Below are 226835 nucleotides of genomic sequence, written 5' to 3'. Positions count from 1 at the left end.
CTCGGGCACCAGGTCGAGGTCATCGGCTCCCAGCCGTACCCCGTGCTCGACGAGGGCGAGGACCTGACGGGGCTCCGGCTCACCGAGCTGCCCAGCCTCGACCTGTACCGCAGCCCCGACCCGTTCCGCACCCCGGGGCGCGACGAGTACCGCGACTGGGTGGACGCGCTCGAGGTCGGCACCATGTGGACCGGCGGCTTCCCCGAACCCCTCACGTTCTCGCTGCGCGCCCGGCGTCATCTGCGGGCGCGGCGCGGCGAGTTCGACATCGTGCACGACAACCAGACGCTGGGCTACGGCCTGTTGGGCGGGCCCGCCGCGCTCGGCGCGCCCCTCGTCACCACGATCCACCACCCCATCACCGTCGACCGGCAGCTGGAGATCGACGCCGCGCCCGACTGGAAGCGGCGCGCCTCCGTACGGCGCTGGTACGCGTTCACGCGGATGCAGAAGCGCGTCGCCCGCCGCCTGCCATCCGTGCTCACCGTCTCCGGGACCTCGCGCCAGGAGATCGTCGACCACCTCGGCGTGCGCCAGGACCGGATCCGCGTCGTGCACATCGGAGCCGACACCGACCTGTTCTCGCCGGACCCCTCGGTCGCCGAGGTGCCGGGCCGCATCGTGACGACGTCCAGCGCCGACGTCCCCCTCAAGGGACTCGTCTTCCTCGTCGAGGCGCTCGCCAAGGTCCGCACCGAGAACCCGGCCGCCCACCTCGTCGTCGTCGGCAAGCGCGCCGAGGACGGGCCCGTCGCCGCGGCCATCGAGAAGTACGGCCTCGAAGGCGCCGTGTCCTTCGTCAAGGGCATCACCGACGCCGAACTCGTCGACCTCGTACGGTCGGCGGAGGTCGCCTGCGTGCCCTCCCTGTACGAGGGCTTCTCGCTGCCCGCGGCGGAGGCCATGGCCACCGGCACCCCCCTGGTCGCCACCACCGGCGGAGCGATCCCCGAAGTCGCCGGGCCCGACGGCGAGACCTGCCTCGCGGTGCCCACCGGCGACGCGGGCGCGCTGGCCGCCGCGCTCGGCAGACTCCTCGGCGACCCGCAGCTGCGGGCGCGGCTCGGCGTCGCCGGACGCGAACGCGTGCTGAGGAACTTCACCTGGGCCCGCGCGGCGCTCGGCACCGCCGAGCTCTACCGCGAGTCCATCGCCCGCTCGGCCGGCCGGGCCCTCGCAGGCCCCGCCGCCACCCCCCTCGAACGTGCAGGATCCGACCGCGAAAGCAGGGCCACGTGCTGACCGTCGACTTCACCCGCTTCCCGCTCGCCGCAGGCGACCGCGTACTCGACCTCGGCTGCGGAGCCGGTCGGCACGCGTTCGAGTGCTACCGGCGTGGGGCCCAGGTGGTCGCCCTCGACCAGAACGGCGAGGAGATCCGCGAGGTCGCCAAGTGGTTCGCCGCGATGAAGGAGGCCGGTGAGGCCCCTGCCGGCGCCACGGCCACCGCCATGGAGGGCGACGCCCTCAACCTCCCTTTCCCGGACGCCTCGTTCGACGTCGTCATCATCTCCGAGGTGATGGAGCACATCCCCGACGACAAGGGCGTGCTCGCCGAGATGGTCCGCGTCCTCAAGCCGGGCGGCCGCATCGCCGTGACCGTGCCCCGCTACGGCCCGGAGAAGGTCTGCTGGACCCTCAGTGACGCCTACCACGAGGTCGAGGGCGGCCACATCCGCATCTACAAGGCGGACGAGCTCCTCGGCAAGATGCGCGAGGCGGGCCTCAAGCCGTACGGCACCCACCACGCGCACGCCCTGCACTCGCCGTACTGGTGGCTGAAGTGCGCGTTCGGCGTCGACAACGACAAGGCGCTCCCCGTGCGGGCGTACCACAAGCTCCTGGTCTGGGACATCATGAAGAAGCCGGCGCTCACCCGGGTGACCGAGCAGCTCCTCAACCCGGTCGTCGGCAAGAGCTTCGTCGCGTACGCCACCAAGCCGCACCTGCCCAAGGCCGAGGCGTGACGAGCCCGGAGAAGACCGAACACCTCGTCCTGCCCGGCGTACTGACCGCCGGGCAGGCCGCCGCGACCGTCCGCGGGCTCCTCGCCGTGCAGCGCGAGGACGGCGCCATACCGTGGTTCCGCGGCCACCACCTCGACCCGTGGGACCACACCGAGGCCGCCATGGCCCTCGACGCGGCCGGCGAGCACGACGCCGCCGAGCGCGCCTACGACTGGCTCGCCCGCCACCAGAACCAGGACGGCTCCTGGTACGCGGCCTACGCCGACGGCGACGCCGGTGACATCACCGACCACGGCCGCGAGACCAACTTCGTCGCCTACGTCGCCGTGGGCGCCTGGCACCACTACCTCTCCACCGGCGACGACGCCTTCCTCGACCGCATCTGGCCCACCGTGTACGCGGCCATGGAGTTCGTCCTGCGGCTCCAGCAGCCCGGCGGGCAGATCGGCTGGAAGCGCGAGCCGGACGGGACGCCCGTCGACGAGGCGCTCCTGACCGGCAGTTCGTCCGTGCACCACGCGCTGCGGTGCGCCCTCGCCATCGCCGAGGAGCGCGAAGAGCCGCAGCCCGACTGGGAGTTGGCGGCCGGCAGCCTGCGGCACGCGATCCGCCGCCACCCCGAGCGGTTTCTCGACAAGGACCGCTACTCGATGGACTGGTACTACCCCGTCCTCGGCGGCGCCCTCACCGGCGCCGAGGCGGAGGAGCGCATCCAGGCGTCCTGGGACCGCTTCGTCGTCCCCGGGCTCGGCGTGCGCTGTGTCGTCCCCAACCCGTGGGTCACCGGCGGTGAGAGCGCCGAACTCGCCCTCGCCCTGTGGGCGGTGGGCGAGTCCGACCGCGCTCTGGAGATCCTCCAGTCGATCCAGCACCTGCGCGACCCGGAGTCGGGCCTGTACTGGACCGGCTACGTCTTCGACGACCAGGCGGTCTGGCCGAGGGAACTGACCGCGTGGACGGCCGGTTCGGTGCTGCTCGCCGTCGCCGCGCTCGGCGGCGACGAGGCCACCTGCTCGGTGTTCGGCGGCCGCCTCCCGGCGGGCTTCGAACCGGACTGCTGCGAGGGAAGCCCGGCTCAGTAGCGGCGCAGGCGGCCGGCGACGAAGTGCCCGACGAACAGGTACACCAGCGCCGCCAGGCCGTAGCCCGCGACCACCCGCGCCCATGCGTCGTCGAACGTGAACAGGTCGTGCGACCAGCCGGCGAGCCACCGGGCCGCGTCGTGGATGAACTGCACCAGGGAGTTGGCCCGGTTGGCTTCCAGCAGGTACATCAGGATCCACAGGCCGAGGATGGCGGCCAGGATGTCTGCGACGACCATCACGATCGTCGCGGCTTGGTTGGTGCCTCGCGTTGCTTGGCTGGGAGACATGAAGCACGGGTTACCGCTCCACAGCGGGTGAAACCCGTACGGTCCCGCCCGAGTGGCACGGCCATGGGGCCCGGGGGACGCTGCCAGGAGGAGCAGCACCCCGCCCTGGAGGTTTGTCGTGACCGGTTCCACCCTGCCCATACGCCGCGCCGTCGTGGCGCTCACCGTCAGCTCCGCGCTCCTCGTGGGCGGGACGGCGTGCAGCAGCAACGACACGGCGAAGGCCAAGGCCAAGGCCAAGGAGTCGGCCACCGTGGCCGCGGACGTGGCGGAACCGACCGCCAGCACCTCCGCCGAGAAGCAGAAGTTCGCCAAGACGCGCTTCGTCGCCAACGCGGGGCTCGCGGCCGGCGCGACCTACCAGTGGATCGTGAAGCCGTACCGCAAGGGCAAGTTCAAGAAGGGCGCCCACGGGCGCAAGCTCGCCCTCGTCAAGGCCGGTGTCGCGGGCGCGTTCACGTACAACAGGCTGAAGGCGGCCGTGAAGAACGCGAAGGGCGACCCGCTGCTCTCCAAGGCCGTCGCGCCGCTCACGGCGGGCATCGACAAGCTGAAGGACCTGCCGTCCAAGCTGCGCAAGGGCGACGGCGCCGCGGTCAACTCCTTCGACGATGTCATCAACTCGGTGAAGGACGCGGGCAAGAGCGCGGGCGCCGAGGTGAAGGACAAGGTGCCGTCGGCGAAGGAGCTGTCCTCGGGCTCGTAGCGCCAATTCCCCAACAGGGCTTGCAGAGCTACGAGTTGAGCTCGGCAAGGACCCGCAGTGTGTGCGGGTCCGGGGCCAGGACGAGCAGGTCGGTGACCGGGCCCTTGCGCCACAGCTCAAGACGTTCGGCGATGCGCTTGCGCGGGCCGACCAGCGAGATCTCGTCGGCGAACGCGTCCGGCACGGCCAGTACGGCCTCCTCGCGCCGTCCCGCGAGGAAGAGCTCCTGGACCCGGCGGGCCTCGTCCGCGTACCCCATGCGCGCCATCAGGTCCGCGTGGAAGTTGCGCTTGGCGTGGCCCATGCCGCCGATGTAGAAGCCCAGCATCGCCTTCACCGGCAGCAGCCCCTCCGCGACGTCGTCGCAGACCGTCACGCGGGCCATCGGCGCGATCACGAAGTCCTCGGGGAGGTCCGTGAGGGAGGCCTCGTACGCGTCCGTGCGCGTCGGCGACCAGTACAGCGGGAGCCAGCCGTCCGCGATGCGGGTCGTCTGCGCGATGTTCTTCGGGCCCTCGGCGCCGAGGAGGACGGGGAGTTCGGGGCGCAGGGGATGCGTGATCGGCTTCAGCGGCTTGCCCAGGCCCGTGGCGTCCTCGCCGCGGTACGGGTGTGCGTGGAAGCGGCCGGCCATCTCGACCGGGCCCTCGCGCCGCAGGACCTGCCGCACCACGTCCACGTACTCGCGGGTCGCCGTGAGGGGGGACCTCGGGAACGGCCGCCCGTACCAGCCCTCCACCACCTGCGGCCCCGACAGGCCGAGCCCCAGCATCATGCGGCCGCCGGACAGATGGTCGAGGGTGAGCGCGTGCATCGCCGTCGTCGTGGGGGAGCGGGCCGCCATCTGTGCGATCGCCGTGCCCAGGCGGATGCGCGAGGTGTGCGCCGCGATCCACGTCAGCGGCGTGAACGCGTCGCTGCCCCAGGACTCGGCGGTCCACACCGAGTCGTAGCCCAACCGCTCGGCCTCCTGGGCGAGTTCGAGGTGGCGCGGGTCGGGACCGCGGCCCCAGTAGCCGAGCGCGAGTCCGAGTCGCATGGTCGCTCCCATTTCTGACGCACTGTCAGTTCGTGGTTCCGGGGCGACTGTACGACAACGGCCCCCCACCCGGAAGACGGGTGAGGGGCCGTGACGCGGAAGCCGGGGCGACGTCAGCCGCGCTGGATCCCGGTCGTGTCCTGGAGGACGCCGCGACGGCCGTCCTGCGTCTGGGCCACCAGGCCCGGGCCGCGCTGCTCGACGGCCAGGTACCACGTGCCGGGCGCCAGCTCGGCGATCGGCGTCGGGGAGCCGTCCTCGGCGTACAGCGGACGCGGCACCGGCACCGCGAACCAGAACGGCGAGAAGTCGCCGGCCGGGGCCTGTGCGGCCTGCGGCGCGGGCGCCGCCTGCTGCGGCTGGGCGGCACCGTAGGGCTGACCCGGCTGACCGGGCTGGGCGCCGTAGGGCTGGCCGGGCTGCTGGGCGCCCGGGTAGCCGTAAGCGCCGGCGGGCTGCGCGCCGTACGGCTGCGGGGCCTGCGGACGCGGGGCGCCGACGAGGGCACCCTTCAGCGCGGGCACGAGCGGCGTCGCGACAGCGGCCCCCGCGAGCACGAGTGCGCCGATCAGGCCGAGGATGGCGCCGGTGCCGGCACCGAACGCGTTGTCCGGGAACGTACCGATGTTGTTCCAGCCACCCGCCGGGTCGAAGATGTTCCCGAGCGCGCTCCACGCCGAGAAGACGGCGAGCGCGATGCCGAACTGGCCGAGGTCGAGACCGGCGACCTTCGGCACGTTGGGCAGCCCCCGGGCGACGACGATCAGCGCGGCGGCGATGATGCCGGCGAGGAAGACGCTCATCAGGAGCGGTGCGCTCTCCCACGCGTTCGGGAGACTTTCGTTGCTGGAGTTCCCGTCGATCGAATAGATATCGAGGAACGAGGCGATGAACAGCAACACCGCTGCTCCGATCACCACGCCGTCACCTCGAGTGAGGGAGCGGATATTCACTTCAGGTCCTTCGTCAGTCGTCCGGTCGCCGGCGGAGGCGTCGCTGTCGCTGCTGTGCCGTGCGAAGCGCGGGGGTGGCCCCACATCGTAGGGAGACACTATCGTCCGTGCGGCGGGGGTGTCTGCCGAGATCCGCAGGGTGAGAACTACCCGCGCAGGAAACTCACGATTCCGTCAGACATCCCCTGCGCCGCCTTCTGCCGCCACGCGCCGCTCGTCAGCAGAGCCGCGTCCTTCGCGTCACGCATGTTGCCGCACTCGATGAACACCTTCGGCACGGTGGAGAGGTTGAGGCCTCCCAGGTCCTTGCGCACGTCGAGGCCGGTGCCGCCGCCGATGTAGTTGGAGGGGGCCGAGCCCGTGGCGCGCAGGAAGTTGCCCGCGAGGCGTTCGCCGAGATCGCGCGAGGGGCCCGCGATCGCCGTGGTGTCGGCGGAACCGGATTTCACGGATGCGGGAAGGATCACATGGAAGCCGCGGTTGCCGGCCGCGGAGCCGTCGGCGTGCACGGAGATCACCGCGTCCGCGTGCGCCTTGTTGCCGATCCGTGCGCGCTCGTCCACGCACGGGCCCCAGGAGCGGTCGCCGTTCTGGGTCAACTCGACGGTGGCGCCCTGCTGTTGGAGCAGGGTGCGCAGCCGGCGCGAGACGTCGAGGGTGAACTGGGCCTCGGTGTAGCCGGCGTTGGTCGATGTGCCCGTCGTGTCGCATTCCTTGCGGTTCGTCCCGATGTCGACGAGCCGGTTGATCTCGGCGGTGTGCTGGAAGTTGCCGGGATTGTGACCCGGGTCGATGACGACGACCTTGCCCTTGAGGGGGCCGGAGCCGGCGGGCTTTGCCGAGGAGGCGGGCGGCTTCGATTTCGACGGGGCGGCGCTCGGCGACCCGTCGCCCTTCTTGCCGTCGTCGGACTTCGACGGGGAGGGGGACGTGGTGTCCGCGCCGGCCGTCGACGACCGGCTCGCGGCAGGCAGCGTCTTCGCGGGCTCGCTCTCGCCCGGGCCGCCCACCACCTGCCAGATCAGCCACCCGGCGAGAGCCGTGGGCACGAGCGCGGCGAGCGCCACGGTCAGCGGACCCCCGCTGAACCGGCGCGGCCGCCGGGGGCCGTCCCCGTCGCCGTCGAAGAAACCGTCGCTGTCCGGGCCTACGTATGACACGTGGGTGAGCCTAACGGTCCTTCTTCAGATCCCGGTGCCCGTTCGGCGCAGGACGCGCAGGGATTCCGTCGCCGAGACCTCGGTGAACGCTCCGGATTCCAGAGCCCTGAGGTAGACGCGGTACGGGGCCTGGCCCGTCCACTCGTCGATCTTGACCGGGAACACGTCGTGGATGAGGAGGAGGCCGCCCTGGGCGACGTGCGGGGCCCAGCCCTCGTAGTCGGCGGTGGCGTGCTCGTCGGTGTGGCCGCCGTCGATGAAGACGAGGCCGAGCTTGCCGCCCCAGACGGCGGCGACCTGCGGGGAGCGGCCCACGAGGGCCACGACGTGGTCCTCCAGACCGGCCGCGTGCAGCGTGCGCCGGAACGTGGGCAGGGTGTCCATGCGCCCGACGACCGGGTCCACGGTCTCCGGGTCGTGGTAGTCCCAGCCCGGCTGCTGCTCCTCGCTGCCGCGGTGGTGGTCCACGGTGAGCGCGCTCACGCCGGCCTGGCGGGCCGCGTCGGCGAGCAGGATCGTGGAGCGCCCGCAGTATGTGCCGACCTCCAGGAGGGGCAGGCCCAGCGCGGCGGCCTCGGCTGCGGCCGCGTAGAGCGCCAGCCCTTCGCCGAGAGGCATGAACCCCTTGGCGGCCTCGAAGGCGGCGAGGATCTCCGGCTTGGGCGCCGCGCTCATGGGTTCCCCTGTCATCGGTATGTGTTGGGTCCGCCCATGCTGCCGTACGCCCCCGATGCAGGCTGCATCGGGGGCGTACGGGGGGAGTGGCAGAGCCGGGGGTGTCAGCAGCTCTGCCAGAGGCGGGTCATGACGCGGACGCCGAACCGCAGGCCCTCCAGCGGGACGCGCTCGTCCACGCCGTGGAAGAGGCGGCCGTAGTCCAGGTCGTGCGGCAGCTTGAGGCCCTTGAAGCCGAAGCAGCGGATGTCCAGCTTGGTGAAGGCCTTGGCGTCGGTGCCGCCCGGGTTGCAGTACGGGACCGGGTGGCCGTCCGGGTCCTCGGTGCGCACGGCCGCGCACATGGCGTCGACGAGCGGGCCGTCGAACGTCGTCTCCATGGCGATGTCGTGGTTGACCCACTCGCGGCGCACGGACGGGAGGAGCAACTCGTCGATGGTGTCGATGAGTTCCTGCTCATGGCCGGGCAGGAAGCGGCCGTCGACGCGGGCGGTGGCCTTACCGGGGATGACGTTCGTCTGGTAGCCGGCCGAGAACATGGTGGGGTTCGCGGAGTTGCGGAGCACCACCTGCATGAAGTCGGCGACCGGGCCCAGCTCGGCGAGCTCGGCGTCGAGGTCCTCGGCCTCGAAGTCGAGCTTCACGCCCTTGAGCTCGGCGGCCTCGGCCAGCAGCGCCCGTACCGGCTCGATGAGACGGATCGGGAACGTGTGACGGCCGATGCGGGTGAGGGACTCGGCGAGGTCGGTGACCGCGTTCTCGTCGTTGGGGGACGAGCCGTGACCGGCCCGGCCCGTCGCCGTGAGCTCCATCCAGGCCATGCCGCGCTGGGCGTTCTCGATGGGGTAGAGGCGCTGGGTGCCGCCGATCGCGTACGAGAATCCGCCGCCCTCGCCGATCGCCTCGGTGACGCCCGCGAAGAGCTCAGGGTGGTGTTCGACCAGCCAGTGCGCGCCGAACTTGCCGCCCGCCTCCTCGTCGGCGAGGAAGGCCAGGACGATCTCCCGCGAGGGCCGGGTGCCGGTGCGGGCGAAGTGCCGGGCGGTGGCCAGCATCACGGCCACCGTGTCCTTCATGTCGATCGCGCCGCGGCCCCACAGGTAGCCGTCGCGGATCTCGCCGGAGAAGGGCGGCACCTGCCACTCGGCGGCGTCCGCGGGCACGACGTCGAGGTGGCCGTGCACGAGAAGGGCGCCGCGGGTGCTCTCCGCGCCGGGGATACGGGCGATGACGTTCGCCCGGCCCGGCGCGCTCTCGACGAGGACCGAGTCGATGCCGGCCTCGGCGAGGCGGGCCACGACCCAGTCGGCGCAGGCGCGCTCGTCGCTCGTCGGGTTGGAGGTGTCGAAGCGGATCAGCTCCGCGCACAGCCCGACGACCTCGGCCTGGGCCTCCTCGGACGCGGGGGTCACAGCGGGCATCTCAGGGGTGTTCATGCCGCTCCCACAGGGGTCGCTTCGGAGGCGGCGGGGACGGTGGTGTCCTCGTCGTCCAGGGTGGAGGTGCCGTACGGCCGCACCAGGCCGAGCAGACCGAGGACGGAGTACAGGAGGAAGGCGGTGGCCAGCGAGTTGAGCGCCGGGATGCCGACCGTCACGTACTTGCCGACGCAGAACGCGGCGATCCAGATCACGATCGACATCGGCACCCAGGTCGGCGACGAGGTGGGCAGCGTCTCGCTCCCGCGGGTCTCGTCGAGCGGCTTGCGCATGCGCCGCACGACCCAGTACTCGGCCACGACGATGCCGCCGATGGGCGGGATGGCGACGCCGAGCACGGACAGGAACTCGGTGAAGTGGGTCATGATCCCGACGGCCGAGAGCAGGGTGCCCGCGCAGCCGAGCGCGATGGTGACCGCGCCGCGGTGCAGGCGCTTGCCGAAGACGACCTGGAAGAAGTTGACGACGCCGAGCGAGGAGCCGTACAGGTTCCAGTCGTTGATCTTCGCGGTGCCCATCAGGATCACGATCACACCGAAGGCGCCCGAGGTGGAGAGCACGATGTGCGACACCTCGCTGGACTTCACCAGGTGGCCGAGCAGCACGCCGGTGAGGCCGACGATGTACTCGGAGAGGATCATCGACGAGGCGCTCTGCAGGAAGACGTGCGAGCCCTTGCGGTTGTAGCGGGTCATCTCGGGGGAGACGATCGCGCCGGTCATGTAGCCGCCCGCGATGGCGGTGGCCGCGACGGCGAGCGGGATCGTCTTCCCGGGCGCCGGCGAGCTGATCAGGTCGCCGATGGAGTGGTCCATCAGGGCGTTCGTGACCGACCAGGCGACCAGGGCGAAGAACAGCGGCGTGACGATCTTCGCGAAGAGAGCCATGTAGCGGAAGCCGAAGATGACCAGGACCGTGATGGCGAGGCCGGCGGCAACGCACCACATCCATGCGGGGCCGCCGATCAGGGCCGACACGCTGTTGCCGAAGATCGTGTTCTGCACGCCGAACCAGCCGACGAGGCTGACCGCGATGACGAAGCTGACCAGCGCGGAGCCGTTGCGCCCGAAGCCGATCCAGCGGGTGAGCATCGGGGTCGCGAGCCCTTCGCGCATACCGGCCAGGCCGATCGCGAAGATCACCACTTCGAGGATGACCGCGCCGAGCGTGAAGGCGAGGAACGCGTTCCCGAAGGTCATGCCGACGCCGATGGTGGCGCCCAGCGTGAACTGCGAGACGGATCCCGACTGGGCGAGCCACTGGAGCAGCATCGTCCAGAAGCCGAGGCGCTGGTCGCGCGGGACGCGGGAGAGCGAGTAGTCGTCGCTGCCCAGGTTCTTGCCCGGCTTCTCTGCTGTGGTGGCGGTCATGAGGACTCCCGGGGCTCACGGCTCTCACGGCCGAGCGTCTGAAGGTGGGACAGGGAGCCGTAGCGGCTCACGAGGTTGTCGAACTCCACCTGGTCGTGGAAGTCGAGGCGGCCGCCGCCGTACGCCTTGGCCGTCTCGACGGCGAAGCGTGCGGCGGAGGCGATGTCGGTCTCATGGCTCGCACCGGTCTGGCAGCCGGGGACCGCGGCGGCCGAGGTGACCGCGAGGCCGACGACCGGAGCGGGGGTCGCCGTGGCCGGCTGGAGAATCGAATTGATGTGATGTGCCCCGTTACCGTACGGCGTGATGTCCTGGGTAGTCACCGGATATGTGACCAAGGGCTCACCCGTGACGACCGCGAGCAGCTCGCCGAGCTTCTCGCTCACCCGCAGGACCCACCCCTCCTTGACGGTGGGGGACAGGGCCAGACCCTTGTGGTTGATGATCCGGTTGCCCTTGGTGGTGTCGATGGAGAGCACGGCCTCCATCTCGCCGGTGACCTCGTGCCGGTTCATCGTGGCGATGTCGACCGGGGAGTCCATGAAGGGGACCGGGTCGTGCGGCGCGGTGGGCGCGTCCGGGCAGATGTGCGTGGCGACGATGACGTCGCCGGGCAGCGCGTCGCCCTTGCGGCGCATGTCGAGCAGCTTGGCCGCGGTGGCGAGCGCGGCGGCGGCGCCGTCCGCGTCGGAGACCAGGCCCGTCATCTCGGGCCGGGCGCCGACGCCGCCGAGCCGGCCGACGACGCCGAGCGTGCGGGACGGGCCGCCGCTCGTACGTCCCGTGCGGCCCGGGATGCGTACCAGCACGAAGTCGGTCGAGCCGCGCTCGCCGGTGACGGTGGTGACCTCGGCGCCGGAGCCTTCGGGGCCCGCGAGCGTGTCGAGGTACTCCACGGCTCGTTTGCCGCTGGCGTTCGGATCGTCGAGAAGATCGACGATGTCAAGGACGTACTTCAGCATGGGCGGCCTCTCTCGCTCCCGACACTCACTCCAGGTCGGGTGGTGCTGACAGCAGAGTCGGGATCGGTTAGCGTTGTCGGCAACTGTTTCCCGTTATCTGCAATTCAGGTCTGAATGGTGAGATGCGCAGATCTGAGAGGTGTGGCGATGACTGAGATCCCGCTGGACCGGCGGACGCCTACCGGCGCGCTGCAGACGGTCGACCGGGCCCTGCTCGTGCTGCTCGCCTTCGAGCGGTCGCGGCCCGACTGGGGCGTGACCGAGATCGCGGCGGAGTTCGGCTGGGACACCTCGGTGGCGCAGCGGCTCCTGTCCACGCTCGCCGGACGCGGCTTCCTGGTCTCCGACCCGGCGACCCGCCGCTACCGGATGGGCCCCGCCGTCCTGCGGCTCGGCCGGATGTGGGAGCGCTCGGGCTCGCTCGAACTGCTCGCCGCGCCCGTCCTGGAAGAGCTGGGCAGGGCGACCGGCGACACCGTCCTGTTCTGCCTGCCGGACAGCTTCCACATGCGCTGCGTCGCGGCCGTCGAGGGCGAGTCGGGGCCGCTGCGCTACTACCCGCTCGTCGGCGAGCTGTACCCGGCGCACGCCGGAGCCACGAGCAAGTCGTTCTACGCGTTCCTGCCTGACGAGCAGCGCCACCGCCTCTTCCGCGGCCGCCCCATGGCCCGCTTCACCGACCGTACGGTCACCGACCCCGACGAGCTGGAGCGGGAGTTGGTGCAGGTGCGTGCCCAGGGGCACGCCTGGACGGTCGGCGAGTACGACGCCGGGATCGCGACGGTCGCCGTGCCGGTCTTCCTGGGCCGCGAGCCTTACGGCAGCCTCAGCCTCGGCGGCGCCAAGGAGCGCTTCGCCGACGGGCCCGAGGGCCGGCTCGACGCCCTGCGCAAGGCGGCGAGCCTCCTGGAGAAGCGGCTCACCCACCCGCCGCAGCGCACGCGCAAGCCGCGCGCCACCCAGTCCTGAACCGCTTTACCGAACCGCCCCCCGAGGAGTCACCCCTTGAACCTGCTGCTGCTCTCCAACTCCACCCAGTACGGCCGCGGTTACCTCGCCCACGCCCTGGACACCGTCACCGGGTTCCTGCCCCCGAAGGCCCGGCTCGCCTTCGTGCCGTACGCCCTCGCGGACCACGACACGTACACGGACCGGGTGCGCGGCGCGCTCGAAGGTGCCGGGATCAGTGTGCGCGGCGTCCATGAGGGCGGCGACCCGGTGGCCGAACTCGCCGCGGCCGACGCCGTGTTCATCGGAGGCGGCAACTCCTTCCGCCTGCTGAGCGCGCTCTACCGCACCGGCCTGCGCGACGCCCTGATCAAGGCGGTCGGCGGCGGCCTGCCCTACATGGGCGCGAGCGCCGGCACGAACATGGCGGCACCCAGCCTGCGTACGAGCAACGACATGCCCATCGTGCAGCCCCCGTCGTTCGTGGCGCTCGGCCTCGTCCCGTTCCAGATCAACCCGCACTACCTGGACCCGGATCCGGCCTCCACCCACAAGGGCGAGACCCGCGAGGAGCGCCTCACCGAGTTCCTGGAGGAGAACGACGTGCCGGTGCTCGGCCTGCGCGAGGGGTCCTGGCTGCGGGTGAACGGCGAACGCGCCGCGGTTCGGGGCGAGCGTGCTGCCCGCCTCTTCACCCGCGACGCGTCCCCGAAGGAGCTGCCGGTCGGCTCCGATGTCTCCGAACTGCTCAGCTGCGAGCCGCGGTTCGACTCTCCGGCGCGATGAGCTCGAGGGCCAGGTCGACGTCGACCGGCCGGTCCTCGCCGTGGTGCGTCGCCGCGGAGGCCCGCGGCGCGTGCCCGGCGGCGGTGGCGGCCAGCACGTACGAGCCGCCGGCCGGGACCTCCAGGGCGTAACGGCCCGTGTGGTCGGTCAGCGCGGCGCCCGCCTGGCGGCCGCGCCGGTCGATGAGCGTGACCTTGGCCCGGGAGACGGGCAGGCCCGCCGCGTCGAGCACCTGGCCGCGGAATCCCCCAAGCTCTCGGCTTCGCTCGAGCAGGGGGGACCCCCACTCGACCTCCTCGGCGCGCTCCAGCGCGGCGTCCTCCTCGCTGCTGGCGCGCAGCTGCGGCTTGGTCGCCTGCCGCTGCTTCGGCAGGAAGACCGCGAGCAGGACGCCCACGGCGACCGCGGCGGTGGCGATCAGGAACGAGACGCGGAAGCCGTGCATGGTGGGCACGGCGACGCCGCCGGCGTGGTGTGCCGTGTTGGCGAGGACCATGCCGATCACGGCGCTCGACACCGAGGTGCCGATGGACCGCATCAGGGTGTTGAGACCGTTGGCCGCGCCCGTCTCGGACGCGTCCACGGCGCCGATGATCAGGGCGGGCAGCGAGGAGTAGGCGAGTCCGATGCCGGCGCCCACGACCACCGAGATGACGATGGTCTGCCAGGCGGCGCTCATCAGGCCGAGGCCGGCGCCGTAGCCGATCGCGATGATCAGCATGCCGAGGATCAGGGTGGTCTTCGGGCCGTACTTCGCCGACAGGCGGGCGTACACGGGGGCCGTGAACATCATCGTGAGGCCGAGCGGCGCCACGCACAGACCCGCGACGACCATCGACCGGCCGAGTCCGTAGCCGGTGGCCTCCGGCAGCTGGAGGAGTTGCGGCAGGACGAGCGAGATCGCGTAGAACGCGACACCGACCATGATCGAGGCAAGGTTGGTGAGGAGCACCTCGCGCCGCGCGGTGGTGCGCAGGTCGACGAGCGGGGCCTTGAGCTTCAGCTCCATCACGCCCCACAGCACGAGCACGACGAGGGCCGCGCCGAACAGGCCGAGCGTCATGGGGTCGGTCCAGCCCCAGTCGCTGCCCTTGGTGATCGGCAGCAGGAAGAGGACGAGTCCGGCCGACAGGCCGAGCGCGCCGAAGGCGTCGAAGCTGCCCTCGGCCTTGACGGAGCTCTCCGGGACGAAGATCAGGGTGAGCAGGATCGCGACGACGCCGAGGCCCGCCGCACCGAAGAAGAGGGCGTGCCAGTCGGCGTGCTGGGCCACGAGGGCCGCCAGCGGGAGCGCGAGTCCGCCGCCGACGCCGATGGAGGAGCTCATCAGGGCCATCGCGGACCCGAGCTTCTCGCGCGGCAGCTCGTCACGCATCAGGCCGATGCCGAGCGGGATCGCGCCCATGGCGAAGCCCTGGAGCGCGCGGCCCACGATCATCACGAGGAGATCGCTGGTGAAGCCCGCGACGAGCGAGCCGACGACCATGATCGCGAGGCTTGTGAGGAGCATCCGGCGCTTGCCGTAGAGGTCGCCGAGGCGGCCCATGATCGGAGTGGAGACGGCGCCCGCGAGGAGGGTCGACGTCATGACCCAGGTCGCGTTGGAGGGGGCCGTGCCGAGCAGGACCGGGAGGTCCTTGATGACCGGTACGAGAAGCGTCTGCATCACCGCGACGGTGATACCGGCGAAGGCGAGTACGGGGACGACTCCGCGTATTCCGCGTTGCGCGGTCGGCTGTTGGGTCGTCTGCGTCATTACGTAGTGCCTCCGGAGGCAGAGAGTTCAGGCGTCGCGCGGGCGGCGGGTTTCGCGCGTCGGGTACGTGCAACTTGAACCCGTTACCTGGGGCGACTATTCCGACGGGCGTCGTACAAGGGCAAGTCTTGAAGGTCTTTACCTTTTGATTACATGCCTCCCTCGCTATCTGACCTTCCGTCAGATTGGAACGTGTTCTACCGTGCGCCGCATGGGCATCGCGATCACGCAGGAGCAAGAGGAGCTGTCGGACGCCGTGCGCGGCTGGCTCGCGCGCGCCGTACCGCCCGAGGAAGTGCGCAAACTGCTCGACGCCCCCGCGGCCTCCGCGGGCCGCCCCGCCCACTGGGACGGACTCGCCGGACAGGGGCTGCTCGGCCTCCATCTGCCCGAGGAATACGGGGGCGGGGGCGGCGACCTCGTCGACCTCGCGGTCGTCCTCGAAGAGGCGGGGCGGGCCGCGCTGCCCGGCCCCTTCGCGGCCAACGCCGCCGCCTCACTGGTCCTGCGCCACGCGGGCGCCGCCGGCCTCGCCGCGTCCCTCGCGTCCGGCGACCGCATCGGCGCCGCCGCCCTCGGTACGGGAACGCTGACCGCCGTCACCGTGTCCGACGGGCTCGTCCTCGACGGGGTGGCGCCGCCCGTCCTGTCCGGGGGCGACGCCGACCTGCTCCTCCTGGCCGCCGAGTCCGCGACCGGGACCGTATGGGCCGCCGTCGACGCGGACACCGCCGGACTCAGCAGCCGCGTCCACGAGAGCGCCGACCCCACGCGCCCCACCGCGGAGATCACCGCCCGGGGCGCCCTGGTGCCGGCCGCCCGGATCCTCGCCGCCGACACGGCCACCGTGCGCGACCTGTCCTCCGTCGTCCTCGCGGCCGACGCGTGCGGCGTCGCGGCGTGGGCGCTGCACACGGCTGCCGAGTACGCGAAGGTCCGGGAGCAGTTCGGCCGGCCGATCGGGCAGTTCCAGGGCGTCAAGCACCTGTGCGCGGACATGCTGGTCCGGGTCGAGCAGGCGCGGGCGCTGGTGTGGGACGCGGCGCGGGCGGCGGGCGAGGGAGTTCAGGCATCGGACGGGGGCGCGGCGCGTGAGCTGGTCGTCGCTCTCGCCGCGGGGGCCGCGCTCGATGCCGCGTACTCCTGTGCCAAGGACTGTGTGCAGATCCTCGGCGGGATCGGGTTCACCTGGGAGCACGACGCGCATCTCTATCTGCGGCGGGCCGTCGTCGCGCGGCAGCTGCTCGGCGCGGGGGACGCGCACCGGCTGCGGGCGGTGCGGCTCGCGGAAGGCGGGGCGCGGCGCGAGCTGCGCCTCGAACTGCCCGCGGAGGCGGAGGCGTTCCGGGCGCGGGCCCGCGAGGCCGTCGAGGGGATGTCCGGCCTCGACCCGGCCGCCGCCCGCCGCGCCCTCGCACCCACCGGTTACGCGGCGCCGCACCTGCCCGAGCCGTACGGCCTCGGCGCGGGCCCCGTCCAGCAGCTCGCCGTACAGCAGGAACTCGACGCCGCGGGCGTCCGCGTCAGCGACCTCGGCATCGGGACCTGGGTCGTCCCCTCGCTCCTCGCCTACGGCACCGAGGAGCAGCGGGACCGCTACCTCCTGCCCACCCTCCTGGGCGAGGTCATGTGGTGCCAGCTGTTCTCCGAACCCGGCGCCGGCTCCGACCTGGCCTCGCTGCGGACGAAGGCCGAGCGCACCGAGGACGGGCGCTGGCGCGTCAACGGGCAGAAGGTGTGGACGAGCGCCGCCCAGTGGGCCGACCACGGGATCCTGCTCGCCCGCACCGACCCGGACGCCCCCAAGCACAAGGGCCTCACCTACTTCGTCGTCGACATGAAGCGGACCGAGGGCATCGACGTACGGCCCCTGAAGGAGATCACCGGGGACTCGCTCTTCAACGAGGTGTACTTCGACGACGTGCTGCTCCCCGAGGACGCCGTGGTGGGGCAGGTGGACGACGGGTGGCGCGTCGCCCGGAACACGCTCGGCAACGAACGGGTCCACATGGCCGACCAGTTGACCTTCGACACGGGCCTGGAGGCGCTGATCGCCCGCGCCGGAACGCTCGACGGCGCGTACCGGGCGCGGATCGGCGCGCTCGCCACGGAGGCGCACGCCCTGGCCTGCATAGGGCTGCGCACGACGATGCGGCAGGTGGCCGGCGCGGAGCCGGGCCCGGGGGCGTCCGTACGGAAGCTCGTGCAGACGCCGCACCAGCAGAAGGTCGCCGAACTCGCCCTGGAGCTGCTCGGTCCCGAGGGCGCCCTGAGGGAGGGAGCGGGGGAGCGGGCGCTGCACGGGTTCCTGATGTCGCGCTGCCTGACGATCGCCGGCGGCACGACGCAGGTACAGCTGAACGTCGTGGCGGAACGGATCCTGGGGCTGCCCCGGGACTGAGGCCCGGGCTCGCGCGGGTCCGGGCTCGCCGGCGTCCGGGCCGCCCCTGGGCCGTATCGTCGCCGCGTGGAGCTCAGACACCTCTCAGGATTCGTCGCCGTCGCCGAGGAACTGCACTTCGGGCGGGCCGCCGAGCGGCTGCACATCGCGCAGTCGCCGCTCAGCCAGCAGATCAAGCTGCTCGAGCGGGATCTGGGCGTCAAGCTGTTCGACCGGACCACCCGGACCGTGCGGCTCACCGCGGCCGGGCACGCGCTGCTCGGGCCCGCCCGGCATCTGCTCGCCGAGGCGTCGGCGGTGCGCAGGACCGTGCAGGCCGCGCACCTCGGGGAGGTGGGGCGGGTCACCGTCGGGTTCGCCGGGGCCAGCAGCTACTCCGCGCTGCCGCTGCTCACCCGCGCCGTCACGTCCGAACTCCCGGGTATCGAGCTGGTGTTGGAGGGCCAGACCTATACCGGCGAGGCGCTCGGCAGGCTCGCAGACGGGTCCCTCGACGTGGGGTTCGTGGCGCTCCCGGTGCGGCGCGGGATCACCGCGCGCGTCGTGCGGATGGAGCGGCTCGTGCTCGCGCTGCCCGACAGTCATCCGCTGGCCCGGCAGGACGAGGTCCACTTCGCCGAGCTGGCGCACGAGCCGTTCGTGACGTTCCCCGTCGCCCGCGGATCGGCCGTGCGGGAGGCCATGGTGCAGGCCTGCCACGAGGCCGGGTTCGCGCCCCGGATCGCGCAGGAGGCGCCGGACTCGTACAACATGCTCGCCCTCGTCGGCGCGGGTGTCGGGCTCGCCGTCGTCGTGGCGTCCGCGCGCGCCATCCATCTGGAACACGTCGTGTTCAGGCCGCTGGCCGGGGACGACGTGCCGGTGCTCCCCATCGCCCTCGGCTGGCGCACCGGAAACCGCTCGGCCCCCCTCCAGGCGGTCCTGCGCCTGGCGGAGGAAGTCCTGCCGACGCCCCCGGACGCGCCCGACGCCCGCGGATGAGCCCCATATTTTGACGGATGGCGTCTGACCGGAGGCCGGTATTGGTCTTGGACACATCCTAATGAGCGGGTGCAGAGTGATCCACGTCTCGCGACGGAGCGATGTGCGCCGGGCGTGGAGCGTGGACGGGCACCGGCCGCTCGGTGGCCCCGCCCCCTCCGGCCCGTCCCCTCCCAGCGGGATGCCGCTACGAGAGGACGCTCGTCATGTCGCACGACGCCCCAGTCCCCGGGGTCAGCGCACCACAGGCCCGTGATGCCCGCCGCGCCGGTGTCACCGCCTTCGTAGGCACCACCATCGAGTGGTTCGACTTCTACATCTACGGTTCCGCGTCCGCTCTGGTCCTCGGCAAGATCTTCTTCGTCGAGGCCTCGCCGGCCGTAGGCACCCTCGCCGCCTTCGCCACCTTCTGGGTCGGCTTCCTGGCCCGCCCGCTCGGCGGCCTGATCTTCGGCCACTTCGGCGACCGCTACGGCCGCAAGAAGGCCCTCGTCACCACGCTCACCATGATGGGCGCCGCCACCTTCTGCGTCGGCCTGCTCCCGGGCTACGCCCAGATCGGCGCCGCCGCGCCCGTCCTCCTCGTCCTGCTGCGCATGATCCAGGGCGTCGCGATGGGCGGGGAGTGGGGCGGCGCCGTCCTCATCGCCACCGAGTACGCCCCGCCCAGGCGCAAGCTCCTGTACGGGGCGTTCGCCCAGCAGGGCTCGCCGGTCGGCAACCTCCTCGCCACGCTCGCCTTCCTCGGCATCGCCCAGCTCCCGGACGCCGCCTTCGAGTCCTGGGGCTGGCGCGTCCCGTTCCTCTTCTCCGCCGTACTCGTCGCCGTCGGCCTGTTCATCCGCCTGCGGCTCGCCGAGACCCCCGAGATGGCCGCGGCCCTGGAGCGCAAGCAGACGTCCAAGCTGCCCATCAAGGACGTCCTGACCCGCTCGCCGATGCTGGTCCTGCTCGGTGTGCTCGCCGGCACGGCCGGGGTCGCGATCACGTACGTCAAGACGACGTTCGCCCTGTCCTGGGCCACCTCCGACCTCGGCTTCGACCGCACGACGTTCCTGACCGTCATCTCGCTCGCGCTGGTCGTCCAGGTCGTCGTGCAGCCCTTCGGCGCGGTCCTCGCGAGCAAGTGGCCCGTACGCAAAGCCGTGTTGTGGATGCTGCTGCCCGAGTTCGTCGTGCTGCCGCTGATGTTCGTCCTCGTCGGGACCGGCAACTTCTGGCTGGCCGTCCTCGGCATGGGCCTCGCCACCTTCCCGCACGCCATGTACTACGCGGCGCTCGCCGGCATCCTCGCCCGGGTCTTCCCCGTCGAGGTCCGCTACACCGGCATGTCCCTGTCGTACCAGCTCTGCACGACGCTGTTCGCCGGGACCGCGCCGATCGTCTCCCAGTACCTCCTGAACGCCACCGGCTCCATCTGGCCCGTCGTCGCGCTCGGCCTCGGCTACACCCTCGTGACCCTCCTCGGTGTCCTGCCGCTGCTCGCCCGTACCGCCGCCGCGCCGGAGCCGGCCGCCGTCACCACCCGCACCGCCTCCCACGCCTGACCCGGAGTGATCCCCCGATGAACTACGCCGACCGCGACCCCGCGCTGCGCCCCTTTCTCGACCGTGTCCTGTCCGCCGACGACCGGGCGCGCGTCGAACCGCTCCTGAAAGGACTCGGCGCGCTCGCGGCCGGCGCCCTCGACCGGCAGGCCGCGCTCGCCGACGCCAACCCGCCCCGCCTGGTCCAGTACGCGCCCGGCGGCGAACGCGTCGACGAGATCGAGTACCACCCCGCCCACGACCGCGCCGCCGCCATCGCCTACGAGGAGTTCGGGCTCGCCGCGATGTCGCACCGCCCCGGCGTCCACGGCTGGCCGTCCAAGGTCCCGCACACCGTCAAGTACGCCCTGTCCTATCTGTACGTGCAGTCCGAGTTCGGCATGGCGTGCCCCCTGTCGATGACGGACTCGGCCGCCCGCATCCTGCGCCTGTTCGACCCCGAGCGGTACGCGGACGAGATCGCCGCCCTCGCTTCGACCGACCCCGAACTGCGGGCCACCGGCGCGATGTTCATGACGGAGCGGCAGGGCGGCACCGACGTCGGCCTGACGGAGACCGTGGCCACCGACCAGGGCGCGCACTGGACGCTGACCGGCAAGAAGTGGTTCGCGTCCAACCCCGGCGCCGACGTGATCCTCACCCTCGCCCGCGTCCCCGGACAGGGCGAGGGCACCCGCGGCCTCGGCATGTTCCTCGTCCCGCGGCTGCGCCCCGACGGCACCCGCAACGCGATCCGCATCGACCGCCTCAAGGACAAGCTCGGCTCGAAGTCCATCGCGAGCGGCGAGGTCACCCTCGAAGAGGCGTACGCGACGCCCGTCGGCCGACTCGCCAACGGCTTCCGGCAGATGGCCGAGATGCTCAACGTCTCCCGCCTGTCCAACGCCATGCGCGCCACCGCCCTGATGCGCCGCGCCGTCCGCGAGTCCGTCGACCACACCCGCGAACGCCACGTCTTCGGCAAGCCGCTCTTCGAGCAGCCCCTGATGCGCACCACGCTGCTGCCGATGATCATCGACGCGGAGGGCGCGCTGGCGCTCGTCCTGGAGGCGGCGGCCCGGCTGACGGCAGCCGATGACGGGGAGGCCGGAGCCCGCGCGCTCGTCCGCGTCCTCACCCCGCTCGCCAAGCACACCCTGTGCAAGCGCGCCCGCACCGTCACCGGCGAGGCCATGGAGATCCGCGGCGGCAACGGCTACATCGAGGACTGGGTCAACCCGCGGCTGGTGCGCGACGCCCACCTCGGCTCCATCTGGGAGGGCTCCTCGAACGTCATCGCGCTCGACGTCCTGCGCTGCATGCGCCGCCAGGATGCCCACCGCACCCTCGCCGACACCTACGGCGACCGCGCCGAGACGCGGGAGCGCTGGGAACTGCTCCGCAAGAAGGGCGACGCGCTCCTCGAACTCCCCGCCGACGAGCAGGAGATGAGGATCGGCCGGTACGCCGACGAGCTCACGCGCGCCGTCATGGAGACGCTCCTGTACGACCAGGCCGCCCACGAGGCGGAGACCACCGGCAACGGCCGCGCCCTCCTCGTCGCCCGCACCTGCACCGCGCTCCTCGACGACCCGGACACCCCGCCCCGCGCCGCACTGGACCACCTGGCCGAACTGGCCGAGGGTGGACAGGTCGCGCCCGGCACGGCACGGAAGACCCCGGCGAAGGAGAACACTGTGAAGGAGCCCGCCGCACATGCCTGAGCAGCCCCGCCCCGCCGCCCCGCTGGCCGGAACGAAGGTCGTGGACCTGTCCAAGATCCTCGCCGGGCCCTACGTCACCATGTCGCTCGCCGACCTCGGCGCCGACGTCATCAAGGTCGAGCACCCCGACGGCGGCGACCCGACGCGCGCCTGGGGCCCGCCCTTCAACGGCCCCGACGCGACCTACTACCTGGCCGCCAACCGCAACAAGCGCTCCGTCACCCTCGACCTCAAGTCCCCCGGGGGACAGGAGGCCGTCCACCGCATGCTCGCCGACGCGGACGTGATGGTGGAGAACTTCCGCCCCGGCAGCTCGCTCGCCCGCGTCTTCGACTACCGCGAACTCAGCGAGCGCTACCCGCGGCTGGTCATCCTCCACATCTCCGCGTTCGGCGACACGGGCCCGCTGCGCGACGAGCCCGGTTACGACATGGTGGCCCAGGCGTCGGCCGGCCTGATGTCCCTGACCGGCGAACCCGACGGGCCGCCCGTCAAGGCCGGTTACGCGATGGGCGACCTCGGCGCCGCCCTATTCGGCCTCATCGGCGTCAACGCGGCACTCGTCGAACGTGAGCGCACGGGCCACGGCCAGTACGTCACGACCTCCCTGTACGAGTCCCAGCTCGCCCTGCACATCAACTGGGCGACCGGCTACTTCGCCACCGGGGCGCGCCCCACCCGCCTCGGCTCCGGCCACCCGAGCCTCGTCCCGTACCAGGCCTACCCGGCGTCCGACGGGCACTTCGTGATCGCCGTCGGCAGCGACGGCCTCTTCCGCAGGCTGAGCGAGGCGCTCGGCCACCCGGAGTGGGCCGACGACCCGCGCTTCGCCACCAACCGGGCCCGCGTCACGCACCGCACGGCCCTCAACGCCAAGCTGGAGTCCGTCCTCGTCGACGACACCGTGGCCAACTGGTGCGCCCTGCTGAAGCCGCGCGGCGTCCCCGTCGCGCCCATCCGCACCCTCGACGAGGTCTACGACTGCCCGCAGACCGAGGCGCTCGGCATGGTCCAGAAGGTCGACCACCCCGACGTGGGACCGCTCCAGCAGGTCGCCTTCCCCGTCACCTTCCGCGGCGAGCGCCCGGCGGTGCGCACCGCCCCGCCCACCCTCGGCCTGCACAGCCGGGACATACTCACCGAACTCGGCTACGACGAGTCCGCCATCGACCGCCTGCTCGACCACCCTCAAGGAGCCTGATCATGCCGTTCGCCGCCCTCGACCCCGTCGACCCGCTGAACCTCGAGGCGCTCCTCACCGACGAGGAGCGGGCCGTGCGCGACACGGTCCGCCAGTACCTCGACGACAAGGTCGAGCCGCACATCGCCGAGTGGTTCGAGAGCGGGGAGCTGCCCGCCCTGCGCGAACTCGCCCGCGAATTCGGCGAGATGGGCCTGCTCGGCATGCACCTGGAGGGCTACGGGTGCGCGGGCATGTCCGCCCGCGCGTACGGCATCGCATGCCGCGAGCTGGAGGCGACGGACTCGGGCCTGCGCTCCTTCGTGTCCGTGCAGGGGTCCCTGGCCATGTTCGCGATCCACCGCTTCGGCTCCGAGGAGCAGAAGCAGGAGTGGCTGCCGCGCATGGCGGCGGGCGAGGCCATCGGCTGCTTCGGCCTGACCGAGCCCGACCACGGCTCCGACCCGTCGTCCATGACGACCCGGGCGCGGCGTGACGGCGACGACTGGATCCTCGACGGCCGCAAGATGTGGATCACGAACGGCTCGGTCGCCGCCGTCGCCGTCGTGTGGGCGCAGACCGAGGACGGGGTGCGCGGCTTCGTCGTGCCCACCGAGACGCCCGGCTTCTCGGCGCCGCTGATCAAGCACAAGATGTCGCTGCGGGCGAGCGTGACCAGCGAGCTGGTCCTCGACGGCGTACGCCTGCCCGCGTCCGCCCTGCTGCCCGAGGCGCGCGGCGTGGGCGCGCCGCTGACCTGCCTGAACGAGGCGCGCTACGGCATCGTGTGGGGCGTCACCGGCGCCGCGCGCTCGGCCTGGCGGGCGGCCGCCGACTACGCGGGCCAGCGCGAGCAGTTCGGCAAGCCGATCGCCGCGTTCCAGCTCACACAGCAGAAGCTCGTGGACATGGCGCTCGAACTCCACAAGGCGACGCTGACAGCGCTGCGCCTGGCCGACCTGAAGGACTCGCCCGCCGGCGTCCACCCGGCGCAGATCAGCTTCGGCAAGCTGAACAACGTCCGCGAGGCCATCGAGATCTGCCGCACCGCCCGCACGATCCTCGGCGCCAACGGCATCTCGCTGGAGTACCCGGTGATCCGCCACGCCAACAACCTTGAGTCCGTGCTCACGTACGAGGGCACGACCGAGATGCACACGCTGGCGCTCGGCCAGGCGCTCACGGGCCACGCGGCCTTCCGCTAGAAGCCCCTTTGGAAGCCGCTTCGGAAGGGCCTTCCCTCCGCAGCCCGCTCCTGCCAGTATCTGACGACTCGTCAGATACTGGCAGGAGGCCGTTTCCATGGGCAAGGCGTACATAGTCGGCGTCGGGATGACCAGGTTCGAGAAGCCCGAGAGCCGCGACTGGCAGTACTGGGACATGGCGAAAGAGGCCGGGACCAAGGCCCTCGACGACGCCGGAATCTCTTACGAGGACGTGGAGCAGGTCCCCGTCGGCTACTGCTTCCAGGCCTCGACCGCCGGGCAGCGCGCGGTCTACGAACTCGGCCTGACCGGCGTCCCCGTCTACAACGTCAACAACAACTGCGCGACGGGGTCGAGCGCGCTGATGCTCGCCCGCCAGTTCGTCGAGGGCGGCCTCAACGACTGCGTCCTGGCACTCGGCTTCGAGAAGATGCAGCGCGGGGCGCTCGGCGGAGGCGCGGACGGCGGCGACTTCAAGACCTCTCCCGTCGCCCGGCACTACGGCATCATGGCCGCGAAGCACGGCTTCGAGATGTCCCCGCCCACCGCCCAGATCTTCGGCGACGCGGCCCGCGAGCACATGGAGAAGTACGGCACGACCGAGGCCCAGCTCGCCGCCGTCGGGGCCAAGAACCACCGGCACTCCGTGAACAACCCGTACGCCCAGTTCCAGGACCCGTACACCGTCGACGAGATCCTCGCCGCGAAGACCATCCACGCGCCGCTCACCAAGCTCCAGTGCTCACCCACCTCGGACGGCGCGGCGGCGGCCGTCGTCGTGTCGGAGCGGTTCGTCGAACTCCACGACCTGCGCGACAGGGCCGTGGAGATCGCCGCGCAGGCCATGACGACCGACACGGGGGAGTCCTTCGCCTCCGGCTCCTGCATCGACGTGGTCGGCCGGCCCATGTCACGCGCCGCGGCCACCCGCGTCTACGAGGACTCCGGGCTCGGCATCGAGGACGTCGACGTGATCGAGCTGCACGACTGCTTCTCCGTCAACGAACTGCTCACCTACGAGGCGCTCGGGATGTGCGCGCCGGGAGCCTCCGGCAAGCTCGTCGAGGAGGGTGCGACGACGTACGGCGGACGCTGGGTCGTGAACCCGTCGGGCGGCCTCATCTCCAAGGGCCACCCGCTCGGCGCGACCGGCATCGCGCAGGCGGCCGAACTGACCTGGCAGCTGAGGGGCGAGGCCGGTGCGCGCCAGGTCACGGACGCCCGTGTGGGGCTCGCCCACAACATCGGCCTGGGCGGCGCCGCCGTCGTGACCATGCTGCGCAGGTCCTAGTCCCGTCGTAGTCCCAGGGGACCAGTACGGGGTGCGCCGAAATCCTGATGTACGGACCGACGGCGGGCTGAGACCATGACACTCATGCTTGAAGCCCCTGCCGACATCGCGATATCCCGCAAGGCCGCCCCGCCCACCTGGCTCATCGTGGCGGCCGCCTGCGCCGGACAGTTCCTCGTCGTCCTCGACGTCTCCGTCGTCAACGTCGCCCTGCCGTCCATGCGCGCGGACCTGGGGCTCAGCGCCACCGGGCTGCAATGGGTGGTCAACGCCTACTCGATCGCGTTCGCCGGGTTCATGCTGCTCGGCGGGCGGGCCGGCGACCTGTTCGGGCGCAAGCGGATGTTCCTCGTGGGGCTCGGGCTCTTCACGCTCGCCTCCCTCGCGGGCGGCCTCGCCCAGGAGGGCTGGCAGCTGCTCGCCGCCCGCGCCGTCCAGGGACTCGGCGCCGCGGTCCTCGCGCCGTCGACGCTCACCATCCTGACGTCCGCAGTCCCCGAGGGCGCCGCCCGCGCCCGGGCCATCGCGACCTGGACCGCCGTCGGGGCGGGCGGCGGCGCGGCCGGCGGCCTCGTCGGCGGTGTGCTCACCGAGAGCCTCGACTGGCGCTGGGTGCTGCTGATCAACGTCCCCCTGGGCGCCCTGGTGCTCACGGCCGCCGCCCGCTGGATCCAGGAGTCGAAGGCCGGCGGCGAGCGGCGCCTCGACCTGCCGGGCGCCGTCCTCGTCACGGCGGGCACCGCGACCCTCGCGTACGGGGTCGTGCAGACCGAGGCCGAGGGCTGGGGCGCCGCCGCGACCCTGGTGCCGCTCGGCGTGGCCCTGGCGCTGATCGTGACGTTCCTGGCCGTCGAGGCGCGCACGCGGCTGCCGCTGATGCCGCTCGGCCTGTTCCGGGTCCGTGCGGTCGCGGCGGCCAACGCGGCGATGTTCGTGTGCGGCATGGGCAGCTTCGCGATGTGGTTCTTCATGACCCTGTACGCGCAGAACGTCCTCGGCTACACGCCGGTCGAGGCCGGCCTCGCCCTCGTGCCCAGCTCGCTCGCCGTCGTCGCCGGATCCAAGATCGCCCCGCGCCTGATGCGCCGCGCCGGCGCACGGGCCGTCGCCGTGTCCGGCGTCCTCGTCACGGCCGCCGGGTTCACCTGGCAGTCGACGATGGGCCCGCACGGCAGTTACGTCACCGGGATCATGCTGCCGGGCATGGTGATGATGGCGGGCGCCGGACTCGCGATGACGCCCCTGGCCTCGCTCGCCACCTCGGGCGCCGCTCCAGGGGACGCCGGTCTGGTGTCCGGGCTCGTCAACACCTCGCGGACGCTGGGCGGTTCGCTGGGCCTCGCGATCCTGTCCACCGTGGCGGCCGGCCACTCCGCCGGGGGAACCGGGCCCGAGGACCTCACCAACGGGTACGCGGCCGCGTTCCGGTGGGGTGCGGGCATCCTCCTGGTGGCGGTGGTCCTGCTGGTGACGTGGATGCCGCGCCCGAAGCAGGCCCGGCAGCCCGCGAGCTGAGAAGGCCGAAGGCCGTCACAGCCACCCCTGCTGACGCGCCTCCCGCAACGCCTCCATGCGGTTACGGGTCCCTGTCTTGCCGATGGCCGAGGACAGGTAGTTGCGCACCGTCGACTCCGACAGATGCAGTGTGCCCGCGATGTCGGAGACCGTCGCACCGTCCACCGACGCCTTCAGGACGTCGCACTCGCGGGCCGTCAGCGGGTTCGGGCCCGCGCTCAGCGCGGCCGCCGCGAGCGCCGGGTCGATGACCGTCTCGCCGCGCAGTACCCGCCGGACGGCCTCCGCGAGATCCTCCACCGGACCGTCCTTGACCAGGAATCCGGCCGCGCCCGCCTCCATCGCCCGGCGCAGATAGCCCGGCCTGCCGAACGTCGTCAGGATCAGGACCCGGCAGTCCGGGCACTCCTCGCGCAGGTCCGCCGCCGCGTCCAGGCCGCTGCGGCCCGGCAGTTCGATGTCGAGCAGTGCTACATCGGGCCGCGTCTGAAGCGCCCTGTCGACGATCGCGTCACCCGTCGCGACCTGCGCGACGACCTCGATGTCCTCCTCCAGGCCGAGCAGCAGCGCGAGAGCGCCCCGCATCATGCCCTGGTCCTCGGCGAGGAGTACTCGTACGGACTTCGCGGGCCGGTGATCCCGGGGCATCTCGTTCACGGGCCCAGAGTAGAGCGCCCCGCACGCCGTCACCCGGCGCGTTCCGGCTCCAGCATCGCGTCCGCCTCCGGGCTGTCCGACAGGACCGGGAGCTGTGCCGTCACCGTGAAGCCGCGCGCGGCCGGACCCGCCTCCAGGGAGCCGCCCGCGGCGCCGAGCCGCTCGGCCAGGCCCCGCAGGCCCGTGCCGCCGATGCCCGGCTCCGCAGGCTCGGCGGCGGCGCCGCGCCCGTTGTCGTGGACCCTGAGCCGCACGCGCTCCGGGGTGCCTTCGACGGAGATCTCGCAGCGCGCCGCCCCGCTGTGGCGCACCGCGTTCGTGACCGCCTCCCGCACCACCCAGCCGAGCAGCGCCTCCGTCTGCGCGGCGAGCGGCGGGCCGGACTGGCGCACGACGGGCTCGATCCCGGCCGCCATGAGCGCCGAGCGGGCCCGGTCGAGTTCGGTGGTGAGACTGCCCTCGCGGTAGCCGGTGACGGCCTCGCGGATCTCGGTCAGCGCCTGCCGGCCGACGGACTCGATGTCGGACACCTGCGTGAGCGCCGCGTCGAGGTCGCGGTGCGCGAGCCGGCGGGCCGCCTCCGACTTCACCACGATCACGGAGAGCGTGTGCCCGAGCAGGTCGTGCAGATCGCGGGAGAAGCGCAGCCGCTCCTGCTCCACCGCGCGGTGCGCCAACTCCTCGCGGGCGGCGCGCAGTTCACGTACCGCCTCGGCCAGGGAGAGGATCGCGGCGGTCACCATCGTGGACAGGAACGTGCCGTACGCGATGTTGAGCGCGTCCCAGCCCTCCTTGAGACCTCCGATGGTCCCGGCGAGCGCGCTCAGGCCGAGGCCGACCTGGCCGAGTCGGCGGCCCCGCACGACCGCGCCCGTCGCCAGGCCGAGCAGCGGGAAGAACATCAGCCAGCTGCCGCCGTAGGTGATCGCGAGCCCGCACGTGAGCAGGCCCATCGCGATCAGCGCCAGGAGCGTGTAGCGGGCCTCGCGCCGCCTCTTGTCGAATGCCTGGAACACGACCGAGACGTACAGGCTGTTGAAGAGGAACAGGCCGATGCCGCCGATCCAGGGATTGGCCGTCTTGCCCTGGAGGAGGTTCGAGAAGGCGCCGAGACCCATCAGGAGCCAGGGCAGCAGCGCGAATCCGTTCGGCGGCGGACCCATGGGCCCGCCCTCCGGCGCCCCGCTGTTCTTCGCGTCCTTGTCCCGGGCCCGCCACTGTGCCTTCCAGACGTCCCGGTCCGCCTTCCACTCCCGGCGGGCGTCCCGCAGCTCGAACATCCGGCAGGTGACTCGGTGCTTGACGGACATGGTTCCCCGGCTCCCCGTTCAGACGGTCCGCGCGGACCTGCGGTACGACACCACAGCGTACGAACCGAAGGCCAGCAGCCAGGCTGCGAGCACCGCGACAGCGGCGGCGGACGGCGCGTGACCGTCGGCGACGGCCGTGCCGAGCTGCGCGAACCGGTTCGTCGGCGTGTACGACGACACGGACCGCAGCCAGTCGGGGAAGAGCGCGACCGGGAACCACAGACCGCCGAGCACGGAGAGTCCCAGGTTGCACACCATGTTCGCGACACCCGTGGTCTGCGCGGTCAGCCGGTAGCCGTTGCCGAGTCCGAGCAGGGTGAAGGGGATCGAGCCGAGCCACAGCAGCAGCGCGATGACGGCCCACTGCCACACGTCCAGCCGCACCCCGTTGACCAGGCCGCCCGCGAGGAGGACCGCCGCGATCGACGGCAGCACCGTCACCGACCCCGTCAGGGCCCGGCCCGCCACCACCTGACGTGGCGTCATCGGGGTGACCCGCAGCTGCCGCAGCCATCCGATCGTCTTGTCCTCGGCGACCCCGCCGCCGGTGTTGAGGGCCGAGCCCACCGCGCCGTAGGCGGCCATGCCGACCATGGAGACCGTCCTCCACTCGGGGTCGTTCTCACCGAGGTTGGTGAACAGCAGGTACATCAGCACCGGCATCCCGACACCGAAGATCACGAACATGGTGTCGCGCAGGGTCCTGCGCACTTCGAGTCTGATGTAGTCGATCATCGAACCGTCTCCAGATCCGTGTCGGAACCGCTGCCGGGACGGTCGTCGGAACCGCTGTCCGAACTGCTGTCGGTACCGCTGCCCGGACGGCCGTCCGAACCGCTCGTCAGTGCCATGAACGCGTCGTCGAGCGAGGCCGGGGCGACCTCAAGACCCCGGATCGCGTTCAGCCCGGCCAGCGCGATCACCGTCGCGTCCGAGTCGTCCGTACGCAGCCTGGCCCGGTCCCCCCGGACCTCCACGGCCGTCACGCCCGGCAGCAGCGACAGGTCCTCCGTGCCTCGCCCGGCCAGATCGAACGAGACGAGGCTGCCGCCCGCGGCCCGCTTCAGCTCCTCGCCGCTGCCGACCGCGACGACCTTGCCGTGGTCGATGACCACGATGCGGTCGGCGTGCGCGTCGGCCTCCTCGAGGTAGTGCGTGGAGAAGAGCACCGTGTGGCCGCGCCGCGCGTAGGCCCGCATCGACGCCCAGAACGCGTGCCGTGCCTCCACGTCGAGGGCGGCCGTCGGCTCGTCGAGCACGAGCAGGGCCGGGTTCCCGGCCAGGGCCACGGCGAACCGCACCCGCTGGGTCTGGCCGCCGGACAGCTTGTCGACGCGCCGCTGCGCGAGCTCCTCGATGCCGGCCAGCGCGAGCGCGTCGGCGACGGGCATCGGCGCCGGGTAGCGGCCCGCCACGAAGGAGACCAGCTCACGGACCGTGACCCGGGGGACCGCCCGGCCCTCCTGGAGCATCGCCCCGACCTGCCCGGCGCGCACCGCCTCCTCCGGCGTCGTGCCGAAGAGCGAGACCGTGCCCTCGTCCGGGGTGTCGAGGCCCAGAAGGAGGGCGATCGTGGAGGACTTGCCCGCGCCGTTGCGGCCGAGCAGGGCGACGGTCTCGCCGCGCCGGATCTCCAGACCGATCCCGTCGACGGCGCGCACCGCGCCGAATGTCTTGACCGCCCCCGTGAAGGACACGGCCACCGGTGTCCCGTCTGTCGTCGTCATGGCAAGGACGCTACGGGCCGGGGGCCGGGCGCGGCAGATGCCGGTTGTACGGAGCCGGGCAGGACAAATGTCACGGCCGTCCGGCCCGGCCGCCCGCCGACCGGATCTGACATGGCGTCAGGAGTCTTCCCAACTGCCGTGGTCTTGGCTATACATGGGATCGCCGGACTGGAACGCGTTCTAGAACGGGCGCGTGGCGTTCCACCAGAGTTCCTCCGGCCCAGCAACGACCTCGGTGCGACCGACGGTGCGGACGGCCGCACCGAGGTCTTCCCCGCACAAGGAGCCTTCGTCTGATGCCGATCGACGCCGCAAAGGCCGTAGCCGCCGAACCCCGGTCCGCCGAGATCACCTGGGACCACAAGGACATCCAGCTCTACCACCTCGGCCTCGGCGCGGGCACTCCCGCCACCGACCCCGACGAGCTGCGCTACACCCTCGAGTCCCGGCTGCACGTCCTGCCCAGCTTCGCCACCGTCGCGGGCGCCGGAATGGGCGTCGTCGGCGGTCTCTCGGCCCCGGGCATCGAGGTCAACCTCGCCCACGTCCTGCACGGCGGCCAGAGCGTCGAACTGCACCGCCCCATCCCCGTCAAGGGCAGCGCGACCTCCACCTCACGCGTCGCCGCCGTCTACGACAAGGGCAAGGCCGCCATCCTCGTGCTGCGCACCGAGGTCGCCGACGCGGACGGCCCCCTGTGGACCAGCGACGCGCAGATCTTCGTCCGCGGAGAGGGCGGCTTCGGCGGCGACCGCGGACCCACCACCCGTCTCGAAGCACCCACCGGCGAACCGGACCGCACCGTCGACCGCCCCGTCCGCGAGGACCAGGCACTCCTGTACCGGCTCTCCGGGGACTGGAACCCCCTGCACGCCGACCCGGAGTTCGCCAAGCTCGCCGGCTTCGACCGGCCCATCCTGCACGGCCTGTGCTCGTACGGAATGACGCTCAAGGCCGTCGTCGACACGCTCCTCGACGGCGACGTGTCCCGCGTGCGGTCCTACGCGACGCGGTTCACCGGGGTCGTCTTCCCGGGCGAGACGCTGCGGATCCGGATGTGGCGCTCCGAGGGCCGGATCCAGGTCACGGTCACCGCCGTCGAGCGGGACGAGGCGCCCGTACTCGCCGACACCATCGTCGAACACGCCTGACTCCGTCAGGACCCTTCGGGAGAGGAGCCGCACCCCATGCGCGCAGCCGTACTGCACGAGATAGGCCAGGACAAACTCGAGGTACTCGACGACGTCGAGGCGGTGGGCTTCGGCCCCGGCAAGGTGAGGATCCGCGTCAGGGCCACCGGCCTGTGCCACTCCGACGTGTCCGCGATGAACGGCGTGCTGCCGCAGCCCGCCCCCTTCATCCCCGGCCACGAGGGCGCGGGCGAGATCCTCGACGTCGGCGACGGCGTCACGAACGTCAAGCCCGGCGACCGCGTCCTGGTGTGCTGGCTCCCGGCCTGCGGCGCCTGTCCGGCGTGCAAACGAGGCCAGACCCAGCTCTGCCTCGCCGGGTTCATGAACGCCGGCACCCCCAACTTCAAGCGCCCCGGCGGTGACGTCTTCGGCTTCGCGGGCACCGGCACCTTCACCGAGGAGGTCGTCGTCGACGCGGGCTGCGCCGTGCCCATCCCCGACGACGTGCCCTTCGACATCGCGGCCCTCATCGGCTGCGGCGTCACCACCGGGCTCGGCGCGGCCATCAACACCGCGGACGTGGCGGCCGGTTCGTCCGTCGCGGTCATCGGCTGCGGCGGCGTCGGCATCTCCGCGATCCAGGGCGCCCGGCTCAAGGGCGCCGCGCAGATCGTCGCCGTGGACCCCGTCGCGTCGCGCCGCGAGGCCGCCCTCAGGTTCGGCGCCACCGAGGCCGTCGCACCCGACGCCCTCGGCGACGCCAAGCAGCGCATCACCGCGGGCGAGGGCTTCGACTACGTCTTCGAGGTCGTCGGCAAGTCCGCCACGGCCCGCACCGCCTACGAGACGACGCGGCGCGGCGGCACCCTGTGCGTCGTCGGCGCGGGCGCCCTCGACGACTTCCTCCAGCTCAACATGTTCGAGCTGTTCTTCGACGAGAAGAAGATCCTGCCGTCCATGTACGGCGGCGGCGACGTCCTGACCTCCTACGAGCGGGCGATCGCCCTGTGGCGGGCCGGCCGCATCGACCTGGAGAGCCTCATCACGCACCGCGTGCAGCTCACCGAGATCAACGAAGCCCTCGACCAGATGCGGACGGGCACCGCGCTGCGCACCTGCATCGAAATCTGAGAGAGGACCCCGATCCCCGATGGCATCAGAGTCACTGCCGCTTCAGGGCCTGTCCGCGATCGTCACCGGCGCGGGCCGCGGCCTCGGCCGGGCGGAGGCGCTCGAACTCGCCGGGCTCGGCGCGAGCGTCGTCGTGAACGACTTCGGACAGCCGGGACGCGACGGCTCCGGCGGCGCCGACGCCACCCCGGCCGAGGAGGTCGCCGCCGAGATCCGGGCCGCGGGCGGGCAGGCCGTCGCCCACCTCGGCGACGTCGCCGACCACGAACAGGCCCGCGCACTCGTCCAGTTGGCCGTCGACACGTACGGAAAGCTCGACATCCTCGTCAACAACGCGGGCATCCTGCGCGACCGCATGATCTTCTCGATGAGCGAGGACGAGTGGGACTCGGTCATCCGCGTCCACCTCAAGGGCCACTTCAACACGAGCCACTTCGCGTCCGTCCACTGGCGCGCACGCTCCAAGGCGGCGGGCGCGCCGGTCTACGGCCGCATCGTCAACACCTCGTCCGAGGCGTTCCTCGCCGGCTCGGCCGGACAGCCCAACTACGCGGCGGCCAAGGGCGGCATCGTCGGCCTGACGACCTCCTCGGCCCTGGCCCTCGGCAAGTACGGCGTCACCGCCAACGTCATCTGCCCCCGCGCCCGCACCCGCATGACCGAGGACGTCTTCGCGGGCTTCGGGGAGCCCGAAGCCGGCGAACTCGACCCGCTGGCCCCCGAACACGTGGCCCCGCTCGTCGGCTACCTCGCGTCCCCGGCCGCCGGGAACGTCAACGGCCAGCTGCTCGTCGTGCACGGCGGCATGGTCGCCGTCGTCGAACGCCCCAAGGTCTCCGCCAAGTTCGACACCGAGAAGGACGCGTTCAGTTACGAGGAGCTGGACGCGCTGCTCACCCCGCACTACGCGGACCGGCCGCCGAACGAGACCTTCGCCGCGGCCGAGGTGCTCGGTCTCAAACACGCCTGACCCCATGGCGAAGGGGCCCGGAACCATGCGGTTCCGGGCCCCTCCGTCATGCCGTTCAGCCCTGTTCGGACTGCACCTTGCGGTGCCGGCCGTGCGGCGCCGCGTTCTCGTCCCGCGAGGACACGCCACCACGGTGCCGGCCGGGACCGGCGGACCGGTCCGCCGCCTCCCTGGACTCCGCCGTGGTCATCTCCGCGTTCATCATTTCGGCCATCGAACAACTCACCCCGTAACAAGATCCTTCAAACAGCCGGGCGAGTCTAACCGGCGGGTGCCGCCCGTGTCCCGGAGGCCGGCGCGCGTCGCATGAGACCGGCTAGAGGAGCCTGCTGCAGCGGGACCGGACGGGCCGCCGCGGGCGGCTCGGGCGCCGTCTGCGGAACCTGTTCCCCCACTTCCTCCACGGGTTCCGGCACCGATGTGCGCGCGATCCCGCACGGCACCGACTCGGTGGCATACGGGAGTTGCAGCTCACCGTCACGTGTCCAAGAGCCCGAGCCCGCCAACCAGCCCTGCGGAGCCGCGAGTTGATGCATCTGGCGCTCGGCGGGCCGCCACAGACCCAGCCAGGTGCCCGCGGCGCCGTCGATCCGCAGCGCCACGGCACAGCTCTCCGGCATCAGTGTCTGACCCGGCTGGATCGCGAAGGGCGTCACCGCGCAGTCGGCCAGACGCAGGCACTCCGGGAAGCGAACCGGCAGCGTCGAGCCCAGCACGCCCCAGCCCAGGCGTTCCCGGCCCGGCGACGGCGCGTCCGAACGGATCAGGAGCAGCCCGCTGTCTGCATCGGCGAGCACCAGGCGGTCCGCGCTGGACTCCGCGATCTGGAGCAGCGGCGTGACCTCGCCGCCCCGCCCCAGGTCCACCGCGACCGTCTTGACGGGCCCCCCGTCGAGGGACCGGTCAAGGGCCAGCATCCGGCCCGAGCGGTCCAGCCACACCCCGCCCGAACAGCGCCCCGGGACCTCGGCCACGAACTCGGGCCCGAACGCCCCGCCCGCGACCATCCACACACCCGTCGACCGCTCGCCGACGGCGATGGCGTACGCGCATCCGCCGCCCGGCGCCGGCGGAAGCAGCGTCAACTCCCCACCGCTCACGGCCCCGAGAGGCACCTCGCCCGTTCGCGGACCCGTCGGATACAGCAGGGAGAAGGAGTGCCGGCCGTCCACCACGCGCCGGATGAGCACGCGTCCGTCGCCCATCGGCGCGACCTCGGTCCCGGGCTCCTCCGGCTGATTCCCCGGCAACGGCACCGCGTACGGCTCGGGCCCGTCCAGCGTCCACCGCTCGGGAAACCAGGACGTACCGTCACACGCGAGCCGCGCGGCGTAGGCCCCGTCGGCGGTGATGACACAGGCGGGACGGGGGGTGGGGGGAGCGAGGCCGGGGGCGCTCGCGGGTCGCGGGGTGCTGTCCGGGGCTTGGGCGTCCGCCGGTCCTGGGCGGGGGGCCGGGGGTTGCGGGGTCGCCGGTCCGGGTCCGGAGTCCGGGACCTGTCCGTACTCCGGTCCTGGGGCGCCGTCCTGCCGGGCGCCGGTGTTCCGGGATTGCCCGTACTCCGGGCCCTGCCGGCTCTCCGGGGGATCCGCGTACTCCGGGGCGTGCCCGTTCTGCGGGGGATCCGCGTACTCCGGAGATGGCCCGCTCTTTGACGCACTCGTGTACTCCGAGGCGCGCTCGCGCTCCGGTGCCCGCCCGGGCTCCCGGTCCGGGGCTGCGCCCGAGTCCGGGTCCGGGTCCTGTCCGTTCTCCGGATCGTGTCCGCTGTCCGGGGCCGGTCCGCGCGCCGGGCCCGATCCGCTCTCCGGCTCCGTCGTGGGCTCGATCGCCAAGGCCGTCATGGGGATCACTCACCTCCGGTTCGTCCGAGCCGAAGCTAGTTTTCGCACGCGCTGCCGTGGCACTCGCGGCTCAGGCTTCACACCAAAGGGTGGCCATGTCCGTATCTGCCTGAAAGGGGTGGGTCGGATGTGCTGGCACACCCGGAAGCGCCTGATGTTAGGTTTGCCTAACCATATTTAGGCGGCCTGACGCCACGAAAGTTCGGAGCTGGAGCACCCATGGCCCTGCGATCAAGCCCTCGCACCCGCGGCACCGCCGCCGTAGCCCTCGCCGTGGCCGCCGCCCTGTCTCTCGCGGCCTGCGGGTCGGGCAACTCGGACTCCGGATCCTCCGCCGGCTCCGGCAAGTCCGACAACGGCAGCGGCTCCAAGGCCGTCGCTCAGGGAGGCGAGGACTTCGCCGAGGCGGCCTCGCGGACCGCGAAGATGGGCACGACCGCCAGGGCCGGCCAGTTCCCGCGCACCATCGAGCACGCCATGGGCAGGACCGAGCTCAAGGCGCAGCCCAAGCGGGTCGTCGTCCTCGACGTCGGCGAGCTCGACAACGTCGCGTCCCTCGGCATCAAGCCCGTCGGCTACGCCCCCACCGAGGGCGACGACGGCGTCCCCTCCTACCTGAAGAAGGCGGCGGGCACCCCCAAGGACGTCGGCACGATCAACTCCCTCAACCTGGAGGCGATCGCCAGTCTGCACCCCGACCTGATCCTCGGCAGCGAACTGCGCGCCGCCAAGCTCTACCCGCAGCTCTCCAAGATCGCCCCGACGGTCTTCTCCATCCGCCCCGGCTTCACGTGGAAGGAGAACTACCTCCTCAACGCGTCGGCCCTCGACAGGACCGCCGAGGCCAAGGCGAACCTCGCCGCGTACGAGAAGAAGGCGGAGAAGCTCGGCGAGGACATCGGCGGGAAGAAGCCCACCGTCACGATGCTGCGCTACATGCCCGGCATGATCCGCCTCTACGCGAAGGCGTCCTTCATCGGCACGATCCTCGACGACGCCGGCATCCCGCGCCCCAGGAACCAGCAGGTCGTGGACCTCGCCACCGAGGTCAGCCCGGAGAAGATCGACCAGGCCGACGCCGACTGGATCTTCACCGGTGTCTACGGCGACGCGAAGAAGACCGACCGCGCCACCGCCGAGGGCAACCCGCTGTGGAAGAAGCTCGGCGCCGTGCAGAGCGGGCAGGCCAAGGACGTCCCGGACGAGACCTGGTACCTGGGGCTCGGCGTCACGGCCGCGAACCAGGTCCTCGGCGACCTGCGCGGTTACCTCGTCAAGTAGTCGTCAGGCAGTCCGCCGTTCACCACGCCAAGTAGCCGACGGTCCCTGGCCGGTAGCGGTGCGTGAGACCGTACCGCCCCCGGCCGCAGCCGAATGTGCGCCAGGGCCGACGGGGCATGGAGGGAAGGTAGCCTTTCACCGTGCCCCGTCTGTCTGAAGTCATCGCCGCGCTCGAGAAGCTGTGGCCCCCCGAGCGGGCCGAGTCGTGGGACGCGGTCGGCACCGTCGCCGGCGACCCCGACGCGGAGGTCTCCCGGGTTCTGTTCGCCGTGGACCCCGTCCAGGAGACCGTCGACGAGGCGGTGAAGCTGGGCGCGGACCTGCTGGTCACGCACCACCCGCTCTACCTGCGCGGCACGACGACCGTCGCCGCCACCACCTTCAAGGGCCGCGTCGTCCACACGCTGATCAAGAACGATGTCGCTCTGCACGTCGCGCACACCAACGCCGACCGTGCCGACCCGGGCGTCTCCGACGCGCTCGCGGGCGCCCTCGACCTCCACGTCACCGGCCCCCTCGTACCGGACCCGACCGACCCCGCGGGCCGCCGCGGACTCGGCCGGATCTGCGAGGTCGAACCCCCCGTCACCCTGCGCGAACTGGTGGGCCTGGCCGCCGACCGGCTGCCCGCCACCGCGCAGGGCATCCGTGTCTCGGGGGACCTCGACGCGACGATCCGCACGATCGCCGTCAGCGGCGGCTCCGGCGACAGCCTCTTCGCCGACGTGCGCGCCGCGGGCGTCGACGCGTTCCTCACCGCGGACCTGCGCCACCACCCCGCGTCCGAGGCACGTGAGCAGAGCCCCCTCGCGCTCCTCGACGCCGCCCACTGGGCCACCGAGCAGCCCTGGTGCGAGCTGGCGGCCGCCCAGCTCGACGAGATCTCCGACCGCAACGGATGGGGACTTCGCGTCCACGTCTCGAAGACGGTCACCGACCCCTGGACCGCCCACGCGGCGTCCAACGCCACACCGATCCCAACTGGAGCCCCCAACTGAACGCCGCGCCCGCCGACCAGATCCGACTTCTCGACGTCCAGGCCCTGGACGTACGACTGTCGCAGCTCGCGCACAAGCGCAAGTCGCTGCCCGAGCACGCCGAGATCGAGTCGCTGAACAAGGACCTCACGCAGCTGCGCGACCTGCACGTCGCCGCGCAGACGGAGGAGAGTGACTGCGCCCGCGAGCAGACCAAGGCCGAGCAGGACGTCGACCAGGTCCGCCAGCGCGCCGCCCGTGACCAGCAGCGCCTGGACTCCGGCGCCGTCACGTCCCCCAAGGACCTGGAGAACCTCCAGCGCGAGATCGCCTCGCTCGCCAAGCGCCAGGGCGACCTGGAGGACGTCGTCCTCGAGGTCATGGAGCGCCGCGAGTCCGCGCAGGAGCGCTTCGAGGAGCTGACCGGCCGGGTCGCCTCCGTCCAGGCAAAGATCGACGACGCGACGGCCCGCCGCGACGCCTCCTACGAGGAGCTCGACGGCGAGACGGCCACGGCCACGAAGGAGCGCGAGATCGTCGCCGCCTCCGTCCCCGACGACCTGCTGAAGCTCTACGACAAGCTGCGCGTCAAGGAGGGCGGCGTCGGTGCGGCCCGCCTCTACCAGCGCCGCTGCGAGGGCTGCCAGCTGGAGCTGAACATCACCGAGCTGAACGAGGTGCGGGCCGCGGCGCCCGACTCCGTGGTGCGCTGCGAGAACTGCCACCGGATCCTGGTGCGCACGTCCGAGTCCGGCCTGTAGGAGCCTTCGTGGTGCGGGAGTTCATCGTCGAGGCCGACGGCGGTTCCCGGGGCAACCCGGGGCCCGCGGGCTACGGCTCGGTCGTCATCGACGCGGCGACGGGAGAGACCCTGGCGGAGGCCGCCGAGTACATCGGCATCGCCACGAACAACGTCGCCGAGTACCGGGGGCTCGTCGCCGGCCTGCGTGCCGCGCACGCCCTCGACCCGCAGGCGTCGGTGCACGTCCGGATGGACTCCAAGCTCGTCGTCGAGCAGATGTCGGGCCGCTGGAAGATCAAGCACCCCGACATGCGCCCCCTCGCCGCAGAGGCGGCCACGGTGCTGCCGGCGTCGCAGGTGACGTACGAGTGGATCCCGCGCGAGCGGAACAAGCACGCGGACCGGCTCGCCAACGAGGCGATGGACGCGGGCAAGCGGGGCAGGCAGTGGGAGGCCTCGCGCTCGACCGCCGAGCTCGATACGCCGAAGGTCCCGGGTCCGCCCGGGGACGCGGCGGCCGGCGCGGCCAAGGCGCGGGCCGCGCTCGCGGGGACGCGGGGCACCGCGGACGCACGGGCCGCGGGGAACGTGGCGGGCACCGCGTCCCAGGGCTGGTCGGCGGCGCCCGATCTCGGGGCGCCCGCCACCTTCGTACTCCTGCGGCACGGCGAGACCGCGCTCACGCCCGAGAAACGGTTCTCCGGCTCCGGCGGCAGTGACCCCGAACTGTCCGCGGTGGGACGCGCGCAGGCCGAGCGGGTCGCCGCCGCGCTCGCCGCGCGCGGCACCGTCCAGGCGATCGTCTCGTCGCCGCTCAAGCGGTGCCAGGAGACGGCGCGGACCGTCGCGGCCCGCCTCGGGCTCGACGTCCACATCGAAGAGGGCCTGCGCGAGACGGACTTCGGTGCGTGGGAGGGCATGACCTTCGGGGAGGTCCGCGAGCGCTTCCCGGACGACATGAACGCCTGGCTGGCCTCGTCGAAGGCCGAACCGACCGGCGGCGGCGAGAGCTTCGCGGCGGTCGCCCGCCGGGTCGCCGCGACGCGGGACCGGCTCGTCGAGCGGTACGCGGGCCGCACGGTCCTCCTGGTCACGCACGTCACGCCGATCAAGACGTTCGTACGGCTCGCGCTCGGCGCGCCGCCGGAGTCACTGTTCCGGATGGAACTCTCGGCGGCGTCGCTGTCGGCGGTCGCGTACTACGGGGACGGCAACGCGAGCGTGCGCCTGCTCAACGAGACGGCGCACCTGCGCTGACGTCCGCGCCGCTAGAGGCCCGCGGTCCTTGAGGTCCGCGTTACTTGAGGCCGGCCGCTTCGCGGGCCAGCGTCTCGATCCGCGCCCAGTCCTTGGCCGCCACCGCGTCCGCGGGAAGCATCCAGCTGCCGCCCACACAGCCGACGTTCTCGAGCGCCAGGTACGAGGGCGCCGAGCTGAGGGAGACACCGCCGGTCGGGCAGAACCGCGCCTGCGGCAGCGGACCGGCCAGCGACTTCAGATACGGCACACCGCCCGCGGCCTGTGCGGGGAAGAACTTCATCTCGCTCACTCCGCGCTCCAGGAGCGCCACGACCTCCGAGGTCGTGGAGACGCCCGGCAGGAACGGCACGCCGGACTTCTTCATCGCGTCGAGCAGCGTGTCCGTCCAGCCGGGGCTGACCAGGAAGCGCGCACCGGCCGCGACGGAGTCGGCGACGTTCTGCGGCGAGATGACCGTGCCCGCGCCGACGACGGCGTCCGGCACCTCGTCCGCGATCGCGCGGATCGCGTCGAGCGCGGCCGGTGTCCGCAGCGTCACCTCGATCGCCCGCAGGCCGCCCGCGACGAGCGCCCGCGCGAGCGGCACGGCGTCGGCGGCATCCTCCACGACGACGACGGGTACGACGGGGGCGAGATCGAGCACGGAGGAATCAGTCATGGGGCCATCCTGCCTCGCTCTGTGCAGCATGAGCAAAAGGTGTTGCGCATGCTGCAACGCCCTTGCTGCGATGTGCTGTGGGCTGGTGCTCAGTGGATCTGGGTCACCACGACGTCGAGCGCCCACGCCGTCCCCGCCTTCGCGGGCGCCTGCGCCTCCACCACATGGCCGAGATCCCGCAGCGCCTCGACCAGTTCGGCCGGTCCTGCGGGCGTGGTGCCGGTCTCCAGGAGCGTGCGCACGATCCGGCCCTTCGTCGCCTTGTTGAAGTGCGACACGACCGAACGCTTCTCCACGCCGGTCACCGGATCCGTCTGCGCGTGCAGCACCCGCACCGTCGCGGTACGCCCCGCGACCTCCCCCTTCGGCTTCCACGCACTCGTGTACGCGGACGACCTCAGGTCGAGCACGAGCCCGCCCCCGGCCGCCTCCGGAAGGGCCTCGGCCATCGGCCCGCGCCAGTGTGCGCCGAGCGCCCCGAGCCCCGGCAGCTTCACGCCCATCGAGCAGCGGTACGAAGGAATCCGGTCATTCACCCGCACCGCGCCCCACAGACCGGAGAAGACCAGCAGCGAACGCGTCGCCCGGCGCTTCGCCGCCGCGTCCAGGGTGGCGAGACCGAGCGCGTCGTAGAGGACACCCGTGTAGATCTCACCGGCGGGCCGCGCGCCCGCGGTACGCAGCTCCGCGTTCTTCGCGATCTCGCCGCGCAGCCCCTCGCTGAGGCCGAGCACCTCGCGCGCCTTGTCCTCGTCGGCCGCACACAGCTCGACCAGCTCGTCGAACACGGCCTGCCGCGCCCCGGCGAGCCCCGGCAGGGACAGCGACTCAGGCTTCAGCGGGGCGCCGCGCCCCGACGGGGCCTTGCCTTCGGACGGCGGCAGCAGCACGAGCACGATCTGACTCCTCGGGACAGTGATGCGGATCAGGGGGTGCGGCCCCATCGAAAGCGTACGGAAGGGAAGGGGTGACCGGGACCACGGGGCGCCGCCACCCTCCACGTCACCGGGCGTCGCCGCTGCCCGCGTCACCGGGTGCCGACCGCTCCGCCCAGGCCTACGCTCGGTTCATGCCCCGCCGTCATCTCCGTGTGACCGGCGCAGCCGAGGCCCCGCTGCGCACCGCACTGCGTGAACTGCGTACGTCCCTGGACGTTCCCGGGGCCTTCCCGGCCGACGTCCTCGCCGAGGCGGAGCGGGCCGCGACCGCCCGGCGCCCCACACAGCCGGTCCGGGGCGATGCCACCGGCGTCCCGTTCTTCACGATCGACCCGCCCACCTCCATGGACCTCGACCAGGCGATGCACCTCTCACGCCGCGAGGGCGGCGGCTACCGCGTCCGCTACGCCATCGCCGACGTCGCCGCGTACGTCGCGCCCGGCGAGTCCCTCGACACCGAGGCCCACCGCCGCGTCACCACCCTCTACTTCCCCGACGAGAAGGTCCCCCTGCACCCCACCGTGCTCAGCGAGGGCGCGGCCAGCCTCCTCCCCGACCAGACCCGCCCCGCCGTCCTGTGGACCATCGACCTCGACGCCGAAGGACGCACCGAGACCACCGACGTGACCCGCGCCACCGTCCGCAGCCGCGCCAAACTCGACTACGACGGCGTGCAGCGGGCGATCGACGACGGCACCGCCGAGGAACCCGTGGCGCTCCTGCGCGACATCGGGCGCCTGCGCGAACAGCTCGAGACCGAGCGCGGCGGCATCTCCCTCAACGTCCCGGAACAGGAGATCACCGAACGCGACGGCCGCTACGAGCTCGGCTACCGCGCCCCCCTGCCCGCCGACGGCTGGAACGCCCAGATCTCCCTGCTCACCGGCATGGCCGCCGCCGACCTCATGCTCGCCGCCGGCACCGGCATCCTGCGCACCCTGCCCGCCGCCCCCGACGGAGCGGTCGGCCGCCTGCGCCGCACGGCCGTCGCCCTGCACATCGACTGGCCCCACCACATGCCGTACGCACAGCTCGTCCGCTCCCTCGACCCCCGGCAGCCGCACCACGCGGCCTTCCTCCAGGAGTGCACGACGCTCCTGCGCGGCGCCGGCTACACCGTGTTCAGCGGCGGCCCGCTCCCCGATCTCACCGTCCACTCCGCCGTCGCCGCTCCCTACGCCCACTGCACGGCCCCGCTGCGCCGCCTCGCCGACCGCTACGCCTCCGAACTGTGCCTGGCCGCGGCGGCGGGCATCCGGCCGCCGGACTGGGTGCTCGCCGCGCTGCCCGGTCTGCCGAAGGAGATGGCGGAGGGCACGCGCCGGGCCAACGCCGTCGAGCGCGAGTGCGTCGACATCGTCGAGGCGGCACTCCTCAAGGACCGGATCGGCGACATCTTCGAGGCGTGCGTCGTCGACGTGAAGGACCAGGAACCGGCCGTCGGCACCGTCCAGTTGACCGACCCCGCGGTCGTCGCCCGCATCGAGGGCGGCACGGCTCCGCTGCCGCTGGGGGAGCGGCTACGGGTGCGGCTGACGCAGGCGGACCCGGGGGCGGCGAAGGTTCAGTTCGCTCCCGCCTGAGCGCCCGATACGCGGGCTGATGTGCCACGATCGAGGGAACGAAACCCGATCTCAGGGACGGCTGATCAAGCGATGTCCGAGTCTGGCGACCAGCAGAGGAAGGGGCGTGACATGACTGCCATGGCACACGAGCCGGTCACGCAGGAAGAGGTCCTGCTGGAGGGCTTCCTGTCCCTGGACACCCCGGAGGGCTTCCGGGCGGAACTGATCGAGGGGGAGATCGCCGTGACGCCGCCGCCGGACGGGGACCACGAGGACTACATCAACCTGATCGTGAAGCAGGTGATCCGGCGGTCCCGGACCGATATGGACTTCTCCGGAAACAAGGGGCTCAAACTGCCCAGCGGCGGAGCCTGCCCGCGTAACCACCTCATCCCCGACGGCACCTTCGCCCCCACCGAACGTCGCCTGTTCCGGGGAGCCGAGTCCTGGATGCCCTGCGAGGGGGTCGCCCTGGTGGCCGAGGTCACCTCCACCAAGCCGCACCAGGACCGGGAGGCCAAGCGGCGCTGCTACGCACACGGTGGTATCCCGCTCTATCTCCTCATCGACCGCGAGAAGTCCTCGGTGACGCTGCACAGCGATCCCGAGAACGGCGACTACCGCCAGTCCTGCACCATGCCCTTCGGTAAGGCGATCGCTCTGCCGGAGCCGTTCGCGTTCGACCTGGAGACGTCCGACTTCGTGTGAGACCGGCCCAGTCCGAGGCGGTCCAGTACGAGGCGGCCAGTCCGAGGCGGTCCGGGCGCGCGGGTAGGATGGCGGCACGGCAGACGAGCCGGGCGGACGGCCGCGTGAGGGTTCCTTTCAGGAGGGATTCTCCCGAGGAACGTCCGGGCTCCACAGGGCAAGGTGGTGGCTAACGGCCACCCGGGGTGACCCGCGGGACAGTGCCACAGAAAACAGACCGCCGGGGACCGCAAGGCCCTCGGTAAGGGTGAAACGGTGGTGTAAGAGACCACCAGCGCCTGAGGTGACTCAGGCGGCTAGGTAAACCCCACCTGGAGCAAGGTCAAAAGGAGCAGCTGTAAAAGGCGGCTCTGCGCGGACGATCGAGGGCTGCCCGCCCGAGTCCGCGGGTAGACCGCACGAGGCCGGCGGCAACGCCGGCCCTAGATGGATGGCCGTCTCCCCGGCCGCCGCGAGGCGACCGGGCGACAGAACCCGGCGTACAGCCCGACTCGTCTGCCTTCTGGGCTCTGAACAGGTCTTATGGCCTGGTCGGGGCCTTTTCCCGTGTGGGTGGACTTCCTTCCTCTGCCTGAGCTCCCGGGAATTCCCGTGGATCAGGGCGGTGGAGGAAGGTGGATCTCCAGGTGGGAGGAGGTCTCCGTAGACGTGAGGAGCCCTTCGCTGAACCTGTCGATCACGACGCCGCCTTCCATGATCAGCTTGCCGCCTCCGGTGCTGGAACGGCCCCGGTCGAGAGCTGAGTGTCGGAGACGGAAGCAGTGAGCACAGGGCGGGGAAGAGCGATCTCCGCCGACACGACCTTCCCGGACGGCGGCCATGACTCACTGCCCCACCGGGCAGTCAGGGCGTTGACGAGGAGCAGCCCGCGCCCCGTCTCGTCGGTGGGACTCGCGGTACGACGGGCCAGGGGCCGGCGGTCGCCTCGTGGGTCGGCCACTTCGATACGGAGTGTGCCGGAGGCCACGACAGCGAGCGTGACGCGGAACCCACGCCCCTTCACGCACCCATGCGCGACCGCGTTCGCCGCCAACTCGGCGACGACCAGCGCCGCGGACTCGCTCAGTTCGCAGCTGGGTGGCCAGCCCCACTCGTCGAGTTGCTGCACAGTCAGCAGTCGCGCCAGGCGGGCGCCGCGAGGCGTGACGCTGAGGAGTTGACTGAAGTGCCGGGTGGAGATTTCTGACTTCATGTCACTGAGCGTGGCCGCCTCGCTCTACCCTGACCAGGGAATCCTTCGGTACGCAGGGTGTGTGTACCGGTACGGACGGTGTCCTGTACGGGGTGTCGGCCGTGACCTGGTGGGGCGTGGGACGGCAGGGCGGGTGTTGCGATGACGGTGACGGAGCCGCAGGAGACGTACGACGAGGGTGAGCAGTCCAGCGACCTGAACCGTGCGATCGGCAAGCAGGTCAAGGTACTTCGGGAGCGTGCCGGGCTCACGCAGAAGGAGCTGGGGGACCGCCTTGGCTACAGCGAGGATCTGGTCTCCTCGCTTGAGCGGGGGAGACGGACGCCGCAGCGGGAGTTCCTGGAGACGGCGGATGAACTGCTGGATGCCGGTGGGCTGTTGAAGGCCACGATCGAAGACGTGGAGAAGGCCAAGGCGAAGGCGAGGGTCAGGCATCCGGCTTGGTTCAGAGATTACGCGCGGTTGGAGCGGGACACTGTTGAGATCAACTTCTATAACAACCATGATGTTCCCGGCCTGTTGCAGACCCAGCGGCGGACCCGCGCCCTCTATGAGATGCGTAAGCCGCTTCTGAGTGAGGACATCATCGAGCAGCGGGTGGCCTCACGGATGGACCGGCAAGAGATTCTGACGCGCTGGCCTCTTCCCATGGTGACGGCCGTCATCGAGGAAGTGGTACTGCGACGGCCCATCGGTGGTCCGGATGCCCACAAGGAGCAGTTGGAGCGGCTGATCGAGCTCGGTCGACTGCGCAATGTGGAGCTTCAGGTGATGCCGACGGATCGGGCGGAGCATGCCGGAATGGGTGGCGCGTTCGTCCTGCTTACCCCGAAGGGGAAGACACAGGTGGGATACACGGAGGCGCAGAACAGCAGCCGACTGATCACGGAAGCCGAGGAAGTACGTATCCTGGCCGCACGGTACGGCAGCATCAGGGCCCAGGCGCTCACGCCAAGGGAGTCCTTGGACCTGATGGAGGACTTGCTGGGGGAACGATGAACACCGCGGAATCCGCGCGCCTCGCCTGGTTCAAGAGCAGCTACAGCGGCAACGAGGGCGGCGAATGCCTGGAGGTCGCCGCAACGTCCGGCACCATCCACGTCCGCGACTCCAAGGATCCCGCCCGCGACCACCTCGCCTTCCGGAGCTCGGAGTGGGCCGCCTTCGTGGGCTTCGCGGCAGGGCTCTGACGCACAACGAGGGGCTACGAAGCAGCAGTTCGTAGCCCCTCCGTATGCCGGCGGGTCAGTCGAGTGCCAACAGTTGAGGCGCACCATGACTGTCCGCCGGGCGGCACTGGACGCGGTCACGCCCTCCGGAGCCGCGTGCGGCGAGAACGACGCAGCGCCCGACCTGCTTCTTCGCACACGCGGCACTACCGGCGGCCTTACACCAGCGCGGGCGCCTCGACCCCGGATGCCGGGTGAATGAGCGCGCGCAGCTTCTCGCGAGTCTCCGGGTCCGTCGAGTAGACGATTGTGCCGACCATGCCCCGGGTCAGCAGCACCTTGTAGGTGTTGCGGATGAGGCGCTCGATGTCCGCGTCCGGCGTCGCCTTTGTGAACGACGGGTCTTTTGATGCCGACCGGTTCACGACCCAGCGGTCCGTACGCCACACGAGGTCGGGGCCGATGATCACGCCGGACCAGTCGTACTCGAAGCCCTGCGCGGTGTAGACGCAGCCGACCTGGCCGAAACCGGCCGGATCGGTGGCCCACAGGGGTGCGGGTGGGGCCCCGAGCAGGGACCGGTCGCCGTACACGTTCCAGGGGCGGGCCCACTGGCCGATGACGACGTCGGTGGGCAGCGCTGCCATGTCCGGGGTGACCTTGGTGGTCCACTTCCAGCAGTAACCGGCCGACATCCGGGCGCCGTAGTCCTCCTCGCGGCGCGCGACGAGGAAGTCCTCCAGTTCCTGGGGGCTTTCGGCGGTCAGCAGCTCGAACTTGCCGTCCGGCTCCCACTGGTCGGGCGTGCCGCCCTCCAGGCCCAGCAGGTCGACGACCCACTTCTCGTACGCGTCGCTGCCTCCGCACCGGAACTGGCTGTCCAGCTCCAACACCGCGCAGTCGAGGCCCTGTTCGGCGGCGGCCCGCTGGATCTGTTCCTTGGTCCCCATCTCGCCGGGCCGTACAACCTGGTGCTGGTCGAGCAGGAACACCGGAACCCGGGCCGCGTCGATCAGCTCGGCCACCTGGGGCCGGCCCGTGCGCAGCTCCGCCTTGGTGTAGCGATTGGCGGAGGTCTTCCGGAGGCGGTGGGCCTCGTCGCAGATCAGTACGTCGAGGTCGTTCGGCTCTGCGTCCATGAAGCTGTTGAAGTACTTGAACAGCTGCTGGACTTCGCGTTTCTTGGCCCCTGCGACCCTGCGCATCGTCTTGGTGAACGACTGCGACCCGGTCGCGTGCAGAGTGGGCACCCCCCGCCGGTACAGCTCGCCCAGCAGCGACATCGCGATCACGCTCTTGCCGGAGCCGGGACCGCCGGTCACCACGATCACCTGCTTGTGGTTCGACCGCTTGGCCTTGCGTACGGCGGACATCACTTTCTCGTAGGCGACCCGTTGCTCGGCGATGAGTACGAATTGCTCGCGGTCGCGGATCTCGGCGGCCGCGACAGCCATCAGCTGCTTGGACGGTCGGATCTTGGCGGCGCGCAGTACGTCCGCAGCCTCCGCTCCGGGCTTCGCGGCGAGCCGCGAGCGAAGGAAGTTCAGGAAGGCGCCACGCTGTTCACCGGTGTACATGCGGCCGTGCTGGTCCTCGGTGACGGTGCGCAGCCCAGCGACCCCGAACTCGGTCGCGTTGTGCAGAAACGCCACCCCCGCCAGCGACCTGGGTATCCGTTCTAAGGCCCCGTTGAACGACAGCAGGTACTCGCAGTAGCCCCGCACCTGTTCGATGGGGTTGAGGACCGGCTGCGCGTACGCGTCGATCCGGCACAGCAGCGGCTCGTCTTCCTCGGGGTAGGCCGCGCTCCACTGTTTCAACTCCACGACGACGTACGACGGCTCACCCGTCGTCGGGTGCACGCCAGCGAGTACGGCGTCCGCGCGCTTGCTGGTGAGGGGCAGGCTGTACTCGACCAGGACTTCCACGTCGTCGAGACCAGCCTCGATGAGGGCGTTGACGAGCGCGGGGAGGCTGCGCTCCCAGGAACGTATCTCCGCCTGCGCGGGCCTCCGGCCGTGCTGGTGACGGAAGTTCTCGGTCAGATGCAGCGCCAGCGACCCTTCGAGGATGCGGGCGGCCACGGACGCCGCGGACTCACGGAACAGCAAGAAAATGCCCCCAGGCAGCACGAAGAAGACTCGTGCGGGTGGGGGCATGTCCTCCGATGTCCGCGTGCAGGCGGATCAGGAAGCCCGTCGGGCCGCTGAGATGGTTCTCGCCATCCTAGGTGAGTGTGTGGATCACGAGGAGGGGATGGCGCGGACTTGGCCAGGGGCCCACCTCGTCTGGCCTTGAGCCCCCGAAAGAAGCCGAAGTCAGAGCGCGTCGACCCCGCTCACCTTCCAGCCCCCGCCCGTACGCGTCAGCGTCATCCGTACGCGGTTCTGGTCCACGCGGGAGCCCTGGACCTGGGTGCTTTTGGTGACCTGGTTGACGAACAACAGGATCACCGCCCGGTCCGGCGTCGCCGAGACCACGGAGGCCGCCGGGGTGCCGCCGGCCGGCTGGGCCACCGTCGCCTTGACCACCCCGTGGTAGTTCCTGGCCGTCGGGCCGACCACCGTCGTCGTGGTCTTGCCGTATTCGTCGCGGAAGTGGCCGGTGAGGCGGGTGCGCGCCGCTGCGAAGTCGCGGTCCAAGTGCCGGTAGTCGTACGACAGGACGACCGGGGCCGCCTGGCGCGCGGCCGTGAGGGCCTGTCCGCGCGCCTGGTCGGCCCGGGACGTCTCGTGGTACCGCCACCCGAGCACGCCCGCCGCGACCAGGGCCGCCACGAGCAGGGCGCAGAGGACGGTGGTGAGCAGGCGGCGGCCGCGTCGCGTCCGCGTACCGGAGCCGGGCCCGTCCCCCTTCCGCTCGGCGAAGGACTCGGGCGAGGGCTCGGGCGGGTCGTCCCAGCCGCTCTCCTTCGGGGGCTCGATGAGCAGGGTGCGTCCGGCGTCCCGTGCCGCGCCAGGCCCCGTGGCCTCCTCGTCGGTGGCCGCGGGGACCGGCTCGCCGTGGCCGCGCTCCGCGCGCTTGGCCGCCGCGCGGGCGGCCGCGGTCAAGGTGCGCCGGGGCCCGGAACCGGAACCGGTGCCGCGGCTTCGGGTGGTCGTCTTCGCCACGGTGTTGCTCCTCAGGGTGGTACGGGTGGAGAGGTGGTACGGGTGGAGAGAGGGTTCGGTCAGCCGACGAACTCGACGTCGGACGTCAGCCAGCGGCCCCCGCGCCGCACCAGGTCGAGCTGCAGTCGATACGTGCGCGCCTCGCCCTTGGGTGCGGCGGTGTTGGTCACCTTGCTGTCGGCGACCACCAGGACGCGGGCCGAGCGCTCGTCGGACCGGGCGATGCCCGCTTCGAGGACCTGTCCCTCGGACACGGACCTGTTCTCGGCGACGAGCTTGGTCAACTGCTCGGTCTGTGCGGCGAACTGCTTCCTGAAGTCGCCGGTGGCGCCCGCGAGGACGTTCGAGCTGTCCCGGTCGTAGTGCCGGTAGTCGAGCGACGTGAAGTTCAGCGCCGACTGGCGGGCCGCGGCCAGCACGTCCTGGCGCCGCTGCTCCGTCTCGTGCCGGTCGTTGAGCGCGAGGCCCAGCCAGACCGTCAGCGCCGTCATGAGGACGGTCGCCACGGCGAGCGCCACCGGCCACGCCCTGCCCGACAGGGCCTTTCTCACGGCCCCGCTCATGCCATCGGTCCTACGAGCAGCCATTGCCACGACTCCTTTCCGAACACGCTCTGCTGGCCGCCCGTCGAGCCGATCTCGACGGTCCGGCCGTCCGGCCCGGTCGCGGTGCCGGTCTCCGGGTCGTACGGCGTGACGTACGCCGACCGGTCCGCGCCGCCCGGAGCGGCCCGCGCGCCGGGGGCGTTCTGCGCGCCCCGCACCGACGTCTTGCTTCCACGCGGGGCGGTGCAGCGCGCGCCGGTGTTCGCCTCGCGCTTGCCGGTGTCCGAGGGGTCGCGCCGCGCCGTCCCGTACCCCTGGGTGCAGGGCGGCGGGTCGTCGGCGTTCACCACCAGGCCGAAGTGGGTGGTGCCGTCGCCCGGGACGACCGTGTAGCTGCCCGCGACCAGGGCGGGGAAGGTGACCAGGGACTGTTCCACGCCGGGCAGGCGGGCCAGCGTGACCTGGCCGCCGCTGATCAGATTGGCAAGCAGCACCGAAAGGCGCGGCCCGACGGCCTTCAGCAGCGAGTTGACCTCCTGCGCGGCCGGTGTCGCGTTGCCGATCAGCTTGCGCAGATCTCCGTCGCTCGACTTCAACTGCGCACTGAGCGCCGCCAGATCGTGCGCGAACGACTTGATGGAGGAGCCCTGGTCGGCCTGCGTCTTGAGGACCTTCCGCGAGTCCTCGATCAGCGAGACCGTCTGGGGGAGTGACTCGGAGGCCGAGTCCACGAGCGCGTTGCCCGAGTCCACCAGGCGGCTCAGGTTCGGCCCGGTGCCGGAGAACGCCTTGTCCAGCTCGTCGACGGTGACCCGCAGGTCGCCCTTGCCGACCGAGTTCACCAGCCGGTCCAGGCTGAGGACGAGGTCCGTGGTGGGCAGCGGCACACGCGTGCTGCCGCGCGGGATGGAGCTGCCGGCGAGGAGATACGGCCCGTGCGACGTACGCGGCTGCAGATCCACGTACTGCTCGCCCACCGCCGACCGGTTCGCCACCACGGCGAGGGTGTCCGCGGGGATGCGCGGCGCGCCGTCCTTGATGTCGAGGGCCACCGAGACCCCGTCGGAGCCGGTCAGCCGCAGTGAGCCGACGCGGCCCACCGGCACCCCGCGGTAGGTGACCTCCGCGCCCGGGAAGATGCCCCCGGAGTCGGCGAAGTCCGCCCGCACGGTGTAGCCGCGGCTCAGGACGGCGTCCGTCAGGCCGGTGTACTCGGCGCCGACGTACGACACCCCGACGGCGGTGACGGTGGCGAAGGCGAGCAACTGGGCCTTGACCGTGCGGGTGATCACGGCTGAACCCCCTTCAGCATCAGCTCGGCGAGCGCGAGATCGATCCCCTCGGGCAGCTCGCCCCGGGTGGTGGTGTAGCTGCTGGTGCACACCGGCGGGCACAGCGGACCGCCGCCGCCCGGCGGGGCCGACGGCAGGCTCGGTGAGCTCGGCAGCGGCGTGGGGGTGGGGGCGGGGACGTGCGGCAGGTCGGGGACATGGGGGAGGTCCGGAAGATCGGGCAGGCCGGGGGACTTCGGGTCCCCGGGACCGCCGTGCCCCTTGCCCGGCTTGCCGGAGCCGTCCGTCAGGTTGCCGTAGAGGTCTCTCAGGTCGAGATCGGCGGTGAGGTGGAGGTTGACGTAGTCACCCTTGACGGCGTCCACCGCGTTGCGGGGAAACGGGTAGGTGGTCAGCAGCTCGAGGGAGTTGGGCAGGTCGTCGCCCGCCTTGTTCAACTGCCGCAGGATCGGCCGCAGCTGTCCGAGGTTCGCGACGGTGTCGTCGCGCGAGGCGTTGACCACCTTGGTGCCCGTCTTCCCCAGCTTCGACAGGGCGGTGAGCATCGTCGTCAGATCGTGCCGCTGGTCGGCGAGGACCTTCAGGGCGGGCGGCATCGCGACGACGGCGCGGGCGATCGTCTTCTTCTCCTTCCCGAGCCGTCCCGCGAGCCGGTCGACGGCCTTGAGGGCGCGGACGATGTCCGCACGCTGGTCATCCAGGCCGCCGATGAACGTGTTCAGCTCCTTGAGCAGTGATCTGACCCGGTTCTCCCGGCCGTCCAGGGCCTTGTTCAGCTCCACGGTGATCGTCTTGAGCTGGGCCACCCCGCCGCCGTTGAGCAGCGCGGACAGCGCGGACAGCACCTCCTCGATCTCCGGGTTGCGGCCGCTGCGGGACAGCGGGATGCGGTCGCCGTCGCCGAGCCGGCCCACCCGTTCCCTGCCGGGCGGGGCGGACAGCGCGACGTACTTCTCGCCGAGGATGCTTGTCTGCCGCAGCTCGGCGAGCGCGTTGGCCGGCAGTTTCACCGAGTCGGCGACCCGCAGCCGTACGCGCGCGTGCCAGCCGTCCAGCTCCACCTTCTCGACCGCGCCCACGGTGACGTTGTCGACCTTCACCGCCGACTGCGGCACCAGATCGAGGACGTCACGGAACTCGACGGTGACGTGGTACGCGTGGCCGTCGGCGGCGGCTCCGCCGGGCACCTGGACGTCGTACCAGCCGTTGAACTCGCAGCCGGTCAGCAGCAGCGAGCCGACCGCGGCCCATGCGACCGCGCGGGCTCCGCGTCGCAGCGCGCTCATGCGCTCGCCCCCAGGAGTCCGCCGAGGGTCCGGTCGACCGTTCCCGTCACGGCAGGGCCCTTGGGCACCTTCGGCAGGGAGTCGAAGAGCTTCTTCAGCTCCTTGCAGTCCGGGTTCTTGCCGCCTTCGTCGCCGGTCGTCCTCAGTACGGAGCACAGCAGCGAGGCCGGGTCCTGGGCCTGCTGCGCGTTGTTGCGGGTGTCGAGAGTGCCCGAGGACGGGTTGTAGGCGTTGTTCAGGTTCGACAGACCCGTGGGAGCCACCTCCAACAGCTCTTCCAGTGCGGCCCGTTGGGTGACGAGGACTTTCGTCACCTTGCTCAGGCCCTTCACGTCCGAGGTCAGCGACTTCTTGTTCTTCTTCACGAAATCCGACACGTCGCCGAGCGCGGTGCCCAGGTTCCTGAGCGCCGCCGCGAGGTCCTCGCGCTCGCCCGCGAGCTGCCCGGCCACCTCGGAGAGGCTCGTGTTGAACGACCTCACGCTCTTGTCGTCGGCGGCCAGTGCCGCCGTGAACACCTGAAGGTTCCGTACCGTGCCGAAGAGGTCCGAGCGGCCGTCGGACAGCGTGGTGACGGCCTGCGAGAGGTCGTCGACCGTCCGGTGGAGGTTCTCGCCCTGGCCGTCGAGGTTGTCCGCGCTCACCCCGAGCAGCCGCGACAGCGAGCCGTCCTTGTTGGCGCCCTTGGGACCGAGCGCGTCGGCCGTCGTGTGCAGACTGTCGAAGACGCGGTCCAGTTCGACCGGCACCGCCGTCCGCGTCTCGGGGATGACGCCACCGTCCCGCAGCACCGCGCCCTTGCGGTACACGGGCAGCAGCTGCACATAACGGTCGCTGACCACCGACGAGTTGATGATCGCCGCCTGCGCGTCCGCCGGAATCTTCCGGCCCTGCTCGTACGTGAGCTCCACCCGTACCCGCCCGCCCTCCGGAGTGATCTTCTCGACCCTGCCGATGCGGACGCCGAGGACACGGACATCCGAGCCGGGGTAGATACCGACGGTGCGCGGGAAGTACGCGGTGACGTGCACGGACCCGGGGCGCGGCCACACCACGTACGTGAGCGCGGCGACGAGGGCGAGTGCGGTGACCACGGCCACGCGCTTCCTGAGGTTCTTCACCGTGTGCCTCCCGTGCGGGGCACCACGGGAGCCGCGACCAGGTTCTGGACGTAGCTGTCGAACCAGCGGCCGTTGCCGAGAGTGTTGCCGAATACCCGTACATAGGGCGCGAGCAGTTTGACGCTCCGGTCGAGGCTCGCCTGGTTCCGTTCGAGCATCCGCACCACCCGGTTCAGGCCCCTGAGCGCGGGCCCGATCTCCTTGGCGTTGTCGTCGACCAGTCCGGAGAGCTCGATACCGAGCGCGACGGAGGTCTTCAGCAGTTTGTGGATCGCCTTGCGCCGCTTGCTGATCTCCTTGAACAGCTTGTCGCCGTCCTTGACCAGCGCGGAGAAGTCCTTCGAGTGCTGGGCCAGGACGCCCGTGACACCGTTCGCGTGGTCGAGGAGTTCGCCGAGTGCCTTGTCGCGCGAGGCGACCGTCCGGGAGATCCTCGACAGGCCCTTGATGGACGCGCGCACCTCGGCGGGCGAGTCCTCGAAGGTGCTGGAGAGGGTGTCGAGGGCCGTCGAGAGGCGGTCGGTGTCGACCTTCTCCGTCGTGGTCGTGAGATCGCTGAACGCCTGCACGACGTCGTACGCCGGGACGGTCCGCTTCAGCGGGATCTCGCTTCCGGGCTTCAGCTGGCCCGGCCCCTTCGGGTACAGCGCGAGGTACTTCGCGCCGAGGATCGTCTTGACCCGGATCGCGGCGCCGGTCTCACTGCCGAAACCGGGTTCGCCCTTGATCTTGAAGGTGACCTTGACGTGATCACCGTCGAGGTCGACGTCCTCGACCTTGCCGACCTTGACGCCTGCGATCCGTACCTCGTCGCCGGGCTTGAGGCCGCCCGCCTCCGAGAAGGCCGCGCCGTACGTCCTGCCGTCGCCGATCAGAGGCAGGCTGTCCGCGTTGAACGCGGCCACGGCCAGCAGCGCGATGACGGTGAGACCGACGGCCCCAATGACGACGGGGTTCCGCTCGCGGAACGGGATCAGGCGCGGGCGCCGTATTCGTATGCGGGGCAGCTTGGGCGGGTCGATGCGGACCTTGACCAGCGGCTCCGGTCGGGGCGGGCGGGGTGCCCGGTGCGGCAGCAGCCGTATCTTCGGGAGCTTGGGCGGGTCGATGCGGACCTTGACCAGCGGCTCCGGTCGGGGCGGGCGGGGTGCCCGGTGCGGCAGCAGCCGTATCTTCGGGAGCTTCGGTGGGTCGATACGGACCTTCACCAGCGGCTCCGGGCGGTTCTTGCGGGTCACGCGCCGCACCTCGCCCTCGCCACGTGCAGCCCGGGATCGAGCACCTTGTCCGTCTTCGGCAGCACGATCCGGCCGTCGAAGTCGCAGAGATAGAAGTTGAACCACGAGCCGTAGGACGCCGTCCCCGTCAGCGCGTTGAGCTTGTTCGGCAGCCGCTTCAGGACGCCCTCCACGGTGTTCTCGTTCTTGTTCAGCGTTCCGGTGAGACCGTTCAGCTCGGCGATGTCGTCCTTCAGGGGCGGACGCGCGTCCTTGAGCAGCCCCGAGGTGGCGTCCGTCAGGTCGCCGATGCTCACCAGCGACTGCCCGATGGGCTTACGGTCGGCGGAAAGTCCCGAGACGAGGCGCCGCAGCTGCTTGAGCAGCCCGGAGAAGCGGGCGCCGCGCTTGTCCAGCGTCTCAAGCACCGTGTTGAGGTTGTCGATCACCGAGCCGATCAGCTTGTCGCGGCCGGCCAAGGTCGTGGTGAGCGAAGCCGTGTGCACGAGCAGGCTGTTGACGGTCCCACCCTCGCCCTGGAGGGTCCGGATGATCTCGGTGGCGAGCTGGTTGACGTCATCGGGACTGAGCGCGGCGAACAGCGGCTTGAAGCCGTTCAGCAGCGTGTTGAGGTCGAGCGCGGGCTGCGTGCGCGACAGCGGGATCGTCGCGCCGGGCCTCAGCCGGGCGGCGCCTCCCGCGCCCTCGGTCAGGGCGACGTAACGCTGTCCGACGAGGTTCCGGTAGCGGACGACCGCGCCCGTGCCGCGCAGCAGCGGGCGGTCCGCGCCGACGGTGAAGGTGACCTCCGCCAGCGTCCTGTCCTTGATCCGGATGTCCTCGACCTGGCCGACCCGTACGCCGGCCACCCGGATGTCGTCCCCCTTCTCCAGGCCCGTGACGTCGCTGAACACGGCGTGGTACGTGTGATCGGGGGTGAAGGAGATGTTGACGATGGTGGCGGCGAGCAGGGCCGTCGCCACGATCGTCACCAGCGCGAAGAGGCTGAACTTGATCAGCGGCGCGGCGGCCTGCCTGGCTCCCGACGTCCTCATGCGACGCTCACCGCCGTCCCGCGCGCCATCGGCCCGAACAGCAGGGTCGCGACCGGCGGCACCTCGTCGGCGGGCACGCCCAGGACGGGCGCCACGAGCGAGCCCACGGCACGCTGCTCGGCCCGGGTCGCGGACACGCCCGCAGGACCGGCCGGAACCCCCCTCTTCGAACCGTCGTTCAGATGGACCCCGGGCGCGGGCACCGCAGGATGGGGCAGACCACGGCAGTCGGGCCCCGACCGGTCGGCGTAGCGGGGATACTCGCCGGGCTCGTACGCGCCCTGCTGGCGGACGACTTCGAGCGTGATGTGCATCTTTCCGCCCTTGAAGGCCTGTTCGGAGGCCTGCTCCTCGTGCACGAGGCCGGCGAGGAGGCAGGGGTACTCGGGGGAGTAGCGGGCGAAGAGCCCGAGCGTGGGGCGGGAGACCCGGCCCAGGGTGATCAGCCGGTCGCCGTTCGCGCCGAGGAACCGGTCCGCGGTGCCCGCGGCCGTGGCCGTCGTCTTCAGCGCCGCCGCCAGCCGGTCCTTCTCCTCCACGATCGTGCGGCTGGTGGTGACGGTGTTGCGCAGGATGTCCATCAGGTCGGGTGCCGCGTCGCCGTACACCTCGGCGACGTCGGCCAGCCGGGCGAAGTCCTCAGTGAGGGACGGCAGATGGGGATTGAGCCGGTGCAGATAGTCCTCCACGCGCGTGAGGTTGTCGCCGATCCGGTCGCCGCGCCCTTCGAGAGCGGTGGCGAACGCGGAGAGCGTGGCGTTGAGCTTGCCGGGCCGCACGGTCCGCAGCAGCGGCAGCAGATCGTTCATCAGCTGCTGGAGCTCGATGCCGACGCGCGTGCGGTCCTGGGTGATGACGTCCCCGGCACGGATGGGCCGGGCCGAGGGCCGCGCGGGCGCGACCAGGTCGACGTACTTCTCGCCGAACAGTGTTTTGGGCAGCAGTCGCGCGTGCACGTCGGACGGGATGGACGCGACGTACTCCGGCTTCAGCGCGAGGTCGAGCGTCGCCTTCGTCCCGTCCGCGCGCACCGCGCGCACCTCACCGACCAGCAGCCCGCGCAGCTTGACGTCGGCGCGCGGGTCGAGCTGGTTGCCGAGGCTGTCGGCCTCCAGCGTGATGCGTACGACCGGGGTGAACACCTGCTGGTACGCGGCGACGGACAGGGACAGCAGCAGCGCGAGCACGGCGAGGAACACGACGCCGTACAGCCGCAGTCTCAGCACTCTCATACGGTTCACCCGGCAATCCGCACAGTGGTGTTGGCGCCCCAGATCGCGAGCGACAGGAAGAAGTCGAGGACATTGATCGCGACGATCGAGGTACGCACGGCACGGCCCACGGCGACACCGACGCCCGCCGGGCCGCCGCTCGCGTAGTAGCCGTAGAAGCAGTGCACCAGGATGATCAGGACGGCGAAGACCAGCACCTTGCCGAAGGACCACAGCACGTCGACCGGCGGCAGGTACTGCTGGAAGTAGTGGTCGTACGTGCCCGCCGACTGCCCGTAGTAGCCGGTCGTGATCGTGCGGGCCGCGAAGTACGAGGACAGCAGCCCGACCACGTACAGCGGGATCACCGCAACGAAGCCGGCGATCATCCGGGTGGTCACCAGGAACGGCAGCGAGGGCACGCCCATGACTTCGAGGGCGTCCGTCTCCTCGCTGATCCGCATCGCGCCGAGCTGGGCGGTGAACCCGGCGCCGACCGTCGCCGACAGCGCGAGCCCGGCCACCAGCGGGGCGATCTCCCGGGTGTTGAAGTACGCCGACAGGAACGCCACGAAGTTGGACGTGCCGAGCTGATTCAGCGCGGCGTACCCCTGCAGGCCCACCTCCGTGCCCGTGAAGAACGACAGAAAGGCGATCACGCCGACCGTGCCGCCCACGACGGCGAGCGCCCCGCGCCCGAAGCTCACCTCCGCGAGCAGCCGCAGGATCTCCTTCTTGTAGCGGCGCAGCGTACGGCCCGTCCAGGCGAGCGAGCGTCCGTAGAAGGAGAGTTGACGGCCCAGCTCCTCCAGGCTCCTCAGCAGCAGTGCCATGACTCAGCCCCTCTGCGGAACGATCTGGAAGTACACGGCGGTCATCACGAAGTTCGTCACGAACAGCAACATGAAGGTGATCACCACCGACTGGTTCACCGCGTCCCCCACACCCTTCGGGCCGCCCTTCGCGCTCAGCCCCTTGTACGAGGCGACGATCGCGGCGATGGCGCCGAACACCAGCGCCTTGATCTCCGCCGCCCACAGGTCGGAGAGCTGGGCGAGCGTGGTGAAGGAGGCGAGATAGGCGCCCGGGGTGCCGTTCTGCAGCACGACGTTGAAGAAGTAGCCGCCGGCCACCCCGACGACCGACACCAGGCCGTTCAGCAGCACCGCCACCAGCATCGAGGCCAGCACCCGCGGGACGACGAGGCGGTGGATCGGGTCGATGCCGAGGACCTGCATCGCGTCGATCTCCTCACGGATCTTCCGTGCCCCGAGATCCGCGCAGATCGCCGTGCCGCCGGCGCCCGCGATCAGCAGTGCCGTGACGATCGGCGAGGCCTCCCGCAGGACGGCGAGGACCGAGGCGGCCCCCGAGAACGACTGCGCGCCGAGCTGCCGGGTCAGGCTGCCGATCTGCAGCGCGATGACCGCGCCGAACGGGATGGACACCAGCGCCGTCGGCAGGATCGTGACACTCGCGATGAACCACGCCTGTTGAATGAACTCCCTTGCCTGGAAGGGGCGTCGGGGAACAGTCCGGACGACGTCGAGCGCCATCGCGAACAGATTCCCCGAGTGCCGGAGCGCGCCCACTGGTGACATTGTCATGCGTCGGCCGCCTCCTTGCGGTGCAGCTCGGCCTCGCGCCGCGCGATCGCCTCCCAGCGGGGCGGGCGGGTGATGCCGGGGCCCGGCAGCAGGCGAGGCGTCATGTCGTTGCCGACGTGGCGGGCCTTGCGGTCCACGGCGCCGAGCCGGGCCAGCTCCTGCTCCACCTGGGCGGCGTCCTTCTCCTCGGCCATCCCGATGGGGCCCTCCATGCGGCCGTTCAGGAACTGCCGTACGACGGGCTCGTCGCTGGTGAGCAGCTTCTCGCGGGGCCCGAACATGACCAGTTCGCGCCGGAACAACAGGCCGATGTTGTCGGGCACCTGGCGGGCCGAGGCGATGTCGTGCGTGACGATCAGGAAGGTGGCGTTGATCTGCGCGTTGAGGTCGACGATGAGCTGGTTGAGGTATGCCACGCGCACCGGGTCGAGGCCCGAGTCCGGCTCGTCGAACAGGATGATCTCCGGATCGAGGACCAACGCCCGTGCGAGACCGGCCCGTTTGCGCATCCCGCCGGAGATCTCGCCGGGCAGCTTCTCCTCCGAGCCGATCAGGCCGACCATGTCCATCTTCTCCAGCACGATCCGCCGGATCTGGCTCTCGGACTTGCGGGTGTGCTCACGCAGTGGGAAGGCGATGTTGTCGTACAGACTCATCGACCCGAACAGCGCGCCGTCCTGGAACAGGACGCCGAACAACTTCCGCACCTCGTAGAGATCGTGCTCGCGCAGCTTCGTGACATCCCGGCCCGCGATCTTCACAGAGCCACGCTCAGGCTTCAGCAGCCCGACGAGCGTCTTGAGGAACACCGACTTGCCCGTGCCCGAGGGGCCGAGCATGACCGAGACCTCCCCGGCGGGCAGCGTCAGCGAGACGTCCTGCCAGATGACCTGGTGACCGAAGGACTTGGTCAGCCCTTCCACACAGATCTCGACACCCATCCGGTCCACCCTTCGGCCCGCGGAGCTCCCCCGACATCTGCTCTACGGGGAAGGGCGGGGCGTCCGTCGCGGGTGGGGCGGATTTTTTTCTGGGGTCCTGCGCCGACGGTTCTACGGGAGTGCGGTCGTCGGGGTCGGGACCGCGGACGTGGCGGCGGGTGCATGGGGGAGCGCGGGGACGCGCGGCAGGTCTGACACGTCGGGGACAGCGGGGACGGCGGGGACAGTGGGGACTTGTGGGACACGGGGGACGGACGGCACCGGTGCCAGCGAGGCATCGGGCAGGGACGGCACCGACAGCGGCAGCAGCGACCGGTCGTGCTCGCGGGGTGAGACCGTAGGCGTCGCCGTCGGAGACGGCGAGGCGGCCGGCGGATCACGGCTGTCGTCCGGGGTGACGGGCCGGCCGACGCCGTCCGGCCGGACGGTCTCCGTGGCCCCCCGGTCCGTCTGGGACACGGAGGGCCGGGAAGCCGCGCCGCCCTGCCCGCCGCCGTCGTGTACGTACGGCAGCACGAACCCCGCCACCGCCAGCGTCGCGGCCGTCGACGTCACCGCGACGGCCTGCGCGTGGCCGCCCGCACGCAGCTTGCCGCGCCCCCACAGGAACAGAGCCAGGCCCAGCGTTCCGGCCAGGGAGTTGCGCAGGGTGCGCCGAGCCCGGGCGAGCAGCGACTCGACGGTGCGATAGCTCAGCCCCATGCGTACGGCGACCTGGCCGACATCGAGGTCCTCGGACTTCAGCCGGAGTGCCTCGGCCTGGCGCGCGGGCAGCTCCCCGCTGCGTACGGCCAGCCACCGGGCCTCGTCCCGGTCGCACACCGCTTCCTCGACGGGCACGGGGCCCGGCACGGCGAGCGTGGGGCTGCGGTGCACCTCGGCCTCGCGGTTCACCTGGCGGCACCGGTCGACGCACAGCCGCATGGTCACGGTCGTCAGCCAGGCGCCGAGGCGCTCGTCGTCCAGATCAGGGCGCTCCGCGGCGCGCAGCATCGCCTCGTGCACCGCGTCCTCGGCGTCCTCCAGGCTCATCGACCTGCGCCGGGCCACCTTGAGCAGTTGCTCGCGGTGGCTCCACATGTGCTGCCAACGGTCGTCGGCCGCTCGCGTCTGCGCGGGCATGTCCGTCGCCATGAGAGCCCCTTCGCACTCGCCCGCCGGTTCTCGTGCCGTCCGGCGGGTGGCGACATTACCGCCCAGTATCCGCAGTTGTGGAGGGGGAGGAGCCCATCGAGTCCACACCGTTGCAGGTCAGTGGTTCGGCCTGAGCCTCTCCGTCGCTGTGTGGAACCGCGCGGTGACGGAGGGCGCGCTTGCGCGACCCCTGGGCCTCCGGAACCCCCGCTCCCCGGATCCCTCACCGCAACGCGTGCGACGTGCGCCCCGACGCCTCGTCGATCTCGCCGTGGGCCTTGGTCAGCATCTTCATCGCCAGCTCGTTGAGCGCCCTCGCTCCCGCGACCTCCTCGCCGACCCGCGGCTGGTTCGCGTCGGAGGGGTGGCGGCTCGCGTAGCCATGGGCCCGTACCTCGCTCCCGTCGGGGAGCCGGACGAGCGCGGCGGCACGCGTGCGATGTGTGTCTTCTTCGAATTCCAGCTCTACATGCCATCCGACAGCGGTCTGTGCCGACATCGAGATCACCTCCGGGACTGCTATTACCAGGGTGCGCCTGTCGGACCCGCGACGCACCACGTCCCGCCAGGGGCCGCCCGAGCCGCTCAGTCCTCCGGTTCCGCCGTCCACCCCGTCTCGGCCGCCCAGGGTTCCGCGACCGCCACCACCAGGTCGACCACCGGGTCCTTGACGTCGGCGTAGGTGCCGGTGTCGGAGACCCGGGAGGCGAGGGCGTACTTGAAGTGGGTGTAGGCCGGGACCGCCTCCGGGTGGGTGCGGAACCAGTCGCGGAAGAGCAGGGCCAGGCGTTCGTTGGGGGAGCCCGCGAGGCGTACGTGCAGGTTGACCGGCTCGGCGGCCGTGCCGCGGCGGGACCAGAAGCGCTTGGCCCAGCGGGACGGTACGTCGTCCAGGCCCGCCGGTACGTGGTCCCGGCGGTAGGAGGAGAGCCGGAAGCCGAGGTCCGCGAGGGGGCCCGCGAACGCGGCCTCCGCCTCGTCCAGGTCGGCGACGCTCACCTGGAGGTCGTAGACCGGCTTCGCCGCCATCCCCGGGATCGACGTACTGCCGATGTGTTCCGCCCGCAGGGCCACCGGGCCGAGCGCGGCGCCGAGCTCGGCGCACAGCGCGCGGCCCCGCTCCGGCCAGGCCGCGTCGTACGGGACGACGAGAGGGGTCTTCGACTCGGGCATCATCAGACGGCTTCCAGCGCGACGTGCGGTCCGGCCGGCAAGGTCACGCGGATCGCGTCGCCGGGGCGCACCACGCCGCCGGTCCGCACCACGCTCATGATCCCGCCCTTGCGGACGATCGCCCCGTCCTCGTCGCGCCCGACGACCCGCTTGAGCAGCCCGTCCTGGAAGTGGTCGATCTGCAGGCACGGGTTGCGCAGGCCCGTGACCTCGACGACTGCGCCGCCCTCGCCGAGGTGCAGGAGCGCGCCGGCGGGCAGCGCGAGCAGGTCGATGCCGGTCGTCGTGACGTTCTCCCCGAGGTCGCCCGGAGCGACGTCGTGGCCCTGCTCGGCGACCTCGGCGAACAGTTCCTCGTGCATGAGGTGGACCTGCCGCAGGTTCGGCTGCGTCGGGTCCTTCGCGACGCGGGAGCGGTGCTTGACCGTGACGCCCGCGTGCACGTCGCCGTCCACGCCGAGCCCGGCGAGCAGCGTGATGCTCTCCCGGTTCGGCTTCGTGAAGGAGTACGTCTCGTTGCTGCTGACCGCGATGACCCTGCCGCCGTCGAACCTGCCCATGCCAGGACCCCGTTTCCGCGCCGGTGAGCGGTGCCCCCGGCCGCCTGCTCCGCGATCCCGGCCGTCCGGACCGAGATCCCTACCGAGCCTAACCCCGCCCCTGCGGCACAATCGCGGCATGGCGCAGCAAGAGACCGAACAGTCCCTGATCACCGTCGTGGCCGCCGCGGTCGTCGAGAACGGGCGGCTGCTCGTGGTCAGCAAGAAGGCCGCTCCCGATGTGTTCTACCTGCCGGGCGGGAAACCGGAGCCGGGGGAAAGCCCCGAGCGGACGCTGCTGAGGGAGCTGGACGAGGAGCTCGGCGTCGTCCCGTACGGCCTCGAACTGCTCGCCGAGGTCGAGGACGTCGCCGCGCTCGAAGGGGCGCCGATGCGGATGACGGTGTACGCCGCCACGCTCGACCGCCGCCCCGAGCCCGCCGCCGAACTCGCCGGGATGCGCTGGACGGACGGCGAGGACACCCCGGGCGTCCTCCTCGCCCCGGCGGTACGCCGTCAAGTGGTGCCGCTGCTCAGGGAGTCGGGGCTACTCGGCCGTTGAGCGCAGGGGCTTCAGCCCTGACCTCTCCGCCACCCGGCGCAGATGCGCCGCGAGCACCTCCGGGGCGTCCGGGGTCAGTGTGCGCAGGGCGACCAGGGCCGTCACCACCACGTCGCAGAGCTCCGACTCGACGTCCTGCCAGGAGTGGCTCTCGCCCTTGCGCGGGTTCTGCCCCGTCGCGCCGATCACCGCCTGGGCGACCTCGCCGACCTCCTCCGACAGCTTCAGTACCCGCAGGAGCAGGGCCTCGTCCGCGGTGCGGCGGTTGTGCGAGTCGAGCCAGGCGCGCAGCCCGTCGACGGTCTCCCACACGCTGTCGTACGTGGGCGGGGCGGGGTCGTGCCGGGCGCTGGGCCGCGTGGTGTCGGGCATACCCGCAGCCTGCCACGGACGGGCTACTCGTCCGTGGTGTCCGGGGAATACTCCCCCGGACCCGGCTGCGGACCCGGCCCGCGCACCCGCTTGGTGCGCGACGCCACGACCGCGAGCGCCGCGGCGGCACTGCCCACCAGGGCGGCCGGGACCATCCAGTGCCGGTCCAGGACGTGGCCGAGGGCATGGTCGAGGGAGTAACGGCCCGCGCCGGTCACCGCGAGCCCGGCCGCGACGAAGCCGAGGAAGGCCGGGTACTCGTAGCCGCCGCCCTGGGCGAAGAAGCCGTTGGGCGCGTGCACCGAGACCGCGCCGGCCATCGTGCCGGCGGCGGCGGCCCCGCCGACGGGCGTGGCGAGGCCGAGGGCGAGCAGGACGCCGCCGCCCGCCTCGCCGACACCGGCGGCCAGGGCGCTCGCCTTCGGCGGGGCGAAGCCCATGGCCTCCATCCCGGCCGTAGTGGCGGGCAGGCCACCGCCGCCGAACCAGCCGAGCAGTTTCTGCGCTCCGTGCGCGGCGAGCACACCGCCCGTGCCCACGCGCAGCACGAGCAGGCCCAGGTCTTTGCGGTCCACACAAGGCTTGTGACAGGTCATGGTCCAACGGTCCGCCACGCCGGGCCCCGGCACCCGGTGTGCGGGCCCGTTCGGGTGGCGTGTCCCCGGCCGCGGTGTGAGTCTGGGCCGGGGGCCCGGGCCCTGTGCGGCCGGGGTCCCGAACCGGCGACGAACGACCGGAAGGTCCGGCACCGTAGCGCCGGAAGGAGAGGCAGGAGACGGCGTCATGGCCATCCAGACAACGAAGCTCAGCGACCCGGCCGTCCGGGCCTTCGTCACCGCGGTGAACTCCCACGACCGGGAGGCCTTCCGCGCCGCCCTCGCGCCCGGCGCGACGATGTCCGACGACGGGTCCGACCGGGACGTCGACGAGTGGACCGGCCGCGAGATCTTCGAGTCCAACGCGCACATGGAGATCGAGAAGGAGTCCGCGGGCGGCCTCGCCCTCACGGCCCTCTACCGCAACGACGCCTGGGGCGAGATGCGGACGAAGTGGCAGTTCGTCGTGGCGGGCGGCAAGGTGACCCGCTTCGAGACCGGCCAGGCCTGACTCCCCGGTCAGCCGGCAATCCGTACCGCCGCGCCGCTCACCCGGACTCGCGGGTCGCCCTCGCGCAGTGTCACCGTCAGCTCGCCCGGGCGGCCCATGTCCTCGCCCTGGTGAAGGGTGAGGACCGCCTCGGAGGGGACGAGTCCGAGTGCGCGCGCGTACGCGCCGAACGCCGCCGCGGCGGCGCCCGTCGCCGGGTCCTCCACGACACCGCCGACCGGGAACGGGTCGCGGGCGTGGAAGACGAACTCCGAGGCACGCCAGACCAGTTGGACCGTGGTGAGGTCGAGGCGGTGCATCAGGGCCTCGAGGCGCGCGAAGTCGTAGGAGAGGTCCGCGAGCCGCGCGCGGGTGGCGGCCGCGAGGACGAGGTGGCGGGCGCCCGCGTAGGCGATGCGCGGCGGGAACGCCGGGTCGAGGCCGGCGGCGGGCCAGCCGAGCGCGGCGAGCGCCTCGGCCAGGTCGTCCTGCGCCACCTCGGTGATGTGCGGCTCGACGCTGGTGAGCGTCGCGCGCGGGGTGCCGTCGGCGCCCTGGGCGACCGTCACCGGCACCTCGCCGGCCTGCGTCGCGAAGACGTAGTCGCCGGGCCCGTGGAGCTCGCCGAGCGCCACGGCCGTGGCCACCGTGGCGTGCCCGCAGAACGGGACCTCGGCCTTGGGGCTGAAGTAGCGCACGGTGTACGAGCGCCGCGCGCCGTCGGGCGCCGGGGTGCTTTCGGGCCCCGGTGTCAGGAACGCCGTCTCGCTGTATCCGAGCCGCGCCGCGATGGCGAGCATCTCCTCGTCGTCGAGCGCACGTGCGTCGAGCACGACACCGGCGGGGTTGCCGCCCGCGGGGTCCGTGGTGAAGGCGGTGTAGCGCAGCACGTCGGAGTTGGTGTTCATGACGGGGGAGCGTAGCGCGGGCAGCCGCAGCGCGGCCCGGGTCATCCTGCGGTCCCGTCGGCAGGTCCCCCCTGCCCCGGACCGCGGAACGGCTGCCCGCGTTCCCCCTCGGAAGTGGCTCAGTGGCAGCTGATCCCGCCGGGCCCGTCACCCCATGAGCAGGAGTCGAGCTGGGTGCCGCTCGGCTTGATGAGGCGGGCCTTGTCGCCGGTGTTGTTCCAGACGTACGAGCCGCGGCCCCAGTAGCGCACGCCGGAGGCGTTGGTGCCCTTGCCGGTGCGGACCTTGACCGTCTTGCCGGCGCCGATGTTGTAGCTGCCGAACGTGTACGTGTAGCCGGTGTTGTCCTTGAGCTTGTAGCCCTTGAGCTGGATCGCGGAGCGGGTGTTGTTGTGGATGTTCACCCACTCCGCGTTCAGCGACGAGTTCGACCGGTTGTCGCTGCCGGGGCTGTCGTACTGGATGTAGCCCAGGTGCAGACCGCCCTGGTGGGCGGCCGCGGAGGCCGGGGCCGCGGCGAGCAGGGAGACCGACAGGACGCCGGCCGCCAGGGCGGCGGAGGCCGTGGAACGTATGCGCAAGATGTGCTCCGAATGTGAAGTTCTCGTGGAGAGGTGTCGAGCATACGGGCTGCGCTGCCCTGAATTGGCGCGGTAGGTCCTATTCCGCTTGTGGAGATTGACCTCTCAACCGCGCCCGACGTACGGCATGTTGGTCGCCAGGACCGTCGCGAACTGCACGTTCGCCTCCAGGGGCAGCTCGGCCATGTGCCGCACCGTGCGCGCCACGTCCGCGACATCCATCACCGGCTCCGGCGCCAGCGTTCCGTTCGCCTGGAGGATCCCGGTCCGCATGCGCTCCGTCATGTCGGTCGCCGCGTTGCCGATGTCGATCTGGCCGCACGCGATCCGGTACGGACGCCCGTCCAGGGACAGTGACTTCGTCAGCCCGGTCAGCGCGTGCTTCGTCGTCGTGTACGCGGTCGAGCGAGGCCGCGGCGTGTGCGCCGAGATGGAGCCGTTGTTGATGATCCGGCCGCCCTGCGGGTCCTGCTCCTTCATCTGCCGGAACGCCGCCTGGGCGCACAGGAACGCGCCGTTGAGGTTCGTGTCGACGACATGGCGCCAGGCGTCGTACTCCAGGTCCTCGACCGGGACCGCGGGCCCGAACGTGCCCGCGTTGTTGAAGAGCAGGCCGAGGCGGCCGAACCGGTCGCGTACGGCGGCGAAGAGCGCGGCCACGTCGTCAGGGCTGGAGACGTCGGTCCGTACGGAGAGTGACCTGGCCGCGGCCTCGGGGGCGAGGGCCGCCGTCGCGTCGAGGGTCTCGGTGCGGCGGCCCGCGAGCGCCACCTGCCAGCCCGCGCGCAGCAGTTCGACGGCGACGGCCCGGCCGATGCCGGAGCCCGCGCCGGTCACCAGGGCGGTGGGTACGGCGGCCGGTTCGTGCGGTTCCGGGGCGTTGTTCTGAGCGTTCATGGCCCCGGAGCGTACGGCAGGAGGGGTCATACGGAGATCACTCATCCGCCATGTGGCGGCTGTGCGCATGACAGGTCGCGGTCGTCCCCCGGCACTCCAATTTCCTCTGACAACAACCGTCAGGGGAGGGTCACATGACAGCCGTAGGACGCCATCCGAGCCAGCACTCGCCCGAAATGCGTGCCGTGGCGGGCCACTTGGGCCGCCGCCGCTTCCTCACCGTCACGGGCGCCGCCGCCGCGCTCGCCTTCGCCACGAACCTGCCGGCCGCGGGCACCGCCGCCGCCGCCGAGTTCGACGCGCGGAAGATCACCGCCGACCCGTTCACGCTCGGCGTGGCCTCCGGCGACCCGCTGCCCGGCTCCGTCCTGCTGTGGACGCGCCTGGCCCCGTCCCCGTACGAGGCGGACAGCGGTCTGCCCGCCCAGCGCATAGCCGTCGAATGGGAGCTCGCGCACGACGAGCGCTTCCGGCGCGTCGTGCGGCGCGGCACGGCCACCGCGCACCCGGAGTTCAACCACTCCGTCCACGTCGAGGTCGACCACCTCGCGCCGGGCAGCGTCTACTACTACCGCTTCCGCACCGGCACGTGGGTCAGCGGCACCGGCCGGACACGCACCGCGCCCTCCGCCCACGCCCGCACCTCGGCCCTCACCCTCGCCGCGGTCTCCTGCCAGGCCTACCACGACGGCTACTTCACGGCCTACAAGCACCTCGCCGCCGACGCCTCCGTGGACGTCGTCTTCCACCTCGGCGACTACCTCTACGAGTACGCCGTGAACTCCGCCGGCGGCGTCCGCGCCTACACGGGCGCCGACGCACTGCCCGCCCACTTCAACCGCGAGACCGTGACGCTGGAGGACTACCGGCTGCGGTACGCGCTCTACAAGTCCGACCCGGACCTGCGGGCCGCGCACGCCGCGCACCCCTTCGTCGTCACCTGGGACGACCACGAGACAGAGAACAACTACGCGGACGACATCGACGAACAGGACGGCCCGCCCGCCGAGTTCCTGCTCCGCCGCGCCTCCGCGTACCGCGCCTACTGGGAGAACCAGCCCCTGCGCCGCCCGCAACTCCCGCAGGGCCCCGACGCCCAGATGTACCGGCGCCTGATCTGGGGCAAGCTGGCCCAGTTCGACATCCTCGACACCCGTCAGTACCGCTCCAACCAGGCATACGGCGACGGCTCGCACGTCCCCGGTCCCGAGTCGGACGACCCGGCGCGCACCATCACCGGCGCCACGCAGGAGCGGTGGCTCATCGACGGCTGGCGCCGCTCGGACGCCCTGTGGAACGTCGTCCCGCAGCAGGTCACCTTCTCGCAGCGCAAGCTCGACCTGAACGCGGCCGCGAAGGTGTCCATGGACGCGTGGGACGGCTACCGCGCCTCGCGCGGGCGGGTCCTCGCCGGGGCCAGGGCGGCCCGCGTCGACAACCTGATGGTGCTCACCGGCGACGTGCACGTGGGCTACGCCTTCGACATCAAGGACAACTTCGACGACCCGTCGTCGAAGACCCTCGGCACGGAGATCGTCGCCACGTCCGTCAGCAGCGGCAAGGACGGCGCGGACAAGCCGGCGAACTGGGGCACGTACACCCAGGCCAACCCGCACCTGAAGTTCTACAACGGACGCCGCGGCTACGTGACGGTCGCCCTCGGCGAACACGAGGCCCGAGCCGACTTCAAGACGGTCCCGGCGGTGACGACGCCGGGGGCCCCGATCACCACGGCGGCGTCCTTCGTCACGACGGTGGGCAACCAGGGCCTGCGCCCGGCATAACGGGGGCCGGCCACCCCGCGCCCCTGATTCTTTCGGGGGCGCGGGGGAGTCCCTTCTGCGAGACCGCGCGCGGGGACTGCCTTTCGCCCCCACCGGGAGTCGCCTTCTCAGGGGCGCGGGCACCTGTCTTCAGGGGCGCGGGCACCTGTCTTCAGGGGCGCGGGGAACTGCGCGACAAGCCCCCCACCGGGCGTCACCCGGCGACGAAACCGCAACGCACCGGCCCGGACGCCGCTACCGCTCCGACGGATACCGCACCCCGATCCGCTCCCGGACGGAGTCCAACGTGCGCATCACCGCCAGAGAACCGGCAAGCGGCACAAGCGGCGACTCCGTGTCCCCGGCCCGCAGCCGGTGCATCACCTCACCCGCCTCATGCCGGAGGCTGTCGCGAGGCCCGTGGGCCGCCTCCGCCGTGAACTCCTGCGGCTCCCGCCCGTCGCGGTGCAGCACGAACCGTTCCGGGTAGAAGAAGCCGTGCGGAATGTCGATACGGCCCTGGGAGCCGGTGATGGACGCGGTGACCGGAGTGCCCGCGTCGATCGAGCAGTCGAGCAGCGCGTGAGCACCGCTCTCCCACGAGAGCAGCATCCCCGTACGGAGATCAACGCCCTCGTCCGAGAGCGCCGCTCTCGCAGTGACCTCCGACGGCTCACCGAGGATCAGGTGAGCGAAAGACACCGGGTACACGCCGAGATCGAGCAGCGCGCCCCCTCCCTGCGCCGGATCGCGCAGCCGGTGCGCCGGAGGGAAGGGGCCCGCGAGCCCGAAGTCGGCCTGCACCGTCCGGACGTCACCGACCGCACCGTCGTCGACCAGCGCCTTCAGCTTCCTGATCAGCGGATGGCAGTACATCCACATGGCCTCCATCAGGAAGAGGCCGCGGCTGCGGGCGAGCGTCACCAGCTCCTCCGCCTCGCGCGAGTTCAGCGTGAACGCCTTCTCGCACAGGACCGCCCGTCCCGCCTCCAGGCACAGCCCGGCGGCCGCGCGGTGCGCCGAGTGCGGGGTCGCGACGTACACGACATCCACGTCCTCGTCCCCGGCGAGCGAGGACCAGTCCCCGTAGGCCCGCGGTATCCCGAACCGATCGGCGAACGCCTTCGCCGAGGCCTCGGAGCGGGACGCCACGGCGACGACCTCCGCGTCCGGCATGTCGAGAAGGTTCGCCGTGAAGGACGCGGCGATGCCCCCGGTCGCCAGGACGCCCCACCGCACACGCTCACGTTCCACCACTGAAGGCCCCCTGCCAGGTTCCGGCCGCTGCCCTGGCCGGCACGTCACGAAATGTGGTCTCAACCAATGCACCTGAGCTGAGAGCATAGGTAATCGAATGAACGACCGGGAGGGGAACCGCATGCCGGACCACGGCCGCCAGCACGCGTCCGCGCGCGAAGCGCAGCGCATACCGGAGGCACCACCCGTCGCGGGGCCCACGCTCACCGCCCGCCGCCGCACCGGCTTCCTGGTCACCCTCGTACTCGGCGGACTCACCGCCGTACCGCCGCTGTCCATGGACATGTACCTCCCGGCACTCCCGGAGGTCACCGGCGCGCTGCACACCTCGGCCGCCACCGCCCAGCTCACCCTCACCGCCTGCCTCACCGGCATGGCGCTCGGGCAGCTCGCGGTCGGCCCGATGAGCGACAAGTGGGGCCGCAGGCGCCCCCTCCTCATCGGACTCCTTCTCTACATCGCCGCCACCGCGGTCTGCGCCCTCGCCCCCACGGCCCCGCTCCTCATCGGCTTCCGCCTGGTGCAGGGCCTCGCCGGGGCCGCCGGCATCGTGATCGCCCGGGCGGTCGTGCGCGACCTGTACGACGGCGTCGAGATGGCGCGCTTCTTCTCCACCCTCATGCTGATCTCCGGCGTCGCCCCGATCGTGGCGCCCCTCATCGGCGGCCAGGTCCTGCGGATCACGGACTGGCGCGGCATCTTCGTCGTCCTCACCGCCGTCGGCATCGCGCTGACCGCCCTCGTCTGGAAGGGCCTGCCCGAGACGCTCGCCCCCGAACGGCGGCACAGCGGCGGCACGGCCGAGGCGCTGCGCACCATGCGCGGCCTCCTTGCCGACCGCGTCTTCACCGGCTACATGATCGCGGGCGGCTTCGTCTTCGCCGCCCTCTTCGCCTACATCAGCGCATCGCCGTTCGTGGTCCAGGAGATCTACGGCGCCTCGCCCCAGACCTTCAGCCTCCTGTTCGGCATCAACTCCGTCGGACTGATCGCCGTGGGCCAGATCAACGGCAAGCTCCTCGTCGGCCGCGTCAGCCTCGACAAGGCGCTCGGCGTCGGCCTGTGCGTCATCGCGCTCGCCTCCGCCGCGCTCCTGCTCATGGCGACCGGCGTCTTCGGCGACGTGGGACTCGTACCGATCGCGGCGGGACTGTTCGTCCTCATGTCCGCGATGGGCCTCGCCATGCCCAACACCAACGCCCTCGCCCTGATGCGCACCCCGCACGCCGCGGGCTCCGCCTCCGCGCTCCTCGGCACCTCCTCCTTCCTGGTCGGCGCCATCGCCTCACCGCTCGTGGGCATCGCGGGCGAGGGCACCGCCGTCCCGATGGCCGTCGTCCAGCTGGCCTGCGCCCTGGCGGCCGTCGCATGCTTCTTGGGACTGTGCCGCCCCTGGCAGCGCGGGACCGGGCCGACGCGGGAGGCGGAGCACTGAGTACCCCACGACTGCGCCCCGGCACCCCCGAACGCGCCGGGCTCGACCCCGACGGGCTGCGCCGCCTCGTCCAGGACGTGCGCGAACTGCCCCGCGGGGCGCGCCCCTGGTGCGCGGGCGCCGTCGTCCTCGCGGGCCGCGGCCCGGTCGTCGCCGCGCACGAGGCGGCGGGCTGGGCGACGCGGTACCTCGCCTACGACGAGACGGCCGACCGGGGCGTCGAGCTCCCGCCCGCGTCGCGCGTCCCCATGCGCCCCGGCACGGCCTTCGACCTCGCCTCCCTCACCAAGCTCTTCACCACCGTCGCCGCCGTGCAGCAGCTGGAGCGCGGCACCCTCGGCATCGACGCGCGGGTGGGCGCGTACGTCCCCGAGTTCACCGCCGCCGCCGAGCACGACGTCACGATCCGCCAGCTCCTCACCCACACCTCGGGCCTGCGCCCCGAACTCCCGCTCTACGACTGCCCGGACGACGCGGCGCGCCTGGCGGCCCTGCGCACCGAGGCCCCGTCGTCCCCGGCCGGCGCCTACCTCTACTCCGACCTCAACATGCTGCTGCTCCAGCAGGTCCTGGAGCGCATCGCGCAGCGCCCCCTCGACGTCCTCGTGCGCGACGGCATCACCCGGCCCCTCGGCATGACGGCGACGGGCTTCGGCCCGCACCCCGGCGCCGCCGCCACCGAGGACCAGCGCCGCCCCTGGGCCAAGGCCGACCGGGGCCTCCTGCGCGGCATCGTCCACGACGAGAACGCCTGGGCGCTGGGCGGTGTCGCCGGTCACGCGGGCCTCTTCTCCACGGCGTACGACCTCGCCGTCCTGTGCCGCACCCTGCTCAACGGCGGCTCGTACGGCACCGCCCGCATCCTCGGCCCCGACTACGTCGAGCTGATGCTGACGGCGCCCGGCCTCGGCTTCCAGCTCGACCAGCCCTGGTTCATGGGCGAGCTCGCGGGCCGTGGCGCGGCCGGACACTGCGGCTTCACCGGCACGTCGCTCGTCCTCGACCGCGCCACGGACACGTTCCTGATCCTTCTCGCGAACACGGTCCACCCGCGCCGCAGGCCCCCGCAGAACGGGCCGCGCGCCTCGGCGGCGACGCGTCTCGCGCGGGCCGTGGGCGCGTAGGCGGTCCCCGCCGCGACCGTAGAATCAGGGGGTGAACGCCCCCCTGACCCCTTACTCGCCCGCCTCCCCGGCCGACACCCTGCGCGCGGCCCTCGCGGGGCTGCTCGACGGGCTGCCGCCCACGCAGGCGGCCCGCGCCGTCGAACGGCTGATCGCGAGCTACCGGGGGAGCACCCCGACGGACGCGCCGATCCTGCGGGACCGCGCCGACGTCGCCGCCTACGCCGCGTACCGGATGCCGGCCACCTTCGAGGCGGTCCGCTCGGCGCTCGGCGCGCTCGCCGACGCGGCGCCCGAGGGCTGGGCGCCCGGGAGCCAGGTCGACGTGGGCGGCGGGACGGGCGCCGCGGTCTGGGCCGTCGCTGACACCTGGGCCGGCGAGCGCCCGGTCACCGTCCTCGACTGGGCCGAGCCCGCGCTCGCCCTCGGACGTGAACTGGCCGGTTCCTGCGACCGGTTGACGTCCGCGCGGTGGCAGCGCTCCCGTATCGGAGCGGCGCTCACCATCGAGAGCACCGATCTCGTGACGGTCTCGTACGTCCTCAAGGAACTGACCGCGGACGACCGCCGCTCCGTGGTCGACGCCGCGGCCGCCGCCGCGAGCCCCGACGGGGCCGTGGTCGTCGTCGAGCCCGGCACCCCCGACGGCTACGAGCGGATCATCGAGGCACGCCGGCGCCTGATCGACGCCGGATTCCACGTCGCCGCGCCCTGCCCCCACAGCGCTGCCTGCCCCATCGAGCCCGGCACCGACTGGTGCCACTTCTCGGCCCGGGTCAGCCGGTCGTCGCTGCACCGCCAGGTCAAGGGCGGATCGCTCGCGTACGAGGACGAGAAGTTCAGCTACGTGGCCGCGACCCGTTTCGCCCCCGAGCGCCCCGCGGCCCGGATCACCCGCCGCCCCCAGATCCGCAAGGGCCAGGTACTCCTTGACCTGTGCGAGGCGGAGGGCGCGCTGGGCCGCGAAACGGTGACGAAGCGGCACGGGCCGCTGTACCGGGCGGCCCGCGACGCCGACTGGGGCGACGCCTGGCCTCCGGCCCCGTAGGGCCGCCGCTCGGCGTTCGGGCCGGCCGCGAGCAGCCGTGGGCTGCGCGCCCAGTTCCCCGCCCCCTTGGCGCGCGCACGCCCTCGTGGGGCGGGGAGCTGCGCGATCAACCACAGACACCCCGCACCCGGCAGACAAGGTCAGGCCCCGAGCTCCTAGCCGCGAAGCTCCGGCGTGCAGCACTCGACGCCGGAAATGGAGACGGTACGTCTCGCCTCGCCCGCTGATACATTCGAGCCATGGCCCAGAAGACCGCTCCCGACTCCAACCGCCGCAGCGAGCGCTCACGCCGCGCGATCTACGACGCCGCCCTCACTCTCGTCGCCGAGATCGGCTATCCCAAGACGACCATCGAGGGCATCGCCGCCCGCGCGGGCGTCGGCAAGCAGACGATCTACCGCTGGTGGTCCTCCAAGGCGGAGGTCCTCATGGAGGCCTTCATCGACCTCGGCGTCCAGGCGGCGGAGGCCGCCGGAGCGGGCGACTGGGCGGAGGCGGACGGCATCCCGGACACCGGCGACATCGAGGCCGACCTCAAGGCGGTCCTGCGCGCCACCGTCGACGAGCTGCTCGACCCCCGCTACGACGCCCCCGCCCGTGCCCTCGCCGCCGAGGGAGTCGCCAATCCGGCCTTCGGCGAGGAGTTCGTCGGCCGCCTCCTCATGCCCGCCCTCGAGCTGTACGTACGCCGGCTGCGTGCCGCGCAGGACGCCGGCCAGATCCGCGCCGACGTCGACCCGTACATCGCCCGCGACCTGTTCTCCGCGCCGCTCGCCCAGCGCTGGCTCCAGGGCACGGGCCCTCTGGACCACGCCTACGCCGACGCTCTCGTCGAGTACGCCCTCTACGGGCTCAGCCCCCGCTGACCCGCGCCCGCACGGCCGACGGGGTGCGGGCCAGCAGGCCCGGCGCGTCCGTGATCACGCCGTTGCAGCCGAGCCGCAGCACGCGGTCCCGCTGGCGCGGTGAATCCACCGTGTGCGCCCACACCCGCGGGATCCCGGACCGCACGGCCCGTACGAGATCGGCGTCGCGCGCCTTGTAGTCCACGTCGAGCAGGTCGACGAACCGGGCCCAGCGCGCCGGGCGGTCCGTGCGCATCTGGACCTCCGAGCGCCACAGCTGCGACGTGAGGCCCATGTCGTGGGCGCGCAGGGCGACGGCCGGGTCGTTGGAGTTCACGAACACCGACCGGGCAAGGCCCCGGCGCTGGATCATCGCGGCGATCCCGTCCAGGCTCCGCGGGTCCTTCGCCTCCATCATCAGCACGGTGCGGCCGCCGAGACGGTCGAGGACCTCGGCGGCCGTCGGCAGCGGCTCCGCGCGCCAGTGGCCCGGCAGCGAGGCCTTCGGACGCATCCGCACGCGCGCCCACTGCCGGGCGTCGATCCTCTTCACCCGGCCCGACGCGTACGTCGTGCGGTCCAGGGTCGGGTCGTGCAGGACCACGATCGTGCCGTCGCGAAGCATCCGGGTGTCGAAGTCGAGTACCTGCGCGGTGCCGCGCTCAAAGGCGGCCGTCAGGCCCGACATGCTGTTCTCCGGGACTTCCAGGGCGCCGCCGCGGTGTGCCGTGTAGACGATGCGGGGGAGGCTGCCGACGGTCAGGGGACCGGCGCCCCACTCGACGGGGGAGAGGGCCAGCGGGGCGAGAACCAGGAGCCCGCCGAGGCCCGTCAGCGCAGTCCGTGTGACCATGCCGACCACGGTAGGCGGGCAAATCACCGTATAGCCGGTAATGACACCCGATTATCTTCCGCGCCTCGTATCGCTCGGCATCGCCCCGGGTACCCCGGATGTGGACGGTGGCCACCCGCGGCGCAGGATGGTGCGACCATGGGACATGCTTCTCGGTACTACGGCGAGGTGAGGGGATTGATGGGCGCGGAGTACGGCCGCCGGTCCGGCGGACAGGGCAGGATCTCCCAGTGGCTGCGCGCCAGGCGCCCCAAGGAGGCCGAGGGCGACGACGGCCGTGAGGCCCTTCTGCTGGCCGCCGCGGACGCGGGACTGCCGCTCGCACCCGCCGCGTACCCGACCGACTACCGGTGTTCGTGCAGCCGCATCGGCTGTCCCACGCCCGGCAGGCACCCCGTCTCGTTCGCCTGGCAGACGCAGTCCACGACGGACCGCGGCCAGATCGAGCGCTGGGCCCGGCACCAGCCGCAGGCCAACTTCATCACCGCGACCGGCATGGTCCACGACGTCCTCGACGTCCCGCTGGAGGCCGGCAAAGAGGCCCTCGAACGCCTTCTCGCGGCCGGCATCGACGTGGGCCCCGTCGCCGAGTCCGGCGGCGACCGCATGCTTTTCTTCACCGCCACCCGAGGCACCCCCGACGACGAGGACGAGTGGTGGCCCTGCGAGCTGGACTGCCACCCCGAGACGATGGACGAGCACCCCGGCCTGCGCTGGCACTGCCGCGGCTCGTACGTGCCCGTGCCGCCCGCCCGGCTCCCCGGCGACCTGACCGTCGACTGGCTGCGCGGCCTCGAACACCCGCTGCCGGACCCGCTCACCCTGCTCGAAGCCCTCACCGACGCCTGCGCACGCTACGTGGGCGAGGAAAAGGACTTCACGTCAGCCTGGCCCTCACGCGGCTGAAGGGCGAGGGCCGGCAGCTCACGGAGAGCGTCAGCTGCCCTTGGCGCCCGTAAGTCCCTCGAGCCGCGTCAGTATCTCGACGTCGCCGCCCTTGGCCGGGTCGACGGCGACCTGGTTCGAGACGCGCTCCAGCGTCAGCGACTGCTTGACGTCGCCCGTCATGAGCGCCTTCACGTTCTCGTTGTCGACCGTGATGCTCAGGCCCTTGGACGCCGTCTGCTTCTCGTAGTGGTGCGTGGCGAAGAACACCATCGCCCCGCCGTCCGCGGTCCGCAGACCCAGCGGCGCGTAGTCGCCCGACGTCATCGGCTCGTCGACGTACTGCCGGGCGAGACCCGGGCGGCTCGCGTTCTTCTCGCGCGTGGTCCGCCACAGCGACGTGTGCCGGCCCGGCGCGAAACCGTCCCCGCCGTCCTGCAGATACGTCGCGTACTTCCGGCTCATGTCCTGCGGCGCCACCGCGAGCCCCGCGGCGTCCGCCGTCACGGGCTGCGCCCAGCCGTCCTTGTCCTTCTTGAACTCGGGGACGTCACCGGGCGACATGAGCGTCAGATACGACACCTGCCACGGCCGGTTCACATCGTCGCGGGTGAAGACCAGCATCCACCGGAAGTCGCCGCCCCGGTTGGCCTGTGTGTTCGCGACGAACCAGCGGGGCCAGCCCGCCTTCTTGGGGATGGTGAACTCGGCGTCGGACAGCTCGAGCGCCGAGTGGTTCGGGTTGCCGTCGGGGTGATTGACGTGCCCGGCCTTCAGCTTGGCCGCGTCGATCGCGCCGAGCGCGCCCGTCACATGGTCCTCGTCGAGGGACCCGTCGTACGCCTTGTCGGCCTTGTTGTACGCGGCGGTGAAATCCTTCAGGGCGCGGGCGGCCTCGGCCTTGGTGGCCGCCGGGAGGACCTCCCGCTCCCCGTGCACCGTCACACACCCGCTCGCCGTCAGCGCCACGACGGTCGCGAGGGCCGCCGCCGTCACCGGTTTCCTGAGACCACGAGGCCTGCGGAGGAGCTTGCTCATCGGTTCTCTTCACCTTCCCCTTCCCGGGCCCGAACCCTATCGGGGAGGGGAGCGGCGGATACGCCCGGATCAGGCTTTGGCGGACTCGCGGGGAGACTGCGCCTCGGACTTCGGCTTCCGGGACAGGAAACCGGCGGGCGCGAGGAACACCGCGAGCGTCGTGATCAAGTACAGCAGCCAGACGACGACTTGGAGGACCGTCGGATCGGGCTGGAAGTTGAACACGCCCTTGAGGAGCGTGCCGTACCAGCTGTCCGGCGGGATCGTCCCGCTGATGTCGAACGCCTTACTGGACAGACCCCCCAGGAACTGCGCCTCCTGAAGGTCGTGCACGCCGTACGCGAGGACGCCCGCGGCCACGATCACCAGCATGCCGCCGGTCCACGTGAAGAACTTCGCCAGGTTGATCCGCAGGGCGCCCCGGTAGAACAGCCAGCCGAGGACGACCGCCGTCAGCAGACCCAGCAGGACACCGATCAGCGGACCGTGCGTGCCGTCGTTCGACGCGCGCACCGACGCCCATACGAACAGGGCAGTCTCAAGACCCTCGCGGCCCACCGCCAGGAACGCGGTCGCGACCAGCGCGGCCGTACCCATCTGGAGCGCCGCGTCCAGCTTGCCGTGCAGCTCCGACTTCAGATGCCGCGCGGTGCGCCGCATCCAGAAGACCATCCACGTCACCAGGCCCACGGCGATGACCGACAGCGAACCGCCGAGCGCCTCCTGCGCCTCGAACGTCAGCTCCTGCGAGCCGAAGGTCAGCGCGAAACCGAAGCCGAGCGCCACGGCGACGGCGATGGCGATGCCGATCCAGATGGGACGCAGCGCGTCCCTCCGCTCGGTCTTCACCAGATACGCGATGAGGATGCAGACGACGAGGCTGGCCTCGAGTCCCTCGCGCAGACCGATCAGATAGTTGCCGAACATCGTGTCCTCATGCCTCCTTGGAGAACAGCGCCCGGCCCCACCAGTCGCCGGAGTCCCGGACGCCCGGCGGGACGGCGAAGACGGCCGAACCCACGTGCTGGATGTACTCGTTGAGCGCGTCACCGCGCGACAGGTTGCGCTGTACGCGGATGAACCCCTTGCGCACGTCCTTCTGGTAGGCCAGGAAGAACAGACCGGCCTCCAGACGGCCGAGACCGTCCGTGCCGTCGGTGAAGGAGTAGCCGCGGCGCAGGATGGTCGCCCCCGCGTTGGAGTCGGGGTGCGCGAGCCGCACGTGCGCGTCCGGCTTCATCGCCTTCAGGAACGGCTCGTCGCGCTCCTTCGCCTTGCCGACCGGGGCGCCCTCGCCCTTGTCGCGGCCGAAGACGTCCTCCTGCTCCTGGAGCGACGTACGGTCCCACGTCTCGATGTTCATCCGGATGCGCCGGGCGACCAGGTACGAACCCCCGGTCATCCAGGCCGAGTCGGCGTCCGTGTCCTTGGCGCCGACCCACACGTGATCGTCCAGGCGGGCGGTCTCGGTGCCGGCGATGTTGCGGGTGCCGTCCTTGAAGCCCATCAGGTTGCGCGGGGTCTGCGCGTCCGGGGTCGTCGACGAGGTCTTGCCGAAGCCGAGCTGGGACCAGCGGATGGCGACCTTGCCGAAGCCGATCCTGGCCAGATTGCGGATGGCGTGCACGGCGATCTGCGGATCGTCGGCGCAGGCCTGGATGCACAGGTCGCCGTCACTGCGGGCCTTGTCGAGATTGTCGCCGGGGAACTTCGGCAGGTCGACGAGAGCCTCCGGCCGCCGGTCCGCAAGCCCGAACTTCTCGAACAGGGACGGGCCGAAGCCGATGGTGAGCGTGAGCCGGGACGGCTTGAGGCCGAGCGCCTCGCCGGTGTCGTCCGGCGGCGCCTCGGGCAGCCCGCCGTAGGCGCCCTCGCCGACCGCGTGCCCCTCCGTCATGCGGGACGCGGCCTTCGTCCAGTCCTTCAGGAGCTGCACGAACTCGTCGCGGTCGTCGGTCTTCACGTCGAACGACGCGAAGTGCAGACGATCCTGCACGGCGGTGGCGATGCCGGCCTGGTGCGCGCCGTGGAACGGCACGGCGCCGCCCGAGTCGGCGACCGGCTGAGGATCGTCACCGGTCCGCGTCACGGCGACGGCGCCCCCCGCGGCGGCGGCACCGAGCGCGAGCCCGGCTCCGCCCACCGCGAGCAGCGAACGACGCGACGGCGTACGGGAGTTGTCCGATCCGACCGAGACATCGGTGGTGGTGTCCGTCATTCCTGACCCCTTACCTGAGTACCCGGAGGACTACTTGACGACGGCGGCGGCGAGCTTGGACAGCGGCTCCGCGAGCGCGTTCACCGCGTCCGAGAGCTCCTTGCGGTCCGCCTTGCCGACCTTGTCGTAGGAGATGAACTCGTAGGAGGTCTTGTCCTTGCGGTACTTGTCGAGCAGCGTGTCCAGGGCGGCGAACTGCTTGTCGAGCTCCGTCGTCAGCGCGGCGTCGTTCTCCGCGGCGACGGGCTTGAGCAGGTCGTACGCCTTCTCGGCACCTTCGACGTTGCCCTTGAAGTCGACGAGGTCGGTGTGCGAGTAGCGCTCCTCCTCGCCGGTGACCTTGCCGGTGGCGACCTCGTCGAGGAGCTCCTTGGCGCCGTTGGCCATGGAGGTCGGCGTGATGTCCGCCTTGCCGACGCGGGTCTGCCAGTCCTTGAGGTCCTTGTCGAGCTGCGTCGCCAGGTCCTTCTCGCGCGAGCCGATCTTCTTGTCCTGCCACAGCGCCTTCTCCAGGCGGTGCCAGCCGGTCCAGTCCGTCTTCGGGTCCTGCCCCTCCTCCAGGCCGTCCGCGCGGACGTCGACCTTCGGGTCGATGTCACCGAAGGACTCGGCGACGGGCTCCGTGCGCTCCCAGCCGATACGGGACGGGGCGTACGCGGCCTGCGCGGCCTTCAGGTCACCCTTGCGCACGGCGTCCGTGAACGTCGTGACCTTGGGCAGCGTCTCGTCGGCCTGCTCCTGCGCGTACGTCCGGTAGGCGGCGACGGCCTTGTCCAGGCGGGCGTCACGCTTGACGGCCTTGCCGCCGGTGACGGTCACCTTCTGCCGGATGCCGTCGCCCTTCATGCCGGGCTTGCAGGCGATCTCGTACGAGCCGGCCTTCACCTCGGCGGTGAGCTTCTGCTTGGTGCCGGGGCCGATGTTCTCGCGCTCGCTGACGATCCGGTCGTCCGGGAACAGGACGTAGACCTCGGTGACCTTGGAGCCCTTGTTCTCTATGGAGAGCTCGACATGGCCGGCCGGGAACTCGGTCTTGGAGACGTCGCACTTGTCGTCCGTGGCGGTGACCTCGACGACGCGGTCGCCACCGGACTTGGAGTCGCTCTTCTGGGTGCAGCCCGTGACGGCGGCCAGGGTCGCCGCGGTGGCGGCGGCGGTGACAACAGTGAGTCGGACGGCTCGCATGCGGGCTCCAAGACGGTGAGGCACAGTGAGTGAGGCGGACCTAACTTAACCGAGGCTTACCTCAGTGCTACCCGGGGGTCCAGTGATTCAGCTCTCACAAAAGAGCACCGATCGCGCCCCGGCCACAAGCGACCCATGGGCGACCCGAAATCAAGCAAAGGAAAGGCAAAGAAGCATCGCCCCCCACCGAATGATTGACTGTCCCGGTGACGGACTACGACGTGCTCCGAGTCTTCTGCGGCCCTCATGGCGACCACGGCAATGAGCTGGGAGTCGTACGAGAGGGAAGCGACGTCCCCGACGGGGGCGAGCGACAGGCCCTGGCGGCGAAGCTGGGCTTCAGCGAGACGGTGTTCGTGGACGACCCCGAGCGCGGTGTCATCGACATCTACACGCCGACCACGCGCCTCCCCTTCGCCGGACACCCCTGCGTGGGCGCCGCCTGGCTCCTGGACGTACCCGAACTGGTCACGCCCGCAGGCGTGGTGGGCACGCGGCTGGACGGCGAGTTCACCTGGATCGAGGCGCGACCGCAGTGGGCACCGCCCCGGACGCTGCGCGAGTACGCCTCGGCGTCGGAGGTGGAGGAACTCCAAGTCCCCCCGCCGGGCGAGTGGATCTACGCCTGGGCGTGGGAGGACGTGGCGGCGGGGAGGGTGAGGGCCCGGGGGTTCCCGGGCAGGAACGACGGAATCGAAGAGGACGAGGCGACGGGAGCGGCGGCACTCCTGCTCACGGCACACCTGCACAGAGCCCTGAACATCACGCAGGGCAAAGGCTCTCAAATCCTCACGGCTCCCCAGCCGGAAGGGCTGATCGAGGTGGGCGGCAGGGTTCGCCTCACCTGATCAGGCAGCGCTGCTGAATTCCTCGCCAAGAGCCTTGAAGACGGCGGTGTTCAGGGCGAACGCCCGCTTGCACTCGGCCACGATGCGCTGCTTCTCCAGCTCATCGACACGAACACCGTCCAGCAGGGCGCGATAACTGCGCTTGAAGGCGGCGGGGTTCGGAACCTGCTCGAACACATAGAACCGCACGCCATCACCCTTGCGGGCGAAGCCCCAGTTCTTCTCGGCCTTGTCGCGGATGATCTGCCCACCGGACAGATCCCCCAGGTACCGGGTGTAGTGATGGGCGACGTAGCCCCCCGGCCACTCCCGGGCGCACTCGGCAACGCGTGAGGCGTAGGCCTGAGTGGCCGGAAGCGCGGAAACACCGTCGCGCCAGCCGTCTCCCCGCAGATGGGCCAGATCCCGCTCGATGGCGGACACCCGAAACAACTCGGGCTGTATGAAAGGCCCGGCGACGGCGGACCCCTCCAGTCGCCCCGAGGCCCCCTCCAACGCCCGGTAGACGAACCACAGTTGCTCGGTGTACCGGGCGTAGGCGTCGACGCCGAGGGCTCCGCCGAGAAGGTCGCTCATGAACGTGGTGCTCTCGGCCTCTGTGTGCTGCTCGTGGGAGGCGGTGCGGATCAGGGTGGAGAACGGCGTGCCCATGAGACCTCCAGATCGCTAAACTTAGGCTTACCTAACTTATCAGGTTCCCGACGTCCTGTCGGTAAAAACGCTACCCCGATCAGCCGCCGAGGCAACGCAAAAGGCCCGCCCCACCAACGGGACGGGCCTGCGGACGAATCCACGACGTCAGGGCAGAGTGAGAATCTCCGCACCGGTCTCGGTCACGACAAGGGTGTGCTCGAACTGAGCGGTCCGCTTGCGGTCCTTGGTCACGACGGTCCACCCGTCGTCCCACATGTCGTACTCATGGGTGCCGAGCGTGAGCATGGGCTCGATGGTGAAGGTCATCCCGGGCTGGATGACGGTGGTGGCGTGGGGGCTGTCGTAGTGCGGAATGATCAGGCCGGAGTGGAACGACGAGTTGATCCCGTGCCCGGTGAAGTCCCGCACGACGCCATAGCCGAAGCGCTTGGCGTACGACTCGATGACGCGGCCGATGATATTGATCTGACGCCCCGGCCGGACGGCCTTGATGGCCCGGTTGAGGGACTCACGGGTCCGCTCGACAAGAAGCCGGGACTCCTCGTCGACATCACCGACCAGATAGGTGGCGTTGTTGTCGCCGTGAACACCGCCGATGTAGGCGGTCACGTCGAGGTTGACGATGTCGCCGTCGTTCAGGACGGTGGAATCGGGGATCCCGTGGCAGATGACCTCGTTGACGGAGGTGCACAGCGACTTCGGGAAGTTGCGGTAGCCGAGGGTCGACGGGTACGCGCCGTGGTCGACCATGTACTCGTGCGCGACGCGGTCGAGTTCGTCCGTGGTCACACCGGGCGCGATGGCCTTGGCGGCCTCCTCCATCGCCTGCGCGGCGATCCGGCCGGCGAGGCGCATGGCCTCGACCGTCTCCGGGGTCTGGATCTCGGGACCCTTGTACGGCGTGGGCGCGGGCTTGCCCACGTACTCGGGACGCCGGATGTTTCCGGGTACGGAACGAGTGGGAGAGAGCTCCCCTGGTACGAGCAGCGACTGGCCAGACATGCCAGCGAGTGTATCGAGCGGCTGTGGGGGACCATGGTCATGGCGAGAGGAGCCGAAGATGGCCCTGTTCAAGAGGCGGACCGTCGGGAAGCCCGGCGAGTGGTACTACTGCCTGGAGCACCAGAAGGTCGAGGAGGGGCCCGACTGCCCCAACAAGGACCGTTTCGGCCCGTACGCGTCACGCACCGAGGCGGAACACGCGATGGAGACGGCGCGTGAACGAAACCTCGAATGGGAGACGGACCCCAAGTGGCACGACGCCACGGCCAAGGACGAGGACGACAAGACCTGACGCCCCCCCGCCGCATAGGAGACGGGGAGCAGGAGCCCCACAGGGCGCTCGGCCGCCCACGCCACAGGCCGGAAACAGCGAAGCCCGCCGGGCGGTCAGCCGCGTACGAGACGGGAACTGGCGCAGGGAGCGAAAGTCCCACCGAACGGTCGACCGCGACGAGACGGGCCTGAAAGGCAGCGAGTCCCACCGGCCGTGAGACGCCGATGAGACGGGGCTCGAAAGGCGGCGAGTCCCACCGGCGATCAGCCGCGTACGAGACGGGAGGGGACGTGGGGGCATGTGCGCGCGGAGCCACCAGCACCACGTACAGGCAATCAGCTAGCTGACGAAAACCCATAGAGCAGCGAGCACGTACGTGCCCCCGCGGCCCCGCACCCGAAAGCGCACCGGCCGAAGACAGCCGGCACCCGCCGCCGCACCAGCACCCACCACCCACCCTTCAAGCGCAAACAGCCACCCCCACCCACCCCCGCCCCCCATCACGCCTACCACCCCGCAGGCGGCGGCGAGGTCAGATGATCCGCAAGACGGGACAGCCGATCACGCAAACGCCGACGAGGCCCCCGGGCCGGCCCGCCGACGGGATTCTCGCCCGCGGCCGCGCTGACCAGATGCTGCGCCGTATCGAGGTCGAGATCGGGCCCGGGCGTGAGCGCCTCATGGGCCATGGCATGCAGATCACGGTCACCCGAGTCGATGGCCAGAACCGTGGCCCCCGCCCGCCGGGCGTCATGCACCCGCTCCAGCAACTCCTCACCCGGCGCCCCAGGCGCGACAACGAGCAGAGTCTCGCCCCGCCGGGCCGCCTCGATGCGCCCGAGCCCCACCGCGAGATGGGCCGGATCCCCGACCCCCGCCCGGTGCCGCACGAGCGTGGGCGACAGCTCGGGCATCCCGGACCAGGCGGCCTCGTCCACGAGATGCGCGGCGAGATGCCACGGCTCGTACTCGGGCGTGCCGACGAGAAGCAGCCCGCCCCCATGCGGCACGACCGAGGTCCGCAGCGCACCCGCGAAGCGGCGCGCGGCGCCCAGCCACTCGGTTCCGGCGAGTACTTCCCGCAGCAGTGCGACCCGTACGGCGTCCATGCCTGCGCATACTGCCTCAACAGTTCACTCGTCAGGCCGAGTTCACCGGGAATTCCCTCTGGGTGGGGAGGGATGGGGGGTGCTGACTGAGACGTCTGTTCCCTTCCGCGCGGGGCGCGAGGGATACGCGAGCTTCCGGATCCCCGCAGCGGTCATGACACGCTCCGGCGTGCTGCTCGCGTTCTGCGAGGGACGAGTGGGATCGAGCAAGGACCACGGGAACATCGACGTGGTCCTGAAGAGATCCACGGACGGCGGCCGCACCTGGGACCCGCTCCAGGTGGTGGCGGCGAACGGCAACGACCTGGCGGGAAACCCGGCGCCGGTGGTCCTGGACACGGGACGGGTCCTGATCGTCCACGTGAGGAACGCGGCAGGGGCAACGGAAACGGCGATCAGACGGGGCGAGGTCGAGCCCGAGGACGGACGCCGGGTCTGGGTGCAGCACAGCGACGACGAGGGCCTGACCTGGTCGTCGCCCAGGGAGATCACGGCACAGGCGAAGAACAAGGACTGGCGCTGGTACGCCACAGGCCCGGGCCACGCGATCCAGACACAGAGCGGACGAGTGGTGGTACCGGCCAACCACTCCCTCCCGCCCGCCGGAGGCGACACCGGTACGGAGGGAAAGTACGACGGAGGCCACTGCCTGCTGAGCGACGACAGGGGCAGGACCTGGCGGCTCGGTTACGTGGACGACCACCCGGACGGCTATGTGAACGTGAACGAGACGACCGCGGTCGAACTGCCGGACGGGCGGCTGTACTTCAACGCTCGCAACGACTCGCCCGCGCCGGGCACAAGGGCGGACGCGACGTCGCAGGACGGCGGCGAGAGCCTGGTCAGGGCATTCCGCCCGCAGGCGGGCCTGGTGGGCCCGGTGGTGGAGGGGAGCCTGCTGAGGCTGGGGGAGGTGCTGCTGTTCGCGGGCCCGGCGGACCCCGGGTTCAGGGCGCTGATGAGCGTGCGGACGAGCGAGGACGAGGGCGTGACATGGCGGGTGGCCCACACGGTGGACGGCCTGCCGGCGGCCTACTCCGACCTGGTGCAGGCCGATCCCGAGACCGTCGGACTGCTGTACGAGACGGGAGACTTCAGCGCGTACGAGACGATCACGTTCAGGCGGATCCCGGTCGCCGCGCTGGTGGGCCGTACGTCTGAGTAAGGTCGCTGTATGACCTCTACGGACAGTGTGCAGAAGGCCCCCGCGAAGGACCCCTGGGACCTCCCCGACGTATCGGGGCTGGTGGTAGGCGTGCTGGGCGGCACGGGCGACCAGGGCCGCGGGCTCGCCTACCGGCTGGCTAGGGCCGGCCAGAAGGTGATCATCGGATCCCGCGCGGCGGAGCGCGCGCAGGCGGCGGCGGACGAGCTGGGCCTGGGCGTCGAGGGCGCGGCGAACGCGGAGTGTGCGCACCGCAGCGACGTCGTGATCGTGGCGGTGCCGTGGGAGGGCCACGGCAAGACGCTCGAATCGCTGCGCGAGGAGCTCGCGGGCAAGCTCGTGGTCGACTGCGTCAACCCGCTGGGCTTCGACAAGAAGGGCGCGTACGCGCTGAAGCCGGAGGAGGGCAGCGCGGCGGAGCAGGCCGCGGCGCTGCTGCCGGACTCGCGGGTGACGGCGGCGTTCCACCACCTGTCGGCCGTGCTCCTCCAGGACGAGACGGTCGAAGAGATCGACACGGACGTGATGGTGCTGGGCGAGTCGCGGGCGGACACGGAGATCGTCCAGGCGCTGGCGGGCCGCATTCCGGGCATGCGGGGAGTCTTCGCGGGCCGGCTGCGAGGCGCGCACCAGGTGGAGTCGCTGGTCGCGAATCTGATCTCGGTGAACCGCCGCTACAAGGCACACGCGGGCCTGCGGATCACCGACGTCTGACCGGCGCGCGTCACCGCGGTGCGGCCGCGGAAGGGCATGGGGGACACTGGTCGGCGTACAACTCTCCGTCCGACAGGAGCCGACCCCCATGCCCCGCCTCGCTCTGTACGCCCTGGTCGTCTGCGTCCTCTCCACGGCCGCGGCCGTGGTCGCCTTCGTGCAGGGCAGCCTGCTCGGCATCGTCTGGGTCCTGCTCGCGGGCCTCACCTCGAACATGGCCTGGTACTACGTGCGCCGGGCCAGGGCCGAGGAGAAGCAGGCGGTCGCGCCTACTGCGTGACGACGGGAATCTCAGGGGTGCCCTGCCAGAAGCGGTAGAACTGCTGGCCCCAGTCCGCGTCCCAGCGGTTGACGCCGAGGGAGTGCAGGATCGAGTAGATCGCGTCGAAGAACACGTGGTTCACCTCCGGGATCCACAGGATCCCGAAGACGGCGAGCAGCCCGAACGGAGCGAACGGCTCCACCTGCCTCCGGAAGCTCTGGGACAGCCACGGCTCGATGACGCCGTAGCCGTCCAGACCGGGGATCGGCAAGAAGTTCAGGATCGCCGCGGTCACCTGGAGCAGGGCCAGGAAGCCGAGCGCGTAGCGGAACGTGTCCGGCACTCCGTTCAGCGCGTCCAGCCAGAACGGCGCCGTGCACACGACGGCGAACAGGACGTTGGTCAGCGGGCCCGCCGCCGAGATGAGGCTGTGCCGCCAGCGGCCCCGGATCCGGCCCCGCTCGATGAAGACGGCACCGCCGGGCAGACCGATCCCGCCCATGATCACGAAGATGACGGGCAGCACGATGCTGAGCAGGGCGTGTGTGTACTTCAGCGGGTTCAGGGTCAGATAGCCCTTCGCGCCGATGGAGATGTCGCCGCTGTGCAGGGCGGTGCGCGCGTGGGCGTACTCGTGCAGACAGAGCGAGACGATCCAGGCGCCCGTCACGAACAGGAAGACGGCGACGCCGGGCTGCGCGGCGAAGTCCGTCCACACCGCCCAGCCGGTGACGGCGGTGACGGCGGCGATGCCGAGGAAGACGGGGCTGATCCTGCGATCGCTGCGACGGGTGGCTGCGGTGGTCATGGGGGAGGGCTCCCGGGGTGCGTGCGGCCTGGTGCGGTGCTGGGGCGACGGGCTGACCGTACCGGTGGTGCGGTGTGTGGGGAACGTACCGGGGCAGGCCACAGGTTCCGCGACACCGGCGAAACGCGCCGGTTGCCCTTGCCCTGACGGGTGTCTGCCCGCCGCCGGAACACCTGCTGCACAACCCGGGATCGCCCTCCCGCCGAAACCCGGGCGCGGGCCGGCGGCCGGTTTGGGGACAATGGGCCGGTGCGCTACCGCATTCTCGGCTCCACGCAGGCACTCCGCGACGACGGCACGGCCGTCCCCGTAGGCGGGGCGCGCCTGCGTGCCCTGCTGACCGTGCTCGCGCTGCGCCCCGGCCGCACCGTCCCTCCGCAGGTGCTCACCGACGAGGTCTGGGGCGCCGATCCGCCCGCTGACGCGTCCGGCGCGCTCCAGGCGCTCGTGGGCCGGCTGCGCAGGGCGATCGGCGCCGACGCGGTGCACTCGCTCGACGGCGGCTACCGGCTGTCCGCCACCTCCGAGGACATCGACCTGTTCCGCTTCGAGCGGCTCGTGAGGGACGGCGTACAGGCGCTGGCCGACGGCGACCCCGGCAAGTCGGCGGCCGTCCTCGACGACGCGCTCTCCCTGTGGCGCGGCCCCGCGCTGGCCGATCTGCCGGACCGCTCGGCGCACGCCGCCCGCTGGGAGGCGCTCCACCTCGACGCCCGGCGCACGCGGCTCTCCGCTTCGCTCGCGCTGGGCAGGGCCGAGTCCGTACTGCCCGAACTGACCGCACTGTGCGACGCGCATCCGCTCGACGAGCCGCTCCAGGCGCTGCGGCTGCGCGCCCTGCGCGAGGCGGGCCGCACCGCCGAGGCGCTGGCGGCCTACGAGCGGGTACGGGTCGAGCTCGCGGAGCGGCTGGGAACGGACCCGGGCCCGGAACTGCGCGCACTGCACGCCGACCTGCTGACGCCGCGCGCCCCCGCCCCCGCTCCCGCCGCCTCCGCGGAAAGACCCGCCACCCCGGTCAAGGCACCCGCCCCCACAGGCAACCTCCGCGCCCGGCTCACCTCCTTCGTGGGGCGCGCCGGCGACATCGGGGCGATTCGTGAGGACCTCGGGCGGGTGCGGCTCGTGACGCTGCTCGGGCCCGGCGGCGCCGGAAAGACCCGCCTGTCCCAGGAGACCGCCGAGAGCATGGATCTGCCGGACGGCGTATGGCTGGCCGAGCTCGCGCCCGTCGAGGACCCGGACGCCGTCCCGGAGGCCGTCGTCACGGCGCTCGGGGCCCGCGAGACCGTGCTGCGCGGCGCCGGCGCCGAGGAGCTGCGGGTCGCGTCCGACCGGCACGGCGAGGACCCGCTCGTACGCCTCACCGAACACTGCGCGCACCGCCGCATGCTGCTGATCCTCGACAACTGCGAGCACGTGATCGAGGCCGCCGCCCGCCTCGCCGAGCAGCTGCTCAGCCAGTGCCCCGGTGTGACGGTTCTCGCCACGAGCCGCGAACCCCTGGGCGTGCCGGGCGAGTTGCTGCATCCGGTGGAGCCGCTGCCGGAGCCGTACGCCCTGCGTCTGTTCGGCGAGCGGGGCGCCGCCGTACGGCCCGGGTTCCGGGTCGAGGACGACGAGCGGGCCGCGGCCGAGATCTGCCGGCGCCTCGACGGACTGCCCCTCGCCATCGAGCTCGCCGCCGCCCGGCTGCGGATGCTCACGCCGCGCCAGATCGCCGACCGCCTCGACGACCGCTTCCGCCTGCTCACCTCGGGCGCCCGCACCGTCCTGCCCCGCCAGCAGACGCTGCGCGCCGTCGTCGACTGGTCCTGGGACCTCCTCGACGAGGAGGAGCGGACCGTCCTGCGCCGGCTGTCGGTCTTCAGCGGCGGCTGCGACCTCGCCGCCGCCGAGGCGGTGTGCGGCCCCGGCGCCCTCGACGCGATCGGCTCGCTCGTGGACAAGTCCCTTGTCGTGGCGGCCCCTTGGGACGGCGACGAGGCTGAGCACGAAGACGACGAAGACCACGAAGGCCACGGAGATTTCGGGGACTACGGGGACGGTGCCGAGGGCGGGGGCCGCGACCAGGCCGGCGCCATGCGCTACCGCCTCCTGGAGACCGTCGCCGAGTACGCGGGTGACCGGCTCGACGAGGCCGGTGACCGGGCGGACGCCGAGCGCGCGCACCTCACGTACTACCGCGAACTGGCCCGCACCACCGACCCGCAGCTGCGCGGCCACGGCCAGCGCGCCGCCATCGCCCGCCTGGAACGCGAATACGAGAACCTGCGCACCGCCCTGCGGCACGCCGTCGCCGCGCGGGACGAGCAGGAGACGCTCTTCCTGGTGCTCTCGCTGGCCTGGTTCTGGCAGATGCGCGACCTGCGCCTCGACGCCCGGAACTGGTCGCGCGAGGCCACCGCGCTCGGCCCCGACCCGTTCACCCCGTCCGCCGGCCCCGCGCCCCCGCTCTACGATCGCTGCACGGACGCCCCGCCGCCGCTGGGCCCCGAACTCCTCGTGGAGGCACGGCGCGGGGTGCATCTGCTCCGCCTCGCCTACATGGACATGGAGATGGAGACCTGGCAGACCGAGGAGGGCGGCGCGAAGCTGCGCGCGATCGCGCAGGCGTACCGCCCGGGCCTCCCGCAGACCTGCCGCCCGCCGGGCAACCTCTGGTTCTACGCGGTGATGATGAGCGGCGACATGGAGGCGCTGTGGGACCTCGCCGACGTCACCGTGCGGACCTGCCGCGAACTCGGCTACACCTGGGAGCTCGCCCTCACCCTCCAGCTGCGGGCCAACATCCTCGCCAACCGCAGCGACTGGGCGGGTGACGCGGTCCGGGACGCCGACGAGTCCCTCGAACTGTTCACCCGGCTCGGCGACCGGTGGGGCATCGCCGAGGCGCTGTCCGCGCGCGGCGAGGCCCATGAGCGCCGCGGCGCGTACGCCGCGGCGGCCGAGGACTACGCCGCCGCCGTCGAGGGCGCCGAACGCCTCGGCGCGCAGGCGCAGGTGGCCATCCTGAACGCGCGGCTCGGGCAGGCCCTCATCGAGGGCGGCGACGGCGAGCGCGGCGAGGAACTGCTGCGCGGCATCCTCGACCCCGGCAGGCGCCATACGAACGAGGCCTGGCCCGCCGCCCGCATGTTCCTGGCCGGGCGGTACGGCGCCACCGGCCGCGTCGCCGAGGCACGCGAGCAACTGCGGCTCCTCCAGGACGAGTTCAAGGCGACGAGCTTCGTCGTCTTCCGGGGCTTCGTCGTCGGGATGCACGCCTGGCTCGACTCGGAGGACGGCCTCGCGGAGGAAGCCCTCGCCGCCGCCGTCGAGGCCCTGGAGCTGGCGACCGACCCGCTGGCCCTGGTGATCGCCCCGCACATGCCCGCCATGCACCTGGTGACCGGCGCCCGCGCCCTGAACCTGAGCGGAGACCCGGCCGACGCCCGCGACGCCGCCCGTCTCCTGGGCGCCGCCGACGGACAGCTTCCGTCCCGGCACGTGCGGTCCTACCTGGAGCGCGACGCCCACACGTCCGCCGAGGCCGCGATCCGTGAGGTCATCGGCGACCGCGCGTACGAGGCCGCGTACGCCGAAGGCGGCGACCTGTCTCTCGACGAGGCCGCCGCCCTGCTGCGACGCGAACGCGGGTGAACTGCCTGTCCGGGTGAACGTCAGTTCTTGGTACGGAACTTGTGGATCGCGATCGGAGCCATCACGAGCGTGAGGACCGCGGACCAGATCACCGTCACCCACACGTCGTGCGCCACCGGGCCGCCCACCATCAGGCCGCGCGCGGAGTCCGCGAGCGAGGAGAGCGGGTTGTAGTCGGTGAAGGCCTGGAGCCAGCCCGGCATCGACTGCGTCGGCGCGAAGATCGACGAACCGAACTGCAGCGGCATCAGGACCAGGAAGCCCATGCCCTGCACGGCCTGGGCGCTCTTCATCACGACGCCGAGTACCAGGAAGATCCACATGATGGACGTGCCGAAGAGGGCGGTGAGGCCCACGGCGGCGAACAGGCCGGGCCAGTTCGTGATGTCGAAGCCCACCAGGAGGCCGACGACCATCATGATCGTCGTCGCGATGAGGAGCCGCATCAGCTCCACCACGATCTTGGCGAAGAGGACCGAGCCCTGACCGATCGGCAGGGTCCGGAAACGGTCCATGATGCCGTTCTGGAAGTCCTGGTTGAACCCCGTGCCCACCGCCATGGCGATGTTCATGCTCATCATCGCCATCATGCCCGGGACCACGTACTGCACGTACTGGTCCTGGCCGCCGCCGAGCGCCTGGCCGATGGAGCCGCCGAACACGTACACGAACAGGAGCGTGAAGACGATCGGCATCAGGACCGCGTCGAACATCGACTCCGGGTCCTGGCGGATCCACAGCAGATTGCGGCGGACGAGCGCGCCGGTGTGACGGATGTGGGAGCGCAGGGAGATGCGCGAGTCGGCCTCGAGATTCAGGGGAGGCGTCAGCGTGGTGGCGCTCATACGGCGGCCCCTTCGAGCTCGGAGGTACGGGTGTCGTCCTGCGGGACACTGGCCTTCTGTCCGGTGATGGACAGGAACACCTCGTCCAGACTGGGCAGTTCGGTGGCGATCGAGCCGATCGTGATGCCGCGCGCGGTGACCGCGCCGACCACGGCGGTGAGCTGCTCGTCGCTGAGGATCGGGACCAGGACGGTGCCGGCCTCGGTGTCCACCGTCGACGTGGCGAGGCCCGTGAGGCCCATGTCGTCGAGGGCGGCGGCCAGCGGGCGCAGCTCCAGCGGGTCGGCCGGGCGGATGCGCAGGGTGCGGCCGCCGACCTTCGCCTTGAGCTCGTCGATGGCGCCGCCCGCGATGACCTTCCCGCGGTCGATGACCGTCAGCTCGTTGGCGAGCTGTTCGGCCTCCTCCATGTACTGGGTGGTGAGGAGCACCGTGACGCCGTCGTTGACCATGCGCTTGACCTCGGCCCACACCTCGTTGCGCGTGCGGGGGTCGAGGCCGGTCGTCGGCTCGTCCAGGTAGAGGACGGCCGGGCTGCCGATCATCGACGCGGCGAGGTCGAGCCTGCGGCGCATGCCGCCGGAGTACGTCTTCGCCGGGCGCGTGGCGGCCTCGGTGAGGGAGAACCGCTCCAGGAGCGCGTCGGCGCGGGAGCGGGACTCCTTGCGGGACAGGTCGAGGAGGCGGCCGATCATGTACAGGTTCTCGCGGCCGGAGAGCTTCTCGTCGACCGCGGCGTACTGGCCGGTGAGGCCTATCACGCGGCGCAGCTGCCGGGGCTGCTTCGCCACGTCGTACCCGGCGACGAAGGCCGAGCCCGAGTCGGGGGTGACGAGGGTGGACAGGCAGCGGACGAGCGTGGTCTTGCCGGCGCCGTTCGGACCGAGTACGCCCATGACCGTGCCCTCGTGCACGTCCAGGTCCACGCCGTCCAGCGCCTTGGTCTCGCCGTAGTGCTTGACCAGCCCCCGCACGGTGACGGAGGCCGTCCGGCCGCCGTCGTCACTGTGCGGGGCGTTCTTGTCGATTCGCGTCATGACGTACAAGGTGCCAGGTGCCACCGACAATCCACCGACAGGCGGCCGACAGCCCCGTCTACGGCACCTGCAGAACGGCGACAGACGGGCAGTACCCAAGGGCGGCGGAACGGCAGCAGCCCGCCGACGGGGGAAGATCGGCGAGCCGCTGTGGTGCCACTTTGGTTCAGGTGGTGGTCCGGGTCAGTGGACCGAGTGCTCCTCCTGGGGGAACGTTCCGCCGACCACGTCCTGTGCGAACGCCTTCGCCGCCTCGCCCATGACGCCGCGCAGATCCGCGTACTGCTTCACGAAGCGCGGCATCTTGCCGCCGGTGAGGCCGAGCATGTCGGTCCACACGAGGACCTGGGCGTCGCACTCGGGGCCCGCGCCGATGCCGACGGTCGGGATGTTCAGGGACCGGGTGACCTCGGCGGCCAGCTCGGCCGGGACCAGTTCGAGGACGACGGCGAAGGCGCCGGCGTCCTGGGCGGCCTTGGCGTCACGCAGCAGTCGGTGCGCGTCCTCGTCGCCGCGGCCCTGGACGCGGTACCCCATGGTGTTCACGGACTGCGGGGTGAGGCCCAGGTGGGACATGACCGGGATGCCGGACTGCACGAGCAGCTCGGTCTGGGCCAGCGAGCGCTCGCCGCCCTCCAGCTTCACTGCGCCGACCCCGGCCTCCTTGACCAGGCGCGTCGCGGACCGCAGGGCCTGTACGGGGCCCTCCTGGTACGAGCCGAAGGGGAGGTCGCCGACGATGAGGGCGCGCTTGGTGCCCCGTACGACGGCGGCCGAGAGCATCGTCATCTCGTCGAGGGTGACGGGCACGGTGGTCTCGTACCCGAGGTGACAGTTGCCCGCGGAGTCGCCGACGAGCATGACCGGGATGCCGGCCTCGTCGAAGACGGACGCGGTCATCGCGTCGTACGCCGTGAGCATGGGCCACTTCTCGCCGCGTTCCTTGGCGAGCGTGATGTCGCGCACCGTGATGCGCCGGTTGCTCTTGCCCCCGTACAGCGCCTTGTTGCTGCTGTCGGGGTTGTTCTGGGCAGCCGGAAGCTGCGTCATCGCAACGGCTCCTTCTGTTGTCTCGAGGCGCCCTTACGGCGTCCCCGGATCTCCTCCATGGTGGCACCGCGTGCCGGGGAATGGCTAGGGGGGTGTCCGCCGGTCGGGTCACCCCGCGAGCGGGTCGCCCGTCGGGTTCGTAAAGTCTTCCTAAGGACTTCCAATACGAGACGGTCTCGTATCGAAACTGCCCTAGGGTGAGTCCCATGACGACTCCTGCCGTTCCCGAATCGCCGCGCATACCGGAGGCTGTGCACCGCCGCCGATGGGCGATCCTCGGCGTGCTGATGCTCAGCCTGCTGATCGTTGTGCTCGACAACTCCATCCTGAACGTCGCGATCAAGACGATCTCGACCCCGCCCCCCGTGGGCCTCGGAGCCACGCAGGGCGAGCTGGAGTGGGCGATCAACGCCTACACGCTGGTCTTCGCGGGACTGCTCTTCAGCGCGGGTCTGCTCGGTGACCGGCTCGGGCGCAAGAAGGTGCTCGTCGGCGGCCTCGTCGTCTTCGGCCTCGGCTCCGCGCTGGCCGCCGAGTCCGGCTCGCCGGTCCAGCTCATCATCTTCCGGGCGATCATGGGCATCGGCGCCGCCTTCGTGATGCCCGCGACGCTCGCCGTCCTCATGAACGTCTTCGAGCGCGACGAGCAGCCCAAGGCCATCGGCATCTGGGCGGGCGGCGTCGGCATCGCCATCGCCATCGGCCCCATCACCGGCGGCCTGCTCCTCGACCACTTCTGGTGGGGCTCGGTCTTCCTGGTCAACGTGCCGATCGTGATCATCGCGGTCGTCCTGATGCTGGCCCTCGTGCCGGACTCCCGCGACCCCAACCCGGGCCGTATCGACCTGGTGGGTGTCGCCCTCTCCGTCGTCGGACTCGTGCTGCTCGTCTACGGCATCATCAAGGGCGGCCAGCTCGCCGACTTCGCGGACCCCGTGGTCCTGCTGACCATCGCGGCCGGACTCGTCGTCCTCATCGGCTTCGTCCTGTACGAGAAGCGCAGCGACCACCCGTCCATCGACATCAAGTACTTCAAGAACAAGGTGTTCTCGGCGGCCATCGCCGCCATCGCGCTCGTCTTCTTCGCGCTGATGGGCGTCACCTTCTTCTCGGTCTTCTACACCCAGAGCGTGCGCGGCTACTCGCCGCTGCAGACCGGCCTCCTGATGCTGCCGCTCGCCGCCGCCCAGCTGATCTTCGCGCCGCGCGCCCGGCTCGTCGTCGACCGCTTCGGAGTGCGTGCCACGACGACCGGCGGCCTGGTGATCCTCGCCGCGATGCTCGCCGCGTTCACGATCCTCGACGCGGACACGCCCATCTGGATCCTGGAAGTCATCTTCTTCTTCATGGGTACGGGCATGGCGCACGTCATGACCCCCACCAGCGTCGTCATCATGCAGGCCCTGCCGCGCGAGAAGGCGGGCTCCGCGTCTGCGCTGAGCAACACGTTCCGGCAGGTCGGCGGCGCCCTGGGCATCGCCGTGCTCGGTTCCGTGCTGTCCACCGCGTACCGCAGCGGCATCGAGGACAAGCTGGTCCTGCTGCCCGCCGGACTGCGGCACACGGCGGGCGAGTCCATCGAGGCCACCCTCGGCGTCGCGGCGAAGCTCGGCCCGCGCGGCGACGCGCTGGTCGGCGCGGCCAACGACTCCTTCCTGCACGCCATGCACGTGACCGCCGTGTGCGGGGCCGGTATCGCGCTGGTCAGCGCCGTCGTCACCGTCCTGTTCCTGCCGGGGCGCCCGCCGCGGACCACGGCCGAGGAGAGCAAGGAGGAGACCGTCGGGGCGGGTCGCTGACCTGCACCCGTCGTGGCAGGCCGGTGACCGGCTGAGACAATCGCTGGTACGCAAGGCTGCGGGAGAGGCGGAGAGGCGGAGTGGTCGTGGACGTGGATGCGGGGCGCGCGGTGCGGGGGCGCCCGCGCAGCGAGGCCGTCGAGCGGGCCATCGTCGAGAGCGTCCTCAAGCTGATCGAGGACGGCGTCCCGCTCACCGACCTGTCCATCGAGCGGATCGCCCGCACCGCCGGCGTCGGCAAGGCGACCATCTACCGGCGCTGGTCCGGCAAGGAGGAGCTCTTCGTCGAGGTCCTGCGCATCATGGAGGAGCCCGAGCCCGAGCTGCCGGGCACCTCCCTGCGCGACGACCTGATCAGCCTCCTGGAGCACCTGCGCAGGCGCGGCGTCTCCCTGCGCTCCTCGGCCCTGCTGCACAACGTCTTCGCGCAGATGAAGAGCCTGCCGAAGCTGTGGGACGCGTACCACGACACCGTGATCGAGCCGCGCCGCCGCGTCATGTACGACGTGCTGCGGCGCGGCGTCGAGAACGGTGAGCTGCGCGCCGACGTCGACATAGACCTCATCAACGACTTCATCGTCGGGCCGATGCTGCTGCGCACGATCATCCGGCCCGACGCGCCGCTCGCCGACGACCTCTCCGAGCGGATCGTCGACTGCGCGCTCGCCGGGTTGCGGCCACAGGACTGAAGCTGCGGGGCCACCGGACTGAATATGCGCGTTTCGTCACAGAGGCCTCATGCGTGCCGCCGACGCGGAACCCCGGGTGCCGCTGTGCTCGTCCTCGTGCCCGTACGGCCGTCGTGGACGGCGAGGAGGGCGCCGATCATCCCCTAGGGTTTCAGGGCGAGGTCGGTGTGCACGGCAGGGCAGTGAGGCGACGACGGTATGGCGCAGGGGTTCAGGACGGAAACGGGTGGCGGCGGCTCGGGGCACCGGCCTTCCAGAGACCCGCTGCGCGGCCTGACCGGCGGGTGGCGCGGTGACCGGGGGATCTGGCGCCGCGGGGTGGTCCTCGCGGTACTGGCCGTTCTGGTCGCGCTCGTCATGCTCTTCCACGCGCAGATCCCCAACACCCTCGGAAACCTGGGCTCCCTCACCGAGACCTTCCTTCCCTGGCTCGGCGTGTTCGTGCCCGTCCTGCTCGTCCTGGCCGTCGTACGGAAATCCGCGACGGCCCTGATCGCGGTCCTGGTCCCGGCCGTCGTCTGGCTCAACCTCTTCGGCGGGCTCCTCACCGACAAGACCGCCGGCGGCGGCGACCTGACCGTCGCCACGCACAACGTCAACGCGGAGAACCCCGACCCGACCGGCACCGCCGACGCCATCGCCGCCTCCGGGGCGCAGGTCGTCGCCCTGGAGGAGCTGACGGCCGACGCCGTTCCCGTCTACAAGAAGGCGCTCGCGAAGACGTATCCGTACCACTCCGTCGCCGGCACCGTCGGGCTGTGGAGCAAGTACCCGCTGAGCGGGACGCGGCCCGTCGACATCCAGCTCGGCTGGACGCGCGCCATGCGCACCACCGTCGCCACGCCCCAGGGCGATGTCGCCGTGTTCGTCGCGCACCTGCCCTCGGTCCGGGTCAAGATGCACGCCGGATTCACCGCCAGCCAGCGCGACACCTCCGCCGACGCGCTCGGCGAGGCCATCTCCGACGAGACGCTCGGCAAGGTCATCCTGCTGGGCGACCTCAACGGCACGATGAACGACCGTGCGCTGAACGGCGTGACGTCCCAGATGCGGTCCACGCAGGGTGCCGCCGGCAGTGGGTTCGGGTTCAGCTGGCCGGCCTCGTTCCCCATGGCCCGCATCGACCAGATCATGGTCAAGGGTGTGGAGCCGGTCACGTCGTGGACGCTGCCCGAGACCGGCAGCGATCATCTGCCGATCGCGGCGAAGGTCGACCTCAACCGGTCCTGACGTCGGCGTTCGCTCCCCACACCCATTGTTGACTCGGTGGAAACCAGGGCCTCACCTCACGGAATACTTGGCGCGGGAGAGTTTGTTCCCGACGTAAACTTACGGATTCCCGCGTCTCCCGCCCCTCTTCCCGTGGAAGGTCCCTTTTTCATGCCCCTGGCCCTGCTCGCCCTCGCCGTGGGCGCCTTCGGCATCGGCACCACCGAGTTCGTGATGATGGGCCTCCTGCCCAACGTCGCCGACGATCTGCACATCTCCATCCCCTCCGCCGGCCACCTCGTCTCCGCGTACGCCCTCGGCGTCGTCATCGGGGCCCCGCTCCTCGCCGCCCTCACCGCGCGCATGCCCCGCCGACGCGTCCTCGTCGGGCTCATGGTGCTCTTCGTCGCCGGTAACGCCGTGTCCGCCGCCGCACCCGACTATCACCTGCTCATGGCCGCGCGCTTCGTCAGCGGGCTGCCGCACGGCGCCTTCTTCGGCGTCGGCGCCGTCGTCGCCACCTCGCTCGTCGCGCCCGAGCGCAAGGCCCGCTCGGTGTCCCTGATGTTCCTCGGCCTCACCGTCGCCAACGTCATCGGCGTCCCCATAGCCACGCTCATGGGCCAGCAGCTCGGCTGGCGCGCCACGTTCCTCGCCGTCAGCGCCATCGGGCTCGCCGCGATCACCGTACTCCTGCTCCTCGTCCCCGCCGACCACGGCCACGGCGAGAGCGGCGGGCTGCGCGGTGAGCTCAAGGCACTCGGCTCCCTGCCCGTGTGGCTCTCCCTCGGCACCACCGTCGCCGGGTTCGGCGCGCTCTTCGCCGCGTACAGCTATGTCACGCCGATGCTCACCGGCACCGCCGGGTTCGCCGAGGCGAGCGTCACGCTCCTGCTCGCCCTGTTCGGCGTCGGCGCCACCGCCGGGAATCTGCTCGGCGGGCGGCTTGCCGATCGCTCCCTGCGCGGGACGCTGTTCGGGGGGCTTGTCTCGCTTGTTGTGGTGCTTGCGCTGTTCCCTGTGCTGATGCGGGCCGAGTGGAGTGCCGGGGTCGCCGTTGTGCTGCTCGGTATGGCTGCCTTCACCACCGGGTCCCCGCTTCAGCTCATGGTCATGGAGAAGGCCTCGGCCGCGCCCTCCCTCGCCTCCTCCGCCAACCAGGCCGCCTTCAACCTCGCCAACGCCGGCGGCGCCTGGATCGGCGGGCTCGCCCTCGCCGCCGGGTTCGGGCTCACGTCCCCCGCGGTCGCCGGGGCCGCGCTCGCCGTCCTCGGGATCGGGGTGGCCGGGGTTGCCTACGGGGTCGACCTGCGTCGGTCCCGGGTCGTTGCCCCCTCCGCGACGGCGGGGCACGGGCGCCTCGTGGCCTCGCATCTGCCCGATGCCGTCGATGCCGTTCCTTCGGCTCCGGACGCGGGGGAGCCCACTCGTCGTCGGTGAGGTGACGGGTGGGCTCCGGGGGTTGGGCCTGGGCTTTGGGTTGGGCTTGGGGTTCGGGTTCGGGGCCGGGGCGGTGACCGCTACGCCGACTCCCGCCACCTGTTCGTGATCGGGAGGCGGCGGTCCTTGCCGAAGCCCTTGGCCGAGATCTTCGTGCCCGGCGGGTACTGGCGCCTCTTGTACTCCGCCGTGTCCACCATCCGCAGCGTCCTCGTCACCAGGTCCGCGTCGAACCCGGCCGCCACGATCGCGTCCGCGCCCCTGTCCCGGTCCACATACATCTCCAGGATCGCGTCCAGCACCGGGTAGTCCGGCAGCGAGTCCGTGTCCACCTGGTCCGGGCGCAGCTCCGCGCTCGGCGGCTTCGTGATCGAGTTCTCCGGGATCGGGGCGGTCCGGCCCCGCTCCGCCGCCGCCCGGTTGCGCCACTCGGCCAGCCGGAAGACCGACGTCTTGTACACGTCCTTGATCGGGCCGTACGCGCCGACCGAGTCGCCGTACAGCGTCGAATAGCCCACCGCCAGCTCGGACTTGTTGCCCGGCGCGAGCACGATGTGGCCCTCCTGGTTGGACACCGCCATCAGCATCGTGCCGCGCAGCCTCGACTGGAGGTTCTCCTCCGCGAGGCCCGTCAGGCCCAGCGACGCCATGTACGCGTCGAACATCGGCTCGATCGGCACCGTACGGAAGTTGAGGCCCGTGCGGTCCGCCAGCTCCGCCGCGTCGCCCTGCGAGTGGTCCGAGGAGTACTTCGACGGCATCGCGATGCCGTACACGTTCTGCGCGCCCAGCGCGTCGCACGCGATCGCCGCCGTCAGCGCCGAGTCGATGCCGCCCGACAGGCCGATCAGTACCGAGCGGAAGCCGTTCTTCGCGGCGTAGGCGCGCAGGCCCACGACCAGCGCCGAGTAGACCTCCTCGTCGTCGTCCAGGCGGTCCGCGTAGCCGCCCGTCAGCTCCGGCTCGTACGCCGGGACGTGGTCCTCGGAGATCGTCACGTGGTCGATGCGCAGACCGTCGTCGACCGTTCCCGTCGGGGCCTTCGGCTTCGCCGCCGGGAGGTCCAGGTCCAGGACCACGCACCCCTCCGCGAACTGGGGTGCCCTGGCCACTACTTCGCCCGCCGCGTCCACCACGATCGAGTCGCCGTCGAAGACGAGCTCGTCCTGGCCGCCGATCGTGGCCACGTACGCCAGCGTGCAGCCCGCCTCCTGGGCGCGCTTGCGCACCAGGTCCAGGCGCGTGTCGTCCTTGTTCTGCTCGTACGGCGACGCGTTGATCGAGATCAGGAGGCCGGCGCCGGCGCTTCGGGTGGCCGGGACGCGGCCGCCGTCCTGCCAGAGGTCCTCGCAGATGGCGAGCGCCACGTCGATTCCGTGTACGCGGATCACGGGCATCGTGTCGCCCGGCACGAAGTAGCGGAACTCGTCGAAGACGCCGTAGTTCGGGAGGTGGTGCTTGGCGAACGTCAGGGCTACGCGGCCGTTGTGGAGGACCGCGGCGGCGTTCCGGGGGGCTCCTGCGGGCTGGCCGTACTTCGGCTGGGCCTTCTCTGAGCGGTCCAGATAGCCGACGACCACGGGGAGGTCGCCGTGGCCCTCGTCGGCGAGACGCCTGGCCAGGGCGGTCAGTGACCGGCGGGATGCCTCGACGAAGGACTCGCGCAGGGCGAGGTCCTCCACCGGGTAGCCGGTCAGGACCATCTCGGGGAACGCGACCAGGTGCGCTCCCTGTTCGGCGGAGTGCTTGGTCCAGCGGATGATCGCCTCGGTGTTCCCGGCGAGATCTCCGACGGTCGAGTCGATCTGATTCAGGGCGAGACGTAGTTGAGGCACTCGGTCAGTTTAATCGTCTGACTGACGCGATGTCCTCTCGGACGGGGGAGTGGAGGGGATGGGTCTCGCTCGGTGTTCGGGTGCGCCGTCGTCGCGCCGGGTCTCCTTTCGGGTGCGCCGTCGTTTCGCCGGGTTTGTTGTCGGGTGCGGGGCCGCGGGGGCATGTACGTGCTCGCTGTTCTACGGGTGCATGTCGGCGAGCTGATTGCCTGTACGTGGTGCTGGTGGCTCCGCGCGCACATGCCCCCGCGTCCCCTCCCGTCTCGTCGGCGTCTCACGGCCGGTGGGGCTCGCTGCCTTTCGGGCCGCGTCTCGTACGCGGCCGACCGTTCGGTGGGGCTTCGGTGTCTTCGGCAGGTCTCGTACGGTGCTCAGTGGCGGTGGGGGCGGACGCTGTCTCTGATCACTATGTGTGTGCCCAGGAGGTGGCGTTGCTGGCCGGGGCGGGCCGTGCCTGTCAGGGCCAGTCTTACGGCCGTGCGGCCCATTTCCGCTGCCGGGATGTGCACCGTGGTGAGGCCGGGGGTGATGTCCGCTGCCACCGGGTCGTCGTTGTAGCCGACCACCGAGATGTCCTCGGGGACCCGTAGGCCAGCCTCCGCCAGTGCGCGGATCGCCGCTGCCGCCACGCGGTCGTCGCCCGCGAAGACCGCCGTGAAGTCCGGCTTGCCGTTGCACTTGTCCAGCAGGTCGCGCATGGCCTCGTAGCCGTGGTGCTGGCCGAAGCCGATGCCGTGCAGGATCGCGTCCGAGCGGGGGACGCCGTGGTCGTTCAGGGCTCTGAGGTAGCCCGTCACCCGGGCCTCGCCCGTGGTGTTGCCCGGCTGGTAGCCGATCATCGCGATCTTCCGGTGGCCGGCGCCCAGGAGGTGGCTCGTGATCGCGTGCGCGCCCGCGCCGTTGTCGTACTCCACCACGAGTGCGGGGACGTCGGGTGCCGGTGCCGGTCTGCCGCACAGGACCAGGCGCGAGCCCGCCGCCGCGAGTGCCTGCGCGTAGTGCGCCATCCGCTCGCGGTACTCGTCGTCCTCGATGACCCCGCCGACCAGGACCACGGCCTCCGCCGCCTGTTCCCGCATCATCTGGACCAGCGCCAGTTCGCGGGCCGGGTCGCCGCCCGTCGAGCAGACCAGGGTGAGTCTGTTGTGCTGGGCCGCTTCCATCTCCACGCCCTGCGCCACGGCCGCGTAGAACGAGCTGACCACGTCGAACATCAGGACCGCGATCGTCTTGCGTCCGGCGCCGGCGAGGGCCCGGGCGTGCGCGTTGACCACGTAGTCCAGGTCCTTGACCGCTCTTTGGACCTTGGCGCGCGAGGCCGCCGATGTCGGGTAGTTGCCCGCCAGGACCCGTGAAACAGTCGCGACCGAGACGCCCGCGCGCGCGGCCACATCACGGATGGTGACCCGCTCACCCACTGTTGTGTCTCCTCAACTTGCCCGTCCGGGGCGGGCGACGCCGCCCCGGACCATCATGGCCGATGCCGTACGGTCAGTGCGCCGCCTCGTACTCCTTGGCGAATTCCTCCAGTACCTGCTGTCCGCCCTGGTTCAGCCACTTCTTGTACACCGCGTCCCAGTCGGAGACCTTCCGGCGGCCCGTGACCGTGGCCGTCACGCCGTCGCTGATGATCTGGTCGAGCGTCGCGCCCTGCTTGTTGTACGTGTCCGACTGAAGGCCCCAGCGGTCGTTCGGCACCATCATCGGGATCACCTTCTGCTGCCACGCGTGGAGGCGTTCGATGATGTCTCCGTAGCCCGGCGCGTACAGGACCTGGGGCGCGTCGCTGAGGTACACGAACGGCAGGTTCACCTTCGACTCGACCAGGCCGAGCGGTGTCGCGATCGGGTTGTTGTCCTTGTCCCGCTTGAAGTGCGTTCCCTCCAGGCCGAAGTGCACCAGTTCGTACTCCTCGGTCCCGAACGGTGAGGCCAGGTAGTCGAGGATCCGGAGCATCAGCTTGACGCGGTCCTTCGGTGCCTTCTTGATCACCGTGTAGCCGAAGATGCCCTGCGACTGCTGGTAGCCCGGCGTGATGTTCTCGGGGGTGTAGGGGACCAGCGCGTCCAGTTCGAAGGCGTTCTTGATGCCTTGTGCCGAGCCGGGGTAGGAGAGGAAGCCGTCCGTCATGGAGAGGACCGTGCCGTTCCAGAACTGGGTCTTCAGGTCCACCTGCGAGACGGATGTCGCTTCCGGGTAGTACGCGCCCGCCTTGCGCAGGTCCGACATGTACTCCAGCGCGGTCTTGAACTCGTCCGTGCTCGCGAAGAATGTCGCCTTGTCGTCCTTGATGCGCCACTGGTTCGGCGCCCCGTGCCACGTGGCGTGCGTCTTGAAGCCGAAGAAGGCGGTCGATGAGGCGCCCAGGGCCCACTTCTTGCGCGTCGTCGTCTCCTTCGCCATGGCCGCGAAGTCCTCTGCCGACATGCCCGGCTTGTAGCCCGCCTTCGTGAACGCCTGGCCGTTGAAGTACATCGTGTCCTGTGGCTTCGGGCGCTCCACCGGGACTCCGAAGATCCGGCCCGAGATCCGGCCCATGCCCTGCCAGGCGTACGTCGGGATGCCCGCCAGGTTCGGGTAGTCCTTCACCGCGTCGCCCGACAGGTGCTCGGTGAGGTCCTCGCAGCGGGACTTCACGAACTGCGCCTCGCGTGGCAGGACGTATCCGCCGCCGATGTTGATGATGTCCGGCAGGTCGTCGCCCGCGAACAGCGTCGCCATCTTGGTGCGGAAGTCCGCGTCCGGGACCACGGTGAACTCGACGTCCACGCCGAGCGCTTCGTTGATCGCCGCCCACAGCTTGTTCTGCGCCGCCGGCTTCGGGGGTGTGCCGTAGGTGATGGAGAGGACCTTGATCTTCTCCTTGCCCGTACCGGGCTTCTCCGCGACGGCCTTGACCAGCTGCGCGGGGTACGTCGTGTAGCCCGCCTGGACGCCCTCCGCGGTGGCCGCCAGGTCCGGCTTCGCGCCGGTGGCGGGGGTGTACGTCGGCCACGCGGCCGCCTTCTTGCCCGCGTTGGAGACCGAGCCGCCGCCACCCGAGTCGGTGGAACAGGCGGTGAGGAAGGACGGAGCGGCCAGGGCGGCGCCGCCGACGGCTATGGAACGCAGCAGGGTGCGACGCGACATCGAGGAACCGGACACGTGAGTGGACCCCTTCGGGAAAGGTGGGCAGCTGGCTAGCTTTTGACGGCGCCGGTGAGCACGCCCTTGGTGAAGTACTTCTGCAGGAACGGGTAGACGAGGAGGATCGGGACGGTGGCGATCACCAGGACCGCCATCTGCGTCGTCTGCGGGGCAGAGACCATGCCGGCCTCACTGAGACCCGTGTCGCTGATCTGCGCGCCGCCGATCACATAGGTGCGCAGGACCTGGGAGAGCGGCCAGTGGTCGGACTCCAGGTAGATCGAGGCGTTGAACCAGGCATTCCAGTAGCTCACCGCGTAGAACAGGCCGACCACCGCGAGGGCCGCCTTGGACAGCGGGAGCACGATGCGCCAGAACACCGTCCAGTCGCCCGCACCGTCCAGGCGCGCCGCCTCGTACAGCTCCTCAGGGATTCCCTGGAAGAACCCCCGCAGGACGACCAGGTTGAAGACGTTGATCAGGACGGGGGCGATGAGGGCCGCGTACATGTTCTGCAGTCCCAGGCCCTTGACCAGGAGGAACGCCGGGATCATGCCCGGGGGGAAGAGGAAGGTGAAGAGGATGATCAGGAGGATCGGCTTGCCGCCCAGGACTCCTGGGCGGCTGAGCGCGTAGGCCAGGAAGGAGGTGCAGGCCAGGGAGGCCAGGGTGCCGATGAGGGTTACGCCGACGCTGACGCCCAGGGCCTTGGTGACGATGCCGCCGCTGAGGATGTTGCGGTACGCGCGCAGCGTCGGGTCCGTGGGCCACAGGACCCAGCCGCCGTTGGCCACCACCTCCTTGTTGGAGGCCAATGACGTGGAGATGATCACCAGGAACGGGATCAGGACCAGGGCCAGGACGACCGTTATCGCTACCGCCTTGGCCGCTTGGGTGGCCGGTTTCGGGCTTTCCTTCCACGCCGGGCGAGTGGGGTTCCTGGTGTTCATGGCTGTGGTCATCTGTAGATCCCCTGTTCGCCCAGCTTGTGCGCCACCCGGTTCGCGGTGAAGACGAGCACCGCGCCCACCACGCCCTTGAACAGGCCTGCCGCTGCCGCGTATCCGGTGTCCCCGCCGACAATTCCCTGCCAGAACACGAACGTGTCCAGGACCTCGCCCACCTCGGGTCCCACCGACTGGCGCTGGAGCAGCATCTGTTCGAAGCCGACCGACAGGATGTCGCCGAGCCGCATGATCAGGAGCAGCACGATGATCGGGCGGATGGACGGCAGCGTGACGTGCCAGAAGCGGCGCCAGGGGCCCGCCCCGTCGATCGCCGCCGCCTCGTACTGCTGCTCGTCGACCTGCATCAGCGCCGCGAGGAAGATGATCGTGCCCCAGCCGGCGTCCTTCCAGACCACCTCGGCCACCACCAGCGGACGGTACGCGTCCGGGTTGCCGATGATGTCGACCGTGTGGATCCCCGTGTCGCCCAGGAACGAGTTCAGCAAGCCCGTGTCGGACAGGACCTGCTGGAACAGCGCCACCACGATCACCCAGGACAGGAAGTGCGGCAGATAGACCACCGACTGCACGAAGCGGCGCAGGAAATCCGACGTCAGGCTGTGCAGGAGCAGGGCGATGGCCAGGGGGATCGGGAAGAAGAACGTCAGCTGGAGCACCGCGATGTAGAAGGTGTTCCACGTCGCGTGCCAGAAGTCGGCGTCGCCGAACATCCGGGTGAAGTTCTCGAAGCCCACCCAAGGGCTCGCCCAGAGCCCGTCGAACGGGACGTACTCCTTGAACGCCACGACGTTGCCGACGAAGGCGCCGTAGTGGAACAGCAGGAAGTAGGCCAGGCCCGGGGCCATGAGCAGCAGGAAGGTGCGGCTGCTCCGAAAACGTTTCCAGAAGCTGTCCTGCCTGGGTTTGTGCGTTTTTGACCCGCTGCCCGGGGTGCCGGGGGGCTTCACCGCCTCGGTCTCGGGCCTGTCCTTCGCCACCGTGGGCACGAAAACCCCTCCGTCGTTGGAACAAGGTGAGCGGGAATCTAAAACGGTTACTACGCCGGGTCAACCCCCTTGTGTCGGCGATCTATTGACCAATCTTCAGAGTTGGGCCTAACCTCCTGACATCTTGAGGTAACCGGTTACTGGAGATCTGCAGCTGGAGGGTGGTAGCGCGTGGCAGCACACCGACCGATCGCGGCACTGGCCATGGACGCCGAGGTGCTCGACCGGGTCATCCCGTCGGACCTGCGGCAACGGCTCGGGCAGTGCGCCGACCTCGCGCCCGTTGCGCTGACCGGGCCGCTCGGCACCCCCGAGGCCCGCGCGGTCCTCTCCGGAGTCGAGGTGCTGATCACCGGCTGGGGCTGCCCGCAGCTCACCTCGGACGTTCTGGCGCACGCGCCCCGGCTTCGCGCCGTCGTGCACGCCGCCGGATCGGTCAGACCCGTCGTCTCGGACGCCCTGTGGGAGCGGCCCGGCATCACCGTGTCCTCCGCCGCCGACGCCAACGCGGGCCCCGTCGTCGCCTTCACGCTCGCCGCGATCACCTTCGCCGCGAAGAAGGCGCTGCCCGTCGCCGCCCGCTACTCCGGCGGCTGGCCCGGCTTCACCGCGCGCGAGGGCGCCGACGGTCGCGTCGTCGGGATCATCGGCGCCTCCCGCATCGGCCGGCGCGTGATCGCCGGGCTGCGCGCCTCGGATGCGGGGTACCGGATCCTGCTCACCGATCCGTACGTCGGTGAAGGCGATGCCGCCGCGCTCGGCGTGGAGCTCGTCGAGCTGTCCGAGCTCTGCCGGCGCAGCTCCATCGTGAGCGTGCACGCGCCTCAACTCCCCGAGACGCGTGGGTTGTTGGGGGAGGAGATGCTGAAGCTCGTGGCTGATGGCGGTGTCGTGGTGAACACCGCTCGGGGGTCGCTCGTCGACACCGAGGCGCTCGCTCGTGAGTGCGCCTCGGGCCGGCTCGACGCATTTCTCGATGTCACCGACCCCGAACCACTGCCCGCCGGACACCCGTTGCTCACCCTTCCCAACGTCCTGGTCACCCCGCACATGGCGGGCGCGCAGGGCAGCGAGGTGCGCCGCCTTGGGTTGTACGCGGTGGAGGAGGCCGAGCGGTTCGCGCGCGGTGAGGAGCTGCTCGGGCGGCTTTCGCGGGGGGATCTTTCGCGGCTCGCCTGAGGGGCGGCGCCTGAGGGGCGGCGCCTGAGGGGCGGCGGCTGGGGGGGCCGGGAGTGGGGTGAGGCGCCGGGAGTGGGGTGGGGGTGTCCTGGGGTGTGGTGGCCGTGAATGTAACCGTTTCCCGTCCGGCCATTGACCTCAACCGCCTTGCTGAGCAAGGTACTTGCCGAATTCCTCTCCTATCCCCAGGAGCAAAAATGGCACCGGTTACATCCGGGCTCCGAAGAGCCTGCATCACGCTCGCGGCCGGTCTCGCGCTCGCCGCCTCCGCCCTCGTCTCCCCGCCTGGCGCCCAGGCCGCCGGGTCCGCGCACCCCGGCCATCCGCTCCACCCCTCGCAGTCCGCGAGCACCCCCTCCTACGTGGACTGTTCGGCCGCCGCGAACGGCGACGGCAGCCTCGCAGCGCCCTACAACAGCCTCGCCGCGGCCAACGCCGTCACCTACGGCCCCGGCGACCGGCTCTACTTCAAGCGCGGCGCCACCTGCCGCGGTCAGCTCAAGCCCGCCGGATCGGGCTCCGCGGCCGCCCCCGTCCAGGTCGCCCCCTACGGCTCCGGCGGCGGCCGGCCCGTGATCGAGGGCGGTGGCACGGTCTACGCCGCCGTCCATCTGCTCAACGTCGAGCAGTGGGAGATCCATGGTCTGGAGGTCACCAACAAGGGCGCCACGGACGCCGAGCGCAACGGCATCCTCGTCGAGCTCGCCGACCACGGCACCGGCACCCACTACATCCTCGACGACGTCTACGTCCACGACGTCAACGGCGGCGACACCAAGAGCAGCAACGGCATCCAGTTCCGCGTCTCCGGCACCGTGACGCCGACCCGCTTCGACGACGTACTCGTCCAGAACAGCGAGATCTACAAGGTCGACCGGGAGGGCCTGACCACCCAGTCCAGCTGGGCCTGCCGAGCCGTCTACGGCTGCACCGGTGGTCCCGCGTGGACGGCGAGCACGCGTGTCGTGTTCCGCGGCAACAAGATCCACGACATCGGCGGCGACGGCATGGTCGTCCGCGTGACCCGGGACGCGCTGGCCGAGCACAACGAGGCGTACGACATCTGGATGCGCTCGGCCGGCAACAACGCGGGCCTGTGGACGATCAACAGTGACGGGACCGTCTTCCAGTACAACGAGGTCCACCATGTGCGCCGCAAGGCGGGCATGAACGACGGCATGGCCTTCGACGCCGACTTCGGCACGCGCGGCGCCCTCTTCCAGTACAACTACAGCCACGACAACGAGGGCGGCTTCCTGCTGCTGTGCGGGGCCTGCGGCAGCGGCGCCGACACGGCCGGTACGGTCGCGCGTTACAACCTCTCCGTCAACGACGGCTCGCGCATCCTGTACGCCGTCGGCGACGCGGCCGCCCAGATCCTGAACAACACCTTCTACATGGGCGCCGGCTCCACCACGTCGGTCGTGGAGAGCAGCGGTGGCGCGTCCACCACGCTGTGGAGCAACAACATCTTCTACAACCTCGGCACCGGCGGTTACGGCGGCAAGCCCGCCGAGCACACCTGGCGCAACAACGTCATGTACGGCAACCACCCGGCGTCCGAGCCCGCCGACCCCGGCAAGGTGACCGCCGACCCGCTCCTCGCCGACCCGGGCTCCGCCGATCCCGCGGGGTACAAGCTGAAGGCCGGATCCCCGGCGCGCGGCGCCGGGCAGGTCACCACCGGCTCCGGCGGCAAGGACTACTTCGGCTCTCCCGCGCCCGTCGCCTGTCGCCCCGACATCGGCGCCCACCAGGCCTCCGCGTTCGACGACGCCGCCTGTTCGGGCGGGACCAACCTGGTCGTCAACCCCGGCTTCGAGACGGGCGTCTCGCCCTGGGCGCCCTCGGGGACCGTCGCGGCCGACACCGTGAATCCGCACGGGGGCGGCTCCAGTCTGCGCGTCTCGGGGACCCCGAGCACGGCCGAGCAGAAGATCGCCGTCGCGCCGAACACCACGTACACGCTCTCCGGCTGGGGGCGCGTCGACGCGTACGACACCCAACTCGCCGTGGGAGTCAAGAACTTCGGCGGGTCCGAGACCCGGATCCCCGCCTTCAGCGCGTTCGGATGGCGTACCGGCAGCATCACTTTCACCACGGGCGCCACCAATACCTCGGCGACCCTCTACTGCTACACCCGCACCGGTAAGGGCAGCGGCTGGTGCGACGACCTGAGGGTCGTCAAGCAGTAGGGAACGTGAGGGAATCGAGGGCGGCGCCCGTCCCGGGGATGTCCGGGGCGGGCGCCGCTCTTTCGTGGGTCAGCGACGGCCGAAGGACGTCACATAGCCCGGCGCCGGCGAGCCGACACCCGTCACGTCGTCGTAGCCGCGGACCGCCTTGAGCGAGCTGTCCTTGCCGAGGCTGCGCACGGAGGTCAGCAGGCCGTCGGCCGCGTCGAACCCGTTCGCGTAGTCGACGCGGACCACCGCGAGGTCACGGCCGGTCGGCTTGTCCGTCACGTCGTGGTAGATCGTCGAGCCGGAGCGGTCGTAGATCGCCGGGTTGGCGAAGCCGAGCGCGTGCCCGCCGCGGGCCTCCTGGACCAGCGCCTGCACACCCGCGATGACGGGCGCCGCCAGCGACGTGCCGCCGATGCGGTACTCGTCGTACTTGAGCGAGCCGTCGGGGAACGTCTGCGACTGGCCGACGAGGAAGCCGGTGTTCGGGTCGGCCACCGCGGAGATGTCCGGCACGGTACGCATCTTCTTCGAGCCGCCGTTGGCCCGCGCCAGCGAGTTCGGGACGACACCACGCTGGTAGAACGGCTGCTTCACCGTCTTGCTGGTGCCGCCGCCCGCACCCGAGGTGTACGCCCCGGGGAAGGCGGCCCAGCTCTTGCCGTCGGCCGACAGGCTGGCCTTGAGCGTGCCCCAGCCGGTCTCGAACTGGTACTTGTCGTCCTTGCCGACCGCCAGCGACGTACCGCCGACGGACGTCACCCACGCCGAGTTGGCGGGCACGTCGACCTGCTTCGTGCCGGTGTGCGCCACCTCGTCGCCGTTGTCGCCGGACGAGAAGTAGAAGCCGATGCCCTCGATCGCGCCGTACTGGAAGATCTGGTCGTACGCGGCGGCGAGGTCGGGGGTCTGGTTGGCCTCGATGTCGCCCCACGAGTTCGACACGATGTCGGCGAGGTGGCCGTCGACGATCTTGCCGAGCGAGTCGAGCAGCGCGTCGTCGTAGCAGGAGGCGGCGCCGACGTAGGTGATGTCGGCCGCGGGAGCCACGGCGTGCACGGCCTCGACGTCGAGGGTCTCCTCGCCGTACCAGCCGGACGCCCCGCACTCCTCGGTCTTCGTGTAGTCCGCGGGCAGGACCTGCTTCAGCTGGCCGCTGCGGTAGGCCGCGTCACCGTTGCGCTGGGCGTAGGTGGCCGCGTCCTTCGCGATGGTCGGCGAGGCGTACGCGTCGGTGATGGCGACGCGGACCCCCTTGCCGGTCTGCTTGGCGGCGCCGTAGGCGGCACGCAGCTGCTTGCCGGTGTAGCCCTTCACGGCGTACGGGGCCTTCTGGCCGTACGCGGACGGCAGGGTGCTCGCCGTCTTCGAGCCGTAGTACGACGAGAAGGGGCCGGCGTTGTGGAACACGGCGTCCGGCGGCGGCAGCGTCTCGTCGTGGTTCGCCTTGTGCGGCGCGCTGTCCAGGCCGGTCACGGTGAGGACCGCGCCGTTCAGGGACGCGGGCACCGTCGCGGCGGCCGTGGGCGCGCGGTAGGTGTGCTTGCCCTTGGCGTAGTTGTGCAGCTGGGCGCCGAACGCCTTCTCGGCGGCGGCGACTTCGCCCGTTACGGAGATGTAGTGCTTGCTGACGTCGGTCACGGTGAGGCCCGAGGACTCGAGCCACTTCGTGACCTCGGCTATCTGGGCCTTGGTCGCGCCGAAGCGGGCCTGCGCCTGCTTGGCGCTGAGGTACTTGCCGTACGACGCCGACTGCGGGTCGGACACGGCCTTCGCGTACGCCGCGAGGCCCGCCGCGTCGCGTCCCGCGAGGTAGACGCGGGCGTGCACGGTGGAGCTGTTCGACGCGGCACCCTGATCGGCCTTCGCCGTGGCCCACAGCGGCTTGGTGCCGGTCAGTGCGTCGCGGGCACCCGGGTTCGGGTCGGCCTGGGCGACGGGTGCTGCGATGGCGAGCGCGCCGGCGAGCAGTGGCAGTGTCGCTGCCAGGCTGAGCCCGGCGCGGGCCGCGGCACGGGTGGATCTCATACAACCCCCTGCGATGTGGTTCGTCGCGTGTGGCGACGGTGATGCGCGTGCGCCGGTCGAGCTGCGCACGCAACTGATCACTGTTGCGCCGAACCGTTCATGCAAGGGGAATGGAAGCGCCAAGAAGAGCCCAAGGAACGCCATCCGAGGGCGTTTTGGGGCGGTACGTGATCGGGGCGGGGGATCCCTCAGGTGTGCCTGCGGTTTCCCCTCCTACGACCTGTCCTTCAACATCCCGGCCATCAGGTCGAGTTCCGACTTCTGCGAGGCGACCATGCCCGCCGCGAGCCGCTTCTCCACCCCGACGCCGCAGCGCTCGACGCACCCCTCGGCCATGTGGACGCCGCCCTTGTGGTGCGCGGTCATCAGCTGGAGGTAGAGCACCTCGGCCCGCTTGCCGTTCGCCGTGCGGAGCTCGTCGAGCTGTGTGTTCGTGGCCATGCCCGGCATCAGCGCGCCGTCCTGCCCCGGCGGCATGTCTCCCATGCCCATCCAGGACATCGGCGGCTTCGCGGACACCTTCGGCAGCCCCCACAGATCGAGCCAGCCGAGCAGCATGCCCCGCTGGTTGGCCTGCGTCTGCGCGATGTCGTAGGCGAGGCGGCGCACCTCCTCGTCATCCGTGCGGTCGCGCACGATGTACGACATCTCGACGGCCTGCTGATGGTGGACCGCCATGTCCCGCGCGAACCCGGCGTCGGCGGACTCGGCGCCCGGCACCCGAACGGCCGACGAACCGCCGCCGTCCCCGTCGGCGACCGCGTACGTGACCGCCCCGCCCGCGACGAGCACCGCCGCCACGGCCGGCGCGATCCAGGCCGCGCGCCTCACTGGGACAGACCGTTGGTGCAGGCCGCACCCGGCTCAGGGGTCTGCTTGCCCTGGACGAACGTCGAGAAGAACGAGGCGACGTCCGGGTCGGTGGCGCTCTTCACGGTCCGCTGGTGGCCCCAGGCGCTCAGCATGATCGGGTCCTTCTGGTCCTGGTCCGGGCTCATCAGCGAGTACGGCGTCTGGCGGACCTTCGCCGCGAGCTTCTGCACGTCACCCGGGTCGGCCTTGTCCGTGTACGTCACCCAGACCGCGCCGTGCTCCAGGGCGTGCACCGCGTTCTCGTTCGGGATCGCCTTCTTGTAGACGTCGCCGTTGCAGTTCATCCAGACCTGGTTGTGGTCCCCGCCCACCGGCGGCGTCATCGGGTACGTCACCTTCTTCGCGACGTGGTTGCGGTCCAGCTTCCCGGTCCAGGTCCTCACGCCGTCCGAGCCGGTCCTGAACGAACCGGCCGACGACTTCGCGTCCGCGCCGTCCTTCGGCGAGTCGTCCCCCTTCGTGACGGCCCACGCCCCGACGCCGGCGAGAGCGAGGACGACGACGCCGCTCAGCGCGATGGTGAGGACACGGCCGCGGCGCTCGCGGGAGCGCTCGGCGCGGCGCATCTCCTCTATTCGGGCCTTGCGCGTCGCGGTGCCGGTGTTCTTGGCGGAACCCATGGTGAGTCCTTCTGGGAAAGGGACGGGACGGCTGAACGGGTCCGCTGATCGTAGTGGGGAGCGGGGGGCCGTTGCCATGCCGTGTAGCCGGTGCTGCGGACGGCAGGGACTATGGGACCAGGGCCCCCAGCAGGCACTATGGGCACGAAGTCGTATACATCTGCCGTTCGCACGATGTTCGGGCCCGGGTCGACCAGTCGATCAAGGTCGGCAACGCGCATGAAACGGTGATGTGGTGGGATGCTCAGGAGCCTGCCGACGGTGTCCCGCAGGGCGCGGACGCAGGCGGCCTGACCAGCAAGGATGGGTGGAAGCGGAAGATGGACAAGCAGCAGGAATTCGTGCTCCGGACGCTCGAGGAGCGGGATATCCGGTTCGTCCGCCTGTGGTTCACGGATGTCCTCGGCTTCCTGAAGTCGGTGGCCGTGGCCCCGGCGGAACTGGAGCAGGCCTTCGACGAGGGCATCGGCTTCGACGGCTCCGCGATCGAGGGCTTCGCCCGCGTGTACGAGTCCGACATGATCGCCAAGCCCGACCCGTCGACCTTCCAGGTGCTGCCCTGGCGCGCCGAGGCGCCCGGCACCGCGCGGATGTTCTGCGACATCCTGATGCCCGACGGCTCCCCGTCGTTCGCCGACCCGCGCTACGTGCTGAAGCGGGCCCTGGCCAAGACCTCCGACCTGGGCTTCACCTTCTACACGCACCCCGAGATCGAGTTCTTCCTCCTCAAGAACAAGCCGCTCGACGGGTCCCGCCCCACCCCGGCCGACAACTCCGGCTACTTCGACCACACCCCGCAGAACGTCGGCATGGACTTCCGCCGCCAGGCGATCACCATGCTCGAATCCATGGGCATCTCGGTCGAGTTCAGCCACCACGAGGGCGCCCCCGGCCAGCAGGAGATCGACCTGCGGTACGCCGACGCGCTGTCCACGGCCGACAACATCATGACGTTCCGCCTCGTCATGAAGCAGGTGGCGCTGGAGCAGGGCGTGCAGGCGACGTTCATGCCGAAGCCGTTCTCCGACCACCCCGGCTCCGGCATGCACACGCACCTGTCCCTCTTCGAGGGCGACCGCAACGCGTTCTACGAGTCCGGCTCCGAGTACCAGCTGTCCAAGGTCGGCCGCTCCTTCATCGCGGGCCTGCTCAAGCACGCCGCCGAGATCTCCGCCGTCACCAACCAGTGGGTCAACTCCTACAAGCGCATCTGGGGCGGCGGCGGCCGCACCGCCGGCGCCGGCGGCGAGGCGCCCTCGTACATCTGCTGGGGCCACAACAACCGCTCGGCCCTGATCCGCGTCCCGATGTACAAGCCCGGCAAGACCGGCTCCGCGCGCGTCGAGGTCCGCTCGATCGACTCGGGCGCGAACCCGTACCTGACGTACGCCGTGCTGCTCGCCGCCGGACTCAAGGGCATCGAGGAGGGCTACGAGCTCCCGCCGGGCGCCGACGACGACGTGTGGGCCCTGTCCGACGCCGAGCGCCGCGCCATGGGCATCGAGCCGCTCCCGCAGAACCTCGGCGAGGCGATCGCCCTCATGGAACGCAGCGAACTCGTCGCCGAGACACTGGGCGAGCACGTGTACGACTTCTTCCTGCGCAACAAGAAGCAGGAGTGGGAGGAGTACCGCTCCGAGGTCACCGCGTTCGAGCTGCGGAAGAACCTGCCGGTGCTGTAAGGGCAGGTCAGAGCGGTTTCGCGCCGCGTCGAGCTTCTGGGGCCGTCGGTCTATGACCGGCGGCCCCGTCGCGCGGGATGGGGGCTGGGCCGTCTGTGGGCCGTGGGGTGCCGGATCGGTCCTCCGGACCGGAACTCACCGTCACACAAGCGGCACAGGTGTAACCGGAAGCTGTTCGCTCTGCGGCCACGTGAAAGAGCGGTCGGGCTGGAGGTGCGCCTCGCCCCAGTTTTCTCGTCATGCCGTTCGGCCAACTCGGCTATGTGGGCGCTGACTTCAGCCTCCAGGGCCGCAGCCGGCATCCGTCGTGCACCCTCACGGACGATGTCGTGGAGCAGGGAGCCGGTCTCGGTCGATCCATCGGCATTCACTACGCTCAGCACGGGCGTGTCTTCCCGGCCGACTGTGCAACGCCGGCCTGCTCGATGATCAGAAGTCGATCACTCGGGAAGGTACCTTCGCCTCCAACTCGAGGCCGATCCACAAGTCATGAGCATTGCTCCTTCATGTGCACACTCCACAGCTGGCGGTAGCGTTAAGCAGTGGTTGCACTCCTTTGGCATCTCGGGAGAGAGTATGACTTTCTCAGGCGGTCAAGATCTCCAGTACCTGGAATCACTCGACTCAGTTCGGATGCCCTGGCCGGGCCCGACCGGAATCTCAGACTCCGAGCGGCAGCGACGAGATGACCACGAGCTTCAGATCTTTGTCGAAGTGCTCATGACGCTTGCACTTGGGCGCGAAGTCGTCGTTCCTCAGTCCTATGCATTCGATTCCACTGGATTTCTCAGTGTCGCACGCACAGTACTCCAGGCCCGCAATAGGGTAGCCGTCGACGAGCACCCTTTTAGGATTCATCTCTTCGGAGCGGATTCCTTCGAAGACGCCATAGCAAACATGCTCAACCGCGCCTTCGACGAAAACCGCCCATTTTTCAGCTTTTTACTACCGGAACTGCACAGACCGGAACAATACGGCCTTGATCCCAGTGACGTTCGCTGGCAGTCCGAGAGTCTGGATCGCCTACTCAATAGTGACTGGATAGGCGTCAACCGGGCACAGGCACTAGACGATATTCGTGCAGAATTCCGAGCTCTTCCCCGAGTCAGGGCGAAACCCCCAGCGTCCCCATTGGGGCTGGGAGGGCTGCTCGCCTCCATCCTTGAAGAAACATCCCCGATGGGCCGAGCGGCACAATCTCTTCCCGAATCTTTCCGCGAGGTGCATGCAGAGCTCGTGAACGCGATTCGCCGTCTTGATCCTACGCGTTCACAAGCGTTTAACGAACGCAGTCGACTCCGTATCCGAGACCCGTGGCCCAACGATCCGGATCGCCGGACACCAGAGGAAATCGTCGGAAGTAAAAGCACTCTCGATCTGGTAATCGAGTTCGTCGACACCTTGTACAATGCGATCGTGGCGGATTCTATCGGAATTGCGCCCGCGACCTTCAGTACCGATGTAGCCGTCGGGGACCGAGTCCTCATCTCACGCGCGATCGCACAAGAGTTTGCGCTCGAGCAATATCGTTCCGGAGTGCACCGAGCAACTTGGTTGCCACGCCAGGACGTATCGATAGGCGAACCAGAGGAACACCCGTTGTTCGAAGTGCGGATTAATTCACAACCCGCCGTCATGGAGAATCAGACTCGTGACGAGTTCTCGAATCTGCGGAACAACGTGATAGACGCCATCGCCGCTCTCCTTGATGCTCGGGCGCAGCGGGGAGGTTCAGGCCGAGCCCGGTCACCCTTCTGGAAAGGGCTGGACAAGTTCGCTGCGGCAGAGGACGCTCCGGCAGCCCGCAGGGCGCTTGATGCTCATCTTGCCTGCGTCGCCTCTGTTCTCGGCGGTCGGGGTGATGCTGGCATGGTAGGAAATTTTGGAGTTCAGGTTCTCCTTACCGGTAGCGGTGCCGCCGGACCTGCAATTGCGGCCGCACTCTGGCAATTTCCGGGCGCCGTCGAATTCCCTGCAATAGCCCTCGGGGCAGTTGCCCCTGCCGTCGCCCAAAAAGGAGTTGAATCCGTCCGCCGCTGGCAGGGTGCACGGCGCCGGGCGCATGCACTCGGAAGAGTCGTCGACGTGAGGGGACGTTAGCCTTGAGAAACCCGGGACGCCCCGAGGTCATCCGCCGAAAGCGCGAGGTCCTGGCCTATGTGAATCAATTCGTCGAGGTCTTCGATGACGAGGTGGAGTTTCCAGACGGCACCCCTGGCCGGTACCTGAGAATCGCAAATCGCGGTGAAGGTCCAGGTGTCGTGATCTTGCCCATCCATGGAATGAACGTCGGGCTCGTCCAGACGTACCGCTACCCGGTGGGAGCATGGCAGTGGGGTCTGCCTCGCGGCTTCTCCCACGATCGCGATCCTCTCGTCACTGCCCGAATGGAACTCTATGAAGAGATTGGCGCGAAAGACGCCGAATTCGAACTCTTGGGCGCCATGACACCAGAGTCAGGAATGTTGGCGACCCGGGTCGCTGTAGTCCTCGCACGAGTCAACGATCCCACAGAGCAAGCAGTTGATGTGCAAGAAGTTGCTGCCGTGCGCTGGCTCCACATCCGAGAGCTATGGCATTGGGTAGCTCAGGGGCGCATCGAGGACGGAATGTCTCTGGCTGCGGTGACTCTTGCCCATGCACTTGATCGCCTGCCCAGCCCTTGAGGCATGCAAGCGAGTCCACGTGCCGAGGATGATTTACCTCAGGCTTGAACGGCCCGGTTGGCAACAGCCCAGGTTGCGCAGGAATCTGCCGGTGCTGTAAGGGACTTGAGAGGGCTGTTCTTGGGCTGAGGTCAGGGGAGGGGGCGGGGGCGCGTGATGCGTACCGCCCCCTCTGCCGTACCGCCCCCTGTGTCCTTCCTGGTCGCTACCGTGGTCGGTGAGCGAGAAGGGAGCGCATCATGGCCGAGCCGCTCAAGACCCTCGTCGACGGGGTCGAGGTCGAGGTGCCCAACAGCATCCCCGCCATCCGCGACGCCCTGCCGGAGCACCGGCGCGAGGAGTTCGACCGGGAGATCAATGCGGCGGGGGTGCACGAGATCCACGCCGTGATGCGGCACTGGATGCTGGAGGCCGTGCCCGACCCGGCCGCCGACGCCATCATGGACCGGCTCGCCCGCGAGGAAGCGGAGAGGGCCGGAGCCGCGTGAGCCACCGTCATCGCCGCCGCCACCGCATCTCGTACGCGCCGCCCGCCGACGACACCCTCGCGAAGATGGCGGAATCCGTGCCGTTCAGGGCCGAACTGGAACGCACCCTCGGCGTCGACCCGTACGGGCACGGGTCCCTCCCCATCGGCCGGTGGGCGGACCGCAGGGAGGCGACCGTGCGCGGCGTCATCGTCCGGTACTACGTCTCCGGGTCGATCCTGGTCGTGACGGTGGTGCGGCTGATCCCGGAGCCGTGAGCCGGGTCAGCCCTGGTGCTGTTCGCGCAGCAGCTCGTGCAGCGGCTGCGTGGCGCGCTTGCGGTACTCCTGGATCGCCCAGCCGTTGCCATCAGGATCGGTGAAGTACATGAACGTGCCGCCGTCGTCCGGGGCGTACTGCTGAGGCTCCGAGACGTCGAGCCCGCGCGCCGTCAGCTCCGCGTGGGCCGCCTTGATGTCCGCGACCACGAGCTGCAGGCCGTGGTACGTGCCCGGCTGCGGGGTGCCCGTGGGGTTCGGGACGCCCTCGGCGAGCGTCACCGAACAGCCGGAACCGGGCGGGGTGAGCTGGACGATCCGGACGCCGGGCATCACCTCGCGGTCCACGTCCACGCTGAAACCGACCTTGTTCGTATAGAAGTCCTTCGCCCGGTCCAGGTCCGAGACGGGCAGCTGAATCACTTCCAGGGTCATGTCCATCGCCCCAGCCTCGTGGGTGGCGGGCCCGTCTGCCACCTGTATGGGTGACTCCGGATCGGGGGCCGTCACAGGTACGCCGGAGACACCGCCGCCTTGGTGAGGCGGTGCGGGGCGCCTGTGCCGTCCGCCGGGACCGTGTAGAGGTCCGCGCCGTAGTCGCCCGGCAGCGCGTACGTCAGGGTGTGCGCGTCGCTCCAGACCGCCTGGTCGTCCACGCTGCGGGTCTCCGCCAGGGGCGTCTCGTGGAGCGTGCGCAGGTCGAGTACGTACAGCCGCCAAGGGGCGTCCGCCGGAAGGCCCTTCACGCGCTTCTTGTACGCGACGCGGGTGCCGTCGGGGGAGAGGGACGGGCACTCGACGTTCTGGTGGACGGTGGTCAGCGTGCGGGTGCGCAGATCGCCCCGTACGAGGTAGGTCTTCCCGTGCGTGGCGAGCGTCGCGTAGAAGTGGCGGTCGTCCGCCGCGAACGTGATGCCCCAGAAGTTGATGTCCGCCGCGCGGTAGGTCCGGCCGTCCTTGACGACCCGGAAGTCCTCGAGCGTCGGCGTGAGGTGACCCGTGCGGGTGTCCACGATCGCCGCCCGCGTCGAGAAGTTCGTGCCCGCGTAGCTGTCGCCGCCCACGAACACCGTCCACGCCGCGTACCGCCCGCTCGGCGAGACGCGGGCGCGGGACGGGATGCCCGGCAGCGCGTAGTGGGCCTTCTCCTTGAGACGGGAGTCCAGGACGCGGGCCGTGTACGTGTCCTGCATCGCGCCCCGGTTGGCGGCGAGGCAGACGGCCGTGCCCGAAGAGGCGTAGAAGCGCAGGCACCTGACGCCCGACGCGGTGCGGGGCGCGTCCGGGCGGCCCGCCGGGACCGTGGTGAGCTCGTCGCGGTGGGGGCCCCACGCCATGTTGCGGAAGACGAGGCGGCGGGGAGCCTCGGTGGCCTCGGCCGGCAGGGTCACCCGGCCCGCGGTGACCTTCGGGCCGCCCGCGTGCGTCTCGTTCCTGCGGTCGGCGCGCGCCGCCGCGTGCAGGACCGAGGCCGTCGCGACGGCCGCGAGAGCGACGACCGCGGCGACGAGGACGAGCAGCCTGTTACGTGTCGTCATGCGGGTACTACCTCCGCGGGGGTGGGGGCTTGGGGACGGAAGGCATACGCCACCGCCGCGCCCGCCGCCAGCGCCGCCGTGGCCGCGCCCAGAGCCGTGCGGTCGCCCCACGCCGTCCACGCGGCGCCGAAGCCGATCGAGCAGACGAAGCGCGCCAGCGCCTGGCCCGTCTGGACGACGGCGAGCCCCGACGAGCGGAGCTCCTGGGGGATGGCGGTGGAGGCAGCGGCCATCAGGACGCCGTCCGTCGCCGCGTAGAAGCAGCCGTGCAGCGCCAGGACCGCGTACGGCAGGGCGGAGCCGTGCCACGGCGAGAGCAGCAGGCCGTACGCGGCGAGGAGCGCGGCGTGGCCGGCGAGGAACACGCGCCAGCTGCCGGCGCGGTCCGCGAGCCGGCCCAGGGGCGCGGCCAGGAGCAGGAAAGCGGCCGCCGTGCCCAGGGGGAGCAGCGCGAACCACTGGTCGGGGACGCCCAGGCGGCGCTGGAGGAGCAGATAGATGAAGGAGTCGCTGACCGTGGCCAGGCCGAGGAGCAGGGCGCAGACCGTGGTGCGGCGGACCTCGCGGCGGCGCAGGAGCGCGAGCGCGGACCGGAAGGTGGGGCGCGGGGGTGCCCGATGGCCGGCCCTGGCGGTGTCCTGCGCGGTGTCCTGTGGGGTCTCCTGTGCGGCTTCGTGCCGGCGGGGGACGAACAGGAGCAGGACCAGTACGCCCAGTGCCGCGACGCAGAAGCTGACGGTGAAGACCGCGTCGTAGCCGTCCGTCGTCGCGCGCAGGATCAGGAAGGCCGCGAGGGGGCCGAGAAGGGCGCCCGTCGTGTCCATCGCCCGGTGCACGCCGAAGGCTCTGCCGCGGGTGGCCGGGGTGCTGCTCAGGGAGATCAGGGCGTCCCGCGGCGCCGTGCGCAGGCCCTTGCCCGTGCGGTCGGCCGCCAGGACCATGCCGATCGTGGGGAGGGTGGCGGCCAGCAGGAGCAGGGGTTTGCAGAGCGCCGAGAGCCCGTAGCCGAACAGGGCGACCGTCTTGTGGCGGCCGCCTCCCCGGTCCGCGAAGTGGCCGCCGACGAGACGGACCAGCGCCGAGAAGCCGTTGTAGACGCCGTCCAGGAGGCCGAAGCCGAGGGGTGAGAGGCCGAGTCCCGCGACGAGGTAGAGCGGCAGGACCGCCGTGACCATCTCGGACGAGACGTCGGTGATGAGGCTGACCGAGCCGAGGGCCAGGACCGTGGGGGCGATCGCGGTACCGCGCCGCCCGGCCGGTGGCCGGGCGGCGGGTTCCGCGGACGCCGATGCCGTCGCCCGGCTGTCCGCTACGTACATGTCAGGACGTCCAGATGCCCGTGATGTCCTTGCCGGACGCCGCGTTGCCCGCGTGCGGGAGGCCGTGCATGTCCTCGATGGTGCGCAGGACGTCGTAGTGGTTGTAGGTGGTCGCCGAGGTGGCACCCGGGGTGACCTGCTGGCCGTAGAGGACCGTCGGGATCTTGTTGCCGGCCAGGCGGTTGTCCTCGTCGAAGGTGACGACGAGGAGGCTGTTGTGCGCCTTCGCCCAGGTCGCGTAGGCGGACAGGTTGTTCTTCAGCCAGGTGTCACCGGTCGACACCGAGCAGTCGTGCATGTCGCTGCACAGGTCGGGGACCACGAAGGAGACCTGGGGGAGCGTCGAGTAGTCCGAGGGGAACTGCGCGAACGTCTTCGCCGTGGAGGTGGGGACGTTGCTGAACCCGAACCACGGGTTGTGCTTGCGGGCGTAGTCGCCGGACGAGCAGGTGGTCGAACCCTGGCTCGGCAGGCCCTCGTTGTAGCTGCCCCAGGTCTTGCCGGCGGCGATCAGCTCGGAGGCCAGGTTGGGCTGCGAGGAGAAGCCCGGCGTGTAGCAGCTGTCGTCCGTGATGCCCTGCGTGGCGCCCGAGAACAGCGCGAAGTAGTTCGGCTGGCTCGGGTGCGTCAGCGCGTACGACGCCGAGAGGCTCGCGCCGTTCGTCTTCAGGCTGTTGATGTACGGGGCGCTGGAGGAGCCGATCACCTGGTTGTAGGCGTGGTTCTCGAAGACCACGACCACGGTGTGGTCCGGGGTGGGGACGCCCGCCGCGGCCTGCGCGGACGAGCCGCCCACGCCGGACCAGAGCGCGACCGCGGTGGCGGTCAGGGCGAAGGCCGACGCGAGCGCCGCGGTGCGGCCGCGTCGGAACAATGATCTGCCAAGCACGTGAGACCTCCGGTGGGGGGGAGAGACGGCGGCGGTGCGGCTAGAGCATGCACACGCCAAGATGCCTCCGTCCCACGCACATGTGAAGGGGCGGTGAACCCTCAGCGCTCCGACAGCGGGGCCGGCGCCTGCTGCACCGTCCAGCCGTTGCCGTCCGGGTCGGCGAAGAACATGAACGAGTTCCAGACGTCGCCGGGCCCGTCCTCCCAGCCCTCGGCCCCCACGTGCTGCACCGGGCTCACGTCCACGCCCCGCTCGAGCAGCTCGACCCGCGCCGCGTAGATGTCCGTCACGCACATCTGGATACCGGTCAGCGACCCCGGCTGCATCGCCCGCTGCCCCGGCGCGCCCGGCAGGCCCTGCTCCAGGGCGATCGAACAGCGTGACCCGGGCGGCGTCAGCTGGACGATGCGGACGCCCGCCGTGACGACCTGGTCGACGTCGACCTTGAAGCCGACCCGGTTCTCGTAGAAGTCCTTCGCCCGGTCGACGTCCGCGACGGGCACGACGATCACTTCGAGGGTCCAGTCCATGGGTGCTCCCTTTCCGGCTGCGGTTTTCGACTGCGTTCTCAGACGTGAGCGGGCGCCGGCCGCGCGAAGCGCCGGCTCCCGTCCGGCCGTACCGTGTCTCCCGATGCTCCCGTCAAAGGGCAGACCCCGCACGCGGGCGGAACTCACCGGCGAAGCCTTAGGCTCTGGACCAGTGGGTGATCGAACAGGAGGCCGTGCGATGTCGGTGCCGCAAGGGCGCAGGAGCAGTACGTTCACGCGGCTGCTGCGGCACGGTTTCACGGATCCCTCCGCCGCCGAGCGGCTCCTGGACGTGCCGGGCCTGTCCGCCGTGCGCTCCGACCCGATGCTTCTCGACGCCCTCGGCGCCACCGCCGACCCCGATCTGGCCCTCCTCGGTCTGGTCCGGCTCGTCGAGGCGCAGGCCGGTGACCCCGAGCGCCGGGAGCTCCTCGACACGCTCATCACGGCCAAGCCGCTGCGCGACCGGCTCCTCGGTGTCCTCGGCGCGTCCGAGGCACTCGCCGACCATCTGGCCCGGCATCCGCTGGACTGGCAGGCCCTCGTCACCTACGAGCCGTCCGACCTGCACCCCGGTGTGGAGGAGTTCCAGCGGGGCCTCGCGGACGCTGTCGACCCGAACGCCCTGCGGGTCGGCTACCGGCGCTGCCTCCTGTCGATCGCCGCCCGTGACGTGTGCGGGACGACCGACATCGCGCAGACCGCCGCCGAACTCGCCGACCTGGCGACGGCCACCCTGCGCGCGGCCCTCGCGATGGCCCAGGCGGACGCGCCCGGGGACGCCGCGCTGTGCCGGCTCGCCGTCATCGCGATGGGCAAGTGCGGCGGACACGAACTCAACTACGTGTCCGACGTGGACGTCATCTTCGTCGGCGAGGCCGTCGAGGGCGCCGACGAGGGCAAGGCGATCCAGGCCGCCACCCGGCTCGCCTCGCACATGATGCGGATCTGCTCCGACACGACCGTCGAGGGCACGATCTGGCCCGTCGACGCCAACCTGCGCCCCGAGGGACGCAACGGCCCCCTGGTGCGGACCCTCTCCTCGCATCTCGCCTACTACCAGCGGTGGGCCAAGACCTGGGAGTTCCAGGCGCTGCTCAAGGCGCGGCCCGTCGCCGGTGACCTCGAACTCGGCGACGCGTACGTCAGGACGCTCTCGCCCCTCGTCTGGCAGGCCGCCGAGCGCGAGAACTTCGTGCCCGACGTGCAGAAGATGCGCAAGCGCGTCGTCGAGAACATCCCCGCCGGCGAGGTCGACCGGGAGCTGAAGCTGGGGCCCGGCGGGCTCAGGGACGTCGAATTCGCCGTACAGCTCCTGCAGTTGGTGCACGGCAGGGCAGACCTCTCGCTGCGCAGCGGCACCACCCTGGACGCGCTGGCGGCACTCGCCGACGGCGGCTACGTGGGGCGGGTCGACGCCGTCCAGCTCGACGACGCCTACCGCTTCCTGCGCACCCTCGAACACCGCATCCAGCTCTACAGGCTGAGGCGTACGCACCTCGTCCCCGAGGGTGACCCGGACCTGCGGCGCACGGGGCGCTCCATGGGCATGCGGACCGAGCCGATCACCGAACTCCACCGCGCCTGGCGCCGCCACACCTCGGTTGTGCGCCGCCTGCACGAGAAGCTCTTCTACCGGCCGCTGCTCGACGCCGTGGCCCAACTCGCCTCCGGCGAGACCAGGCTGAGCACCGAGGCCGCGCGCGAACGGCTCGTCGCCCTCGGCTACCACGACCCGACCGCCGCGCTGCGCCATCTGGAGGCGCTGGCCTCCGGCGTGACCCGCAAGGCGGCGATCCAGCGGACGCTGCTCCCGGTGCTCCTCGGCTGGTTCGCCGACTCCGCCGACCCGGACGCCGGACTGCTCAACTTCCGCAAGGTGTCCGACGCGCTCGGCAAGACGCCCTGGTATCTGCGGCTGCTGCGGGACGAGGGCGCGGCGGCGGAGAACCTCGCCCGGGTGCTCTCGGCCGGCCGGCTCGCCCCCGATCTGCTGATGCGCGCACCGGAGGCCGTCGCCCTGCTCGGCGACCAGCGGGGCCTCGAACCGCGCGGGCACGCCCAGCTGGAGCAGGAGGTGCTCGCCGCGGTCGGCCGCGCGGGCGGCGCCGAACAGGCCGTCGCCGCGGCCCGTGGCGTACGGCGGCGCGAGCTGTTCCGTACGTCGGCCGCCGACATCATCGCCTCGTACGGCACCGAGGACACGCCCGCCGAGGCCGACCAGGGCGCGCTCGTGGACCGCGTCGGCGGGGCGGTCTCCGACATCACGGCCGCGACCCTCGCCGGGACGCTGCGGGCCGTCGTGCGCGAGGGGTGGGGCGACGAGCTGCCCACCCGGTTCGCCGTCATCGCCATGGGGCGGTTCGGCGGGCACGAGCTCGGCTACGGGTCGGACGCCGACGTGCTGTTCGTGCACGAGCCGCGCGAGGGCGTCGGCGACCAGGAGGCGGCGAAGGCCGCGAACCGCGTCGTGTCCGAGATGCGGCGGCTGCTCGCCCTGCCGAGCGCGGATCCGCCGCTCCTCATCGACGCGGACCTGCGGCCCGAGGGCAAGTCGGGGCCGCTCGTGCGCACCCTCAAGTCCTATGAGGCGTACTACCGGCGGTGGTCCCTGGTGTGGGAGTCGCAGGCACTCCTGCGGGCCGAACCGGTCGCGGGCGACCTGGACCTGGGGCGGCGCTTCATCGATCTCATCGACCCGCTGAGGTTCCCCGCGGAGGGCCTCGGAGAGGACGCCGTGCGCGAGATCCGGCGGCTCAAGGCGCGCATGGAGTCGGAGCGGCTGCCGCGCGGCGCCGATCCGACGCTGCACACGAAGCTGGGCCGCGGCGGGCTCTCCGACGTCGAGTGGACGGTCCAGCTCCTCCAGCTCCAGTACGGGTGGGCGGAGCCGGGGCTGCGCACGTCCCGTACGCGGGAGGCGCTCGCCGCGGCGTGCGCGGCGGAGCTGATCCCGGGCGAGGAGGCGGCGATCCTCGACGAGGCGTGGGTCCTCGCGTCCCGCGTGCGCGGGGCGGTCATGCTGGTGCGCGGCCGTCCGGGCGACACGTTCCCGTCCGACGGGCGTGAGCTCGCGGCGGTGGGACGGTACTTGGGCTACGACCCCGGCCACGTCGGCGACATGCTGGAGGACTACCGCCGCATGACGCGCCGGGCGCGCGCGGTGATGGAGGAGCGCTTCTACGGGGCGTAGGCCCGCAGCGTCACCCGGCCATCGCGGACACATGGGCGAGGAACCCGGTCAGGGCCAGTTCGAACGCCGCGTCGGCGCGGCCCGCGCCCATCGCGGCCAGGGCCGCCGCCAGGCGCGGCGTCGCCGTCTCGTCGGCCAGTTCCCACATCGTCTCCGGCGCCGCCATGTCCAGGGCGGAGCCCAGGACGACGTTCTCCAGGCCGATGATCACCGGCATCACGTCCGGCAGGGCGAACCCGGCGTCGAGCAGGAGCCCGGCCGCGAGCTCGTACTGGTCGAGGACCCGCTGGGCCCGCACGGGTGACGTGGTGAGCAGCGGGATCGCCTTGGGGTGGGCGGCGAAGGCGGCCCGGTAGGAGCGGGCCCAGTCCGCGAGGGCCTCGGCCCACGGCCGCCCGTCGCGGGTGAGCGTCGCGGGGTCGATCGCGGCGGCGACCCGCTCGCGCAGCAGCTCCACGATCCCGTCCCGGCCGTCCACATGGTGATACACGGATCCCGTCTGGACCCCGAGCCGTTTCGCGATCCGCGGAACGCTGAAGTCGCCTTTCTCATCGACGAGTTCGAGTGCGGTCGTGGTGATCCGCTCCCTGTCCAGCAGTGGCTTGCTCGGCCGTCCCATCGTGCGCGCTCCGAATCTGAGGTCTTCCCGAATGCCCAAAGGGAGGCTACATTGCCGAAACCGAAAGCCTTTAGGTTTCGCTTCCCGGTCACCGGGACGACGCCTCCGGGACCCCCGTCCCCCGCCGCCAGAAGGGCTTCCTTCCCCATGCCCGTAACCTCACCGCAGACGCAGGACAGCGCGACCGCCGCCGCCGCGGAACCCACCCTGCGCGCCGGCACCCTCGGCACCGCCGACATCGCCTTCTTCGTCGTCTCCGCCGCCGCCCCGCTCACCGTCATGGCGGGCGTCGCCCCGTTCGCCATCGCGCTCGGCGGCATCGGCGCCCCCGTCGGCTACCTCCTCGCCGGCCTGACGCTCGCCGTCTTCGCCGTCGGCTTCACCACGATGAGCCGCCACGTCCGCAGCGCGGGCGCCTTCTACGCGTACATCACGCGCGGCCTCGGCCGCTCCGTCGGCATCGGCGCCGCCCTGCTGGCCATGGTCGGCTACAACGGCATGGAGATCGGCGTCTACGGCCTGCTGGGCACCGCCACGCAGGACACCCTGCACGCCCTCTTCGGCATCGACATCCCCTGGCTGCCCGTGTCCCTCGCGGGGCTCGTGCTCATCTGGTACGGCGGCTTCCGGTCCATCGACTTCGGGGCCAAACTCCTCGGCGTCCTGCTCTGCGCCGAGACCGGCATCCTCGTCCTGCTCGCGGGCGGCGTGCTCCTCGAGGGCGGCGCGCACGGCCTGTCCGCCGGGTCCTTCGCGCCGGGCAACGTGCTCGTGCCCGGCACCGCCGCCGTACTGGCCTTCGCCTTCGCCGCGTTCACCGGCTTCGAGTCGACCGTCATCTACCGCCGCGAGGCCCGCGACCCCGGCCGCACGGTGCGCCGCGCCACCTACATCGCGGTCGCCTTCCTCGGCCTGTTCTACGCCTTCATCGTCTGGACCGTCATCCAGGCCTTCGGTGACGCCCACGTCGTCCAGGCGGCCGGCAGCGACCCGGCCGGCCTGTTCTTCTCCGCCATCACCACCTTCGTGGGCGGCTGGGCGGCCGACCTGATGCACATCCTCATCGTCACCAGCGTCCTCGCCTCGCTCCTCGCCTTCCACAACGCGATCAACCGCTACGGGCTCGCGCTCGCCGAGGAGGGCGTCCTGCCGAAGGCCTTCGGCACGGTCCACGCCAAGCACCGCTCCCCGTACCTCGCGGGCGTCGCGCAGACCGTGCTCGGCGCGGCCGTCGTCCTCGCCTTCTGGGCCGCGGGCGCCGACCCGTACGCGCAGCTGCTCCTGTGGGTGAACACCCCCGGCATGATCGGCCTGATGGCGCTCCAGCTGCTCGCCGCGATCGCCGTGCCGTTCTACTTCCGCCGCATCACCCACGAGGAGGGCGTGCTGCGCACGGTCGTCGCGCCGATCGCGGCGACGGTGCTCCTCAGCATCGCGATCGTGCTGGTCTGCACCCACCTCGACCTGTTCACGGGCGCGTCCTCCCTGGTCAACATGGTCCTCATGGCCGTGGCCCCCGCCGTCTTCGTCCTCGGCCTCGCCCTCGCCCGCCGCCTGCGCCGCACCAAGCCCGACGTGTACGAGCGCTTCGCGGCGGAACCGTCCGCCGACGACGCCTAGGAACACAGCCCCACCCCGAACGGAGTTCCCCATGCCCGCAGCCGACCTCCTCCTCACCGGCGCCCGCGTCCGCACCCTCGACCCCGCGCACCCCGAGGCGAGTGCCGTTGCCGTCCGCGACGGTCTGATCGCCGCCGTCGGCGCCACCGAGGACGTCGTGCGCGACTGGAGCGGACCGGGCACGGAACGCGTCGACCTCACCGGCGCGACCCTCGTGCCCGGCCTGGTCGACGCGCACAGCCACCCGGTGTGGGGCCTGGAGATGGCGACCGGAACCGACCTGTCCGGCGTACGGAACCCGGACGAGCTGCGGGCGGCCCTGCGCTCGGCGCCCCGCGCCGACGGCTGGGTCGTCGCCTGGGGGCTCGACCACAACGCGTTCGGCGGCCGTCCCGTCGACCGCGCCCTGATCGAGGACGTACTCGACGGCGCGCCCGCCTTCGTCCGCCTCTACGACGGGCACTCCGCGCTGGCCAGCGGGGCCGCGCTCGCGGCGGCCGGGATCACCGGGCCGCGCGAGTTCGTCCAGCGCGCGGAGATCGTCTGCGACGCGGACGGCCGCCCGACCGGGCACCTCGTCGAGCACGCCGCGATGGACCTGATGCTCGCCGTCATGCCGAGGCCCTCGTTCGCCGAGCGCCGCGCCGGGCTGCTCGCCCTGCTGTCCGAGATGGCCGCCACGGGCCTGACCGGCGCCCACGTCATGGACCTCGGCCACGGCGACGTACCGCGGCTGCTGGCCTCGGTCGAGGAGGAGGCCGTGCTGCCGCTGCGGCTGCGGCTCGCGCCCTGGTGCATGCCGGGCGTCGACAAGGCCGGCCTGGACGAGCTGATCGCCGTCCAGCGCGAGGCCGGGCGGCACTGGCGGGTCGGCGGGGTCAAGTTCTTCATGGACGGCACCGTCGAGGGCGGCACCGCGTGGCTGGAGCACGCGGACTGCCACGGCCAGGGCACCGACGCGTTCTGGCCGGACCCGAAGGCGTACGCGGACGCCGTGCGCCACCTGCACGCGGCGGGAGTCGGCACGGCGACCCACGCGATCGGGGACGCGGCCGTGCGGCACGTCCTGGACACCGTCGAGTCCCTGGGCGGGAGCGGCCGGGGCGTGCACCGGATCGAGCACATCGAGACGGTGCCCGACGACACGATCCCGCGGTTCGCCGCGCTCGGCGTCGCCGCGTCGATGCAGCCGCCGCACACCGCGTACACCCGCGGCGACCACGGCGACGAGTGGTCGAAGCGGCTCGGGACGGAGCGGGCCTCGCGCGCCTGGCGCATCCGGGACCTGCGGGACGCGGGCGCGGTTCTCGCACTGGGCTCGGACTGGCCGATCGCGCACTACGACGTGCGCCGGGTCCTGTCCATGGCCCGCGTCCCCGAGGGCGCCGCCGGGCCGGCGCAGGGGCTGACGGGGCTCATGGCGCTGGAGGGCTGTACGTCACACGCGGCGCTCGCCGCCGGTGAGGACGCCGGGCGTATCGCCCCCGGTCTGCGGGCCGACCTCACGGCGTTCGGCCTCGACCCGGTCGAGGCCCCGGCCGACGAGGTGGCGCAGGCGCCGGTCCGCCTGACGGCGGTCGGCGGTCACCTCACGTACCGGGGGGCGTGAGCCCGGACGCGGCGGGCACCGGCACGAGGCGCGGCAGGGTGTGGGGGAGTGCCCCGTACCAGATCCGCGCCATCGTGAAGCCGAACGCGAGGCACACCATGCCGCCCACCGCGTCCAGCCAGAAGTGGTTCGCGGTCGAGACGATGACGACCAGGGTCAGTGCCGGGTACAGGAGTCCGAGGATCCGCACCCACGGCGCCGAGGCCAGGGCGAAGATCGTCAGGCCGCACCACAGGGACCAGCCGATGTGCATGGACGGCATCGCCGCGTACTGGTTCGACATGTGTTTCAGGTCGCCCGACGCCATCGAGCCCCAGGTGTGGTGGACCGCGACCGTGTCGACGAAGTGGCCGCCGTTCATCAGGCGGGGCGGGGCGAGCGGGTACAGGTAGTAGCCGACCAGGGCGACCGCCGTCGTCGCGAAGAGCGCGAGCCGGGCCGCCGCGTAGCGGCCGGGATGGTAGCGGAAGAGCCAGACGAGCACACCGAGCGTGACGATGAAGTGCAGTGTCGCGTAGTAGTAGTTCATGCCGACGATGAGCCATGTCACCGAATTCACGGCGTGGTTGACGCTCTCCTCGACGGCGATGGAGAGGTGGTGCTCCATCCGCCAGATCCAGTCGGCGTTGCGCAGAGCCTGCGAACGCTGCTCCGGAACGGCGTTGCGGATCAGGGAGTACGTCCAGTAGCTCACCGCGATCAGCAGGATCTCGAACCAGAGCCTGGGGCGACGCGGTGCGCGTATACGGCCGTGGAGTCCCCGCCCATCGCGGCGGTCATCCGCCATGGGTGATGTGGTGGGCCCCTGCCGGCCTTCCAGTGTCGTCACGGTCGATTCACCCATAGGGACAGAGTCTGCCAGATTACGACCCATCGCTCGATCATCCCCCGGGTGGGTCATCCGCGCACGCTCTACGCCCTCGGGAGGACGGGTTCCCTAGGGGCGCGGCAGACGGTCCCCTGGGGCCGAAGCGGTTGAACCGCGGACCACCAGTTCGGGCATGAAGACGAATTCGCTGTGCGGCGCCGGCGTACCGCCGATCTCCTCCAGGAGCGTGCGGACCGCGGCCTGGCCCATCGCCGGGACCGGCTTGCGCACCGTGGTCAGGGGCGGGTCCGTGAAGGCGATCAGCGGGGAGTCGTCGAAGCCGACCACCGAGACGTCGGACGGGACGTCGAGACCTCGCTGCCGCGCCGCCCTTATGGCGCCCAGGGCCATCATGTCGCTGGCGCACACGACCGCCGTGCAGTCCCGGTCGATGAGCGCCGTGGCCGCCGCCTGCCCGCCCTCCAGTGTGTACAGCGAATGCTGCACCAGATCCCGCTCGATCTCCTCGGGGGACAGGGGCAGGAGGTCCTGCATCGTGCGTACGAAGCCCTCGATCTTCCGCTGGACCGGCACGAACCGCTTCGGGCCCAGGGCGAGCCCGATCCGCGTATGACCCAGCGAGACGAGGTGGGTGACGGCGAGCTTCATCGCGGCCCGGTCGTCCGGGGAGATGAAAGGCGCCTGCACTTGTGGCGAGAAGCCGTCCACCAGCACGAACGGCACGCCCTGCGCGCGCAGTTGCTCGTAGCGCTGCATGTCCGCCGAGGTGTCGGCGTGCAGCCCGGAGACGAAGATGATGCCGGAGACGCCCCGGTCGACGAGCATCTCCGTGAGCTCGTCCTCGGTGGAGCCGCCGGGGGTCTGTGTGGCGAGGACCGGCGTGTAGCCCTGGCGGGTCAGGGCCTGGCCGATGACCTGGGCGAGCGCCGGGAATATGGGGTTCTCCAGCTCCGGGGTGATCAGGCCGACCAGTCCGGCGGACCGCTGGCGCAGCCGCACGGGCCGCTCGTAGCCGAGGACGTCGAGCGCGGCGAGCACGGACTGGCGGGTGGCCGCGGCCACCCCCGGCTTGCCGTTGAGCACCCGGCTGACCGTCGCCTCGCTGACCCCCGCCTGCGCTGCGATGTCGGCCAGTCGCGCGGTCACGGGATGGGACTGTACCGGTCGCGTGCCGGACTGCCCACCGTCAACCGGTCGCCGCGTGCGGGCAGTTGAACGGCCCGCTGCGGACTGCTGCGTCATGGCGCTCCCTCGTGTGACTGGCATGTGGCTCGCGTGGGGGCCCATGGGGTTCCGATGATCCCCGTGCGGGCCCGGTGTAGCAAGAGCTTGCAGATTCTTGCACAAGGCATCCATGGCCTGTCAGGCCCGGCAACGTGCCCGTAGGCATCGGAGCGCAGGTCACGGACCGATAACCGACTGGATCTCCTTGCAATATTTTTCTGCAAGGTCTTTCGCCGCGCTTGCAACGCTGTTACGTTCACGTCGCCCGGCGGCGGCAACGGTGCGGTCGGCGAGTCGGCTAGGGGTACGGACGGGACCGTCTCCCACCACTTCGGGCTTTCACCCTCTAGGAGATCTCATGCGGCGTGGCATAGCGGCCACCGCTCTGGTGGCGTCCCTCGCCCTCGCGGCGACGGCCTGCGGCGGCAGCGACAGCGGCAGTGACAAGGCCTCCGGGCCCGTCACCATCACGTGGTGGGACACGTCCAACGCCACCAACGAGGCACCGACGTACAAGGCCCTGGTCAAGGAGTTCGAGAAGGCGAACTCCGGCATCAAGGTCAACTACGTCAACGTCCCCTTCGACCAGGCGCAGAACAAGTTCGACACCGCCGCGGGCTCCAAGGGCGCCCCCGACGTGCTGCGCGCCGAGGTCGGCTGGACGCCGGCCTTCGCGAAGAAGAGCTACCTCCTGCCGCTCGACGGCACCGAGGCCCTCGCCGAGAAGGACAAGTTCCAGCCGAGCCTGATCAAGCAGGCCCAGTTCGACGGCAAGACCTACGGCGCGCCCCTGGTCACCGACACCCTGGCCCTCGTCTACAACAAGGACCTCTTCAAGAAGGCCGGCATCGACCTGCCGCCCGCGAACTGGGCCGACCTGAAGGCCGACGCGGCCAAGATCAAGTCGAAGACGGGCGTCGACGGCTACTGGGGCTCCACGCAGGGCTACTACTCGATGCCGTTCCTGTACGGCGAGGGCAGCGACACCGTCGACGCCACCGCGAAGAAGATCACCATCGGTTCGCCCGAGGCCAAGAAGGGCCTCACCACCTGGCAGGGCCTCTTCGACGGCAAGGGCCTGCACAAGGCCGACGCCACCGCCGACGCGTACGCCCACATCCAGGACGCGTTCGTGAACGGCAAGGTCGCCGCGATCATCCAGGGCCCGTGGGAGATCACCAACTTCTACAAGGGCTCCGCGTTCAAGGACAAGGAGAACCTGGGCATCGCGACCGTCCCGGCCGGCTCCGCCGGCAAGGCGGGCGCCCCCACCGGCGGCCACAACCTCTCGGTCTACGCCGGCTCGGACAAGGCCCACCAGGAGGCCTCGCTCAAGTTCGTGAAGTGGATGACCTCCGCGGCCACGCAGGAGCAGATCGCCCTCAAGAACTCGACGCTGCCCACGCGCCAGGACGCGTACACCACGAAGGTCGTCACCGACCCGGGCATCGCCGGCTTCCAGAAGGTCCTCACCGCCGCCCAGCCGCGCCCCGAACTGCCCGAGTACAGCTCGCTGTGGGCCCCGCTGGACACCGAGTGGCCCAAGGTCGCCACCGGCAAGGAGTCCCTGGACAAGGGCATCGGCAACGCGCAGAACGCGTACGTGAAGCTGGTCCCCGACTTCAGCAAGTGACCCCTCTTTGACGGCTGCCGCCGGTTCCGCCCGCGAGGGGGCGGGCGGAACCGGCGGCGCCGCGCCGCACGCACTGAGCAGCCGATCCCCAGAAGGTGCCGAACCATGACAGTCGCCGTCGACAGCACGGCCGCCAACACGCGCGGCGGCCGCGCGCCGCGCCCCGGCCCGCTCAAGCGCCTGCGGCGCTCGTACCAGAAGCACTGGTACGCGTACGCGATGATCGCGCCGGTCGTCCTCGTGCTCGGGGTCCTCGTGATCTATCCCCTGGTGCGCGGCTTCTACCTGACGCTCACCGACGCCAACAGCCTCAACTCGGCGCGCACGATCGGCGTCAACCACATCGACGCCACGTACCGGTTCATCGGGCTCGACAACTACGCGGACATCCTGTGGGGCCCGACCTCCTACGACCGCTTCTGGTCGCACTTCATCTGGACGATCGTGTGGACGGCGCTCTGCGTCGCGCTGCACTACGTCATCGGGCTCGGCCTCGCGATGCTGCTCAACCAGAAGATGCGCGGGCGCACCTTCTACCGGCTGCTGCTCATCCTGCCGTGGGCCGTACCGACGTTCGTCACCGTGTTCTCGTGGCGGATCATGCTGTCCGACTCCGGGATCATCAACTCCGTGCTCGGCTCGCTGCACCTGCCGCAGCCGCAGTGGCTGGAGGACACCTTCTTCCAGCGCTCGGCCGCCATCCTGGTCAACACCTGGTGCGGCGTGCCGTTCATGATGGTGTCGCTGCTCGGCGGCCTCCAGTCGATCGACCCGGTGCTCTACGAGGCCGCGGAGATGGACGGCGCGAGCCCCTGGCAGCGCTTCTGGAACGTCACGCTGCCCGGCCTGCGGTCGGTCAGCTCCACCGTCGTCCTGCTCGGCGTCATCTGGACGTTCAACCAGTTCAACGTCATCTTCCTGCTGTTCGGCAACACCGCGCCCGACGCCCAGATCCTCGTCACCTGGGCCTACTACCTGGGCTTCGGCCAGCAGCCGCGCGACTACGCCCAGTCCGCCGCGTACGGCGTGCTGCTCCTGTCGCTCCTCGCCGTCTTCACGTCCTTCTACTACCGCTGGCTGAACCGCAATGAGCAGCTCGCCTGACGCCGCAGGAGCCGCCCCCATGAGCACCACGACCGTCGACACCCCGGCGACCGGCGCCCAGCCGGTCACCGACACCGTCCGCCCGCGCCGCGCGCGCCGGCGCGGCGAGCGCAGCCGCCTCGCGACGTTGCTGTCGCACGGCGTGCTGAGCGTCGCGAGCCTGACCGCACTGTTCCCGATCGCCTGGCTGGTCTATCTGTCGCTGGGCCCGGACAAGGACGACTACCTCCACCCCGGGCGCATCCTCGACAAGGCGACCTTCTCGAACTACTCGTTCGTCCTGGAGCACACCAACTTCTTCAAGTGGCTCCAGTCCACGCTGATCGTGTCCCTGGGCACGACGGTCGTCGGCGTCCTGTTCGCCGCCACCACCGGCTACGCCGTCTCGCGCATGCGCTTTCCCGGCCACCGCAAGCTGATGTGGGTCCTGCTGCTCACGCAGGCGTTCCCGATCGCCGTCCTGATCGTGCCGATGTACGAGATCCTCGGCAACCTCGGCCTGATCGACACGTACGGCGGCCTCATCCTCGTGTACTGCTCGACCGCGGTGCCGTACTGCGCGTGGCTCCTCAAGGGCTACTTCGACACCATCCCGTACGAGATCGACGAGGCCGGCCGCATCGACGGGCTCTCGCCGTTCGGCACCTTCGCCCGGCTGATCGTCCCGCTGGCCAAGCCGGGCCTCGCGGTCGCCGCGTTCTACAGCTTCATCACCGCGTTCGGCGAGGTCGCCTTCGCCTCCACGTTCATGCTCGACGACGAGAAGTACACCTTCGCCGTGGGCCTGCGCAGCTTCGTCAGCGAGCACGACGCGCAGTGGAACTACATGGCGGCGACTGCGGTGTTGATCGCCATTCCGGTGTCCGCGTTCTTCTACCTTGTCCAGAGGAACCTGGTCACCGGCCTCACGGCGGGCGGCACCAAGGGCTGAGCCCCGCCGCCCCGCCCGCCCGCCCGCAAACCCCTGACGCAGCAAGGACACCATGAGTCAGCACACTGCCGACACGGCGCAGGCCCCCACGGCCTCCGCCTCGACCTCCGTTCCCGCGCAGGCGTCCACCGGCTGGTGGCGCGACGCGGTGATCTACCAGGTCTATCCGCGCAGCTTCGCCGACAGCAACGCCGACGGCATGGGCGACCTCGAAGGCATCCGCGCCCGGCTCCCGCACCTCAGGGACCTCGGCGTGGACGCGGTGTGGCTCAGCCCGTTCTACGCGTCCCCGCAGGCGGACGCCGGCTACGACGTCGCCGACTACCGTGCCGTGGACCCCATGTTCGGCTCCCTCCTCGACGCGGACGCCGTGATCCGCGACGCGCACGGCCTCGGCCTGCGCGTCATCGTCGACCTGGTGCCCAACCACTCGTCCGACCAGCACGAGTGGTTCAAGCGGGCCCTCGCCGAAGGACCCGGATCGCCCCTGCGCGAGCGCTACCACTTCCGGGCGGGCAAGGGCGCGAGCGGTGAACTGCCGCCCAACGACTGGGAGTCCATCTTCGGCGGCCCCGCCTGGACCCGCGTCGCCGACGGTGAGTGGTACCTCCACCTCTTCGCGCCCGAGCAGCCCGACCTCAACTGGGAACACCCCGCCGTCGGCGACGAGTTCCGCTCCATCCTGCGGTTCTGGCTCGACATGGGCGTCGACGGCTTCCGCATCGACGTCGCGCACGGCCTCGTCAAGGCCGAGGGCCTGCCCGACCTCGGCGCGCACGAACAGCTGAAGCTGCTCGGCAATGACGTCATGCCGTTCTTCGACCAGGACGGCGTGCACGACATCTACCGCGCCTGGCGCCTGATCCTCGACGAGTACGCGGGAATTGAATTGGGGCCCGCAGGGCCTTCCGCAGAAGGGCGGGGGCGGGAGACGGGCGGGCGGATTTTTGTCGCCGAGGCGTGGACTCCCACCGTCGAGCGCACCGCGAACTACGTACGCCCCGACGAGCTGCACCAGGCCTTCAACTTCCAGTACCTGTCCTCTTATTGGGACGCGACAGAGCTGCGCGACATCATCGACCGCTCGCTCGACTCGATGCGTCCCGTCGGCGCCCCGGCCACCTGGGTCCTGTCCAACCACGACGTCACCCGGCACACCACGCGCTACGCCAACCCGCCCGGCCTCGGCACTCAGCAGCGCGTCGCCGCGGAGCCGGCGCTCGGCCTGCGCCGCGCCCGCGCCGCGACCCTGCTCATGCTGGCGCTGCCCGGCTCCGCGTACGTCTACCAGGGCGAGGAGCTCGGCCTGCCCGACGTCGTCGACCTGCCCGACGAGGTGCGCCAGGACCCCTCGTTCTTCCGCGCGGCCGGGCAGGACGGCTTCCGCGACGGATGCCGGGTGCCGATCCCGTGGACCGTCGACGGGCCCTCGTACGGTTTCGGGGCGGGCGGCTCGTGGCTGCCGCAGCCCTCGGGCTGGGGCGCGCTGAGCGTGGAGGCGCAGACCGGGGTGCCCGGCTCGACCCTGGAGATGTACCGCTCGGCGCTGGCCGTGCGGCGCGCGCACCCGGCGCTCGGCGCGGGTGACCGTGTCGAGTGGCTGAAGGCGCCCGAGGGCGTGCTCGCCTTCCGGCGGGAGCCGGCCGACGGCGGCGAGGCGTTCGTGTGCGTCGCGAACACGACGGGCGCCGCGGTGCGCATGACCGTGTCGGGCCGGGTCCTGCTCACCAGCTCGGCCGACGACGGCGTCGAGAACGGTGACGGTCACACGCTGGTCCCCGCCGACACGACCGTGTGGTGGACGGTCTGACGTTCTGAACCGCCCTCCCCGGCCCCCGCGCGGCCGGGGAGGGCACCCCCCACAGCCCCCTGCGAATTGGCAGGGACACCTCATCAGCACACCGACGTGCAGGAGGAAACATGGCTATCAGATCGCGGGCGGCCGCTCTCGCCCTCGCGGCCGGCACCCTCATAGGGGCCGCCGGCTCCGCCGGGACGGCCCAGGCGGCCCCGCCCGGCGCCAAGGACGTCACCGCCGTCCTCTTCGAGTGGCGGTTCGACTCGGTGGCGAAGGAGTGCACCGCCCGGCTCGGTCCCGCAGGCTACGGATACGTCCAGGTCTCGCCGCCCCAGGAGCACATCCAGGGCTCCCAGTGGTGGACCTCGTACCAGCCCGTCAGTTACAAGATCGCGGGCAGGCTCGGGGACCGCACGGCCTTCAAGAACATGGTCGACACCTGCCACGCGGCCGGCGTCAAGGTCGTCACGGACACCGTGATCAACCACATGGCCGCCGGATCGGGCACCGGCACCGGCGGCTCCTCGTACTCCAAGTACGACTACCCCGGCACCTACTCGGCCGCCGACATGGACAACTGCACCGCGCAGATCAGCAACTACCAGGACCGGTTCAACGTCCAGGAGTGCGAGCTCGTCGGACTCGCCGACCTCGACACCGGCGAGGAGTACGTGCGGGGCCGGATCGCCGCGTACATGAACGACCTCCTCTCGCTCGGCGTCGACGGGTTCCGGATCGACGCCGCCAAGCACATCGCCGCCGCCGACCTCGCCAACATCAAGTCGCGGCTCAGCAACCCGAACGCCTACTGGAAACAGGAGGCGATCTACGGCGCCGGCGAAGCCGTCTCACCCAGTGAGTACACCGGCACGGGCGACGTCCAGGAGTTCCGGTACGCCCGCGACCTCAAGCGCGTCTTCAACAGCGAGAACCTCGCCTACCTGAAGAACTACGGCGAGGGCTGGGGCTATATGGCCTCCGGCCAGTCCGCCGTCTTCGTCGACAACCACGACACCGAGCGCGGCGGCGACACCCTCAACTACAAGGACGGCGCCAACTACACCCTGGCGAACGTCTTCATGCTGGCCTGGCCCTACGGATCGCCGGACATCAACTCCGGCTACGAATGGACCGACAAGGACGCCGGGCCGCCCAACGGCGGCACGGTGAACGCCTGTTGGCAGGACGGCTGGAAGTGCCAGCACGCCTGGCCCGAGATCCAGTCCATGGTCGCCTTCCGCAACACCACCCGCGGCCAGTCCGTCACCGACTGGTGGGACAACGGCGCCGACGCCATCGCCTTCGGCCGCGGCAGCAAGGGCTACGTCGCGATCAACCACGAGTCCTCCGCGCTCACCCGCACCTACCAGACGTCGCTCGCCGCGGGCACGTACTGCGATGTGCAGAGCAACAAGGCGGTGAGCGTGAACGGTTCGGGCCAGTTCACGGCGACGCTCGGGTCGAACACGGCCCTCGCCCTGTACGCCGGCAAGTCCGGCTGCTGACCCGGATCCCTTCCCCTCCTCAGTAACCCCGTTCCGGCCGCCCGGCGCGTCCTCCCCGCTCGCGCCGGGCGGCCCTGTCCGCGCACCCCCGCGCACCCCCGTGTCCCTCCCGCAGCCCTCCCGTCGAGGAGTTCCCGTGATACGCCCCGCCCTGCCGCGAAGAACCGCGGCCGTCCTCGCCGTCGCCCTGTGCGCGGCCTTGGCCCCGGCCCTGCCCCTGGCGGCCGCCGCCGAGAGGGCGCCCGCGCCCCCGTCCGACGCCCGGCTCGCCGCCGCGCCCGCGCGGCACGACCTCACCCGCGAGCAGTTCTACTTCGTCATGCCGGACCGCTTCGCGAACGGCGACACCTCCAACGACCGTGGCGGGCTCACCGGTTCACGCTCGGCCACCGGCTACGACCCCACGGACAAGGGCTTCTACCAGGGCGGCGACCTCAAGGGCCTGACCGAGCGGCTCGACTACATCAAGGGCCTCGGCACCACCTCCATCTGGCTCGCCCCGATCTTCAAGAACCGGCCCGTCCAGGGCGAGGGCAAGGACGCCTCCGCCGGGTACCACGGCTACTGGATCACCGACTTCACGCAGGTCGACCCGCACTTCGGCACCAACGCCGACCTCACGAAGCTGATCGCCCGCGCGCACGCCAAGGGCATGAAGGTCTTCTTCGACGTCATCACCAACCACACCGCCGACACCGTCGACTACGCCGAGAAGGAGTACGGCTACCGCCCCAAGGGCGCCTACCCCTACCTCGACACGCAGGGCCGCCCCTTCGACGACCGGGACGGCATGCGCAAGGTCGACGCCGACTCGTTCCCGTACACCCCGAAGAACACCGGACAGAAGGTGCCCGCCTGGCTCAACGACCCGGCGATGTACCACAACCGGGGCGACTCCACCTTCGCCGGGGAGAGCGCCGAGTACGGCGACTTCGGCGGGCTCGACGACCTCTGGACCGAGCGGCCCGAGGTCGTCTCCGGCATGGAGAAGATCTACGAGCGGTGGGTGCGGGACTTCGACATCGACGGGTTCCGCATCGACACCGTCAAACACGTCGACCTGGACTTCTGGACCCAGTGGGCCACCGCGCTGGACGGATACGCGAAGAAGCACGGCAGGCCCGACTTCTTCATGTTCGGCGAGGTGTACTCCGCCGACACCGACGTCACGTCCCCGTACGTCACCCGCGGCCGCCTCGACGCGACCCTCGACTTCCCCTTCCAGGACGCGGCCCGCGCCTACGCCTCCCAGGGCGCCCCGGCCGACCGGCTCGCCAAGGTCTTCGCCGACGACTACAAGTACGCCTCCGGCAAGGCGAACGCGTACGAGCAGGTCACGTTCCTCGGCAACCACGACATGGGCCGCATCGGCTCGTTCCTCAAGGCCGACGACGCGAAGGCGTCCGACGCCGACCTCGTGCGGCGCGACAAGCTGGCCAACGCCGTGATGTTCCTGTCGCGCGGCAACCCCGTCGTCTACTACGGCGACGAGCAGGGCTTCACCGGCTCCGGCGGTGACAAGGACGCCCGGCAGACCATGTTCGCCTCCAAGGTCGACGACTACCTCGACGACGACGAACTGGGCACGAACCGCACCCACGCCGAGGACTCCTACGACACGAGCGCACCGCTCTACAAGGAGATCGCCGCTCTCGGAAAGCTCCGCAAGGACAACCCGGCCCTGGCCGACGGCGTCCAGACCGAGCGCTACGCCAAGGGCCCCGTGTACGCCTTCTCGCGCACGGACCCGAAGACCGGCACCGAGTACGTCGTCGCCCTGAACAACGCCGCCGAGGCCGAGGACGCCACCTTCGCGACCGGCTCGGCCGGCACCCGCTTCGACGGCATCTACGGCACCGACAAGCCCGTGACCAGCGGATCCGGCAAGGACGTCACCGTCACCGTCCCCGCCGGTTCCGCCGTCGTCTACAAGGCCGCGAAGACGCTGCCCGCGCCCGCCGCCAAGCCCTCGGTCACCCTCCACGCCCCCGCCGCCGGGGCCACCGGCACGGTGACCCTCCAGGCGGACACCGACGGCGGACAGCTGAACCGCGTCGTCTTCGCGGCCCAGACCGGCAACGGCGCCTGGCACACCCTCGGCTCCGTCGACCACGCGCCGTACCGGATCACCCAGCACATCCCCGCGACCGTGGCCGCCGGAACGCCCCTGCGGTACAAGGCAGTTGTGGTCGACCGCGCCGGACGTACCGCCGGCGACCTCGCCGAGTCGACGGCGGGGCAGTCACCCGCGCCCGCGAAGCCCAGCGCCGTCGACCGCGCCTACGCCGTCGTCCACTACAAGCGGACCGACGGCGACTACGACGGCTGGCAGCTCAAGTCGCCCGCCGGAACGGGGGACTTCACCGGCCGTGACGCGTACGGCGCCTTCGCCTGGGTGAAGCTCGCAGGCGATGCCGGCTCCGGCAGCCTCACGTACACCGTCGAGAAGAGTGGCACCGCCGACGGGCCGCAGCGCACCATCGATCTCGGTGCGACCGGTGAGGTCTGGGTCGAGCAGGGCAAGGACGGCCAGGCCACGGCCTCCCCCGACGGCACCTACCCGCCGCAGGACAAGGCCAAGGCGGTCCTGCACTACCAGCGCGCCGACGGCGACTACGACGGCTGGGGGCTGCACACCTGGACCGGCGCCAAGAACCCCACGGACTGGTCCAAGCCGCTCGCGCCCGTGAAGAAGGACGCGTACGGCGTCACCTTCGAGGTGCCGCTCGCCGACGGTGCGACCTCGCTCAGCTACATCCTGCACAAGGGGGACGAGAAGGACCTGCCCACCGACCAGTCCCTCGACCTCACCGCCGACGGCAACGAGGTCTGGCTGCTCGCCGGACAGCCCCGCCACCTGCTCCCGCAGACCGGGGGAGCGCCCGATCTCGACCTCGCGAAGTCCGAGGCGCAGTGGATCGACCGCGACACGGTCGCGCTGCCCGCTGACGGTGCGGCGGCCCTGTCCGCCCAGCTCGTGTACGACCGCGACGGCGGCATCACGGTCAAGGACGGCGCGCTCAGCAGCGAGGGGCAGTGGCTGCGGCTGAACAAGGCCGCCGGCGGGCTCACCGACGCCCAGCTCGCGCGCTTCCCCCAGCTGAAGAAGTACGACGCCTACACCGTCGACCCCCGCGACCGCGACCGGGTCGGCGACGCCCTCAAGAGCCAGCTGATCCTCACCCGGCGCATCGCCAACGGCGCACTCGTCACCGCAACGGGCGTACAGACAGCGGGAGTTCTCGACGACCTGTACGCGCAGAAAGCCGGCAAGGCGTCACTCGGACCCGTCTTCACCAAGAGCGGCGTCACCCTGTCCGTCTGGGCGCCCACCGCCCAGTCCGTCGCCCTCGACCTCGACGGCCGCACCGTCGCCATGCGCCGCGACGGCGCGACCGGCGTCTGGTCCGTGCAGGGCCCGCGCTCCTGGCAGGGCAAGCGGTACCGCTACGCCGTGAAGGTATGGGCTCCCAGCGTCCAGAAGACCGTCACGAACAAGGTCACCGACCCGTACTCCACCGCCCTCACCGCCGACTCGGAGCGCAGTCTCGTCGTCGACCTCGACGCGAAGAACCTCGCCCCGTCCGGCTGGTCGGCCCTGAAGAAGCCGAAGGCCGTGCCGCTGCGCGACGCGCAGATCCAGGAGCTCCACATCCGCGACTTCTCCGTCGAGGACCGCACCGCCAAGCACCCCGGCACCTACCTCGCCTTCACCGACAAGGACAGCAAGGGCAGCGAGCACCTGCGCGAACTGGCGAAGGCCGGCACCTCGTACGTGCATCTCCTGCCCGCGTTCGACATCGCCACGATCCCCGAGAAGAAGTCCGAACAGGCCACCCCGGACTGCGACTTGAACTCCTTCGGTGCCGCCTCGGACCGGCAGCAGGAGTGCGTCGGCAAGAGCGCCGCCAAGGACGCCTACAACTGGGGCTACGACCCGTACCACTACACCGTCCCCGAAGGCTCCTACGCCAGTGACCCGGACGGCACCGCACGCACCGTCGAGTTCCGCAAGATGGTCGGGTCCCTGAACGCGGACGGGCTGCGCGTCGTCATGGACGTCGTCTACAACCACACCGCCGCGAGCGGCCAGGCCAAGACGTCCGTGCTCGACCGCATCGTGCCCGGCTACTACCAGCGCCTCATGGCCGACGGCTCCGTCGCCACCTCCACGTGCTGCGCGAACACCGCCCCGGAGAACGCGATGATGGGCAAGCTCGTCGTCGACTCGATCGTCACCTGGGCCAAGGAGTACAAGGTCGACGGCTTCCGCTTCGACCTGATGGGACACCACCCCAAGGCCAACATCCTCGCCGTCAGGAAGGCCCTCGACGCGCTCACCGTCGAGAAGGACGGCGTCGACGGCAAGAAGATCATCCTCTACGGGGAGGGCTGGAACTTCGGCGAGGTCGCCGATGACGCCCGCTTCGTACAGGCCACGCAGAAGAACATGGCGGGCACCGGCATCGCCACCTTCTCCGACCGCGCCCGTGACGCCGTGCGCGGCGGCAGCCCCTTCGACGCCGACCCCGGCGTCCAGGGCTTCGCCTCCGGCCTCTACACCGACCCCAACTCCTCGAAGGCGAACGGCACCGAGGCCGAGCAGAAGGCCCGCCTCCTGCACTACCAGGACCTGATCAAGGTCGGCCTCACGGGGAACCTCGCCGCCTACACCTTCACCGGCAGCGACGGCCGCACGGTCAAGGGCTCGGACGTCGACTACAACGGCGCACCCGCCGGATACGCCGACGCCCCGGGCGACGCCCTCGCCTACGCCGACGCCCACGACAACGAGTCCCTCTACGACGCGCTCACCTACAAACTGCCCGCCTCCACCAGCGCCGCGGACCGCTCGCGCATGCAGGTCCTCGCCCTCGCGACGGCCACGCTCTCCCAGGGCCCCGCGCTCTCCCAGGCCGGCACCGACCTGCTGCGGTCCAAGTCCCTCGACCGCAACTCCTTCGACAGCGGCGACTGGTTCAACGCCATCCACTGGGACTGCCGTGACGGCAACGGCTTCGGGCGCGGGCTGCCCCCGGCCGCCGACAACAAGGACAAGTGGCCTTACGCCACCCCCCTGCTGACCTCGGTGCCCGCCGCGAAGTGCGCGGACATCGAAGGGACGTCGGCCGCGTACCGGGACCTGCTGAAGATCCGCACGACAGAGCCGGCGTTCGGCCTCGCCACGACCGGGCAGGTGCAGGAGAAGCTGTCCTTCCCGCTCTCCGGCAAGGACGAGACGCCCGGGGTGATCACCATGCGCCTCGGCGACCTCGTCGTCGTCTTCAACGCCACGCCGCACACGCAGGAGCAGCGCGTCGGCGCGGTGGCGGGCACCTCGTACCGGCTGCATCCGGTGCAGGCGGCGGGCGCCGATTCCGCGGTGAAGTCGGCCTCGTACGAAGCCGGTTCGGGAACGTTCACGGTCCCGGCGCGCACGGTGGCGGTGTTCACGCGCTGACCGGGAGGAAGGCCGGACGCCCGGCACGGCAGGGGGAACGAGTCCTGCCGTGCCGGGCGTCCGCGTCAGCCGACCCGCTTCTCCATGAGCGTCACCGCGTACTTGCTGCCGCCCGTGCCCGACTTGAACGGCTGCTCGCCCACCACCGCGTAGCCCGCCCGCTCGTAGTAGGCCCGCAGCCGGGGGTTCGTCGAGACACAGTCCAGGCGGCACAGGTCACGGCCCGCGGCGGCGACCCGCTCCTCGGCGTGCGCGAGCAGCGCGCGGCCCGTACCGGCCGGGGCGCCGCGCCGCACCATGAGGCGGTGCACATAGCCGGCCTCGGGCGGCCGGACACCCCACGCGGGCTCGTCGTCCCACCACAGCTCGTACGCGCCGACCCCTTCGGAAAGCGCGTCGCCGGCGAACCACACCTCGCCCTCCTTGATCCGGAGGCGGAAGTGGTCCTCGGTCTTCTCGCCGGGCTGCCACTGGTCGATGCCCTGCTCCACCATCCAGCGCGCCGCCCCGTCGTACAGGGCGACGAGCGCGGCGAGGTCGTCGGGTCCGTCGGTGGCCCCGCGGAACGTGAGTCGTGGCGTCATGGAGTCATGACCCCAAGGGGGCGGGAGCGGGCGCGAGTGCGACCAGGCGCCCGATGAGGTCGCCGAACGTCCCGTCGGCGGGCTCGTCCGCCAGGATGTGGCGCAGCAGCCCCGCCATCTCCTCGTCGTAGGCGGCGCTCACCGCGGCGAGCGCCGCGAAGTCGTGCACGAGCTGCGCCTCCAGCTCACGGCGCGGGATGCGCCGCCCGTCCAGCCAGATCAGCGCCGTGGACTCGGCGAGCGAGATCCACGAGCGCACCACCAGCTCCAGGCGGGGCGGCGGGTCGGTGACGCCGAGGTGCGTGAGGATCTGGACGTACGCGGCCTGCCGGACCGAGTCGATGAGCGCGTTCGTCGTCGACGAGCCGACGGCGGGGCCGCCCCGCATCAGCGCCGAGAAGCCGGGCCCGTGCTCGTCCACGAAGTCGAAGAACCGGCCCATGACCCGGATGAGCCGGGCCCCGAGCGGACCCTCCTGCGGCTCCACGAAGCGCTGCCCGAGATCGTCCGCCGCGCGCCTCAACGCCGCCTCGTACAGGCTGAGTTTGCCCGGGAAGTAGTGGTAGACCAGTGGCCGGGAAATGCCCGCGGCCGCGGCTATCTCGTCGATGGAGACGTCGTCGGGGGAGCGGTGGCTGAACAGTTCGAGTGCGACCCCGATCAACTGCTGCCGGCGCTCCTCGACTCCCATCCTGCGGCGCACCCCGGTTGTCATACGAACACCCTACCGAGCAATTCCGGCCCCGTGCGGGGCCGGTCCGCGTGAGCCGGTCACAGGTCCAGCACGAGCCGCTCCCCGCGCGCCCGGGAGACACAGATCAGCATCGAGTCGTCACGCTCCGAGTCCGTGAGCAGCTCGTCCCTGTGGTCGATCTCGCCCTCCAGGACCCGCTGTTGGCACGTCCCGCAGAACCCCTGCTCGCAGGAGTACGCCACACTCGGCACCTCGGCGCGCACCGCCGCGAGCACCGAAGTGCCCGCCGGTACGGGGACGGTGCGGCCGGTGCGCCGCAGTTCGACCTCGAACGGCCCGTTGCCGTCGGCCGACGTGTGCGGGGCGAACCGTTCGAGATGCAGCGCGCAGTGGCCGGGAAGCGCCGCCGCCACGGCCTCCATCAGCCCCTCCGGCCCGCAGCAGTAGACCGCGGTGTCCGGCGCCGCCTGTGCGAGCAGGCCCGCCAGATCGGGGCGCCCCTCCTCGTCCTCGGCGACGACGCGCACCCTGCCCCGCTCGCCGCCGAGCTTCTCCGCCTCCTCCAGGAACGGCATCGACGCGCGCGTGCGGCCCGCGTACAGCAGCCGCCAGTCCGCGCCCCGGGCTTCGAGGGCCCGCAGCATCGGCAGGACCGGCGTGATGCCGATGCCGCCCGCGACGAACACGTACGACGGGGCGCCGGCGGTGAGGGGGAAGCGGTTGCGCGGGCCGCGCACCTCGACCTCCGACCCCTCGTGCAGCTGCTCGTGCACCTCGCGCGAGCCGCCCCTGCCGTCCTCGATGAGCCGCGTCGCCACGGTGTACGACGAGGTGTCCTCGGGGTCACCGCACAGCGAGTACTGCCGGATCAGCCCCGACGGCAGGACGAGGTCGAGATGCGCGCCCGGCTCCCAGGCGGGCAGGTCCTGCCCCTCGAGGCGCAGTTGGACGACACCGTCGGCGACGGACTCGTGCCGCGCGACGAGGAGCCGCAGGGCACGCGCGCGCGGACGGCCCGAGACCGGCTCGTCGAGCGCGGGCATCGGCCACAGCGGGGACGCCTGGATGCGGCGGCGCAGGGCGCGGCGCGCGAGCAGGGCGGAGCCGGTGACGAGCAGGACGGTACGCAGCCGTGGGGTGCGGAGACGGGGCATGGTCAGACGGCTCCGTTCGAGGGCTTGGTGCTCGCCGCCGCGCTCGCCGCCGTCGCGGCGGGGGAGGTGGCCAGATAGGCGACCGCCTGCGCGGTGCTGCCCTCCTGGGAGGGGTGGTAGGAGCGGCTGAGATAGCGCGGGATGGACTTCACCATGGCGCCAGTGGAGGGCAGGACGCCCCGCTTCCCGCCCTGGTAGAACTCCTTGAACGACGCCTTGCCGTCGAGCACCGTCGGGTCGTTCTCCATGAAGAAGCGCGCCCCGCGCTGCCACAGGAACATCAGCGCCGAGAACGCGAGCGCCCAGGTCCGCACCCGGCGCCGGTAGCCGCCGTCGACGTGCTCGAACAGCTCGAAGGCGACCGAGCGGTGCTCGACCTCCTCCGCGCCGTGCCAGCGCAGCAGGTCCAGCATCGTGGGGTCCGCGCCCTTGCGGTCCAGCTCGTCCGCGTTGAGCACCCAGTCGCCGAGGAACGCCGTGTAGTGCTCGATCGCGGCGATGAGCGCGACCCGCTCCATCAGCCACCACTCGCGCGCCCGCCCCGGCGGCAGCGTCCGGTCACCGAGCAGCTTCTCGAAGAACCAGTCGACCTGCGCGGTGTACGGGGTCGGGTCGAGTCCTTGCTCCTTGAGGTGCGGCAGCACTTCGTCGTGGGCCTGCGAGTGCATGGCCTCCTGGCCGATGAACCCGATCACGTCCTCGCGGAGCCGATCGTCGCGGATGTACGGCAGGACCTGCTTGTAGACGTGCACGAACCAGCGCTCTCCGGCGGGCAGCAGGAGATGCAGCACGTTGATCGTGTGCGTGGTGAACGGGTCGTCCGGGATCCAGTGCAGCGGGGTCCTGTCCCAGGAGAAGGAGACCCTGCGTGCCTTGAGCGCGACGCGCTCGTCAGCGACGGGCCGCGGTGCCCGGCTCTGCTTATGAGACATGGCGTCAATGTACTGACGGGTAGGAGGCGGGTACACCCCTCGTGCGCCGATTTCTTTACGGAAGTGTCAGCAAGGGGTGTCCGCCGGGGCGCCGGCGGTTCAGCGCAGGGCGCCCACCTCGCGGCCTGTCGCCGTGCGGCCGGTCAGCTTCGTCCTGGCCCCCTGCCGGGTGGGCGCGGCGAGGACGTTGTCCGCGGCCCGGGCGCCGCCCGACGACGCGATCGACGTGACCTGCTTGCTCGCGGCGGCCACCACGTACCAGGTGCCGCCCCGCGACTTCCACAGCACGCCCGCGAGGACCAGCGGGTCCCGGCTGCCGCAGGCCGGGGTCCCCTCCGACTTCGCGGCGACCGCCGCCGTCGTCCCGCCGGGCGCCGTGAACAGGGCCAGCGTCCGCGCTCCGCCGCCCCGCCAGGTGTCGGCCCGCGCGCACGCCCAGTCCGCCGCGCCGCTGCCCTCCGGGAGCTGCTGGCGCGCGTACGACCAGGAGTTGACGGTGCGCACGCCGTGCGAGCGTACGGAGGTGAGGAAGCACGCCGAGTGCTGCCAGTCGGCCGCGACCGCCTCGCGCGGCGCGCCGGGACGGCCCGCCGTGAGATGGGCGGGCACGAGCTCGCCGAGGTCGGTGGAGAGGCGGGTGCCCGCGTCGTCCCGCAGGGCGAGCGCGTTCCACGACGTGCAGTCGCGGGCGAGCGCGGGGCTGGCGAACGGGGCCGTCACGCCGTCGGGGGCGCGGTCGATCGGCATCGGCGCCGCCGACGGACGCAGCAGGTTCCGCACGGCGGCGCTCCGCACCCAGGGCGCGGTCAGATAGCGCACGTTGCCGTCGGCCCGGTCCACGACCAGGGCGCCGGCCTCCGGGCCCGTGGCGCCGTCCGCCCGTGCGAAGTCGAGCGCGGCGCCGCTCGTGCCGTCCTTCGGCTCCGCGTACCGCACGATGCGAAGGCCGTCGTAGAACAGCACGATCCGCGCCTGGTCGACCTCGCCCGCGTACAGCAGCTGCGGGGGTCCGGGCGGGGCTCCGGCCTGGGTGCCCGGTGTCGCGGAGACCTGGACGGAGCCGCCCGGCCGCGCCCAGACCGCGAGGGCGCGCCGCAGCAGCGGCCGGTCGCCGGCCAGGGAGCCGCGCGCGGGCCACACCGAGAAGTCCGTACGGGCCGACGTCTGCCACGCCGTGGCCGGGACCCTCGTCAACTTGCCGGGATCCAGGGCGGCCAGGCCCGCCGGGTTCTGCGCGTACGCGGGCGCCGCGGCCCCCTCGGGGCCCCAGCCGCCGCCCGGCAGGCCGAGCAGCGCCCCGCACACCAGCGTCGCCGCGGCTGCCGCGATCACGGCCTTCACATGCTGCCTGCGCCGCATCAGATCGGGCGGCCTGGCCTGGAGCGAGCACGGGTCGAACTCCGTCGACTCCAGGAGGGCGAGCGCGTTCTTCCCCGCCGGCATGGTCACGCCGTCCGCCTCGGCGAGCGCCGCGTCCGGGTCCTCGGCACCGGCCGCGCCCAGCAGGTTCCGTACGGCGCTGTCGTCGAGCCGTTCGAGGCCGCGCAGGACGAACGCGGCGCGGCCGGGGCCGCTGAGCGCGGACAGCCCCTGGTCCAGGGCCAGTTCGTCGGCCCCGCCCGAGCGCGGGAAGAGCCGCAGACCCCACACCTGGGGAAGCAGCGGAGGCAGTTGGGAGCGCCGGGGCCAGGCCCTGCGCCGCAGCGGGCGGCCGGCGTCGAGCGCGGTGCGCAGGACCCGGAGCCGTACGAATCCGTAGCCCGGATCGCCGTTGCGCCCTTCGGCGGTGCGGGGCGCCGGGACGGCCGCGGCGTCGGCCGAGGCGCGGGCACGCGGCAGGGCGCGCTGGGTCAGGGAGTGCGCCGTGAGTACCCGGCGGTTGCGGCCGAGGCTGGGCGGGAGCACCAGATAGGCGAGCCGGACGAGCCGCGGGTAGTGCTCGACGAGAGCGGCCTCGGCCTGCTCCACGTCGACGACCGGACCGGGACGGGGGACGACATCCTGTGACTGCACCTTCGACAACACGTTCAGCTGAACGAGCGAATCGTCGGATGGTCACTTCACGGTGTCACCCCGGCTCCGGCTCCGGTTCGACCAGCAGGCGGGCGTAATTCGCCATCGACCTCTGGTATCGGGGCAGATGGGGCGCCAGCGCGCCGAGGACCAGTGACAGACCCTCGCGGTCCCGGCCCAGGCTGGACAGGCACAACGCCAGCGTGGCGCGCACGGCGTCGTCCAACTCGTCGGAGGGCGCGTCGAGTTCGGGCGTGAGAAGGGCCACACCTTCCTCGGGCCTGCCCGTGTTGCGCAGGGAGCTGGAGAGCTGGATCTTCGCGCGGCGGCCCCGGTAGCCGGACAGGCCGAGCTTCAGGGCCTCCTGGTACAGCGGCACGGCCCGGTCCGAGTGACCGGTCGAGTCGAACGCGCTGGCGCGCTCGAACGGGCCGAGCGGGCTGCCGTCCGGCAACTCGGCGACGAGGTCGTCGATGGCGGCACGGAAGTCGCCCGCGGTGGACGCTGCGGACCCGTCGGAGGCGTCGATGCTCGCCCACACCGCGCTCAAGCGCGCTTCCCAGTCTTCGCTGCTCATCGGGCCACCTTGGCACGGATGTGCCCACGCGGCACAGGGGTTTCGCCGGGATCCCGCACCCCCGAGCTCCCACGCCACCCGCGCCCCCGAACCCTCGCACCCCCGCGTCACCCGGCCGTCAGCCGCTTCCGGATCCGTTCCACCGCCTCGTCCGGCACCTCGAGCCCCTCGCGCACGTACGTCTCGAAGTCCCCGTACTGCACCGCCACCTCGTCCTGCGCGGCGTGCAGGTACGACGCCTGTACGCCGATCAGCGCGAGCGCGATCTCCGGGTCGCCGCCCTGCGCGGTGAACCCCTCGACGAGCGGCGCGAAGGCCTCCCGTACCGCCGAGTTGACCGACAGGTACTCCGACTCCAGGGCCGCCTGGTCCGCGCCGAGGAGCGTCAGAACGACCGCCGCGGCCCAGCCGGTGCGGTCCTTGCCCGCGGTGCAGTGGAAGAGCAGCGGGCCCGCGTCGGGGTCGGCCAGTTCGGTCAGGAGCGTGCGGTAGGCGGCCCGCGCGGACTTCGTGGAGACGAGGGCGCGGTAGGTGTCGGCGAAGAGTGACTCGGCGCGCCCGCCGCCGAGCTTCTCGTCGGCGAGCGCCGGGTCGGACAGGACATGCCTGAGCTGCGCGGAGACGGGTGCGGCCCCGGTCTGGGCGATCTTGTCGGCGAGCGCGTCCGCGACCAGGACATGGACGCCGTCGGGGACGTGGTCGGGGTGGGAGGCGCGCTCGCTGTTGGTGCGGAAGTCGACGATCGTGCGGATGCCGAGCGCGGCGAACGCCGGATCGGTCGCGGGGTCGAGCCGGTCGAGCTGCCCGGACCGCAGGGCGAGGCCCGGGCGTACGGTGCGTCCGCCGGGCAGCGGGATCCCGCCGAGGTCACGGAGGCTGGCGACGGTGGTGGCGGGGATCGCGGGCATGGGCGGGACTCCAGAGGTCGCAGCCGTGACCGGATTCACGGCTTTTGTCCCGCCCATTCTGGCCCAGGGCCCGCCGCTACCCGAGCTGCCAGCCCCCGAACTCCACGGTGCCGCGCGCCCCGCCGCCCCCGTTCGTCGCCGTCATGAACAGCCCCACGTCCTGCGTCGCCGCCGCCCCCGGCACCGCCACGGCCGCGACGGTCCGCCAGGTCGCCCCGTCGTCCGTCGAGCACTCACCCGTGTACGAGCCGCCGGACCGCGTCAGCCTCAGCGTCACCGGCGCCTTGATCCCGGTGATGCGCCGGTACGTGTCGAGCGTGCCGTCCCCGTTCGTGTCGTACGACAGCACGACCCCGTTGGACGGCGTCACGGAGAGGTTCAGGAAGCCCGGGGAGCCGGGCGTCGCCAGGGAGTTGCGGACGATGAGGCCGGCCCGCGCCCACGGGCCCGTGGCGGCCTGCGCGGTCACCGTGACCTCAGCCGACGAGCCGTCCGTGAAGGCGCCCTCGCGGTACGCCGAGCCGAACTCCGTGGTTCCCTTCCACAGGTCGGTGCCCGCCCCGTCGATCGCGTACCGGTCGCCCAACTGCCCGAAGACGGCGGCATTGCTGGTGACGGTCCGCCAGGCACTGTCGAGCGGCCCGGCCTCGAAGAGCGTCCCCGCGTGGACCGACGCCACCCGGCCCTCGCCCTGCGGCCCGTACCGCACGGTGAGCTCGTACGGCAGCGGGCGCAGCGGCCGGTCCAGGGGCGTGCCGGGAGCGCTCGCCTGCCAGCGGACCGTGCCCGAGCCCGCGGGCGCGACGCTCGCCAGGGACGTGGAGCCCTCGGGCGCGGCATCGATGCCGGACAGCGTGAAGTCCACGCGCCCGGTCGCCCGCAGCCCGTTGACGTTGCGGAAAGCGGCCTCCACGCGCGCGTGCCCGCCGGGAGGGAACGCGGCCGGCTGGGCGGTGACGGTCAGCGAGCCCTGGTAGGGCGCCCGCGCGAGCACGTCACGTACGCGCGCCGCCGTCTTGTAGGCGTCCCCGATGGGCCGCAGCGGATAGTCCTTGCGCTCCACGGTCCACGGCTCCTCGAACGCGAACCAGTCGACGGCCGCGGGCGCCGACCCCGTGGCCAGCGCGTCCTCCAGGGCGTCCAGCCACTTCTGCCAGCGCGGCACGTAGAAGTCGGACATCAGCCCGTGCCACTCGCGGTTGGCGTACTCGTGCAGGTTCCCCGGGTCGGACGTGGCGCGGTCGCCCCACACCGTGATGAGCACCTTCGCCGTGCGCTCGAACTCGGCGCGCTCGGCGTCGCTCGTCGCGAGCCGCCGCGCCTCGTCGATCCACGGCCCGAGCAGGAACGCCGGATGCGTCCCCGTCACGTCGTCGGACAGCCGCATCAGCTTCAGCCACAGCGTCGCCAGGCTCCGGAAGGCGTCCCGGTCCTTCCTCGCGTACGCGGCCCGCAGCTGCGGCAGGAGCTGACGCGAGCGGTGCGCGAGCGCCTGCCGCGCCACGTCCACCAGGTCGTACTTGTACGCGGCGGAGCTCCGCAGCCCGCCGGCCACGCCGAGCAGTCCGCTCAGGGCCGCGTCGAAGCGGCCCGGGTCGTAGGCCAGGGCGCGGGGCGCGTACTCGGCGGCCCGGTTCGCGGCCAGGTCGGGACGGGCACAGAACAGGGAGTCGTGCGCGTCGCTGCGCTCCACCGCCGTGTGCTGGTACGCGGTGTCGTGCAGGGCGCGCCAGGCCGCCCGAGCGTCCGCGTCCCGGCCTCCGTAACGGAAATCGGCGTACCCGGAGAACCAGGCCGCCCGGTCCACCTTGCCCTCGGTCCAGGCGAGTTCGGAGAACAGCTCGAAGGCGGCCGGGTCGCGGTCGGTGCCCTCCGGCATGAAGGCCGTGCCGGCGAGCGCGCTGCCCGGCTTGTCCCGCCACGCGAAGAACTTCTCGTTCCAGATGTGCGCGCGGGCGCCGATGGTGGTCCGCCCGCCGAAGTTCGGGATCGTGCCGAAGGCGTAGGGCGTGCCGCCCCAGTCCTTCTCGCGGTCGGTGACGGCCGTGAAGCGGTCACAGACGCCGTCGACGATCAGCATGCGCTTCTTGTCGATCGCGTCGATGAGCGCGGGCAGCGGGTTGGCCTCCCAGCCGAGAATCACCCACGTGGCTCCCGGGTGCGCCTTCTGCAGGGCCTTCTCGACGCCGCGCGCCGCGTCCGGCACGGGCACGTCACCGGCTGTGCCGCCCTCGTGCAGCAGGTCCATCTTGAAGTGCCCGGCCGCGCCGAACAGGTCCCGCTGATGTCCGTAGAACGACGCGGCCACGTCGGCGAAGGACTGCGTGCGCGGGTCGAGCCAGTCGGGCCGGTCGAAGCCGTGCCAGGTGCCCTGCGCGACGACGTGCGCGTCCCCGCCGTTGCGCTCCACGAAGCCGTGGGGAACGTGCCCGTAGTAGCCGGGGAACACGGGCGACATGCCGAGCTCGCGCAGCCTGTCCGTGATCCTGCGGCCCAGTGCGACGCGCTTCGCGATGAGTTCGGGCGAGAGCGGTCCGCCGTACCCCGACAGGTTCTGCAGGAGCCACCACGGCTGGTGCGTGGGCGCCGGCAGCCAGGCGCGCGACTCCGCGTCGCTGTACCCGAAGTCCTTCAGGACGCGCTCGTACACGGCCTCCGTGCCCGCGATGACGAGGACCTCGTTGCACCCGTGCAGCGCGAGGACGTCGATCATCCGCTCCCAGTACGGCCAGTCCGCGTACGGCGCGGTGTAGCCGTCGTTCGTGTCGTTGAGGGCGAACCGGTGGGGGAGCGCGGTGGATCTCTCCAGCGGGCGCGGGGGCGCCGGCAGGGTCTTCGGCAGGTCGAGCTGGCTGCCGTTCCACGCGATGTGCGCCCCGCAGACGTACTTGAGATACCAGTGAACTCCCGTGAGCAGCACGGCCGGTGTCGTGCCGGCCACCTCGACTCTCCCCCGCGTGCCCGTCACCCGGAACCGGTCGCCGCCGCCCGGCGCGGAGAGGAACCTGAGACGGAACTGGTCCGCGTGACCCGGGAGCAGTCTGTTGAGTGCGGAGCGTACGGGAGCCGTATCGAAGGCAGGGCCCTCGGCGGCGTGAGCCGTGACGGGGAACCCCGCGGCGGCTCCCAGGCCGATGGCGCCGGCGGTGCCGAGGACGGAACGTCGCGACGGTGCGTAGGCGGTCATAGATGGTCTGCCCCCTGTGTCGGATGGTGCGGCGCACGGTAACCCTGTGACCCCCCTTGCTCAACGCTGTGTACGGAGCTGGCGAGTTCGTGTCGCCGCACGGGACGGAAGGAAACGATGGGAATGACGCGAGGCATGCGGCGCATATGGGTGACCGGGGCGGTGGTCTCGCTGGCGGTCCTGACCGGCTGCGGATCGAGCGCCGACGGCGTGCCGAAGACCGCGACCGGCAGCCTGGAACAGCTCGCGGCCAGGGCGAAGTGCAGGCCCGACATCCAGACGGACGCCGACGAGCTGCGCCAGGCCACCTGCGGCGACGGCCGGGACCGCTACATCCTCGCTACCTTCGCCACCGACCGCGGCCAGGCCGAGTGGCTCGACCAGGCCGACGACTACGGCGGCACGTATCTGATCGGCCGCCGGTGGATCGCGGTCGGCGACGAGAAGGCGGTCACAGTGCTGCGCGGCCGGCTCGGCGGGACCGTGGAGAAGTCCTCCTCGCACCACTCGGGGAGTAGTGGCGGGGGTCACGAGGAGGACGGGCACTCCGGGCACTGACGGTCACCGCGCGAGCCGACCGCGCAGCAGTCGACGGGGGTCAGGCCGTCAGGTACAGCGCTGACCCCGGTTGATGCAGCTCGCGACGCGCTTCATCAGGCCGTCGTCGAAGACGTTGATGAAGTCGCCGTGGTCGGTCACGGGCTTGTGCAGCTGCTCGGGGAACGAGTCGACGGCGAATCCGGGGCCGGGCGGGACGTCGTACACGATGCGCTGCCGCAGCTGCGGGATCGCCTGGAAGCCCTGCGGGCAGGCCCCGCTGTTGGGGTCGGCGAAGGCGACGTGCGTACGGTGGTTGGCGCTGTCGGTGTTGCGCCCGTCCCAGCAGCTCTGGAACTTGAACGACCGCACGACCTTGCTGCCCTCAGGGCAGATCGGGTACTTGTCCTTGAGCTGGCGGTCCTCGAAGCCGGTGCAGCTCCAGGACGCGTTCGCGTTCGCGTCGCCGTTGGTGAAGGCCTTGGCGTCACCGGTGATGATGCGCAGGAACCGCGGCATGGCGACGACCTTGCCGGCTGGATTTCCCACGAACTTCAGCGTGACCGAGGCAGGTGTCTGGATCTCGCCGACATTCTGGTCCTTGCCGCCGCCGTCGGCCTGCGCGTCGTTCTCGTCCTTTCCGTTCTGGAGGCGCAGAACAGGCCAGTAATAGGTCGACTTGTCGCCCTGATTGCGGCAGCTCGTGTCGCCATTCGCAAGATCGTCGTCACTGGCGAAAGCGTCGTTCGCCTGATTTCCCACGTAGTCGTGCATATGGTGCGCGCCATTGCTCACACCGGGCGCCACGATGACGTTGTCGGGATTGAACTTGCCGTTCTCGTTCCGCCCGCATTTCGTGGTGAACGTGCCGCGGGAGGCGGCCTGCTGGTTGGGCGGCGCCTTCACGTTGGGCTGGACGGAGTTGATGTCGACGAAGTCGGAGGCGTCGGGGCCGTTGCCGTTCTGCTGAGCGCCTCCCTGCCCGTCGTCCTGTCCGCCACCCTGCTGTCCGCCGTCCCCTTGCCGGCCGCCGTCCTGCTGGCCGCTGTCCGCGGGGGCGGACGGTGCAGCGGAGCCGGCCGGGGGGCTGCCGTCGGTGCCGGCCGACCTGGCCGTGCAGGCCGCGAGGTCCTTCATGCCCTCGGGGGCCGTCCCGCCCGCCCGGCTGATCTCCAGGCTGATCCGGTCGATGAGGGTCGAACGCCGCTCCTTCAACGGCTGCAGAATGCTGTTCTGCACGAAGTCGGGGTCCCGCGCCGCCGCGTCCCGCGAGGCCGCGAGGCGCTGGTACGACTCGGTGATCTGGCTGTCCATCGTGGCCAGTTCGCCGTCGACCTCCGACCGCGCGGCGTCCGGCACGTCGGAGAGCCCGTTGCCCACGTCGGGGCAGTCGATGGTGGCGACCTGCTGCTGTTGCTGCTCCGCGCCGTCGCCGCGCTGCGCCGGGTTCTCCTCGTGGGCGGACGCGTAGACGTTCACCGCGACCAGCCCTCCTCCACCCAGGAGCAGTGCGGCCGACGCGACCGTCATGCGCGTCGCGAGTGACGAGCGCCGTTTTCGTGATGTGCGTCCCATGGAGCTACGTACGCACCACACGGGCCCCTTGTTCAAAGAGAGCACCGGTGATTTCCCGGCGGAATCTCAACGGCCCTGATCCAGATAGGCGATGACGGCGAGAACCCGCCGGTTGTCGTCGTCCGACACCGGAAGTCCCAGCTTCAGAAAGATATTGGAGGTGTGTTTCGCGATCGCCCGTTCCGTGACGACGAGTTGGCCCGCGATGGCCGCATTCGACCGGCCCTGCGCCATGAGTTCCAGAACCTCCATTTCGCGCGGTGTCAGACCGCCGAGCGGCGCGTCGGCGGCCCGCCGCGAGAGGATCTCCTTGATCACCTGCGGGTCCATCGCGGTCCCGCCCGCGGCGACCCGGCGCACCGCGTCGATGAACTGGTCCGCGTCGAACACCCGGTCCTTCAGCAGATAGCCGATCCCGCCGTTCCCGTCGGCGAGCAGCTCGCGCGCGTACAGCTGCTCCACGTGCTGCGACAGGACGAGGACCGGCAGCCCCGGCCGCGCCCGCCGTGCGGCCAGCGCGCACTGCAGCCCCTCGTCCGTGTGCGAGGGCGGCAGCCGTACGTCGACGACCGCTACGTCCGGCTGCAACTCGGCCAGCGCCTTGGTCAGTTCGGGCCCGCTCTCGACGGCCGCGGCGACCTCGAAGTCGTACGCCTCCAGCATCCGCACCAGGCCGTCGCGGAGCAGGAAGAGATCTTCGGCTAGGACAACGCGCAAGGAATCTCCATCGTCACCATGGTCGGACCGCCCGCGGGGGAGCTGACGGCGAGGACGCCGTCGAATGTACCGAGCCGGCGCTCGATCCCGCTCAGCCCCGACCCCGCCCCGATACGCGCCCCGCCCTTGCCGTTGTCGGTGACGGCGATCCGCAGCATGCCCGCCGCCCCGGTGTGGTGCACGTCGACCCAGATGCGGTCGGCCCCCGAGTGCTTGACGGCGTTCGTGAGGACCTCGCTGACGGCGAAGTACGCCGCCGACTCGACGGGTGCCTCGGCGCGGCCCGACAGGTCCACGTCGACGTCGGTGGCGACCGGCAGCCGCAGCGCGAGCGCCTTCACCGCGTCACCGAGGCCGCGCTCGGCGAGGACCGGCGGATGGATGCCGCGGACCAGGTCGCGCAGCTCGGTGAGGGCGTCGGCGGAGGACCTGCGGGCCTGCGCGAGCAGCTCCTTGGCCTTCCGCGGGTTCTTCTCGATGAGCGCCTCGATCGTGCCGAGGTCCATGCCCATGGCGACGAGGCGGGCCTGTGCGCCGTCGTGCAGGTCACGCTCGATGCGGCGCAGTTCCGCGGCCGAGGTGTCGACCGCGTCGCGCCGCGTCTGTGTCAGCACCTCGACGCGGGCGGCCAGTTCGCCCTCGTCCGGGGTGACGACCGCGCGGGTCAGCTGGAAGTGGGCGCGCAGCAGGAGCGGGGCCGTGAAGTAGCCGGCGACGAGGAGCGCGGTGGCGAGGCCGGCCGCCAGGAACGCGGAGCCCTGGCCGCTGATGGGCACGAACCCGTACCACCAGCCGACATACGTGCCGTCCGTGAAGACGCGCCACAGGCCCGCCGCGAGGGCGTATCCCTCAAGGGGATAGAAGAGGAGCGCGGCCGGCAGGAGCGCGGTCGCGAACCCGGCCGTCATGTCGACGGGCAGCCACAGCAGGTCCCGCCAGGTCGCCGGGTCACCGAGCATCAGCCGGCACCGCTCCGCCTGCCCGACGAGCCCGGTCCGCATGTCGGCGGGGAAGGGCCGGTACGCCGCCGGGATGCGGATCCCGTACCACTCGGCGGCGGCGACGCGCCGCCGGTTCGCCCAGGACCTGACCAGGGAGAGCACAGCCGGAGTGGTGAGCACACCGACACCCAGGACGGTGAACACGATCGACAGGACGGACAGCACGAAGAGGGTGAGCGACCCGGCGAACCCCGCCACCGCCAGCACGAGGCCGCGCGCCCCCGCCACCAGGGCGCGGCGTGCCCGCCCGCCGCTCTTGCCCGACGCGTCCATCCCGCTCTCCGTCCACCGCCCGACCCGTTCGCCCCCAGTCTCCCCGGCCGGGGCCGTACAGGGCATGGGGCCGGGCACCCGTCCGGGGTGTACCTGGCACCACCTCCGGGGGACCCTGGGCTTCAGCCCGCCAGGACCTTCGCCTCCGTCGCCGGGTCGAGGCCGAGCACCGGCCGGTCCGGGCGCTGCGGGGCCTTCCCGCCGATGGACTCCAGCCAGGCCCAGGTGTCGGCGACGGTCTCCTCGACGGGCCGGCAGCGCAGCCCCGCCGCGACCGCCTTCGCCACGTCGGCGCTGTGCAGCGCGGCATGCATGTCACCGCCCGGCGGCACCCACACCGGCAGCTGCATCCACGGCTCGATCCCGGCCGCGGTGATCACTTCGGGAGCGGTCCAGCGCAGGTCGGCATCGCCCCCGGTGGCCCGGACGCAGGCGTCGAGCAGTCCGCCCATGGTCGTGTGCCCGGAGGGGCTGATCACGGTGTACGGGCCGCTCAGTCCGGCCTGTGCCGCATCGAGGACCCAGGCGGCGAGGTCGCGTACGTCGATGTACTGGAGCGGCAGTTCGCGGGGGCCGGGTGCGAGCACGGGGCCGCCCCGTGCGATCCGCCCCAGCCACCAGGGGAGCCGGCCGATGTTCTCGTACGGGCCGAGGATCAGACCGCACCGCACCAGCAGGGAGCGGTCCGCGCCGAAGGCGCCGACCGCCGCGAGCTCGCCGCCCCGCTTGTCCCGTGCGTAGTCCGTCCGCTCCGCGTCGGGCGAGGCACCGTCGACGACCGGGGCGTCCTCGGTGTAGCCGGGCGGGGGCGCCCACGTGTACACGGACGAGGTCGACACGTACACGTAGCGGCCCGCGCGCCCTGCGAGCAGCCGGGCGGAGTCGCGGACCGCGCGGGGCGCCGCCCCCCAGGTGTCCACGACGACGTCCCACTCGCCCTCGCTCTGCGCGAGCGCGGCGAGCCCGCCGTCCGTGTCTGCCAGGGTGCGGTCCCCGTGCAGGGACCGCACCCCTTCGGGCGCCGCGTGCTGCCCGCGGTGGAAGACCGTCACGTCCCAGGACCGGGCGACCGCGGCCTCCACCACCGCGCGCCCCACGAATTCCGTACCGCCGAGTACCAGAAGTCTCATACCGGTGACTCTGCCCGCTCGGGACGTGTCAGGGAATCCGTTTCTGCCCGTGGGAGAACCATTCGGCCGGGGACGGCCGGCGGACGGCGCTCCGCTCGACGGTCAACGCGTGGCCGGCGGGGCGTACTTGTAGCCGACCCGCCGCACCGTCTGGATCACCTGACGGTGCTCGGCCCCGAGCTTGCGCCGCAGCCGCGCGACATGGACGTCGACCGTCCGTCCGTCGCCCACGTGCCCGTAGCCCCACACCGTGGTCACCAGCTGGTCGCGGGTGTGCACCCGGTGCGGATGCGCGACGAGGTGCGCGAGCAGCTCGAACTCCAGGTAGGTCAGGTCGAGTCGGCGCCCGTCGACCTGCGCGGTGCGCTGTGTGCTGTCGATGCGGACGAGCGCGTCGGTGGCGGTGGCGCTGTCCTGCGGAGCGGCTTCGGGCCGCCGCCCGGGCTCGTCGGGCACCGGGAGCAGCGGCTGCTGGTCCGCCGGTACGAGGACCAGGTAGCCGATCATCGGGGGCCGGCCCGGCAGCGTGGGCAAGGTGTGCGGGGGAGCGGGCAGCCAGGTCGCGCCCGGCGGCAGGAAGTCGGCGACATCCACCACCTCGTCCCGGTCGACGGCGCGCAGCCGGTGACGGCCGGAGGCGACGGGGGAGGGGGCGGAGGTCACCGGGGAAGCGGTGGTGAAGGAACGGGTGTTCGCCATGAGTGGTCAACTCTTTCGCGCGAGGAGTCATCGAGATCATCGAGAACTGCGAGGTCACAGAAGGACCTACGTCGTGCGCGCGGGCCGAACGCCGGGGTGAATCGGCTTTAGAGGGCCTGCGCGTTCTCCGCGCGGCAACACACCCGGTCGAAGTCGTGGTGCTGACGGGAAGGCCAGAAGGGCTCGAGGTCGTGGCGACCCGTCGCGGTGTCGTGGAAGCTGGCCATGGCTCCATTGAAGCAGACGGGGTCGCGGGGCAGGACCCCCCTCTCACGGGTCGGACGGCACCTTGGCGTGAACTTGACGCTGTGCGAGGTGCGCGGCGACGCGAAGGGCGCCCACCGGACCGGTGGGCGCCCTTCGGGAATCAGGTGCCGCGGATCAGACCTGGCCGGCCTTCTCCAGAGCGGTGCAGCAGGTGTCGACGATCAGGCGCGTCACGACGTACGGGTCGACGTTCGCGTTCGGACGGCGGTCCTCGATGTAGCCCTTGCCGTCCTTCTCGACCTGCCACGGGATGCGGACCGAGGCACCGCGGTCGGAGACGCCGTAGCTGTACTCGTTCCACGGGGCGGTCTCGTGCAGACCCGTCAGACGGTCGTCGATGCCCGCGCCGTAGTTCTTGACGTGGTCCATCGGCTTCGAGCCCTCGCCGAGCGACTCGCACGCGGTGATGATCGCCTCGTACCCCTCGCGCATCGCCTTCGTGGAGAAGTTGGTGTGCGCGCCGGCGCCGTTCCAGTCGCCCTTGACCGGCTTCGGGTCGAGGGTCGCGGAGATGTCGAAGTCCTCGGCGGTGCGGTACAGCAGCCAGCGGGCCACCCACAGCTGGTCGGAGACCTCGAGCGGGGCGAGCGGGCCGACCTGGAACTCCCACTGGCCGGGCATGACCTCGGCGTTGATGCCGGAGATCCCGAGGCCCGCCTTGAGGCAGTTGTCCAGGTGCGCCTCGACGACGTCACGGCCGAAGATCTCGTCCGCGCCGACACCGCAGTAGTAGCCGCCCTGCGCCGCCGGGAAGCCGCCCACGGGGAAGCCGAGCGGGCGCTCGCCCTCGAAGAACGTGTACTCCTGCTCGATGCCGAAGACCGACTCCTGCGCGGCGAACTTCTCCGCGACCTCGGCGAGCGCGGCACGGGTGTTGGACTCGTGCGGCGTCATGTCGATGTTCAGGACCTCGCACATGACGAGGATGTCGCCGCCGCCGCGGATCGGGTCCGGGTAGGAGGCGACGGGACGCAGCACGCGGTCGGAGGCGTGGCCCTTGGCCTGGCTGGTGCTCGAACCGTCGAAGCCCCAGATCGGCAGCTCTTCGAGCGCCGGCGCGGAACCCGCGATGATCTTCGTCTTCGAACGGAGCTTGGCCGTCGGCTGGGTGCCGTCGATCCAGATGTACTCAGCCTTGAACGTCACGGGGCCACATCCTTCGGGTGGGTCTGTACGGCGCAGTCATGTGCGGGTGCGGCGCCTCGGTGTGCTGCTCCGCAGACTGTCAACAGGCGATTTCCCGTCCGTTGCCCGTATGTGAACCCCGTGTTACCCGAGCCCTCCTGTGGCCGGAGTCACGTTTCGCCGGACGGCCCCGGCCCGCGCACGTCATGGGGGCACGCGCGCGGGCCGGGGCCGTGGGCCTGGTGGGCCTGTGAGGTCAGCCCACCTTCTCTATACGTGCGTTACGGATGAGGAATTTGCCCGGTTCGCGAACCTGCTCGAACGCCGAGTTGTTCAGCAGGACGCAGCTCCCGGAGACGGATGTGACCTCGACGGACGTGGACTTGCCGTTGTCCAGGTTGGTGACCTTGAGCTTCGTCCCGGCGGGGAACTGCCCGCTGGACGCGGCGGGCGCGCCGCCCTCACCGGACAGCGTCACGGTCGAACCCGCACAGACCTGCTCACCGGCGGCGTCCCCTCCTGCGTCACCGGCGCCGCCGGCCGCGTCCGTGGGGCCGGGTTCGGCGGTGACGGTGTCCGGCGGCGCGGCGGTCACCGTCTCCATGCCGCCGGCCGCGTCATCGGAACCGGCCCCGGCTCCGGCCGCGTCATCGGCCCCGGCTCCGGCCTGCGCTCCGGTCTGCGCCCCCTCCCCGGCCTCGCAGCCGGACGCCGCCTCCTTGCGCCGGATCTCCGCGATGACCGCTTCCCGGTTGGCGATGCGGGCCTCGGACTGCGCGTCCGGGGCGGCCCGCTGCCCGTCGATGAACTTCTGGTTGTTGGCGATCGCGGTCTCCAGGCCCTGGCAGACCTGGGCGTTCTGCGCGACCGGCGCCGCATTGCCCGTACTCGCGAGAGCGAACGCCGCGCCACCGGCGACGAGGGCAGCGCTCACCGCGAGCGCGGCCTTCTTCCGGGGGCCCATCCTTCTCCTGCGGGACATGTCCGCCTCCTGTCGTCGTTACGAACGTCGGTGCGCGCACCGTTACGTACGGGTAACTGGAGGGCGGAACTCAACCGACCCAAGGGAAGCTCAAGTAACGTATGTCACACGCCAGTTGGGCCCACAGGGTGAGTCCGTCGCGGCTCAGTGGCGTCCGAGCGCGTCCCGGACCGCGTCCTCGCTGCGCGCCACCACGGCCGTACCGTCCTCCGCCGTGATGATCGGCCGCTGGATGAGCTTCGGGTGCGCGGAGAGGGCCGCGATCCACCGGTCGCGCGAACCCGCGTCCCGCGCCCAGTCCTTCAGGCCGAGCTCCTTCGCGTCGGCCTCCTGCGTCCGCGTGATGTCCCACGGCTCCAGCCCGAGCCGCTCCAGGACGGCGCGGATGTCGTCCTCGGACGGCACGTCCTCCAGGTAGCGCCGCACCGTGTAGTCGGCGCCCTCCGCGTCGAGCAGGGAGAGTGCGCTGCGGCACTTCGAACAGGCGGGGTTGATCCAGATTTCCATGGGGCCAAAGGTACGGGAAAGGCCTTGTGGCCAGCGGCTATTGTCAGTGCCCGGCAGTAGAATCGAGGAAGTGTTCGAGGGAGCGACCGGGGCCGCGCAGGGCCTCGGAAGGTCTCCCTCCCGCGACAGGAGGATGTCTGTGCCCGCTGCCGCACCGATGCTGATCGACGTGCCCTGCAAGCCACTCGCGAAGAAGGCCCTGCCCGCGGGACGGCCGCGTGACTGGTACATCACGCACAACCGCCGCCTCAAGGCCATGCGCCTCGCGATCGCCCTGCTCGACTCGGGCGTCTACCTCCCGAACCAGGCCCACAACCGGACGATACGGAGCACGGCGGAGCGCGTCGGTATCCATCCGCCGTCGGACACCACCTGCCACATGGTGCGCGCGCTGATGCGCTACAGCCGCTGACGACCAGGTGCGCCGCCCGCCCGTTGTCCTGCTCGACGGGCGGGCGGCGCACGGCAGTTCACTCACTTCCCGGCCGGGGCCGGTCCCGCCAGCTCCTTCTCCAGTGGCGTACGGAAGCGGGGGGTGATCCGCGCCTCGCCCACCCACTCCTGGAGCCTCGCGGCCTGCGCCTCGACGGCGGCCGCGCCCTGACGGCCCACGTCCGCGAGCAGCCGCCACCGGACGGTGCCGTCCTTGCCCTGCGCCCACCCGCCGGCGATCCGCCCGTCCCACCACACGGTGGGCCCGATGTTGCCCGCCCCGTCGAAGAGCGGCGCGCGCAGCTCCGGCGGCAGATACCAGTCGCGCTGCTGCCAGCCCATCGCGCTCGGGTCGAGACCGGGGAGCAGGGCCGCCCACGGCTCGGTGCCGGCGCTGACCGGCTCGACGGCGTCGGGGAGCACGAACCCGGCTCCCTCGTCCAGCTCCACCTCGACCGCCCCGACGGCCGCGAGCGCCCTGCGTACGTCGGTGACCTTCCATCCCGTCCACCACTTCAGGTCGGCCTCCGTGGCCGGACCGCACGAGCCGAGCCAGTGCCGGAGCAGCTCCGACTGGGCTTGTGCCACGGGGAGTTCGGGGTGCGCGGGCATGAGCGCCCATCGGAACTGGCTGGACGTCCACGACCCGCGGGGCCGCCCGTGCACGACGCGCCCCTCCATGCCGAGGACCCGCAGCAGCCGCGTCGAGATCGACTGCCACGCCTCGTACTTCTTGCCGGGCGCGTACAGCAGCTGCGTACGCAACCGCGGCTCGTCCTCGGCGAGTTCCGCCGCGGTCGCCTCGCCGCGCGCCCCGATCGCCGCCAGCGTGCCCGCCTCGACCTCCGCGAGCCACGCGGCGTCGTGCTCGCTGCCCGCCTCCAGATGCTTGACGAAGGAGGCACGCTCCCGCGCGGCGACCGCCACACCCGTCGACGCGTGCACCACGGCCGTGAGCGCGGCGGGGAACACGAACACCGTGTGCCGCATGCCGTGCATCCGCACCAGGGAGCGGTCCGTATACAGGGCGCGCTCCACGTCGGCGACCGTCTTCGACGGGTCCCGCAGGCGCGCGCCCACCGCCAGATACACGGTGGCCGGGTCCGTGCCGTGCAGTGCCACGAGCGACCCGGCGACCTCCTCGGCGGAGCCGGCCCGCGCGGCGGGCGCGAGCCGCTGCCCGGCCGCGAGCCTGGCCCGCCGCTCCGGCGCCCCGATGTGCCGACGCCGACCACTCACAAGGACCTCCCAGGGCTGTTCGTCCGACCGTGCCCCCCATCCTGCCCCGGCCCCCGGGCCCGTTCACCTGTTTGCCGTACCCGGCATGCCGCCCGGGCCCCGGCCGCCTTCACTGAGGTGACGGCAGCGGAACGGGCAGCGGGAGGCGTGATGTCGGTACATGGCATACGGGGCGCGGTGGCCGGGCTGCTCGTGGCTGTGGTGCTCCTCGCGGCGGCCGGCTGCTCGGACAACGACACCAGCCCCTCCCACGCGGTGTCCAAGGCCGCGTCCGCCGCGTCGTCCGTGGCGTCCCGGGGCGGTGACGTGGTCGCCTCCGCCACCGCGAAGGCGCAGGAGGAACTGGACCGCGTCAAGGGCGGCGTGAACGCCAAGGGCGACATCCGCCTCGGCGACGTCGCGAAGGGCGGCGACCGGATCACGGTGCCTGTCACCGCCACCAACAGCTCGGACTCCAAGGCGTCGTACGCGGTACAGGTCAACTTCCGCGACAGCGGCGGCAACCTTCTCGACACGGTCGTGGTCTCGGTCGACGACGTGGACAAGGGCAAGTCCAAGGAGGCGACGGCCCGCAGCAACCGCACCCTCACCGGCGAGGTGAAAGCGGACGTCGGCAGAGCGCTACGGCACTAGCCGTGCCCGCCCCCGCAGACCACGCGGACGGTGCCGCATGACCACTCCCCAAGCCCGGGCCGCCCTGGGCAAGGAGGCCCGCAAGCGCGCGTCACGCTCCTCGCACGGGGCGTGGATCCCCTCCGCCGACCGCGTCGACCCCGTCGTCGTACTGGAACGGCAGGCGGCCGACCGCGTCGCCGAGCTGCTGCCCATCCGGTACGGGCGGATGGCGGCCTCCCCGTTCGCGTTCCTGCGCGGCGCCGTCGCCGTCATGACCGGCGACCTGGCGACCCAGCGCGCCACCGGCCTCACCGTCCAACTCTGCGGCGACGCCCACCTGTTGAACTTCGGACTCTTCGCGTCGCCGGAACGGTCCCTGCTCTTCGACGTCAACGACTTCGACGAGACCAGCCCGGGCCCCTTCGAATGGGACGTGAAGCGGCTGGCCGCGAGCGTGGCCGTCGCCGCCCGCGACAACGGGCACACCGACACCCAGGCCCTCAGCTCGGCCCGCGCGGCCGCCGCCGCGTACCGCACCGCGATGCGCCGGCTCTCCGGGATGGGCGAACTCGCCGTCTGGTACGAGCACATCAACGCGCACCAGCTGCTGCCCCTCATCCGCTCGGGCCGCAGCCGGCGCCGCGTCCAGGCGACCCTCGCTCACGCCACCCGCCGCACCAGCCTCCACGCGCTGGGCAAGCTCACCGAGGTCGTCGACGGGCGCCGCCGCATCATCCGGGACCCGCCGCTCCTCGAACCGGCGAGCACCCCCGACACGGCCACGGTGCGCAAACTGTTCAGCGACTACCGCTCCACCCTCGCCGAGGAACGCCGCCGCCTCCTCGACCGCTACCGCTTCGTCGAGGCCGCCCGCAAGGTCGTCGGCGTCGGCAGCGTCGGCACCCGCTGCTTCATCGTGCTGCTCGAAGGGCGCGACGCCGACGACCCGCTGTTCCTCCAGATCAAGGAGGCCACCCGGTCCGTCATCGAGGAATACCAGCCGCACGGCCCGTACGTGCACCCGGGCCACCGCGTCGTCGCGGGCCAGCGCCTGCTCCAGGCCTCCGGTGACATCTTCCTCGGCTGGATGACCGGCCCCCAGGGCCGCGCCTTCTACTGGCGTCAGCTGCGCGACATGAAGGGCTCCGCCGACGTCGCAGGCCTCGGCCCGGAGGAACTGCGCGCCTACGCCGAACTGTGCGGCACCGCACTGGCCCGCGCCCATGCCCGCTCGGGCGACCGCATCGCCATCTCCGGCTACCTCGGCCGCGCCGACATCTTCGACCGCGCTGTGGCCGACTTCGCGCTGTGCTACACCGACCAGAACGCCGCCGACCACACGGCCCTGCGCAAGGCGGCGTCGGAGGGCCTGATCACGATCGCGCCGGGCGTCTGAGAACGCCGGTACGGCCGCCCCCGGACGGGAGCGGCCGTACCAACAGGGCTGTACGGAGGCGTCAGGTCAGGCCCCCTTCGAGGCCTCCGGTGCCGCGGCCTCACCCTTGGCCGCCTTCAGCGCCGCCCGCAAGTGCTCCTCCTCCTCGTTGCTCAGCGAGGTCTGGACGAGCTGACCGCCGAACGGCGCGATCTGGGGGACGACCTTGTCCGGGGAGGCCTGCTTCACCAGGACGAACAGCGCGGCGGCACCGGGCTGGAGGTTCTGGCTCAGCTCCTTCATGAAGTCGTCGTTGATGCCGGTGTCGGTCACGGCACCACCGGCGGCCCCGGCCGCGGCACCGACGGCCGCACCGAGCAGCGGCACGAGGAAGAGCAGCCCGATGACACCGCCCCACAAGGCCCCGCCGGCCGCACCCGTCGCCGTGTGGTTCACGGCCTGATGCAGCTTGATCTTCCCGTCCTCGCGCCGCTCGACGACCACGATGTCCTCGAGCTCGACGAGGTGCTGCTTGGCAAGATCAAGCATCTTCTCGCGCACCTGATTGGCCGTGGCGAGGTCGTTGTACGCGATGACGAACAGATTGCTCATACGGCACTCCTCGGAGGTCTGTGCAACTTCGCCCGAGTTTATGAGCGTTTATGACACCACGCAGGACGAAGCCCCCGCCCCTCCTCCCGGAGGGGCGGGGGCTTCGTCCTGCGTGGTCGTTGTCTGTCGTTGCGGGCCGCCTGTCCGCTTCCGGTCGGTGCCTCACCCGATGGGGAATGCGCCCCATCACCGCAGTGTCCCTATCGGGCCGTGCCGAAGTCCTGGGTCCAGTAGCTGTCGGGCTGCGCGAGGCCGATGCCGATCTCCTTGAACGAGCAGTCGAGGATGTTGCGCTTGTGGCCCGGGCTGGACATCCAGGCCGCCATGACCTTCTCGGGTGTGGAGTAGCCGTAGGCGACGTTCTCGCCGTAGGAGCTCCAGCTGTATCCGGCACGCGTGATCCGGTCATCGGGCGACGACCCGTCGGAGCCCGTGTGGGACATGTTCCGGTGGGATGCCATGTCCTTGCTGTGGTCCTGAGCGGCCTTGGTCAGCTTCGCGTTCATGGTCAGCGGGGAGCATCCGGCCTTGCTGCGCTCGTTGTTGACGAGAGTCAGCACGCGGGCCGTGGCCCCGGATGCCGGTGCGGTCGTTGCAGGTGCGCTGGGAGACGCGGTGGTCCGTGGTGCCCTGGGAGTCGCGGTGGTCCGTGGTGCACTCGGAGTCGCGGTGGTCTGACGTGCGCTGGGAGTCGCGGTGGTCCGTGGTGCGCTCGGAGTCGCGGTGGTCTGACGTGCGCTGGGAGTCTCAGTGGGGCTCTTCGACGCTCCCGCAGTCGGCCCATGACTCCAGGACGAGTCCGTCCACCGCTGGTGGGAGCTCACGTTCTCCCTGTGTCCGGAGGGGCGACCGCCCGCATCACCCGGAGTACCCAGGCAGGCCATGGCGGCGGAGGGCACACCCACAGCTCCTACGGCGATGACAGCGATGGCTATCGGCCGACGGGACGACTTCCTGCGGTGCTTCCTCATACATGACCTCGCTCGGTGATCGCGGAGCGCCCCCAGGGGTCCGGCTCTGCCCGGTTCCTGCACCTGGGCCGCGGAGACGCCTTGCGGCCGACATTCTTAGAACTGCTGTCGGGGTGCGGCAACAAGCGGCAGTACTACCTCGGCTCGTAGCCGTGGACGGCACTTGAAACAGGCGCGCAGGCGTGCTGGTCCGGCTCCCGGGATGGCGAAGAAGTCCGTTGGACCGTCAGAAGCCGTTGTTCGCCGCATGAACGGGCGAAAGTGTCGAGCGGGTCGAACACCGCTCGACGTGGCTCGGAGTATTTCTGCATCAGGACGGATAAAGCGCACTATGCCGTCGAGCCTCGATCTACTATTCGAGGGCTGAGTGCCAAAAGTCTGTGTGGCTGATGTCACGGAACGATTGCGGCTCCCGAGGACGGGGCGGTGATGGCGGGCAGGATCGCCCGCGAGAGGGCCCCGTCGGCGACGGCGTTCAGGTCATCGCCGTCAGCGCCCCTGATCGCCCCGTCAATCGGAACCTGGCCCGTATGCGTACCTCTATAGGCCGTCGATGACGAGGTAGCCGTCGAGGCGGCGGACGTGGTCGGCCACCGGGTCGGGCGGGAGCGGGTGTCCAAACTTGCCCCCGACCTGTCCTACATCCGTCTGGTCGAGCGTCTCCCCCCAAGAAGTGGCAGGCCGTCCGCAACCGGTGACCGCCGACCCGACTGAGCCGTGGGTGGAAGAGCACGGCCGACGGCCCACAGACGGCCCAGGAGAGCGGAAACCCGCTCTGACCTGCGGCGTTCTTAAATGTCGAAGGAACTGATGCTGCTAGATCCTTACCTGCGGGTTGATCCAACACCCGGCCTCTGATCAGCGGGCCAGGAGCGGGCCGGGGTGCCGCCGAGCACTGTCGGTGCCTGCTCCAGGGGGGTCTGTCTGGATGGCGCAGGGTGACCGGCCGGGGCGACGGACGGTTGTCAATGGCGACTGGGACAGGCAGCAGCCGGTCCCACCCCCTCCAGTACCCGTAAGGACCCCCACGTGAGGCTCACCCGGACCATCGCCGTGATCGGTGCTGCCGCCACGGCAGCCATCTCACTCGGCGCCAGCGCCGCGCACGCCCAGGACGATGGCAGCCTGGTGTCACTTGCCAGCGCCCCGTCGCTCACGCTCGTCTGTTTCCCGGCCGGTCAGGTCGGCCAGGGCAATACCTTCACCGGAACCCAGAGCGTCAGCTGCAGCCAGAGCGCCACGCAGTCCAACCCCGCTCCCCCGACCGTCGGCGGCGGCAATGGTGGTGCGACGTCGTCCCGGATCGTGCGCAGCAGTGCGGTTCCTGTGCCCGCCAACGGAACGGCGTTCATTGCGGCGTACTGCGCTACCGGAGAGGTCGCAACCGGGGGCGGTTACAACGTCATGCCCGTCGACGCCAATGTGAGTGTCACCTTCTCGACGCCCGGCGACGTCAACGGCGACGGCCGCGCAGACGCATGGGGCGTGAATGTCCACAACAACACCGCTGAGCAGGTGTCGGTTTCGGCATCTGTCATCTGCTCGGCAGACTCAGCCACGTAAGGCTGGCGGCGCGATATCCGCGTCTGGTGGCAGCAGAGCGCCCGTCCCTGCATCAGGGGCGGGCGCTCTGCTGCCAGGCCGCTTCGGGTTCGGGGTGGCGGACGATTCGCTTGAGCGCCATCTCGACATCGATCCGCGGTTCCCCGACCTCAGCGGCGAAGGCAGTCACGGCCTGCTGTAGGGCGAACGCGGTGTTCACGGTCAGGGCGCCAGCCTGGATCTGCTCCCAGGCGGCACGTTGCTCAATCAGGTCGTCGGGGAACTCAATATCTGCCAAGAGCGGATCTTAAGGCGCTACGCGCTCGGGTTCCCCGCACCGCCGTTCGAGCCATGCGCGACCTAGGTTGGCACGAACCGCGTCGCGCAAGCGGCAAGCTGAGCGGCACTTACGGAAAAGGCCGTCGGCCGTGCCTTCCAAAGAGCGGAAGAACACGGCCGACGGCCCACAGACGGCCCAGGAGAGCGAAAGCCCGCTCTGACCTGCGGCGTTCTTAAATGTCGAAGTAAAGCTCGAACTCGTGCGGGTGCGGCCGCAGCTGGATCGGGGCGATCTCGTTCGTGCGCTTGTAGTCGATCCACGTCTCGATCAGGTCGGGGGTGAAGACACCGCCGGCCAGAAGGTACTCGTGGTCCGCCTCGAGGGCGTCGAGGACCGCGGGGAGCGAGGTCGGGACCTGCTGGACGTTCGCGTGCTCCTCGGGAGCCAGCTCGTACAGGTCCTTGTCGATCGGCTCGGCCGGCTCGATCTTGTTCTTCACGCCGTCGAGGCCGGCCATGAGGAGGGCCGAGAAGGCGAGGTACGGGTTCGAGGACGGGTCCGGCGCGCGGAACTCGACGCGCTTGGCCTTCGGGTTCGAGCCCGTGATCGGGATGCGCATCGCGGCGGAGCGGTTGCGCTGCGAGTAGACCATGTTGACCGGCGCCTCGAAGCCCGGGACCAGGCGGTGGTACGAGTTCACCGTCGGGTTCGTGAACGCGAGCAGCGACGGCGCGTGCTTGAGGATGCCGCCGATGTAGTAGCGGGCGATGTCCGAGAGGCCCGCGTAGCCCTGCTCGTCGTAGAAGAGCGGGTCGCCGTTCGCCCACAGGGACTGGTGGACGTGCATGCCCGAGCCGTTGTCGCCGAAGATCGGCTTCGGCATGAAGGTCGCGGTCTTGTTGTTGCGCCACGCGACGTTCTTCACGATGTACTTGAAGAGCATCAGGTCGTCGGCCGCGGCGAGCAGCGTGTTGAACTTGTAGTTGATCTCCGCCTGGCCGGCCGTGCCGACCTCGTGGTGCTGGCGCTCGACCTGGAGGCCGTTCTTGTCCAGCTCGAGGGAGATCTCCGCGCGCAGGTCGGCGAAGTGGTCGACCGGCGGGGTCGGGAAGTAACCGCCCTTGTAGCGGACCTTGTAGCCGCGGTTGTTCTCCTCCGAACCGGTGTTCCAGGCGCCGGCCTCGGAGTCGATCTCGTAGACCGAGCGGTTCGCGGAGGTCTCGAAGCGGACCGAGTCGAAGACGTAGAACTCGGCCTCGGGGCCGAAGTACGCGGTGTCGGCGATGCCGGTGGAGGCCAGGTACGCCTCGGCCTTCTTCGCGACGTTACGCGGGTCACGGGAGTACTGCTCGCCCGTGATCGGGTCGTGGATGAAGAAGTTGATGTTGACCGTCTTGTCGCGGCGGAAGGGGTCGACGCGCGCGGTGGTCAGGTCGGCGCGGAGCGCCATGTCGGACTCGTGGATGGCCTGGAAACCCCGGATCGAGGATCCGTCGAAGGCCAGCTCCTCGGTGGGGTCGAACGCCGCGGCCGGCACCGTGAAGTGCTGCATCACACCCGGCAGGTCGCAGAACCGGACGTCGACGAACTTGACGTCCTCGTCCGCGATGAACTTCTTGGCGTCATCGGCGTTCTGGAACATCCAACTCCTCCTACTCCCACCCGGGAGGGGCGGGGTTGCAGCTCGGTGGTGCGGCCAGTGCGGTGGCACACGCTGGGACCTGACCATAGGGACGGGGGATTTCTCAAGCATGACCCATTTGTTTCGCCGAAGTTAACCGGGGCGGGGGCCGGAGCGGGCCGGGTGGCCGAGCGCAGTACCGTGGTCGGGTGGACAACAGGCAAGCAATCGGATCGTGGCTCTCCGGGCCGCGCGCGGCCGCGGAGGACGCGGGTGTCGAGTTCGGGTACCGCGGTGAGCAGCTGGGGCTGCCCGAGCAGGGGCCGGGCTCCATCGCCCGCCCCGGCAGGCGCATGGCCGCCCTCGCCATCGACTGGGCCCTGTGCATGCTGATCGCATACGGGCTCCTCACACACGGCTACAACCAGGAGACGGGGAACTGGGCCCTCGGGATCTTCTTCGTCCTCGGCCTGCTCACCGTCGGCACGGTCGGCTTCACGCCGGGCAAGCGGATCATGGGGCTGCGCGTCGTCGCGCAGGACGGCTCCGGCCGCCTCGGCCTCGGCCGCGTCCTGGTCCGCACACTGCTCCTGTGCGTCGCCGTCCCCGCCCTGATCTGGGACCGTGACGGCCGCGGCCTGCACGACCGCCTCGCCCGCGCGGTCCAGGTCCGCGCCTGACACCGGCCCCCGCCACGACGCCCGCTGACGACGACGAGGCCCCGGAACCGATCGGTTCCGGGGCCTCGTCGTCGTAGTAGAAGGGTCAGCGGGCCTTGCCGCCGCCACCGCGCGGCATCCGCATGCCCTTGGGCATCGGGCCCTTGGGGAGCGGCATGTTGCTCATCAGGTCGCCCATCGCCCGGAGGCGGTCGTTGGTCGTCGTGACCTGCGGGCCCGTCAGAACGCGGGGGAGCTTGAGCATCGTCGTGCGGAGCTTCTTGAGCGGCACCTGGCCCTCGCCGTTACCGACGAGGATGTCGTTGACCGGCACGTCGGAGACGATGCGGGCCATCTTCCGCTTCTCGGCCGCCAGCAGCGTCTTCACCCGGTTCGGGTTGCCCTCGGCGACCAGGACGATGCCTGCCTTGCCGACCGCCCGGTGGACGACGTCCTGGCTGCGGTTCATCGCCACGGCCGGGGTCGTGGTCCAGCCACGGCCGATGTTGTCGAGTACCGCGGCAGCCGCGCCGGGCTGACCCTCCATCTGCCCGAAGGCTGCTCGCTCGGCACGGCGTCCGAAGACGATCGCCATCGCGAGGAAGGCGAGCAGGAAGCCGAGAATTCCGAGATATACCGGGTGACCGATCAAGAATCCGATCGCGAGGAACACACCAAAGGTGACGATTCCCACAGCCGCGAGTACAAGAGCGATCATCGGATCGGCCTTGCGGGTCATCTTAAAGGTCAGAGCGATCTGCTTGAGTCGCCCGGGGTTCGCAGCGTCCGCTGCGGTTTCCTTCCTCGCCATGCCTTGAAGTCTACGTGTCCGGGCAAGTGCCTACGACGTGCGGGCGGCCACAGCCTTCTCGAGCACCCGCTGCGCCTCTACCCGGTCCTTGGCACGGCGGCGGTCCTCGAGCACGGAGGTCCAGGCGTTGCGGCGTGCGGTGCGCTGTCCGCTGCTCATGAGCAGCGACTCGACCGCGCGCAGGGCGTCGGTGAAGGTCGGGATGGCGGTGGCGCGTACGGGCGCGGCCTGCATTGGGAGGTCCCCCTCGGGAGCGACTCTGACGGTGGGTGCGTGGCGTGAGTACAGCGTCACTGTTTGGTGTTACCAGGGCATGACCGAAGGGTCAAACGCCCATGAAGCCTTGATGGGGGAGGGCCGAACGAGGACGCGGCCCTGACGGTGCCCCCCATCTGCGGGGACCGTCAGGGCCGCGTTCTCTCGGCCATTACTGGCCGGTAGCTGCTTGTGCGTGAATTCACACGGCTGGCGGGCCGTGCGGGTGCGAGTGGATTCAGACCGCCTGCGAGGCCACGTACGCGCCGCGCTTCTCGACCGCCATCTGGTAGAGGCGTCCGGCGCGGTACGAGGAGCGGACCAGCGGGCCGGACATGACGCCGGAGAAGCCGATCTGCTCGGCCTCCTCCTTCAGCTCCACGAACTCGGCCGGCTTCACCCAGCGCTCGACGGGGTGGTGCCGCGGCGTCGGACGCAGGTACTGGGTGATGGTGATGAGCTCGGTGCCCGCCTCGTGCAGCTGGCGCAGCGCCTCGCTGACCTCGGCGCGCTCCTCGCCCATGCCCAGGATCAGGTTGGACTTGGTGACCAGGCCGGCCTCGCGGGCCTTCGTGATGACCTCGAGGGAGCGCTCGTACCGGAAGCCGGGGCGGATCCGCTTGAAGATGCGCGGCACCGTCTCGACGTTGTGCCCGAGAACCTCGGGGCGGGACGAGAAGACCTCGGCCAGCTGGTCCGGGTCGGCGTTGAAGTCGGGGATGAGCAGCTCGACCTTGGTGTAGCCCTCGGCGCGCTCCGCCGTCATGGCGTGGATCTGGCGCACGGTCTCCGCGTACAGCCAGGCGCCGCCGTCCTCCAGGTCGTCGCGCGCGACGCCGGTGATCGTGGCGTAGTTCAGGTCCATCGTGACGACGGACTCGCCGACGCGGCGGGGCTCGTCACGGTCCAGCGCCTCGGGCTTGCCCGTGTCGATCTGGCAGAAGTCGCAGCGCCGCGTGCACTGGTCGCCGCCGATGAGGAAGGTGGCCTCGCGGTCTTCCCAGCACTCGTAGATGTTCGGACAGCCCGCCTCCTGGCAGACCGTGTGCAGGCCCTCGCTCTTCACGAGGCCCTGCATCTTCGTGTACTCGGGACCCATTTTCGCCCGGGTCTTGATCCACTCGGGCTTGCGCTCGATGGGGGTCTGGCTGTTGCGGACCTCCAGGCGCAGCATCTTGCGTCCGTCGGGTGCGACTGCGGACACGACCGGCTCCCTACAGCTTTGATTCTTCGGCGTACCTCAGGGTACGCCCGTGGTCTTGATGGGCCTTACGTGTGGCCAACCTCTGGCCTTCGGGGTGCATTCCCGCTCAGGCGGTGGCCTTGTCGGGCTCCGGCTCGGGCGCCTTCTCGATGACGCGCGGGGCGAGGGCCGCGTTCTCCAGGACGTCGCGCAGGTGGCGCTCGACGACCGGCAGCACTTCGTCGATCGTGACCTCGCGGCCCAGCTCGTAGGAGAGCGAGGTGACGCCCGCGTCGCGGATGCCGCAGGGGATGATCTTGTCGAAGTTCGAGGTGTCCGGATTCACGTTCAGCGCGAAGCCGTGCATCGTGACGCCCTTGGCGACGCGGATGCCCATGGCGCAGATCTTGCGGTCCTCACGGCGCTGGCCCGCGTTCGAGGGCGCGTACTCCGGACCGTTGAGGCGGGGGTCGAACTCGGAGTCGTTCACCCGGGGGTCGAAGTCCAGGGACAGGCCGCCGAGCCCGGGGCGCTCCTCGGTCGCGTCCTTGGCGTCTCCGAGCACCCACACGCCGGCCCGGCCCTCCACGCGGGACGTCTGCACACCGAACTCGGCGCAGACCGCGATCATCGCGTCCTCGAGGCGGCGCAGGTGCGCGACCACGTCCACGGGGCGCGGCAGCTTCTGGATCGGGTAGCCGACGAGCTGGCCCGGGCCGTGCCAGGTGATCTTGCCGCCCCGGTCCACGTCCACGACGGGGGTGCCGTCCAGCGGGCGCTCCTCGGGCGCGGTGCGGCGGCCCGCGGTGTAGACCGGCGGGTGTTCGAGAAGCAGGCAGGTGTCGGGGGCCTCGTCGGCGAAACGGGCGGCGTGCACACGGCGCTGCTCGTCCCAGGCCTCCTGGTAGTCGACCGAGTCCGCTCCGAAACCCAAGCGGACGAACCGCAACTCATTCACGGCCAGTGCCTCCCTAGAACCTTCAGCGTGCACATATCGCGCCCCCAGCCACTGTACGGGCAGGGCTCCCGCGCCAGCCGTTCGGGGAATCCTCACACGATCGGATGAAAGGGGGTCTCGGCTGCTCTGATCAGGGGCCGTCGTGCGCGCTGCGTGATAACTTCGGCGCCGTCCGTGAGCGGGGAGCCGCTGGCGGACCTACCGCCGGGCGGGCGGGAAGTCAGGCTTGTGGAGGCTGTGTGAGGCCGGACTCCGGTCCGGCAGGGCCGGCGAAACAGGAACCCACCGAGGTCTCGCGACAGCGGGGCGGCAGGAACTCCCCGTACGCGGGGGAGGACGCCACATTCGCGCCGTTCCATGAGGGAGCAGTGCAGAGGGGGGCGCACCACGGCCCCCCTTTACGGCTTCCTAGGCCCGGAAGGCAATCGCACAGCATGACGGAACGACCTCCGCAGCGCACGCCCAACCGCCAGCTAGCCGCGCTCATCGCGGAGGCAGGGTTCTCCAACGCGGGACTGGCCCGCCGAGTCGACCAGCTCGGCCTGGAGCACGGTCTCGACCTGCGCTACGACAAGACATCCGTGACGCGCTGGCTGCGCGGCCAGCAGCCCCGCGGCACCACACCCGCACTGATCGCCGAGGTGTTCACCCGGCGCCTGGGACGCCGGCTCTCCGCGCAGGACCTGGGGCTCGACGCCTGCTCCCCGGTCTACGCGGGCCTGGAGTTCGCCGCCTCGCCCGAGGAGGCCGTCGACATCGTCAGCGGCCTGTGGCGCAAGGACTCGGGCAGCCATGCCGAGCTCCGCAAGATCGCTTTCACCCCGGCGGGGCTCGTCGTGCCGAGCCGGGACTGGCTGATCGGGCGGGCCGACGACCGCGTCGCCCATGGGGACCACGGCGGTCCCGGCGGCGTACGGATCCCCGCCCAGGGACGGGCTTCCGCCAAGCTCACGGCCGGGCTCGAACCGGGGCCGCCCCCCTTGCCCCGGCAGCGCGGCCACGCCGAGCGCGGGCCCGGCCAGCGCGTCACCGCCGGAGACATCGCGGCCCTGCGCTCCGTCGGCGAGCTCTTCCGCTCTCTCGACCAGGCGTACGGCGGAGGCCACGCCCGCCAGGCGCTCGTGCGCTACCTGGAGCACGAGGCCGAGCCGATGCTGCGGGGCACCTACGGGGAGCAGACCGGCCGGCGGCTCTTCGCGGCCGCCGCCGATCTGACCCGGCTCGCCGGCTGGACCTCGTACGACATCGCCGCGCACGGGCTCGCGCAGCGGTACTTCGTGCAGGCGCTGCGGCTCTCGCAGGCGGCGGGGGACAGGGCGTACGGGTCGTACGTCCTGGTCACGATGAGCCGCCAGGCCGTCTATCTCGGGCACGGGCGCGAGGCCGTCCAGCTGGCGCGGGTCGCGCAGCAGGGAGTGGGGTCCTCCGCGCCGCCCGCCGTGCAGGCACTGCTGCACGCGGCCGAGGCGCGCGGGCACGGCGTGCTCGGCGAGGTGCGCGCGTGCACGGCGTCGCTGGTGCGGGCCGAGCGGGCCCTGGAGGCGGTGCGGACCGGGGACGACGTGCCGCACTGGGCGCGGTTCTTCGACGAGGCGCAGCTGGCCGACGAGTTCGGGCACTGCCACCGGGATCTCCAGCAGTACCGCGCGGCCGCCCAGCACGCGGAGCGCTCGCTCCAGCTGCGGGCGCCCGGCTTCGCGCGCAGCAGGCTGTTCTGCCGGGTGGTGCTCGCCTCCGCGCGGCTCGGGCTCGGCGAACTGGACCAGGCGTGCACACTCGGCGCCGAGGCCGCGCAGGCCGCCTCCGAGATGCGCTCCGTGCGGGCGCACGAGTACGTGCGGGAGTTCGAGCGCCGCCTGGAGCCCTACCGCGACGCGGCCCCGGTACGCGGATACCGGGACCGCATCGCCGCCCTCAGCCACTGACGGGACGCGGGCGGGGTCCGGCGCCTACTACTGGGTGTCCCGCCCGGACAGACCGGCGACCCGGCCGGCCGTCAGCGGCTCGTCCCAGGTGGTGAGTTCGTCGAGGTCGCCGCGCAGGCTCACCTTCTCCGTGCCGATCGAGCGCAGGGGCAGGGGGATCGACGCGTCTACGGTGCCGACGTGCTTGCCGTCCGCGTAGAGCGTGGTGCGGCCGGGGGTGGCGACCCAGGTCAGCCGGGTCCACTGGTTCAGGGGCAGCGTGTAGTCGAACGAGTGGTCGGCGGAGCCGTACTTTGTGAAGCCGACCTGGCCCGTGCCGTACTGCATGAGCTTGAGCGCGCCCGCCTTCGAACTGAGCAGGACCTGGTCCGCGGTGCGGGCCGTGGGGCGGACCTGCACCGAGACCGTCCACGGCTCGGCGACGTCCATGCCGCCGAAGCCGACACCGTCCCGGTCCGAGTCGAAGCGCCACGCCTGCCCGCGCACGCCGTCGGCCACCGGCGCCGGGTTATTGATGATGTACGACGTGCCCGGCAGGTCCCCCGCCGTGTCCTCGGCGAAGATCGTGTTGCCGGGGCTGCCCGCGTACGTCCAGCCCTTCGGGTACGCGGCGGCATCGAAGGTCCAGTGGTGGCTCGGCCGGCCGTCGTTCACCCGGGGCTTGACGGGCGTGGGGGTGATGCCGGGCGGGTCACCGATGAGAGCCGAGCGGGCCCGGAAGCCGGCCAGGGTGTCCGGGGTCGCCGTGCCGTTCCAGGCGCGGTCCGCGAGGATCGCCCGGGCGCCGGCCATCGACTGCTCGAAGTACGCGTCGTCGGCCCAGAAGTTGTAGTCGGCCCAGTTGGTCAGGCCGGAGCCGAGCATGTCGGGCGCCGTGCTGACGGTCCAGCTGTCGTACATCCAGGGCTCGTTCGGGTACAGGTGGTGGTAGTTGTTCGGGGTGTCGTAGAACGGGCCGATGGCGATCTCGTCGTGGCCCGGCACGGCGGGCTCGGCGCCCGTGCCCTCCCAGGTGATGAAGACGACCGGGCCGTGGACGGTCTGCTGGGGCGCGGCCAGGTGCTCCGAGCCGTTGTAGACGGCGGTGCGCTTGCCATGCGAGGCGATCACGTCGTCCAGGGTGTTGATGTACCGGTTGAGGAGGTCGCCGAGCGTCGACACATCGGGCGAGGCGGCCAAGTAGTCCTGAACGCGCGGGCAGTTGGCGAGCTGGCCCGGCACCTCCTCGCCGCCGATCGAGAACAGCGGCGCGTCGAACCAGCCGGCGAACTCGTCGACGATCTGCTTCGTCTTCGCCACCGCCTTCTCGCTGGTCATGTCGATGATCCAGTCGGGCGTGAGGTGCGAGTGCGTGTGCGCGGCCGTGCAGGGGTCCGTCCCCGAGCCGAAGCCGATGCCGAACGCGTCGCTGATCGCCGTCGCGTGGCCGGGCATCTCCAGGCCCGGCATCAGCTGTACGTGGTGGCGGGCCGCGAAGGACTTGAGGTGCTCGATGTCGGCGCGGCTGTAGCTGTGGCCGGGTTTCGCGAGGCCCGGGAACTTCGGGCTGTAGAGGCGGAAGCCCTCCGACTCGGAGAGGTGCAGCATGAGCGTGTTCAGCTTCTGGTCGCCCATCCTGCGGATCAGGTTCTCCAGGTACGGGATCTGCCAGTATTTGCGGCCCGCGTCGAGGTGGACCATGCGGATCGCCTGTGCGGGGACGTCGGTGGCGCGGGCGCGGGGGAGCGTGCGGTGCTCGTGATCCGTGGAGCGCAGGAGCTGGAGCAGGGTGCGGGTGCCGTAGAAGAGGCCGTGCGTGGAGGCGGCCCGGATGCGGACGGCGCCGTCCGAGCTGTCGAACCGGTATCCCTCGGCGCCGAGTTCACGGTCGTCGGCGAGGCCGAGGACGATGTCGCCGGGCTCGGCGTGGGCCACGTCGCCCGCTATGAGCGGCTCGATGTCGGACACCTGATCGATTTCCGTGCGCAGCTGGGCGGCGAGCTGCTGCACGCTCTGGCGGGCGGGGCCGGGGAACTCGGCGCGGCCGGACGGCTCGGAGGTCTCGGCGCGGGCGCGCGGGTCGACCAGGACGCGGGTGCGGTGGGTGATCGCGACCGTGCCGCCGAGGGATGTCCAGTCGGTGGGGCGGGGGACCACGGACGGCTGCCCGGCGAGCGGTTCGGGGGACTGCTCCTGCGGCTGGGCTGCTGACGACGGCACTACAGCTCCGATGAATCCGGTGACAAGGGCTAGGACGAACAGCAGGGCTGACGCCGTTCTTCGCACTGCGGCCTCCAGGGACAAGGGTGCGGACCTGGGGACGGTAAAGGGGAGTTGTTGGGGTGGCAAGAGTACGCGTGGGGGAAATGAGGGCGCCCGCCTCCGGAATGTGCCACGGAGACGGGCGCGTATGGGGGACTGTAGAGGTCGGATGTGTGGTGAGAGTGGTCGGGGGTCTCCTGCCGCTGGGCTGTCGCTGAGGTGTGGTGGGGCTGTGCTGTGCCGGTGCGGTTCGGGGCGTACGGGTCGGCCGTGCGGGTCGGTCAGGCCGCCGCCGGCACCATGCCCGCCGTCGGGGCCAGTCGGACGCCCAGGTCCGTGAGGATCGCGTGCGCGGCGCGGCGGCCCGAGTGGAGGGCGCCCTGCACCGTGCTCGTGCCGCGGTGGTCGCCGCACACGTAGAGCCCGTGAAGGAGCCGCACCGGGCGGCGCAGGTCGTGCGGGGCCGGCATCGCGGGTACCGCCTCCGGGTTGTGGTGGACCGCGAGGGTCTCCCAGTCCGAGGTCGACGTGCCGTAGAGGGCCGCCAGTTGGGCCCGCAGCCCGCGCTCGGGCGGCGGTGGGCCGAGGACCGTGGAGGAGACCAGCGCGCGGCCGGCCGGGGCGCGCGTCGGGTCGACCTGGCTGATCACCGCGGAGTACGCGACGGGGCCGAGCCGGTCGGCGTCGAGGAGCAGCGCCGGGTCGGTGAGCGGCGGCTCGGGGACCGCGTGGTGGACGACCGTGACGGGGTGGAAGTCCGGCACCCGCAGCCCCGGGAGCAGTCCGGCCGCGGCGCGTGCCCCGGTCGCCAGCAGTGTGGCCCGGCACCGGAGTTCGCCGTGCTCCTCGGTCGTCACCGAATTCGCGGAGACGGCCCTGACGCGCACCCCGGTGCGGACCGTTCCCGGCGGGAGCCCGGCGGCGAGCAGCTCGGGCAGCGCGTCGGCGCCGCCCTCGGGGACGCAGAGGCGGCCGCGCGCGTAGGCGAGCAGGGCGAGGTCGGCGCACCGGCTGGACGAGGTCAGGTCCGGGTCGCACAGGAGCGCCGAAAGCAGGGGGCGCACAAACCCGTCGAGGGTGCGGCCCGGCAGTCCGCGGCTCACCAGGGCCTCGGCGGCGGGGAGTTCGGGGCGCGCGAGGAGACGGGGGACCGGTGTCGCGGCGAGGCGGGCCAGGGACCTGGCGAGCCGGGCGTGGTCGAGGGGGCTGCCGAGCGGAGCGGTCGGGCGCGGGCTCCTGGCGGCGGTGCGGGGACGGGGCACCCTGGGGGCGCTCGCGAGGGCGCGCGCCGTCGTGAGTGCGCCCCTTGCGCGCCGTGCGGCCGGGAGCTCCCCGGCGCGATGGCGGCGGCCGTCGCTGTGCACCAGGACCCCGGGCGAGAAGGAGCGCAGGACGAGGGCGTCCAGGCCCGGGGTGCGGCGCAGTTCGGGGTACGAGGTGCACAGGAGCCGGCCGATCCGGTCGAGCCGGAACCCGTCGACCTTCTCGGTGGACATGCGGCCGCCCACGCAGGGGCCGGCCTCCAGGACCAGGGTGGGGACGCCCGCCCTGGTCAGGCGGTGGGCGGCCAGGAGTCCCGCGACCCCGGCTCCCACGATGACGACGTCCGCGTGCTGTGCGGGCTCAGGCACGTGCGCCTCCCTGGCGGTTGTGCGGCTGGTGGGAGCCGTCGCACGTACCCCGGGCCGTCAGGCCGGCGCACGCGGGCGGGCTCCGAAGGCGTCCTACCCCCCGGCGAACCCGCGTACGGCTCCGAACACCCGGGCTGTACCCGAGTCCGTCGAGGGTAGGTCCGGGCCGCGGCCGGGGGAGTCGCGCGTAGCCCGGGCACGGTCGCACGGGGGGCGCCCGGGGCCGCCGGACGCGAGCCCGGCCTGATCCGGGCGAAGCCCTACCGCCCCTGGAGCGCCGCCGCCCGCAGCCTGATCTCCGGGAGCGCGGCCATCAGGGCCTGGCCCGGGCAGTACGTCTCGTACTCGTCCCGGTGCGCGGCGATGGCGTTGAACGAGGCCGTCCTGCCCTTGGGGAAGCGGCTGAGGCTGTTCGTCGAGGTGAGGCGGACGCGGGAGCGCGGGTCGATGTTCGCGAGGCCCAGCTTCCAGGCGGAGAGCGCCGCGATGGACTTCGTCATGGAAGGCGGCACCGGGGTGCCCGCGATGAAGGTGCCGATGGCGGCGATGCCCGCCGTGCCCTCGTTGAAGCCCTGGGCGTGCGCCCCCACGACCGCCTTGCCGACGCCGCCCGCCCGGCCCTCGTAGATCGTGCCGCACCGGTCGACGAGGAAGTTGTAGCCGATGTCGTCCCAGTTCCGGCCGCCCGCCTGGCCCGCGTACAGGAAGCGGATGATGCGGGGCGTGTCGGCGCAGTCGTAGTCGTTCGGCGAGTCCGTGTGGTGGATGAAGACTGCCGTGACGCGGTCGGCGTACCGGGCGGGCGGCCTGCGGTAGGCGGCACCCGCCAGCCAGTCGGCTCGCGGAACGATCCGGGGCAGCGCGGCGGTGTGCGGACGGTTGGCCGGTGCGGCCGGCGACAGGACCGGCGGCCGGCGCACCGGTACGGCGGCCGGCGGCAGCGCCGGCGCGGCCCGGTCGGCGGAGGCGGGGCCCGCCGCCCGGCCCGGCTTCGCCGCTGAACCGCCGTCCCCGGGCCCGGCAGTCACGGCACACAACAGGAGCAGGCCGAGGGCCGTGGCTGCCGGTGCGCAGCACAACGTCATACGGAAGACGCGCATACGTGACACTCTCCGCCGCGCGCCCGGGGCCCGCCCCGCATGACACACCATACGAGTGATCGCGGACCCCGTCGCAGGTCAGACCCGCCTTCGCCACAGATCAGAAGTGCGTGCCGCCGTCGACCCTGACCTCGGTACCGGTGATGAAGCCGCCGTCCTGCGAGCCGAGCATCGCGACGACGGACGCCACGCTCTCCGGCCCCGCGAAGCCCTGGCCTATCGCCGGCGCCAGCTTCATGAACAGGCTCATGTCGGCGTCCTCGGGCAGGCCGGGGCCGCTGCTCTGCCGGCTGGCGCCGGAGCCGTCGGTCATGCCGGAGGAGATGGATCCGGGCTGCACGGCCGTGAACCGGATGCCCTGCTTGCTGTACTCGCTCGCCAGGGCGTGCGTCATGGACTGGATGCCGCCCTTGCTCGCCGCGTACGCCGCCATGTAGGGATGGGCGAACGTGGCCGACGTCGAGCTGAAGTTGATGACGGCGGCCCCGTCACCGGCGAGGAGCGCCGGGACCGACTCGCGGATCATCAGGAACGTGCCCGCCAGGTTGATCTGGAGCACCTGGTTGAAGTCGGCGAGCGACGTCTCGTGGGTGTGCGAGGAGCGCAGGATGCCGGCCGCGTTCACCAGCACGTCAAGGCCGCCGAGCGCCTCGACGGCGGTGGCGACGCCCGCGCGCACGGAGGCCTCGTCCGCGACGTTCACGACGACCGTGGTCAGCCGGTCCGCGCAGCCCGTGGCGGTCGCCTTCTCGACGGTGTCCTTCAGGCCCGCCTCGCTGACGTCGGCGGCGACGGCGCGGGCGCCCTCGGCGAGGACCCGCAGCACGGTGGCCTGGCCGATGCCGGAGCCACCGCCGGTGACGAGTACGCGACGGCCTTCGTAGCGGTTCAGGTTCGGGCTCATGTGCTGCTCCACTTCACTCTTCTCACGATGATTCGCTGTCCACCGTACGCCTGGGTGGCACGTTTTGTCATAACGTCAGAACGTGCAGATTTGTTCCCGGACACATAGGCTTCCCCGGTGAGCCCCACGAACGATCAGCGCAGTCCGCAGCCCTCCCTGACCGAGCGGCGCAAGGCCGCCACCCAGCTGGACATCGCCCGTGCCGCCGCCGAACTCTTCGCCGAGCGCGGCCCCGACGGCACGACGGCCGAGGACATCGCCCACCGGGCGGGCGTCGCGCTGCGCACCTTCTACCGCTACTTCCGGGGCAAGCAGGACGCGGTCGGCCCGCTCCTCGCCGCGGGCGGCGACGCCTGGCGCGCCCTCCTGGAGGACGCCGAACCCGGCACGGACCTGCGCGTCACCCTGGAAACGGCCGTCACCGCCACGCTCTCCGCCCCCGGCGACCACGGTCCCGAGCAGTTGGAGACGACCAGGGGACTGCTGCGCGCGGCCCGGGACGACGCCGCGCTGCGGGCCGTCTGGTACCGGGTCAACCAGGAGTCGGAGGAGCGCCTCGTGCCGGTCCTGACCCGGCTCGCGGGCGAGGACGCGGACCCCCTCGACGTACGCCTCGCCGCCGCCGCGGCCACCGACGCCATCCGGATCGCCCTGGAGGCCTGGGCCGCCACCGACGCCCCCGCGACGGGCGCGACCGGCTCCCCGGCGGTCCTCGCGCTCCGCTGCCTGCGGGAACTGACCGGCGGGATCAGCCTGTTGGGAGGAGGCCGGGACGGGGCCCGGTAGGGGCCGTCAGTCGTCGTCCGGGTCGATCTCCGGTGCGAACACGAGCATCGTCAGGTCGTCCCGTACCGTCCCCGCGAACCGCACCACGTCCCGCCACAGCGCGTCCGTCAGCTCCGCCGGGCCGTCCGCACTGAACCGGACCAGACGCTCCGCGAGCGGATAGAACGCGCCGGACGAGTCCCGCGCCTCGATCAACCCGTCCGTCAGGCCGAGCAGCCGGTCACCGTGCCGCAGCCGCACCGTGAGCTGCTCGGGCGGCGAGAGGCCCGCGATCCCGAGCCCGAGCGGTGCCCCGGACGGCACCGGCAGTTCGATGACCTCCTGCCCGCGCAGGAGCAGCGGCCGCGGATGGCCGCACGAAACGGCCCGTACCACCGGGGAGTCGTCGGGGAACTCGAGGAGCAGCGCGGTCGCGAACAGCTCGGCGTGCTCGTCCTCGGCGGAGTCGACCACGAGCCTGCGGTCGAGGCGTGCCGCGACCCCCTCCAGGTCCGCCTGGTCGAGCACGGCTTCACGAAAGGCGCCGAGCAGCCCCGCGACCGTACCCACCGCGGACAGGCCGTGGCCCTGCACGTCGCCGATCACGGCCCGCACCCCGGACGGCCCCCTGCGCACGTCGAAGAGGTCACCGCCGACCAGCGTCCCGCGCTCGGCCGCCCGGTACAGGCCCGCGCAGCGCACCGTGCCGACCCGTTCGCGCAGCGGCGGAAGCACGGCGAACTGCGCTGCCTCGGCGACCGTGCGCACGGTGACGAGCTGGGCGTCACGCCGGCTGCGGACCCAGCCGATCAGCACGCTGAGGAGCGCCACGAAGGAGACCGTGAGCACATCGCTGTTGCCGGGGTGCCCGAGCTCCATGAAGGGCACGTTCAGCAGGACGATCACGATGCCGCCGAGCAGCGCCGTGGCGGCGGGCCCGTACGTGAGGGCGGCCAGCGGCGGGATCGCCCCCAGCAGGAAACCGAGGTCCAGCTTCTCCTCGGTGACCAGCTGGGCCGTGCACAGGGCGACGAGCAGCGCGATCGGCAGCCATCGCACCCAGAGCGGCGGCGGTGCCCCGCGCAGCCAGGCCCGCTCCTCGCCGTCCCGGCGACGCGACAACGCCCCGGTCATCGGCGGGCTCCTTCCCATGGACCCCTTCACGCTCCTACGGGAGCGCCGTCACCGCACCCCGGGCGGGTCCGTCAGGACCGCCGCGCCCCGCTCACAGGGCCCGGCCCATGAGAACGTCGTCCACGTACTTCCCGTCGAGCAGGAACTCCTCCGGCAGGATGCCCTCGACCGTGAACCCCTCAGACTCGTACAGCGCCCGCGCGGGAGCGTTGTGCCCGAGCACCCGCAGCGTCATGCGGCGCGCGCCGGCCTTGCGGGCATGTTCCACCGCCGCGCGGACCAGCGCCCGGCCGACCCCGGCGCCCCGCGCCTGTGCGGCGACCGCGAGGCCCTGGATCTGCCGGACATGGGTGTTGGCGGCGAGCGAGGTGGGATAGGCGATGCGTACGTAACCCGCGAGCCGCCCGTCGAGCTCCGCTACCAGATGGTCCCGCGGCCCGAACCGCTCCGAGAAGAACGGGTCGTACGGCGGCAGCGGCTTCGGCTGGACGGCGTGCAGCGTCGACCAGGCCGCGCGGTCGAGCCGGGCGAGCCCGTCCTCGTCGTCGGGCCGGGCGAGACGTATGTGCGGCTGTGACATGGGCGCCACTGTACGACCGGCCCACGACCGGCCGCCGCGCGATTCACGCGGCAGGATGGACCCATGACCCAGAGCGATTCCGCACCCGTACGACGCTCCCGGTTCGCCGTCGCCGGCGCCTCCGGACTCATCGGTTCCGCCCTGACCCGGTCCCTGCGCGCCGACGGGCACGACGTCGTCCGCCTGGTCCGCAGGGAAGCGGCTGCCGCGGACGAGGTCCGCTGGGACCCGGAACGGGGGTCCGTGGACGCGGCCGGGCTCTCCGGGTGCGACGCCGTCCTCAACTTCGCCGCCGCGGGCGTGGGCGACCACCGCTGGACCGACGAGTACAAGCGGAAGATCCGCGACAGCCGGGTCCTCGGCACCGCGACGCTCGCCGAGGCCGTCGCCACGCTCGAACAGCCTCCCCGCGTCTTCGTCAACGGCAGCGCCGTCGGCTACTACGGCGACACCGGCACGCGCGCCGTCGACGAGGGCGCGCCGCCCGGGGACGGGTTCCTGCCGCGGCTGTGCGTGGAGTGGGAGGAGGCCGCGGCGCCCGCGCAAGAGGCCGGAATCCGCACGGTGTTCGCTCGGTCCGGGCTCGTCGTGTCCCGGGCGGGCGGGGCCTGGGCGCGGCTCTTCCCGCTGTACCTGGCCGGTCTCGGCGGACGCCTGGGCGACGGCCGCCAGTACTGGTCGTACATCGCGCTTCACGACGAGATCGCGGCCCTGCGCCACATCATCGACACGGAGGAGCTGTCCGGCCCGGTGAACCTCACCGCCCCGCACCCCGTCACGAACAGCGAGGTGACCGCCGCGATGGGGCGCGTGCTGCACCGCCCCACGCTGTTCACGGCGCCCGCCCCCGTCCTGCGTCTGGTCCTCGGCGAGATGGCGGGCGACGTCCTCGGCAGCACGCGGGCCGTGCCGACCCGGCTCCTGGAGTCCGGCTTCACGTTCGCGTTCCCCGGCATCGAGGAGGCGATCCGGGCGGCCAGGCAGTGAACCGGCCGAAGCCCTATGACCCCTACCCCTACCCCTACGACCTCTGCGGCCCCTACGCCGCCGACGCCCCGAAGCGCTCCGAGAGCTTCGGATACAGCCGCTGCAGCTCCGCCGTGTTCTCGAAGTCGAACGGCGTGCCCTCCGGCTCCGCGGGCCCGGCCGGGATGCCGAGATCGGGCGCCACCGCCCCGGTCAGCTCCTCGTACGCCTCGTCGGCCGCGTAGCCGAGCTCCTCGCCGTCCCCGTCGATCTCCTCGTCGAAGTCCCCCAGCAGATCGGCGAGTGAGTCCGGCTCGTGCAGCGCGCCCTCGAAGACCTCCCGGCCCTGGCCGATCAGCCAGCAGCGGAAGTAGTCGAACGCGTCGTCGCTCGCGCCGCCGAGCAGCACCCACGCGGCGCCCCACAGATCCCAGCGGTAGGCGCGGTGGTAGCGGGACTCGAAGTGACGGGCGAAGTCGAGCACCGCGTCGGGGTCGGCCTGGAGCAGCCGGTCGACGAGCAGCTCGGCATGGTCCTCGGGGTCGCCCTCGGCGGCCTCGCGGGTGCTGTCCACGATCTCCCAGAACTCCGTCTCGTCCATCACGGGACAAGCATCTGCCTTGGGGGTCGGGGACGCACGCCGAGGTGCCCGAGCTGCGCCGTTTCGTTATGCGCGCACATGCCGAGGGCACGGCGACCGGCGGCTCACCGGTAGCGGTCCGCCATCCGCCGTGCCGCTTCCGCGAAGCGATCACGCAGCGCGGCGGGAGCGACGACCTCCGCCTCGGGCCCGAGCCCGAACAGCTGCCCGTACGCGACGTCCTGCGACTCGACCGGCAGAGTCACCGTCACCCACCCCTCCTCGTCGGGCTCGCCCGCCGACTCCCGCGCCGCACGCACGGACGCGGGATCGGTCGCGTACGGAAGCTGCCGCAGCCCCGCGGGGGACAGCCGCAGGACGACCTCCGCGCGCAGGATGGACCGCGCGAACTCCTCCGCCCGCTCGTCCCAGAACCCCGGCAGATCGAACTCCTCGTCCCGTACGAAGCGCTCCTCGCCCGCCTCGACGCCGGTGAACCGGTCGATGCGGTACACCCGGTGGGTCCCGCCGCCGGCGACCCGGGCGCACAGATACCAGACACCGGCTTTCAGGACGAGCCCGTACGGCTCCAGCTCCCGCACCACCTCCCGCGCGCTCTCCGCCCCCTCACGCCGGTAGCGGGCGCGCACCACCCGGTCGTCCCACACCGCGTTTGCCACCGCCGGCAGCAGCTCGGGCGTCCGCGGCTCCTTGAACCAGCCCGGAGCGTCCAGATGGAACCGCTGCGCCGCCGTCCGCGAGGCGTCCCGCAGCGAGGGCAGCAGCGCCGCCGACACCTTCAGCCGCGCGGCCGACGCCGCGTCCTCGAGGCCCATCTCCCGCAGCGCGCCCGGCACTCCGGACAGGAACAGGGCCTCCGCCTCCCCGCGCGCCAGACCCGTAAGACGCGTCCGGTACCCGCCGATAAGCCGGTACCCGCCCGCCCTGCCCCGGTCCGCGTACACGGGCACGCCCGCCTCGGACAGCGCCTGCGCGTCCCGCGCCACGGTCCGCTCGGAGACCTCCAGTTCGCGCGCCAGCTCACCCGCCGTCATCGACGGCCGGGACTGGAGCAACAACACCATCTTGATCAGGCGGGCAGCGCGCATACGCCCATGATGCGGGCCCTTCAGCGCGGGGCGTACGTGATGACCGCGAACGAGGCGCCCTGCGGATCGGCGAGCACCGCGAACCGGCCCGGCTCGATGGACGTCGGGTGCACCAGGGTCTGCCCGCCGAGTGCCTTGCAGCGGGCCGCCGTCGCGTCGGTGTCCCCGACAGCGATGTACACCATCCAGTGCGCCGGCAGATCCTTGGGGAACGAGCCCGACGCCGTGTCGAGCATCCCGCCGAAGGGCTCGTCGTCGACGCTCCACTCGGTGTAACTGCCGCCGTCCCCGTAGGGGTGCCGCTTCGCGCCCCAGCCCAGTACGGACTGATAGAAGTCCTTGGACCCGTCCGGATCGCGGGTCAGGAGCTCGAACCAGCAGAAACTCCCCGGCGCGTTCACGACGCCGAAGCCCGTGTTCGTGATCGGCTGCCACAGCCCGAACGCGGCCCCCGCCGGGTCCTTGCAGACCGCGAAGACGCCGTCCTCCTCGATGGTCTGCGGATCCGTGACCACCGTGCCGCCGTTGCCCTTCACGCGCGCGATGACGGCGTCGACCCCGGCCGACTGGTAGTACGGCAGCCACACCGACGGTTCCTTCGGGTTCGTGGCCGGGGCGACGCCGGCGACCGGCTCGCCGCCGGACCTGAAGATGCCGTAGCCCTCGGCCACTTCGCTGTGCCAGCCGAGGAGACCCTCGTAGAAGAGCCGGGCCGCGTCGCTGTCGGGCGTGGAGAGGTCCGCCCAGCAGGGGGCTGACGGGGTTTTGGAGATCTTCATGGACGTACATCTCCCCTGAACGGCGCCCCCCTGGAACTCCTGCGGACTCCTCCTCATTCACGCACGCGTGCCCCGCCCCGGCAATCGGGACGGGGCACGTATGACAAGGAACTACAGGCCGTAGCGCTCGCGCGCCTCCTTCACGGCCGAGGCCTTGATCTCGCCGCGGCGGGCGAGCTGGGCCAGGGCCGCGACGACGATCGACTGCGCGTCGATGCCGAAGTGGCGGCGGGCCGCCTCACGGGTGTCGGAGAGACCGAAGCCGTCCGCACCGAGCGAGGAGTAGTCCTGCTCGACCCACTGCGCGATCTGGTCGGGGACCTGGCGCATGTAGTCGGAGACCGCGAGGACCGGGCCCTGGGCGCCGTCGAGCGCCTTACGGATGTACGGAGTGCGCTCCTCGCCGCGCAGGATCGCCTCGTCCGCCTCCAGGGCGTCGCGGCGCAGCTCGGTCCAGGAGGTCGCGGACCACACGTCGGCGGCGACACCCCACTCCTCGGCGAGCAGCTTCTGCGCCTCGAGCGTCCAGTGGATCGCCGTGCCCGAACCGAGCAGCTGGATGCGCGGGGCGTTGGCGGCCGCGACGTTCACCCCGGCCGACTCGGCGGTGTTGAAGCGGTACAGGCCCTTGAGGATGCCCTCGTCCACGCCCGCGGGCTTGGCCGGCTGCGGCATCGGCTCGTTGTAGACCGTCAGGTAGTAGAAGACGTCCCGGTCCTCGCCCGGGGCCGCCTCGCCGTACATGCGGCGCAGACCGTCCTTGACGATCGCGCCGATCTCGTACGCGAACGCCGGGTCGTAGGACAGCGCGGCCGGGTTGGTCGCCGCGATGACCGGCGAGTGACCGTCCGCGTGCTGCAGACCCTCACCCGTCAGCGTCGTACGGCCCGCGGTGGCACCCACCAGGAAGCCGCGGCCCAGCTGGTCGCCGAGCTGCCACATCTGGTCGGCCGTGCGCTGCCAGCCGAACATCGAGTAGAAGATGTAGAAGGGGATCATCGCCTCGCCGTGCGTGGAGTACGCGCTGGCGGCGGCGATGAAGTCCGCCATGGAGCCGGCCTCGGTGATGCCCTCGTTGAGGATCTGGCCGTCCGTGGCTTCCTTGTAATACATCAGCTGGTCGCGGTCGACCGGCTCGTACGTCTGCCCCTTGGGGGAGTAGATGCCGAGCGAGGGGAACAGCGACTCCATGCCGAAGGTGCGCGCCTCGTCCGGGACGATCGGCACCCAGCGCTTGCCGGTCTCCTTGTCGCGTACGAGGTCCTTGACCAGGCGTACGAACGCCATGGTCGTCGCGACCGACTGCGATCCTGAGCCCTTGTCGAAGGACGCGAACGCCTTGTCGGCCGGGGCCGGCAGCGGGGCGATCGCGTGCGTGCGGCGGGCCGGGGCGGGGCCGCCGAGGGCCGCGCGGCGCTCCTGGAGGTAGCGGACCTCGGGGGAGTCGGCGCCCGGGTGGCCGTAGGGGACCTGGCCGTCGACGAACTGGCTGTCGGAGATGGGCAGTTCAAGGAGGTCACGCATGTCCTTGAACTCGTCCACCGTCAGCTTCTTCATCTGGTGGTTGGCGTTCTTGGACTCGAAGCCCTTGCCGAGCGTGAAGCCCTTGACCGTCTGGACCAGGATCACGGTCGGCGCGCCCGCGTGCGACAGGGCCGCACGGTAGGCCGCGTACACCTTGCGGGGCTCGTGGCCGCCGCGCGAGACCTTGAAGCACTCGGCGATCTTGTCGTCCGTGAGCAGCCTGCCCAGCTCGACGAGCGCGGGCTCGGAGCCGAAGAAGTGCTCGCGGATGTACGCGGCGTCGCGCGTCGCGTACGTCTGGAACTGGGCGTCCGGCACCTCGCGCAGCCGGCGCACGAGCGCGCCGGTCGTGTCGAGCTGGAACAGCTCGTCCCAGGCGGAGCCCCAGAGCGTCTTGATGACGTTCCAGCCGGCGCCGCGGAACTGCGCCTCCAGCTCCTGGACCACGCGGAAGTTGGCGCGGACCGGGCCGTCGAGGCGCTGCAGGTTGCAGTTGATGACGAAGGTCAGGTTGTCCAGACCCTCACGCGAGGCGAGTGCCAGGGCCGCGGTGGCCTCGGGCTCGTCCATCTCGCCGTCACCGAGGAACGCCCACACGTGCGAGGCGGAGACGTCCTTGATCTTGCGGTTGGTGAGGTAGCGGTTGAACCGCGCCTGGTAGATCGCCGACAGCGGGCCGAGGCCCATGGAGACGGTCGGGAACTCCCACAGCCAGGGCAGGCGCCGCGGGTGCGGATACGACGGCAGGCCGTCGCCGCCGGACTCCTGGCGGAAGTGGTCGAGCTGCTGCTCGCTCAGGCGGCCGTCGAGGAAGGCGCGGGCGTAGATGCCGGGGGAGGCGTGGCCCTGGATGTACAGCTGGTCACCGGAGCCGTCGCCCTCCTTCCCCTTGAAGAAGTGGTTGAAGCCGGTCTCGTAGAGCCAGGCCGCCGAGGCGAACGTGGCGATGTGGCCGCCGACGCCGTACTTGGAGCCACGGGTCACCATCGCGGCCGCGTTCCAGCGGTTCCACGCGGCGATCTTCAGTTCCAGCGCCTCGTCACCCTCGATCGCCGGCTCCGCGGCGGTCGGGATGGTGTTGACGTAGTCGGTCTCGAGGAGCTTCGGCAGCGCCAGGCCTGAGCCCTCGGCGCGTTCCAGCGTGCGGCGCATCAGGTACGCGGCACGGTGCGGCCCGGCCGCCTTGGTAACGGCGTCCAGGGAGGCCTGCCATTCGGCGGTCTCCTCGGGGTCGCGGTCCGGGAGCTGGTCGAGCTCGCTCGGCTGGATTGCGGAGGGGTCGGTCATTGCGCCGCCTTCCTGAGTCGGAGGGGGGTTTCCCTTAGCGGAAAGGGTGGGGGTGCCCTAGGTCTTTGGCAGGACAGGGCGTGGGTCCCTGGTGGAGACCCGTCGGCGACTCTAACTCCCTGATCGATGATCGATCAAAGGGTTGAAGGGGAAAACTTCCTCAGACGGAGAAAGTGGGCATCCGGTGCCATTGAACAGGGCACCGGGTGCCTTGTTTTCGAAGGTGGAGGGGCCGGTTTCCGCAGGTGGGAGCGGGGTCGCACCGACTTCTGAGCGGGACACGGCTCAGGCGCGCGGGGCGCAGCCGAGGACGTGGGCTTTCACCAGCTCGGCGATGGCCGGGTCCTGGCGCCGGAACGCGGCGACGAGCTCCTCGTGCTCCTCGGCGTACGACTGCTGGACGGTGCCGAGCCAGCGGATGGACAGGGCCGTGAACACCTCGATCCCCAGGCCCTCCCAGGTGTGCAGGAGCACGGAGTTGCCCGCGGCCCGCACCAGCTCGCGGTGGAACCCGACGGTGTGCCGCACCTGCGCGGCCGAGTCGGCCTCCTGGTCGGCGCGGTAGAGGGCCGCCACATGGGGTTCGAGGGCCGAGCAGTCCTCGGCCAGCTTCCCGGCCGCGAGCTCCGCCGCGATCGCCTCGAGACCGGCCCTGACGGGGTAGCTCTCCTCCAGGTCGGCGGCCGTCAGATTCCGCACCCGTACGCCCTTGTTGGGGGCGGACTCGATCAGGCGCAGACTCTCCAGCTCCCGCAGGGCCTCCCGCACGGGCGTCTGGCTGACCTCGAGCTCCGTCGCGATGCGACGCTCCACGATGCGCTCGCCCGGCTTCCAGCGCCCGCTGACGATCCCCTCGACGATGTGCTCGCGGATCTGTTCGCGCAGCGAGTGGACGACGGGCGCGGTCATGATGGCTCCTCCAGCGATGGGACGGTGCGACCCGCAGGGTCTCGTTGAGGGGCGGTGGTCGTGAGACGGGCGGGCGAAGACCCCAAGGTGCGTTGACCTCTAGACAATACGGCGGCGCCCCCGTCCGGAAGACCTCCGGACGGGGGCGTACGCGCTGATGAGACGAGCGTTACAGGCCGAGCTCGACCTCGAACTCGCCGGCCTCCAGGATCGCCTTGACCGCGGTCAGGTAGCGGGCGGCGTCCGCGCCGTCCACCAGACGGTGGTCGTAGGAGAGCGACAGGTACGTCATGTCCCGGACGGCGATGGTCTCGCCGAGGTCCGGGTGGTTGATGACGACCGGACGCTTCACCGTGGCGCCGATGCCCAGGATCGCGGCCTGGTTCGGCGGCACGATGACGGTGTCGAAGAGCGCACCGCGCGAGCCCGTGTTGGAGATCGTGAAGGTCGCGCCGGACATGTCGTCCGGCGTGAGGCCGCCACCGCGGGCCTTGCCGGCCAGTTCGGCGGTCTTCTTCGAGATCCCGGCGATGTTCAGGTCGCCCGCACCCTTGATGACCGGCGTCATCAGACCCTTCTCGGCGTCAACGGCGATGCCGATGTTCTCCGAGTCGAAGTACGTGATGGTGCCTTCGTCGTCGTTGATCCGGGCGTTGACGACCGGGTGGGCCTTCAGCGCCTGGGCGGCGGCCTTGACGAAGAACGGCATCGGGGAGAGCTTGACGCCCTCACGGGCCGCGAACGCGTCCTTCGCCTTGGCGCGCAGCTTCATCAGCTTGGTGATGTCGACCTCGACGACCGAGGTCAGCTGGGCCTGCGAGTGCAGCGCCTTCATCATGTTGTCGCCGATGACCTTGCGCATGCGGGTCATCTTGACCGTCTGGCCGCGGAGGGGGGAGACCTCCAGGGCCGGGGCCTTCGCGGCGGCCGGAGCAGCAGCCGCGGCGGCGGGGGCCGGGGCGGCCTTCGCGGCCTCGGCGGCCGCGATGACGTCCTGCTTGCGGATACGGCCGCCGACGCCGGTGCCCTTGACGGTGCCCAGGTCCACGCCGTTCTCCGACGCGAGCTTGCGGACCAGCGGGGTCACATACGCGCCCTCGTCACCGGAGACCGCGGCGGGGGCCGGGGCAGCGGGGGCGACCGGAGCGGGAGCCGCGACCGGAGCCGGGGCGGCGGGAGCAGCCGGGGCGGCCGGGGCCGGAGCGGCGACCGGGGCCGGAGCCGGGGCGGCCGGGGCCGGAGCCACGGGGGCCGCCGGGGCCGGAGCGGCGGCCGGAGCCGGAGCGGCGGCCGGAGCCGGAGCGGCCGGAGCAGGGGCGGCGGCCGGAGCGGCACCGGGAGCACCGATGACGGCCAGCTTGGCGCCGACCTCGGCGGTCTCGTCCTCGGCGACGGAGATCTCCAGGAGAACGCCGGCGACGGGGGAGGGGATCTCGGTGTCGACCTTGTCCGTGGAGACCTCGAGCAGGGGCTCGTCCTCCGCGACCTCCTCGCCGACCTCCTTCAGCCAGCGGGTGACGGTGCCCTCGGTGACGGACTCGCCGAGAGCGGGCAGCACGACGTCGGTGCCGGAAGCGGCACCGGCGGGGGCGGCCGGAGCAGCCGGGGCGGCGGCCGGGGCAGCCGGGGCCTCGGCGACGGGGGCCGGAGCGGCGGCCGGGGCCTCGGCAGCGGCCGGAGCCGGGGCGGCGGCGGGCGCGCCCGTGCCGTCGTCGATGACGGCCAGCTCGGAGCCGACCTCGACGGTCTCGTCCTCGGCGACCTTGATGGAGGCCAGGATGCCGGCGGCGGGCGAGGGGATCTCGGTGTCGACCTTGTCGGTCGAGACCTCGAGCAGCGGCTCGTCGACCTCGACGCGCTCGCCCTCGGCCTTCAGCCAGCGGGTGACGGTGCCCTCGGTGACACTCTCACCGAGCGCCGGAAGGGATACGGAAACCGACATGGTTTCTGTTGCTCCTTAGTGGGGTCTCCCCTGCTCGAGCGATGTTGAGAGCTTGGGGAAGTGCGGAAGTCTGTGGTCGGTCGTCGCGCCCAGGGGACGACAGGGACGACTGGGTCCAGCCTGCGGCCTGACCTAGTCGTGGGAGTGCAGCGGCTTGCCCGCGAGGGCCAGGTGGGCCTCTCCGAGTGCCTCGTTCTGCGTCGGGTGGGCGTGGATGAGCTGGGCGACCTCGGCGGGCAGCGCTTCCCAGTTGTAGATCAGCTGGGCTTCGCCGACCTGCTCGCCCATACGGTCACCGACCATGTGGACGCCGACCACGGCACCGTCCTTGACCTGGACGAGCTTGATCTCGCCCGCGGTCTTGAGGATCTTGGACTTGCCGTTGCCCGCGAGGTTGTACTTCAGAGCGACGACCTTGTCCGCACCGTAGATCTCCTTGGCCTTGGCCTCGGTGATACCGACGGAGGCGACCTCGGGGTGGCAGTACGTCACCTTCGGCACACCGTCGTAGTCGATCGGGACGGTCTTGAGACCGGCCAGACGCTCCGCCACCAGGATGCCCTCGGCGAAGCCGACGTGCGCGAGCTGGAGCGTCGGGACGAGGTCACCGACGGCCGAGACGGTCGGCACGTTGGTCTGCATGTACTCGTCGACCAGGACGTAGCCGCGGTCCATCGCGACGCCCTGCTCCTCGTAACCGAGACCGGCCGAGACCGGGCCGCGGCCGATGGCGACCAGGAGGACCTCGGCCTCGAAGGTCTTGCCGTCGGCGAGGGTCACGCGGACGCCGTCCTGCGTGTACTCGGCCTTCTCGAAGAAGGTGCCGAGGTTGAACTTGATGCCGCGCTTGCGGAACGCGCGCTCAAGAAGCTTGGAGCTGTTCTCGTCCTCGACGGGGACGAGGTGCTTGAGGCCCTCGACGACGGTGACGTCGGTGCCGAAGGACTTCCACGCGGAGGCGAACTCGACGCCGATGACGCCGCCGCCCAGGATGATCGCGGACTGCGGGACGCGGTTCAGCGTCAGCGCGTGGTCCGAGGAGATGATGCGGTTGCCGTCGATCTCCAGGCCCGGCAGCGACTTCGGCACGGAGCCGGTCGCGAGGAGCACGTGACGGCCCTGGACGCGCTGGCCGTTCACGTCCACGGAGGTCGGGGACGACAGGCGGCCCTCGCCCTCGATGTACGTCACCTTGCGGGAGGCGACGAGACCCTGCAGGCCCTTGTACAGGCCGGAGATCACGTCGTCCTTGTACTTGTGGACGCCCGCGATGTCGATGCCCTCGAAGGAGGCCTTGACACCGAACTGGTCGGCCTCGCGCGCCTGGTCGGCGATCTCGCCGGCGTGCAGCAGGGCCTTCGTCGGGATGCAGCCGTTGTGCAGGCAGGTGCCCCCGAGCTTGTTCTTCTCGATCAGGGCGACGTCCAGGCCCAGCTGCGCTCCGCGCAGGGCCGCGGCGTAACCGCCACTGCCACCGCCGAGGATCACTAGGTCGAAAACAGTGCTGGCGTCGTTCGCCACGTCACGTCCTCCATGCATGTGCGCCGTACGCCGGTCTGCGGTGACCGGGCGGCGGCTGGTGTCCGGCCGCTTTTTATGCTTCGGCCCTGTGGTGGGGGCCCTGTCCTGCCAAGGACCCATCCTCGCACTTGTCGACGGCGGACGGGACGCCGGGCCCGGGGGTGAGACGGCGGTTACACCCGAAACCCGGGTGACGGGGTCCGGGAGGCTGCGGATTTCGTCGAAAGCGAACAGCCCCCGGGTGCCTTCGCACCCGGGGGCCGTCAAGCGTGCCGCTCTGCGTCAGCCGAGGTCACCGGCGGCCGTGCGCTCCGCGAGGCGCACCAGCGTACGGACCGCGGAACCGGTGCCGCCCTTGGGCGTGTAGCCGGACGCGGCGGCCTCGTTGAAGGCCGGGCCCGCGATGTCGAGGTGGGCCCACGTGATGCCCTCGCCGACGAACTCCTGGAGGAAGAGGCCGGCCACCAGGCCGCCGCCCATGCGCTCGCCCATGTTGGCGATGTCGGCTGTGGCCGAGTCCATGCCCTTGCGCAGGTCGGAGGGGAGCGGCATCGGCCAGGACGGCTCGCCGACCTCCTCGGCGACCTCGTGGATCGACGTACGGAAAGCGTCGTCGTTCGCCATGATGCCGAACGTGCGGTTGCCGAGCGCCAGCATCATCGCGCCGGTCAGCGTGGCGACGTCGACGATCGCGTCCGGGGTCTCCTCGGAGGCCTTGGCGATGGCGTCGGCCAGGACCAGGCGGCCCTCGGCGTCCGTGTTCAGGACCTCGACGGTCTTGCCGGAGTACATGCGAAGGACGTCGCCCGGGCGGGTGGCCGAGCCCGACGGCATGTTCTCGGCGAGCGCCAGCCAGCCGGTGACGTTCACGTCGAGACCGAGACGGGCCGCGGCGACGACGGCGGCGAACACGGCGGCGGCGCCGGCCATGTCGCACTTCATCGTCTCGTTGTGACCGGCCGGCTTGAGGGAGATGCCGCCCGAGTCGTACGTGATGCCCTTGCCGACGAAGGCGAGGTGCTTGTCCGCCTTCGACGACGTGTAGGAGAGCTTCACCAGGCGCGGCGGGGCCTCCGAGCCGGCGCCGACGCCGAGGATGCCGCCGAAGCCGCCCTTGACGAGCGCCTTCTCGTCGAGGACCTGCACCTTGATGCCGTGCTCCTTGGCCGCGGCCGAGGCGACGGCGGCGAAGGCCTCCGGGGTCAGGTCGTTCGGCGGGGTGTTGACCAGGTCGCGGGCGCGGTTGAGCTCCTCGGTCACGGCGAGGGCGCGCTCCACGGCGGCCTTGAACGCCTTGTCGCGGGGCTTGGCACCGAGCAGGGCGACCTCGCCGAGCGGCGCCTTGCCGTTCTTCTTGCCCTCCTGGGCCGACTCCTTGTAGGCGTCGAAGGAGTACGCGCCCAGCAGCGCGCCCTCCGCGATCGCTCCCGCGTCGCCCGAGTCCCCGACGGGCAGCGCGAACGCGGCCTTCTTCGCACCGGCCAGCGCGCGGGCGGCGGTACCGGCGGCGCGGCGCAGGGCCTCCGCGTCGTACGACTCGTCCTTCTCCGGCACCGGGCCGAGACCGACGGCGAGGACGACGGGGGCCTTGAAGCCGGAGGGGGCGGGGAGCTTCGTCACCTCACCCTCACCGCCGGAGGCGCCGAGGGTCTCCAGGACGGCGGCGAGCTTGCCGTCGTAGGCCTTGTCCACGGCCTCCGCGCCGGGGGCGACGACGAGTCCTCCGGACTTGGTTGCAGCACCCTTCGCCACACCGACGACGATCGCGTCGGCACGCAGGCCGGACGCGGCGGCGGTGCTGAGAGTCAGAGCAGTCACGGTGGTGAGGTCCCTACTTTCATGGTGTCTGAACGAGTTCTGACGGGCCGTGGGGTGTATGGCCCCTTGGGGAGCCTACGCCCGTGCGCGCGAGGGTGCGCTTCGCGGTATGTGACCGCGGCCGTGTCAGCCGAAAGTGAGGACGACGAGGGCGGCGGTGGCGGCGGTCTCGGCGACGCCGCCGAAGACGTCGCCGGTCACTCCGCCGAAGCGGCGCACGCAGTGGCGCAGCAGGAGTTCGGCCGCGCAGCAGGCGAGGACGGCGGCCGCAGCGCCGCGCACGGCGCCGTACGCCGAGCCGGTGACGGCGCCCGCGGCCCCGGCGGCGCACACGGTGACGGCGGCGGCCAGCAGCGCCCCGCGCACCGGCACCGTTCCGGCGACGGCCGCGCCCAGGCCCTCGGGCCGGGCCGGCGGGACACCGGCGCGCGAGGCCAGCGTGAGCGCGAGCCGGGCGGTGAGTGCCGAGACGACGGCGGCGAGCGCGCCGCGGACCCACGAATCCGCGTACAGCTCTGCGAGCGCGGCGACCTGGGCGAGGAGCGCGAGCACGAGCGTGATGACGCCGAACGGGCCGATGTCCGACTGCTTCATGATGCGCAGCGCGTCCTCGGCCGGCTTGCCGCTGCCGAGGCCGTCGGCGGTGTCGGCGAGCCCGTCCAGGTGCAGTCCCCGGGTCAGCGCGGCCGGGACGCTCACGCTCGCCACGGCCGCGAGCAGCGGACCGGCGCCGAGCAGCGTCAGGAGCCCGCCGAGCGCGGCGGCGGCCAGGCCCACGACGAGCCCGGCGACGGGGGCGCAGAGCATTCCGGCGCGGGCCGCCTCGCGGTCCCAGCGGGTGACCTTGACCGGGAGCACGGTGAGGGTGCCGAAGGCGAAGCGGAGGCCGTCGGCCGGGGTTGCGGGCATCCCGGCAGGCTACCCGGGGGGCTCAGCACAGCGGGCGGCGCCCGGGCCCCGGCGGCAGGATGGCCGCATGGGTGACTGGTGGTACCGGAACATCGCCGAGCCGGGGAAGCTGCCGCTGCTGCTCGCCCTCGCCGCGTTCCTGCTGACCTTCGCCGTGACCCGTACGATCACGCGCCTCATCCGCGCCGGGCGCGGGCCGTTCCGCAACGTCGCCCCGGGCGGCATGCACATCCACCACGTGGTGCCCGGCGTGATCCTCACCGTCATCGGCGGGTTCGGCGCGGTCGGCAGCGGCCGGCACGGCGTCGGTGCCTCGGTCTGCGCGGTGATCTTCGGGACCGGCGCGGGCCTGGTCCTCGACGAGTTCGCCCTGATCCTGCACCTCGCCGACGTCTACTGGACCGAACAGGGACGGCAGAGCGTCGAGGTGGTGGTCCTCGCGGCGGCGCTCGGGCTGCTCGTCCTCAGCGGCTTCTCGCCGCTCGGCGTGAACGACGTGACGGGACAGGAGGAGCAGGGGCGCGGCACCGCGATCCTCACGGTCCTGGTGAACCTGTTGTTCGTCGTGCTGGCCATGTTCAAGGGGAAGCCCCGGCTCGCGGTCGTGGGCGTACTCGTGCCGTTCGTCGCGCTGTTCGGGGCCGTCAGGCTCGCGCGGCCCGGATCGGCGTGGGCGAAGCGCTGGTACCGGCGGCGCCCGAAGGCCAGGGCGAGATCGCGGCTGCGCGCCTACCGGCACGACCGGCGCTGGTCGAGGATGAGCCGGGGCTTTCAGGACCTGATCGGCGGCACGCCCGACCCGGAGCGCTCGGCGCCCCGGTGACGCACGGCGCCCAGCGCCCATCGCGCCACGACGGCCAGGGCGACCGCGCTGATCGCCGCCAGATGTTCCTTGCCCGCGAGGTTCGGCTTCACGGCCGCCTCGATCACCATGAGGGCGACCACCACGACCGCCGTGCACCGGGCGCGATAGCGCCAGCACACGTAGACGGCGAGGCCCACGACCGCCGCTGACGGGCCGTTGTCGAGGATCCGCGCGTCAGAGGCGGGCAGGCCGAGCGGTCCGCCGGGGCCGACGGCGATGGCGAGGCGGGCGTAGAGGGTGCCGGCGAGTGTGGCGACGTATCCGATGGCGAGCGTGCCCCAGCGGCCGAGGCAGATCTCCGCGATGCCGAACACGATCAGGATCTGTGCCAGAGCGCCCCACACGGGCAGGTCGAGCGCCGGCACGAAGAGGGACAGCGGGGTGCGCAGCAGGGACAGCGACAGCGGGTCCCCGGCCCGCACGGAGCCGACGTTCTGCACGAACCGGTAACCCCAGGACTGGTTCTGGACGTACTGGAACAGGGACGTGAGACAGACCGCGCCGAGCGTCATCGGCGCCGCCCGCCACTTCCTGACGACGAGCCCCCGGCGCACCGTCGACCACAGCGGGCCCCACTCGGCGCGGGCCAGGGCGGCCGGGGATCTCACGGGCGCGGCTCCAGATGTCGGCGGTGCATCCAGTTCGGCAGGCCCGGCGCTTCCAGAAAGCCCTCGGCGCGCGCGGAGGCGAGGCCGATCCGCGGCAGGTCGGCGCTCTTCTCGAAGAGCAGGAAGCGAGGCTCCCAGATGGGCCGGTACTTCGCGTTGGCCCGGTAGAGGGATTCGATCTGCCACCACCGTGAGAAGAAGCTGAGCAGCGAGCGCCACAGGCGCAGCACCGGGCCCGCGCCGAGCCGCGAGCCACGTTCGAAGACGGACCGGAACATCGCGAAGTTGAGCGACACCTGCGTGATCCCGATCTCCTCTGCCCGCTGGAGCAGTTCGATGACCATGAACTCCATCAGCCCGTTCTCGGAGTCCCTGTCGCGCCGCATCAGATCGAGCGAGAGCCCTTCGGGCCCCCACGGGACGAACGAGAGTACCGCTTTCAACTCACCCTTCCCGTCCCTGCATTCGAGCATCACGCAGCGCCCGTCGTCCGGGTCGCCGAGCCGGCCGAGCGCCATCGAGAAGCCGCGCTCGGTCGCCCCGTCGCGCCAGTCGTCGGCGCGCTGGAGCAGGTACGTCATCTCGTCGGCGGGGATGTCCTCGTGGCGCCGGATCCGCACCTCGTAACCCGCGCGCCTGACCCGGTTGCAGGCCTGCCGGACGGTGCGCATGGCCCGCCCCTCCAGCGTGAACTCGGCCGTGTCGACGATGGCTTCGTCGCCGAGTTCGAGGGCGTCGAGGCCGTGGCGCGCGTAGACGGTGCCCGCCTCCTCGCTCGCGCCCATCACGGCCGGGATCCAGCCGTGTTCGCGCGCCTCCATGAGCCAGGGGCCGATCGCGCCGGGCCAGGCCTCGGGGTCGCCGATCGGATCACCCGACGCGAGCGAGACCCCGCCGACGACGCGGTACGCGACGGCGGCCTTGCCGGTCGGCGACCACACGACGCTCTTCTCCCGGCGCAGCGCGAAGTAGCCGAGCGAGTCGCGGTCGCCGTCCTTGTCGAGCAGCGTGCGCAGCTTCGCCTCGTCGTCGGGGGTGATCGGGTCGACGGCCTTGCGGGAGCGGAACGCGGCGTACGCGACGGCGAGCAGGAGGAGGGTGCTCAGGATGTTGATGACGACGTTGACCCAGTTCGGCGACGTGATGCCGGGGTAGCGGGACTCGTCGGTGGCGACCGAGATGAGGCGCAGGGTGCCGTAGCGCCAGCGCTCGAGGAACGTCGAGTGGTGCCCGTCGTGCGCCTGGTTGGTGACGGTCACGAGGAACGTCGCGAACAGGGACGTCACGAGGAGTCCACCGACCCCGACCACGGCCGCGAGCTTCGGGTTCGAGCGGTCCCCCTTCGCGTAGAACTCCCGCCGCCCGAGCAGCAGCGCGGCGACGAACGCGGCGGTCAGGACGACCGAGATCCAGTTCTGCGCGTAGCGGCGCACCTCGGGGAAGAACATCACGAGGACGAACAGGAGCAGGAACAGCCCGCTGAGTACGAGGTTGAGGATCCACGCGGCGCGTTTGCGGCGGCGCATCGTGATCGCCAGGAACCAGGTGAAGACCCCGGACGCGAAGCCGGCCGTCAGCAGGTACGGGGTGAAGTAGTCGTCGGTGTTGTGCCGTTGCAGGTCCTGGCCGAGGGAGACCCAGACCGCGCTCAGGAAGTTGATGAACGTGACGACGCGCAGGTACCAGACGGTGAAGGCGGCCGCCCGTTTCGTGGTGGGAGTGGAGGCGTGGGCGCGGCGCGCGGGTGGAGAGGTCGTCTGCTCAGCTGCCATAAGCAGGGAGCATATGGGGCACTTCTGGCTATCTGGGTCGAGCATCGCCGGGACGTGAAACGGCGGGTCGCGGCGGGGCCGAAGCCTGCCGTGACCCGCCGTCAGACAGCGTGCCGGGTGCCCTACTCGGTCGCGTCGGCCGTCTCCGGTTCCTCGGTGACCTGCGGCTCGCCGGTGGCCTGCGGGGCCTCCGGCAGCTCCGCGGCCAGCGCCGCGGCGGCCTGCACCAGCGGCAGCGCGAGCAGCGCCCCCGCTCCCTCGCCCACCGTCACGCCCTGGTCGAGCAGCGGCTCCATCGCCATCCGGTCCAGCGCCTTCGCCTGCGCGGGCTCCCCGCTCGCCTGGCCGGCCAGCCACCAGTCCGGCGCCCGGAACGCGATCCGCTGCCCGACGAGCGCGCACGCCGCCGACACGACGCCGTCCAGGATCACCGGCGTACGCCGCACCGCGCTCTGCAGCAGGAACCCGGTCGCGGCGGCGAGGTCCGCCCCGCCCACCGCGCCGAGCAGCGCCAGCTGGTCGCCGAGTACGGGCCTGGCCCGCCGCAGGGCGTCCCGCACGGCCGCGCACTTGCGCATCCACGCCAGGTCGTCGATCGGCGAGCCGCCGCGCCCGGTCACCACGGACGCGTCCGTCCCGCACAGCGCCGCGATCAGCGTCGCGGCGGCCGTCGTCCCGCCCACGCTGAGATCGCCGAGCACCACCAGATCCGTGCCGGAGTCCGCCTCCTCGTCGGCGACGGCCATGCCCGCGCGGAACGCGGCCTCCGCCTCCTCGGGCGTCAGCGCGTCCTCGATGTCGATGCGCCCGGACGACCTGCGCACCCGGTGCCGTACGACCTCGGCGGGCAGCTCGTCGGGCTCGCAGTCCAGCGACATGTCGACGACCCGCACCGCAACGCCCAGGCGCCGCGCGAGGATCGCGGACGCGCTCCCGCCCTCGACGGCCTGGCGCACCAGCTCCGCGGCACTGCCCGCGGGCCGCGCCGACACCCCGAGCTCCGCGATCCCGTGGTCACCCGCGAACATCACCACGCGCGGGCGCTCCAGCGGCCTGACGGGCACCGCGGCCTGAGCGGCGGACAGCCACTCGCCCAGCTCGTCGAGGCGGCCGAGCGCGCCGGGCGGCACCGCGAAGCGGGCGCGGCGTTCCGCGGCGTCGCGGCGCGTCCCGCCGTCGGGGCGCTCGATCAGATCGGTGAAGTCGTCGAGATTCAGCGAGCTCATTCGCCGAACAGTACCGGCCGTTCCCGAACGCGGCGCATGACGTGGTGTTACGCCATGCGATGCATCGGATCCGCAGCGTCATTGCGGGTCTCTCCGTGATCCTTTACGTTCCAGGATGCCCCGGATTGTCGTATCGCCCCAGGGTGGTGTGGCGCCCTCGGACCGTCCCACAGGAGTTCGTGATGACCCCCACGACCGAGGCCGTCGCCGAGCGGCGGCCCGCCTATCTCACCGAACTCGCCCGGGGCACCGACCGGTTCCACGAGCCGCGCAGGACCGACTGCCCCTGGTGCGGCTCCAGCCGGCTGCGCACCCGGCTGCGGACCACCGACCTCCTCCAGCACAAGCCCGGCAGCTTCGTCGTCGACCAGTGCCGCGCCTGCTCGCACTCCTTCCAGAACCCGCGCCTGACCCCCGAGGGGCTGGCCTTCTACTACCGGGACTTCTACGACGGGCTCAACGCCGGCCACTCCGCCCGACTCCTGAAGGCCCAGCACTCGGCGCGGCGCTCGGCCCGCCGCCACCGCGCCGCCGCCCGCACCCTGCTGGCCCTCAGCGAGCCGGAGAGCTGGCTGGACGTCGCCACCGGGCAGGGCCACTTCCCGGCGGCCGCCAAGGAGGTCCAGCCGTACACCGCCTTCGACGGGCTCGACACCTCAGCCGCCGTCGAGGAGGGCCGCAGGGCCGGCCGCGTCGAGGAGGCCCACCGCGGCACCCTCACCGAACTCGCCCCCGCGCTCGCGGCACGCTACGACGCGCTGAGCATGTTCCACTACCTGGAGCACGCCACGGACCCGCGCGACGAACTCAAGGCCGCCCGCACCGTCCTGCGCCCCGGCGGCCACCTCCTCATCGAGGTCCCCGACCCCGAGAGCCGCTACGCGAAGCTGCTCGGCAAGTGGTGGGTGTCGTACTTCCAGCCTCAGCACCTGCACCTCATCCCGATGGACAACCTCCGCCGCGAGCTGGAGCGCCTCGGCTACACCGTCGTCGCGACCGACCGCCGCGAGGCGCACGTCCCGCTCGACCTCACCGCCGGTCTCGCCCTGTTCCTCGGCCACTGGCTGCCGAGCGCCGACGCCCCCTGGCGCAGCAAGGCCCCGACCCCGCTCCAGCGCGGGCTGCGCACGGCCCTGACGTACGCCGTCGTGCCCCTCGTCGCCGCGGCCTACGCGGCGGACCAGCTGCTCGCCCCGCTCGCGGGCCGCACCCGCTTCTCCAACGCCTACCGGATCGTCGCCCGCAGGAACCCCGGCGGGTGCGCCGCGGACTGATCCCGCGTCAGCCGCGCAGCACCAGCGCCTGCCCGGCCACCACGAGCAGTACCTGTTCGCACTCGGCCGCGAACGCCGTGTTCAGGCGCCCCAGTTCGTCCCGGTAGCGGCGGCCCGACGCCGTGGCCGGGACGATCCCGGAACCCACCTCGTTCGACACGGCGACCACCGTGCGCGGGGTGCTGCGCACGGCCTCCGTCAGCGCCGCGACCTTCTCCCGCAGCGCCCGCTCCCCGCCGCCCGCCCACTCCGCGTCGTCCCAGGCCCGCACCTCGTCCATGGCGTACGTCAGCCACAGCGACAGGCAGTCGATGAGCAGCGGAGGTCCGTCCTGCGCGAGGAGCGGCACGAGGTCGCAGGTCTCCGTCGTGTTCCAGGAGCCCGGGCGCCGCTCACGGTGCAGCGCCACCCGCTGCGACCACTCGGTGTCCCCGCCCCGCGTGCCGCCCGTCGCCACGTACAGCACGCCCGGGAACGCCTCCAGGCGCCGCTCGGCCTCCACCGACTTCCCCGACCTGGCCCCGCCGAGGACCAGCGTCCTGCGCGGCACGTCCGGCACGTCCTCGTACGCCCCCACGACGAGCGTCGTCCCGTCCGGCACGGCCCGCGCGCCCGCCGCCGCGAGACGGCGCGTCAGCTCGGGCCCCGGCGGCACGTCGTGGTCGATGTGGACCGCGAGCACATCGGTCGTCGCGCCGATCGCGCCCACGGCCCGCAGCCTCGCCGCGGCGTCGGGGCGGTCCACGATGTCGGCGAGCACCATCTCGTACGGCCGCTCGGCCTCCTCGAAGCCCGCCGGCGCCGCGCCCGGCGGCAGATACAGCAGCCGTTCGCCGTCCGGCCCCGTCACCTCGTAGCCCGTGCCCGGCGCGTCCACGGACAGGGCCCGCACACGGTGCCCGGTCAGCAGTGACAGCTCGCTCCCGTCCTGAACCCGGACCGGCGACACGAGCCCCGCCGGCACCTCGACGGGCGGCCCGTCGTGCGGATGTGAGAGCAGCACCTGCCGTACGCCGCTGAGGCTGTGCCCCGTGCGGGCGGCGGCGAACGCCGCTCCCGGCGTGAGGTCGAGCAGCAGCGTGCCGTCGATCAGGAGCGCGGTCGCGGCCCGCGCGCCACCCGGCCCGAGGGCGGTGGCGCAGGCCGCGCAGGGGCAGTCCGGGCGGGGCAGTCCGGTGGGGGCGCCGGTGCCGAGCAGAGTGAGTTCCACGGGAAGATCCTCCCGCGCCACCGCGAGTGGCGCTCGCCCGGCTAGGCTTCCGGGCAGTAGTGAGACTGTGAGCTGGTCCGTTGACTCCCTGGAGGCTGACATGGCGGCGTGGACGTGGAGGTTCGAGAAGTCGGACGGGACGGAGGTCCAGCCGGCCGTGCAGCCCGAGGAGTTCACGACTCAGGGCGACGCGGAGTCGTGGATCGGCGAGTACTGGAAGGCCCTCGCGGAAGGCGGCGCCGACCAGGTCACCCTCTTCGAGGACGACGCGGTGATCTACGGCCCGATGGGCCTGCACGCGGAGGACGCGCCGGCGTAGGTCCCCAGGGCCTGTCTTCACATTCCCGCCTGCCTCGAGGCCCGCGCTCCGGGCGGACGACGGGAATCTGAAGACAGGCCCCGGCTCCTTCCGGAACGCCGAGCAGGGCGGCGACCCGCACGGGTCGCCGCCCTGCTGCCTTGCGCCGTCTCCCGATACGTCCGTCCTAGATCTCGCCGAGCGTGACCTCGACCGTCTTCTCGGCCCCGTTCCTCACGTACGCGACCGAGACCTTGTCGCCGGGCTTGTGGGCGGCGAGTGCCTCCGCGAGCGACAGCATCGAGTTGACGTCCTTGTCGCCGACCTGGGTGATGACGTCCCCGGACCGGATCCCGGCCTTCTGCGCGGCCCCGTCCTCCTCCACGTCCACGACGGCGACCCCGTCCGGCTCGTAGGACCTGCCGAGCACCGTACGGCCCGTGATGCCGAGGGCGGCCCGCCCCGAGTTCGTGACCTTGCCCTCCTTGATGACCTGGTCGGCGACCGTCGAGACCATGGACGAGGGGATCGCGAACCCGATGCCGGGCGCCGCGCCGCCGCTCATATTGGGGTCGATCGCGGCGAGCGTCGGGATGCCGACGACCTGCCCGTCGAGATTGACGAGGGCGCCGCCGCTGTTGCCGGGGTTGATCGCCGCGGACGTCTGCACCATGTTCCCGATGGTGGCGCCGGTCCCGCCGCCCTCGCGGTTCTCGCTGACGGTCCGCCCGGTCGCCGAGACGATGCCCTGGGTGACGCTGGAGGAGAGGCCGAGCGGCGAGCCCATCGCCAGGGCGATCTGGCCGACCTCGACCTTGGACGAGTCCGCGAACCTCGCCGGCTTGAGCCCCTCGGGCACCTTGTCCAGCTTGATGACGGCGAGGTCCTGCTCGGGGTAGGCGTAGACGAGTGTCGCGGTCAGCTCGGTCTCGCTGTTGGACGTGGTCACCTTGAACGTCTTCCCGTCGCCGACCACGTGCGCGTTGGTGACGATGTCGCCCTTGTCGTCGTAGACGATCCCGGAGCCGAGGTCGGACGCGGCCTGGATCTGGACGACGGACGGCAGTACGTCCTTGATCACCTTCTGGTAGTCGGCCTGCAGATCGTTGCCGGAGGCGGGCGCGGCCTGCTTCGTGGTGCCGGACGGCTTCGCCGACGCGTCGGACGGGCCGGGGGAGTCGGCCCCGGAGCAGCCGCCGACCAGGGCCACCGAGCAGACGACGGCGGTCAGCGGCAGCGCGAGCCGCAGAACGCGGGCACGCCCGCTGCGAGTGGCACGGGTACGCGTACGGGAGCCGGAAAGAGAGCGGGCACGGGAACGGGCACGGAAAGGATCCATGCCCGGATTGTCGCCGTCGTCCCGTTGTTCCTGCCTGCGGTGGACCGCCGAACAGGGGGTACGCCGGGGCCGTCAGCCGCGCACACCGCACAGGTGCAGCAGCGCCGCCACCCGGCGGTACGGCTCCGTGCGGCCCGCCCGTTCCTCCGCCGCGAGCAGCGTGTGGAACTCGCCGGGCGGCGGCACGGGCACGTCGTCCCCCGCCGTGTCCGTGAAGACCCGCACCCCGTACCAGGCGTGCAGCGGAGCCCCGATCCCGGCCAGCGTGGCGGTCAGCGCGCCGAGCCGGTCGGCCCGCACGTCGAGCCCGAGCCGGTTGCGGTACGAGAGCGTGTCGAAGGAGCCGAGCGCCGCCTGCCAGTCCCCGGCGAGGCCGGGCCGCATGGCGAGCGCGTCACCGTTGCGCACGAGGAGCGAGAGCAGGCCGCCGGGGGCCAGCATCCGCGCCAGGCCCGCGAGCAGCGCGTCGGGGTCCTCCACGTACATCAGGACCCCGTGGCACAGCACCACGTCGAAGCTGCCGGGCAGGAAGTGCACCCCGGTCTCCCGGCCGTCGCCCTCCACGAGGCGCACCCGGCCGCGGATGCCCTCGGGCTCCCCGGCCAGCGCGGCCCGCGCCGCTGCGACCATCTCGGGATCCTGCTCGACCCCGGTCACCTGATGTCCGGCACGGGCGAGGCGCAGGGCCTGCGTGCCCTGGCCCATGCCGACGTCGAGCACCCGCAGCCGCTGCCCGACGGGATAACGCGCGGCGAGCTGCTCGTCGAGCTGCCGCGCCACGAGCTCCTGGCGTACGGCGTTGCGCAGACCGTCGAGCCTGCCCAGCCAGGACGCCGCGGCGCCGCCGGAGAAAGCCTCCGTGCTCAGGGCCGCTCCCCGCGCTTGACCTGGGGCTTGGGCAGACGGAGCCGGCGCATCTGCAGCGTGCGCATCAGGGCGTACGCGACGGCGCCCTTCTTCGGCTCGTTCGGGAACTTCTCGGCCAGGCGCTTCTTCAGTCGGAACGCGGTGACGACCGAGTCGAGCACGATCAGCACGATCACGATGAGCCAGAGCAGCAGCGCGATGTTCTGCAGGCTGGAGATCCGGACCATGGTCATCACGAGGATGACCACCGCCAGGGGCAGGAAGAACTCGGCGATGCAGAAGCGCGAGTCGACGAAGTCGCGCGCGAACTTTCGCACCGGACCCTTGTCGCGGGCGGGAAGGTAGCGCTCGTCACCGCTGGCGAGCGCCTGGCGCTGCCTCTCCATCGCGGTGCGGCGCTCGTCGCGCTGCCGCTTCGACGCCTCCTTGCGGGTCGTCGGCGTATTGGCCACGCTGCGGCGCTGGGTCTGGGCCTGGCTGCGCTTGGGCGTGGGGCGGCCCTTGGGGGCCTGCGGGTCACGGGGCTGCGTGGAGTCGGTCACCGGCGCCTTGGCGCCCGGGGCCTTCTCGTCCTTGGATCGGCTACGGAACACAAAAGCCAAGGGTACGTGGTGCGGGCGCATGGACGTCGGGCGAGTGGGGAACGATCCGGCAACACCCTGCGTCAGTGTTGCTGAGCGTTCCCGGCAGCTGCACCGCGTGCTCGTCGACCGGCCACCCCAGGGGGACACCTACTCCCTGCGCCGGAGCGGGACCGTACGCAGTCGTCCTTGGGGATGAGCGCATCCGCACCTGAACAGTGCGGTAATAGAGGCAGGACCCGTACTGTGGGTTCTGTCGCAGTGCTGGTGCTGGACGTCTGCTGGATCTGTCAGAAGGGGGCGCGCGAAGCCCATGAGCGGTGTCATGAAGCGTATGGGGATGATCTTCCGCGCGAAGGCGAACAAGGCCCTTGACCGGGCCGAGGACCCGCGCGAGACCCTCGATTACTCGTACCAGAAGCAGCTGGAGCTGCTCCAGAAGGTGCGCCGCGGTGTCGCCGACGTGGCGACGTCGCGCAAGCGCCTGGAGCTTCAGCTCAACCAGCTCCAGAACCAGTCGTCCAAGCTGGAGGACCAGGGCCGCAAGGCGCTCGCTCTCGGCCGCGAGGACCTGGCCCGCGAGGCCCTCTCGCGCCGGGCGGCCCTCCAGCAGCAGGTCACCGACCTGGAGACGCAGCACCAGACCCTCCAGGGCGAGGAGGAGAAGCTCACCCTCGCGGCGCAGCGCCTCCAGGCCAAGGTCGACGCCTTCCGTACGAAGAAGGAGACGATCAAGGCGACCTACACGGCGGCCCAGGCGCAGACCCGGATCGGCGAGGCCTTCTCCGGCATCTCCGAGGAGATGGGCGACGTGGGCATGGCCATCCAGCGTGCCGAGGACAAGACGGCGCAGCTCCAGGCCCGGGCCGGCGCGATCGACGAACTGCTTGCCTCCGGCGCCCTCGACGACCAGTCCGGCCTCGCCAAGGACGACATCCAGAGCGAGCTGGACCGCCTCTCCGGTGGTACGGATGTAGAGCTGGAACTCCAGCGGATGAAGGCCGAGCTCTCGGGAGGTTCCTCCTCCTCGCAGCAGGCCATCGAGGGCGGGCAGGGCCAGCAGTCGCCGGCCCAGGCGCCGCAGGACACCCCGCGCTTCGACAAGCAGTAGTCCCACGCCGAGGAGGGCGTCATGATCGTACGGATCATGGGGGAGGGGCAGGTGGAGCTGGCCGACAGCCACTTCACCGAGCTCAACAAGCTCGACAACGAGCTCCTGGCCGAGATGGAGAACGGGGACGGTCCCGCTTTCCGCCGCACGCTCCACGCCCTGCTCGAAACGGTCCGCTCCCTCGGCACCCCTCTGCCCGACGCGTCCCTGGAACCCTCGGAACTCATCCTTCCGTCCCCGGACGCGACCCTGGAAGAGGTCAGGGAGATGCTGAGCGACGACGGTCTGATCCCTGGCTGAGCCGTCGCGGGCGGTACACGGCCTGCCGCGCGTACCGCATGTGGACGGGCGTGCCGCGCACGGACGAGGGGGCGATACCGTGACGCCGGTGACCCCCTTCGTACGCTGGGCCAGGACTCACCCCCGGGCCATGGACGCGGCCCTCGCGGCAGCGGTGCTGTTCTGCATGATCGCCGCCTCCTTCGCCGATCCGCACGGCGGCCGCGACGGCACCCCCACCTGGGGCACCCGCAGTCCCCAGCTCCTCAGCGTCGTCTTCATGGTCCTCGGCGCGGCCGCACTCGTCCTTCGGCGCCGCGCCCCCATGGCGGTCCTCGCGGCCACCTCCGCCGTCACCCTCGCCGAACTCGTCACCGGCGACCCCCGCGCGCCCGTCGCGATGAGCGCCGTCGTCGCGCTCTACACCGTCGCCGCCACCACCGACCGCCCCACCACCTGGCGCGTCGGCCTCGCCACCATGACCGTCCTCACCGGCGCCGCCATGCTGGCGGGTCCCCTGCCCTGGTACTCGCAGGAGAACATCGGAGTCTTCGCCTGGACCGGCATGGCCGCCGCGGCCGGGGACGCCGTGCGCAGCCGGCGCGCGTTCGTCGACGCGATCCGCGAGCGGGCCGAGCGGGCCGAGCGCACACGGGAGGAGGAGGCCCGGCGCCGCGTCGCCGAGGAGCGCCTGCGCATCGCCCGCGACCTGCACGACGTCGTCGCGCACCACATCGCCCTGGTCAACGTCCAGGCGGGCGTCGCCTCGCACGTCATGGACAAGCGCCCCGACCAGGCCAAGGAGGCCCTCTCGCACGTGCGTGAGGCGAGCCGCTCCGCGCTCAATGAACTCCGCGCCACCGTCGGCCTGTTGAGGCAGTCGGGCGACCCCGAGGCCCCGACCGAACCGGCGCCGGGACTCGACCGCCTCGAAGACCTCGTCGGCACGTTCCGCAACGCGGGCCTGCCCGTCGAGGTCGCCTGCTCCGACCGCGCCACCGGCCTGCCGGCCGCCGTCGACCTGGCCGCCTACCGCATCGTCCAAGAGGCCCTGACCAATGTGCAGAAGCACGCGGGCGCCGAGGCCAAGGCCGAGGTCAGCGTCGTGCGCGTAGGCCCGGACATCGAGGTCACGATCCTCGACAACGGCCCCGGCACCGCGCAGCCCTCGCCCGACAGCGGCGGCCACGGCCTGCTCGGCATGCGCGAGCGCGTCGCCGCGATCGGCGGCAGCCTGTCGGCGGGACCGCGGTACGGGGGCGGGTTCCGCGTCCATGCGATCCTGCCCGTCCAGGCCCACGCCACCGCGGGCCGCGCCACGGACACGAGGGACGCTGGATGACCATTCGGGTACTGCTCGCCGACGACCAGGCCCTGCTGCGCAGCGCCTTCCGCGTCCTCGTGGACTCCGAACCCGACATGCTCGTCGTCGGCGAGGCCTCCGACGGCGCGGAGGCCGTCCGCCTCGCCAAGTCCGAGAAGGCCGACGTCGTCCTGATGGACATCCGGATGCCCGGCACCGACGGACTCGCCGCGACCCGGCTGATCAGCGCCGACCCCGAACTGGCGCACGTACGCGTCGTGATGCTCACGACCTTCGAGGTGGACGAGTACGTCGTCCAGTCGCTGCGCGCGGGCGCCTCCGGCTTCCTCGGCAAGGGCGCCGAACCCGAGGAACTGCTCGGGGCGGTGCGCATCGCCGCCGCCGGGGAGGCGCTCCTGTCGCCCGTCGCGACCAAGGGCCTGATCGCCAAGTTCCTCGCACAGGGCGAGGGGTACGGCGACTGGGAGGACGGCGCACGCCCCGGCGGCGCCCACGGCGAACGCCTCGCCGCGCTCACCACCCGCGAGCGCGAGGTCCTCGTCCAGGTCGCCGGAGGCCACTCGAACGACGAGATCGCGGAGCGCCTCCAGGTCAGCCCCCTCACGGTCAAAACCCATGTGAACCGCGCCATGGCCAAGCTCGGCGCCCGGGACCGGGCCCAACTCGTCGTAATCGCGTACGAATCGGGCCTGGTCCGTCCAAGGGTGGAGTGAGCCGGGGCCTGCGCGTACTACGGGCGCAGTATGCGGCGCATAAGAACGGGACCTGGGAGCGACGGAACCGCCCTCCGGCATGACTGAGGGTGTAGGGGGCCCCGCGCGTGTCTGCCGACGCACCGCGTTCTCAGGATGCACAAGCGTCCCCCGGACGCCCGGGACCCTCCTGCCGCGCTCGCCACAGAGAGAGACCCACACCATGTCCTGGCTGTCGAGATTCAGCCTCGCTCAACGGGCCCTGATCGGGCTGATGTCGATCATCGCGATCGTCTTCGGCGCCATCGCGATCCCTCAGCTCAAGCAGCAGCTGCTGCCCTCCATCGAACTGCCCATGGTGTCCGTCCTGGCCCCGTACCAGGGCGCGTCTCCGGACGTGGTCGAGAAGCAGGTCATCGAGCCGCTCGAGTCGACCATCGACGCGGTCGACGGCATCACCGGCATCACCTCCACGGCGAGCGAGGGCAACGCCGTGATCATGGCCCAGTTCGACTACGGCAACGGCTCCAAGCAGCTCGTCGCCGACGTCCAGCAGGCCGTGAACCGGGCCCGCGCCCAGCTCCCCGACGACGTCGACCCGCAGGTCGTCGCGGGCTCCACCGACGACATACCGACCGTGGTCCTCGCCGTCACGTCCGGCAAGGACCAGCAGGCGCTCGCCGACCAGCTCGACAAGACCGTCGTCCCGTCCCTCAAGGACATCGACGGCGTCGGCCAGGTCACCGTCGACGGTGTGCGCGACCTCCAGGTCACCGTCACCCCCGACGACAAGAAGCTCGCCGCGGCCGGCGTCAGCCAGGCCGCGCTCGGCCAGTCCCTCCAGGCGGGAGGCGCGACCCTGCCCGCCGGCTCCTTCGACGAGGGCGGCAGCAACCGCACCGTCCAGGTCGGCGGCGGCTTCACCTCCCTGCAGCAGATCCAGGACCTGATGGTCACCGGCGAGGGCGTCAGGAAGCCCGTACGCCTCGGTGACGTGGCCAAGGTCGCGCAGCAGCCCGCCAAGGCCGACTCGATCACCCGCACCGACGGCAGGCCCAGCCTCGCGGTCATGGTCACCATGGACCACGACGGCAGCGCGGTCGCCATCTCCGACGCGGTCAAGGACAAGCTCCCCGGCCTGCGGGGGGACCTCGGCACCGGCGCGAAGATCACGGTCGTCAGCGACCAGGGCCCGGCCGTCTCCAAGTCCATCGACGGCCTGACCACGGAGGGCGCGCTCGGCCTGCTCTTCGCGGTCCTCGTCATCCTCGTCTTCCTGGCGTCGGTCCGCTCGACCCTGGTCACCGCCGTCTCGATCCCGCTCTCGGTCGTCCTGGCCCTGATCGTGCTGTGGACCCGCGACCTCTCGCTCAACATGCTCACGCTCGGCGCGCTGACCATCGCGATCGGCCGCGTCGTGGACGACTCCATCGTCGTCCTGGAGAACATCAAGCGGCACCTCGGCTACGGCGAGGAGCGCCAGGAGGCGATCCTCAAGGCGGTCCGCGAGGTCGCGGGCGCCGTCACGTCGTCCACCCTGACCACCGTCGCCGTCTTCCTGCCCATCGGCCTGGTGGGCGGCATGGTCGGCCAGCTGTTCGGCTCGTTCTCCCTGACGGTCACGGCGGCCCTGCTGGCCTCGCTGATCGTCTCGCTCACGGTCGTGCCGGTCCTGTCGTACTGGTTCCTGCGCCCGCCCAAGGCGATCAAGGGCGTCGACCCGGAGGAGGCGCGCCGCAAGGCGGAGGAGAAGGAAGCGCGTTCCTGGCTCCAGCGGATCTACGTCCCCGTCCTGCGCTTCGCGACCCGTCGCCGCCTCACCAGCGTCCTCATCGCGGTCGTGGTCCTGGTCGGCACGTTCGGCATGGCCCCCATGCTGAAGACGAACTTCTTCGACCAGGGCGAGCAGGAAGTCCTGTCCATCAAGCAGGAGCTGAAGCCGGGCACCAGCCTGGCGGCGACCGACGCCGCGGCGAAGAAGGTCGAGCAGCTGCTCGACGGCGTCGACTCGGTCAAGGACTACCAGGTCACCATCGGCTCGTCCGGCTTCATGGCGGCCTTCGGCGGCGGTACCGACACCAACCAGGCGTCGTACCAGGTGACGCTGAAGGACAAGGCGTCGTACGAGAAGACCCAGGACCGCATCGAGAAGGGTCTCGGGGAGCTCTCCGGGATCGGCCGGACCACCATCGCGGCCGGTGACGGCTTCGGCAGCCAGGACCTGAGCGTCGTGGTGAAGGCGGCCGACGGCCAGGTCCTGCGCAAGGCGGCCGACGAGGTCCGGGGCGAGGTCGCCGAACTCGACGGCGTCACGGACGTCACCAGCGACCTGTCGCAGTCGGTCCCGCGCATCTCGGTCAGGGCCAACTCCAAGGCCGCGGCGGCCGGTTTCAACGACACCACGCTCGGCGCGGCCGTCGGCCAGGCCGTGCGCGGCACCACCAGCGGCAAGGCGATCCTCGACGACACCGAGCGCGACGTCGTCGTGAAGTCGGCGAAGCCCGCCACGACCATGGACGAGCTCAAGAAGCTCCCGATGGGCCCCGGAGGCCTGAAGCTCGGCGACATCGCCACGGTGAAGCTGGTCGACGGACCGGTCTCCATGACCCGCATCGACGGCGCCCGCGCCGCGACGATCACGGCCAGGCCGACCGGTGACAACACCGGCGCGGTCAGCGCCGACCTGCAGACGAAGATCAAGGCGCTGAAGCTGCCCGCGGGCGCGACGGCCACGATCGGCGGCGTCACGTCCGACCAGGACGACGCGTTCAAGAACCTCGGCCTCGCCATGCTGGCCGCGATCGCGATCGTGTTCATGCTCCTGGTCGCCACGTTCCGCTCGCTGGCCCAGCCGCTGATCCTGCTGGTCTCGATCCCGTTCGCAGCGACCGGCGCGATCGGCCTGCTCATCGCCACCGGCACCCCGATGGGTGTCCCGGCGATGATCGGCATGCTGATGCTCATCGGCATCGTGGTCACCAACGCGATCGTCCTGATCGACCTGATCAACCAGTACCGCAAGGAGGGCTACGGCACGATCGAGGCGGTCATCGAGGGCGGCCGCCACCGTCTGCGCCCGATCCTCATGACGGCCCTGGCGACGATCTTCGCCCTGCTCCCGATGGCGCTCGGCGTCACCGGCGAGGGCGGCTTCATCGCCCAGCCGCTCGCGGTCGTGGTGATCGGCGGCCTGATCACGTCGACGCTCCTGACGCTCCTCCTCGTCCCGACGCTCTACGCGATGCTGGAGCTCCGCAAGGAGCGGCGCCGCAAGAAGCGGGCTGCGAAGCGGGGTGGGGGTGCCGGGGCTACGCCCCAGGCCCCGTCGCCTGAGCCGGAGCCTGCCGGCGTGTAGTGGTTGATTGAACGGCGAGAGCCCGGTACGGACACCTATGTGTGTCCGTACCGGGCTCTCGCCGTTGGGGGCGGGGTGCGTTGCCGGGTGCGGCTTGCGCTGTGGCTGATCGCGCAGTTCCCCGCGCCCCTTCGGGGGCGCTTTTACGGCAGCGCCAGCATCCGCTCCAGCGCCTGCTTGGCGAACTGCTCCGTCTCGCGGTCGACCTCGATGCGGTTGACCAGGTTGCCCTCGGCCAGCGACTCCAGGGTCCACACCAGGTGCGGCAGGTCGATGCGGTTCATCGTCGAGCAGAAGCAGACCGTCTTGTCGAGGAAGACGATCTCCTTGTCGGGGTGCGCGTTGGCGAGGCGGCGCACCAGGTTGAGCTCGGTGCCGATCGCCCACTTCGACCCGGCCGGGGCCGCGTCGAGCGCCTTGATGATGTACTCCGTCGAGCCGACCTCGTCCGCCGCGGCGACGACCTCGTGCTTGCACTCGGGGTGCACCAGGACCCGTACGCCGGGGATCCGCTCGCGGACGTCGTCGACCGAGTCGATCGAGAAGCGCCCGTGCACCGAGCAGTGCCCGCGCCACAGGATCATCTTCGCGTTCCGCAGCTCCTCGGCGGTCAGGCCGCCGTTCGGCTTGTGCGGGTTGTACAGGACGCAGTCCTCCAGGGACATGCCCATGTCCCGTACGGCGGTGTTGCGGCCCAGGTGCTGGTCCGGCAGGAACAGCACCTTTGTCGAATCGGGCTCCCCCTGCTCGAAGGCCCAGTCAAGGGCCCTCTTCGCGTTCGACGAGGTGCAGATGGTGCCACCGTGCTTGCCGGTGAACGCCTTGATGTCCGCCGAGGAGTTCATGTACGAGACCGGCACGACCTGCTCGGCGATGCCGGCCTCGGTCAGCACGTCCCAGCACTCGGCGACCTGCTCGGCCGTGGCCATGTCGGCCATGGAGCACCCGGCGGCCAGGTCGGGCAGGACCACCTTCTGGTCGTCGCCGGTGAGGATGTCGGCGGACTCGGCCATGAAGTGCACACCGCAGAAGACGATGTACTCGGCCTCCGGCCGGGCGGCGGCGTCGCGGGCGAGCTTGAAGGAGTCGCCGGTGACGTCCGCGAACTGGATGACCTCGTCGCGCTGGTAGTGGTGGCCGAGCACGAAGACCTTGTCCCCGAGCTTCTCCTTGGCCGCGCGGGCGCGCTCCACCAGGTCCGGGTCGGACGGGGAGGGCAGGTCTCCAGGGCACTCCACGCCGCGCTCGCTCCGCGGGTCGGCCTCGCGGCCGAGCAGTAGGAGAGCCAGCGGAGTCGGCTGAACGTCCAGGTCAACGGTGGTCTGGGCCGTGGTCACGTCACGCACCCTTTCTTGTTATGACATTCGTGCGGCGAGGCTTCTCGTCGAAATGACGCTATCTATCATAACTGCTTCACGTCAGAATGACGATGGCCATCGTGTCGATGTGACGCAATCCGCGTGGACCGGCCCGTGCCCGCCGCACGCCGGGTGTGCGAGCATGAAAGGGCAAGGAAGCCGAACTCGCCGCGAGGCGAAACACGAGCGCCAGGGCCGGAATGAAACCGCGGCCCCGCCGGTTGGAACGTCGGCAAGCAGTCTCCGTACAACCCTGGAGAGAAGCAGATGTCCGTATCGGACGAGACCACCACCGTGAGCGACGGCATCCTCCTGTCCGACGCCGCCGCGGCCAAGGTCAAGGCCCTCCTTGACCAGGAAGGGCGCGACGACCTGGCGCTGCGCGTCGCCGTACAGCCCGGAGGCTGCTCCGGCCTGCGTTACCAGCTCTTCTTCGACGAGCGCTCCCTCGACGGGGACGTCGTGAAGGACTTCGGCGGCGTCAAGGTCGTCACCGACCGCATGAGCGCCCCGTACCTGGGCGGCGCCTCCGTCGACTTCGTCGACACCATCGAGAAGCAGGGCTTCACGATCGACAACCCGAACGCCACGGGCTCCTGCGCCTGCGGCGACTCGTTCAGCTGAGCCTGAACCCGTACACGCGCGAAGCGGCGGTTCCCTGCTCGAGGGGGAACCGCCGTTTCGCGTTTCGCTGCGACGTCAGCTCCGCGGCGCCGGCTCCTGCCCCCGCTTGCCGTCCGCGTGCGGCACCGCCCTGTCGTTCGAGTCCACGACCTTCCGGCCGTCGAGCGGCTCGTCCAGCGTCACCGGCAGCGTGTAGAACCTCGCCATCGCGATGCAGACCGTGCCCTTCTTCTGCGTCTCCGTGACCTTCAGGACGACCTTGCCGTCCTGCTCCGTCGCCGAGGCCGTGTAGGTGCTGCACACGCCGCCCGTGAAGTGCGCCGTCAGCGTCCGCCCGTCCCCGGTGTAGCCGTCGGGGCGCACATCGCGGGTGTCCGTCCCCGGGTCACCGGGCTTCACGCTCGGCCGCGGGCTCGGCCTGCCGGTCGGCCCCTGCGCCTGCGGCGACGTCAGGAACTTCGGGTCCACCGCGGGATGCGTCACCGTGAAGGCCGCCTGCCCGCCCTGCGGCTTCACCTGGAACATCCACGACGGTACGAGGATCTGCCGCCCTCGCGTGAACTGCGCCGCGAGCCCGAACGTCGCGCCCGTGACATGGACGGGCTCCACCGCGGGCAGCTTCGTCGGCGCCTTGCACGGCGCCTCGTCCCGCTCCCTCACCGGCACCGGGCTCGCACAGCCGCCGATGCCGACGCGACCGGCCCCGACAGCCGCGGAGTTGAGCAGATCGAGCGTCTTCTGCGCGCTGATCACGGGATACGTGTCACCCTTGACCGGCTTCTTCAACTGGCCGCTGCCGCCCACCACTTGACCGTCCGAGCCGACCTGGACGCCCGTGGTCCAGCCGTACGTGGGCAGGTCGCCCACGCGGGGCTCCGCGTTCACCACCCGTATCGCGCCCATCAGCTGGCGCGCGTCGAGCTTCGCGTCGTCCTGGCCGAGCGCCTTGAGCACCGGAGCGGCCGCCTTCTTCGCGGCGTCCTCGCTCACGGCGTCCTTGGTGCTGCCGTTCCCCGGCGCCTCGGTGCACTGAGTGGGGCTCGCGCACTTGTGGTCCGCGGACGGTGCGTAGCGCGCATACGTCCATGCGCCGGGGGCCCGCTCGGTCACCTGGAGCGAGGGGCCCGAGCCGTCCTCGGCCGGGCCCACCTTCCAGGCGCCGTTCTCCAGCCGCGGGGTGCCCTGCGCGTCCAGCGTCCTGGCGAGCGCGGCGACATCGGCCGCGGTCACCTTGCCCTCGGTCCGGTAGACGGGGGCGTCGCCGGGGCCCGTGGGGAGCTTGCCGTCGGCCCGGTAACGGGTGCCGTTCGGGTCGGGCTCACCCGGCGCGATCCCCGAGGTGGAACCCGTACCGCCCTCTTGGTAGCCGTCAAGGGCCAGCGGCGGGGGAGTGGAGTCGTCGCCCGCCGCCGGGGTGCCGCCGCCGTCGGCCGAGGTCGCCGCGAAATACGCGCCACCGCCACCGACGAGGAGTACCGCTGCCGCGACCGAGGCGACGGCCAGCCGCGACCGCCCCCGGTGTCGATCCTGCGTCTGCTCGGTGCTCACCGCATCGCTCCTTCACCTGCCGCGTCGTACGCCGTATCCCCTATACGGGGGACAGCGATGGGACGCAGCGGGGGAGCGTGCGGTTCCCTCCTCGCTCCCCGCAGACCCGTCCGCGGGGAGCGAGCCCCTAGTCCCCGTAGTCGGACATCGAGTCGATGAGCCGCGCGGACTTGGAGGGCACGACGACGCCGTGGGGGAGGGAGGGGGTGACGGGCGTCTGCTTGTCCTTGGCGTGGGCCGTCCAGTGCGGGGCCATTCGGGCGCAGTCGCCGCGCAGGGACGCGAGGCCGCCTTCGAGGTCGAGCGGCGCGGACGCGGTGCGGACCTTGAGGTTCGTCATAAAGGAACGCTATGCAGGTCCGGCCCCGCGAAGAAAGCCCTACTATCGGGTAATTTTGCCGCTTCAGCCGGACGGACGCGACCCGGTAGCGTAAAGCGTCAACCCCCTCCGCTCAGGAAGACGTGACCACGCCGTGCGTATCGCAGTCACCGGTTCCATCGCCACCGACCACCTCATGACCTTCCCCGGCCGTTTCGCCGACCAGCTGGTCGCGGATCAGCTGCACACGGTCTCCCTCTCCTTCCTCGTCGACAACCTCGACGTCCGCCGGGGCGGTGTCGGCGCGAACATCGCGTTCGGCATGGGGCAGCTCGGCACGGACCCGATCCTGGTCGGCGCCGCGGGCTCCGACTTCGACGAGTACCGCGCCTGGCTCGACCGGCACGGCGTCGACACCGCCTCCGTGCGCATCTCCGAGGTCCTGCACACGGCCCGCTTCGTCTGCACCACGGACGCCGACCACAACCAGATCGGCTCCTTCTACACGGGCGCCATGAGCGAGGCCCGCCTCATCGAGCTGCAGTCCGTCGCCGAGCGCGTCGGCGGCCTCGACCTGGTCCTGATCGGCGCGGACGACCCGGAGGGCATGCTCCGTCACACGGAGGAGTGCCGCTCGCGCGCCATCCCGTTCGCCGCGGACTTCTCGCAGCAGATCGCCCGGATGAACGGCGACGAGATCCGCACGCTCCTGGACGGCGCCACGTACCTCTTCTCGAACGAGTACGAGAAGGGCCTCATCGAGAGCAAGACCGGCTGGACCGACGAGGAGATCCTCGGCAAGGTCGGCCACCGCGTCACGACCCTCGGCTCGCGCGGCGTCCGCATCGAGGGCGCCGGCGAGGACCCGATCGAGGTCGGCTGCGCCGAGGAGGAGGCCAAGGTCGACCCGACCGGCGTCGGCGACGCGTTCCGCGCGGGCTTCCTGTCCGGCCTGGCCTGGGGCGTCGGCCATGAGCGCGCCGCCCAGGTCGGCTGCATGCTCGCCACGCTGGTGATCGAGACCCTCGGCACGCAGGAGTACCAGCTGCGCCGCGGCCACTTCATGGACCGCTTCACCAAGGCGTACGGCCACGAGGCCGCGGCCGAGGTCAAGGAGTACCTGAAGTAGTCCCGTCAGGAGAGCCGGCGGACCACATAGGCGGCACCGCGCTCCGCCGGCTCCTCCCCGACGTACTCCTGGTTCCGCATCTCGCACCACGCCGGGATGTCGAGCCGCGCCGCCTCGTCGTCGGAGAGCACGGTCACCGTCCCGCCCACCGGGACGTCCCCGATCACCTTCGCCAGTTCGATGACGGGGATCGGGCACCGCTTCCCGAGCGCGTCGACCACGAGCGAGGGCGCACGCGCCGGCACGGGGGCGGGCGCGGTCACGGCCGTCGCCCCGAGCCGCTCCCGTACCGAAGCGACCGTCCCCGGCAGCACCTCGAGGAACCGTTCGACGTCGCCCTCGGACGTCCCGAGCGGCAGCGACACCCGTACGTTCCCCTCGCTCAGCACCCCCATCGCCTTGAGCACATGGCTCGGCGTCAGCGTGCTGCTCGTGCACGACGATCCGGACGAAACAGAAAAACCGGCCCGGTCCAGCTCGTGCAGCAGAGTCTCTCCGTCGACATAGAGACAGGAGAAGGTGACTACGTGGGGCAGCCGCCGCACCGGGTCGCCCACCACCTCGACATCGGGCACGAGCCCCGGGACACGCGCCCGGATCCGCTCCGTCAACTCCCGCAGCCGCGCGTCCTCCTCCGCCGCCTCGGCCCGCACCGCCCGCAGTGAGGCCGCCGCCGCCACGACGGCCGGAATGTCCTCGAAGCCGGCCGCCCGCCCCGACTCCCGTTCGTCCGCCGGGCCTTGGGGCGCGAACCGCACCCCCTTGCGCACGACGAGCAGGCCGACGCCCGCCGGGCCGCCCCACTTGTGCGCGCTGCCCGTGAGCAGCGACCAGTCACCCTCGACCGGACCCCACGCCAGAGACTGCGCCGCGTCCACGAGCAGGGGCACCCCGGCGGCCCGGCACGCCACGGCGACCTCGGCCACCGGCTGCACCGTCCCCACCTCGTGGTTGGCGGACTGGAGGCAGGCGAGCGCCGTGTCCTGACGGAGCGCGTCCGCGTACGCGGCGGGGGAGACGGAGCCGGCCCGGTCCACGCCCACCTCGGTCACCGAACCGCCGTCCGCCTCCAGCGCGGCAGCCGAATGGAGCACTGAGGAGTGCTCGACCGCGGAAACCACCAGGTGCCGGCCGACACGCCGGCGTCCCGCGAGTGCGCCGGCGACCCCGGAGTGCACCGCACGCGTCCCCGAAGGGGTGAAAACAAGCTCGTCCGGGCGGCAGCCCACGGCATCGGCGGCGGCCTCACGGGCGGCGTCGAGCAGCAGCCGCGCCCGCCTCCCCTCGCGGTAGAGCCGGGCGGGGTCGGCCCACCCCTCGTCGAGCGAGGCGAGCAGCGCCTGCCGGGCCACGGGGTGCAGGGGAGCGGAGGAGGCAGCGTCGAAGTAGGACACACCGCAACGGTAAGGCCCCGGGTGAGCGCGGCCTCCCGCAAGGGGTGAGGGGAGGGGGTGACCGGCCGCCCGGAGCGCGCACCCGCCGGACCACCCACGCCCGTCACCCACCGGACATCCCCCCGATCCCCCGTCAGATCCCCCCGGAACAGCAAGTTCCACCCCTTCTGAGTGACCCGCGGCGCGTTAGGCACCCTCCCCGCGCGACCCCAAATAGCGTCCAGTAGGGTTTGGTCCGCATAAACATCCAAACCCCTGCCCGTGTGCCAGGGCGGCGAGCGACCAGCGAGACGGCCGTAGCCAACCAGCGCGGGCGAGACTCTCGGGAAGGCGCTACGTGAGTCCCAACGGCTCCGACCGCTCGTCGCGGCGCCCGATGCGGCGGAAGCTGCCGCAGGTGCTGACTGCGGGCCTGATCCTGGTAACCGCTACTGGTTGCACATACAAGGACTTCCCTCGTCTTGGTATGCCGACCCCGGTTACAGAAGAAGGCCCCAGGATCCTCTCCCTCTGGCAGGGCTCGTGGGCGGCAGCGCTCGCCACGGGTGTCCTTGTCTGGGGCCTGATCCTGTGGAGCATCATCTTCCACCGGCGCAGCCGCACCAAGATCGAGGTACCAACGCAGACGCGGTACAACATGCCGCTCGAGGCGCTGTACACGGTGGTACCGCTCATCATCGTCTCGGTCCTCTTCTACTTCACGGCGCGAGACGAGACGAAGCTCCTCAACCTCGACGACAAGCCGGCCCACACCATCAACGTGGTCGGCTATCAGTGGAGCTGGGGCTTCAACTACGTCGAGAACGTGCCCGGCTCCACGGGTGACGCGAAGACCTCGAAGGAACTGGCCGGCATTCCGGACCGCTTCATCGAGGACTTCCCGGCGAACGCCGGCGGCGTCTACGAGGCCGGTACGCCGGCGTCGGTGAACCCGCAGACGAAGAACCCCGGCCCCACCCTCTGGCTCCCCAAGGGCGAGAAGGTCCGGTTCGTCCTCACCTCGCGCGACGTCATCCATGACTTCTGGGTGGTGCCGTTCCTGATGAAGCAGGACGTCATTCCGGGTCACACCAACGCCTTCGAGGTGACTCCCAACCGGGAGGGCACCTTCCTGGGCAAGTGCGCCGAGCTCTGCGGCGTCGACCACTCGCGCATGCTGTTCAACGTGAAGGTCGTCTCTCCGGAGCGCTACCAGCAGCACCTCAAGGACCTCGTGAAGAAGGGGCAGACCGGTTACATCCCGTCCGGCATCGCGCAGACGAGCCACGAGAAGAACCGGGAGACGAACAACCTGTGAGCATCCTCAACGAACCTCAGGGTGCCGCCGCAGCTGACGACTCGTACGAGAACGAGCTGCCGGTCAGGCGCAAGCAGCCGGGGAATGTCGTCGTCAAGTGGCTGACCACCACTGACCACAAGACGATCGGCACGCTCTACCTGGTCACGTCGTTCGCGTTCTTCTGCATCGGCGGACTCATGGCGCTCTTCATGCGCGCCGAACTCGCTCGACCCGGCAACCAGATCATGTCGAACGAGCAGTTCAACCAGGCGTTCACGATGCACGGCACGATCATGCTGCTGATGTTCGCGACGCCGCTGTTCGCCGGTTTCACGAACTGGATCATGCCGCTGCAGATCGGCGCGCCCGACGTGGCGTTCCCGCGGCTGAACATGTTCGCCTACTGGCTCTACCTGTTCGGCTCGACCATCGCCGTCGGCGGTTTCCTCACCCCGCAGGGTGCGGCCGACTTCGGCTGGTTCGCCTACTCCCCGCTGTCGGACGCGGTCCGCAGCCCGGGCATCGGCGCCGACATGTGGATCATGGGTCTGGCCTTCTCCGGCTTCGGCACCATCCTCGGCGCGGTCAACTTCATCACCACGATCATCTGCATGCGCGCTCCCGGCATGACGATGTTCCGCATGCCGATCTTCGTGTGGAACGTGCTGCTGACCGCCGTCCTGGTCCTGCTCGCCTTCCCGGTCCTGGCCGCCGCGCTGTTCGCCCTGGAGGCGGACCGTAAGTTCGGTGCCCATGTGTTCGACGCCAGTAATGGCGGCGCCTTGCTATGGCAACACCTCTTCTGGTTCTTCGGACACCCAGAGGTGTACATCATCGCGTTGCCGTTCTTCGGAATCATTTCCGAAGTGATCCCGGTGTTCTCGAGGAAGCCGATGTTCGGTTACTCGGGCCTGATCGGCGCGACCATCGCGATCGCGGGTCTGTCCGTGACCGTGTGGGCGCACCACATGTACGTCACCGGCGGCGTGCTGTTGCCGTTCTTCTCCTTCATGACGTTCCTCATCGCCGTACCGACCGGCGTGAAGTTCTTCAACTGGATCGGCACGATGTGGAAGGGCTCACTGTCCTTCGAGACACCGATGCTCTGGACGATCGGCTTCCTGATCACCTTCGTCTTCGGTGGTCTGACCGGCGTCATCCTGGCGGCCCCGCCGCTGGACTTCCACGTCTCGGACTCGTACTTCGTCGTCGCGCACTTCCACTACGTCGTCTTCGGCACCGTGGTGTTCGCGATGTTCGCCGGATTCCACTTCTGGTGGCCGAAGTTCACGGGCAAGATGCTCGACGAGCGGCTCGGCAAGATCACGTTCTGGACGCTGTTCATCGGCTTCCACGGCACGTTCCTGGTGCAGCACTGGCTGGGCGTCGAGGGCATGCCGCGTCGTTACGCGGACTACCTCGCGGCCGACGGCTTCACCGCGCTGAACACGATCTCGACGATCTCCTCGTTCCTGCTCGGTCTGTCGATCCTGCCGTTCTTCTACAACGTGTGGAAGACCGCCAAGTACGGCAAGAAGGTCGAGGTCGACGACCCGTGGGGCTACGGCCGTTCGCTCGAATGGGCGACGTCCTGCCCGCCGCCGCGGCACAACTTCCTCACCCTGCCGCGCATTCGCAGTGAATCGCCGGCATTCGACCTGCACCACCCGGAGATCGCCGCGATGGACCAGCTCCAGAACGGCGGCCACGGGGGCCAGGCTCTCTCTGGTGGCAAGGAGGCCGGCAAGTGAAGGTCCAAGGCAAGATGTTCATCTGGCTGAGCCTCTTCGTGCTCGCCATGGCGATCGTCTACGGCGTGTGGTCGAAGGAGCCCGCCGGAACCACGGCGCTCTTCCTGTCCTTCGGCCTGTGCATCATGGTCGGCTACTACCTGGCCTTCACGGCCCGGCGGCTCGACACGGGTGCGCAGGACAACAAGGAGGCCGATGTCGCGGACGACGCCGGTGAGGTGGGCTTCTTCAGCCCGCACAGCTGGCAGCCGCTCGCGCTGGCCATCGGAGGTGCGCTCGGCTTCATGGGCGTCGTCTTCGGCTGGTGGCTGATGTACTTCTCGGCCCCGATCATCGGGATCGGCCTGTGGGGCTGGGTCTTCGAGTACTACCGCGGCGAGAACCGGACCCAGTAGGGCCCGGCCGACGCCGAAAGGGCCCGGACACTCCTGACGGAGTGTCCGGGCCCTTTCCCGTGTCCCGTCCGGGCCGTGCCTCGGACGGCCCAATCGACGCGCCGCGAGCGGCGAGGGTTCATACCGTATTGCTCATGAACAACTCACCGAGAATTCGCATGGTAATGGGCTGCACTCTGCTGGTGACCGCACTCGGTGCGAGCGTCACGAGCTGCGGCGGCTCCGGTCACCCGCTCTCCGCCAAGCCGTACGACGCGGCGGGTGAGATCAGCTTCAGCGGGGAGTCCGGGAGCAAGAAGACCGACCCGGACAAGCCCATAGAGATCACCTCGGAGGGCGACGAAGCACGGATAACCGATGTCACGGCCACCGATCAGATAGGCCGCTATGTCGTGGGCGAACTGTCCGCCGACGGCACCAGGTGGCACAGCACGGCCCCGCTCGCCGCCGACGCCCACTACACGGTGCACGTGAGCACCGAGGACGACGAGGGCTCGCCCGGCCGCAAGGTGCTCACCTTCGACACGGGCCACCCGAAGAAGAACAAGTCCCTGAAGGTCACCTTCGGCCCCGAGGCCGGCAAGTACGGCGTCGGGCAGCCCGTCACCGCCGAACTCAGCGCCGCCGTCAAGGACAAGGCCGCACGGGCCGTCGTCGAGCGGGCCCTGAAGGTCGACTCGCAGCCCGCAGTGGCGGGCTCCTGGACGTGGGTGGACGACAAGACGCTGCACTTCCGTCCCGAGGAGTACTGGCCCGCAGGCGCCACCGTGGAGGCGCACAGCACCCTCGACGGCATCAAGGTCGGCGACCGCCTCTGGGGCGGCGCCTCCAAGCCGCTGCGCCTCACCATCGGCGACCGAATAGAGGCCGTGACCGACGCCGGCTCTCACTCGATGACGGTCTACCGCAACGGCCGTGTGATCAACACCATCCCCGTCACCACCGGCAAGCCCGGCTTCGAGACCCGCAACGGCGTCAAGGTCGTACTCGGCAAGGAACGCTTCGTACGGATGCGCAGCACCAGCATCGGCATCGCCGAGGGCTCGTCGGACTCGTACGACATGCCCGTGTACTTCGCCACCCGGGTGACCTGGAGCGGCGAATACGTGCACGCCGCGCCCTGGTCCACGGGCTCGCAGGGGTACGCCAACGTCAGCCACGGCTGCACCGGCATGAGCATGAGCAACGCCGAGTGGTTCTTCAACACCGTCCGCATCGGCGACATCGTGAAGGTCATCAACAGCAACGGCGCGCAAATGGACCCGTTCGGCAACGGCTTCGGCGACTGGAACCTCAGCTGGAAGAACTGGGAGAAGGGCAGCGCCGTCCAGGCGGTCGCGACCGACGGCGGCCACAGCACGGTCCAGGCGGCCCGGCTGAGCCCCGAGGTGTGAGACTTCTGACTCCGCGGCACACACGGACGGGGCGGCCCGCAGCGCTGCTGCGGGC

At 71.1% G+C, this 226835-nt stretch carries 201 protein-coding genes, 1 other RNA gene and 1 pseudogene (1 of these 203 running past the window's edge); 83 read left to right on the top strand and 120 right to left on the bottom strand.

The window, feature by feature from the left end:
- The 3 genes in view from ACWIGU_RS26490 to ACWIGU_RS26480 are tightly spaced (each overlapping or abutting the next) and all read left to right on the top strand, a layout consistent with a single transcriptional unit that may run on beyond the window.
- Window positions 1-1242, top strand: the 3' portion of a protein-coding gene (locus tag ACWIGU_RS26490) for a glycosyltransferase family 4 protein (RefSeq protein ID WP_454404189.1). The gene continues 153 nt to the left of window position 1, outside the view; 1242 of the gene's 1395 nt are visible here — the last part of the coding sequence; its start codon lies off the left edge, out of view; it ends in the stop codon at window positions 1240-1242.
- Window positions 1236-1967 (top strand): class I SAM-dependent methyltransferase, encoded by a 732-nt coding sequence (locus tag ACWIGU_RS26485; protein WP_326775988.1) that lies wholly within the window; start codon window positions 1236-1238, stop codon window positions 1965-1967. Before ACWIGU_RS26490 ends, ACWIGU_RS26485 begins: the two co-directional genes overlap by 7 nt.
- Entirely contained in the window at window positions 1964-3049 is a 1086-nt protein-coding gene (locus ACWIGU_RS26480; protein ID WP_454404188.1) for a prenyltransferase, read from the top strand. The genes ACWIGU_RS26485 and ACWIGU_RS26480 overlap by 4 nt, the downstream gene beginning before the upstream one ends.
- Here ACWIGU_RS26480 and ACWIGU_RS26475 read toward each other — a convergent pair.
- Window positions 3043-3339: a hypothetical protein gene (locus tag ACWIGU_RS26475; RefSeq protein WP_356272842.1), complete on the bottom strand. Its 297-nt coding sequence runs from the start codon at window positions 3337-3339 to the stop codon at window positions 3043-3045. The two genes, ACWIGU_RS26480 and ACWIGU_RS26475, sit on opposite strands and share 7 nt — an antisense overlap.
- Before the next feature lie 118 nt (window positions 3340-3457).
- Here ACWIGU_RS26475 and ACWIGU_RS26470 point away from each other — a divergent pair, with 118 nt between their 5' ends.
- On the top strand, window positions 3458-4045 hold the full coding sequence (locus tag ACWIGU_RS26470; protein ID WP_454404187.1) for a hypothetical protein: 588 nt from the start codon (window positions 3458-3460) through the stop codon (window positions 4043-4045).
- A gap of 28 nt (window positions 4046-4073) precedes the next feature.
- Here the strand turns inward: ACWIGU_RS26470 and ACWIGU_RS26465 are convergent, their stop codons facing one another.
- The 7 genes from ACWIGU_RS26465 to ACWIGU_RS26435 all read right to left on the bottom strand — a co-directional run bounded on the left by ACWIGU_RS26465 (window position 4074) and on the right by ACWIGU_RS26435 (window position 11643).
- Entirely contained in the window at window positions 4074-5084 is a 1011-nt protein-coding gene (locus tag ACWIGU_RS26465; RefSeq protein WP_454404186.1) for an LLM class F420-dependent oxidoreductase, read from the bottom strand.
- 113 nt (window positions 5085-5197) lie between these two features.
- Window positions 5198-6037: a hypothetical protein gene (locus ACWIGU_RS26460; RefSeq protein WP_454404185.1), complete on the bottom strand. Its 840-nt coding sequence runs from the start codon at window positions 6035-6037 to the stop codon at window positions 5198-5200.
- A 146-nt stretch (window positions 6038-6183) separates the two neighbouring features.
- Window positions 6184-7197 (bottom strand): N-acetylmuramoyl-L-alanine amidase, encoded by a 1014-nt coding sequence (locus tag ACWIGU_RS26455; RefSeq protein WP_454404184.1) that lies wholly within the window; start codon window positions 7195-7197, stop codon window positions 6184-6186.
- A 24-nt stretch (window positions 7198-7221) separates the two neighbouring features.
- A complete protein-coding gene (locus ACWIGU_RS26450) occupies window positions 7222-7872 on the bottom strand; it encodes a class I SAM-dependent methyltransferase (protein WP_454404183.1) in 651 nt (216 codons plus the stop codon).
- Between the two features lie 104 nt (window positions 7873-7976).
- On the bottom strand, window positions 7977-9308 hold the full coding sequence (locus tag ACWIGU_RS26445; RefSeq protein WP_454404182.1) for a M20/M25/M40 family metallo-hydrolase: 1332 nt from the start codon (window positions 9306-9308) through the stop codon (window positions 7977-7979).
- Window positions 9305-10681, bottom strand: coding sequence for a cytosine permease (locus ACWIGU_RS26440; protein WP_454404181.1), 1377 nt, complete (start codon window positions 10679-10681; stop codon window positions 9305-9307). The genes ACWIGU_RS26445 and ACWIGU_RS26440 overlap by 4 nt, the downstream gene beginning before the upstream one ends.
- Window positions 10678-11643: a DUF1177 domain-containing protein gene (locus ACWIGU_RS26435; RefSeq protein ID WP_454404180.1), complete on the bottom strand. Its 966-nt coding sequence runs from the start codon at window positions 11641-11643 to the stop codon at window positions 10678-10680. Before ACWIGU_RS26435 ends, ACWIGU_RS26440 begins: the two co-directional genes overlap by 4 nt.
- Before the next feature lie 147 nt (window positions 11644-11790).
- Here ACWIGU_RS26435 and ACWIGU_RS26430 point away from each other — a divergent pair, with 147 nt between their 5' ends.
- Both ACWIGU_RS26430 and pepE read left to right on the top strand, forming a co-directional pair.
- Window positions 11791-12612: an IclR family transcriptional regulator gene (locus ACWIGU_RS26430; protein WP_454404179.1), complete on the top strand. Its 822-nt coding sequence runs from the start codon at window positions 11791-11793 to the stop codon at window positions 12610-12612.
- A 36-nt stretch (window positions 12613-12648) separates the two neighbouring features.
- Window positions 12649-13377, top strand: a complete 729-nt coding sequence (gene pepE, locus ACWIGU_RS26425) for a dipeptidase PepE (protein WP_454404178.1) — start codon at window positions 12649-12651, stop codon at window positions 13375-13377.
- Here pepE and ACWIGU_RS26420 read toward each other — a convergent pair.
- Window positions 13340-15133 carry an MFS transporter gene (locus ACWIGU_RS26420; RefSeq protein WP_454404177.1) on the bottom strand — a complete coding sequence of 598 codons (1794 nt, stop codon included), beginning with the start codon at window positions 15131-15133 and terminating at the stop codon, window positions 13340-13342. The genes pepE and ACWIGU_RS26420 overlap by 38 nt on opposite strands.
- Before the next feature lie 211 nt (window positions 15134-15344).
- Between ACWIGU_RS26420 and ACWIGU_RS26415 the strand changes: the two genes are divergently transcribed.
- The 8 genes from ACWIGU_RS26415 (at window position 15345) to ACWIGU_RS26380 (ending at window position 26956) form a co-directional block, all read left to right on the top strand.
- Entirely contained in the window at window positions 15345-17534 is a 2190-nt protein-coding gene (locus ACWIGU_RS26415) for an acyl-CoA dehydrogenase (RefSeq protein WP_454404176.1), read from the top strand.
- 66 nt (window positions 17535-17600) lie between these two features.
- On the top strand, window positions 17601-18515 hold the full coding sequence (locus tag ACWIGU_RS26410; RefSeq protein ID WP_454404175.1) for a LysR family transcriptional regulator: 915 nt from the start codon (window positions 17601-17603) through the stop codon (window positions 18513-18515).
- Window positions 18516-18721: 206 nt separating this feature from the next.
- Window positions 18722-20062, top strand: a complete 1341-nt coding sequence (locus ACWIGU_RS26405) for an MFS transporter (protein ID WP_454404174.1) — start codon at window positions 18722-18724, stop codon at window positions 20060-20062.
- 17 nt (window positions 20063-20079) lie between these two features.
- Entirely contained in the window at window positions 20080-21765 is a 1686-nt protein-coding gene (locus ACWIGU_RS26400; RefSeq protein ID WP_454404173.1) for an acyl-CoA dehydrogenase family protein, read from the top strand.
- Window positions 21758-22966 (top strand): CaiB/BaiF CoA transferase family protein, encoded by a 1209-nt coding sequence (locus ACWIGU_RS26395; protein WP_454404172.1) that lies wholly within the window; start codon window positions 21758-21760, stop codon window positions 22964-22966. Before ACWIGU_RS26400 ends, ACWIGU_RS26395 begins: the two co-directional genes overlap by 8 nt.
- Window positions 22967-22968: 2 nt before the next feature.
- Window positions 22969-24150 (top strand): acyl-CoA dehydrogenase family protein, encoded by a 1182-nt coding sequence (locus ACWIGU_RS26390; RefSeq protein ID WP_454404171.1) that lies wholly within the window; start codon window positions 22969-22971, stop codon window positions 24148-24150.
- A gap of 97 nt (window positions 24151-24247) precedes the next feature.
- A complete protein-coding gene (locus ACWIGU_RS26385) occupies window positions 24248-25441 on the top strand; it encodes a lipid-transfer protein (RefSeq protein WP_454404170.1) in 1194 nt (397 codons plus the stop codon).
- Window positions 25442-25525: 84 nt separating this feature from the next.
- Window positions 25526-26956, top strand: a complete 1431-nt coding sequence (locus tag ACWIGU_RS26380; RefSeq protein WP_454404169.1) for an MFS transporter — start codon at window positions 25526-25528, stop codon at window positions 26954-26956.
- 15 nt (window positions 26957-26971) lie between these two features.
- On the opposite strand, the gene ACWIGU_RS26375 is transcribed toward ACWIGU_RS26380, so the two are convergent.
- The 4 genes from ACWIGU_RS26375 to ACWIGU_RS26360 are packed head-to-tail and all read right to left on the bottom strand — an operon-like array spanning window position 26972 to window position 30650.
- Window positions 26972-27604 (bottom strand): response regulator, encoded by a 633-nt coding sequence (locus ACWIGU_RS26375; protein ID WP_454404326.1) that lies wholly within the window; start codon window positions 27602-27604, stop codon window positions 26972-26974.
- Between the two features lie 38 nt (window positions 27605-27642).
- Window positions 27643-28923 (bottom strand): sensor histidine kinase, encoded by a 1281-nt coding sequence (locus ACWIGU_RS26370; protein ID WP_454404168.1) that lies wholly within the window; start codon window positions 28921-28923, stop codon window positions 27643-27645.
- Between the two features lie 18 nt (window positions 28924-28941).
- Window positions 28942-29658, bottom strand: coding sequence for an ABC transporter permease (locus ACWIGU_RS26365; protein WP_454404167.1), 717 nt, complete (start codon window positions 29656-29658; stop codon window positions 28942-28944).
- A complete protein-coding gene (locus ACWIGU_RS26360; RefSeq protein ID WP_454404166.1) occupies window positions 29655-30650 on the bottom strand; it encodes an ATP-binding cassette domain-containing protein in 996 nt (331 codons plus the stop codon). Before ACWIGU_RS26360 ends, ACWIGU_RS26365 begins: the two co-directional genes overlap by 4 nt.
- Before the next feature lie 296 nt (window positions 30651-30946).
- Here ACWIGU_RS26360 and ACWIGU_RS26355 point away from each other — a divergent pair, with 296 nt between their 5' ends.
- Genes ACWIGU_RS26355 through ACWIGU_RS26345 form a run of 3 tightly spaced genes read left to right on the top strand, consistent with a single transcriptional unit; the run spans window position 30947 to window position 33884 of the window.
- Window positions 30947-31801, top strand: a complete 855-nt coding sequence (locus tag ACWIGU_RS26355) for a MaoC/PaaZ C-terminal domain-containing protein (RefSeq protein WP_454404165.1) — start codon at window positions 30947-30949, stop codon at window positions 31799-31801.
- Between the two features lie 36 nt (window positions 31802-31837).
- A complete protein-coding gene (locus tag ACWIGU_RS26350; RefSeq protein ID WP_454404164.1) occupies window positions 31838-32914 on the top strand; it encodes a Zn-dependent alcohol dehydrogenase in 1077 nt (358 codons plus the stop codon).
- A 19-nt stretch (window positions 32915-32933) separates the two neighbouring features.
- Window positions 32934-33884 (top strand): 3-oxoacyl-ACP reductase, encoded by a 951-nt coding sequence (locus tag ACWIGU_RS26345; protein ID WP_454404163.1) that lies wholly within the window; start codon window positions 32934-32936, stop codon window positions 33882-33884.
- 55 nt (window positions 33885-33939) lie between these two features.
- On the opposite strand, the gene ACWIGU_RS26340 is transcribed toward ACWIGU_RS26345, so the two are convergent.
- Window positions 33940-34098, bottom strand: a complete 159-nt coding sequence (locus ACWIGU_RS26340; protein WP_326776016.1) for a hypothetical protein — start codon at window positions 34096-34098, stop codon at window positions 33940-33942.
- 46 nt (window positions 34099-34144) lie between these two features.
- Window positions 34145-35728, bottom strand: a complete 1584-nt coding sequence (locus ACWIGU_RS26335) for a hypothetical protein (protein WP_454404162.1) — start codon at window positions 35726-35728, stop codon at window positions 34145-34147.
- 219 nt (window positions 35729-35947) lie between these two features.
- Here ACWIGU_RS26335 and ACWIGU_RS26330 point away from each other — a divergent pair, with 219 nt between their 5' ends.
- From ACWIGU_RS26330 to ACWIGU_RS26315, 4 genes are all read left to right on the top strand, one after another.
- Window positions 35948-37009: an ABC transporter substrate-binding protein gene (locus ACWIGU_RS26330; RefSeq protein ID WP_454404161.1), complete on the top strand. Its 1062-nt coding sequence runs from the start codon at window positions 35948-35950 to the stop codon at window positions 37007-37009.
- 140 nt (window positions 37010-37149) lie between these two features.
- Window positions 37150-38007, top strand: coding sequence for a Nif3-like dinuclear metal center hexameric protein (locus ACWIGU_RS26325; protein WP_454404160.1), 858 nt, complete (start codon window positions 37150-37152; stop codon window positions 38005-38007).
- Complete coding sequence (locus tag ACWIGU_RS26320) at window positions 38004-38747, top strand: zinc ribbon domain-containing protein (protein ID WP_454404325.1); 744 nt, start codon at window positions 38004-38006, stop codon at window positions 38745-38747. The genes ACWIGU_RS26325 and ACWIGU_RS26320 overlap by 4 nt, the downstream gene beginning before the upstream one ends.
- Window positions 38748-38758: 11 nt before the next feature.
- The gene (locus ACWIGU_RS26315; protein ID WP_454404324.1) at window positions 38759-39985 is read left to right on the top strand and encodes a bifunctional RNase H/acid phosphatase; all 1227 of its coding nucleotides are present in this window, start codon (window positions 38759-38761) and stop codon (window positions 39983-39985) included.
- A 40-nt stretch (window positions 39986-40025) separates the two neighbouring features.
- On the opposite strand, the gene eda is transcribed toward ACWIGU_RS26315, so the two are convergent.
- Window positions 40026-40646, bottom strand: coding sequence for a bifunctional 4-hydroxy-2-oxoglutarate aldolase/2-dehydro-3-deoxy-phosphogluconate aldolase (eda, locus tag ACWIGU_RS26310; RefSeq protein ID WP_454404159.1), 621 nt, complete (start codon window positions 40644-40646; stop codon window positions 40026-40028).
- Between the two features lie 89 nt (window positions 40647-40735).
- Entirely contained in the window at window positions 40736-41542 is an 807-nt protein-coding gene (gene yaaA, locus ACWIGU_RS26305; protein ID WP_454404323.1) for a peroxide stress protein YaaA, read from the bottom strand.
- A gap of 173 nt (window positions 41543-41715) precedes the next feature.
- On the opposite strand from yaaA, the gene ACWIGU_RS26300 reads away from it, so the two are divergent.
- From ACWIGU_RS26300 to rnpB, 3 genes are all read left to right on the top strand, one after another.
- The gene (locus ACWIGU_RS26300) at window positions 41716-43167 is read left to right on the top strand and encodes an RNB domain-containing ribonuclease (RefSeq protein ID WP_454404158.1); all 1452 of its coding nucleotides are present in this window, start codon (window positions 41716-41718) and stop codon (window positions 43165-43167) included.
- Window positions 43168-43287: 120 nt separating this feature from the next.
- Window positions 43288-43857 (top strand): Uma2 family endonuclease, encoded by a 570-nt coding sequence (locus tag ACWIGU_RS26295; RefSeq protein WP_454404322.1) that lies wholly within the window; start codon window positions 43288-43290, stop codon window positions 43855-43857.
- Window positions 43858-43941: 84 nt separating this feature from the next.
- An RNA gene (gene rnpB, locus ACWIGU_RS26290) (RNase P RNA component class A) lies at window positions 43942-44355 on the top strand.
- Window positions 44356-44554: 199 nt separating this feature from the next.
- Here rnpB and ACWIGU_RS26285 read toward each other — a convergent pair.
- A complete protein-coding gene (locus ACWIGU_RS26285) occupies window positions 44555-45049 on the bottom strand; it encodes an ATP-binding protein (protein ID WP_454404157.1) in 495 nt (164 codons plus the stop codon).
- A 141-nt stretch (window positions 45050-45190) separates the two neighbouring features.
- Between ACWIGU_RS26285 and ACWIGU_RS26280 the strand changes: the two genes are divergently transcribed.
- Window positions 45191-46048, top strand: coding sequence for a helix-turn-helix domain-containing protein (locus ACWIGU_RS26280; RefSeq protein ID WP_454404156.1), 858 nt, complete (start codon window positions 45191-45193; stop codon window positions 46046-46048).
- A complete protein-coding gene (locus tag ACWIGU_RS26275) occupies window positions 46045-46239 on the top strand; it encodes a DUF397 domain-containing protein (protein ID WP_454404155.1) in 195 nt (64 codons plus the stop codon). Before ACWIGU_RS26280 ends, ACWIGU_RS26275 begins: the two co-directional genes overlap by 4 nt.
- Window positions 46240-46436: 197 nt before the next feature.
- Here ACWIGU_RS26275 and ACWIGU_RS26270 read toward each other — a convergent pair whose 3' ends face one another.
- The 16 genes from ACWIGU_RS26270 to ACWIGU_RS26195 all read right to left on the bottom strand — a co-directional run bounded on the left by ACWIGU_RS26270 (window position 46437) and on the right by ACWIGU_RS26195 (window position 62470).
- Window positions 46437-48377 carry a DNA/RNA helicase domain-containing protein gene (locus ACWIGU_RS26270; RefSeq protein ID WP_454404154.1) on the bottom strand — a complete coding sequence of 647 codons (1941 nt, stop codon included), beginning with the start codon at window positions 48375-48377 and terminating at the stop codon, window positions 46437-46439.
- 159 nt (window positions 48378-48536) lie between these two features.
- Window positions 48537-49328, bottom strand: coding sequence for a hypothetical protein (locus ACWIGU_RS26265; RefSeq protein WP_454404153.1), 792 nt, complete (start codon window positions 49326-49328; stop codon window positions 48537-48539).
- A gap of 59 nt (window positions 49329-49387) precedes the next feature.
- Window positions 49388-49891, bottom strand: coding sequence for a hypothetical protein (locus ACWIGU_RS26260; protein WP_454404152.1), 504 nt, complete (start codon window positions 49889-49891; stop codon window positions 49388-49390).
- Window positions 49888-51165: an MCE family protein gene (locus ACWIGU_RS26255; protein WP_454404151.1), complete on the bottom strand. Its 1278-nt coding sequence runs from the start codon at window positions 51163-51165 to the stop codon at window positions 49888-49890. The genes ACWIGU_RS26260 and ACWIGU_RS26255 overlap by 4 nt, the downstream gene beginning before the upstream one ends.
- The gene (locus ACWIGU_RS26250) at window positions 51162-52451 is read right to left on the bottom strand and encodes an MCE family protein (RefSeq protein ID WP_454404150.1); all 1290 of its coding nucleotides are present in this window, start codon (window positions 52449-52451) and stop codon (window positions 51162-51164) included. The genes ACWIGU_RS26255 and ACWIGU_RS26250 overlap by 4 nt, the downstream gene beginning before the upstream one ends.
- Window positions 52448-53572 carry an MCE family protein gene (locus tag ACWIGU_RS26245; protein ID WP_454404149.1) on the bottom strand — a complete coding sequence of 375 codons (1125 nt, stop codon included), beginning with the start codon at window positions 53570-53572 and terminating at the stop codon, window positions 52448-52450. Before ACWIGU_RS26245 ends, ACWIGU_RS26250 begins: the two co-directional genes overlap by 4 nt.
- Complete coding sequence (locus ACWIGU_RS26240; protein ID WP_454404321.1) at window positions 53569-54549, bottom strand: MCE family protein; 981 nt, start codon at window positions 54547-54549, stop codon at window positions 53569-53571. Before ACWIGU_RS26240 ends, ACWIGU_RS26245 begins: the two co-directional genes overlap by 4 nt.
- Window positions 54550-54806: 257 nt before the next feature.
- Window positions 54807-55844, bottom strand: coding sequence for an MCE family protein (locus ACWIGU_RS26235; RefSeq protein WP_454404148.1), 1038 nt, complete (start codon window positions 55842-55844; stop codon window positions 54807-54809).
- Window positions 55841-57076: an MCE family protein gene (locus ACWIGU_RS26230; protein ID WP_454404147.1), complete on the bottom strand. Its 1236-nt coding sequence runs from the start codon at window positions 57074-57076 to the stop codon at window positions 55841-55843. The genes ACWIGU_RS26235 and ACWIGU_RS26230 overlap by 4 nt, the downstream gene beginning before the upstream one ends.
- A gap of 5 nt (window positions 57077-57081) precedes the next feature.
- On the bottom strand, window positions 57082-57888 hold the full coding sequence (locus ACWIGU_RS26225; RefSeq protein ID WP_454404146.1) for an MlaE family ABC transporter permease: 807 nt from the start codon (window positions 57886-57888) through the stop codon (window positions 57082-57084).
- Window positions 57889-57891: 3 nt separating this feature from the next.
- Window positions 57892-58662, bottom strand: a complete 771-nt coding sequence (locus ACWIGU_RS26220) for an MlaE family ABC transporter permease (protein ID WP_454404145.1) — start codon at window positions 58660-58662, stop codon at window positions 57892-57894.
- Window positions 58659-59603 (bottom strand): ABC transporter ATP-binding protein, encoded by a 945-nt coding sequence (locus ACWIGU_RS26215; protein WP_266564849.1) that lies wholly within the window; start codon window positions 59601-59603, stop codon window positions 58659-58661. Before ACWIGU_RS26215 ends, ACWIGU_RS26220 begins: the two co-directional genes overlap by 4 nt.
- A 111-nt stretch (window positions 59604-59714) precedes the next feature.
- Complete coding sequence (locus ACWIGU_RS26210) at window positions 59715-60737, bottom strand: sigma-70 family RNA polymerase sigma factor (RefSeq protein WP_454404144.1); 1023 nt, start codon at window positions 60735-60737, stop codon at window positions 59715-59717.
- Window positions 60738-60960: 223 nt separating this feature from the next.
- A complete protein-coding gene (locus ACWIGU_RS26205; protein WP_356272925.1) occupies window positions 60961-61236 on the bottom strand; it encodes a DUF1876 domain-containing protein in 276 nt (91 codons plus the stop codon).
- A gap of 86 nt (window positions 61237-61322) precedes the next feature.
- Entirely contained in the window at window positions 61323-61913 is a 591-nt protein-coding gene (locus ACWIGU_RS26200) for a GrpB family protein (protein WP_454404143.1), read from the bottom strand.
- Window positions 61913-62470 (bottom strand): MOSC domain-containing protein, encoded by a 558-nt coding sequence (locus tag ACWIGU_RS26195; protein WP_454404142.1) that lies wholly within the window; start codon window positions 62468-62470, stop codon window positions 61913-61915. Before ACWIGU_RS26195 ends, ACWIGU_RS26200 begins: the two co-directional genes overlap by 1 nt.
- Window positions 62471-62588: 118 nt before the next feature.
- Between ACWIGU_RS26195 and ACWIGU_RS26190 the strand changes: the two genes are divergently transcribed.
- Window positions 62589-63011 carry an NUDIX hydrolase gene (locus tag ACWIGU_RS26190; protein WP_454404141.1) on the top strand — a complete coding sequence of 141 codons (423 nt, stop codon included), beginning with the start codon at window positions 62589-62591 and terminating at the stop codon, window positions 63009-63011.
- On the opposite strand, the gene ACWIGU_RS26185 is transcribed toward ACWIGU_RS26190, so the two are convergent.
- Together ACWIGU_RS26185 and ACWIGU_RS26180 are read right to left on the bottom strand one after the other, a co-directional pair.
- Entirely contained in the window at window positions 62997-63383 is a 387-nt protein-coding gene (locus ACWIGU_RS26185; protein WP_454404140.1) for a MazG-like family protein, read from the bottom strand. The genes ACWIGU_RS26190 and ACWIGU_RS26185 overlap by 15 nt on opposite strands.
- Before the next feature lie 23 nt (window positions 63384-63406).
- Window positions 63407-63979, bottom strand: a complete 573-nt coding sequence (locus ACWIGU_RS26180) for a DoxX family protein (RefSeq protein WP_454404139.1) — start codon at window positions 63977-63979, stop codon at window positions 63407-63409.
- A 187-nt stretch (window positions 63980-64166) separates the two neighbouring features.
- Between ACWIGU_RS26180 and ACWIGU_RS26175 the strand changes: the two genes are divergently transcribed.
- Window positions 64167-64490, top strand: coding sequence for a nuclear transport factor 2 family protein (locus tag ACWIGU_RS26175; protein WP_454404138.1), 324 nt, complete (start codon window positions 64167-64169; stop codon window positions 64488-64490).
- 8 nt (window positions 64491-64498) lie between these two features.
- Here the strand turns inward: ACWIGU_RS26175 and ACWIGU_RS26170 are convergent, their stop codons facing one another.
- The 3 genes from ACWIGU_RS26170 to ACWIGU_RS26160 form a co-directional block, all read right to left on the bottom strand.
- Complete coding sequence (locus tag ACWIGU_RS26170; protein WP_454404137.1) at window positions 64499-65377, bottom strand: PhzF family phenazine biosynthesis protein; 879 nt, start codon at window positions 65375-65377, stop codon at window positions 64499-64501.
- Between the two features lie 119 nt (window positions 65378-65496).
- On the bottom strand, window positions 65497-65958 hold the full coding sequence (locus tag ACWIGU_RS26165) for a lamin tail domain-containing protein (RefSeq protein WP_454404136.1): 462 nt from the start codon (window positions 65956-65958) through the stop codon (window positions 65497-65499).
- 105 nt (window positions 65959-66063) lie between these two features.
- Window positions 66064-66855 (bottom strand): SDR family oxidoreductase, encoded by a 792-nt coding sequence (locus ACWIGU_RS26160; protein ID WP_454404135.1) that lies wholly within the window; start codon window positions 66853-66855, stop codon window positions 66064-66066.
- A 134-nt stretch (window positions 66856-66989) separates the two neighbouring features.
- Between ACWIGU_RS26160 and ACWIGU_RS26155 the strand changes: the two genes are divergently transcribed.
- The gene (locus ACWIGU_RS26155; RefSeq protein ID WP_454404134.1) at window positions 66990-68639 is read left to right on the top strand and encodes an alkaline phosphatase D family protein; all 1650 of its coding nucleotides are present in this window, start codon (window positions 66990-66992) and stop codon (window positions 68637-68639) included.
- Window positions 68640-68873: 234 nt separating this feature from the next.
- Here ACWIGU_RS26155 and ACWIGU_RS26150 read toward each other — a convergent pair whose 3' ends face one another.
- A complete protein-coding gene (locus ACWIGU_RS26150; RefSeq protein ID WP_454404133.1) occupies window positions 68874-69872 on the bottom strand; it encodes a Gfo/Idh/MocA family protein in 999 nt (332 codons plus the stop codon).
- A 124-nt stretch (window positions 69873-69996) separates the two neighbouring features.
- Here ACWIGU_RS26150 and ACWIGU_RS26145 point away from each other — a divergent pair, with 124 nt between their 5' ends.
- The 4 genes from ACWIGU_RS26145 (at window position 69997) to ACWIGU_RS26130 (ending at window position 74348) form a co-directional block, all read left to right on the top strand.
- On the top strand, window positions 69997-71310 hold the full coding sequence (locus ACWIGU_RS26145) for a multidrug effflux MFS transporter (protein WP_454404320.1): 1314 nt from the start codon (window positions 69997-69999) through the stop codon (window positions 71308-71310).
- On the top strand, window positions 71244-72434 hold the full coding sequence (locus tag ACWIGU_RS26140) for a serine hydrolase domain-containing protein (protein WP_454404132.1): 1191 nt from the start codon (window positions 71244-71246) through the stop codon (window positions 72432-72434). The genes ACWIGU_RS26145 and ACWIGU_RS26140 overlap by 67 nt, the downstream gene beginning before the upstream one ends.
- Before the next feature lie 31 nt (window positions 72435-72465).
- Window positions 72466-73482, top strand: coding sequence for a small ribosomal subunit Rsm22 family protein (locus ACWIGU_RS26135; protein ID WP_454404131.1), 1017 nt, complete (start codon window positions 72466-72468; stop codon window positions 73480-73482).
- Between the two features lie 239 nt (window positions 73483-73721).
- A complete protein-coding gene (locus ACWIGU_RS26130; RefSeq protein WP_454404130.1) occupies window positions 73722-74348 on the top strand; it encodes a TetR/AcrR family transcriptional regulator in 627 nt (208 codons plus the stop codon).
- Here the strand turns inward: ACWIGU_RS26130 and ACWIGU_RS26125 are convergent.
- Window positions 74335-75180 carry a glycerophosphodiester phosphodiesterase gene (locus ACWIGU_RS26125; protein WP_454404129.1) on the bottom strand — a complete coding sequence of 282 codons (846 nt, stop codon included), beginning with the start codon at window positions 75178-75180 and terminating at the stop codon, window positions 74335-74337. The genes ACWIGU_RS26130 and ACWIGU_RS26125 overlap by 14 nt on opposite strands.
- Before the next feature lie 180 nt (window positions 75181-75360).
- Between ACWIGU_RS26125 and ACWIGU_RS26120 the strand changes: the two genes are divergently transcribed.
- Complete coding sequence (locus tag ACWIGU_RS26120; RefSeq protein ID WP_454404319.1) at window positions 75361-76086, top strand: bifunctional DNA primase/polymerase; 726 nt, start codon at window positions 75361-75363, stop codon at window positions 76084-76086.
- Window positions 76087-76116: 30 nt separating this feature from the next.
- Here the strand turns inward: ACWIGU_RS26120 and ACWIGU_RS26115 are convergent, their stop codons facing one another.
- The 4 genes from ACWIGU_RS26115 to efeO form a co-directional block, all read right to left on the bottom strand.
- Entirely contained in the window at window positions 76117-77103 is a 987-nt protein-coding gene (locus ACWIGU_RS26115) for a hypothetical protein (RefSeq protein WP_454404128.1), read from the bottom strand.
- A gap of 69 nt (window positions 77104-77172) precedes the next feature.
- A complete protein-coding gene (gene efeU / locus ACWIGU_RS26110) occupies window positions 77173-78030 on the bottom strand; it encodes an iron uptake transporter permease EfeU (RefSeq protein ID WP_454404127.1) in 858 nt (285 codons plus the stop codon).
- Window positions 78031-78037: 7 nt separating this feature from the next.
- Entirely contained in the window at window positions 78038-79321 is a 1284-nt protein-coding gene (gene efeB, locus ACWIGU_RS26105; protein ID WP_454404126.1) for an iron uptake transporter deferrochelatase/peroxidase subunit, read from the bottom strand.
- A 30-nt stretch (window positions 79322-79351) separates the two neighbouring features.
- Complete coding sequence (gene efeO, locus ACWIGU_RS26100; protein ID WP_454404125.1) at window positions 79352-80506, bottom strand: iron uptake system protein EfeO; 1155 nt, start codon at window positions 80504-80506, stop codon at window positions 79352-79354.
- Between the two features lie 206 nt (window positions 80507-80712).
- Between efeO and ACWIGU_RS26095 the strand changes: the two genes are divergently transcribed.
- On the top strand, window positions 80713-81354 hold the full coding sequence (locus ACWIGU_RS26095; RefSeq protein ID WP_454404124.1) for a PhzF family phenazine biosynthesis protein: 642 nt from the start codon (window positions 80713-80715) through the stop codon (window positions 81352-81354).
- On the opposite strand, the gene ACWIGU_RS26090 is transcribed toward ACWIGU_RS26095, so the two are convergent.
- Both ACWIGU_RS26090 and map read right to left on the bottom strand, forming a co-directional pair.
- Window positions 81355-82005: a biliverdin-producing heme oxygenase gene (locus ACWIGU_RS26090; RefSeq protein ID WP_454404123.1), complete on the bottom strand. Its 651-nt coding sequence runs from the start codon at window positions 82003-82005 to the stop codon at window positions 81355-81357.
- 147 nt (window positions 82006-82152) lie between these two features.
- Window positions 82153-83010: a type I methionyl aminopeptidase gene (gene map / locus ACWIGU_RS26085; protein ID WP_454404122.1), complete on the bottom strand. Its 858-nt coding sequence runs from the start codon at window positions 83008-83010 to the stop codon at window positions 82153-82155.
- Window positions 83011-83068: 58 nt separating this feature from the next.
- Here map and ACWIGU_RS26080 point away from each other — a divergent pair, with 58 nt between their 5' ends.
- On the top strand, window positions 83069-83302 hold the full coding sequence (locus tag ACWIGU_RS26080; RefSeq protein ID WP_100592054.1) for a hypothetical protein: 234 nt from the start codon (window positions 83069-83071) through the stop codon (window positions 83300-83302).
- 488 nt (window positions 83303-83790) lie between these two features.
- Here ACWIGU_RS26080 and ACWIGU_RS26075 read toward each other — a convergent pair whose 3' ends face one another.
- Window positions 83791-84393: a hypothetical protein gene (locus tag ACWIGU_RS26075; RefSeq protein WP_454404121.1), complete on the bottom strand. Its 603-nt coding sequence runs from the start codon at window positions 84391-84393 to the stop codon at window positions 83791-83793.
- 82 nt (window positions 84394-84475) lie between these two features.
- Between ACWIGU_RS26075 and ACWIGU_RS26070 the strand changes: the two genes are divergently transcribed.
- From ACWIGU_RS26070 to ACWIGU_RS26060, 3 genes are all read left to right on the top strand, one after another.
- Complete coding sequence (locus tag ACWIGU_RS26070) at window positions 84476-85558, top strand: sialidase family protein (protein ID WP_454404318.1); 1083 nt, start codon at window positions 84476-84478, stop codon at window positions 85556-85558.
- Between the two features lie 9 nt (window positions 85559-85567).
- Window positions 85568-86272 (top strand): NADPH-dependent F420 reductase, encoded by a 705-nt coding sequence (gene npdG, locus ACWIGU_RS26065; protein ID WP_454404120.1) that lies wholly within the window; start codon window positions 85568-85570, stop codon window positions 86270-86272.
- A gap of 88 nt (window positions 86273-86360) precedes the next feature.
- The gene (locus ACWIGU_RS26060; protein ID WP_454404119.1) at window positions 86361-86552 is read left to right on the top strand and encodes a hypothetical protein; all 192 of its coding nucleotides are present in this window, start codon (window positions 86361-86363) and stop codon (window positions 86550-86552) included.
- Here the strand turns inward: ACWIGU_RS26060 and ACWIGU_RS26055 are convergent.
- Window positions 86542-87342 (bottom strand): site-2 protease family protein, encoded by an 801-nt coding sequence (locus ACWIGU_RS26055; protein WP_454404118.1) that lies wholly within the window; start codon window positions 87340-87342, stop codon window positions 86542-86544. The genes ACWIGU_RS26060 and ACWIGU_RS26055 overlap by 11 nt on opposite strands.
- A 249-nt stretch (window positions 87343-87591) precedes the next feature.
- On the opposite strand from ACWIGU_RS26055, the gene ACWIGU_RS26050 reads away from it, so the two are divergent.
- A complete protein-coding gene (locus ACWIGU_RS26050; protein ID WP_454404117.1) occupies window positions 87592-90984 on the top strand; it encodes a BTAD domain-containing putative transcriptional regulator in 3393 nt (1130 codons plus the stop codon).
- A gap of 20 nt (window positions 90985-91004) precedes the next feature.
- On the opposite strand, the gene ACWIGU_RS26045 is transcribed toward ACWIGU_RS26050, so the two are convergent.
- The 3 genes from ACWIGU_RS26045 to panB all read right to left on the bottom strand — a co-directional run bounded on the left by ACWIGU_RS26045 (window position 91005) and on the right by panB (window position 93916).
- Window positions 91005-91829: an ABC transporter permease gene (locus ACWIGU_RS26045; protein WP_454404116.1), complete on the bottom strand. Its 825-nt coding sequence runs from the start codon at window positions 91827-91829 to the stop codon at window positions 91005-91007.
- On the bottom strand, window positions 91826-92866 hold the full coding sequence (locus tag ACWIGU_RS26040) for an ATP-binding cassette domain-containing protein (protein ID WP_454404115.1): 1041 nt from the start codon (window positions 92864-92866) through the stop codon (window positions 91826-91828). The genes ACWIGU_RS26045 and ACWIGU_RS26040 overlap by 4 nt, the downstream gene beginning before the upstream one ends.
- Window positions 92867-93049: 183 nt before the next feature.
- Entirely contained in the window at window positions 93050-93916 is an 867-nt protein-coding gene (gene panB, locus ACWIGU_RS26035) for a 3-methyl-2-oxobutanoate hydroxymethyltransferase (RefSeq protein ID WP_454404114.1), read from the bottom strand.
- Between the two features lie 206 nt (window positions 93917-94122).
- On the opposite strand from panB, the gene ACWIGU_RS26030 reads away from it, so the two are divergent.
- From ACWIGU_RS26030 to ACWIGU_RS26015, 4 genes are all read left to right on the top strand, one after another.
- Complete coding sequence (locus ACWIGU_RS26030; RefSeq protein WP_454404113.1) at window positions 94123-95715, top strand: MFS transporter; 1593 nt, start codon at window positions 94123-94125, stop codon at window positions 95713-95715.
- An 86-nt stretch (window positions 95716-95801) separates the two neighbouring features.
- Window positions 95802-96404, top strand: a complete 603-nt coding sequence (locus ACWIGU_RS26025) for a TetR/AcrR family transcriptional regulator C-terminal ligand-binding domain-containing protein (protein ID WP_454404112.1) — start codon at window positions 95802-95804, stop codon at window positions 96402-96404.
- A gap of 198 nt (window positions 96405-96602) precedes the next feature.
- Entirely contained in the window at window positions 96603-97634 is a 1032-nt protein-coding gene (locus ACWIGU_RS26020) for an endonuclease/exonuclease/phosphatase family protein (RefSeq protein WP_454404111.1), read from the top strand.
- 150 nt (window positions 97635-97784) lie between these two features.
- Window positions 97785-99053, top strand: coding sequence for an MFS transporter (locus ACWIGU_RS26015; RefSeq protein ID WP_454404110.1), 1269 nt, complete (start codon window positions 97785-97787; stop codon window positions 99051-99053).
- Between the two features lie 80 nt (window positions 99054-99133).
- Here the strand turns inward: ACWIGU_RS26015 and ACWIGU_RS26010 are convergent, their stop codons facing one another.
- From ACWIGU_RS26010 to ACWIGU_RS25990, 5 genes are all read right to left on the bottom strand, one after another.
- The gene (locus ACWIGU_RS26010; protein ID WP_454404109.1) at window positions 99134-100888 is read right to left on the bottom strand and encodes an NAD+ synthase; all 1755 of its coding nucleotides are present in this window, start codon (window positions 100886-100888) and stop codon (window positions 99134-99136) included.
- A 371-nt stretch (window positions 100889-101259) separates the two neighbouring features.
- Entirely contained in the window at window positions 101260-102306 is a 1047-nt protein-coding gene (locus tag ACWIGU_RS26005; RefSeq protein WP_356273001.1) for a LacI family DNA-binding transcriptional regulator, read from the bottom strand.
- 73 nt (window positions 102307-102379) lie between these two features.
- Entirely contained in the window at window positions 102380-104017 is a 1638-nt protein-coding gene (locus tag ACWIGU_RS26000) for an extracellular solute-binding protein (protein ID WP_454404108.1), read from the bottom strand.
- Window positions 104018-104067: 50 nt separating this feature from the next.
- On the bottom strand, window positions 104068-104976 hold the full coding sequence (locus ACWIGU_RS25995; protein ID WP_454404107.1) for a carbohydrate ABC transporter permease: 909 nt from the start codon (window positions 104974-104976) through the stop codon (window positions 104068-104070).
- Window positions 104973-105827, bottom strand: a complete 855-nt coding sequence (locus ACWIGU_RS25990; protein WP_454404317.1) for an ABC transporter permease — start codon at window positions 105825-105827, stop codon at window positions 104973-104975. Before ACWIGU_RS25990 ends, ACWIGU_RS25995 begins: the two co-directional genes overlap by 4 nt.
- Window positions 105828-106172: 345 nt before the next feature.
- On the opposite strand from ACWIGU_RS25990, the gene ACWIGU_RS25985 reads away from it, so the two are divergent.
- Window positions 106173-107147, top strand: a complete 975-nt coding sequence (locus ACWIGU_RS25985; protein WP_454404316.1) for a hydroxyacid dehydrogenase — start codon at window positions 106173-106175, stop codon at window positions 107145-107147.
- Window positions 107148-107344: 197 nt separating this feature from the next.
- Window positions 107345-109342, top strand: coding sequence for a carbohydrate binding domain-containing protein (locus tag ACWIGU_RS25980; protein WP_454404106.1), 1998 nt, complete (start codon window positions 107345-107347; stop codon window positions 109340-109342).
- A gap of 69 nt (window positions 109343-109411) precedes the next feature.
- Here the strand turns inward: ACWIGU_RS25980 and ACWIGU_RS25975 are convergent, their stop codons facing one another.
- The 3 genes from ACWIGU_RS25975 to ACWIGU_RS25965 all read right to left on the bottom strand — a co-directional run bounded on the left by ACWIGU_RS25975 (window position 109412) and on the right by ACWIGU_RS25965 (window position 112851).
- On the bottom strand, window positions 109412-111358 hold the full coding sequence (locus ACWIGU_RS25975) for a S53 family peptidase (RefSeq protein ID WP_454404105.1): 1947 nt from the start codon (window positions 111356-111358) through the stop codon (window positions 109412-109414).
- A gap of 213 nt (window positions 111359-111571) precedes the next feature.
- Window positions 111572-112189, bottom strand: coding sequence for a DUF305 domain-containing protein (locus ACWIGU_RS25970; RefSeq protein ID WP_454404104.1), 618 nt, complete (start codon window positions 112187-112189; stop codon window positions 111572-111574).
- Complete coding sequence (locus tag ACWIGU_RS25965; RefSeq protein ID WP_454404103.1) at window positions 112186-112851, bottom strand: DUF3105 domain-containing protein; 666 nt, start codon at window positions 112849-112851, stop codon at window positions 112186-112188. Before ACWIGU_RS25965 ends, ACWIGU_RS25970 begins: the two co-directional genes overlap by 4 nt.
- Before the next feature lie 320 nt (window positions 112852-113171).
- Between ACWIGU_RS25965 and glnA (ACWIGU_RS25960) the strand changes: the two genes are divergently transcribed.
- The gene (glnA, locus tag ACWIGU_RS25960) at window positions 113172-114533 is read left to right on the top strand and encodes a type I glutamate--ammonia ligase (RefSeq protein WP_100592577.1); all 1362 of its coding nucleotides are present in this window, start codon (window positions 113172-113174) and stop codon (window positions 114531-114533) included.
- A gap of 233 nt (window positions 114534-114766) precedes the next feature.
- Here glnA (ACWIGU_RS25960) and ACWIGU_RS25955 read toward each other — a convergent pair.
- Window positions 114767-114916, bottom strand: a pseudogene (locus ACWIGU_RS25955) (IS256 family transposase); the annotation flags it as partial.
- Window positions 114917-115022: 106 nt separating this feature from the next.
- On the opposite strand from ACWIGU_RS25955, the gene ACWIGU_RS25950 reads away from it, so the two are divergent.
- From ACWIGU_RS25950 to ACWIGU_RS25935, 4 genes are all read left to right on the top strand, one after another.
- Window positions 115023-116633, top strand: a complete 1611-nt coding sequence (locus ACWIGU_RS25950) for a hypothetical protein (RefSeq protein WP_454404102.1) — start codon at window positions 115023-115025, stop codon at window positions 116631-116633.
- Between the two features lie 59 nt (window positions 116634-116692).
- Window positions 116693-117199 carry an NUDIX hydrolase gene (locus ACWIGU_RS25945; RefSeq protein WP_454404101.1) on the top strand — a complete coding sequence of 169 codons (507 nt, stop codon included), beginning with the start codon at window positions 116693-116695 and terminating at the stop codon, window positions 117197-117199.
- A gap of 239 nt (window positions 117200-117438) precedes the next feature.
- Window positions 117439-117687: a hypothetical protein gene (locus ACWIGU_RS25940; protein WP_356273028.1), complete on the top strand. Its 249-nt coding sequence runs from the start codon at window positions 117439-117441 to the stop codon at window positions 117685-117687.
- A 65-nt stretch (window positions 117688-117752) separates the two neighbouring features.
- Window positions 117753-117944: a hypothetical protein gene (locus tag ACWIGU_RS25935; RefSeq protein WP_454404315.1), complete on the top strand. Its 192-nt coding sequence runs from the start codon at window positions 117753-117755 to the stop codon at window positions 117942-117944.
- Window positions 117945-117950: 6 nt separating this feature from the next.
- On the opposite strand, the gene ACWIGU_RS25930 is transcribed toward ACWIGU_RS25935, so the two are convergent.
- The 5 genes from ACWIGU_RS25930 to ACWIGU_RS25910 all read right to left on the bottom strand — a co-directional run bounded on the left by ACWIGU_RS25930 (window position 117951) and on the right by ACWIGU_RS25910 (window position 122223).
- A complete protein-coding gene (locus ACWIGU_RS25930; protein WP_454404100.1) occupies window positions 117951-118385 on the bottom strand; it encodes a VOC family protein in 435 nt (144 codons plus the stop codon).
- A 65-nt stretch (window positions 118386-118450) separates the two neighbouring features.
- Window positions 118451-119482, bottom strand: a complete 1032-nt coding sequence (locus tag ACWIGU_RS25925) for a TolB family protein (protein ID WP_454404099.1) — start codon at window positions 119480-119482, stop codon at window positions 118451-118453.
- The gene (locus ACWIGU_RS25920; protein WP_454404098.1) at window positions 119479-120801 is read right to left on the bottom strand and encodes an MFS transporter; all 1323 of its coding nucleotides are present in this window, start codon (window positions 120799-120801) and stop codon (window positions 119479-119481) included. Before ACWIGU_RS25920 ends, ACWIGU_RS25925 begins: the two co-directional genes overlap by 4 nt.
- Window position 120802: 1 nt before the next feature.
- The gene (locus ACWIGU_RS25915; protein ID WP_356273034.1) at window positions 120803-121690 is read right to left on the bottom strand and encodes an alkaline phosphatase family protein; all 888 of its coding nucleotides are present in this window, start codon (window positions 121688-121690) and stop codon (window positions 120803-120805) included.
- Window positions 121691-121791: 101 nt separating this feature from the next.
- Window positions 121792-122223: a VOC family protein gene (locus ACWIGU_RS25910; protein ID WP_454404097.1), complete on the bottom strand. Its 432-nt coding sequence runs from the start codon at window positions 122221-122223 to the stop codon at window positions 121792-121794.
- Between the two features lie 199 nt (window positions 122224-122422).
- Here ACWIGU_RS25910 and ACWIGU_RS25905 point away from each other — a divergent pair, with 199 nt between their 5' ends.
- Complete coding sequence (locus ACWIGU_RS25905) at window positions 122423-125416, top strand: bifunctional [glutamine synthetase] adenylyltransferase/[glutamine synthetase]-adenylyl-L-tyrosine phosphorylase (RefSeq protein WP_454404096.1); 2994 nt, start codon at window positions 122423-122425, stop codon at window positions 125414-125416.
- A gap of 10 nt (window positions 125417-125426) precedes the next feature.
- Here the strand turns inward: ACWIGU_RS25905 and ACWIGU_RS25900 are convergent, their stop codons facing one another.
- Complete coding sequence (locus tag ACWIGU_RS25900; protein WP_454404095.1) at window positions 125427-126035, bottom strand: TetR/AcrR family transcriptional regulator; 609 nt, start codon at window positions 126033-126035, stop codon at window positions 125427-125429.
- Window positions 126036-126182: 147 nt separating this feature from the next.
- Between ACWIGU_RS25900 and ACWIGU_RS25895 the strand changes: the two genes are divergently transcribed.
- Window positions 126183-127655 carry an APC family permease gene (locus ACWIGU_RS25895; protein ID WP_454404094.1) on the top strand — a complete coding sequence of 491 codons (1473 nt, stop codon included), beginning with the start codon at window positions 126183-126185 and terminating at the stop codon, window positions 127653-127655.
- 31 nt (window positions 127656-127686) lie between these two features.
- A complete protein-coding gene (locus ACWIGU_RS25890; RefSeq protein WP_454404093.1) occupies window positions 127687-129264 on the top strand; it encodes an amidohydrolase in 1578 nt (525 codons plus the stop codon).
- Here ACWIGU_RS25890 and ACWIGU_RS25885 read toward each other — a convergent pair.
- Both ACWIGU_RS25885 and ACWIGU_RS25880 read right to left on the bottom strand, forming a co-directional pair.
- Complete coding sequence (locus tag ACWIGU_RS25885) at window positions 129245-130108, bottom strand: phosphatase PAP2 family protein (RefSeq protein ID WP_454404092.1); 864 nt, start codon at window positions 130106-130108, stop codon at window positions 129245-129247. The genes ACWIGU_RS25890 and ACWIGU_RS25885 overlap by 20 nt on opposite strands.
- Window positions 130109-130201: 93 nt before the next feature.
- A complete protein-coding gene (locus ACWIGU_RS25880) occupies window positions 130202-131239 on the bottom strand; it encodes a LacI family DNA-binding transcriptional regulator (protein WP_454404091.1) in 1038 nt (345 codons plus the stop codon).
- A 436-nt stretch (window positions 131240-131675) separates the two neighbouring features.
- On the opposite strand from ACWIGU_RS25880, the gene ACWIGU_RS25875 reads away from it, so the two are divergent.
- From ACWIGU_RS25875 to pulA, 6 genes are all read left to right on the top strand, one after another.
- Window positions 131676-132950 carry an extracellular solute-binding protein gene (locus tag ACWIGU_RS25875; protein ID WP_454404090.1) on the top strand — a complete coding sequence of 425 codons (1275 nt, stop codon included), beginning with the start codon at window positions 131676-131678 and terminating at the stop codon, window positions 132948-132950.
- A 105-nt stretch (window positions 132951-133055) separates the two neighbouring features.
- The gene (locus ACWIGU_RS25870) at window positions 133056-134054 is read left to right on the top strand and encodes a carbohydrate ABC transporter permease (RefSeq protein ID WP_454404089.1); all 999 of its coding nucleotides are present in this window, start codon (window positions 133056-133058) and stop codon (window positions 134052-134054) included.
- 19 nt (window positions 134055-134073) lie between these two features.
- Complete coding sequence (locus ACWIGU_RS25865) at window positions 134074-134985, top strand: sugar ABC transporter permease (RefSeq protein ID WP_454404088.1); 912 nt, start codon at window positions 134074-134076, stop codon at window positions 134983-134985.
- Between the two features lie 52 nt (window positions 134986-135037).
- The gene (locus ACWIGU_RS25860) at window positions 135038-136795 is read left to right on the top strand and encodes a glycoside hydrolase family 13 protein (RefSeq protein ID WP_454404087.1); all 1758 of its coding nucleotides are present in this window, start codon (window positions 135038-135040) and stop codon (window positions 136793-136795) included.
- A 110-nt stretch (window positions 136796-136905) separates the two neighbouring features.
- Window positions 136906-138288, top strand: coding sequence for an alpha-amylase (locus tag ACWIGU_RS25855; protein ID WP_454404086.1), 1383 nt, complete (start codon window positions 136906-136908; stop codon window positions 138286-138288).
- A gap of 136 nt (window positions 138289-138424) precedes the next feature.
- Complete coding sequence (pulA, locus tag ACWIGU_RS25850; protein ID WP_454404085.1) at window positions 138425-143749, top strand: pullulanase-type alpha-1,6-glucosidase; 5325 nt, start codon at window positions 138425-138427, stop codon at window positions 143747-143749.
- 65 nt (window positions 143750-143814) lie between these two features.
- Here the strand turns inward: pulA and ACWIGU_RS25845 are convergent, their stop codons facing one another.
- The 8 genes from ACWIGU_RS25845 to ACWIGU_RS25810 form a co-directional block, all read right to left on the bottom strand.
- Window positions 143815-144333 (bottom strand): GNAT family N-acetyltransferase, encoded by a 519-nt coding sequence (locus ACWIGU_RS25845; protein WP_454404084.1) that lies wholly within the window; start codon window positions 144331-144333, stop codon window positions 143815-143817.
- Between the two features lie 4 nt (window positions 144334-144337).
- On the bottom strand, window positions 144338-145048 hold the full coding sequence (locus ACWIGU_RS25840) for a TetR/AcrR family transcriptional regulator (RefSeq protein WP_356284420.1): 711 nt from the start codon (window positions 145046-145048) through the stop codon (window positions 144338-144340).
- A gap of 56 nt (window positions 145049-145104) precedes the next feature.
- Entirely contained in the window at window positions 145105-146181 is a 1077-nt protein-coding gene (locus ACWIGU_RS25835) for a PDR/VanB family oxidoreductase (protein ID WP_454404083.1), read from the bottom strand.
- Window positions 146182-146183: 2 nt separating this feature from the next.
- A complete protein-coding gene (locus ACWIGU_RS25830) occupies window positions 146184-147113 on the bottom strand; it encodes a metal-dependent hydrolase (protein WP_454404082.1) in 930 nt (309 codons plus the stop codon).
- Between the two features lie 99 nt (window positions 147114-147212).
- A complete protein-coding gene (locus ACWIGU_RS25825; protein ID WP_454404081.1) occupies window positions 147213-149126 on the bottom strand; it encodes a hypothetical protein in 1914 nt (637 codons plus the stop codon).
- Window positions 149127-149181: 55 nt separating this feature from the next.
- Complete coding sequence (locus ACWIGU_RS25820; protein WP_454404080.1) at window positions 149182-149703, bottom strand: tetratricopeptide repeat protein; 522 nt, start codon at window positions 149701-149703, stop codon at window positions 149182-149184.
- A 107-nt stretch (window positions 149704-149810) separates the two neighbouring features.
- Window positions 149811-150611, bottom strand: coding sequence for a tyrosine-protein phosphatase (locus ACWIGU_RS25815; RefSeq protein WP_454404079.1), 801 nt, complete (start codon window positions 150609-150611; stop codon window positions 149811-149813).
- A 76-nt stretch (window positions 150612-150687) separates the two neighbouring features.
- The gene (locus ACWIGU_RS25810) at window positions 150688-153798 is read right to left on the bottom strand and encodes an alpha-N-acetylglucosaminidase (RefSeq protein ID WP_454404078.1); all 3111 of its coding nucleotides are present in this window, start codon (window positions 153796-153798) and stop codon (window positions 150688-150690) included.
- Between the two features lie 117 nt (window positions 153799-153915).
- Between ACWIGU_RS25810 and ACWIGU_RS25805 the strand changes: the two genes are divergently transcribed.
- Entirely contained in the window at window positions 153916-154356 is a 441-nt protein-coding gene (locus tag ACWIGU_RS25805) for a hypothetical protein (RefSeq protein ID WP_454404077.1), read from the top strand.
- A gap of 48 nt (window positions 154357-154404) precedes the next feature.
- Here the strand turns inward: ACWIGU_RS25805 and ACWIGU_RS25800 are convergent, their stop codons facing one another.
- From ACWIGU_RS25800 to ACWIGU_RS25765, 8 genes are all read right to left on the bottom strand, one after another.
- Window positions 154405-155910, bottom strand: a complete 1506-nt coding sequence (locus ACWIGU_RS25800; protein WP_454404076.1) for a DUF1996 domain-containing protein — start codon at window positions 155908-155910, stop codon at window positions 154405-154407.
- Between the two features lie 66 nt (window positions 155911-155976).
- Window positions 155977-156627, bottom strand: coding sequence for a response regulator transcription factor (locus ACWIGU_RS25795; RefSeq protein ID WP_454404075.1), 651 nt, complete (start codon window positions 156625-156627; stop codon window positions 155977-155979).
- The gene (locus ACWIGU_RS25790; protein ID WP_454404074.1) at window positions 156612-157901 is read right to left on the bottom strand and encodes a sensor histidine kinase; all 1290 of its coding nucleotides are present in this window, start codon (window positions 157899-157901) and stop codon (window positions 156612-156614) included. Before ACWIGU_RS25790 ends, ACWIGU_RS25795 begins: the two co-directional genes overlap by 16 nt.
- Before the next feature lie 122 nt (window positions 157902-158023).
- On the bottom strand, window positions 158024-159031 hold the full coding sequence (locus ACWIGU_RS25785) for an NAD-dependent epimerase/dehydratase family protein (protein ID WP_454404073.1): 1008 nt from the start codon (window positions 159029-159031) through the stop codon (window positions 158024-158026).
- Window positions 159032-159133: 102 nt separating this feature from the next.
- Entirely contained in the window at window positions 159134-159730 is a 597-nt protein-coding gene (locus ACWIGU_RS25780; protein ID WP_454404072.1) for a winged helix-turn-helix domain-containing protein, read from the bottom strand.
- A 381-nt stretch (window positions 159731-160111) separates the two neighbouring features.
- A complete protein-coding gene (glnII, locus tag ACWIGU_RS25775) occupies window positions 160112-161143 on the bottom strand; it encodes a glutamine synthetase (RefSeq protein WP_356284453.1) in 1032 nt (343 codons plus the stop codon).
- 235 nt (window positions 161144-161378) lie between these two features.
- Window positions 161379-162104 carry a hypothetical protein gene (locus ACWIGU_RS25770; RefSeq protein ID WP_454404071.1) on the bottom strand — a complete coding sequence of 242 codons (726 nt, stop codon included), beginning with the start codon at window positions 162102-162104 and terminating at the stop codon, window positions 161379-161381.
- A gap of 144 nt (window positions 162105-162248) precedes the next feature.
- A complete protein-coding gene (locus tag ACWIGU_RS25765; protein WP_326776101.1) occupies window positions 162249-162611 on the bottom strand; it encodes an arsenate reductase family protein in 363 nt (120 codons plus the stop codon).
- A 133-nt stretch (window positions 162612-162744) separates the two neighbouring features.
- Between ACWIGU_RS25765 and ACWIGU_RS25760 the strand changes: the two genes are divergently transcribed.
- Window positions 162745-163023, top strand: coding sequence for a hypothetical protein (locus tag ACWIGU_RS25760; RefSeq protein WP_454404070.1), 279 nt, complete (start codon window positions 162745-162747; stop codon window positions 163021-163023).
- 62 nt (window positions 163024-163085) lie between these two features.
- On the opposite strand, the gene ACWIGU_RS25755 is transcribed toward ACWIGU_RS25760, so the two are convergent.
- Complete coding sequence (locus tag ACWIGU_RS25755) at window positions 163086-164282, bottom strand: winged helix DNA-binding domain-containing protein (protein ID WP_454404069.1); 1197 nt, start codon at window positions 164280-164282, stop codon at window positions 163086-163088.
- Window positions 164283-164432: 150 nt separating this feature from the next.
- On the opposite strand from ACWIGU_RS25755, the gene ACWIGU_RS25750 reads away from it, so the two are divergent.
- A complete protein-coding gene (locus tag ACWIGU_RS25750; RefSeq protein WP_454404068.1) occupies window positions 164433-164915 on the top strand; it encodes an FxLYD domain-containing protein in 483 nt (160 codons plus the stop codon).
- A 37-nt stretch (window positions 164916-164952) separates the two neighbouring features.
- The gene (locus ACWIGU_RS25745) at window positions 164953-166293 is read left to right on the top strand and encodes a DUF2252 domain-containing protein (protein ID WP_454404067.1); all 1341 of its coding nucleotides are present in this window, start codon (window positions 164953-164955) and stop codon (window positions 166291-166293) included.
- Between the two features lie 66 nt (window positions 166294-166359).
- Here ACWIGU_RS25745 and ACWIGU_RS25740 read toward each other — a convergent pair whose 3' ends face one another.
- Window positions 166360-166884 carry a DUF1269 domain-containing protein gene (locus tag ACWIGU_RS25740; RefSeq protein WP_454404066.1) on the bottom strand — a complete coding sequence of 175 codons (525 nt, stop codon included), beginning with the start codon at window positions 166882-166884 and terminating at the stop codon, window positions 166360-166362.
- A gap of 200 nt (window positions 166885-167084) precedes the next feature.
- Window positions 167085-167855 carry a CAP domain-containing protein gene (locus ACWIGU_RS25735; RefSeq protein ID WP_454404065.1) on the bottom strand — a complete coding sequence of 257 codons (771 nt, stop codon included), beginning with the start codon at window positions 167853-167855 and terminating at the stop codon, window positions 167085-167087.
- Window positions 167856-168884: 1029 nt separating this feature from the next.
- Here ACWIGU_RS25735 and ACWIGU_RS25730 point away from each other — a divergent pair.
- Window positions 168885-169418, top strand: coding sequence for a hypothetical protein (locus ACWIGU_RS25730; protein WP_454404064.1), 534 nt, complete (start codon window positions 168885-168887; stop codon window positions 169416-169418).
- 52 nt (window positions 169419-169470) lie between these two features.
- On the opposite strand, the gene ACWIGU_RS25725 is transcribed toward ACWIGU_RS25730, so the two are convergent.
- Both ACWIGU_RS25725 and glnA (ACWIGU_RS25720) read right to left on the bottom strand, forming a co-directional pair.
- A complete protein-coding gene (locus ACWIGU_RS25725) occupies window positions 169471-169695 on the bottom strand; it encodes a hypothetical protein (RefSeq protein ID WP_454404063.1) in 225 nt (74 codons plus the stop codon).
- A 214-nt stretch (window positions 169696-169909) separates the two neighbouring features.
- The gene (glnA, locus tag ACWIGU_RS25720) at window positions 169910-171319 is read right to left on the bottom strand and encodes a type I glutamate--ammonia ligase (RefSeq protein WP_356284484.1); all 1410 of its coding nucleotides are present in this window, start codon (window positions 171317-171319) and stop codon (window positions 169910-169912) included.
- Between the two features lie 188 nt (window positions 171320-171507).
- On the opposite strand from glnA (ACWIGU_RS25720), the gene ACWIGU_RS25715 reads away from it, so the two are divergent.
- Window positions 171508-171978 carry an RDD family protein gene (locus tag ACWIGU_RS25715; protein WP_454404062.1) on the top strand — a complete coding sequence of 157 codons (471 nt, stop codon included), beginning with the start codon at window positions 171508-171510 and terminating at the stop codon, window positions 171976-171978.
- Window positions 171979-172063: 85 nt separating this feature from the next.
- Here ACWIGU_RS25715 and ACWIGU_RS25710 read toward each other — a convergent pair whose 3' ends face one another.
- The 4 genes from ACWIGU_RS25710 to lipB form a co-directional block, all read right to left on the bottom strand.
- A complete protein-coding gene (locus ACWIGU_RS25710; protein ID WP_356284490.1) occupies window positions 172064-172768 on the bottom strand; it encodes a DUF4191 domain-containing protein in 705 nt (234 codons plus the stop codon).
- A 30-nt stretch (window positions 172769-172798) separates the two neighbouring features.
- A complete protein-coding gene (locus ACWIGU_RS25705; protein WP_326713343.1) occupies window positions 172799-173002 on the bottom strand; it encodes an SCO2195 family GlnR-regulated protein in 204 nt (67 codons plus the stop codon).
- A gap of 259 nt (window positions 173003-173261) precedes the next feature.
- Window positions 173262-174227, bottom strand: coding sequence for a lipoyl synthase (locus ACWIGU_RS25700; protein ID WP_100592116.1), 966 nt, complete (start codon window positions 174225-174227; stop codon window positions 173262-173264).
- Between the two features lie 106 nt (window positions 174228-174333).
- Window positions 174334-175164 (bottom strand): lipoyl(octanoyl) transferase LipB, encoded by an 831-nt coding sequence (lipB, locus tag ACWIGU_RS25695; protein ID WP_454404061.1) that lies wholly within the window; start codon window positions 175162-175164, stop codon window positions 174334-174336.
- 434 nt (window positions 175165-175598) lie between these two features.
- Here lipB and ACWIGU_RS25690 point away from each other — a divergent pair, with 434 nt between their 5' ends.
- A complete protein-coding gene (locus tag ACWIGU_RS25690; protein ID WP_454404060.1) occupies window positions 175599-177089 on the top strand; it encodes a regulator in 1491 nt (496 codons plus the stop codon).
- Between the two features lie 27 nt (window positions 177090-177116).
- On the opposite strand, the gene ACWIGU_RS25685 is transcribed toward ACWIGU_RS25690, so the two are convergent.
- The 4 genes from ACWIGU_RS25685 to ACWIGU_RS25670 form a co-directional block, all read right to left on the bottom strand.
- Window positions 177117-179288 carry a family 20 glycosylhydrolase gene (locus tag ACWIGU_RS25685; RefSeq protein ID WP_454404059.1) on the bottom strand — a complete coding sequence of 724 codons (2172 nt, stop codon included), beginning with the start codon at window positions 179286-179288 and terminating at the stop codon, window positions 177117-177119.
- Between the two features lie 323 nt (window positions 179289-179611).
- On the bottom strand, window positions 179612-180961 hold the full coding sequence (locus ACWIGU_RS25680) for an NAD(P)/FAD-dependent oxidoreductase (RefSeq protein ID WP_454404058.1): 1350 nt from the start codon (window positions 180959-180961) through the stop codon (window positions 179612-179614).
- A gap of 260 nt (window positions 180962-181221) precedes the next feature.
- A complete protein-coding gene (locus ACWIGU_RS25675) occupies window positions 181222-182061 on the bottom strand; it encodes a peptidoglycan recognition protein family protein (RefSeq protein ID WP_454404057.1) in 840 nt (279 codons plus the stop codon).
- 100 nt (window positions 182062-182161) lie between these two features.
- Complete coding sequence (locus tag ACWIGU_RS25670; protein ID WP_454404056.1) at window positions 182162-182965, bottom strand: SDR family NAD(P)-dependent oxidoreductase; 804 nt, start codon at window positions 182963-182965, stop codon at window positions 182162-182164.
- Between the two features lie 117 nt (window positions 182966-183082).
- Between ACWIGU_RS25670 and ACWIGU_RS25665 the strand changes: the two genes are divergently transcribed.
- Complete coding sequence (locus ACWIGU_RS25665; RefSeq protein WP_454404055.1) at window positions 183083-183751, top strand: TetR/AcrR family transcriptional regulator; 669 nt, start codon at window positions 183083-183085, stop codon at window positions 183749-183751.
- A gap of 6 nt (window positions 183752-183757) precedes the next feature.
- Here ACWIGU_RS25665 and ACWIGU_RS25660 read toward each other — a convergent pair whose 3' ends face one another.
- Both ACWIGU_RS25660 and ACWIGU_RS25655 read right to left on the bottom strand, forming a co-directional pair.
- Window positions 183758-184864 (bottom strand): PP2C family protein-serine/threonine phosphatase, encoded by a 1107-nt coding sequence (locus ACWIGU_RS25660; RefSeq protein ID WP_454404054.1) that lies wholly within the window; start codon window positions 184862-184864, stop codon window positions 183758-183760.
- 91 nt (window positions 184865-184955) lie between these two features.
- Entirely contained in the window at window positions 184956-185444 is a 489-nt protein-coding gene (locus tag ACWIGU_RS25655) for an N-acetyltransferase family protein (protein ID WP_454404053.1), read from the bottom strand.
- Between the two features lie 63 nt (window positions 185445-185507).
- Here ACWIGU_RS25655 and ACWIGU_RS25650 point away from each other — a divergent pair, with 63 nt between their 5' ends.
- A complete protein-coding gene (locus tag ACWIGU_RS25650; protein ID WP_454404052.1) occupies window positions 185508-186431 on the top strand; it encodes a TIGR01777 family oxidoreductase in 924 nt (307 codons plus the stop codon).
- Between the two features lie 52 nt (window positions 186432-186483).
- Here ACWIGU_RS25650 and ACWIGU_RS25645 read toward each other — a convergent pair whose 3' ends face one another.
- From ACWIGU_RS25645 to ACWIGU_RS25605, 9 genes are all read right to left on the bottom strand, one after another.
- The gene (locus ACWIGU_RS25645; protein ID WP_454404314.1) at window positions 186484-187011 is read right to left on the bottom strand and encodes a DUF4240 domain-containing protein; all 528 of its coding nucleotides are present in this window, start codon (window positions 187009-187011) and stop codon (window positions 186484-186486) included.
- 104 nt (window positions 187012-187115) lie between these two features.
- Entirely contained in the window at window positions 187116-188099 is a 984-nt protein-coding gene (locus ACWIGU_RS25640) for a helix-turn-helix transcriptional regulator (RefSeq protein ID WP_454404051.1), read from the bottom strand.
- Between the two features lie 20 nt (window positions 188100-188119).
- Window positions 188120-188878 (bottom strand): VOC family protein, encoded by a 759-nt coding sequence (locus ACWIGU_RS25635; protein ID WP_454404050.1) that lies wholly within the window; start codon window positions 188876-188878, stop codon window positions 188120-188122.
- A gap of 111 nt (window positions 188879-188989) precedes the next feature.
- The gene (gene aceE, locus ACWIGU_RS25630) at window positions 188990-191689 is read right to left on the bottom strand and encodes a pyruvate dehydrogenase (acetyl-transferring), homodimeric type (protein WP_454404049.1); all 2700 of its coding nucleotides are present in this window, start codon (window positions 191687-191689) and stop codon (window positions 188990-188992) included.
- A gap of 285 nt (window positions 191690-191974) precedes the next feature.
- Window positions 191975-192598, bottom strand: a complete 624-nt coding sequence (locus ACWIGU_RS25625; protein ID WP_454404048.1) for a GntR family transcriptional regulator — start codon at window positions 192596-192598, stop codon at window positions 191975-191977.
- Window positions 192599-192767: 169 nt separating this feature from the next.
- Window positions 192768-194540 (bottom strand): 2-oxoglutarate dehydrogenase, E2 component, dihydrolipoamide succinyltransferase, encoded by a 1773-nt coding sequence (gene sucB / locus ACWIGU_RS25620; protein WP_454404047.1) that lies wholly within the window; start codon window positions 194538-194540, stop codon window positions 192768-192770.
- A gap of 132 nt (window positions 194541-194672) precedes the next feature.
- Entirely contained in the window at window positions 194673-196061 is a 1389-nt protein-coding gene (gene lpdA / locus ACWIGU_RS25615; RefSeq protein ID WP_266565057.1) for a dihydrolipoyl dehydrogenase, read from the bottom strand.
- A 282-nt stretch (window positions 196062-196343) separates the two neighbouring features.
- Entirely contained in the window at window positions 196344-197879 is a 1536-nt protein-coding gene (locus ACWIGU_RS25610) for a leucyl aminopeptidase (protein ID WP_454404046.1), read from the bottom strand.
- A gap of 126 nt (window positions 197880-198005) precedes the next feature.
- A complete protein-coding gene (locus ACWIGU_RS25605; RefSeq protein WP_454404045.1) occupies window positions 198006-198788 on the bottom strand; it encodes an adenosylcobinamide-GDP ribazoletransferase in 783 nt (260 codons plus the stop codon).
- Window positions 198789-198855: 67 nt separating this feature from the next.
- Here ACWIGU_RS25605 and ACWIGU_RS25600 point away from each other — a divergent pair, with 67 nt between their 5' ends.
- Window positions 198856-199611: a hypothetical protein gene (locus tag ACWIGU_RS25600; protein ID WP_454404044.1), complete on the top strand. Its 756-nt coding sequence runs from the start codon at window positions 198856-198858 to the stop codon at window positions 199609-199611.
- On the opposite strand, the gene ACWIGU_RS25595 is transcribed toward ACWIGU_RS25600, so the two are convergent.
- The 3 genes from ACWIGU_RS25595 to cobT all read right to left on the bottom strand — a co-directional run bounded on the left by ACWIGU_RS25595 (window position 199560) and on the right by cobT (window position 203259).
- Window positions 199560-200261: a hypothetical protein gene (locus ACWIGU_RS25595; RefSeq protein WP_454404043.1), complete on the bottom strand. Its 702-nt coding sequence runs from the start codon at window positions 200259-200261 to the stop codon at window positions 199560-199562. The two genes, ACWIGU_RS25600 and ACWIGU_RS25595, sit on opposite strands and share 52 nt — an antisense overlap.
- Window positions 200258-202033: a phosphatidylglycerol lysyltransferase domain-containing protein gene (locus ACWIGU_RS25590; protein WP_454404042.1), complete on the bottom strand. Its 1776-nt coding sequence runs from the start codon at window positions 202031-202033 to the stop codon at window positions 200258-200260. Before ACWIGU_RS25590 ends, ACWIGU_RS25595 begins: the two co-directional genes overlap by 4 nt.
- A gap of 122 nt (window positions 202034-202155) precedes the next feature.
- A complete protein-coding gene (cobT, locus tag ACWIGU_RS25585) occupies window positions 202156-203259 on the bottom strand; it encodes a nicotinate-nucleotide--dimethylbenzimidazole phosphoribosyltransferase (RefSeq protein ID WP_454404041.1) in 1104 nt (367 codons plus the stop codon).
- 182 nt (window positions 203260-203441) lie between these two features.
- On the opposite strand from cobT, the gene ACWIGU_RS25580 reads away from it, so the two are divergent.
- Window positions 203442-204533 (top strand): class I SAM-dependent methyltransferase, encoded by a 1092-nt coding sequence (locus ACWIGU_RS25580; protein ID WP_454404040.1) that lies wholly within the window; start codon window positions 203442-203444, stop codon window positions 204531-204533.
- A 7-nt stretch (window positions 204534-204540) separates the two neighbouring features.
- Here the strand turns inward: ACWIGU_RS25580 and ACWIGU_RS25575 are convergent, their stop codons facing one another.
- Window positions 204541-205743: a bifunctional adenosylcobinamide kinase/adenosylcobinamide-phosphate guanylyltransferase gene (locus ACWIGU_RS25575; protein WP_454404039.1), complete on the bottom strand. Its 1203-nt coding sequence runs from the start codon at window positions 205741-205743 to the stop codon at window positions 204541-204543.
- A gap of 100 nt (window positions 205744-205843) precedes the next feature.
- On the opposite strand from ACWIGU_RS25575, the gene ACWIGU_RS25570 reads away from it, so the two are divergent.
- Window positions 205844-206062 (top strand): hypothetical protein, encoded by a 219-nt coding sequence (locus ACWIGU_RS25570; RefSeq protein WP_100592141.1) that lies wholly within the window; start codon window positions 205844-205846, stop codon window positions 206060-206062.
- A gap of 166 nt (window positions 206063-206228) precedes the next feature.
- Here ACWIGU_RS25570 and ACWIGU_RS25565 read toward each other — a convergent pair whose 3' ends face one another.
- The 3 genes from ACWIGU_RS25565 to ACWIGU_RS25555 form a co-directional block, all read right to left on the bottom strand.
- Window positions 206229-207272 (bottom strand): S1C family serine protease, encoded by a 1044-nt coding sequence (locus ACWIGU_RS25565; protein WP_454404313.1) that lies wholly within the window; start codon window positions 207270-207272, stop codon window positions 206229-206231.
- A gap of 180 nt (window positions 207273-207452) precedes the next feature.
- Window positions 207453-208160, bottom strand: coding sequence for a class I SAM-dependent methyltransferase (locus ACWIGU_RS25560; protein WP_454404038.1), 708 nt, complete (start codon window positions 208158-208160; stop codon window positions 207453-207455).
- An 83-nt stretch (window positions 208161-208243) separates the two neighbouring features.
- Window positions 208244-208870 carry a DUF3043 domain-containing protein gene (locus tag ACWIGU_RS25555; RefSeq protein ID WP_356284560.1) on the bottom strand — a complete coding sequence of 209 codons (627 nt, stop codon included), beginning with the start codon at window positions 208868-208870 and terminating at the stop codon, window positions 208244-208246.
- Between the two features lie 271 nt (window positions 208871-209141).
- Between ACWIGU_RS25555 and ACWIGU_RS25550 the strand changes: the two genes are divergently transcribed.
- The 5 genes from ACWIGU_RS25550 to ACWIGU_RS25530 all read left to right on the top strand — a co-directional run bounded on the left by ACWIGU_RS25550 (window position 209142) and on the right by ACWIGU_RS25530 (window position 215589).
- Entirely contained in the window at window positions 209142-209939 is a 798-nt protein-coding gene (locus tag ACWIGU_RS25550) for a PspA/IM30 family protein (protein WP_454404037.1), read from the top strand.
- A 21-nt stretch (window positions 209940-209960) separates the two neighbouring features.
- Window positions 209961-210239 carry a PspA-associated protein PspAA gene (gene pspAA, locus ACWIGU_RS25545; RefSeq protein ID WP_356284566.1) on the top strand — a complete coding sequence of 93 codons (279 nt, stop codon included), beginning with the start codon at window positions 209961-209963 and terminating at the stop codon, window positions 210237-210239.
- Between the two features lie 88 nt (window positions 210240-210327).
- Entirely contained in the window at window positions 210328-211560 is a 1233-nt protein-coding gene (locus tag ACWIGU_RS25540; protein WP_454404036.1) for a sensor histidine kinase, read from the top strand.
- Window positions 211557-212255, top strand: a complete 699-nt coding sequence (locus ACWIGU_RS25535; protein ID WP_100592148.1) for a response regulator — start codon at window positions 211557-211559, stop codon at window positions 212253-212255. The genes ACWIGU_RS25540 and ACWIGU_RS25535 overlap by 4 nt, the downstream gene beginning before the upstream one ends.
- 202 nt (window positions 212256-212457) lie before the next feature.
- A complete protein-coding gene (locus ACWIGU_RS25530; protein ID WP_454404035.1) occupies window positions 212458-215589 on the top strand; it encodes an efflux RND transporter permease subunit in 3132 nt (1043 codons plus the stop codon).
- Between the two features lie 143 nt (window positions 215590-215732).
- On the opposite strand, the gene nadA is transcribed toward ACWIGU_RS25530, so the two are convergent.
- Complete coding sequence (gene nadA / locus ACWIGU_RS25525; protein WP_454404034.1) at window positions 215733-216935, bottom strand: quinolinate synthase NadA; 1203 nt, start codon at window positions 216933-216935, stop codon at window positions 215733-215735.
- Window positions 216936-217214: 279 nt separating this feature from the next.
- On the opposite strand from nadA, the gene ACWIGU_RS25520 reads away from it, so the two are divergent.
- Window positions 217215-217571 carry an iron-sulfur cluster assembly accessory protein gene (locus tag ACWIGU_RS25520; RefSeq protein WP_100592151.1) on the top strand — a complete coding sequence of 119 codons (357 nt, stop codon included), beginning with the start codon at window positions 217215-217217 and terminating at the stop codon, window positions 217569-217571.
- A 75-nt stretch (window positions 217572-217646) separates the two neighbouring features.
- On the opposite strand, the gene ACWIGU_RS25515 is transcribed toward ACWIGU_RS25520, so the two are convergent.
- Complete coding sequence (locus ACWIGU_RS25515) at window positions 217647-219119, bottom strand: hypothetical protein (protein WP_454404033.1); 1473 nt, start codon at window positions 219117-219119, stop codon at window positions 217647-217649.
- Between the two features lie 127 nt (window positions 219120-219246).
- Window positions 219247-219459 carry a hypothetical protein gene (locus ACWIGU_RS25510; protein WP_454404032.1) on the bottom strand — a complete coding sequence of 71 codons (213 nt, stop codon included), beginning with the start codon at window positions 219457-219459 and terminating at the stop codon, window positions 219247-219249.
- Window positions 219460-219592: 133 nt separating this feature from the next.
- Here ACWIGU_RS25510 and ACWIGU_RS25505 point away from each other — a divergent pair, with 133 nt between their 5' ends.
- Entirely contained in the window at window positions 219593-220567 is a 975-nt protein-coding gene (locus ACWIGU_RS25505) for a carbohydrate kinase family protein (protein ID WP_356284582.1), read from the top strand.
- A 5-nt stretch (window positions 220568-220572) separates the two neighbouring features.
- Here ACWIGU_RS25505 and ACWIGU_RS25500 read toward each other — a convergent pair whose 3' ends face one another.
- Window positions 220573-221961 carry an aminotransferase class V-fold PLP-dependent enzyme gene (locus ACWIGU_RS25500; protein ID WP_454404031.1) on the bottom strand — a complete coding sequence of 463 codons (1389 nt, stop codon included), beginning with the start codon at window positions 221959-221961 and terminating at the stop codon, window positions 220573-220575.
- A 337-nt stretch (window positions 221962-222298) separates the two neighbouring features.
- On the opposite strand from ACWIGU_RS25500, the gene ctaC reads away from it, so the two are divergent.
- The 4 genes from ctaC (at window position 222299) to ACWIGU_RS25480 (ending at window position 226780) form a co-directional block, all read left to right on the top strand.
- Window positions 222299-223258, top strand: coding sequence for an aa3-type cytochrome oxidase subunit II (gene ctaC / locus ACWIGU_RS25495; RefSeq protein WP_454404030.1), 960 nt, complete (start codon window positions 222299-222301; stop codon window positions 223256-223258).
- Window positions 223255-224991, top strand: coding sequence for an aa3-type cytochrome oxidase subunit I (gene ctaD / locus ACWIGU_RS25490; protein WP_356284591.1), 1737 nt, complete (start codon window positions 223255-223257; stop codon window positions 224989-224991). Before ctaC ends, ctaD begins: the two co-directional genes overlap by 4 nt.
- Window positions 224988-225386, top strand: a complete 399-nt coding sequence (locus tag ACWIGU_RS25485; RefSeq protein ID WP_356284594.1) for a cytochrome c oxidase subunit 4 — start codon at window positions 224988-224990, stop codon at window positions 225384-225386. Before ctaD ends, ACWIGU_RS25485 begins: the two co-directional genes overlap by 4 nt.
- Window positions 225387-225520: 134 nt before the next feature.
- Window positions 225521-226780, top strand: coding sequence for an Ig-like domain-containing protein (locus ACWIGU_RS25480; protein WP_454404029.1), 1260 nt, complete (start codon window positions 225521-225523; stop codon window positions 226778-226780).
- The last annotated feature ends 55 nt before the right edge of the window (window positions 226781-226835 follow it).

The sequence above is a fragment of the Streptomyces sp. NPDC055400 genome (assembly GCF_053644375.1).
The sequence above is the reverse complement of the archived record's forward strand: the minus strand, read 5'-3'. Positions and strand labels throughout refer to the sequence as shown.

What these genes read in the sequence shown, in the direction of transcription:
- ACWIGU_RS26375 (WP_454404326.1), bottom strand. Translation starts at nt 27,604, where the DNA reads ATGCCCCGGGATCACCGGCCCGCGAAGTCCGTACGAGTACTCCTCGCC.
- ACWIGU_RS26190 (WP_454404141.1), top strand. Translation starts at nt 62,589, where the DNA reads ATGGCGCAGCAAGAGACCGAACAGTCCCTGATCACCGTCGTGGCCGCC.
- ACWIGU_RS25925 (WP_454404099.1), bottom strand. Translation starts at nt 119,482, where the DNA reads ATGACGACACGTAACAGGCTGCTCGTCCTCGTCGCCGCGGTCGTCGCT.
- ACWIGU_RS26405 (WP_454404174.1), top strand. Translation starts at nt 18,722, where the DNA reads ATGTCGCACGACGCCCCAGTCCCCGGGGTCAGCGCACCACAGGCCCGT.
- ACWIGU_RS26130 (WP_454404130.1), top strand. Translation starts at nt 73,722, where the DNA reads ATGGCCCAGAAGACCGCTCCCGACTCCAACCGCCGCAGCGAGCGCTCA.
- ACWIGU_RS26205 (WP_356272925.1), bottom strand. Translation starts at nt 61,236, where the DNA reads ATGTCGGCACAGACCGCTGTCGGATGGCATGTAGAGCTGGAATTCGAA.
- ACWIGU_RS26280 (WP_454404156.1), top strand. Translation starts at nt 45,191, where the DNA reads ATGACGGTGACGGAGCCGCAGGAGACGTACGACGAGGGTGAGCAGTCC.
- sucB (WP_454404047.1), bottom strand. Translation starts at nt 194,540, where the DNA reads ATGTCGGTTTCCGTATCCCTTCCGGCGCTCGGTGAGAGTGTCACCGAG.
- npdG (WP_454404120.1), top strand. Translation starts at nt 85,568, where the DNA reads ATGACCTCTACGGACAGTGTGCAGAAGGCCCCCGCGAAGGACCCCTGG.
- ACWIGU_RS25510 (WP_454404032.1), bottom strand. Translation starts at nt 219,459, where the DNA reads ATGACGAACCTCAAGGTCCGCACCGCGTCCGCGCCGCTCGACCTCGAA.
- ACWIGU_RS26125 (WP_454404129.1), bottom strand. Translation starts at nt 75,180, where the DNA reads ATGGTCACACGGACTGCGCTGACGGGCCTCGGCGGGCTCCTGGTTCTC.
- ACWIGU_RS25635 (WP_454404050.1), bottom strand. Translation starts at nt 188,878, where the DNA reads ATGAAGATCTCCAAAACCCCGTCAGCCCCCTGCTGGGCGGACCTCTCC.
- ACWIGU_RS26420 (WP_454404177.1), bottom strand. Translation starts at nt 15,133, where the DNA reads ATGACGCAGACGACCCAACAGCCGACCGCGCAACGCGGAATACGCGGA.
- ACWIGU_RS26395 (WP_454404172.1), top strand. Translation starts at nt 21,758, where the DNA reads ATGCCTGAGCAGCCCCGCCCCGCCGCCCCGCTGGCCGGAACGAAGGTC.
- ACWIGU_RS26170 (WP_454404137.1), bottom strand. Translation starts at nt 65,377, where the DNA reads ATGAACACCAACTCCGACGTGCTGCGCTACACCGCCTTCACCACGGAC.
- ACWIGU_RS25690 (WP_454404060.1), top strand. Translation starts at nt 175,599, where the DNA reads ATGACGGAACGACCTCCGCAGCGCACGCCCAACCGCCAGCTAGCCGCG.
- ACWIGU_RS25895 (WP_454404094.1), top strand. Translation starts at nt 126,183, where the DNA reads ATGCCCGTAACCTCACCGCAGACGCAGGACAGCGCGACCGCCGCCGCC.
- ACWIGU_RS26015 (WP_454404110.1), top strand. Translation starts at nt 97,785, where the DNA reads ATGCCCCTGGCCCTGCTCGCCCTCGCCGTGGGCGCCTTCGGCATCGGC.
- ACWIGU_RS25645 (WP_454404314.1), bottom strand. Translation starts at nt 187,011, where the DNA reads ATGGACGAGACGGAGTTCTGGGAGATCGTGGACAGCACCCGCGAGGCC.
- ACWIGU_RS25990 (WP_454404317.1), bottom strand. Translation starts at nt 105,827, where the DNA reads ATGGCCCCGGGCCTGGCCTACTTCCTGCTGTTCCACTACGGCGCCTTC.
- ACWIGU_RS25950 (WP_454404102.1), top strand. Translation starts at nt 115,023, where the DNA reads ATGAGCATTGCTCCTTCATGTGCACACTCCACAGCTGGCGGTAGCGTT.
- ACWIGU_RS25605 (WP_454404045.1), bottom strand. Translation starts at nt 198,788, where the DNA reads ATGCCCGCAACCCCGGCCGACGGCCTCCGCTTCGCCTTCGGCACCCTC.
- ACWIGU_RS26030 (WP_454404113.1), top strand. Translation starts at nt 94,123, where the DNA reads ATGACGACTCCTGCCGTTCCCGAATCGCCGCGCATACCGGAGGCTGTG.
- ACWIGU_RS25815 (WP_454404079.1), bottom strand. Translation starts at nt 150,611, where the DNA reads ATGCCCGCGATCCCCGCCACCACCGTCGCCAGCCTCCGTGACCTCGGC.
- ACWIGU_RS26140 (WP_454404132.1), top strand. Translation starts at nt 71,244, where the DNA reads ATGCTTCTTGGGACTGTGCCGCCCCTGGCAGCGCGGGACCGGGCCGAC.
- ACWIGU_RS25760 (WP_454404070.1), top strand. Translation starts at nt 162,745, where the DNA reads ATGTCTGTGCCCGCTGCCGCACCGATGCTGATCGACGTGCCCTGCAAG.
- ACWIGU_RS25980 (WP_454404106.1), top strand. Translation starts at nt 107,345, where the DNA reads ATGGCACCGGTTACATCCGGGCTCCGAAGAGCCTGCATCACGCTCGCG.
- ACWIGU_RS25640 (WP_454404051.1), bottom strand. Translation starts at nt 188,099, where the DNA reads ATGCGCGCTGCCCGCCTGATCAAGATGGTGTTGTTGCTCCAGTCCCGG.
- ACWIGU_RS25905 (WP_454404096.1), top strand. Translation starts at nt 122,423, where the DNA reads ATGTCGGTGCCGCAAGGGCGCAGGAGCAGTACGTTCACGCGGCTGCTG.
- ACWIGU_RS25550 (WP_454404037.1), top strand. Translation starts at nt 209,142, where the DNA reads ATGAGCGGTGTCATGAAGCGTATGGGGATGATCTTCCGCGCGAAGGCG.
- ACWIGU_RS26435 (WP_454404180.1), bottom strand. Translation starts at nt 11,643, where the DNA reads ATGCTGAAGTACGTCCTTGACATCGTCGATCTTCTCGACGATCCGAAC.
- ACWIGU_RS26090 (WP_454404123.1), bottom strand. Translation starts at nt 82,005, where the DNA reads ATGGGCACGCCGTTCTCCACCCTGATCCGCACCGCCTCCCACGAGCAG.
- ACWIGU_RS26345 (WP_454404163.1), top strand. Translation starts at nt 32,934, where the DNA reads ATGGCATCAGAGTCACTGCCGCTTCAGGGCCTGTCCGCGATCGTCACC.
- ACWIGU_RS26210 (WP_454404144.1), bottom strand. Translation starts at nt 60,737, where the DNA reads ATGGCGACGGACATGCCCGCGCAGACGCGAGCGGCCGACGACCGTTGG.
- ACWIGU_RS26350 (WP_454404164.1), top strand. Translation starts at nt 31,838, where the DNA reads ATGCGCGCAGCCGTACTGCACGAGATAGGCCAGGACAAACTCGAGGTA.
- ACWIGU_RS26390 (WP_454404171.1), top strand. Translation starts at nt 22,969, where the DNA reads ATGCCGTTCGCCGCCCTCGACCCCGTCGACCCGCTGAACCTCGAGGCG.
- ACWIGU_RS25675 (WP_454404057.1), bottom strand. Translation starts at nt 182,061, where the DNA reads ATGCGCGTCTTCCGTATGACGTTGTGCTGCGCACCGGCAGCCACGGCC.
- glnA (WP_100592577.1), top strand. Translation starts at nt 113,172, where the DNA reads ATGGACAAGCAGCAGGAATTCGTGCTCCGGACGCTCGAGGAGCGGGAT.
- efeB (WP_454404126.1), bottom strand. Translation starts at nt 79,321, where the DNA reads ATGACGGACACCACCACCGATGTCTCGGTCGGATCGGACAACTCCCGT.
- ACWIGU_RS25935 (WP_454404315.1), top strand. Translation starts at nt 117,753, where the DNA reads ATGGCGGAATCCGTGCCGTTCAGGGCCGAACTGGAACGCACCCTCGGC.
- ACWIGU_RS26475 (WP_356272842.1), bottom strand. Translation starts at nt 3,339, where the DNA reads ATGTCTCCCAGCCAAGCAACGCGAGGCACCAACCAAGCCGCGACGATC.
- ACWIGU_RS25770 (WP_454404071.1), bottom strand. Translation starts at nt 162,104, where the DNA reads ATGTCCCGCAGGAGAAGGATGGGCCCCCGGAAGAAGGCCGCGCTCGCG.
- ACWIGU_RS25975 (WP_454404105.1), bottom strand. Translation starts at nt 111,358, where the DNA reads ATGAGATCCACCCGTGCCGCGGCCCGCGCCGGGCTCAGCCTGGCAGCG.
- ACWIGU_RS26335 (WP_454404162.1), bottom strand. Translation starts at nt 35,728, where the DNA reads ATGACGGCCTTGGCGATCGAGCCCACGACGGAGCCGGAGAGCGGATCG.
- ACWIGU_RS25965 (WP_454404103.1), bottom strand. Translation starts at nt 112,851, where the DNA reads ATGGGTTCCGCCAAGAACACCGGCACCGCGACGCGCAAGGCCCGAATA.
- ACWIGU_RS26445 (WP_454404182.1), bottom strand. Translation starts at nt 9,308, where the DNA reads ATGAACACCCCTGAGATGCCCGCTGTGACCCCCGCGTCCGAGGAGGCC.
- ACWIGU_RS26200 (WP_454404143.1), bottom strand. Translation starts at nt 61,913, where the DNA reads ATGATGCCCGAGTCGAAGACCCCTCTCGTCGTCCCGTACGACGCGGCC.
- efeO (WP_454404125.1), bottom strand. Translation starts at nt 80,506, where the DNA reads ATGCGAGCCGTCCGACTCACTGTTGTCACCGCCGCCGCCACCGCGGCG.
- ACWIGU_RS26385 (WP_454404170.1), top strand. Translation starts at nt 24,248, where the DNA reads ATGGGCAAGGCGTACATAGTCGGCGTCGGGATGACCAGGTTCGAGAAG.
- ACWIGU_RS26415 (WP_454404176.1), top strand. Translation starts at nt 15,345, where the DNA reads ATGGGCATCGCGATCACGCAGGAGCAAGAGGAGCTGTCGGACGCCGTG.
- ACWIGU_RS25780 (WP_454404072.1), bottom strand. Translation starts at nt 159,730, where the DNA reads ATGGCGAACACCCGTTCCTTCACCACCGCTTCCCCGGTGACCTCCGCC.
- ACWIGU_RS26400 (WP_454404173.1), top strand. Translation starts at nt 20,080, where the DNA reads ATGAACTACGCCGACCGCGACCCCGCGCTGCGCCCCTTTCTCGACCGT.
- ACWIGU_RS26300 (WP_454404158.1), top strand. Translation starts at nt 41,716, where the DNA reads ATGCCCCGCCGTCATCTCCGTGTGACCGGCGCAGCCGAGGCCCCGCTG.
- ACWIGU_RS25570 (WP_100592141.1), top strand. Translation starts at nt 205,844, where the DNA reads ATGGCGGCGTGGACGTGGAGGTTCGAGAAGTCGGACGGGACGGAGGTC.
- ACWIGU_RS26115 (WP_454404128.1), bottom strand. Translation starts at nt 77,103, where the DNA reads ATGAGCAAGCTCCTCCGCAGGCCTCGTGGTCTCAGGAAACCGGTGACG.
- ACWIGU_RS25670 (WP_454404056.1), bottom strand. Translation starts at nt 182,965, where the DNA reads ATGAGCCCGAACCTGAACCGCTACGAAGGCCGTCGCGTACTCGTCACC.
- ACWIGU_RS26330 (WP_454404161.1), top strand. Translation starts at nt 35,948, where the DNA reads ATGGCCCTGCGATCAAGCCCTCGCACCCGCGGCACCGCCGCCGTAGCC.
- ACWIGU_RS25710 (WP_356284490.1), bottom strand. Translation starts at nt 172,768, where the DNA reads ATGGCGAGGAAGGAAACCGCAGCGGACGCTGCGAACCCCGGGCGACTC.
- ACWIGU_RS25765 (WP_326776101.1), bottom strand. Translation starts at nt 162,611, where the DNA reads ATGGAAATCTGGATCAACCCCGCCTGTTCGAAGTGCCGCAGCGCACTC.
- ACWIGU_RS25870 (WP_454404089.1), top strand. Translation starts at nt 133,056, where the DNA reads ATGACAGTCGCCGTCGACAGCACGGCCGCCAACACGCGCGGCGGCCGC.
- ACWIGU_RS26295 (WP_454404322.1), top strand. Translation starts at nt 43,288, where the DNA reads ATGGCACACGAGCCGGTCACGCAGGAAGAGGTCCTGCTGGAGGGCTTC.
- ACWIGU_RS25840 (WP_356284420.1), bottom strand. Translation starts at nt 145,048, where the DNA reads ATGACAACCGGGGTGCGCCGCAGGATGGGAGTCGAGGAGCGCCGGCAG.
- ACWIGU_RS26340 (WP_326776016.1), bottom strand. Translation starts at nt 34,098, where the DNA reads ATGGCCGAAATGATGAACGCGGAGATGACCACGGCGGAGTCCAGGGAG.
- ACWIGU_RS26215 (WP_266564849.1), bottom strand. Translation starts at nt 59,603, where the DNA reads ATGGGTGTCGAGATCTGTGTGGAAGGGCTGACCAAGTCCTTCGGTCAC.
- ACWIGU_RS25920 (WP_454404098.1), bottom strand. Translation starts at nt 120,801, where the DNA reads ATGTACGTAGCGGACAGCCGGGCGACGGCATCGGCGTCCGCGGAACCC.
- glnA (WP_356284484.1), bottom strand. Translation starts at nt 171,319, where the DNA reads ATGTTCCAGAACGCCGATGACGCCAAGAAGTTCATCGCGGACGAGGAC.
- ACWIGU_RS25535 (WP_100592148.1), top strand. Translation starts at nt 211,557, where the DNA reads ATGACCATTCGGGTACTGCTCGCCGACGACCAGGCCCTGCTGCGCAGC.
- ACWIGU_RS25555 (WP_356284560.1), bottom strand. Translation starts at nt 208,870, where the DNA reads ATGCGCCCGCACCACGTACCCTTGGCTTTTGTGTTCCGTAGCCGATCC.
- ACWIGU_RS25855 (WP_454404086.1), top strand. Translation starts at nt 136,906, where the DNA reads ATGGCTATCAGATCGCGGGCGGCCGCTCTCGCCCTCGCGGCCGGCACC.
- ACWIGU_RS25910 (WP_454404097.1), bottom strand. Translation starts at nt 122,223, where the DNA reads ATGGACTGGACCCTCGAAGTGATCGTCGTGCCCGTCGCGGACGTCGAC.
- ACWIGU_RS25810 (WP_454404078.1), bottom strand. Translation starts at nt 153,798, where the DNA reads ATGACCGCCTACGCACCGTCGCGACGTTCCGTCCTCGGCACCGCCGGC.
- ACWIGU_RS26440 (WP_454404181.1), bottom strand. Translation starts at nt 10,681, where the DNA reads ATGACCGCCACCACAGCAGAGAAGCCGGGCAAGAACCTGGGCAGCGAC.
- ACWIGU_RS25900 (WP_454404095.1), bottom strand. Translation starts at nt 126,035, where the DNA reads ATGGGACGGCCGAGCAAGCCACTGCTGGACAGGGAGCGGATCACCACG.
- ACWIGU_RS25845 (WP_454404084.1), bottom strand. Translation starts at nt 144,333, where the DNA reads ATGACGCCACGACTCACGTTCCGCGGGGCCACCGACGGACCCGACGAC.
- ACWIGU_RS26195 (WP_454404142.1), bottom strand. Translation starts at nt 62,470, where the DNA reads ATGGGCAGGTTCGACGGCGGCAGGGTCATCGCGGTCAGCAGCAACGAG.
- ACWIGU_RS26235 (WP_454404148.1), bottom strand. Translation starts at nt 55,844, where the DNA reads ATGAGGACGTCGGGAGCCAGGCAGGCCGCCGCGCCGCTGATCAAGTTC.
- ACWIGU_RS25520 (WP_100592151.1), top strand. Translation starts at nt 217,215, where the DNA reads ATGTCCGTATCGGACGAGACCACCACCGTGAGCGACGGCATCCTCCTG.
- ACWIGU_RS26160 (WP_454404135.1), bottom strand. Translation starts at nt 66,855, where the DNA reads ATGAACGCTCAGAACAACGCCCCGGAACCGCACGAACCGGCCGCCGTA.
- panB (WP_454404114.1), bottom strand. Translation starts at nt 93,916, where the DNA reads ATGACGCAGCTTCCGGCTGCCCAGAACAACCCCGACAGCAGCAACAAG.
- ACWIGU_RS25830 (WP_454404082.1), bottom strand. Translation starts at nt 147,113, where the DNA reads ATGTCTCATAAGCAGAGCCGGGCACCGCGGCCCGTCGCTGACGAGCGC.
- ACWIGU_RS25805 (WP_454404077.1), top strand. Translation starts at nt 153,916, where the DNA reads ATGGGAATGACGCGAGGCATGCGGCGCATATGGGTGACCGGGGCGGTG.
- ACWIGU_RS26370 (WP_454404168.1), bottom strand. Translation starts at nt 28,923, where the DNA reads ATGTCCGTCAAGCACCGAGTCACCTGCCGGATGTTCGAGCTGCGGGAC.
- eda (WP_454404159.1), bottom strand. Translation starts at nt 40,646, where the DNA reads ATGACTGATTCCTCCGTGCTCGATCTCGCCCCCGTCGTACCCGTCGTC.
- ACWIGU_RS25800 (WP_454404076.1), bottom strand. Translation starts at nt 155,910, where the DNA reads ATGGGACGCACATCACGAAAACGGCGCTCGTCACTCGCGACGCGCATG.
- ACWIGU_RS26250 (WP_454404150.1), bottom strand. Translation starts at nt 52,451, where the DNA reads ATGAGCGCGCTGCGACGCGGAGCCCGCGCGGTCGCATGGGCCGCGGTC.
- ACWIGU_RS26285 (WP_454404157.1), bottom strand. Translation starts at nt 45,049, where the DNA reads ATGAAGTCAGAAATCTCCACCCGGCACTTCAGTCAACTCCTCAGCGTC.
- ACWIGU_RS26270 (WP_454404154.1), bottom strand. Translation starts at nt 48,377, where the DNA reads ATGCCCCCACCCGCACGAGTCTTCTTCGTGCTGCCTGGGGGCATTTTC.
- ACWIGU_RS25940 (WP_356273028.1), top strand. Translation starts at nt 117,439, where the DNA reads ATGGCCGAGCCGCTCAAGACCCTCGTCGACGGGGTCGAGGTCGAGGTG.
- ACWIGU_RS25625 (WP_454404048.1), bottom strand. Translation starts at nt 192,598, where the DNA reads ATGACCGCGCCCGTCGTCCACTCGCTGCGCGAACAGATCCGCGAGCAC.
- ACWIGU_RS25600 (WP_454404044.1), top strand. Translation starts at nt 198,856, where the DNA reads ATGGGTGACTGGTGGTACCGGAACATCGCCGAGCCGGGGAAGCTGCCG.
- ACWIGU_RS25650 (WP_454404052.1), top strand. Translation starts at nt 185,508, where the DNA reads ATGACCCAGAGCGATTCCGCACCCGTACGACGCTCCCGGTTCGCCGTC.
- ACWIGU_RS25985 (WP_454404316.1), top strand. Translation starts at nt 106,173, where the DNA reads ATGGACGCCGAGGTGCTCGACCGGGTCATCCCGTCGGACCTGCGGCAA.
- ACWIGU_RS26275 (WP_454404155.1), top strand. Translation starts at nt 46,045, where the DNA reads ATGAACACCGCGGAATCCGCGCGCCTCGCCTGGTTCAAGAGCAGCTAC.
- ACWIGU_RS26175 (WP_454404138.1), top strand. Translation starts at nt 64,167, where the DNA reads ATGGCCATCCAGACAACGAAGCTCAGCGACCCGGCCGTCCGGGCCTTC.
- ACWIGU_RS26080 (WP_100592054.1), top strand. Translation starts at nt 83,069, where the DNA reads ATGGCCCTGTTCAAGAGGCGGACCGTCGGGAAGCCCGGCGAGTGGTAC.
- ACWIGU_RS25745 (WP_454404067.1), top strand. Translation starts at nt 164,953, where the DNA reads ATGACCACTCCCCAAGCCCGGGCCGCCCTGGGCAAGGAGGCCCGCAAG.
- ACWIGU_RS25480 (WP_454404029.1), top strand. Translation starts at nt 225,521, where the DNA reads ATGAACAACTCACCGAGAATTCGCATGGTAATGGGCTGCACTCTGCTG.
- ACWIGU_RS25705 (WP_326713343.1), bottom strand. Translation starts at nt 173,002, where the DNA reads ATGCAGGCCGCGCCCGTACGCGCCACCGCCATCCCGACCTTCACCGAC.
- ACWIGU_RS26055 (WP_454404118.1), bottom strand. Translation starts at nt 87,342, where the DNA reads ATGACCACCGCAGCCACCCGTCGCAGCGATCGCAGGATCAGCCCCGTC.
- ACWIGU_RS25655 (WP_454404053.1), bottom strand. Translation starts at nt 185,444, where the DNA reads ATGTCACAGCCGCACATACGTCTCGCCCGGCCCGACGACGAGGACGGG.
- ACWIGU_RS26355 (WP_454404165.1), top strand. Translation starts at nt 30,947, where the DNA reads ATGCCGATCGACGCCGCAAAGGCCGTAGCCGCCGAACCCCGGTCCGCC.
- ACWIGU_RS26465 (WP_454404186.1), bottom strand. Translation starts at nt 5,084, where the DNA reads ATGCGACTCGGACTCGCGCTCGGCTACTGGGGCCGCGGTCCCGACCCG.
- ACWIGU_RS26380 (WP_454404169.1), top strand. Translation starts at nt 25,526, where the DNA reads ATGCTTGAAGCCCCTGCCGACATCGCGATATCCCGCAAGGCCGCCCCG.
- ACWIGU_RS25835 (WP_454404083.1), bottom strand. Translation starts at nt 146,181, where the DNA reads ATGCCCCGTCTCCGCACCCCACGGCTGCGTACCGTCCTGCTCGTCACC.
- map (WP_454404122.1), bottom strand. Translation starts at nt 83,010, where the DNA reads ATGTCTGGCCAGTCGCTGCTCGTACCAGGGGAGCTCTCTCCCACTCGT.
- ACWIGU_RS26220 (WP_454404145.1), bottom strand. Translation starts at nt 58,662, where the DNA reads ATGACAATGTCACCAGTGGGCGCGCTCCGGCACTCGGGGAATCTGTTC.
- ACWIGU_RS26045 (WP_454404116.1), bottom strand. Translation starts at nt 91,829, where the DNA reads ATGAGCGCCACCACGCTGACGCCTCCCCTGAATCTCGAGGCCGACTCG.
- ACWIGU_RS25890 (WP_454404093.1), top strand. Translation starts at nt 127,687, where the DNA reads ATGCCCGCAGCCGACCTCCTCCTCACCGGCGCCCGCGTCCGCACCCTC.
- ACWIGU_RS26120 (WP_454404319.1), top strand. Translation starts at nt 75,361, where the DNA reads ATGGGCGCGGAGTACGGCCGCCGGTCCGGCGGACAGGGCAGGATCTCC.
- ACWIGU_RS26365 (WP_454404167.1), bottom strand. Translation starts at nt 29,658, where the DNA reads ATGATCGACTACATCAGACTCGAAGTGCGCAGGACCCTGCGCGACACC.
- pspAA (WP_356284566.1), top strand. Translation starts at nt 209,961, where the DNA reads ATGATCGTACGGATCATGGGGGAGGGGCAGGTGGAGCTGGCCGACAGC.
- ACWIGU_RS25790 (WP_454404074.1), bottom strand. Translation starts at nt 157,901, where the DNA reads ATGGACGCGTCGGGCAAGAGCGGCGGGCGGGCACGCCGCGCCCTGGTG.
- efeU (WP_454404127.1), bottom strand. Translation starts at nt 78,030, where the DNA reads ATGTTCGGCAACTATCTGATCGGTCTGCGCGAGGGACTCGAGGCCAGC.
- ACWIGU_RS26450 (WP_454404183.1), bottom strand. Translation starts at nt 7,872, where the DNA reads ATGAGCGCGGCGCCCAAGCCGGAGATCCTCGCCGCCTTCGAGGCCGCC.
- ACWIGU_RS26430 (WP_454404179.1), top strand. Translation starts at nt 11,791, where the DNA reads ATGACTGAGATCCCGCTGGACCGGCGGACGCCTACCGGCGCGCTGCAG.
- ACWIGU_RS26230 (WP_454404147.1), bottom strand. Translation starts at nt 57,076, where the DNA reads ATGAGAGTGCTGAGACTGCGGCTGTACGGCGTCGTGTTCCTCGCCGTG.
- ACWIGU_RS26155 (WP_454404134.1), top strand. Translation starts at nt 66,990, where the DNA reads ATGACAGCCGTAGGACGCCATCCGAGCCAGCACTCGCCCGAAATGCGT.
- ACWIGU_RS25865 (WP_454404088.1), top strand. Translation starts at nt 134,074, where the DNA reads ATGAGCACCACGACCGTCGACACCCCGGCGACCGGCGCCCAGCCGGTC.
- ACWIGU_RS26075 (WP_454404121.1), bottom strand. Translation starts at nt 84,393, where the DNA reads ATGGACGCCGTACGGGTCGCACTGCTGCGGGAAGTACTCGCCGGAACC.
- ACWIGU_RS26225 (WP_454404146.1), bottom strand. Translation starts at nt 57,888, where the DNA reads ATGGCACTGCTGCTGAGGAGCCTGGAGGAGCTGGGCCGTCAACTCTCC.
- ACWIGU_RS26260 (WP_454404152.1), bottom strand. Translation starts at nt 49,891, where the DNA reads ATGAGCGGGGCCGTGAGAAAGGCCCTGTCGGGCAGGGCGTGGCCGGTG.
- ACWIGU_RS25750 (WP_454404068.1), top strand. Translation starts at nt 164,433, where the DNA reads ATGTCGGTACATGGCATACGGGGCGCGGTGGCCGGGCTGCTCGTGGCT.
- ACWIGU_RS26020 (WP_454404111.1), top strand. Translation starts at nt 96,603, where the DNA reads ATGGCGCAGGGGTTCAGGACGGAAACGGGTGGCGGCGGCTCGGGGCAC.
- ACWIGU_RS25735 (WP_454404065.1), bottom strand. Translation starts at nt 167,855, where the DNA reads ATGAGGAAGCACCGCAGGAAGTCGTCCCGTCGGCCGATAGCCATCGCT.
- ACWIGU_RS25875 (WP_454404090.1), top strand. Translation starts at nt 131,676, where the DNA reads ATGCGGCGTGGCATAGCGGCCACCGCTCTGGTGGCGTCCCTCGCCCTC.
- cobT (WP_454404041.1), bottom strand. Translation starts at nt 203,259, where the DNA reads ATGAGCTCGCTGAATCTCGACGACTTCACCGATCTGATCGAGCGCCCC.
- ACWIGU_RS25820 (WP_454404080.1), bottom strand. Translation starts at nt 149,703, where the DNA reads ATGAGCAGCGAAGACTGGGAAGCGCGCTTGAGCGCGGTGTGGGCGAGC.
- ACWIGU_RS26040 (WP_454404115.1), bottom strand. Translation starts at nt 92,866, where the DNA reads ATGACGCGAATCGACAAGAACGCCCCGCACAGTGACGACGGCGGCCGG.
- ACWIGU_RS25885 (WP_454404092.1), bottom strand. Translation starts at nt 130,108, where the DNA reads ATGGGTGAATCGACCGTGACGACACTGGAAGGCCGGCAGGGGCCCACC.
- ACWIGU_RS25860 (WP_454404087.1), top strand. Translation starts at nt 135,038, where the DNA reads ATGAGTCAGCACACTGCCGACACGGCGCAGGCCCCCACGGCCTCCGCC.
- ACWIGU_RS25530 (WP_454404035.1), top strand. Translation starts at nt 212,458, where the DNA reads ATGTCCTGGCTGTCGAGATTCAGCCTCGCTCAACGGGCCCTGATCGGG.
- ACWIGU_RS25930 (WP_454404100.1), bottom strand. Translation starts at nt 118,385, where the DNA reads ATGGACATGACCCTGGAAGTGATTCAGCTGCCCGTCTCGGACCTGGAC.
- ACWIGU_RS25740 (WP_454404066.1), bottom strand. Translation starts at nt 166,884, where the DNA reads ATGAGCAATCTGTTCGTCATCGCGTACAACGACCTCGCCACGGCCAAT.
- ACWIGU_RS26145 (WP_454404320.1), top strand. Translation starts at nt 69,997, where the DNA reads ATGCCGGACCACGGCCGCCAGCACGCGTCCGCGCGCGAAGCGCAGCGC.
- ACWIGU_RS25580 (WP_454404040.1), top strand. Translation starts at nt 203,442, where the DNA reads ATGACCCCCACGACCGAGGCCGTCGCCGAGCGGCGGCCCGCCTATCTC.
- ACWIGU_RS26060 (WP_454404119.1), top strand. Translation starts at nt 86,361, where the DNA reads ATGCCCCGCCTCGCTCTGTACGCCCTGGTCGTCTGCGTCCTCTCCACG.
- ACWIGU_RS26360 (WP_454404166.1), bottom strand. Translation starts at nt 30,650, where the DNA reads ATGACGACGACAGACGGGACACCGGTGGCCGTGTCCTTCACGGGGGCG.
- ACWIGU_RS25590 (WP_454404042.1), bottom strand. Translation starts at nt 202,033, where the DNA reads ATGGCAGCTGAGCAGACGACCTCTCCACCCGCGCGCCGCGCCCACGCC.
- ACWIGU_RS26000 (WP_454404108.1), bottom strand. Translation starts at nt 104,017, where the DNA reads ATGTCGCGTCGCACCCTGCTGCGTTCCATAGCCGTCGGCGGCGCCGCC.
- ACWIGU_RS26185 (WP_454404140.1), bottom strand. Translation starts at nt 63,383, where the DNA reads ATGCCCGACACCACGCGGCCCAGCGCCCGGCACGACCCCGCCCCGCCC.
- ACWIGU_RS25785 (WP_454404073.1), bottom strand. Translation starts at nt 159,031, where the DNA reads ATGAGACTTCTGGTACTCGGCGGTACGGAATTCGTGGGGCGCGCGGTG.
- aceE (WP_454404049.1), bottom strand. Translation starts at nt 191,689, where the DNA reads ATGACCGACCCCTCCGCAATCCAGCCGAGCGAGCTCGACCAGCTCCCG.
- ACWIGU_RS25995 (WP_454404107.1), bottom strand. Translation starts at nt 104,976, where the DNA reads ATGACCACAGCCATGAACACCAGGAACCCCACTCGCCCGGCGTGGAAG.
- ACWIGU_RS25660 (WP_454404054.1), bottom strand. Translation starts at nt 184,864, where the DNA reads ATGACCGGGGCGTTGTCGCGTCGCCGGGACGGCGAGGAGCGGGCCTGG.
- ACWIGU_RS26180 (WP_454404139.1), bottom strand. Translation starts at nt 63,979, where the DNA reads ATGACCTGTCACAAGCCTTGTGTGGACCGCAAAGACCTGGGCCTGCTC.